The sequence below is a fragment of the Microbacterium sp. BWT-B31 genome, from assembly GCF_041379855.1.
Lineage (GTDB): Bacteria > Actinomycetota > Actinomycetes > Actinomycetales > Microbacteriaceae > Microbacterium.
In genome coordinates this window covers 1-209,224 of the sequence record NZ_JBFECU010000005.1, presented here as the reverse complement: position 1 = coordinate 209,224, position 209,224 = coordinate 1, and the positions used below count along the sequence as shown (strand labels likewise).

The 209,224-nt window shown below is 70.4% G+C and carries 182 protein-coding genes and 5 tRNA genes; 84 read left to right on the top strand and 103 right to left on the bottom strand.

The window, feature by feature from the left end; translation table 11 throughout:
• Positions 1-245: 245 nt before the first annotated feature.
• From AB1K54_RS07900 to AB1K54_RS07885, 4 genes are all read left to right on the top strand, one after another.
• A complete protein-coding gene (locus AB1K54_RS07900) occupies positions 246-1,046 on the top strand; it encodes a hypothetical protein (RefSeq protein WP_371202194.1) in 801 nt (266 codons plus the stop codon).
• A gap of 601 nt (positions 1,047-1,647) precedes the next feature.
• The gene (locus AB1K54_RS07895; protein ID WP_371202193.1) at positions 1,648-2,928 is read left to right on the top strand and encodes a replication initiator; all 1,281 of its coding nucleotides are present in this window, start codon (positions 1,648-1,650) and stop codon (positions 2,926-2,928) included.
• A 178-nt stretch (positions 2,929-3,106) separates the two neighbouring features.
• Positions 3,107-3,805 carry a hypothetical protein gene (locus AB1K54_RS07890; RefSeq protein WP_371202192.1) on the top strand — a complete coding sequence of 233 codons (699 nt, stop codon included), beginning with the start codon at positions 3,107-3,109 and terminating at the stop codon, positions 3,803-3,805.
• A complete protein-coding gene (locus AB1K54_RS07885) occupies positions 3,798-5,315 on the top strand; it encodes a hypothetical protein (RefSeq protein ID WP_371202191.1) in 1,518 nt (505 codons plus the stop codon). Before AB1K54_RS07890 ends, AB1K54_RS07885 begins: the two co-directional genes overlap by 8 nt.
• 347 nt (positions 5,316-5,662) lie before the next feature.
• Here AB1K54_RS07885 and AB1K54_RS07880 read toward each other — a convergent pair whose 3' ends face one another.
• On the bottom strand, positions 5,663-6,073 hold the full coding sequence (locus AB1K54_RS07880) for a hypothetical protein (protein ID WP_371202190.1): 411 nt from the start codon (positions 6,071-6,073) through the stop codon (positions 5,663-5,665).
• Between the two features lie 102 nt (positions 6,074-6,175).
• Here AB1K54_RS07880 and AB1K54_RS07875 point away from each other — a divergent pair, with 102 nt between their 5' ends.
• The 8 genes from AB1K54_RS07875 to AB1K54_RS07840 all read left to right on the top strand — a co-directional run bounded on the left by AB1K54_RS07875 (position 6,176) and on the right by AB1K54_RS07840 (position 10,021).
• Positions 6,176-6,463 carry a hypothetical protein gene (locus AB1K54_RS07875; protein WP_371202189.1) on the top strand — a complete coding sequence of 96 codons (288 nt, stop codon included), beginning with the start codon at positions 6,176-6,178 and terminating at the stop codon, positions 6,461-6,463.
• A 1-nt stretch (position 6,464) separates the two neighbouring features.
• Positions 6,465-6,818 (top strand): hypothetical protein, encoded by a 354-nt coding sequence (locus tag AB1K54_RS07870; RefSeq protein WP_371202188.1) that lies wholly within the window; start codon positions 6,465-6,467, stop codon positions 6,816-6,818.
• Positions 6,819-6,961: 143 nt separating this feature from the next.
• The gene (locus AB1K54_RS07865; protein ID WP_371202187.1) at positions 6,962-7,351 is read left to right on the top strand and encodes a hypothetical protein; all 390 of its coding nucleotides are present in this window, start codon (positions 6,962-6,964) and stop codon (positions 7,349-7,351) included.
• Positions 7,344-7,673 carry a hypothetical protein gene (locus AB1K54_RS07860; protein WP_371202186.1) on the top strand — a complete coding sequence of 110 codons (330 nt, stop codon included), beginning with the start codon at positions 7,344-7,346 and terminating at the stop codon, positions 7,671-7,673. The genes AB1K54_RS07865 and AB1K54_RS07860 overlap by 8 nt, the downstream gene beginning before the upstream one ends.
• Entirely contained in the window at positions 7,663-8,712 is a 1,050-nt protein-coding gene (locus AB1K54_RS07855) for a hypothetical protein (RefSeq protein ID WP_371202185.1), read from the top strand. Before AB1K54_RS07860 ends, AB1K54_RS07855 begins: the two co-directional genes overlap by 11 nt.
• A complete protein-coding gene (locus tag AB1K54_RS07850; RefSeq protein ID WP_371202184.1) occupies positions 8,705-8,869 on the top strand; it encodes a hypothetical protein in 165 nt (54 codons plus the stop codon). Before AB1K54_RS07855 ends, AB1K54_RS07850 begins: the two co-directional genes overlap by 8 nt.
• Positions 8,862-9,062, top strand: coding sequence for a helix-turn-helix domain-containing protein (locus AB1K54_RS07845; protein WP_371202183.1), 201 nt, complete (start codon positions 8,862-8,864; stop codon positions 9,060-9,062). Before AB1K54_RS07850 ends, AB1K54_RS07845 begins: the two co-directional genes overlap by 8 nt.
• Entirely contained in the window at positions 9,059-10,021 is a 963-nt protein-coding gene (locus tag AB1K54_RS07840; RefSeq protein WP_371202182.1) for a tyrosine-type recombinase/integrase, read from the top strand. The genes AB1K54_RS07845 and AB1K54_RS07840 overlap by 4 nt, the downstream gene beginning before the upstream one ends.
• A gap of 191 nt (positions 10,022-10,212) precedes the next feature.
• Here the strand turns inward: AB1K54_RS07840 and AB1K54_RS07835 are convergent.
• From AB1K54_RS07835 to serS, 6 genes are all read right to left on the bottom strand, one after another.
• A tRNA-Ser gene (locus AB1K54_RS07835) sits at positions 10,213-10,304 on the bottom strand.
• Between the two features lie 101 nt (positions 10,305-10,405).
• On the bottom strand, positions 10,406-11,722 hold the full coding sequence (locus AB1K54_RS07830; protein WP_371202181.1) for an LCP family protein: 1,317 nt from the start codon (positions 11,720-11,722) through the stop codon (positions 10,406-10,408).
• 7 nt (positions 11,723-11,729) lie between these two features.
• Positions 11,730-12,992, bottom strand: a complete 1,263-nt coding sequence (locus AB1K54_RS07825) for an LCP family protein (protein WP_371202180.1) — start codon at positions 12,990-12,992, stop codon at positions 11,730-11,732.
• 125 nt (positions 12,993-13,117) lie between these two features.
• A tRNA-Ser gene (locus AB1K54_RS07820) sits at positions 13,118-13,202 on the bottom strand.
• 124 nt (positions 13,203-13,326) lie between these two features.
• Positions 13,327-14,235: an HAD family hydrolase gene (locus AB1K54_RS07815; protein ID WP_371202179.1), complete on the bottom strand. Its 909-nt coding sequence runs from the start codon at positions 14,233-14,235 to the stop codon at positions 13,327-13,329.
• Entirely contained in the window at positions 14,232-15,497 is a 1,266-nt protein-coding gene (serS, locus tag AB1K54_RS07810) for a serine--tRNA ligase (RefSeq protein WP_371202178.1), read from the bottom strand. Before serS ends, AB1K54_RS07815 begins: the two co-directional genes overlap by 4 nt.
• Before the next feature lie 96 nt (positions 15,498-15,593).
• On the opposite strand from serS, the gene AB1K54_RS07805 reads away from it, so the two are divergent.
• A complete protein-coding gene (locus tag AB1K54_RS07805) occupies positions 15,594-16,595 on the top strand; it encodes a diacylglycerol kinase family protein (protein WP_371202177.1) in 1,002 nt (333 codons plus the stop codon).
• Positions 16,596-16,844: 249 nt separating this feature from the next.
• Here the strand turns inward: AB1K54_RS07805 and AB1K54_RS07800 are convergent, their stop codons facing one another.
• From AB1K54_RS07800 to AB1K54_RS07775, 6 genes are all read right to left on the bottom strand, one after another.
• Positions 16,845-17,792, bottom strand: coding sequence for a carbohydrate ABC transporter permease (locus tag AB1K54_RS07800; RefSeq protein ID WP_371202201.1), 948 nt, complete (start codon positions 17,790-17,792; stop codon positions 16,845-16,847).
• A gap of 35 nt (positions 17,793-17,827) precedes the next feature.
• Entirely contained in the window at positions 17,828-18,796 is a 969-nt protein-coding gene (locus tag AB1K54_RS07795; RefSeq protein ID WP_371202200.1) for a carbohydrate ABC transporter permease, read from the bottom strand.
• A gap of 87 nt (positions 18,797-18,883) precedes the next feature.
• Positions 18,884-20,257 (bottom strand): ABC transporter substrate-binding protein, encoded by a 1,374-nt coding sequence (locus AB1K54_RS07790; RefSeq protein WP_371202176.1) that lies wholly within the window; start codon positions 20,255-20,257, stop codon positions 18,884-18,886.
• 62 nt (positions 20,258-20,319) lie between these two features.
• Positions 20,320-22,053 (bottom strand): glycoside hydrolase family 13 protein, encoded by a 1,734-nt coding sequence (locus AB1K54_RS07785; protein WP_371202175.1) that lies wholly within the window; start codon positions 22,051-22,053, stop codon positions 20,320-20,322.
• 243 nt (positions 22,054-22,296) lie between these two features.
• Positions 22,297-23,364, bottom strand: a complete 1,068-nt coding sequence (locus AB1K54_RS07780; RefSeq protein ID WP_371202174.1) for a LacI family DNA-binding transcriptional regulator — start codon at positions 23,362-23,364, stop codon at positions 22,297-22,299.
• Between the two features lie 64 nt (positions 23,365-23,428).
• A complete protein-coding gene (locus tag AB1K54_RS07775; protein ID WP_371202173.1) occupies positions 23,429-24,556 on the bottom strand; it encodes a LuxR C-terminal-related transcriptional regulator in 1,128 nt (375 codons plus the stop codon).
• A 229-nt stretch (positions 24,557-24,785) separates the two neighbouring features.
• Between AB1K54_RS07775 and AB1K54_RS07770 the strand changes: the two genes are divergently transcribed.
• The 3 genes from AB1K54_RS07770 (at position 24,786) to AB1K54_RS07760 (ending at position 28,258) form a co-directional block, all read left to right on the top strand.
• The gene (locus AB1K54_RS07770; protein ID WP_371202172.1) at positions 24,786-26,171 is read left to right on the top strand and encodes an FAD-binding protein; all 1,386 of its coding nucleotides are present in this window, start codon (positions 24,786-24,788) and stop codon (positions 26,169-26,171) included.
• A 102-nt stretch (positions 26,172-26,273) separates the two neighbouring features.
• Entirely contained in the window at positions 26,274-27,056 is a 783-nt protein-coding gene (locus tag AB1K54_RS07765; protein ID WP_371202171.1) for an NADPH-dependent F420 reductase, read from the top strand.
• Positions 27,057-27,199: 143 nt separating this feature from the next.
• Positions 27,200-28,258 carry an LLM class flavin-dependent oxidoreductase gene (locus tag AB1K54_RS07760; protein WP_371202170.1) on the top strand — a complete coding sequence of 353 codons (1,059 nt, stop codon included), beginning with the start codon at positions 27,200-27,202 and terminating at the stop codon, positions 28,256-28,258.
• A 90-nt stretch (positions 28,259-28,348) separates the two neighbouring features.
• Here the strand turns inward: AB1K54_RS07760 and menC are convergent, their stop codons facing one another.
• From menC to pheA, 3 genes are read right to left on the bottom strand one after another with little or no spacing between them, the layout of a single operon-like run.
• The gene (menC, locus tag AB1K54_RS07755; RefSeq protein ID WP_371202169.1) at positions 28,349-29,458 is read right to left on the bottom strand and encodes an o-succinylbenzoate synthase; all 1,110 of its coding nucleotides are present in this window, start codon (positions 29,456-29,458) and stop codon (positions 28,349-28,351) included.
• Positions 29,455-29,940 (bottom strand): pyridoxamine 5'-phosphate oxidase family protein, encoded by a 486-nt coding sequence (locus AB1K54_RS07750; RefSeq protein ID WP_371202168.1) that lies wholly within the window; start codon positions 29,938-29,940, stop codon positions 29,455-29,457. Before AB1K54_RS07750 ends, menC begins: the two co-directional genes overlap by 4 nt.
• Before the next feature lies 1 nt (position 29,941).
• Positions 29,942-30,901 (bottom strand): prephenate dehydratase, encoded by a 960-nt coding sequence (gene pheA / locus AB1K54_RS07745; protein WP_371202167.1) that lies wholly within the window; start codon positions 30,899-30,901, stop codon positions 29,942-29,944.
• Between the two features lie 70 nt (positions 30,902-30,971).
• On the opposite strand from pheA, the gene AB1K54_RS07740 reads away from it, so the two are divergent.
• The 6 genes from AB1K54_RS07740 to AB1K54_RS07715 all read left to right on the top strand — a co-directional run bounded on the left by AB1K54_RS07740 (position 30,972) and on the right by AB1K54_RS07715 (position 39,540).
• Complete coding sequence (locus tag AB1K54_RS07740) at positions 30,972-33,794, top strand: AAA family ATPase (protein WP_371202166.1); 2,823 nt, start codon at positions 30,972-30,974, stop codon at positions 33,792-33,794.
• Between the two features lie 99 nt (positions 33,795-33,893).
• Positions 33,894-34,715 (top strand): alpha/beta fold hydrolase, encoded by an 822-nt coding sequence (locus AB1K54_RS07735; RefSeq protein WP_371202165.1) that lies wholly within the window; start codon positions 33,894-33,896, stop codon positions 34,713-34,715.
• A gap of 25 nt (positions 34,716-34,740) precedes the next feature.
• Positions 34,741-35,622: an alpha/beta hydrolase gene (locus tag AB1K54_RS07730; RefSeq protein ID WP_371202164.1), complete on the top strand. Its 882-nt coding sequence runs from the start codon at positions 34,741-34,743 to the stop codon at positions 35,620-35,622.
• Positions 35,623-35,737: 115 nt separating this feature from the next.
• Entirely contained in the window at positions 35,738-37,381 is a 1,644-nt protein-coding gene (pgm, locus tag AB1K54_RS07725; RefSeq protein WP_371202163.1) for a phosphoglucomutase (alpha-D-glucose-1,6-bisphosphate-dependent), read from the top strand.
• A 207-nt stretch (positions 37,382-37,588) separates the two neighbouring features.
• Complete coding sequence (galE, locus tag AB1K54_RS07720) at positions 37,589-38,566, top strand: UDP-glucose 4-epimerase GalE (protein ID WP_371202162.1); 978 nt, start codon at positions 37,589-37,591, stop codon at positions 38,564-38,566.
• Between the two features lie 137 nt (positions 38,567-38,703).
• A complete protein-coding gene (locus AB1K54_RS07715) occupies positions 38,704-39,540 on the top strand; it encodes an alpha/beta fold hydrolase (protein ID WP_371202161.1) in 837 nt (278 codons plus the stop codon).
• An 11-nt stretch (positions 39,541-39,551) separates the two neighbouring features.
• Here the strand turns inward: AB1K54_RS07715 and AB1K54_RS07710 are convergent, their stop codons facing one another.
• Together AB1K54_RS07710 and AB1K54_RS07705 are read right to left on the bottom strand one after the other, a co-directional pair.
• Positions 39,552-40,760, bottom strand: coding sequence for a dihydrolipoamide acetyltransferase family protein (locus tag AB1K54_RS07710; protein WP_371202160.1), 1,209 nt, complete (start codon positions 40,758-40,760; stop codon positions 39,552-39,554).
• Complete coding sequence (locus AB1K54_RS07705; RefSeq protein WP_371202159.1) at positions 40,760-42,946, bottom strand: thiamine pyrophosphate-dependent enzyme; 2,187 nt, start codon at positions 42,944-42,946, stop codon at positions 40,760-40,762. The genes AB1K54_RS07710 and AB1K54_RS07705 overlap by 1 nt, the downstream gene beginning before the upstream one ends.
• A 156-nt stretch (positions 42,947-43,102) precedes the next feature.
• Here AB1K54_RS07705 and AB1K54_RS07700 point away from each other — a divergent pair, with 156 nt between their 5' ends.
• On the top strand, positions 43,103-43,630 hold the full coding sequence (locus AB1K54_RS07700) for a VOC family protein (protein ID WP_371202158.1): 528 nt from the start codon (positions 43,103-43,105) through the stop codon (positions 43,628-43,630).
• A 40-nt stretch (positions 43,631-43,670) separates the two neighbouring features.
• Positions 43,671-44,357 (top strand): GntR family transcriptional regulator, encoded by a 687-nt coding sequence (locus AB1K54_RS07695; RefSeq protein ID WP_371202157.1) that lies wholly within the window; start codon positions 43,671-43,673, stop codon positions 44,355-44,357.
• 26 nt (positions 44,358-44,383) lie between these two features.
• Here AB1K54_RS07695 and AB1K54_RS07690 read toward each other — a convergent pair whose 3' ends face one another.
• Positions 44,384-45,409 carry a ketopantoate reductase family protein gene (locus tag AB1K54_RS07690; RefSeq protein ID WP_371202156.1) on the bottom strand — a complete coding sequence of 342 codons (1,026 nt, stop codon included), beginning with the start codon at positions 45,407-45,409 and terminating at the stop codon, positions 44,384-44,386.
• A 164-nt stretch (positions 45,410-45,573) separates the two neighbouring features.
• On the opposite strand from AB1K54_RS07690, the gene AB1K54_RS07685 reads away from it, so the two are divergent.
• Both AB1K54_RS07685 and AB1K54_RS07680 read left to right on the top strand, forming a co-directional pair.
• Entirely contained in the window at positions 45,574-45,885 is a 312-nt protein-coding gene (locus tag AB1K54_RS07685) for a Dabb family protein (protein ID WP_371202155.1), read from the top strand.
• Positions 45,886-45,890: 5 nt separating this feature from the next.
• Positions 45,891-46,943, top strand: a complete 1,053-nt coding sequence (locus AB1K54_RS07680) for a zinc-binding dehydrogenase (protein WP_371202199.1) — start codon at positions 45,891-45,893, stop codon at positions 46,941-46,943.
• 102 nt (positions 46,944-47,045) lie between these two features.
• On the opposite strand, the gene AB1K54_RS07675 is transcribed toward AB1K54_RS07680, so the two are convergent.
• Positions 47,046-47,741: a helix-turn-helix domain-containing protein gene (locus tag AB1K54_RS07675; protein WP_371202154.1), complete on the bottom strand. Its 696-nt coding sequence runs from the start codon at positions 47,739-47,741 to the stop codon at positions 47,046-47,048.
• A gap of 230 nt (positions 47,742-47,971) precedes the next feature.
• Here AB1K54_RS07675 and AB1K54_RS07670 point away from each other — a divergent pair, with 230 nt between their 5' ends.
• Positions 47,972-49,354 (top strand): M24 family metallopeptidase, encoded by a 1,383-nt coding sequence (locus tag AB1K54_RS07670; protein ID WP_371202153.1) that lies wholly within the window; start codon positions 47,972-47,974, stop codon positions 49,352-49,354.
• Positions 49,351-50,238 carry an NAD(P)-dependent oxidoreductase gene (locus tag AB1K54_RS07665; protein ID WP_371202152.1) on the top strand — a complete coding sequence of 296 codons (888 nt, stop codon included), beginning with the start codon at positions 49,351-49,353 and terminating at the stop codon, positions 50,236-50,238. The genes AB1K54_RS07670 and AB1K54_RS07665 overlap by 4 nt, the downstream gene beginning before the upstream one ends.
• A 51-nt stretch (positions 50,239-50,289) precedes the next feature.
• On the opposite strand, the gene AB1K54_RS07660 is transcribed toward AB1K54_RS07665, so the two are convergent.
• Positions 50,290-50,997 carry an SDR family oxidoreductase gene (locus AB1K54_RS07660; protein ID WP_371202151.1) on the bottom strand — a complete coding sequence of 236 codons (708 nt, stop codon included), beginning with the start codon at positions 50,995-50,997 and terminating at the stop codon, positions 50,290-50,292.
• A 180-nt stretch (positions 50,998-51,177) separates the two neighbouring features.
• Here AB1K54_RS07660 and AB1K54_RS07655 point away from each other — a divergent pair, with 180 nt between their 5' ends.
• Together AB1K54_RS07655 and AB1K54_RS07650 are read left to right on the top strand one after the other, a co-directional pair.
• Positions 51,178-52,611 carry an amidohydrolase family protein gene (locus AB1K54_RS07655; protein ID WP_371202150.1) on the top strand — a complete coding sequence of 478 codons (1,434 nt, stop codon included), beginning with the start codon at positions 51,178-51,180 and terminating at the stop codon, positions 52,609-52,611.
• 23 nt (positions 52,612-52,634) lie between these two features.
• Positions 52,635-54,170 (top strand): carboxylesterase/lipase family protein, encoded by a 1,536-nt coding sequence (locus AB1K54_RS07650; protein WP_371202149.1) that lies wholly within the window; start codon positions 52,635-52,637, stop codon positions 54,168-54,170.
• A gap of 92 nt (positions 54,171-54,262) precedes the next feature.
• Here the strand turns inward: AB1K54_RS07650 and AB1K54_RS07645 are convergent, their stop codons facing one another.
• From AB1K54_RS07645 to AB1K54_RS07625, 5 genes are all read right to left on the bottom strand, one after another.
• Complete coding sequence (locus tag AB1K54_RS07645) at positions 54,263-59,422, bottom strand: lamin tail domain-containing protein (protein ID WP_371202148.1); 5,160 nt, start codon at positions 59,420-59,422, stop codon at positions 54,263-54,265.
• Between the two features lie 310 nt (positions 59,423-59,732).
• Complete coding sequence (locus AB1K54_RS07640; RefSeq protein ID WP_371202147.1) at positions 59,733-62,609, bottom strand: 5'-nucleotidase C-terminal domain-containing protein; 2,877 nt, start codon at positions 62,607-62,609, stop codon at positions 59,733-59,735.
• 410 nt (positions 62,610-63,019) lie between these two features.
• The gene (locus AB1K54_RS07635; protein ID WP_371202146.1) at positions 63,020-64,006 is read right to left on the bottom strand and encodes an LLM class F420-dependent oxidoreductase; all 987 of its coding nucleotides are present in this window, start codon (positions 64,004-64,006) and stop codon (positions 63,020-63,022) included.
• Between the two features lie 5 nt (positions 64,007-64,011).
• Positions 64,012-65,025: a site-specific DNA-methyltransferase gene (locus AB1K54_RS07630; protein ID WP_371202145.1), complete on the bottom strand. Its 1,014-nt coding sequence runs from the start codon at positions 65,023-65,025 to the stop codon at positions 64,012-64,014.
• Positions 65,004-66,053 (bottom strand): biotin/lipoate A/B protein ligase family protein, encoded by a 1,050-nt coding sequence (locus AB1K54_RS07625; RefSeq protein ID WP_371202144.1) that lies wholly within the window; start codon positions 66,051-66,053, stop codon positions 65,004-65,006. The genes AB1K54_RS07630 and AB1K54_RS07625 overlap by 22 nt, the downstream gene beginning before the upstream one ends.
• Before the next feature lie 233 nt (positions 66,054-66,286).
• On the opposite strand from AB1K54_RS07625, the gene AB1K54_RS07620 reads away from it, so the two are divergent.
• Positions 66,287-67,858, top strand: a complete 1,572-nt coding sequence (locus AB1K54_RS07620) for a DEAD/DEAH box helicase (RefSeq protein WP_371202143.1) — start codon at positions 66,287-66,289, stop codon at positions 67,856-67,858.
• Between the two features lie 208 nt (positions 67,859-68,066).
• On the opposite strand, the gene AB1K54_RS07615 is transcribed toward AB1K54_RS07620, so the two are convergent.
• On the bottom strand, positions 68,067-68,918 hold the full coding sequence (locus AB1K54_RS07615) for an alpha/beta fold hydrolase (RefSeq protein ID WP_371202142.1): 852 nt from the start codon (positions 68,916-68,918) through the stop codon (positions 68,067-68,069).
• A 97-nt stretch (positions 68,919-69,015) separates the two neighbouring features.
• Here AB1K54_RS07615 and AB1K54_RS07610 point away from each other — a divergent pair, with 97 nt between their 5' ends.
• Positions 69,016-69,468: a MarR family winged helix-turn-helix transcriptional regulator gene (locus tag AB1K54_RS07610; protein WP_371202141.1), complete on the top strand. Its 453-nt coding sequence runs from the start codon at positions 69,016-69,018 to the stop codon at positions 69,466-69,468.
• Complete coding sequence (locus AB1K54_RS07605) at positions 69,465-70,820, top strand: MFS transporter (protein ID WP_371202140.1); 1,356 nt, start codon at positions 69,465-69,467, stop codon at positions 70,818-70,820. The genes AB1K54_RS07610 and AB1K54_RS07605 overlap by 4 nt, the downstream gene beginning before the upstream one ends.
• A 160-nt stretch (positions 70,821-70,980) precedes the next feature.
• On the opposite strand, the gene AB1K54_RS07600 is transcribed toward AB1K54_RS07605, so the two are convergent.
• Positions 70,981-72,231, bottom strand: coding sequence for a D-arabinono-1,4-lactone oxidase (locus tag AB1K54_RS07600; RefSeq protein WP_371202139.1), 1,251 nt, complete (start codon positions 72,229-72,231; stop codon positions 70,981-70,983).
• Positions 72,232-72,263: 32 nt separating this feature from the next.
• Positions 72,264-72,929, bottom strand: coding sequence for a hypothetical protein (locus AB1K54_RS07595; protein ID WP_371202138.1), 666 nt, complete (start codon positions 72,927-72,929; stop codon positions 72,264-72,266).
• Positions 72,930-73,042: 113 nt separating this feature from the next.
• Between AB1K54_RS07595 and AB1K54_RS07590 the strand changes: the two genes are divergently transcribed.
• The 3 genes from AB1K54_RS07590 (at position 73,043) to AB1K54_RS07580 (ending at position 77,486) form a co-directional block, all read left to right on the top strand.
• Positions 73,043-74,254, top strand: a complete 1,212-nt coding sequence (locus tag AB1K54_RS07590) for a HupE/UreJ family protein (protein WP_371202137.1) — start codon at positions 73,043-73,045, stop codon at positions 74,252-74,254.
• A 130-nt stretch (positions 74,255-74,384) separates the two neighbouring features.
• A complete protein-coding gene (locus AB1K54_RS07585; protein ID WP_371202136.1) occupies positions 74,385-76,328 on the top strand; it encodes a fibronectin type III domain-containing protein in 1,944 nt (647 codons plus the stop codon).
• Between the two features lie 72 nt (positions 76,329-76,400).
• Positions 76,401-77,486, top strand: coding sequence for a WxL protein peptidoglycan domain-containing protein (locus AB1K54_RS07580; RefSeq protein WP_371202135.1), 1,086 nt, complete (start codon positions 76,401-76,403; stop codon positions 77,484-77,486).
• Positions 77,487-77,692: 206 nt separating this feature from the next.
• Here the strand turns inward: AB1K54_RS07580 and AB1K54_RS07575 are convergent, their stop codons facing one another.
• Positions 77,693-78,721, bottom strand: a complete 1,029-nt coding sequence (locus AB1K54_RS07575; RefSeq protein WP_371202134.1) for a LacI family DNA-binding transcriptional regulator — start codon at positions 78,719-78,721, stop codon at positions 77,693-77,695.
• 133 nt (positions 78,722-78,854) lie between these two features.
• Here AB1K54_RS07575 and AB1K54_RS07570 point away from each other — a divergent pair, with 133 nt between their 5' ends.
• The 9 genes from AB1K54_RS07570 (at position 78,855) to AB1K54_RS07530 (ending at position 89,773) form a co-directional block, all read left to right on the top strand.
• Complete coding sequence (locus AB1K54_RS07570; protein WP_371202133.1) at positions 78,855-80,384, top strand: sugar ABC transporter ATP-binding protein; 1,530 nt, start codon at positions 78,855-78,857, stop codon at positions 80,382-80,384.
• A gap of 50 nt (positions 80,385-80,434) precedes the next feature.
• Positions 80,435-81,415 (top strand): ABC transporter permease, encoded by a 981-nt coding sequence (locus tag AB1K54_RS07565; protein WP_371202198.1) that lies wholly within the window; start codon positions 80,435-80,437, stop codon positions 81,413-81,415.
• A complete protein-coding gene (locus tag AB1K54_RS07560; protein ID WP_371202132.1) occupies positions 81,412-82,461 on the top strand; it encodes an ABC transporter permease in 1,050 nt (349 codons plus the stop codon). The genes AB1K54_RS07565 and AB1K54_RS07560 overlap by 4 nt, the downstream gene beginning before the upstream one ends.
• A gap of 61 nt (positions 82,462-82,522) precedes the next feature.
• A complete protein-coding gene (rhaS, locus tag AB1K54_RS07555; RefSeq protein ID WP_371202131.1) occupies positions 82,523-83,560 on the top strand; it encodes a rhamnose ABC transporter substrate-binding protein in 1,038 nt (345 codons plus the stop codon).
• 57 nt (positions 83,561-83,617) lie between these two features.
• Positions 83,618-84,004, top strand: a complete 387-nt coding sequence (locus tag AB1K54_RS07550; protein WP_371202130.1) for an L-rhamnose mutarotase — start codon at positions 83,618-83,620, stop codon at positions 84,002-84,004.
• Positions 84,001-85,167, top strand: a complete 1,167-nt coding sequence (rhaI, locus tag AB1K54_RS07545) for an L-rhamnose isomerase (RefSeq protein WP_371202129.1) — start codon at positions 84,001-84,003, stop codon at positions 85,165-85,167. Before AB1K54_RS07550 ends, rhaI begins: the two co-directional genes overlap by 4 nt.
• 96 nt (positions 85,168-85,263) lie before the next feature.
• Positions 85,264-87,300, top strand: a complete 2,037-nt coding sequence (locus tag AB1K54_RS07540) for a bifunctional aldolase/short-chain dehydrogenase (RefSeq protein WP_371202128.1) — start codon at positions 85,264-85,266, stop codon at positions 87,298-87,300.
• The gene (locus AB1K54_RS07535) at positions 87,297-88,853 is read left to right on the top strand and encodes a rhamnulokinase family protein (protein ID WP_371202127.1); all 1,557 of its coding nucleotides are present in this window, start codon (positions 87,297-87,299) and stop codon (positions 88,851-88,853) included. Before AB1K54_RS07540 ends, AB1K54_RS07535 begins: the two co-directional genes overlap by 4 nt.
• Before the next feature lie 44 nt (positions 88,854-88,897).
• Positions 88,898-89,773 (top strand): glycoside hydrolase family 43 protein, encoded by an 876-nt coding sequence (locus AB1K54_RS07530; protein ID WP_371202126.1) that lies wholly within the window; start codon positions 88,898-88,900, stop codon positions 89,771-89,773.
• A 58-nt stretch (positions 89,774-89,831) separates the two neighbouring features.
• Here the strand turns inward: AB1K54_RS07530 and AB1K54_RS07525 are convergent, their stop codons facing one another.
• From AB1K54_RS07525 to AB1K54_RS07495, 7 genes are read right to left on the bottom strand one after another with little or no spacing between them, the layout of a single operon-like run.
• Positions 89,832-91,274, bottom strand: a complete 1,443-nt coding sequence (locus AB1K54_RS07525) for an aldehyde dehydrogenase (NADP(+)) (protein ID WP_371202125.1) — start codon at positions 91,272-91,274, stop codon at positions 89,832-89,834.
• Between the two features lie 28 nt (positions 91,275-91,302).
• A complete protein-coding gene (locus AB1K54_RS07520) occupies positions 91,303-92,379 on the bottom strand; it encodes a mandelate racemase/muconate lactonizing enzyme family protein (protein ID WP_371202124.1) in 1,077 nt (358 codons plus the stop codon).
• Positions 92,376-93,290 (bottom strand): 5-dehydro-4-deoxyglucarate dehydratase, encoded by a 915-nt coding sequence (locus AB1K54_RS07515; RefSeq protein ID WP_371202123.1) that lies wholly within the window; start codon positions 93,288-93,290, stop codon positions 92,376-92,378. Before AB1K54_RS07515 ends, AB1K54_RS07520 begins: the two co-directional genes overlap by 4 nt.
• Positions 93,283-94,206, bottom strand: a complete 924-nt coding sequence (locus AB1K54_RS07510; RefSeq protein WP_371202122.1) for an NAD-dependent epimerase/dehydratase family protein — start codon at positions 94,204-94,206, stop codon at positions 93,283-93,285. The genes AB1K54_RS07515 and AB1K54_RS07510 overlap by 8 nt, the downstream gene beginning before the upstream one ends.
• Positions 94,203-95,561 carry a Gfo/Idh/MocA family protein gene (locus AB1K54_RS07505; protein WP_371202121.1) on the bottom strand — a complete coding sequence of 453 codons (1,359 nt, stop codon included), beginning with the start codon at positions 95,559-95,561 and terminating at the stop codon, positions 94,203-94,205. Before AB1K54_RS07505 ends, AB1K54_RS07510 begins: the two co-directional genes overlap by 4 nt.
• A 50-nt stretch (positions 95,562-95,611) precedes the next feature.
• Positions 95,612-96,526 carry a carbohydrate ABC transporter permease gene (locus AB1K54_RS07500; protein ID WP_371202120.1) on the bottom strand — a complete coding sequence of 305 codons (915 nt, stop codon included), beginning with the start codon at positions 96,524-96,526 and terminating at the stop codon, positions 95,612-95,614.
• Positions 96,516-97,481 (bottom strand): carbohydrate ABC transporter permease, encoded by a 966-nt coding sequence (locus AB1K54_RS07495; RefSeq protein ID WP_371202119.1) that lies wholly within the window; start codon positions 97,479-97,481, stop codon positions 96,516-96,518. The genes AB1K54_RS07500 and AB1K54_RS07495 overlap by 11 nt, the downstream gene beginning before the upstream one ends.
• 150 nt (positions 97,482-97,631) lie before the next feature.
• Here AB1K54_RS07495 and AB1K54_RS07490 point away from each other — a divergent pair, with 150 nt between their 5' ends.
• The 3 genes from AB1K54_RS07490 (at position 97,632) to AB1K54_RS07480 (ending at position 101,747) form a co-directional block, all read left to right on the top strand.
• Positions 97,632-98,639 (top strand): LacI family DNA-binding transcriptional regulator, encoded by a 1,008-nt coding sequence (locus tag AB1K54_RS07490; protein ID WP_371202118.1) that lies wholly within the window; start codon positions 97,632-97,634, stop codon positions 98,637-98,639.
• Positions 98,640-98,825: 186 nt separating this feature from the next.
• Positions 98,826-100,175, top strand: coding sequence for an ABC transporter substrate-binding protein (locus AB1K54_RS07485; protein ID WP_371202117.1), 1,350 nt, complete (start codon positions 98,826-98,828; stop codon positions 100,173-100,175).
• 90 nt (positions 100,176-100,265) lie between these two features.
• Complete coding sequence (locus AB1K54_RS07480; protein ID WP_371202116.1) at positions 100,266-101,747, top strand: hypothetical protein; 1,482 nt, start codon at positions 100,266-100,268, stop codon at positions 101,745-101,747.
• A 121-nt stretch (positions 101,748-101,868) separates the two neighbouring features.
• Here the strand turns inward: AB1K54_RS07480 and AB1K54_RS07475 are convergent, their stop codons facing one another.
• The 3 genes from AB1K54_RS07475 to AB1K54_RS07465 are packed head-to-tail and all read right to left on the bottom strand — an operon-like array spanning position 101,869 to position 105,466.
• A complete protein-coding gene (locus tag AB1K54_RS07475) occupies positions 101,869-102,714 on the bottom strand; it encodes a transglutaminase N-terminal domain-containing protein (protein ID WP_371202115.1) in 846 nt (281 codons plus the stop codon).
• The gene (locus AB1K54_RS07470; protein WP_371202114.1) at positions 102,711-103,643 is read right to left on the bottom strand and encodes an alpha-E domain-containing protein; all 933 of its coding nucleotides are present in this window, start codon (positions 103,641-103,643) and stop codon (positions 102,711-102,713) included. The genes AB1K54_RS07475 and AB1K54_RS07470 overlap by 4 nt, the downstream gene beginning before the upstream one ends.
• Positions 103,637-105,466: a circularly permuted type 2 ATP-grasp protein gene (locus AB1K54_RS07465; RefSeq protein WP_371202113.1), complete on the bottom strand. Its 1,830-nt coding sequence runs from the start codon at positions 105,464-105,466 to the stop codon at positions 103,637-103,639. Before AB1K54_RS07465 ends, AB1K54_RS07470 begins: the two co-directional genes overlap by 7 nt.
• 47 nt (positions 105,467-105,513) lie before the next feature.
• Between AB1K54_RS07465 and AB1K54_RS07460 the strand changes: the two genes are divergently transcribed.
• The 6 genes from AB1K54_RS07460 to AB1K54_RS07435 all read left to right on the top strand — a co-directional run bounded on the left by AB1K54_RS07460 (position 105,514) and on the right by AB1K54_RS07435 (position 111,482).
• The gene (locus AB1K54_RS07460) at positions 105,514-105,921 is read left to right on the top strand and encodes a hypothetical protein (protein ID WP_371202112.1); all 408 of its coding nucleotides are present in this window, start codon (positions 105,514-105,516) and stop codon (positions 105,919-105,921) included.
• A gap of 9 nt (positions 105,922-105,930) precedes the next feature.
• A complete protein-coding gene (locus tag AB1K54_RS07455) occupies positions 105,931-107,499 on the top strand; it encodes a molybdopterin-dependent oxidoreductase (RefSeq protein ID WP_371202111.1) in 1,569 nt (522 codons plus the stop codon).
• A 300-nt stretch (positions 107,500-107,799) separates the two neighbouring features.
• Entirely contained in the window at positions 107,800-108,876 is a 1,077-nt protein-coding gene (locus AB1K54_RS07450; RefSeq protein ID WP_371202110.1) for an ABC transporter substrate-binding protein, read from the top strand.
• An 87-nt stretch (positions 108,877-108,963) separates the two neighbouring features.
• Positions 108,964-109,797, top strand: a complete 834-nt coding sequence (locus tag AB1K54_RS07445) for an ABC transporter ATP-binding protein (RefSeq protein ID WP_371202109.1) — start codon at positions 108,964-108,966, stop codon at positions 109,795-109,797.
• Position 109,798: 1 nt separating this feature from the next.
• Entirely contained in the window at positions 109,799-110,593 is a 795-nt protein-coding gene (locus AB1K54_RS07440; RefSeq protein WP_371202108.1) for an ABC transporter permease, read from the top strand.
• A 4-nt stretch (positions 110,594-110,597) separates the two neighbouring features.
• The gene (locus tag AB1K54_RS07435) at positions 110,598-111,482 is read left to right on the top strand and encodes an IclR family transcriptional regulator (RefSeq protein WP_371202107.1); all 885 of its coding nucleotides are present in this window, start codon (positions 110,598-110,600) and stop codon (positions 111,480-111,482) included.
• Between the two features lie 9 nt (positions 111,483-111,491).
• Here the strand turns inward: AB1K54_RS07435 and AB1K54_RS07430 are convergent, their stop codons facing one another.
• Genes AB1K54_RS07430 through AB1K54_RS07400 form a run of 7 tightly spaced genes read right to left on the bottom strand, consistent with a single transcriptional unit; the run spans position 111,492 to position 118,858 of the window.
• Positions 111,492-111,905, bottom strand: coding sequence for an aconitase X swivel domain-containing protein (locus AB1K54_RS07430; protein ID WP_371202106.1), 414 nt, complete (start codon positions 111,903-111,905; stop codon positions 111,492-111,494).
• Positions 111,902-113,191: an aconitase X gene (locus AB1K54_RS07425; RefSeq protein WP_371202105.1), complete on the bottom strand. Its 1,290-nt coding sequence runs from the start codon at positions 113,189-113,191 to the stop codon at positions 111,902-111,904. The genes AB1K54_RS07430 and AB1K54_RS07425 overlap by 4 nt, the downstream gene beginning before the upstream one ends.
• 16 nt (positions 113,192-113,207) lie before the next feature.
• On the bottom strand, positions 113,208-113,615 hold the full coding sequence (locus AB1K54_RS07420; protein ID WP_371202104.1) for an aconitase X swivel domain-containing protein: 408 nt from the start codon (positions 113,613-113,615) through the stop codon (positions 113,208-113,210).
• Complete coding sequence (locus tag AB1K54_RS07415; protein WP_371202197.1) at positions 113,612-114,868, bottom strand: aconitase X; 1,257 nt, start codon at positions 114,866-114,868, stop codon at positions 113,612-113,614. The genes AB1K54_RS07420 and AB1K54_RS07415 overlap by 4 nt, the downstream gene beginning before the upstream one ends.
• 23 nt (positions 114,869-114,891) lie before the next feature.
• Positions 114,892-116,274 (bottom strand): FAD-dependent oxidoreductase, encoded by a 1,383-nt coding sequence (locus tag AB1K54_RS07410; protein ID WP_371202103.1) that lies wholly within the window; start codon positions 116,272-116,274, stop codon positions 114,892-114,894.
• Positions 116,275-116,306: 32 nt separating this feature from the next.
• The gene (locus AB1K54_RS07405) at positions 116,307-118,064 is read right to left on the bottom strand and encodes a dihydroxy-acid dehydratase (RefSeq protein WP_371202102.1); all 1,758 of its coding nucleotides are present in this window, start codon (positions 118,062-118,064) and stop codon (positions 116,307-116,309) included.
• Entirely contained in the window at positions 118,061-118,858 is a 798-nt protein-coding gene (locus AB1K54_RS07400) for an alpha/beta fold hydrolase (protein WP_371202101.1), read from the bottom strand. The genes AB1K54_RS07405 and AB1K54_RS07400 overlap by 4 nt, the downstream gene beginning before the upstream one ends.
• A 428-nt stretch (positions 118,859-119,286) precedes the next feature.
• On the opposite strand from AB1K54_RS07400, the gene AB1K54_RS07395 reads away from it, so the two are divergent.
• On the top strand, positions 119,287-119,691 hold the full coding sequence (locus AB1K54_RS07395; RefSeq protein ID WP_371202100.1) for a hypothetical protein: 405 nt from the start codon (positions 119,287-119,289) through the stop codon (positions 119,689-119,691).
• Positions 119,692-119,750: 59 nt separating this feature from the next.
• Here the strand turns inward: AB1K54_RS07395 and rocD are convergent, their stop codons facing one another.
• The 7 genes from rocD to AB1K54_RS07360 all read right to left on the bottom strand — a co-directional run bounded on the left by rocD (position 119,751) and on the right by AB1K54_RS07360 (position 129,390).
• Positions 119,751-120,998: an ornithine--oxo-acid transaminase gene (rocD, locus tag AB1K54_RS07390; protein ID WP_371202099.1), complete on the bottom strand. Its 1,248-nt coding sequence runs from the start codon at positions 120,996-120,998 to the stop codon at positions 119,751-119,753.
• Between the two features lie 11 nt (positions 120,999-121,009).
• Positions 121,010-121,897: a dimethylargininase gene (gene ddaH, locus AB1K54_RS07385; protein ID WP_371202098.1), complete on the bottom strand. Its 888-nt coding sequence runs from the start codon at positions 121,895-121,897 to the stop codon at positions 121,010-121,012.
• Between the two features lie 229 nt (positions 121,898-122,126).
• Positions 122,127-123,455, bottom strand: coding sequence for a hypothetical protein (locus AB1K54_RS07380; protein WP_371202097.1), 1,329 nt, complete (start codon positions 123,453-123,455; stop codon positions 122,127-122,129).
• A gap of 23 nt (positions 123,456-123,478) precedes the next feature.
• A complete protein-coding gene (locus tag AB1K54_RS07375) occupies positions 123,479-124,033 on the bottom strand; it encodes an exonuclease domain-containing protein (protein WP_371202096.1) in 555 nt (184 codons plus the stop codon).
• Positions 124,030-124,848 (bottom strand): Cof-type HAD-IIB family hydrolase, encoded by an 819-nt coding sequence (locus AB1K54_RS07370; protein ID WP_371202095.1) that lies wholly within the window; start codon positions 124,846-124,848, stop codon positions 124,030-124,032. Before AB1K54_RS07370 ends, AB1K54_RS07375 begins: the two co-directional genes overlap by 4 nt.
• Positions 124,849-124,910: 62 nt before the next feature.
• The gene (locus AB1K54_RS07365) at positions 124,911-128,732 is read right to left on the bottom strand and encodes a proline dehydrogenase family protein (protein ID WP_371202094.1); all 3,822 of its coding nucleotides are present in this window, start codon (positions 128,730-128,732) and stop codon (positions 124,911-124,913) included.
• A 97-nt stretch (positions 128,733-128,829) separates the two neighbouring features.
• On the bottom strand, positions 128,830-129,390 hold the full coding sequence (locus AB1K54_RS07360) for an acyl-CoA thioesterase (protein ID WP_371202093.1): 561 nt from the start codon (positions 129,388-129,390) through the stop codon (positions 128,830-128,832).
• Between the two features lie 140 nt (positions 129,391-129,530).
• Here AB1K54_RS07360 and AB1K54_RS07355 point away from each other — a divergent pair, with 140 nt between their 5' ends.
• Both AB1K54_RS07355 and cofE read left to right on the top strand, forming a co-directional pair.
• A complete protein-coding gene (locus AB1K54_RS07355) occupies positions 129,531-130,037 on the top strand; it encodes an N-acetyltransferase family protein (RefSeq protein WP_371202092.1) in 507 nt (168 codons plus the stop codon).
• 65 nt (positions 130,038-130,102) lie between these two features.
• Positions 130,103-130,882 carry a coenzyme F420-0:L-glutamate ligase gene (gene cofE, locus AB1K54_RS07350; RefSeq protein ID WP_371202091.1) on the top strand — a complete coding sequence of 260 codons (780 nt, stop codon included), beginning with the start codon at positions 130,103-130,105 and terminating at the stop codon, positions 130,880-130,882.
• A gap of 114 nt (positions 130,883-130,996) precedes the next feature.
• Here the strand turns inward: cofE and AB1K54_RS07345 are convergent, their stop codons facing one another.
• The 10 genes from AB1K54_RS07345 to AB1K54_RS07300 form a co-directional block, all read right to left on the bottom strand.
• Complete coding sequence (locus tag AB1K54_RS07345; protein WP_371202090.1) at positions 130,997-131,863, bottom strand: hypothetical protein; 867 nt, start codon at positions 131,861-131,863, stop codon at positions 130,997-130,999.
• Positions 131,860-132,561, bottom strand: coding sequence for a LuxR C-terminal-related transcriptional regulator (locus AB1K54_RS07340; RefSeq protein WP_371202089.1), 702 nt, complete (start codon positions 132,559-132,561; stop codon positions 131,860-131,862). Before AB1K54_RS07340 ends, AB1K54_RS07345 begins: the two co-directional genes overlap by 4 nt.
• Positions 132,549-133,823, bottom strand: a complete 1,275-nt coding sequence (locus AB1K54_RS07335; RefSeq protein WP_371202088.1) for a histidine kinase — start codon at positions 133,821-133,823, stop codon at positions 132,549-132,551. Before AB1K54_RS07335 ends, AB1K54_RS07340 begins: the two co-directional genes overlap by 13 nt.
• Positions 133,824-133,919: 96 nt before the next feature.
• The gene (locus tag AB1K54_RS07330) at positions 133,920-134,729 is read right to left on the bottom strand and encodes an MBL fold metallo-hydrolase (RefSeq protein WP_371202087.1); all 810 of its coding nucleotides are present in this window, start codon (positions 134,727-134,729) and stop codon (positions 133,920-133,922) included.
• A 19-nt stretch (positions 134,730-134,748) separates the two neighbouring features.
• Complete coding sequence (locus AB1K54_RS07325; protein WP_371202086.1) at positions 134,749-136,422, bottom strand: cytochrome b/b6 domain-containing protein; 1,674 nt, start codon at positions 136,420-136,422, stop codon at positions 134,749-134,751.
• A 10-nt stretch (positions 136,423-136,432) separates the two neighbouring features.
• On the bottom strand, positions 136,433-137,422 hold the full coding sequence (locus tag AB1K54_RS07320) for an electron transfer flavoprotein subunit alpha/FixB family protein (RefSeq protein WP_371202085.1): 990 nt from the start codon (positions 137,420-137,422) through the stop codon (positions 136,433-136,435).
• 12 nt (positions 137,423-137,434) lie between these two features.
• A complete protein-coding gene (locus AB1K54_RS07315) occupies positions 137,435-138,211 on the bottom strand; it encodes an electron transfer flavoprotein subunit beta (protein ID WP_371202084.1) in 777 nt (258 codons plus the stop codon).
• Between the two features lie 94 nt (positions 138,212-138,305).
• Positions 138,306-139,082, bottom strand: coding sequence for an enoyl-CoA hydratase (locus AB1K54_RS07310; protein ID WP_371202083.1), 777 nt, complete (start codon positions 139,080-139,082; stop codon positions 138,306-138,308).
• 10 nt (positions 139,083-139,092) lie between these two features.
• Positions 139,093-140,271, bottom strand: coding sequence for an acetyl-CoA C-acyltransferase (locus tag AB1K54_RS07305; RefSeq protein WP_371202082.1), 1,179 nt, complete (start codon positions 140,269-140,271; stop codon positions 139,093-139,095).
• The gene (locus tag AB1K54_RS07300) at positions 140,268-141,449 is read right to left on the bottom strand and encodes an acyl-CoA dehydrogenase family protein (protein WP_371202081.1); all 1,182 of its coding nucleotides are present in this window, start codon (positions 141,447-141,449) and stop codon (positions 140,268-140,270) included. Before AB1K54_RS07300 ends, AB1K54_RS07305 begins: the two co-directional genes overlap by 4 nt.
• Before the next feature lie 75 nt (positions 141,450-141,524).
• Here AB1K54_RS07300 and AB1K54_RS07295 point away from each other — a divergent pair, with 75 nt between their 5' ends.
• Positions 141,525-142,142, top strand: coding sequence for a TetR/AcrR family transcriptional regulator (locus tag AB1K54_RS07295; protein ID WP_371202080.1), 618 nt, complete (start codon positions 141,525-141,527; stop codon positions 142,140-142,142).
• Positions 142,139-142,897: an SDR family NAD(P)-dependent oxidoreductase gene (locus AB1K54_RS07290; RefSeq protein WP_371202079.1), complete on the top strand. Its 759-nt coding sequence runs from the start codon at positions 142,139-142,141 to the stop codon at positions 142,895-142,897. The genes AB1K54_RS07295 and AB1K54_RS07290 overlap by 4 nt, the downstream gene beginning before the upstream one ends.
• Positions 142,898-142,933: 36 nt before the next feature.
• Here the strand turns inward: AB1K54_RS07290 and pntB are convergent, their stop codons facing one another.
• The 13 genes from pntB to AB1K54_RS07225 all read right to left on the bottom strand — a co-directional run bounded on the left by pntB (position 142,934) and on the right by AB1K54_RS07225 (position 156,760).
• A complete protein-coding gene (pntB, locus tag AB1K54_RS07285; RefSeq protein ID WP_371202078.1) occupies positions 142,934-144,331 on the bottom strand; it encodes a Re/Si-specific NAD(P)(+) transhydrogenase subunit beta in 1,398 nt (465 codons plus the stop codon).
• Positions 144,328-145,866, bottom strand: coding sequence for a Re/Si-specific NAD(P)(+) transhydrogenase subunit alpha (locus tag AB1K54_RS07280; RefSeq protein ID WP_371202077.1), 1,539 nt, complete (start codon positions 145,864-145,866; stop codon positions 144,328-144,330). The genes pntB and AB1K54_RS07280 overlap by 4 nt, the downstream gene beginning before the upstream one ends.
• A 139-nt stretch (positions 145,867-146,005) precedes the next feature.
• On the bottom strand, positions 146,006-146,917 hold the full coding sequence (locus AB1K54_RS07275) for a hydroxymethylglutaryl-CoA lyase (protein WP_371202076.1): 912 nt from the start codon (positions 146,915-146,917) through the stop codon (positions 146,006-146,008).
• Complete coding sequence (locus tag AB1K54_RS07270; protein ID WP_371202075.1) at positions 146,914-148,161, bottom strand: CaiB/BaiF CoA transferase family protein; 1,248 nt, start codon at positions 148,159-148,161, stop codon at positions 146,914-146,916. The genes AB1K54_RS07275 and AB1K54_RS07270 overlap by 4 nt, the downstream gene beginning before the upstream one ends.
• A 144-nt stretch (positions 148,162-148,305) precedes the next feature.
• Positions 148,306-149,496, bottom strand: coding sequence for a bifunctional 2-methylcitrate synthase/citrate synthase (locus tag AB1K54_RS07265; RefSeq protein WP_371202074.1), 1,191 nt, complete (start codon positions 149,494-149,496; stop codon positions 148,306-148,308).
• A gap of 17 nt (positions 149,497-149,513) precedes the next feature.
• Positions 149,514-150,413, bottom strand: coding sequence for a methylisocitrate lyase (gene prpB, locus AB1K54_RS07260; RefSeq protein ID WP_371202073.1), 900 nt, complete (start codon positions 150,411-150,413; stop codon positions 149,514-149,516).
• A gap of 151 nt (positions 150,414-150,564) precedes the next feature.
• On the bottom strand, positions 150,565-152,094 hold the full coding sequence (locus tag AB1K54_RS07255) for an MmgE/PrpD family protein (RefSeq protein WP_371202072.1): 1,530 nt from the start codon (positions 152,092-152,094) through the stop codon (positions 150,565-150,567).
• Positions 152,095-152,105: 11 nt separating this feature from the next.
• Positions 152,106-152,747, bottom strand: a complete 642-nt coding sequence (locus AB1K54_RS07250) for a GntR family transcriptional regulator (protein ID WP_371202071.1) — start codon at positions 152,745-152,747, stop codon at positions 152,106-152,108.
• Positions 152,748-152,964: 217 nt separating this feature from the next.
• Positions 152,965-153,327 carry a VOC family protein gene (locus tag AB1K54_RS07245; protein ID WP_371202070.1) on the bottom strand — a complete coding sequence of 121 codons (363 nt, stop codon included), beginning with the start codon at positions 153,325-153,327 and terminating at the stop codon, positions 152,965-152,967.
• An 87-nt stretch (positions 153,328-153,414) separates the two neighbouring features.
• Positions 153,415-153,894 (bottom strand): heme-degrading domain-containing protein, encoded by a 480-nt coding sequence (locus AB1K54_RS07240; protein ID WP_371202069.1) that lies wholly within the window; start codon positions 153,892-153,894, stop codon positions 153,415-153,417.
• A gap of 42 nt (positions 153,895-153,936) precedes the next feature.
• Positions 153,937-154,413 carry an NUDIX domain-containing protein gene (locus tag AB1K54_RS07235; RefSeq protein WP_371202068.1) on the bottom strand — a complete coding sequence of 159 codons (477 nt, stop codon included), beginning with the start codon at positions 154,411-154,413 and terminating at the stop codon, positions 153,937-153,939.
• Positions 154,414-154,444: 31 nt separating this feature from the next.
• A complete protein-coding gene (locus tag AB1K54_RS07230; protein ID WP_371202066.1) occupies positions 154,445-155,455 on the bottom strand; it encodes an aldo/keto reductase family protein in 1,011 nt (336 codons plus the stop codon).
• A 96-nt stretch (positions 155,456-155,551) separates the two neighbouring features.
• On the bottom strand, positions 155,552-156,760 hold the full coding sequence (locus AB1K54_RS07225; RefSeq protein WP_371202065.1) for a hypothetical protein: 1,209 nt from the start codon (positions 156,758-156,760) through the stop codon (positions 155,552-155,554).
• A 144-nt stretch (positions 156,761-156,904) separates the two neighbouring features.
• Between AB1K54_RS07225 and AB1K54_RS07220 the strand changes: the two genes are divergently transcribed.
• From AB1K54_RS07220 to AB1K54_RS07200, 5 genes are all read left to right on the top strand, one after another.
• Positions 156,905-157,837, top strand: coding sequence for an ATP-binding cassette domain-containing protein (locus tag AB1K54_RS07220; protein WP_371202064.1), 933 nt, complete (start codon positions 156,905-156,907; stop codon positions 157,835-157,837).
• Positions 157,834-159,498: an ABC transporter permease gene (locus AB1K54_RS07215; protein ID WP_371202063.1), complete on the top strand. Its 1,665-nt coding sequence runs from the start codon at positions 157,834-157,836 to the stop codon at positions 159,496-159,498. Before AB1K54_RS07220 ends, AB1K54_RS07215 begins: the two co-directional genes overlap by 4 nt.
• A gap of 17 nt (positions 159,499-159,515) precedes the next feature.
• The gene (locus AB1K54_RS07210) at positions 159,516-159,986 is read left to right on the top strand and encodes a GbsR/MarR family transcriptional regulator (protein ID WP_371202062.1); all 471 of its coding nucleotides are present in this window, start codon (positions 159,516-159,518) and stop codon (positions 159,984-159,986) included.
• A gap of 18 nt (positions 159,987-160,004) precedes the next feature.
• Positions 160,005-160,673 (top strand): hypothetical protein, encoded by a 669-nt coding sequence (locus AB1K54_RS07205; protein ID WP_371202061.1) that lies wholly within the window; start codon positions 160,005-160,007, stop codon positions 160,671-160,673.
• Positions 160,674-160,754: 81 nt separating this feature from the next.
• Complete coding sequence (locus AB1K54_RS07200; protein WP_371202060.1) at positions 160,755-161,291, top strand: ribonuclease H; 537 nt, start codon at positions 160,755-160,757, stop codon at positions 161,289-161,291.
• Between the two features lie 63 nt (positions 161,292-161,354).
• Here AB1K54_RS07200 and AB1K54_RS07195 read toward each other — a convergent pair whose 3' ends face one another.
• A complete protein-coding gene (locus tag AB1K54_RS07195) occupies positions 161,355-163,445 on the bottom strand; it encodes an ABC transporter ATP-binding protein (RefSeq protein ID WP_371202059.1) in 2,091 nt (696 codons plus the stop codon).
• Positions 163,442-165,175 carry an ABC transporter ATP-binding protein gene (locus AB1K54_RS07190; RefSeq protein WP_371202058.1) on the bottom strand — a complete coding sequence of 578 codons (1,734 nt, stop codon included), beginning with the start codon at positions 165,173-165,175 and terminating at the stop codon, positions 163,442-163,444. Before AB1K54_RS07190 ends, AB1K54_RS07195 begins: the two co-directional genes overlap by 4 nt.
• A gap of 344 nt (positions 165,176-165,519) precedes the next feature.
• On the opposite strand from AB1K54_RS07190, the gene AB1K54_RS07185 reads away from it, so the two are divergent.
• The gene (locus AB1K54_RS07185; RefSeq protein WP_371202057.1) at positions 165,520-167,790 is read left to right on the top strand and encodes an Ig-like domain-containing protein; all 2,271 of its coding nucleotides are present in this window, start codon (positions 165,520-165,522) and stop codon (positions 167,788-167,790) included.
• 179 nt (positions 167,791-167,969) lie between these two features.
• Positions 167,970-168,854 carry a sigma-70 family RNA polymerase sigma factor gene (locus AB1K54_RS07180; RefSeq protein WP_371202056.1) on the top strand — a complete coding sequence of 295 codons (885 nt, stop codon included), beginning with the start codon at positions 167,970-167,972 and terminating at the stop codon, positions 168,852-168,854.
• On the opposite strand, the gene AB1K54_RS07175 is transcribed toward AB1K54_RS07180, so the two are convergent.
• Complete coding sequence (locus tag AB1K54_RS07175) at positions 168,799-170,202, bottom strand: DUF4407 domain-containing protein (protein WP_371202055.1); 1,404 nt, start codon at positions 170,200-170,202, stop codon at positions 168,799-168,801. The genes AB1K54_RS07180 and AB1K54_RS07175 overlap by 56 nt on opposite strands.
• 205 nt (positions 170,203-170,407) lie before the next feature.
• Positions 170,408-171,661, bottom strand: coding sequence for a 23S rRNA (adenine(2503)-C(2))-methyltransferase RlmN (gene rlmN, locus AB1K54_RS07170; protein WP_371202054.1), 1,254 nt, complete (start codon positions 171,659-171,661; stop codon positions 170,408-170,410).
• A gap of 102 nt (positions 171,662-171,763) precedes the next feature.
• On the opposite strand from rlmN, the gene AB1K54_RS07165 reads away from it, so the two are divergent.
• Together AB1K54_RS07165 and AB1K54_RS07160 are read left to right on the top strand one after the other, a co-directional pair.
• Complete coding sequence (locus tag AB1K54_RS07165; RefSeq protein WP_371202053.1) at positions 171,764-172,555, top strand: hypothetical protein; 792 nt, start codon at positions 171,764-171,766, stop codon at positions 172,553-172,555.
• Between the two features lie 112 nt (positions 172,556-172,667).
• Complete coding sequence (locus AB1K54_RS07160) at positions 172,668-173,525, top strand: hypothetical protein (RefSeq protein WP_371202052.1); 858 nt, start codon at positions 172,668-172,670, stop codon at positions 173,523-173,525.
• A gap of 7 nt (positions 173,526-173,532) precedes the next feature.
• On the opposite strand, the gene AB1K54_RS07155 is transcribed toward AB1K54_RS07160, so the two are convergent.
• The 5 genes from AB1K54_RS07155 to AB1K54_RS07135 all read right to left on the bottom strand — a co-directional run bounded on the left by AB1K54_RS07155 (position 173,533) and on the right by AB1K54_RS07135 (position 178,159).
• A complete protein-coding gene (locus AB1K54_RS07155; protein ID WP_371202051.1) occupies positions 173,533-174,267 on the bottom strand; it encodes a hypothetical protein in 735 nt (244 codons plus the stop codon).
• 117 nt (positions 174,268-174,384) lie between these two features.
• Entirely contained in the window at positions 174,385-175,851 is a 1,467-nt protein-coding gene (gene cls, locus AB1K54_RS07150; protein ID WP_371202050.1) for a cardiolipin synthase, read from the bottom strand.
• 49 nt (positions 175,852-175,900) lie between these two features.
• The gene (locus tag AB1K54_RS07145) at positions 175,901-176,131 is read right to left on the bottom strand and encodes a hypothetical protein (protein ID WP_371202049.1); all 231 of its coding nucleotides are present in this window, start codon (positions 176,129-176,131) and stop codon (positions 175,901-175,903) included.
• Between the two features lie 85 nt (positions 176,132-176,216).
• Positions 176,217-177,809, bottom strand: coding sequence for a serine protease (locus tag AB1K54_RS07140; protein ID WP_371202048.1), 1,593 nt, complete (start codon positions 177,807-177,809; stop codon positions 176,217-176,219).
• 17 nt (positions 177,810-177,826) lie between these two features.
• Entirely contained in the window at positions 177,827-178,159 is a 333-nt protein-coding gene (locus AB1K54_RS07135; RefSeq protein ID WP_371202047.1) for a trypco2 family protein, read from the bottom strand.
• A gap of 202 nt (positions 178,160-178,361) precedes the next feature.
• On the opposite strand from AB1K54_RS07135, the gene AB1K54_RS07130 reads away from it, so the two are divergent.
• The gene (locus AB1K54_RS07130; protein ID WP_371202046.1) at positions 178,362-179,480 is read left to right on the top strand and encodes a DUF4192 family protein; all 1,119 of its coding nucleotides are present in this window, start codon (positions 178,362-178,364) and stop codon (positions 179,478-179,480) included.
• A gap of 17 nt (positions 179,481-179,497) precedes the next feature.
• Here the strand turns inward: AB1K54_RS07130 and lysS are convergent, their stop codons facing one another.
• The 12 genes from lysS to tilS all read right to left on the bottom strand — a co-directional run bounded on the left by lysS (position 179,498) and on the right by tilS (position 190,952).
• On the bottom strand, positions 179,498-181,021 hold the full coding sequence (lysS, locus tag AB1K54_RS07125; protein WP_371202045.1) for a lysine--tRNA ligase: 1,524 nt from the start codon (positions 181,019-181,021) through the stop codon (positions 179,498-179,500).
• 164 nt (positions 181,022-181,185) lie between these two features.
• Positions 181,186-181,896, bottom strand: a complete 711-nt coding sequence (locus AB1K54_RS07120) for a DUF2520 domain-containing protein (RefSeq protein WP_371202044.1) — start codon at positions 181,894-181,896, stop codon at positions 181,186-181,188.
• A complete protein-coding gene (locus AB1K54_RS07115; RefSeq protein ID WP_371202043.1) occupies positions 181,893-183,593 on the bottom strand; it encodes a PH domain-containing protein in 1,701 nt (566 codons plus the stop codon). The genes AB1K54_RS07120 and AB1K54_RS07115 overlap by 4 nt, the downstream gene beginning before the upstream one ends.
• Positions 183,590-184,168: a PH domain-containing protein gene (locus AB1K54_RS07110; RefSeq protein ID WP_371202042.1), complete on the bottom strand. Its 579-nt coding sequence runs from the start codon at positions 184,166-184,168 to the stop codon at positions 183,590-183,592. Before AB1K54_RS07110 ends, AB1K54_RS07115 begins: the two co-directional genes overlap by 4 nt.
• Positions 184,119-184,607, bottom strand: a complete 489-nt coding sequence (locus AB1K54_RS07105; RefSeq protein WP_371202041.1) for a DUF3180 domain-containing protein — start codon at positions 184,605-184,607, stop codon at positions 184,119-184,121. Before AB1K54_RS07105 ends, AB1K54_RS07110 begins: the two co-directional genes overlap by 50 nt.
• Positions 184,604-185,137: a 2-amino-4-hydroxy-6-hydroxymethyldihydropteridine diphosphokinase gene (folK, locus tag AB1K54_RS07100; protein WP_371202040.1), complete on the bottom strand. Its 534-nt coding sequence runs from the start codon at positions 185,135-185,137 to the stop codon at positions 184,604-184,606. The genes AB1K54_RS07105 and folK overlap by 4 nt, the downstream gene beginning before the upstream one ends.
• Positions 185,134-185,526 carry a dihydroneopterin aldolase gene (folB, locus tag AB1K54_RS07095; protein ID WP_371202039.1) on the bottom strand — a complete coding sequence of 131 codons (393 nt, stop codon included), beginning with the start codon at positions 185,524-185,526 and terminating at the stop codon, positions 185,134-185,136. Before folB ends, folK begins: the two co-directional genes overlap by 4 nt.
• Positions 185,499-186,344: a dihydropteroate synthase gene (gene folP, locus AB1K54_RS07090; RefSeq protein ID WP_371202038.1), complete on the bottom strand. Its 846-nt coding sequence runs from the start codon at positions 186,342-186,344 to the stop codon at positions 185,499-185,501. Before folP ends, folB begins: the two co-directional genes overlap by 28 nt.
• Positions 186,341-186,931, bottom strand: a complete 591-nt coding sequence (folE, locus tag AB1K54_RS07085; protein ID WP_371202037.1) for a GTP cyclohydrolase I FolE — start codon at positions 186,929-186,931, stop codon at positions 186,341-186,343. The genes folP and folE overlap by 4 nt, the downstream gene beginning before the upstream one ends.
• 10 nt (positions 186,932-186,941) lie before the next feature.
• Positions 186,942-188,942 carry an ATP-dependent zinc metalloprotease FtsH gene (ftsH, locus tag AB1K54_RS07080; RefSeq protein WP_371202036.1) on the bottom strand — a complete coding sequence of 667 codons (2,001 nt, stop codon included), beginning with the start codon at positions 188,940-188,942 and terminating at the stop codon, positions 186,942-186,944.
• Between the two features lie 287 nt (positions 188,943-189,229).
• On the bottom strand, positions 189,230-189,781 hold the full coding sequence (gene hpt / locus AB1K54_RS07075; RefSeq protein WP_371202035.1) for a hypoxanthine phosphoribosyltransferase: 552 nt from the start codon (positions 189,779-189,781) through the stop codon (positions 189,230-189,232).
• Between the two features lie 145 nt (positions 189,782-189,926).
• Positions 189,927-190,952 (bottom strand): tRNA lysidine(34) synthetase TilS, encoded by a 1,026-nt coding sequence (gene tilS / locus AB1K54_RS07070; protein WP_371202034.1) that lies wholly within the window; start codon positions 190,950-190,952, stop codon positions 189,927-189,929.
• Positions 190,953-191,125: 173 nt separating this feature from the next.
• Between tilS and AB1K54_RS07065 the strand changes: the two genes are divergently transcribed.
• Complete coding sequence (locus AB1K54_RS07065; RefSeq protein ID WP_371202033.1) at positions 191,126-191,659, top strand: inorganic diphosphatase; 534 nt, start codon at positions 191,126-191,128, stop codon at positions 191,657-191,659.
• Positions 191,660-191,723: 64 nt separating this feature from the next.
• Here AB1K54_RS07065 and AB1K54_RS07060 read toward each other — a convergent pair whose 3' ends face one another.
• A complete protein-coding gene (locus AB1K54_RS07060) occupies positions 191,724-193,088 on the bottom strand; it encodes a M23 family metallopeptidase (RefSeq protein WP_371202032.1) in 1,365 nt (454 codons plus the stop codon).
• Between the two features lie 244 nt (positions 193,089-193,332).
• On the opposite strand from AB1K54_RS07060, the gene AB1K54_RS07055 reads away from it, so the two are divergent.
• The 3 genes from AB1K54_RS07055 to AB1K54_RS07045 all read left to right on the top strand — a co-directional run bounded on the left by AB1K54_RS07055 (position 193,333) and on the right by AB1K54_RS07045 (position 193,648).
• Positions 193,333-193,405: transfer RNA gene (locus AB1K54_RS07055), tRNA-Glu, on the top strand.
• Between the two features lie 27 nt (positions 193,406-193,432).
• A tRNA-Asp gene (locus AB1K54_RS07050) sits at positions 193,433-193,506 on the top strand.
• Positions 193,507-193,575: 69 nt separating this feature from the next.
• A tRNA-Phe gene (locus tag AB1K54_RS07045) sits at positions 193,576-193,648 on the top strand.
• 115 nt (positions 193,649-193,763) lie between these two features.
• On the opposite strand, the gene AB1K54_RS07040 is transcribed toward AB1K54_RS07045, so the two are convergent.
• Positions 193,764-194,282, bottom strand: coding sequence for a MarR family winged helix-turn-helix transcriptional regulator (locus AB1K54_RS07040; RefSeq protein ID WP_371202195.1), 519 nt, complete (start codon positions 194,280-194,282; stop codon positions 193,764-193,766).
• A 47-nt stretch (positions 194,283-194,329) separates the two neighbouring features.
• On the opposite strand from AB1K54_RS07040, the gene AB1K54_RS07035 reads away from it, so the two are divergent.
• From AB1K54_RS07035 to AB1K54_RS07025, 3 genes are all read left to right on the top strand, one after another.
• Positions 194,330-194,776 (top strand): SRPBCC family protein, encoded by a 447-nt coding sequence (locus AB1K54_RS07035; protein WP_371202031.1) that lies wholly within the window; start codon positions 194,330-194,332, stop codon positions 194,774-194,776.
• Complete coding sequence (locus tag AB1K54_RS07030; protein ID WP_371202030.1) at positions 194,773-196,134, top strand: flavin monoamine oxidase family protein; 1,362 nt, start codon at positions 194,773-194,775, stop codon at positions 196,132-196,134. Before AB1K54_RS07035 ends, AB1K54_RS07030 begins: the two co-directional genes overlap by 4 nt.
• Positions 196,135-196,302: 168 nt before the next feature.
• Complete coding sequence (locus tag AB1K54_RS07025; RefSeq protein ID WP_371202029.1) at positions 196,303-197,703, top strand: aspartate aminotransferase family protein; 1,401 nt, start codon at positions 196,303-196,305, stop codon at positions 197,701-197,703.
• Between the two features lie 60 nt (positions 197,704-197,763).
• On the opposite strand, the gene AB1K54_RS07020 is transcribed toward AB1K54_RS07025, so the two are convergent.
• The 3 genes from AB1K54_RS07020 to AB1K54_RS07010 all read right to left on the bottom strand — a co-directional run bounded on the left by AB1K54_RS07020 (position 197,764) and on the right by AB1K54_RS07010 (position 199,995).
• Complete coding sequence (locus tag AB1K54_RS07020) at positions 197,764-198,357, bottom strand: class I SAM-dependent methyltransferase (RefSeq protein ID WP_371202028.1); 594 nt, start codon at positions 198,355-198,357, stop codon at positions 197,764-197,766.
• A gap of 73 nt (positions 198,358-198,430) precedes the next feature.
• A complete protein-coding gene (locus tag AB1K54_RS07015) occupies positions 198,431-198,853 on the bottom strand; it encodes a (deoxy)nucleoside triphosphate pyrophosphohydrolase (protein ID WP_371202027.1) in 423 nt (140 codons plus the stop codon).
• Positions 198,850-199,995, bottom strand: a complete 1,146-nt coding sequence (locus tag AB1K54_RS07010) for a glycosyltransferase (RefSeq protein WP_371202026.1) — start codon at positions 199,993-199,995, stop codon at positions 198,850-198,852. Before AB1K54_RS07010 ends, AB1K54_RS07015 begins: the two co-directional genes overlap by 4 nt.
• 140 nt (positions 199,996-200,135) lie before the next feature.
• Here AB1K54_RS07010 and AB1K54_RS07005 point away from each other — a divergent pair, with 140 nt between their 5' ends.
• The 8 genes from AB1K54_RS07005 to AB1K54_RS06970 all read left to right on the top strand — a co-directional run bounded on the left by AB1K54_RS07005 (position 200,136) and on the right by AB1K54_RS06970 (position 209,105).
• Entirely contained in the window at positions 200,136-200,393 is a 258-nt protein-coding gene (locus tag AB1K54_RS07005) for a glutaredoxin family protein (RefSeq protein WP_371202025.1), read from the top strand.
• Between the two features lie 68 nt (positions 200,394-200,461).
• Positions 200,462-201,355: a tryptophan 2,3-dioxygenase gene (gene kynA, locus AB1K54_RS07000; protein WP_371202024.1), complete on the top strand. Its 894-nt coding sequence runs from the start codon at positions 200,462-200,464 to the stop codon at positions 201,353-201,355.
• Between the two features lie 3 nt (positions 201,356-201,358).
• Positions 201,359-202,336 carry a hypothetical protein gene (locus AB1K54_RS06995; RefSeq protein ID WP_371202023.1) on the top strand — a complete coding sequence of 326 codons (978 nt, stop codon included), beginning with the start codon at positions 201,359-201,361 and terminating at the stop codon, positions 202,334-202,336.
• The gene (locus tag AB1K54_RS06990; protein ID WP_371202022.1) at positions 202,323-203,576 is read left to right on the top strand and encodes a kynureninase; all 1,254 of its coding nucleotides are present in this window, start codon (positions 202,323-202,325) and stop codon (positions 203,574-203,576) included. Before AB1K54_RS06995 ends, AB1K54_RS06990 begins: the two co-directional genes overlap by 14 nt.
• Positions 203,577-203,684: 108 nt before the next feature.
• A complete protein-coding gene (locus AB1K54_RS06985) occupies positions 203,685-205,244 on the top strand; it encodes an MFS transporter (RefSeq protein ID WP_371202021.1) in 1,560 nt (519 codons plus the stop codon).
• An 86-nt stretch (positions 205,245-205,330) separates the two neighbouring features.
• Positions 205,331-207,094, top strand: coding sequence for an aldehyde dehydrogenase family protein (locus AB1K54_RS06980; RefSeq protein WP_371202020.1), 1,764 nt, complete (start codon positions 205,331-205,333; stop codon positions 207,092-207,094).
• Positions 207,091-208,740: a GMC family oxidoreductase gene (locus AB1K54_RS06975; protein WP_371202019.1), complete on the top strand. Its 1,650-nt coding sequence runs from the start codon at positions 207,091-207,093 to the stop codon at positions 208,738-208,740. Before AB1K54_RS06980 ends, AB1K54_RS06975 begins: the two co-directional genes overlap by 4 nt.
• A gap of 152 nt (positions 208,741-208,892) precedes the next feature.
• Complete coding sequence (locus tag AB1K54_RS06970; protein ID WP_371202018.1) at positions 208,893-209,105, top strand: hypothetical protein; 213 nt, start codon at positions 208,893-208,895, stop codon at positions 209,103-209,105.
• Positions 209,106-209,224: the final 119 nt, after the last annotated feature.

The window sequence follows — 209,224 nt, the reverse complement described above, 5'->3', positions numbered from 1 at the left end:
ACCTTGAAGGTGCTCCTCGAACTCGGTGAACTGGTCTCTAAGCAATTCCAATTCTCCCAGATCAGGAGCACTTTCCATCTTTACAACACGACCCGCAAGCCACTCAACGGCGAAAGCCCGAGGTTAGTCGGCTCTTCGCGGACGCCCTCAACGCGGCGAGAAACGCCCTCGAGCACTGTCTCTTCGCCGAAGTGGGGCATCGCCTCGACCGCCCGCTCTCCGGGCAAGAGTCGAAGGCGCTCGAAGTGCCCGCGCTCACTAGGCTCGAAGACTTCGAGACGTGGGCGAAGCATAAGCACCGGGCGTCGACCGGCCTCTTCGCGCCGGGCGACGACCTATACGAGCGCCTGTTACGCCTCCAGCCGCTTCAGCGAAAGGACAGCGACGCCCACCCGCTTCGAGTCCTGACAGCACACACGAATTACGCCAAGCATCGCGAGCCCTCACTCTCAGTCACGCGCGTGGCGCAGGTGACGCGCGACTCTGACTTGACCCGAAAGCCGATGGACTCGCTCGAGATCATGAAGGTGGGGAAAGTACTGGCGTCGGTCCCGCTCGGGACTCGTGAGCTCTTCTCGATTTGGCCCGAGGTGGCCGTACAGCGTCCGCACACGGGGCAGTGGCTGACGCTGATGAAGGACGTCGGTGAGATCGTCGACTGGGTGCGCACCATCGCGCTGCCTATCCTCATCATGGGACGTACGGACCTGCCGCGCATCCCTCCTCAACTCAACATCGATGTCGCCTACGACAGCACCGACGCTGCGTGGAGGGCCGCCGGCGAGATACCCGCCGCCAAGGTCATGCAGAACGCCATCGGCGCGGCGGGGTTACGCGTGAGCATGCTCGACATGCTCGTCCTCACTTATGGAGAGGGGTCACGGGACGCATTCCGCAGGTGGTTCGTTGCGATGGACGACGCGACCGTGATGGCGCGTGTCTGGCCCGTGCTCGACGCAGCGACCCGGCAGAACCACGGCAGGTACGCGCTCGCCATCGCCGAGTGGGCAGAGGAAGCCGGGGTCGACACCTCAGACGTCGGCTGACCAGCCGCACGTATACCGGTCCTCCTGCGCGCCGCGACCGTTGTGGACGTCGATGATCGGGCCTCGGTGACGTCGCGTCACGGAATCGGTGCGGACCGCCCGGATGTCCCGCTCGATGAATGGCCCGGAGACGGCGTCAAACGAGCGCAGAACAGGATCGTCGACCGTTCGGATCCGAAGGGCAACCACCGCCAGCGCAGTGCGAAGTCTCGCTCGCAACCTTCGATGTGCCGACCTCGCGCCGAGGTGTCGCTGACGACGCGGACGACCCCATCATCGATGCCAGTGCGTGCGTCAACGGTCGAGACCGAGGGACAGCCTCCCTCGGTCTCCTTTACGCAAACTTTACGCAGCTGAGCAGTCTGACTGCCTCGGTCGTGAGCGCTGACGCATATCGCTCAAAAGCGCGGCATGGAATCCTCCCAGGTCGCGCCGGGAACCACATCGAATGTCCATGAACACCCATGAACGTCCACGAACCTCAGCGAAAGAGCGGAGACGGAGGGATTTGAACCCTCGGTCCCCTTACGGGGACTCCACCTTAGCAGTGCCAGGGTGCCCGCAATGACTGCATGATTCTGCGGTTGGCTGCACGTGAGGCATGCCGTTCTTCGGGGTGTTCAGCGGTGCCGCTCCCCTGTCGCTCCCCTGGCTCGACCGGCATGAGATGCCGGAACGATCAATCCCAGAGAATCTGGAAGAGGTACTGCGCGAGCGGTTCTGCTCGCGTCCGGTTGAGGTATCACCGGGGCTGTTCGTGCGCTGCGGGTCGCGTCGTCGGTCGCAGTGTCCGGCGTGCGCGTCGATCTGGGCTGGCGATTCGGCACGTCTCGGACGAAGCGGTATCGAGGATGCGGACGGGCATCCTGTCGTCGGCTTTCGTTACGTGTTCCTTACGTTGACGGCGCCGAGCTTCGGGCGTACTCATCATGTGCCGAAGTGGGAGCGCGACGAGGGCAAGCGCTGCGGCTGCGGGGCTGTGCATCGTCGCGATGACGTGGCGTGGCGCGGTCTGCCGCTCAACCTGGACAGCTACGACTACGCCGGGCAGGTGCGTTGGCATCAGTCGCTCGGGCGGTTGTGGAACGCGACGGTAGCGCGGCTGCGTCGTGTCGATCCCGACATGGAGTTCTTCCGGGTCTTCGAGTCTCAGGCGCGGGGCGCGCTCCATGCTCATGCGATTGTGCGCGTCCCGGCTTACTCGCCCGTGACCGCTGCGGAGTTGCTGGACGCTGCTCGGGCTGCGTCAACGGTTCGTGAGGGCGTGATCGACGGTGCTACCGGCGAGGTGCTGATGGAGTCGTACGCATGGGGGCAGAAGGGCTGCGATGCGCGCGAAGTGAAGGCGCGGCATCAGGATGCGGCGGGCGTGCTGCCGGATGAGTCGGGATCGCTGCTGCGTGTGCTCGGGTACACGCTCAAGACGGTGATCAGCTACTCGCTCAAAGACCTTGCGTTTGGCGGGAGCATGGACGACATCACGCCTGAGCGGATTGTGTTCATGCAGCGGCTTACGGCAGCAGGGCGGTGGGAGCGCTGTCCGCGATGCCCGGAGGAAGGCGCGGCGGACTGCAAATCACCGGGGCATCGGCAGCTCGGGTTCTCGGGTCACGTCTTGTCGATGTCGCGACGCCGAACGAAGCGTGTGGAGGTCGCGCCTGGCGTTGTGGAAACCGTCGTATTGCGCGCTGGGTGGTCATTCGCGAACCTGACCCGGCGTCGGCTTCGGGAAGAGCGCCGCGCGTGGATGGATGCGAATTTGCCCGCCGATGTCGGCGGCGGCCTGGATGCCTCGCAGGTGCAGCTCATGGAGTGGCTGAACGAGCGGCGGGCTGCACGGTGGGGTGAACACGCATCGAGTGACTTCGCACGAGCGCCATAATGGCGACGGCCGGAGTGGCGACGGCGGGGGATTTTCCCAGTCGGGCCAGCGTCCCCGTGGCTGTTGCGCGGCGTTCCCGGAGTCGGGCCTGCGCGCTCGGTATCCTTGCGGATAGTCAATGTTGGTCTTCTGCGCGGGCTGACACCGATCCATTCCCCAAGATTTCTGAGGTCCGCCTATGCCGTCCCTACCCCCGCTCACGCTTGAGCTGTTCCACGTTGCGGCATCAGAGTTCGCCGCCGAGTTGCGAACGACACCGTTTCCCACGCTCTACGGTGCGACCGACGGCAAGGCCGTAGGCACAGCAGTTGAAGCGGAGTTCAAAGCGTACCTTCAGGAGCGCTTCGACATAGCCGTGGGCAGTGCCGCCAACGGTCTCGACTTTCCGACGCTGAACACCGACCTCAAAGTCACCTCCCTGGCGAAGCCTCAGTCATCTTGCCCGTACCGGGACGCCACCCAGAAGATCTACGGGCTCGGCTACAACCTGCTCGTTATTGTTTACGTCAAGGAAGACGACGCAGAACAGCGGGCGGCGTTCCTCGACATCAAGCATGTGGTCTACATCGACCAGGCGCGGACCGGCGACTACACATTGACTAGTCAGATCAGGTCGATCGTCGGGCAAATGTCAGATGGCCCGTTCGGGGGTCGGGAATCCGTGATCGAGGACCTCGACGCCCTACTTGAAGACAAGAACATCCCGCTGGATGAGGTGAGTCGACGTGTGCTCGCCGAGCGTTTGGTCGATGACGTGCCAGAACAGGGCGTGCTGACGATCTCCAATGCGCTCCAGTGGAGACTTGCGTATGGTCGGGCGATCTCGACAGCGGTAGCGGGGATCATCGCGCCCGAGGTGGTGGATCTAGGTGCCTAACAACGAGTTCGGCGACTTCCAGACTCCGCTCGCGTTGGCGGAGCAGTGCCTCCGCGTAGTGGGACTCCCGGCTGACGCACGCGTCCTAGAGCCAACGTGCGGGGTCGGCGCTTTCCTCCATGCCTCGGCAGTCTTGCAACCTGGTACAGAGCGGGTCGGTATCGAGACCCAGCCGGAGTACGCCGAACAGGCATCGCAGTGGGCGCATGTATCGGTCGGCAACATCTTCCTGACTGACCTCGCGAAGGATGTTGAGTGGCAGACCAACGGCCCGCTACGAGTCGTGGGCAATCCACCGTGGGTCACTTCCGCGGAACTCAACCGTATGGACTCCAAGAACCTCCCGCCGAAGGAAAACTTCAAGGGCGCAAAGGGCTTCGACGCTCTGCTCGGAGGATCAAACTTCGACGTGTGCGAGTACATCATCTTGAAATGCCTCGGGGACCTACGCAAAGAGCCGCTCCAGCTTGCGATGCTCTGCAAGACACAGGTTGCGCGGAACGTCATCGAGCACGCGGCCGCGGCGAAGCTTCCCATCGCGGCGGCCAGTGTGTATCGCATTGACGCGAAGCGGTGGTTCAATGCCGCAGTCGATGCGTGCCTGTTCGTCGTCACGGCGGACCCGAGCAACACCCCCGATTACACGGTGAACATCTTCGAGGATGTGTTCGCTCCGGACGCCGAGCCCACAAGCCGGTTTGGCGTGGTCGATGGCCGTCTCGTGTCTAACGTCGACGGATACCTCGCCGTTCGAGAGGCCGATGGGGTTTCGTCCCTGGTCTGGCGCTCGGGGCTGAAGCATGACGCCTCCAAGGTATTCGAGCTAGATGCCGCGCCCGCGCCGACGACCGCGCAGGGGGTCACGCTCGACGTTGAGAGCGAGTACGTCTTTCCCCTGCTCAAGTGCACCGACATCTTTCGGGGCAAGCATCGCGCGCTCAGAAAGTGGGTGCTGGTACCCCAGAAGGCCTTTGGCGCAGACACCTCGCACCTCGCGATGGTCGCACCGAAGCTCTGGGACTACCTGAACTCGAATGCCGAAGCGTTGGACGGGCGTAAGTCGTCGATTTACCGCAACCGTCCCCGCTTCTCGGTGTTCGGCCACGGTGACTACACGTACGCGCCCTACAAGGTCGCCGTGTCGGGCCTGCACAAGGAGGCAATCTTCCGCCTGGTTGCACCGATCCAGGACCAACCAGTGGTACTTGATGACACCTGCTATTTTCTGCCATTTGAGGACGGCACTGAGGCCGCAGTCGTGGCCGCTCAGCTCAACAGTCCCCAGGCTCAGCTTCTTATCGAGTCGCTGGTGTTCTGGGATTCAAAGCGCCCGATCACCAAGAAGCTCCTCGCACGTATCGACTTGTCGAAGCTCACGACCGACTCTGACGCCATCCTTCAGCGCGCCCAGGCGGTAGCGGAGGAAACCGGGATTGAGTTCGACACCGAACACGCGCTTGGTCTGGTTCATGGTCGAGCTGCCGAACAAGAGGCACTCACACTTTTTTGATGCTCGGCTCGTCCGCGGAGGCGACGCGTGATGGGCGGCATGGCGCGCTGAACGCACCTCAGGGACCCCGGGCACCGCAACGGTGACGAGCGGGTTGCCCTTTTGCTGGCGACGGTAGGACTATTTGGCATGCGCGATAGTCGAGGGCTAAGGGCGTTCACTCCCTGCGGCAGCCCCTGTATGGTCGCTGCCGACGTGAGAGGTAGCTCACAGTCAGGAATAGGTTCCGGCGAGGGCTGGACGCGGCGCGGCGAGAACGGCCGAAGGCCGCACGCGCAGCCGCGCCGCGTCCAGCTCCGCGACCGCGAAGCGGTCGCCTTGATCTGGTGAAGAACATCTCATCGCGGTCACGCGGATGATGAGGGCGCGCCCTCGATGGGCGGGAGGGCAGCAAGCTCAGCGAGAGTGACGGGTCGGTGCCTTCGGTCGTAGACGGCCTTCTTCGATGTACCGAGTTCGTCGGCAGTCTCCTGCTGCGAGAGCAGTGCTCCTTCGAGAGCAACCTCGATTGCCAGCCGTCGGGCGATCTCCGCGTGTTCGGCGGCGACGTTGAGGCTACGGAGCACTGCTCTGATGCGCGCGCGTGCGTCGTCTGCATCCTCACCCGTTGCAGGTGAGCGATTCGCGGCATCCGCAGCCGCCTGGTGCGCGTCGGCTGCGTTCTGGAAGTAGCGAGCTAGCTGATCCAGCCGGGGCGTCGTTCGCAGCGCGTACTCGCCTTCTGGACGGTAAGGACTTGGGAGCTTCTTGGGTGACATGCACCCATGATACGGCGTTTGGTTCCTGCGGAACTAAACCTGTGCTACCGTGGCACCCGAGGTTCGGATAGTTCCTCAAAAACTAAGACCAGGGAGCACGCAATGACTACATCGTTCACCGAGCAGGCGCGCCAGATCGCGCCTCTCATCGAAGGCCTCCGCCGCGAGGTCGAGGACTGGGCACACGCTCGTTCGGACAAGCCGCGCCCCGCCAGCACCAAGAGCCTGCGGAAGCTTGAGACGCTGCTTACGCACCAGCGGTCGGCACAGCTCGCCAAGGAGGTCACGGCGAAAGCTCGTTTCCTGCAGGAGTCGGGAACGGCGATCTATCCGAAGACGCTGCGTTCACGCATCGTCTGGGTGGCCGTGAACTTCTGGGGGTTCCGCTGAAATGGCCAACAACCTCGCGATCCCGATGGACGCACTCAAGGGTACCTCGCTGCTGTCGCTGTCGGCAGAGCCGCCGCGCCAGGTCTTCCTGTACGAAGACAAGAAGCGCACTGACAAGCCGCGCCTTTCAGAGGTGACGGGTCGCCCGTTGTTCAGGTTCAAGGGCCTTCTCAAGCTATCGGCGACGACAGCCGAAGAGGTGTCTCTGCTGCTGGACTCGGATGCTCCGCTGCCGCTGCTCCAGGAGATTCCGCTCGACTTTGGACGGTCGGTGCTCGGCGTCCGCCCTGAGGATGAGTTCAGCCTGATCCTCACGGTGACCGGCACGCTTCGCGCGGACAAGGGCGGCGCGTGATGCGTCGTTCAACTATCGGCTTCCTGGCGGCGGCTCTTCTCGTTCTGGGAGGGGTCGCCGCCGGGTGCGCCGCTTCGCCAACCGCTGCGCCGATCGCTTCCGTGACTCCGGCTCACGCTGACCTCACTTCGGACGCGTATGACATGCGGCTTGGCGAAGTAGAGCCAGGCACCGAGGCGGGCACCGTCAAGACGTCGATCTACGTGCCCGCGTTCTCGTCGGGCGTCTGGGTGCGGATGTCGGAACTCACGCCTGACGCTGTGTTCACTCGTGACGTGTGCCAGGTGGTCGTTACCGACACGGTCAAGTCGTCCTCGGATGCCTGCTCCGTTGAGGTCTTCGAACGGGACGAGAACGGCAACCTGCAAGGTGTCGTCCTCCACGTGGACGGCCTGGACGAGCTCGGCTATTTCGAGACGGACGCCCGCAAGCTGCGACAGATGCACGACGGCGCATGGTCGGGCGAGACGGGAACGCGCTCGGTGAAGCTCTGGGGCTACCTCAGCGTCAAGGGGGAGAACAAGCATGAATAGGTTCATCGGCTGGTCGGTCGTGGCGCTGATGACGGTGCTGCTGCTCGCCTTCGGGCTGTTCGGGGCACCGTCCGGCCTCGAATCCGTGGCGGTGCTTGGGCGGGCGCTGTGGGCGGTGATCGTCCTCGGGCTGGCCCTCGTGCTGCTCGCTCCCGCGCTGCGTCACCGCGTTCTTGGGCGAAGCAGGTTCCTCGCGACTGTGTTTCGGCCTCGGCTTGGTCGCGCGGCTCGTGCGTCGTTGTCGAAGTTCGAGAAGTCGGCGCTTGCTCGGCTGCGGCAAGTCAATCCGGAATGGGCCGTGGCTGCGGGGGGTGACTCGTGACGGGACGACGCGCAACGGTGACAAGGTGCGAACCTTCCCGGCGCTTGTGCGGATCGAGCTGCGCGCGCATGGCCCTGCGGCGGTCTTTCAGGTGGTGCCGGGAACTGTGCCGAGCGATTACGACGATGAGAAGGTGAGCGCTGCGCTGGGTTTCGCGGTCGAGTGCTCGTCGGCGTCGGCTTCGACGGTACGGGTTCAGGTGCGCAGTCGGGATGCCCTTGCGGATCAGGGGACGATCCCCTTCCGCATGGTTCCTCTGGCCGATGCTGCCGCTCCGGTGCGTATCGGTGTCACCTCGGAAGGCCCGTTCTCGCTTCCGATCTTCGGGCGGCAAACGCTGCTGGTTGGCGCATCGGGCGCGGGCAAGGGCAGCGTGATCTGGTCGGCGCTGGGACAGCTCGCGCCGAGCATCCATGCGGGCACGGTGCGAGTGCACGGCGTAGACCTCAAGGGCGGCGTAGAACTCACTGCGGGTCGTCCGCTGTTCCACGATGTCGCGTACAGCTACGACGAGGCGGCGGCGATGATCGAGCGGCTTGCGCTGCGGCTGGACGATCGGCTGGCGTACATGCGTGAGAACGGGCTGCGCAAGCACGTTCCGACTTCGACCGAACCGCTGGAGCTGCTGCTGATCGACGAGGCGGCATCGCTGTCGTATCTCGCGCCCGATACGAAGTCCCGGAACGCGGTAGACGCGAATCTGAAGCGGGTTCTTTCGACCGGGCGTGCTGCGGGGATTGCGGTGCTGGCGGCGATGCAAGATCCTCGCAAGGAGTCGCTGGCATCGCGTGATCTGTTTACGGCGACGGTCGCGCTGCGCTTCCGTACGAAGGATGACGCTGTGCTGGCGCTCGGATCGGCTGCGTATGAGGCCGGCGCCCACTGCGACCGCATCCCGACCACGAAGGCCGGCATGGGCTATGTGATCGACGGGGAGACCGGGGGCATCGTGCAGTTCCGGGCGTCCTGGGTGTCCGATGAGGACATCACGGAGATTGCGCGACGGTTCCCGGCTCCCGTGGCTGTGAGCGATGAGTGAGCTTGCGGAGCTGAACGCGCGAATCGAGCGCACCGAGCGCATCGCCATGGGTAAGGCGATGTGCGGGCAGTGGACGCTCGAAGACGACCAGCGGTTGGCGGCGCTCTACGACGAACGACGGAGCCTCTATCGAGAGAAGGGAAACGATCATGGCTGAACGCAAGAACGCCATGACCGATGTGCCGCTTTGGTACACGGAACAAGAGCTGGCCTCATTGCTGCGGGTTCACCCGTCGACGGTGTCGAGGCGGGTACGCGCGGGGTCGTTCCCGCTCACGCCTCTGGTGGTCGGAGCAAAGCGGCTGTATGCCGCTTCCGACGTTCATCGGCTCGCAGGCCTGGCCGCATGAGCATCGAGCGGCGAGAGACGGCCTCCGGGGTGAGCTGGCGTGTTCGGCTCCATTCCGGGGGCCGTGTCGTTGCGGATAAGACGTTCTCGACGAAGCGTGCAGCCGAGGCGTGGGAGCGGCAGCAGAAGGAGGCTTTGCACGGCGGCGGGTTCGTCCCTCCGAGCCGATCCAAGAAGCCGGTGTCTGAGGTTGCTGCGGCGTTCCTCGAAGCGCGTTCAGGGCAGGTTGCGCCGCACACGTTGCGGACGGATCGAGACAACCTCGCGGCGCTCCCTGCGAAGTTTGCGGCGCGTCCTATCGGCTCGGTTTCTGAGGCGGACGTCCTGGAGCTGCTGACTGAGCTGCTGGACAAGGGGCGCGCGCACTCAACCGTTTCACGGCTGAGAACGACGCTCTCGGCGTTGTGGTCGTGGGCGGTGCGGCAGCGGCTCACGCCGGTGAATCCGGTTCGAGGCGTGCGGATGCCTTCGGGCGCTGTGCAGGCGCATGAGGGCGCACCGCTGACGGCTGCGCTTCTGGCGACGGTGCTGGAGGCTCAGCGGGAACGTTCGCCGCATGGCGCGTTGATTACCGAGTTCCTGAGCCTCGCGGGCTTGCGGTGGTCTGAGCTGCGTGCATTGCGCGTCGGGGACTTGCAGGAAGTGCCGTTCCCTGGCGTGCGGGTGCTGAGGGCTGCGAGCGACGGCTATGCGGAGAAGGCTCCGAAGACGGCGCGGGGGCGGAGAACCGTCCCGCTGGTTGCTCGCGCGCAAGAGATAGCGCGGGCATGGGCTGCGGGCAAGACGCCGACTGACTACCTGGCGACGAGCGCGACAGGGCTGCAACTGCGAGGCACGTACTTCCGGCGAGCTGTGGCGTGGACGACGACCGCACCGGATCACACGATCCACGATCTGCGGCACTACTGCGCTTCAAGCTGGCTGCGCGCCGGGGTGCCGATCAACCAGGTTGCGGCGTAGCTTGGCGACGATCCTCGCACCGTTTTGAAGGTCTACGCGCATGTTCTGGGTGAGGCGCAGGACATGGAAGCGCTGCGCCGTCTGAACGCTGCGCTCCCCTCTCACTCCCCTGCAACCGCGACGGAACACGAATCATCGGAGGGAGGAACGGTCGAGCAGACCCGCAAAACGGGTTCTGACCAGGGAAAAACTGGCGGAGACGGAGGGATTTGAACCCTCGGTCCCCTTACGGGGACTCCACCTTAGCAGGGTGGTGCACTAGGCCTGACTATGCGACGTCTCCAGGCATCCGTACAAAATCACGGATGCGCCTGTCAATACTAGCCGGTGCCGGCGCGCGCACCGAACCAACCTCCCCGGCTCCTGGGCGCGAGCCGGGTTCGCTCAGCTCTGCGGCTGGGTGCAGGTGACCTGCGCCGCGGTCGTGCCCGCGATGCTGGGCGGCAGTTCCACGCCCACCTCGGCGGGAGCCGCGGGAGGTGCCGCCTCTGCGGGGGGCGCGGCATCCGTCGCCTCTGGCGTGGCCGCAGGGTCCGCGGGAGTCGCAGGGGCGGGCTTGGTCGCCTCGCCTGCCACCTCGGGCGCGCCCGTTGCCTGGCTCGTGCTGCCGGTGAGCACGAGGGCCTGGTTCGCGCGCAGCGCCGCGAACAGTTCGTCGGCCACGTCGTACACGGGCACGACGTCGTTGCGATCGTCGCTGGGAATGTACCGGGTCGGATACTGCGCGAACACGATGTCGGCGTAGGAGACGTCCTTCACGGCCATCGCGATCTGCACCATGAGGGTGGGGTTGGTGAGCGACTGGCTGAGCACCAACTGCCCCTGCGTGACCTGCGACATCGCCGTGGTCGCGAGTGAGAGGAGCGTCTGCGGGTTGGACAGCACCGACTCGCCCTGGAGCTTGCGCACCATCGACGACATGAACTGCTGCTGATTCGAGATGCGACCGAGGTCGGATCCGTCCGCGATGCCGTGACGGATGCGCAGGAACTGCAGCGCCTGGACGCCCTGCAGCGTGTGCGTGCCGGCGGTGAGGTGCAGACCGGTGTTCTCGTCATCGATGTCGCCGGTGACGCACACGTCGACGCCGCCGATCGCGTCAGACATGTTGATCACGCCGGTCCAGCGGATCGCGGCCGCGAACTGGATGTGCTCACCGGTGAGCGCCTCGACGGTCTTCACCGTGCACGCGAGCCCGCCGTACATGTACGACACGTTTATCATCTGCGAGCTCATCGAGGAGTACTGCTCGCCGTCGGGGCCGGTGCACGACGGGATCGGCACGAGCATGTCTCGCGGGAACGACACCACCGTGACGCGGCGCGGGTTGTCCGAGATGTGCACGAGCATCGTGACGTCGTTGCGCTCGCCCTCCGTGTCGTGGCCCCGGCATGCTCCCGAAAGCGACGGATCCTGGCCCTCGCACGAGTCCGTGCCCACGAGCAGGATGTTCGCCCCGCCCTCGATCTCGCCGATCGTCGGCGGCAGCGGCTGGTCCTGCTCGAGCACGACAGCGCTCTCGCTGACTGCGCGCGCTGTGTCGAGCAGCGTGAACGCACCCACGCTCAGTCCGCTGGTCACAACGACCAGCACCATCACGCCCAGAACCGTGAGCAGCTGGGTCAGCGGGTGCGGCGAGCGCAGCTGTCCGTGTCGGGCGACCGGATGCCGCGCTCGGCGTGGCCGGGATGTGTTCGTCATTCTGGGGTCAGCCTTCTCCGACGTTCCCGGCGGAGCAGGTCTGCTCGTTGGCGGTCACGCCGGGGATCGACGACGGAAGCTCGACAGCGGTCTCGGCCGGGGCGGCGGGGTCGGTCGCGCCGGGCGCGGTCTCGACCGGCGCACCGGGATCGACGACGATGACGCCGCCTCCCTGGCTGGCCTCGCCCGTGATCTTGAGGGGCTGGTTGGTCGCGAGCGCCGCCCACAGCGCGTCTGCGGCCTCCCAGTTCGGCACGACGCGGTCTGGATCATCCGGGTCGGTGTCGACCGGGTACTGCAGGAACGCGATCTCGTTGAACGGCACATTCTTGACCGCGAGCGCGATCTGCACCAGGGTGACGGGGTTGGCGAGCGTCTGGCTCGGGGTGATGTTGTCGACGGCGGTCGTTGCGAGCTTCAGCAGCGTCGCCGGATTGCCGAGCACCTCGTCGCTCATCGTCTTGCGCACGAGCCGCGACATGTAGTGCTGCTGGTTCGAGATGCGTCCGAGGTCGCCCCCGTCGCCTACGCCGTGACGGGTGCGCAGGAACTGCAGCGCATCGACGCCTGCGATGGTGCGCTCGCCGGCGGGCCAGTCGATGCCGGTGTGTCGGTCCGAGATGCCGCCATTGCCGATGCAGACGTCGACTCCGCCGATGGCGTTGGTCAGCTCGATGACCCCGCCCCACGTGATCTTCGCCGCGAACGGGATGCTCTGCCCGCTCAACTCCGAGACGGTCTTGACCACGCAGGACAGTCCGCCGTACATGTAGGCCGAGTTGAGCATCTGCTTCGACATCGCCGAGGTCTCGGAGCCGTCCTCGCGCATGCAGGACGGGATCGGCACCATGAGGTCGCGGGGGAAGGTGATGACGGTGACGCGACGCGGTTCGTCCGAGATGTGGACGAGCAGGTTCACGTCGTTGAGCTCGCCGCCCGCGTCGGCACCGGTGCAGCGGTCGCCGAAGATCGCCTCGTACTCCGGTTCGCAGGCATCCGTTCCCGCGAGGAACAGGTTGACGCCGCCCTCGATCGCGCCGAGGTTGGGCGGCACCGGGTCCTGGCCTTCGAGATCGACAGCGTCGTGGGCGAAGCTCGTGACGAAGTCGGTCGCCGCATACGCCGCCACGCTCGCACCCGACACGAGGACCACGGCGAGCACGACTCCGAGGGCCTTCAGCGCCGTTGCGAACGGGTTCGCAGGCGACAGCTCACCGTGACGGGCCACCGTGCGGCGGCCGCGCCATGCGGTGCGTGTCGTCTGGGTCACTCGGATCTCATTTCGCGGAGGGTGTGGGGCTCCGTCGGTCCCGCCTGACGGCGGGTCCTCCTCCCGAATCCAGCCCTGCCGATCGTGTGAGGTGCCCCACCCTTCGGATGGGGTCCCTCACACCGCGGAGGGTGTGGGATTCGAACCCACGGGACATTGCTGCCCACTGGTTTTCAAGACCAGGTCCATCGGCCGCTCGGACAACCCTCCCGTCGGGAAGCCGAGATGTCGGCATCCGTCGATCAGTCGTTGAGTCTAGCCGACACGACTGAGGAGCATTCTTCCAGCGCAGCCTGGGCAACCTCTGAGTGCATCCCGGGCGTGGCATAGACCGCTACAGCCGGCGCAGCACCTCGGCGACGCCGCCCTCGTGCACCGACAGGGTGACCTCACCGGCGGCGTCGCGGACCTCCTGCGGACCTTGCTGCATCGCGACCGCGCGACCGCCGTTCTCGAGGGCCCAGCGGAACATGCCGACATCGTTACGTCCGTCGCCGATCACCATGACGTGTTCGGGATCGATGCCGAGCTGATCCCGCACGATCTCGAGCCCGGTGCTCTTGTCGACGCCCATCGGCGCGATGTCGAGCCACGCGGTCCACCCGATGGCGTACGAGACCTGGTTCAGCCCGATGCGCGCGACGAGGTCGACGAAGTCGTGCTCGTTCTTGTCGGGCGAGACCACGACGACGCGGCACACCGGCTCGGCGCCGAGCTCATCGAAGGGCACGCGGCGGGCGTTTCGCAGGTTCCAGTCGTCGAGGTACTCGGTGTACAGGCGCCGCCCGTCGGGCAGCTCGACCATGTAGCGGGCATCCGGCAGGTGCTCGTGCAGCAGCGTGAGCACCTGGCGCGGGTCGAACGTCTCGACGTGGAAGCGTTCGTAGACGAGCTCGTCCGCCTCGACGCGCCCCAGCACGACCGCACCGTTGGAGCACACGACGTACTCGGGCGCGATCTGCAGGACGCGGAGGATGCCGCGGGTGCCCTCCCAGCTGCGGCCCGTGGCGATCATCACCTCGTGCCCGGCGCGGTGGGCGTGCTCGACGGCCTCGACGACGCCGGGGCTGAGCGACTCGTCCTCGAGCAGGACGGTGCCGTCGATGTCGAGCACGATCAGCAGCCGCTCGGTGCGGACCCCGGGATCTTCGGTCTCGCGCGCCACCCGCTCGACGAGCTTGGCCGCCTTCTGGGGCTTGACGACCTTGATGCTGCCCGTCGGAGGCAGGTGCGGTTCAGTCACGCGATGGGCTCCATGACCTCGAGCCCGCCGAGGTAGGGCCTGAGCACCTCGGGAACGAGCACCGAGCCGTCGGCCCGCTGGTGGGTCTCGAGGAGCGCCACGATCCACCGCGTCGTGGCGAGCGTGCCGTTGAGAGTCGCGACGTGCTGTGTCTTGCCGCCGTCGGGGCGGTGGCGGATGTCGAGCCTGCGCGCCTGGTACGTCGTGCAGTTCGAGGTCGACGTCAGCTCGCGGTACGCCTGCTGCGTCGGAACCCACGCCTCGACGTCGTACTTTCTTGCGGCGCTGGACCCGAGGTCGCCGGCCGCGACATCGATCACCCGGTACGACAGGCCGAGGTCTTGCAGCATGCCCTCCTGGTGGGCTACCAGGCGCAGGTGCTCGGCCTCGGCGTCCTCCGGCGTCGTGTAGACGAACATCTCGAGCTTGTTGAACTGGTGCACGCGGATGATGCCCCGCGTGTCTTTGCCGTACGAGCCCGCCTCGCGCCGGTAGCACGTCGACCACCCCGCATAGCGCTTCGCGCCCTTCGACAAGTCGATGATCTCGTCCATGTGGTACCCGGCCAGCGGCACCTCGCTCGTGCCGACGAGGTACAGGTCGTCTTCTTCGAGGTGGTAGATCTCGTCGGCGTGCTGACCGAGGAAGCCCGTGCCGCGCATCACCTCGGGGCGCACCAGCGTCGGTGGCACCAGCGGAATGAACCCGGCCTGCAGCGCACGGTCGAGCGCGAGCGTCATGATCGCCAGCTCGAGCCGCGCGCCGATGCCCTTGAGGAAGTAGAAGCGGCTGCCCGACACCTTCGTGCCGCGCTCCATGTCGATCGCGCCGAGCAGCTCGCCCAGTTCGAGGTGGTCTCGCGGCTCGAAGCCGAACGCGGGCACCTCGCCGTGCGTGCGCAGCGTGGCGAAGGACTCCTCGCCACCCCACGGCACGCCCTCGATGACGACGTTCTCGATGCGCGACAGTGCGTCGGTGGCCGCCTGCTCGGCGGCCGTGACGGCCGCCTGCGCCTCTTTGACCTGGGAGCTCAGCTCTTTCGCTGCGGCGGCGAGCGCCGCCTTCTCCTCTTTCGGCGCCTGGGCGACGAGCTTGCCGTGCGCGTTCTGCCGCGCGCGCAGCTCTTCGAAGGCGGCGATGGCCTGTCGGCGCCCGCGGTCGGCGGCGAGTGCGTCGTCGACGGTGTCGGGCGACTCCCCGCGCGCCTCCTGCGAGCGCTTGACCACCTCGGGATTCTCGCGCAGAAGCACTGGATCGATCACCCCACGAGTCTAGTGCGGGCGCATTCGTGCCCGGTGGGAGTGCGCGCCCCTAAGGTGAATCGCATGGGAGCGGCATCCGGATCGCAGAACGGTCCTGTGAAGCGCGATGCGGGCGCCGTGCTGCGCCGTGCGGCGCTGGTGTACAACCCGACGAAGGTCGTCGTCGATGGTCTGCGCGCCGCGGTCGCGTTCCAGTCGGAGCGGTCGGGGTGGGCGCCGCCGCTGTTCTACGAGACGACCGTCGACGACCTGGGCCACGACGTCACACGGCAGGCGCTGGCCGAGGGTGCGGACGCCGTGCTCGTGGCCGGAGGCGACGGCACGGTGCGCGCGGTGAGCGAGGCGATGGCCGACTCCGGCGTGCCCTTGTCGATCGTGCCGAGCGGCACCGGCAACCTGCTGGCCCGCAACCTCCGTCTTCCGCTCGAGAACCGCGACGCGATGATCGAGGCGGCCTTCCACGGCGACACGCTCCCGATGGACATCGGCTGGGCGCACCTGAGCCACGAGGACGGCACCGGCACCGTGCACGCGTTCGTGGTCATGGGCGGCATCGGCCTCGACGCGGCGATGATCGCCAACACGCGGCCGCAGCTCAAGAAGAAGGTCGGCTGGTTCGCGTACATCGACGGGGCCGCGCGGGCCCTCCCCACCGCGAAGCCGTTCCGGGTGACCTATTCGCTCCTCGGCCACCGCCTGCACTCGGCGCGCGTGCAGAGCGTGCTGTTCGCCAACTGCGGGTCGCTGCCGGCCGGACTCGAGCTCGTGCCCGAGGCATCCGTCGTCGACGGCGCGCTCGACATCGTCGTGTTCCAGCCGAAGGGGCCGCTCGGGTGGATCTTCGTGTGGCGACGCGTCGCGTGGGACAACAGCGTGCTGCGGCGCTTCCGCGCCGGGCGCGACGTGCTGAGCCTTCGCACCCACGACAACAACGTCATCTACGCGCGCGGTGAGGGCATCGAGATCGGCGCGCACGAGCCCCAGCCGGTGCAGCTCGACGGCGACGAGTTCGGCACGGCCGTGCACGTGCTCACCCGGGTCGCGCCGCAGTCGCTGCTGCTCGCGCTGCCGAAGGGCCACGACGTCTCCGGTCTCTGACCCGGCTCCCCTCCCGCTCCCCCTCTCTCCCCCTCCCTCCCTCCTTCCCTCCCCACGCCCTCCCTCCCCACGCCCTCCGGCGCCCGTCGAGACCGCGGTTTCTCGCCGAGACAGCACGCTGTGCGCGTCGACAGCGGGGTGTTTCGGCGAGAAACCGCGTATTCGACGAGAAGGGGCGGGGCGAGGGGGGCGGTGGGGAGGGTGGGGGGACGGGGGGAGGGATGCCGCGGGTCGCGGCATCCGTCGGCGTCAGCCCTTCACCGCACCGCCGAGGCCGGCAGAGCGCAGGAACACCGACTGGAACACAAGGAACATCGCGATCGGAATGAGCGTCGCGATCGCGAGCGCCGCGAGGAACACGTCGAGCTCGGTCTGCGACTGCACCGCGGGAAGGCGCACCGACAGCGGCTGCACCGCGGGGTCGGGGAGCACCAGCATCGGCCAGAGGTAGTCCTTCCACGCGGCGATGATCGCGAACACCGACACGACCCCGAGGATGGGCTTGGACATCGGCAGCACGACCGACCAGAACAGGCGGAAAGGTCCCGCGCCGTCTGTGCGCGCCGCCTCGAACACCTCGCGCGGCAGGTTGTCGAAGAAGCGCTTCACCAAGAGGATGTTGAACGCGTTCGCACCCATCGGCAGCCACACCGCGAGGTAGTTGTTCAGCAGGTTCGCGCCGTCGGGCAGGAACGGCGGATTCACGATCGTGAGGTACAGCGGCACCAGCAGCACGATGCCCGGAATGAACAGCGTCGCCAGCACGAGCGCGTTCAGGATCGGCGCGTACCTCGGCCGCTGCACCGACAACGCGTAGCCTGCGGTGGTCGCGATGAACAGCTGCGTGACCCACGCGCCGAGCGCGATGACGACCGTGTTGAAGAAGTACTGGTCGATGTGGATGTCGTTCCACGCGGCCGAGAGGTTCGCCCAGTCCGTGCCGTTCGGCCACAGCGCGAACGGCTGCTGGATGGTGTCCTGCGTGGGCGTGATCGCCGACTTCGCCAGCCACAGGATCGGCCCGAGACCGGCGATCACGAGCGACACGAACAGGAACACGTGCGTGATCGACATGCCGAGGCGGTTGCCGGTGCGGCGGCGCTCGGACTCCGAGACGATCGTGCGATCGGCGAGGTCGTCGATCGACTCGCGCTTGCGACGCCCGAAGACGTTGCGGCGCGAGACGAAGCCGCGCATGCCCTCGCGCACCTGGGAGGTCGACATGGGGGCGCTCATTGGGTGCTCCAGCGGTTCGTGAGCCTGAAGTACAGCCAGGACAGGATGCCGAGCACGACCGCCAGCAGCACCGAGACGGCCGTCGCCTCGCCGTAGTCACCGCCCAGCGAATTGCGGAACGCCTTGTCGTAGATGTAGAGCAGGATCGTCCTGGTCGCACCCGCCGGGCCGCCGCCGGTGAACAGGAACGGCTCGAGGAACACCTGCGCGGTGGCGATCACCTGCAGGATCAGCATGATGAACAGGATGCCGCGCAGCTGCGGCAGCGTGACATGCCAGACCTTGCGCCAGATGCCCGCGCCGTCGACCTCGGCCGCGTCGTACAGCTCGGGCGGCACCGACAGCAGAGCTGCGAGGTAGATGATGATCGACCCGCCGGCTGCGGCCCATGTCGCCTCGAGCACGAGGGAGGGCATCGCCTGCACGGCCGACGAGATCCACGGCTGGGGCGGGATGCCGAACCAGCCCAGCGCGGTGTTGAACACGCCGTTGGGCGACGAGTCGTAGAAGAACTTCCACAGCAGCACCGCGACCACCGGCGGGATCACGACCGGAAGATACGCCAGCGCCGAATACAGCCCCTTGCCGCGGCGCACCTCGCTCATGAGCACCGCCATGAACAGCGGCAGCGGGAACCCGAACAGCAGCGCCAGCACCGCGAAGTACATCGTGTTGATCACCGCACGGCCCAGCTGCGGGTCGGTGAGGACCGTGACGTAGTTGTCGAACCCGACCCACTCCGACACGATCATGTTGGTCTTGTGCAGACTCATGATCACCGACTGCACGATCGGCGACCATGAGAAGAACACGAACACGAACAGCATCGGCAGCACGAACAGCAGGTTCGCGAGCCCTCCCCCGCGGTACCACGTGAGCGGTGTGCGGCGCGCCCTGCGTCGGGCGGAGATCGGCGGCGGCGGGGCGGATGCGGGCGCCGGTCGTTCGGGAAGGGTCGCGGTCATCGTCGGCCTCGATCGTGCGGTGTCGCGGGTCGGGTGAATGAAGAAGGCGGATGCCGCGACGCCGGGCCGCGGCATCCGCTCGTCTTGCTACTGGTCGAGGATCGCTTGCGCCTGGGTCTGCGCGTCGGCCAGGAGCGCGTCGATGTCGGCGTTCTGGTCGGTCAGCACGGTCTGCACGACCTCGTCGAGCAGGGCGTAGACCTCCTGCGTCGACTTCTTCGGCTCGCCGACCGGCGTCTGATCCCAGATGTTCTCGGTGAAGCCGGTCATCTGGTCGCGCGGCACGTTGATGTACGGCTCGATCCACACGAGCGACTGCTCGTACAGCTCCTGGCTGAGCACCGGCAGCACCGGGGTGCCGACCGCCTGGCCGGAGTCGGCCAGCGCCTTGGCGTCCTGCACCGCGGCGTCCTCGTCGAGGAGCTTCTGCATGTAGTACCAGTCGATCCACCTGACGCCGGCGGCCTTGGTCTGGTCGTCGATCGTCGGGCTCATCACGGCGATGTCGCCACCGCCGAGCGGGCCGCCGTCGGCGCCCTCGACGGGGATGACGGTCATGCCGTAGACGTCGGAGTCGAGCCCGAAGTCACGCACCAACGCCGTATAGATGTCGGAGCCGGTGGTGTACATGCCGATGTTGCCGGCGGCGAACTCCTGATTGATCGAACCCCAGTCCAGGTCGACCTTCGAGCCGAAGGAGCCATCGACCCACTTCAGGTCGTGCAGGAACTGCAGCACGTCGTGCGTGGCCGGGTTGTCGATGGTGGATTCGGCAGAGCCGTCCGCGTTGTCGGTCTGCGTGCGACCGCCGCGCGCGGCGGTGCCGACGGTCAGCTGCCAGCCGCCGGTGTTGTTGATCGCCATCTGCGAGTAGCCGGCCTTGCCCGTGGCATCCGTGATCTTCTTCGCGTATTCGCGCACCTCGTCCCACGTGGTCGGCGGGGCGTCGGGGTCGAGCCCGGCCGCCTCGAACAGCTCGCGGTTGTAGCTCAGCGCGTTCGCGTACGCCTGACGCGGGAACCCGTAGATGTGGCCGTCGTCGCCGGTGACGGCGTCGAGGATGATGGGGTTGAAGCTGTCGGTGTAGCCGAGCTCGTCCATCTCTTCGGTGACGTCCATGAGCTGGTCGTTCTCGAGGAGCGTCTTGGCGTCGGTGAACGGCACGGTGAACACGTCGGGAAGGCTGCCGCCCGCCAACTGCACCGCGAACGTCGGACCCTCCCACTCGTACTCGACACCGATGATGTCGATGTCGGGGTTGGCCTCTTCGAACTGCTTCTCCTGCGTGGCGAACGCCTCGTAGGCGGCCGCGTCGGCGCCGGGCGGGAACGTCGCGACCCGCAGCTCGACCTTGCCGCTCGCGCCTGCCTCGTCGGCGCTGCCGGCGGAGCAGCCGACGAGCGCGCCGACCGTGGCAACGGTGGCGACACCGGCCAGCAGGACCCTTGCTGGTGACTTCATCGTCTTTCCTTTCTCGGTGGCCGATGCCGCGTCACCGCTGTGCCGCGGCATCGGCCGGGGGTTCAGGTGGTGCCCGTCGCCGCGGCCTCTGCCCAGACCCGCAGCCACGCTGCGCTGTTCCCCGCCAGCCGGCCGCTCTCCAGCGGCGAGCTGACGAGCACGACCTCCGCGCCGTCGGGCAGCGGCACGGGGCTCTCGCCGGTGTTCACGACGCAGGCGAGGTCGCCGCGTCGGAATGCCAGCACCTCGTCGGCTCCGGGCGTGCCGACCGCGACGGCGTCGTCCCACCACTCGAGCGGTGCGTCGGCGGGGACCTGCCGGCGCAGACGCAGCGCGTCGCGGTAGAGGTTCATGGTCGATGCCGGGTCGGCCTGCTGCGCCTCGACCGTCAGGTCGCGCCAGGCCTCCGGCTGCGGAAGCCACGGCTCGACGCCGTCGGGGCTGAAGCCGAAGGGTGCCCGGTCTCCCGACCAGGGCAGCGGCACGCGGCATCCGTCCCGGCCCGGATCGATGCCGCCGGAGCGGTAGTGCATCGGATCCTGGAGGAGGTCGATCGGAAGATCCTCGACCTCGGGCAGGCCCAGCTCGTCGCCCTGATAGATGTAGAGGCTGCCGGGAAGGGCCGCGACCAGCAGCGCCGCCGCGCGCGCCCGGTGAAGACCCAGCTGCGGGTCGGTCGGCACGCCGAAGCGCTTCTTGAGGAACGCGAACGCCGTGTCTTCCCGGCCGTAGCGCGTGACGGGTCTGGTCACGTCGTGGTTCGACAGCACCCACGTCGACGGTGCCCCCACGGGGGCGTGCGCGTCGAGGGTCGCGGTGATCGACTGGCGGAAGGATGCCGCGCCCCACGGCCGCGCGAGAAAGTCGAAGTTGAACGCCGTGTGCATCTCATCGGGGCGCAGGTAATTCGTGAAGCGCACGATGTCGGGCACCCACACCTCGCCCACCAGCACCCGCGTGCCGGGGTACGAGTCGGCCACGGCCCGCCACGAGCGGTACACGTCGTGCAGTTCGTCGCGGTCTTCGGTGGGGTGCGTGCCGGGGCCTTGCTTCTGGCCGACCTCGGGCAGGTCGGGGTCCTTGATCAGCAGGGCCGCGGAGTCGATGCGCACGCCCGCGACACCGCGGTCGAACCAGAAGCGCAGGATGTCTTCGTGCTCGCGGCGAACGTCGGGGTGGTTCCAGTTGAGGTCGGGCTGCTCGGGCGTGAACAGGTGCAGGTACCACTCCCCCGGCGTGCCGTCGGGGTTGGTCGTGCGCGTCCACGTGTCGCCCTGGAAGTTCGACACCCAGCGCGTCGGCATCTCGTCGCCGTTGTCGCCCTTGCCCGGGTGGAACCAGAACCGCTCGCGCTCGGGGCTGCCGGGGCCGGCTGCCAGCGCCGCCTGGAACCACGGATGCTGATCCGAGATGTGGTTGGGCACCACGTCGATGATGGTGCGGATGCCGAGGGTCAGCGCCTCTTGGATGAGCGCCTCGGCCTCGGCCAGCGTTCCGAACTGCGGGTGGATGCCGCGGTAGTCCTCGACGTCGTAGCCGCCGTCTGCCAGTGGGCTCGGGTACCACGGGTTGAACCACAGCGCGTCGACGCCGAGGTCCTTCAGGTAGCCGAGGTGCGCGCGGACCCCGGCCAGGTCGCCGGTGCCGTCGCCGTTGCCGTCGGCGAAGCTGCGCACGTACACCTGGTAGATGACGGCCGAGCGCCACCACTGCGGGTCGTCGGACGAGGGCGCGGGTGCGCTGACGGCCGCGCGCGGCGCGCGGCGCTCTTCGGTCTGCAGGACGTCGCTGTCCACCGGGCTCCTCGTGATTGGTGCAACTTCGGTAGTGCTGAATGTAGTGCGGCGGGTTCCCACCACGCAAGTCTCAAACAGAATCACGCAAGACAACGATTATGCAACGCCACCCCGTCGAGAACGCGGTTGCTCGCCGAGACCGCACGCCGTCGACGTCGACACCGGGGTCGCTCGGCGAGAAACCACGTCGTCAACGCGCCCGACGGGGTCGCGCGCCGGCGAGCCCCGCCGTCGCGGGCGGAGTCAGGAGGCGGCGGGACCGGTCGAGCCGCGCAGCACGAGCTCGGGCTCGAACAGCAGCTCGTCGCCGGCCGGGGCGACACGGCCGGCGGCTCCGCTCGGCGCGCCGGCCGCGTGCGAAGAACCCGCGGGGGCGGTCGTGCCGGCGATCTGCGCCAGCAGCAGCTCGATCACGGTGCGGCCCATCGACTCGATCGGCTGGCGCACCGTGGTCAGCGGCGGCTCGGTGCAGCTCATCAGCGCCGAGTCGTCGTAGCCGACGACGCTCACGTCTTCGGGAACCCGAAGTCCGGCGCGACGCGCGGCGCGCACGGCGCCGAGGGCCAGCGGGTCGCTCGCGCACACGATCGCGGTCGCCCCGGCGGCGAAGAGGCGGGATGCCCCGGCCTGCCCCGACTCGAGCGAGTACAGCCCGTGCACCACGAGGTCGTCGGTGAGCTCCATACCGAGCCGCTCGAACACCCTGCGCGCGGCGCCGAGCTTGCGCTGTGACGGCACATGGTCGGCCGGCCCGAGCAGCAAGCCGATGCGGCGGTGGCCGAGTTGGTGAAGGTGCTGAATCGCCTGCTCGGCCGCGGCCGCGTCGTCGGTCGACACCGTCGCGAACTCGATCGCGTCGATGCGGGCGTTCACGAGCACCGTGGGCAGATTCACGAGCCGCAGCCGGTCGTAGTGGTCGTGCGGGGCATCCGCCTGACTGTAGTTGCCGCCGAGGAACACCACGCCCGACACCTGCTGCTGCAAGAGCAGGTCGACGTAGTCGGACTCGGAGATGCCGCCCGCGTTCTGCGTGCACAGCAGCGGCGTGTAGCCGTTCTGGGTGAGCCCGCCGCCGACGATCTCGGCCAGCGCAGGAAAGATCGGGTTCTGCAGCTCGGGCAGCACGAGACCGACCAGGCGCGCGCGCCCGCCGCGAAGCTTCGTCGGACGCTCGTACCCGAGCACGTCGAGCGCGGTCAGCACCGCCTGGCGCGTCGCATCCGACACACCCGGCTTGTCGTTGAGCACGCGACTGACGGTCGCCTCGCTCACCCCGACCTTGCGGGCGACTTCGGCAAGACGCTTCGACATGGCCCACAGTCTACGCAAGAACTTGCGTGATTTTGCAAGCCACGGGAAGACGGCCCCGCCTGACCTACACCTCGGTGTGCACCTGCGCGAAGGGGATCGCGTGCAGCGCCGGGCCGTAGTGGTCGGCGAAGATCTTCGCCACGAGTTCGCCGCGGCTGCCGACCCCGACCTTCGAGAAGATCGCTTTGAGGTGATCGCGCACGGTGTGCGCCGAGAGGTGCAGCTGCCCCGCGATCTCGTTGTTCGTGAGTCCGCGCGCGAGCGCCTGCGTGATCTCGCGCTCTCGAGGGGTCAGGCTGTAGGCCTCGACGATGATGGGGGCGATCTGCGCCGATTTCGCGGGCTCGATGACGACGACCGTGAGCCCCGGCAGATCGTCGGTGGAGCGCAGGCTCGACGCGTGCACCGTCAGCCATCGCCCGCCCTCTGCGCGCAGGCGTGCCATCGACGCACCGCGCTCGCGACCGACCGCGACCGCGTCGGCACGCGCGACGACCGCCGACACCGTCGCCATGAGAGGCGACTCGCGGTGGCGCCAGTGCGCCCCCGCGAGTTCGGCGAACCACCGCTCGGCCTGGTCGTCGAGTGAGACGAGCGTGCCATCGGCGTGGTACAGCGCCGTGCCGGGACCGTCGGCATCGGCACCGCCCGCGCTCGAGCGCGTGTACGTGGCGAACGATCGCAGGGCGGTGGCGATCGCAGGCGTGAGCGAGCGGATGACGGCGACGTCGTCTTCGCTGAACGGCCGCGCCGAAGCATCCCGGAACAGATCGACCACTCCCCACGTGCTTGCGCCCACCCGGAACGCCGCACGCACTTCGTCGCTGTAGCCCTGCGGCTGAAGGAACTCGCGATAGCGGACGCTGCGCGCCGGACGATCGTCGGTCGCGTGGAAGAGGCTGTCGGCAGGGGACTCGGCGCGCGCGAGATCGCGGAAGAGCAGCACGTCCTCTTCGCTGTACTCCCGCGACCAGTAGGACTCGCAGTGCCCGGGCTCGACGTTCTCGATACGCACCGGATGGGTCGCCAGCACCGTCGCCGGGTCCGTTCCGAACCACGCCGATCCATCGAAGGGCACGATCTTGCGCAGTTGTGCCGACAGCTCGTCGAACAGCTCTCGCCCGTCGTCGGACGAGACCCACGAGTGGGCGAGGTCGGCCACCGCGTTCGGAGAGACAGTCCGTGTCGGCATAGCGTGCTCCTACGGTGCTCCTCTGTGCGCGCACCGCTGGCCGCACGCACGGCGAGGTTCTGATTCGCACACCATGTTCCTCTCGCCCACGCGCGGCGACAACCCTTCATTTGAGGGGGATCCGCCGCGAGAAGTCACGATCATCGTGGGATACCGCGCCGCGGGCCCGCTGGTCAGGATGGCCATGGCGGCCAGATCCGGGTGCCGCCCGCAGCGAAAGGAACCCGTCATGACCACCCTCACCCCCCTGACCGACTCGTTCGCCGACCTGGCCGACCTGGCCGACGCGCTGAGCGGCGAGCTGACTCTGCCCGCAGCAGCCGATTGGGATGCCGCTCGCACGGCGTGGAATCTCGCCGTCGACCAGCGCCCCGCCGCCGTCGTGCGCGCCGCGAGCGTGCGGGACATCGTCGCCACCGTCGATGCGGCGCGCCGGCTCGGACTGCGCGTCGCCCCGCAGGGCACCGGCCACAACGCGGCCCCTCTCGGCGATCTCGCCGACACGATCCTGCTGCGCACGTCGCAGATGCGAACCGTGCACATCGACCCGGTGCACCGCATCGCGCGCGTCGAGGCCGGAGCGCTGTGGGCCGATGTCTGCCCGGCGGCCGCCGAGTACGGGCTCGCGGCGCTCGCCGGCTCGTCCGCCGATGTGGGGGTCGTCGGCTACACGCTCGGCGGCGGGCTCAGCTGGCTTGCACGCTCCCACGGACTGGCCGCGAATCACGTCACGGCGATCGAGGTCGTGACCGCGGACGGCAGACACCGACGAGCGAGCGACGTGCATGACACGGAGCTGTTCTGGGCGCTGCGCGGAGGCGGCGGAGGCTTCGGCGTCGTCACCGCGCTCGAGTTCGAACTGTTCCCCCTGCGCGAGGTCATCGCCGGCGCGCTGTTCTGGCCGATCGACGACGCACAGCCGGTGTTGCGCGCATGGCGCGAATGGGTCGAGGAGCTGCCCGACACCGTCACCTCGGTGAGCCGGGTTCTGCGGCTGCCACCCCTGCCCGAGATTCCCGAGCCGCTCCGCGGCCGCGCGTTCGTCGTGATCGAGGCGGCGATGCAGCTGGACGCCGCGCGGGCGGACGCCCTGCTCGCTGCGCTGCGCGCGCTCGCCCCCGAGATCGACACGTTCGCGGTGACGCCCGTCGAGCGGCTGCACGAACTGCACATGGACCCGACGGAGCCCGTGCCGTGCCTGGGCGACGGGGCGCTGCTGCGCTCGCTCCCGCCGGACGCGCTCGACGCGCTCCTGGAGAGCGTCGGCGCCGACTCGGGTTCTGCGCTGCTCTCGGCTGAAGTGCGGCATCTGGGCGGCGAGCTGACACCCGGTCGCACAGCGGGCGGAGCAACGTCGGGCCTCGCCGGCGAGTTCCTCCTCTTCGGCGTCGGCATCACGCCGTCCCCCGAGGCGGCCGCCGCCGTGCGCGCCTCGGTCGACCGAATGCTCACGTGCGTCGAGACCTGGCGGGCCGAGACCGCGTACCTCAACTTCGTCGAGTCGCCGGCAGAACCCGGCCGACTCTTCGGCGACTCCCTCGATCGCCTGCGCCGCATCAAGGCCGACGTCGACCCGACCGACCTGATGCGCTCGAATCATCCGGTCGGCCCATAGCCTCGCGCTGTCTCTCGGCGAGCACGGAGAGGACCGGGTTCTGCCGCTCGGGCCGCACGGGTCCGACGGGGTGCGCGGTCGCCGCGACGCTTCGTCGGACGCTTGTCTCCGGGCACGGGCGACCGCGGTGAGCACGGCCTTGTGCGACGCATCCGACGCGCCCGGCTTCTTCACCCGCCGCCGGCGGAGGACTTTCAGAGAAACACGGGAATGCGCTCCGCGTTCTGCGGGTTGCGGCCCGTCATGACGACAATCGGAATCATCGGAGCAGGACACATCGGCGGCCAGCTTGCGCGCGCCTTCACCTCGATCGGGTACGACGTGGCGATCGCCAACTCGCGCGGACCCGAGACCCTCGCAGACCTCGTCGCCGAGATCGGATCCGGCGTGCGCGCGGTCACCGCCGAGGAGGCGGCATCCCTCGCCGACATCGCAGTGGTGACCGTGCCCCTCAAGGCCCTCAAGGACATCCCGGTGGAGCCTCTGGCTGGAAAGATCGTGCTCGACACGAACAACTACTACTTCGAGCGCGACGGCCACATCGACGCCCTCGACCGCGGCGAGGCGACCACGTCGGGGCTGCTGCAGCAGCATCTGCCCACCTCGAAGGTGGCCAAGGCGTTCAACAACATCCTGTCGGCCCAGATCACCACGGACGGCACGCCCGAGGGCACGCCTGACCGTCGGGCACTGGGCACCGCGAGCGACTACCCCGAGGCGATCGAGGTCGTCACCGACATCTACAACCGTCTCGGCTACGACACGGTCGTCGTCGGCGGACTCGACCAGTCGTGGCGCCTCGAGCGCGACCGCCCCGGCTACGGCACCCGGCAGACGGCCGACGAGATGCGCGCCAACGTCGAGCGCGCCAACCGGCTGCCCTGACGCTGTTCTGTTCCCAGAGCGGATGACGGATGCCGCGACCGCCGGATCATCGGCAGCGCAGTCTTGTGAATACACCCGCCGCCGGCGACATCCTCCGGCTCCCGCAGGAATACGGCGCACGCCCCGGCGGGTTGGCTCTGGGGATGAGCAACACACCCGCCCCGGCCCTGTCCGTCCTCGACCTGGTGCCGGTGCGCACCGGGCAGACCAGCGCGCAGGCGGTGGCGGCATCCCTCGGCGTCGCGCAGGCGGCGGACCGGCTCGGCTACCGCCGGTACTGGTTCGCCGAGCACCACAACATGCCGGCGGTGGCCTCGACCGCCCCGCCCGTGCTGATCGCCGCGGCGGCGGCGCGCACCGAGCGCATCCGGGTGGGGTCGGGCGGGGTGATGCTGCCCAACCACTCGCCGCTCATCGTGGCCGAGCAGTTCGCGGCGCTCGAGGCGATCGCGCCGGGCCGCATCGACCTCGGCATCGGGCGCGCACCGGGCAGCGACCCGGTGATCACGCAGCTGCTGCGCCAGAGCGGCACGACGAGCGACGTCGACCGGTTCCCCGACAACATCAACGACATCGTGGCGCTCGTCTCGGGCGAGGGCGCGACGGTGCGGTTCACGTCGGGCAGCACGTACGGCGTGCACGCGACGCCGGCCGCGACGACCACGCCCGAGGTGTGGCTGCTCGGATCGAGCGACTACTCGGCGCGCCTGGCGGCGGCCTTCGGCCTGCCGTACGTGTTCGCGAACCACTTCTCGGGTGAGGGCCTCGAGCGCGCGCTGGCGCTGTACCGCACCGAGTTCCAGCCGAACGAGCAGCACCCCGAGCCGCGCACGTTCCTCACCGCGAACGTCATCGCCGCGCCCACCGCCGAAGAGGCCGAAGAGCGCGCCCTCCCCCAGCTGCACATGATGGCGCGGCTGCGCACGAACATGCCCCTCGTGCCGCTCGAGACGGTCGAGCAGGCCAAGGCCAACCGCGACTTCGACGGGCTGGCCGAGACCATCATGGCCCAGGCGCGGTCGCGCTGGTTCGTCGGCACGGGTGCGGATGCGGCATCCGCCCTCTCGTCCTTCGCCCAGCAGCACGGCGTCGACGAGGTCATGATCTCTCCGGTCGCTGCCGCTTATGACGGTGAGCCGGCCGATGCCGCACCCGGCCGCATCCAGACGCTGGAGCTGCTCGCCGCCGACCTGCTCGGCTGACGGCACTGCCGCCGAGATCTGCCGTTCTTCGGATGCTTCGCGCGCGAGCGGTCCGAACAACGGCGTCTCTCCGCAGAACGGTCGGCGCGCTCACCGAGCGGAGCGCAGCGGGATCCACTCCACCGACGTCGTGAGCTCGTCGAGGATCTCGGGGATCGGCTCGACCCCGATGCCGGGGCCGGTGGGCACGTCGAGATGCCCGTCACGCATCACGAACGGCGGGGTGATGTCGACCTCGTAGAACCGGCCGCTCGCCGACACGTCGCCCGGCAGCGTGAAGCCCGGAAGCGACGCGAGCGCGATGTTCGCGGCACGCCCGATGCCGGACTCGACCATGCCCCCGCACCACACCGGAACGCCCGCCCCGAGGCAGTAGTCGTGCATGCGGCGCGCCTCGAGGTAGCCGCCCACCCGGCCGGGCTTGATGTTGATGATGCGCGTCGCCCCCAGGCGCACGGCGGCCACGGCCGTCTCGGTCGAGGTGATCGACTCGTCGAGGCAGATCGGGGTCTTCACGACCCGGGCGAGATCGGCGTGGCCGAGCACGTCCTCCTCGTCGAGTGGCTGCTCGATCAGCAGCAGGTCGAACTCGTCGAGCTGCGCGAGGTGTCCGGCGTCGTCCCGCGTGTACGCGGTGTTCGCGTCGACCTGCAGCCACACGTCGCCGAACCGCTCGCGCACAGCGCGCACGGGTGCGACATCCCAACCCGGCTCGATCTTGAGCTTGATGCGCACGTACCCCTCGTCGAGGTAACCGCCGACGGCGTCGAGCAGCTGCGGGATGGAGTCCATGATCCCCACCGACACCCCGCACGGCACGCGGTCGGCGACCGACCCGAGCTCGTTCGCGAGCGAGCGAGCGAGCCCCCGCAGCTCCGCGTCGAGAAGGGCGGCCTCGAGTGCGGCCTTCGCCATGCGATGACCCTTGAACGGATGCAGCGCCCCGGCCACCTCGTCGGCATCCCCGACCCCCGCGAGGGCGGGGATCAGAAACCTGCGCATGACGTCCGCCGCGCCGTCGACGTACTCGGGCGAGTAGAGCGGATCTGCCCCGGCGACGCATTCGCCCCAGCCGTCGGCGGCATCCGTCACCGCCTTCACCAGCAGGATGTCGCGCGCGGTCTGCGTGCCGAACGACGTGCGGAACGGCGTCACCAGCGGCATCGCGACCCGCCGCAGCTCGAACCCCTCGACCTTCATCGAGCGCCCTCGCTCCGGCTCGCGGCGAGCGGCCGATCGGGCGCCCACGAGATGAGCTTGTGCGGGCGCAGCACGACCGCGAGCGTGTACTGGTCGATGACACGGTCGATCGTCCATTGCAGGCGGTCGAGCCCGGCCTGGTACTTCTCGAGGTACGCGGCACGGTGGCGCTCGAGCCACACCGCCGTCGGCTCCGGCGAGAACTCGGCCGTGCCCTGCAGCACCTGCACGTTCTCACCGTCCCACTCGGTCTGCAGGTGGAACACCGCCCGCGGATCGGCGGCGAGGTTGCGCGCCTTCACCGAGCGCGGCTGCACGAAGACGACCACGGTGCCGTCGATCCACAGGAACCACACCGGGACCGCGTGCGGGAAGCCGTCGCGACCGGCCGTGCCGAGCCATCCCACCTCCTCCGACTCGAGGCGTTCGAGCGCGAGGGCGTGCAGCGGCACGGCGGGGTCGAGCACGAGCGGCGCCGACACGTCAGACCTCGGGCTCGCCGCTGATCAGCCCGCGCAGCCAGTCGCGGGCCTCGACGAAGACGTCGTCGGAGTAGCGCTCGGGGTAGTGCACGACGGCGCGGTCGGCGCGCGGATACGACCCGAGGAACACGACCTTCGGGCTGAAGCGGCGCAGCCCCAAGAGCGCGTCGGCCATGCGCTCGTCGTGGATGTGCCCGTCGGCGTCGATCACGAACCGGTACCGCCCGAGCGCGTCGCCGATCGGGCGCGACGCCAGCAGCGACAGGTTGATGCCGCGCGTCGCGAACTGCTCCAGCATCTCGAGCAGGGCACCGGGGTGGTCCTCGGGCAGCTCGGCGATGAGCGAGGTCTTGTCGGCGCCGGTGGGGGGCGGCGCCGCGACCGTGCGGCTCACCAGCACGAAGCGCGTCACCGCGTTGGGGTTGTCGCCGATGTGCTCGGCGAGAAGCTCCAGCTCGTGGTGCTCGAGGATCCCGGGCGGGGCGATCGCGGCATCCGCCCCGTTCGTGCCCTCGAGCACGCCCAGAGCGCTGGCGACATTGCTCGCGGCGGGAATGTGCGAATGCGCGGGAAGGGTCTCGGCGAGCCACTGCAGGCACTGCGCGTACGCGACCGGATGCGCCGCCACGACCGACACGTCTTCGAGACGCGTGCCCGGCCGGGCGACCAGCACGAAGTCGACCGGCACGAGGTACTCGCCCACGATGCGGAGCCCCGGCACGGTCGCGAGGGCGTCCTGCGCGGTCGACACGCCCCCGTCGACGGAGTTCTCGATCGCGATCATCGCGCCGTCCGAGGTTTCGTCGACGACGTCCGACAGCGCCTCGCCGACGTTGCGGACGGGCCGCCAGATCTGGTCGCGGGCCTCGGGCACCTGGGCGAGCGCGGCTTCGGTGAAGGTGCCGGCCGGCCCGAGATAGCTGTAGGTACGGCGCACGGATGCCTCTGCCAGGTCGGTCACGGCGTTCAGCCTAGCCGCGGCCGGCCCCCGCCCGCCCCCTTCAGCCTCGTGAGACCGCAGACCCACGCCGGTGCCGTCTCACGGGCCCGAGAACCCCGCGCGCACGGGCCTTGTCGGCGACGGCGGCTCGGTCTACGTTGGCGGCATCGATGTCGAACCCTCGCCGATACTGGGGCGCGATGAGGAGTTGGGCCGCCTCCACGCGCTGATCGCGGGCGCCCGCAACGGCACCGCCGGCGCCCTGCTGGTGGTCGGCGACCCCGGAATCGGCAAGAGCATGCTGCTCGGCGAGGCCGCGAAGTTCGCCGCGCACTGCCGCGTGCTCGAGCTCACGGGATTCGAGGTGGAGTCGGACTTCGCCTACGGGGGTCTGCAGCGCCTGGGCCGCGTGCTCGACGCGCAGACCGACCAACTGCCCGCCCACCACCGCAGCGCGCTGCTGGTCGCAGCCGGTCTGCGCGAGGGCCCGCCGCCGAAGCGGGCGCTCGTGGCGCTGGCGGCCCTGTCGCTGCTGTCGTCGGCGAGCGAGGTCGCACCGCTCGTGGTGCTCGTCGACGATGCGCACCACCTCGACCCCGAGTCGCTCGGCGTGCTCGGCTTCGTCGCGCGGCGGCTGTCGGCCGAGGCGGTCGCCGTGATCTTCGCGGCACGCGAGGAGGAGCCGGTCACCGCGGCGCTCGCCGGTGTGCCCGTGCAGCGCCTCGCGGGGCTGGAGCTTCCGGCCGCCGAGGCGCTGCTGACGCGGCTGGCGGGCGCGCCCCTGGACCCGGCGGTGGTGTCGGCGCTGACGGCGAGCACCGGCGGCAACCCGCTCGCACTCACCGAGCTGGCACTCGAGAGCGACCCCCAGCGGCTCACCCTCGCCGCGATCGCCCAGTCGCCGGCGCCCATCGGCGGTCGGCTCGAAGAGCACTACACCGCCCGCGTCCGCCGCCTCTCGCCCGACGCGCGCACGTGGCTGCTCGTCGCGGCGGCGGAGTCCTCGGGCGACGCCTCGGTCGTGCGCGCCGCGGCGGCGAAGCTGGGCCTGGCCGCCGACGCGTCGGCCGAACTCGAACGCAATCGGCTCGTCGAGATCCGCGACACGGTGCGGTTCCGGCATCCGATGGTCCGTTCGGCCGTCTACAACTCCGCGCCCGACGTCGAGCGGCGCGAGGTGCACGCGATCCTGCGCGTCGAGACCGCCGCGCGCGGACTCCCCGAATTCAGCGCGTGGCACGCGGCCGCGGCATCCGCCGGCACCGACGCCGACCTCGCGAGCGAGCTCGTCGAACTCGCCGACCGCGCGGCGACCCGTGGCGGGCTGTCGTCGCGGGCGAGCCTGCTCGCGCGAGCGGCCGGTCTCAGCCCGGACCCCGCGGTGCGGGACGAGCTGATCGTCGCCGCGAGCGAGGCGGCGATCGCCAGCGGCGCCGCGCGGCTCGCGCTGGAGCTGCTCGCGACCGTCGACGTCGAGGGCCTGACGGCGGTCACCCGCGGCCGCTATCTCTTCACGCGCGCGATCAGCGGGCTGTTCCTCGGCGACACTCCGGCGCTGCTGACGGGCGCGGCCACGCTGGTCGAGGCCGCCGACAGCTTCGGCTCGATCGCCCCCGAGGCCCAGCAGCGCGCCCTGATGCACGCGCTCAACTTCGTGCAGAGCGCCGAGCACCGCTCGGCGTCGATCTCGATGACCGAGCTCGGGCTGCGGTTCCGCGCGGGCGCGGACGCCGCGGACGGGACGTACGCCGTCATGCTGCGCGCGCTCGCGGCCTTCATCCTCGACCCGTACGAGGTGGCGCTGCCCCATCTCGAGGCGGCCGCGACGATGCTCGAAGGGCTCGACGACGCGCTGCTGCTCGAGTTCAGCTTCTGCACCGTGTCTCCGACGGTGGGCCTGTGGGACCCGGATGCCGCGGCCCGCCTGCTCTCGCGGACCGCCCGCGTCGCGCGAGAGCTGGGCGCCGTCCGCGAGGCCGACGCCGTGCTGTGGGTGCTGAGCGCCGTCGAGCTCACGCGCGGCGACCCCGCGCAGGCGAGCAGCTACATGGAGCAGGCGGCGCAGCTGCGCCGGGCGGTCGGCTACGCCGACGAGCAGGTCGTGAACGCCGCGCTGCTGCCGTGGCAGGGCGCCCCCGATGAGGCGGTGCTGCCGATCGCCGACGCGCTGGCGGCGGCGGGGTGGCACGGGGTCTGGCGGATGGCTGCCGCCGCGGTCGGCATCGGCCAGCTCGCCGACGGGCGCTTCGAGGATGCGTACGCGACACTGCGCCCGCTCGTCGCACAGCCCTTCCTGCAGGCGAGCTTCCACCAGCTCGGCGAGTTCGTCGAAGCGGCGGTGAAGACCGGCAGACGCGACGAGGCAGAGGCGACGGCGGGCGAGATCCACCGGCTCGCGCAGGTCAACCGCCGGCCCTGGCTGCTCGGAATCGACGAACGGTGCAGGGCGCTGCTGAGCGACGATGAGACGGCACAGGCTCACTACGAGGCATCCCTCGCCGCTCTGGACACGACCGAGGTGATCGGCGATCGGGCGAGGGCGCGCCTGATGTACGGCGAGTGGCTGCGGCGGCAGCGACGCCGCCGCGACGCGCGCGATCAGCTTCACGCCGCGCTGACGCTCTTCGAGCAGACCGGTGCGATGCGGTTCGCGGCGCGCGCACGACGCGAGCTCGCCGCGCTCGGCGAGAGCCCCGCGATGATCGCGCAGCCGGCGATCGCCCTCACGTCCCAGGAGGCGGTCATCGCCCGCCTCGCCGCCGACGGCGCGACGAACGCTGAGATCGGCGCGAGCCTGTTCATCAGCCGCAACACCGTCGATTACCACCTGCGCAAGATCTTCCGCAAGCTCGGTGTGAACTCGCGCCGGCAGCTCGCCGACGCCGTCCGGACGCCCGCGGGAGAGACCGCGTAGCGATCGCCGCGGGCGTCGAGACTACGTGCCGTGCGTGGTGCGCGGGACGCCGACCCGCGAGCACGATGGCGACCACAGACACACCACGAGGGGGTTGCCATGCCGTACGTGAACACGGACGACGGGACGCAGCTGTTCTACAAGGACTGGGGCGGCGGCAGCCCGGTGCTGCTCAGTCACGGCTGGCCGCTCAACAGCGACGCGTGGGAGGCCGCCGCCCTCTTTCTCGCCGAGCACGGTCACCGCGCGATCGCACACGACCGACGCGGTCACGGCAAGTCCGCCCAGACGTGGTCCGGCAACGACATGGACACCTACGCCGACGACCTCGCCTGCCTCATCGAGCATCTCGACCTTCAGGACCTGACGCTCGTCGGGCACTCCACCGGCGGCGGAGAGGTGCTGCACTACCTCGCCCGCCACGGCTCGGCGCGGGTCGCGAAGCTCGTCCTCGTCTCGTCGGTGCCCCCGCTGATGGTGCACACCGACGACAACCCCGGGGGCCTTCCGATCGACGTGTTCGACGGGATCCGCGCCGGCGAGGCGCACAACCGCTCGCAGCTCTACCGCGACCTCGCCGACGGCCCGTTCTTCGGGAACAACCGGTCCGGCGACGTGCCGCAGGGCACCCGCGACGCGTTCTGGCTTCAGGGGCTGGCATCCGGCACCCGCAACGCCCACGAGTGCATCGCCGCCTTCTCGGCGACCGATTTCCGCCCCGACCTCGCGAAGGTCGACGTGCCGCTGCTGGTGATCCACGGCGACGACGACCAGATCGTGCCGTTCGAGATCAGCGGGAGGCTGTCGGCCGCTGCCGTGCCCGGCGCACAGCTGATCGTGTACGAGGGCGGCGCGCATGGCCTTCCCGACACCGACCGCGAGCGGCTGCACGCCGACCTGCTCACGTTCATCGAGGCCTGACGGCCCCCACACGAAAGGCGACACCATGTCTGACGCATCCGTTCCCGCCCCGCTGCCGCCCGTCGTGCTGGTGCACGGGCTGTGGATGACCCCGTCCAGCTGGGACACGTGGGCCGGCCGCTTCCGCCAGCGCGGCCACGAGGTCATCGCACCCGGCTGGCCGGGCATCGACGACCGCAGCCCCGCAGACGTGCGCCGCGACCCGAGCGCGCTCGAGAACGTGTCGATCGTCGAGATCGTCGACTCGTACGACCGCGTGATCCGGGCACTGCCGGCCCCGCCGATCATCATGGGGCACTCGTTCGGCGGGATCTTCGCGCAGATGCTCCTGGACCGCGGACTGGGCGTCGCGGGCGTCGGCGTGGAGCCAGGGCAGCCAGCGGGGGTGCTCACGCTGCCGTTGTCGACCCTGCGCACCGGCTTGCCGATCCTCGCCAACCCGTTCCGCAAGTCCAAGGCGAACGCGTTCACCAAGCGGCACTTCCACTACACGTTCGGCAACGACCTCAGCCGCGAGGCATCCGATGTCGAGTGGGAGAAGTCCGCGGTCAACTCGGTGAACCGGGTGTTCTTCGAGGGGGTGCTGTCGCTGCCGAAGGAGAAGACCGGACTGACCCACGTCGATTTCCGCAAGCCCGACCGGGCGCCGCTGCTGCTCATCTCGGGCGAGATCGACCACGTCGCGCCGCCTGCGATCCAGAGGGCCGCGCTGAAGCACTATGCGCAGGGCACGGCCCTGGTCGAGCAGATCGAGTTCCCGGGTCGCACGCACCGCATCGTGAGCCAGGACGGCTGGGAAGAGGTCGCCGACTACGCCCTCGACTGGTCGATGGCGCACGCGCGCAGCGTGCCGGCCGCGCGCGCCGCCGCCGAGGCCACCGCCGGAAGGACGAAGACGAACGCGTGAACGGATGCCGCGCCGCGGCGCGGCCCGCATCGGGACGCTTGTCGTCGTGACGCCCGGCTCCCGTCGATGACGCCTCGACGGGACAGAATCGCCCTGCTCGCGGCAGACTAGGCCCATGAGCCGCGCAGGACAGCCAGCCGAAGCATCCGACCTCATCGACATCGATGAGCTGATCGGCGCCTACTACGACAAGAAGCCCGACCCCGCCGTCCCGGCGCAGCGCGTCGCGTTCGGCACGAGCGGTCACCGCGGGTCGGCGCTCACGTCGAGCTTCAACGAAGACCACATCCTCGCGACCACGCAGGCGATCGTCGACTACCGCACGTCGCAGGGCATCTCGGGGCCGCTGTTCCTCGGGCGCGACACGCACGGCCTCTCGCGCCCCGCCGAGCGCAGCGCCGTCGAGGTGCTCGTCGCGAACGGGGTGGATGTGCGACTGGACGCGCGCGACTCGTGGGTGCCGACGCCCGCCGTGAGCCACGCGATCCTGACCTACAACCGCGGTCGCGCCGCCTCTGACCCGGGCCGTGCCGACGGCATCGTCGTGACGCCCAGCCACAACCCGCCGCGCGACGGCGGCTTCAAGTACAACCCGCCCAACGGCGGCCCCGCCGACGTCGACGCCACGAGCTGGATCGCCGACCGCGCCAACGCCCTCATCGCCGCGGGACTCGAGGGGGTCGCGCGCACGCGCTACGCCGACCTCGACGGCGACGCGATCAGCACGTACGACTTCCGCGACGTGTACGTGCGCGACCTCGCGAACATCATCGACCTCGACGCGATCCGCGCGTCGGGCATCCGCATCGGGGCGGACCCGCTGGGCGGGGCATCCGTCGACTACTGGGCCCTCATCGGCGAGGTGTACGGGCTGAACCTCACCGTCGTGAACCCCGACGTCGACCCGACGTGGCGCTTCATGACGCTCGACTGGGACGAGAAGATCCGCATGGACCCGTCCTCTCCCTACGCGATGGCGGCGCTCGTCGAGCGGCGCCACGACTACGACCTGCTCACGGGCAACGACGCCGACGCCGACCGGCACGGCATCGTGACGCCCGACGCGGGGCTGATGAACCCCAACCACTTCCTGGCGGTCGCGATCGACTACCTCTACACGCACCGCCCCGATTGGCCGGCGGATGCCGCGGTGGGCAAGACCCTCGTGTCGTCGATGATCATCGACCGCGTCGTCGCCGCGCTCGGGCGGCGGCTGTACGAGGTGCCGGTCGGGTTCAAGTGGTTCGTTCCGGGCCTGCTCGACGGGTCGATCGCGTTCGGCGGCGAGGAGTCGGCGGGCGCGTCGTTCCTGCGGCGCGCCGGCGGGGTGTGGACGACCGACAAAGACGGCATCATCCTGTGCCTGCTCGCCGCCGAGATCCTCGCGGTGACCGGCAAGACGCCGTCGCAGCGCTACGCCGAACTCGAGGCCGAGTTCGGTGCGTCGACGTACAAGCGCGTGGATGCGCCCGCGACGCCGGCGCAGAAGGCGGCGCTGGCGAAGCTGTCGCCGGATGCCGTCACCGCGACCGAGCTCGCCGGCGAGCCGATCACGGCGAAGCTGTCGCACGCACCCGGCAACGATGCGGCGATCGGCGGCCTCAAGGTCGTGACGGCCGACGCGTGGTTCGCGGCGCGCCCGTCGGGCACCGAAGACGTCTACAAGCTGTACGCCGAGTCGCTGCGCGGCCCCGAGCACCTCGCGCAGGTGCAGGACGAGGCGCGCGAGGTCGTGACCGAGGCGCTCGGCGGCGCCTGACTCCCCCGCACGCGCGACCGTGTTCGACGTCGCTGCCGCGCTCGCCGCGCGGGGCGCGGCGTGCCTGCTCGTCGTCTACGCCGGTCGCGCCCGACGAAGACCGCAGGATCAGGAAGAATGGCACGAGGGTCGGGGCGGCCGATGCCGCCGCTCAACCCTGCGCGCCGCCTCGGCGTCGCGATCCCACACCCCACCCCGAGGAGTCCCATGACCTGGCTCGTGACCGGCGGTGCCGGCTACATCGGCGCGCACATCGTGCGCGCGCTCGGCGACGCGGGGCTGTCCCCCGTCGTCATCGACGACCTGTCCAGCGGCCACGAGGAGTTCGTGCCCGCGGGCGTGCCGTTCGCGCGCGGAACGATCCTCGACCGCGACCTGGTGGAGCAGACCCTGCGTGCGCACGACGTCGAAGGCGTGATCCACGTCGCCGGCTTCAAGTACGCCGGAGTGTCGGTCGCCCGCCCGCTCCACACCTTCGCGCAGAACGTCGAAGGCACGCGCGTCGTGCTTGAGGCGATGGAGGCGGCGGGGGTGTCGAAGATCGTCTTCTCGTCGAGCGCGGCCGTGTACGGCACGCCCGACGTCGACCTCGTCACCGAGGATCTGCCCAAGCGCCCCGCGTCGCCGTACGGGGAGTCGAAGCTCATCGGCGAGTGGCTGCTGCGCGACCAGGCGGTCGCGACGGCGGGGTCGGAGCATCCGCTTCGCCACACGTCTCTGCGCTACTTCAACGTCGTCGGCTCGGCGGACCCCGCCGTCTACGACACGAGCCCGCACAACCTGTTCCCGCTCGTGTTCGAGGCGCTGCTCGAGGGGCGCACGCCCCGCATCTACGGCGACGACTACGCCACCCCGGACGGCACGAACGTGCGCGACTATGTGCACGTGGCCGACATCGCGGCGGCGCACGTCGTCGCCGCCCAGCGCCTCACGACCGGCGAGCCGATCGAGCCGGCCTACAACCTCGGTTCGCACAACGGCCTGTCGGTGAGGCAGATCATGGACGCGATGGCGCGGGTCACCGGCATCGGCTTCACGGCCGAGATCACGCCGCGCCGCCCCGGCGACCCCGACCGCATCGTCGCCACCGGCGACGTCGCCGCGCGCGACCTCGACTGGCGCAACCGCTACACGCTCGATGAGATGGTCCGCTCGGGCTGGGAGGCCAGGCGCGCGGCGCGCTGAGCTTCGGCCGGTCGCAGAAGGCCCCGGTCAAGCCGGGCCGATCCCCATTCCGATGACGTTCGCCACTGGCGGGAACGGTCCTGTCGGCCTAGCGTCGGACGTGACGCCGCGCACCCCGAGCGGTGAGAGGAGACGACATGTCGCACATCACCGTGTCCACCGAGAACTCGGTCGACGTCAGGCTGTTCTACACCGATCAGGGTGTCGGTCAGCCGGTCGTGCTGATCCACGGGTTCCCGCTGAACGGCGAGTCGTGGGGCAAGCAGCAGGCAGCGCTGCTCGACGCCGGCTACCGCGTGATCGCCTACGATCGGCGCGGTTTCGGCGCGTCGACGAAGACGGCCTCGGGCTATGACTACGACACGTTCGCGAGCGACCTGAACGTGCTGATCGAGACGCTGAACCTCACCAACGCGGTGCTCGTGGGCTTCTCGATGGGCACCGGCGAGATCGCCCGGTACCTGTCGCGCTACGGCAGCGCGCGCATCGCGAGGGTCGCGTTCCTCGGGTCGCTCGAGCCGTACCTGCTCAAGACCGAGGACAACCCCGGCGGCGCCGGCCCGCAGGAGTTCTTCGACGGCATCTCGGCGTCGGTGCGCGAGGACCGGTACGCCTTTGTCGCCGGCTTCTTCAAGGACTTCTACAACCTCGACGACACGCTCGGCTCGCGCATCTCGCAAGAGGCCCTCGACGCGAGCGTGCAGGTCGCCAACCATGCCGGCAACGCGGCGATCGCAGCGGCGCCCCTGACGTGGCCGACGGACTTTCGCGCCGACATCCCCGCGGTGGACGTCCCGGCGCTGATCCTGCACGGCACGGCCGACAACATCCTGCCGATCGACGTCACCGCCCGCCGCTTCAGGGACCTGCTGCCCGAGGCGACCTACGTCGAGATCGAAGGCGCTCCGCACGGGCTCCTGTGGACCCACGGCGCCGAGGTGAACGAGGCGCTGCTGGCCTTTCTGCGCTCATAGGCGAACCGCCCTCACACGAGCATCGAGAGCGGATGCTCCATCCGCCGCACGAACGCCGCCAGCCACCGGGCGCCCACGGCCCCGTCGATCACGCGGTGGTCCGCCGACAGCGTCACCGACATGAGGGTGCCGACCGCGAGCGCGCCGTCGACGACGACCGGCGCCGGGCGCGCCGCGCCGACCGCGAGGATGCCCGCGTGCGGCGGGTTGATGATCGCCGAGAACGACCAGACGCCGTACATGCCGAGGTTCGAGACGCCGAACGCCGCGCCCTCGAGCTCGCCGGGTGAGAGGCGCCCCGCGCGCGCCCGCGCGGCGAGTTCGCTCACGGTCGCCGACAGCTCGGTCAGCGTCAGCCGGTCGACATCGCGCACGATCGGCGTCACCAGGCCGTCGTCGACCGCGACCGCCACGGCGAGGTCGATCGTGCGGTGCCGGCGGATCACGCTCTCGCCCCACGTCGCGTTGGCCTCGGGCACGTCGGCCAGCGCGCCGGCGACCGCCTTCAGCACGAAGTCGTTGACCGACACGTGCACGCCGGCCGTCTCGGCCATCTCGGTTCGCAGTTCCAGCAGCCGGTCGACGCGGCAGTCGGCCTCGAGGTAGAAGTGCGGCACCGTGGTCTTGCTCTCGGTGAGACGGCGGGCGATCGCGCGCCGCATGCGGGTGAGCGGGATCTCTTCGACGTCCCGAGCAGCGGATGCCTCGGCCCCGGTCTCGGGAACCTCCGGCGCAGGCACGGCGGTGGGCGCGGCCGGCCCGGTCCCAGACCCCGGCGCCGCAGCCTGCGCCTCGTACGCTTCGAGATCGCGCCGCACGACGCGCCCCCCGGGGCCGGAGCCCGGGATGAGCTCGAGATCGATCCCGCGCTCGCGGGCGAGGCGGCGCACGAGCGGGCTGACCAACCGGCGCTCGGCCGGTGGATGGTGCGACGCAGCCGCGGCGACCGCGCCGTCGCCTGGCACCCCCTCGACCGTCTCGCCCGGCGCGCCGACGAGGGCGATGGGCGCGCCGATGGCGACGTCGTCGCCGGCGGCCGCGAGCAGCTTGAGAACGGTGCCCTCGACCTCGGACGCGTACTCGATGACAGCCTTCTCGGTCTCGACCTCGGCGAGCGGCGTGCCGACCGACACGGACTGGCCGGGTTCGACCAGCCACGTCTGGATCGCGGCCTCGGTCGCCCCCGCCATCACCGCGGGCATGCGCACGACGGTCGCCATCACGCGCCCCCGAACCCGGCGCGCAGCCGCTCGATGCCGGCGACGACCTCTTCGGTGCGGGCGATCGCCGCGCGTTCGAGCACCCGCGAGATGCTGGGGCTCGCCTCGCCTCCGGTCACGCGCTGCACCGGCTGGTCGAGCCAGTCGAACAGGCGCCGCTGCACCTCGTCGGCGAGCCACCCGCCGTACGACGTGCCCTGCGCGCCCTGCTCGACGATCAGCACGGCGTTGGTCTTCTTGACGGATGCCTCGATCGTGGCCCAGTCCACTGAGGCACGGTCGAGCCACCGCAGGTCGATGACGTCGGCGTCGAGCCCGGTCTGCTCGACCGCTTCGAGGCAGTGCCGCACCATCGACAGGTAGCTGATGACGGTCGCCTCGGAGCCCTCGCGGCGAAGCCCGGCCCGGCCGAGCGGCAGGCGGTAGTCGAGGTCGCCTTCGGGGATCTCGTCGACCTGCCCGTACAGGTCGATGTGCTCGATCACGAGCACGGGGTCATCGAGCGCGAGCGCGGTGTTCATGAGCCCGATGTAGTCGGCCGCGGTCGAGGGCGCGACGATGCGCCAGCCGGGGCTGGTCGCGAAGACCCCCGCGGGATCCATGAGGTGCTGAGAGCCGTAGCCCGAGCCCATCGCGACCTTCGTGCGCAGCACGAGCGGCACCGGGTTCACTCCCCCGAACATGTGCCGCGCCTTGCCGATCTGGTTGAAGACCTGGTCGGCGGCCACCCACAGGAAGTCGGGGTACATGAACTCGACGACGGGCCGGAAGCGTCCGTCGAGCGCCATGCCACCGCCGAGCCCCACGAACGCGTTCTCGCTGATCGGGGTGCCGAGCACCCGCCCGGGGAACCGTGCCGCAAGCCCCTTCGTCGCGCCGTTCGTGCCGCCGGCGAGGCGGTGAACGTCCTCGCCGAGCACGACGATGCGCTCGTCCTCCTGCATGCGCCGGGCCATCACCGCCGCGACGGCGTCGACGAACTTCGTCGGCGCGAACGGCACGTCGGCGCCGATCGGCTCGAGCGTGCGACCGCCGTCGAGCTCGCTCGCGTCGCCGCGGATGCCGACGTCGACGAATGCCGGGTCCGGCCACAGCTCGGGGCGGATCCGGCGCTTGCCGGCATCGGCGGGGTCCGTCTCGAAGAGCCGCCCCGTCACCTCGCGCATCTCGTCGAGAGCCTGTGCCCGCACCGCCGCGATATCTTCGGGCGAGACGAGCCCGAGCGTCTGCAGTTCGGCGCCGACGCGCTGGAGCGGGTCGCGCGCACGCCACTGCCCCTCCTCCTCCTTCGTGCGGTAGCCGAAGGCGCTGCCGGGGTAGGGGCCGTTCTGGTGGAAGAACCGGTATACCTCGGCCTCGACGATCGCGGGGCCCCCGCCCTCGCGCACGCGCTCCTCGACCTCGCGCATCGCGAGGTGGACGGCCAGCGGGTCCATGCCGTCGACGCGCCAGGACGGCACGGCGAAGCCCTGTCCGCGCACCGACAGGCGCACATCGGCGGTGACCTCCGACACGTGCGTCGAGACGCCGTAGAGGTTGTTCTCGATGAAGAACACGACCGGCAGCCGCCACGTCGCGGCGAGGTTCATGCTCTCCAGCACCGACCCGATCTGGCTCGCACCGTCGCCGAAGAAGTTGATGGTGAGGTCGGTCGTGCCGGCGTGCCGCTGCGCCCACGCGTTGCCGGTCGCCATCGGCGCGCCGCCGCCGACGATCGCGTTGGTGCCCAGCGCGCCGGCGGGGAGCCACTGCAGGTGCATCGAGCCGCCGCGGCCGCTCGAGTAGCCCTGCGCGAGGCCGAGGATCTCGGCGAGGGTGCGCTGCAGCACCCCGTCGACGGCGGGGGTGACGATCGCCGCGAGGTCGTGTCGCCCGCCCGCGACGTGGGTGAGCGCCTTGGCGAGAAACTGGTGGTGCCCGCGATGCGAGCCGTTGACGGCATCCGTCGACCGCAGCCCGATGATCGAGCCGACCGCCCCGCCCTCCTGCCCGATGCTCGAGTGGGCAGGCCCGTGCACGAGCCCCTCTCCGGCGAGCTCGAGCACCGTCTCTTCGAACGCGCGGATGAGGTGCAGTTGGGCGAGCATGCCGGTCAGCAGCGCCGGATCGGCCGCCTTCCAGTCGTCCGGCGTCGTCGTGAGCTGCACCCACGCAACGCCGGTCTCGAGCCGCTCGTATGCGGGCATGGTCCCACCTCCTCATCGACGCCGGGCCACCGCGCGGCAGGCCGCGCACGCACAGCATAGGCGCGCGTTGCATCCAATCACAAGACTCTTCAGCCGGATGCCTCGACTCTCGCGCTCACGTCGGCCATACTTGGATCCAATCAAGGAGGATTGCCCATGCCCATCCCCGGCCTGCGCGGCAGCGACCACCTCGGCGTGACGGTGCCCGACCTCGACGAGGCCGACGACTTCCTGGTGCGGGTGCTCGGCGCCGAGCGCTTCTACGAACTCGGACCGTTCGCCTTCGACGAGGGCGACTGGATGCGCGAGCACCTGGGCGTGCACCCGCGCACGGTCATGCGGCGCCTGCGGTTCTTCCGCCTCGGCAACGGCACGAACCTCGAGGTGTTCGAGTACGAGCCCGCCGACGGGCAGGCGCCCGAGCCCCGCAACAGCGACCTCGGCGGCCACCACCTCGCCCTCTACGTCGACGACATCGACGCCGCCGTCGACTACCTGAGATCCGAGGGCGTCCGCGTGCTCGGCGAGCCGACAGCGAGCCGCCACGCGAGCGACGGGCAGCGATGGGTGTACTTCCTGAGCCCGTGGGGCATGCAGTTCGAACTCGTGAGCTATCCCGGCGGCAAAGCCTACGAGCAGGGCACCGACCGGCGCCTGTGGCATCCGGCCCGCCCCGCGGAATGAGCCGCGCGCGAGGACTGGCCCGCGAGAGCGAGGCGAGCCGATGACGATCGACCCGGGCCCCCGCACGCGCGGCGGCGACGCCGGCGCGCGCGTGGCCAACGCCCTGCGCGCGGGCATCCTCACCGGCCAGTTCGCGCCGGGTGCCCGCATCCGTCAAGAAGACCTCGCCGAGCGCTTCGGCGCGAGCCGCGTGCCCGTGCGCGAGGCGCTGCGCATTCTCGAGCACGAAGGACTCGTGACCCTCGTCGCCAACACCGGGGCATGGGTCGCGACGCTCACGCTCGCCGAGTGCGAAGAGATCTACCGCATGCGCGAACGGCTCGAGCCGCTGCTGCTGGCCTACTCCGCGCCGAACCTCGACCCCGGCGACCTCGACCGGCTGCAGGGGCTGTCGGAGCGCATGGCGCACACTGACGACGTCGACGCGTTCCTCGAGCTGGACCGCGAGTTCCACCTCGGCACGTACCGGCGCGCCCGCACGACGCAGCTGGGCGAGCTCGTCGAGAAGCTGTGGAACACCACCCAGCCGTACCGGCGCGCCTACACCCGCTCGATCGGGCCGGACGCCCGCCGCATCGCGAACGACGAGCACCACCTGATCGTCGCGGCCCTGCGCGATGGCGACACCGAGGATGCCGAGCGCGTGGTCGCCGCGCACATCCGGCGCACGCGCAGGCAGCTGTCGCGGCATCCGCACCTGTTCGAGACGATCCGCGAGGTGCCGTAGCGGAAGCCGCCGTCGCGCGGCGCGAGTCACACCGCGGCGAGCAGCTCCCCCAGCAGCGCGGGATCGGGGTGCAGCGCGCGACGCTCGATGCGGTGGGCGAGCGCGACGACGGCGTCGTTGACGGGCGTCGGGATGCCGCGCTCGCGGCCGGTCGCCGAGACGTGCCCGTTGAGGTCGTCGACCTCGCTGTGGCGGCCCTTCGTCCAGTCCTGCAGCACCGTCGTGGTCGCACCGGGCACCACGAAGCCCGCGAAGAGCTTGTCGGTCATGGTGTCCACGACGGTCGCAGGGTTGTCGACCTCGTGCGGCTCGAGACCGAAGATCGGCAGGATGCCGTGACCCAGCGCCTGCCCGACGGCCAGCGCCTCGTTGCCCGCCGCGACCATGACGTCGCGGAAGCCGGGGGTGTGCAGCGCCTCGAGCATCGGCAGCCCGAGGATCGCCGAGGTCACCAGCAGCGTGCAGTTGCTGACGAGCTTCATCCACTTGGCCGACGCGATGTCGGAGGCCACGGCGACCGTGCCGGAGTGGCGCAGCAGCGCGGCGACCTCGTCCACGCGGTCGACGGGGCCGCCGGGCAGGGCGCCCACCGCGTACCACGACCGCGCGAGGCCGGTGTGGCGGTGCACGATGCCGGGCTCGTCCATCGTGGCCGAGCATTCGATGACCGCGCCGATGGTCCGGCCCGCTCCCACCACCTCTTCGACGACCCTCGCGGTCATGCCGTTCTGCACTCCGGCGAGAACCCCGTCCGGGGCGAGGTACGGCTCGATCAGCTGCGCCGCCCATCGCGAGTCGTAGGCCTTCATGAGCATCAGCACCACGTCGAAGCGCTCGGTGAGCTCGGCCACCTCGCACAAGTGGATGACCCGCGGGCGCACGTGCAGCTCGCCCTCGGGCGAGAGAATGCGCAGGCCCTCGGCGCGGATGCGCTCGACATGCGCCGGCCACTGCTCCACGAGCAGCGGGTCGAGCCCGGCAGCGGTCAGATCCGCGCCGATCGACGCGCCGTTCGCCCCCGCCCCGAGCACCGCGATGCGCGCGCCTGCCATGATGCCCCCTCCGTCGGGTGGACCCGATGATACAGCGCCGATGTACACCGGCGACCGGTACGCTGTGATTCTGCGGCACCCGTGGGCGTGCTGTACACCCCTGCTGGACGATCCCCTGCTGGACGATCCCCCGCTGAGACGACTCGACGAAGAGAGACAGGCCGATGATCCTGCACATCGCATCATTCCGCTGGAAGGACGAGGTCACCGAGGCCGACGTGGCCTCCGCCACCGAGGCGCTGCAGCGCATGGCAGCCGGCATCCCGGTGCTCGACTCGTATGTGGTGGGCCCGAACCTGCACCTGCGCCCCGGCGGCGCCGACTACGGCGTGGCCGCGATCGTCGCCGATGCCGCGGCGCTGGACGCCTACCTCGACGACCCCGCGCACAAGGCCGTGTACGAGTCGCACCTGGGCTGGATGATCGCCGAGCGCACCGCCGTGCAATTGCCCATCTCCGAGGGCTCGCTGAGGTGACGACCATGCGGGCGGCCGTGCTGCACGCATTCGGCGACCTGCGCATCGACGAGAGGCCCGTGCCCGAGCCCGGTCCGGGCGACGTGCTCATCCGGGTCACGGTGTGCGGGGTGTGCGGCAGCGACGCGACCGAATTCGGCCGCGGGCTCGTGCTCGCGCAGCCTCCGGTGACGCTCGGGCACGAGTTCGCCGGTGTCGTGGAGGCGATCGGCGCGGGCGTCGAGGCACTCGCGATCGGCGCATCCGTCGTGTGCGGCGCGGGCGTCTCGTGCGGCGCGTGCAAGCCGTGCCGTCTGGGCCGCACGAACCTCTGCCGCAGCTACACCACGATCGGCTTCCACCACGACGGGGGCCTCGCCGGCTACGTCGTGGCCCCGGCATCCATCGTCCTCGACGTGACCGCGGCCGCCCTGGCCCCCGACACCCTGGGGCTCGCGCAGCCGATGGCGATCGGCGTGCACGCGACGCGCCGCAGCGGACTGCGCGAGGGACAGGATGCCGTCATCGTCGGCGTCGGCGGCATCGGCGCGTTCATCACCGTGGCCGCCGCAGCCACCGGTGCGCGCATCCTCGCCGTCGACCCCAACCCGGCGCGGCTCGAGCTCGCCCAGCGCCTCGGCGCGACGGCCGGACTCGTGGCCGGGGCGACGCCGATCGCCGAACGCCTCGATGAGCTGGGCATGGACGCCGACGTGTTCTTCGAAGTGAGCGGATCGGCGCCCGGGCTCGCCTCGGTGCTCGAGGCCGCCCGGCCGGGGTCGACGATCGTGCCCGTCGGTGTGCAGCGCGGCGAGGCGCCGGTGCCGCTCGGGCGCTGGACGCTCAGCGAGCACACGATCGTCGGCACCGTCGCGCACGTCTTCGGCGACGACTTCCCCGAGGCGATCCGCCTGCTCGCAACGCGCCCGGACTGGTCCGACATCGCCGGCGAGGTGCTGCCGCTCGACGAGCTCGTCGACGACGCGCTCACTCCCCTGCTGCGCGGCGGCTCGACCCGCATCAAGACGCTCATCGACCCGTGGGCCAGAGCGCGCCGCCCCGCCGTCCACACCCGATAGGACGGCGGCAAAGCCGCGCCGCCCTCTCCTCATCTTCCCGAAAGCGCCTGCCCTCAGCGATCGCGCAGCGCGGCGATCACGGGACGCCGGTCCAACGGCCGGTCAGGCGCCGAGGTCGTCCATCGCGCGCAGCACGTCGACGGCAGAGGCCGGGGCCGCGCCGGGCTCAGCGGCGGCAGAGCCCGGAGCGTCGGGCAGCGCCTGGTTCTGCTGGCGGCGACCCACGACGAACCACACCCCCTTGGCGGGCACCGAGCCGCGGTTGGAGTAGAGGTGCGGGCGCACCGAGTCGAACTGCAGCGAGTCGCCCGGGCGCAGCACGTGCTCGTCGAACTCGAGGTGCAGTGTGAGCTCGCCCTCGACGAGGTAGGCGTATTCGACGCCGGCGTGGCGCATGAGCTTGCCCTCGACCGAGCTCGACGCCCCCGGCTCGTAGGTCACCAGCAGCGCGTCGGCGGGACCGCCCGCGCCGGCGGCGAGCCGCTCCCACCGCACGCCGTTCTCCATCTCGATCACGGGGTTGTCGGCCGCGCGCTGCACATCGGGCAGGGCAGGGCCGGTGTGGCCGAACAGCGGCGCCGGCTTCGAGCCCGGCGCCTGGATGCCCAAGAGCTCGTCGAGCGAGACGCCGAGGTGGTTCGCGAGCGCGTACAGCGTTGCCACCGACGGCTGGGTCTTGCCGATCTCGACCTGCGAGATGAGGGATGCCGACACCCCGAGCGCCTGCGCGACGCTGCGCAGGCTCATCCCGCGCTGCAGTCGCGCCTCGCGGATGCGTGCGCCGAGCATGTCCGGCATTGCGTGTCCCCCGTCCCGGCCGGACGACTTCGCCGCGCGCCGTCCCGTCATTGTAGAGCCAGGGTGCTCGCCACATGTCCAGTCAGAGCCGATGCCGATCGACGAACCGGCGGGACGAGGCATCCGCTGGCCTGCATTCGCGTGAATCTGCCTGCAACACGCCACGACAGACCGTTAAGCTATGCTTCACACGCGCGAGCGACACGCCGCTCCCGACGGAGGAGGACTCGATGAAGAGCACCGGCTCGACCGGAACCAACGCCGTCGACTGGGAGGAGCGCGTCGACATGGAGCGGCTGCGCGACGATCGCCTCGCGCGGCTGAAGGCGCAGCTGGCGGCATCCGATCTGGGCGCCGTGCTCGCGTTCGACTTCTCGAACATCCGGTACATGAGTGCGACGCACATCGGCACGTGGGCGATGGACAAGCTCATCCGGTTCGCGCTTCTGACCCGCCGCACCGACCCGATCGTGTGGGACTTCGGGTCGGCGGCGAAGCACCACGCGCTGTACAACCCGTGGCTGGACGTCACGACGTCGGAGCTCGACGCCGACCCCCACGCCCCGCACGAGGGGGCGAAGCGTCCGCGGCTGGAGTCGGGCGCGCGCGCGGGCATCTCGACGCTGCGGGGGGCCTTCCCGCCCGACGCAGAGATCGCCACCGACCTCGCCCGCAAGATCAAGCGCGAGCTCGAGAAGTTCGGCGTCGCGAACGAGCCGCTGGGCGTCGACGTGATCGAGCTGCCGGTGCTCATGGCGCTGCAGCGCGAGGGCATTCAGGTCGTCGACGGCCAGCAGGTGTTCATGGAGGCGCGCCGCATCAAGACGGGCGACGAGATCCGGCTGCTCACGCAGGCCGCGTCGATGGTGGATGCCGCGTACGAAGAGCTGTACCGGTTCCTGCGGCCGGGCGTGCGCGAGAACGAGGCGGTGGGCCTGGTCGCCAAGACCCTGTACGACCTCGGCTCGGAGTACGTCGAGGGCGTCAACGCGATCTCGGGCGAGCGGTGTTCGCCGCATCCGCACGTGTTCTCGGACCGGCTCATCCGCCCGGGTGACCCGGCGTTCTTCGACATCCTGCACAGCTGGAACGGCTACCGCACGTGCTACTACCGCTGCTTCGCGGTGGGCTCGGCGAGCTCGGCCCAGCGCGACGCCTACACCCGCGCCCGCGAGTACATGGACCGCGCGATCGCGCTCGTGAAGCCCGGCGCGACGACGGCCGACATCGTCGAGGTGTGGCCGACCGCGCAGGAGTTCGGCTTCCCCGACGAGATGGCCGCGTTCGCGCTGCAGTACGGGCACGGCGTGGGCCTGTCGATCTGGGAGAAGCCGATCTTCTCGCGCCTCACCTCGCTCGAGCACCCCGAAGAGATTCAGGAGGGCATGGTCTTCGCCCTCGAGACGTACTGGCCCTCCGCCGACGGCTGGGGCGCGGCGCGCATCGAAGAGGAGGTCGTCGTCACCGCCGACGGCTGCGAGGTCATCACGAAGTTCCCCGCCGAAGAGCTGCTGGTGGCCGGCTCCCGCTACATCGCGGTGGGCGGACCGCTCAGTCTCGAACGCGACTCTCAGTCGCACCGCAACACCGTGTGGGGCCGGGGCGAGGCGTGAGCTCGAACGAACACGGCGGCGCGACGCTCGGCTTTCTCGGGGTCGGCACGATGGGCGCTGGCATGGCCGGTCGCCTGATCGCGGCAGGGCACGACGTCGCCGTGTGGAACCGCTCGCCCGAGCCCGTCGAGCGCCTGGTGGCCGCGGGGGCGCGGGATGCGGCATCCGTCGCCGGCGCCCTCGAGGCCGACGTCTCGTTCTCGATGCTCGCGAACGACGAGGCGGCGCTGGCCGTGCTCACGCCCGACGCGATCGCGCACGCGGCCGGGCGCACGCACGTCATGATGGCCTCGATCAGTCCCGCGCTGTCGGATCGATTGACGGATGCCTTCGCCGCGGCGGGCGCGAGGTACGTGGCGACCCCCGTGCTGGGGCGTCCCGAGATCGCGGCGGCGGGTCAGCTCAACATCCTGGCCGCCGGCGACCCGGCCGCCCTCGACGACGTCGAGCCGTACCTCGAGGCGATGGGCAGGCGCGTGTGGCGGCTCGCGGATCGCCCGTCTGTCGCGAACGCGGTGAAGGCGGCCGTCAACTACGACATCATCCACGCGCTGCAGGCGATCGGCGAGTCGGTCGCGATGACCGAGCGGCTCGGCGTCGACCCGGCCCTGTTCACCGAACTGCTGTCGAGCACGCTGTTCGGCGGCGTCGTCTACACCGGGTACGGCGGCATGATCGCGCGGCAGGCGTACTTTCCGCCCGGGTTCCAGATCGCCCTCGGCCGCAAGGACCTCGACCTGGCCGCGCAGGTCGCCGAGGCCACCGGCGTGCGACCGGCCACGATGCCGGCGCTCATCGAGGTGTTCGAGAAGGCCCTCGCCGACCCTGAGCTGCGCGGCGCCGACTGGTCGGCGATCGCCGAGGTGTCGCGGCGCGACCTGTGACCCGGGGTCGCGGGGCGTCGCCGGAGGCCGCGGGCGGCGGCCTGGTCCCCGTTACAGCAGCGCCGAGCCGCGGTCGACGTAGAGGTTGACCGCCGAGACGCCGCGGTTGCGCAGCAGGAACTGCACCGCGTCGACCACGTCGGCCATCGTCGCCAGCTCGCCGCCGGGCGTGTGCCGCTTGTAGCCGTCGAGCACGCCCTCGGGCTTGCTCGCCCAGAACGGGCTGTCGCCGATGATGCCCGGGTGGATCGCGTTGACGCGGATGGGGGCGAGCTCGAGCGCGAGCGAGGTGAGCAGGCCCATGACTCCGCCGTTGATCGACGAGACGGTGGTGGATCCCGGGTACGGAAGGTCTTTCGCGCGCCCGCCGAACAGCACGATGCCGGTGTCGACGGTGGGCTCGAGGCGGTCCAGCAGCGCGTTCACGGTGGCGGCGTAGCCGACGAGCTTCAGGGTGACCAGGCGGATCGCCCGATCGATGCCGTAGTCGCGCACGGTGTTCGCGTCGCGCTCGATCGCGGCGAGGACGAGCCCGTCGACGCGGCCGACCGATGCCAGCTGCCCCGCGATCGTGGCGGGTTCAGAGATGTCCAGTGCCACTGGCGTGGCCTGCGGCCCGAGTCCTGCGGCGATCTGCGCCGTGCGGGCCTTGTCCCTGCCGGTGATGACGACGCGGTCGCCGCGGGCGATCGTGTCCTTCGCCAGTTCGAGACCGATGCCGGACGTGCCGCCGACGATGACGATGTTCCTGTCGCTCACGCGTGCTCCTCGGGTGTCCGCGTCGACGTTGACAAAGCGGGACTGGACACCAGTGTTCAGTATTGCTAAACCTGAGTCAAGCTGACCGGCTCGGCCGGATGCGACCCGCGCACCCCCCGACGAACGGCCCGCGCTGCGATGGCGCAGCACCTGACGGCAATCAAGGAGGATGAGCGTCACATGTCCGGCACCCCAGCCCCCGCCCCCAACCAGCCCATCGTTTTGCGCAACGGCATCGTGCTCACGATGGACGACTCCCACACCGTGCTGCCGCAGGGCGACGTGCTCGTCAGAGACGGCAGGATCGCCGAAGTGGGCGTCGGCATCCAGGCGCCGGACGGCGCGTTCGAGATCGACGCCAAGGGCGGCATCCTGATGCCCGGCATGGTCGACACCCACCGCCACATGTGGCAGTCGGCCATGCGCGCGTACGGCGCCGACTGGACGCTCACGCAGTACTTCGTCTGGTACTACCTCGAGCACGGCATGAAGTTCCGCCCCGAGGACATCGCCGCGGGCAACCTCATCTCGGCGCTCGACGCGGTCGAATCCGGCGTCACGACCAGCGTCGACTGGTCGCACGGCCTGCGCACGCCCGACCACGGCGAGGCCGCGCTCGAGTCTCTCGCGACCTCGCCCGGCCGCTACGTGCTCGCCTACGGCAACCTGGCGGGTGCGCCGTGGGAATGGTCGCAGGATCCGGCCGTCCGCTCGGTCATCGAGCGCGCGCGCGACGACTCGCGGCTGTTCGGCGCGCAGCTCGCGTTCGACGTGCCCGGCGACGAGAGCTTCCCCGAAGCCCCCGCGTTCGCCCTCGCGCGCGAGCTCGGGATCGACGTGACGACGCACGCGGGCGTGTGGGGTGCCACGGGCGACAACGGCATCCGGCTCATGTACGACAACGGCGTCATGCAGCCGGGGTACATCTACGTGCACGCGGCCACGCTGAGCGACGACTCGTACATGAAGATCGCCGCGACCGGCGGCACGATCTCGCTCGCGACCGAGAGCGAGCAGACCTGCGGTCAGGGCTACCCGCCCTCATTCGCGCTGCGCAAGCACGGCATCCCGGCGTCGATGTCGATCGACACGAGCGTGTGGTTCTCGGCCGACATGTTCTCGGCGATGCGCACGACCATCGGCGCCGACCGCGCCCTCGAGCACTACATCGCGCACCAGTCCGATCAGACGATCACCCACGCCACCATCCGCGTCGAGGAGGTCGTCGACTGGGCGACCCGCGGCGGAGCCAAGGCCCTCGGCAAGTGGGACCAGATCGGCAGCCTCGAAGCCGGCAAGCTCGCCGACGTCGTGCTCATCAAGAACGACGCCTCCCCCACGATGGTGCCCATCGTCAACCCCTACGGCCACGTCGTGTACCAGGCCGGCCGCGGCGACGTGCACACCGTGCTCGTCGGCGGCGCGCCCGTCAAGTGGGAGGGCAAGCTGTGTTCGGGCGACCTGCCGGGCGTGCGCACGAAGCTCGAGAACACGATCGAGTACCTCAAGGCCGAGCTCGGCGAAGAGACCTGGAAGGCCGGGATGAACCCCGAGATCCCCGAGGTCGAGATCCTCAGCAACCCGTACCAGTACCGCCGCGCCGACGCGCGCTGAGCAGCGGCAGATACCCTCGGGGAGTGACCTCGCCCGAACCCCGCGACGCACCGCTCGTGCGCATCGCCGCAGGAGCCGTCCGCGGATCGTGGCGACGCGCGGGCGCCGCCGACCGGTCGGCGGCGTTCCTCGGCATCCCGTTCGCGAAGCCTCCCGTCGGAGACCTGCGCTTGGCCGCGCCCGTGCCGCCGGATCCGTGGGAGGGCGAGCTCGACGCGACGGCCTACGGCGCGACGCCGCAGCGCGGCGACCAGGGCATCACCCTGATCCCCGAGCCCTCGATCCCCGGCCCGTCCACTCTCAACGTCAACGTCTACACCCCCGCCCCGGGCGATGCGGCCGCGCTGCTGCCGGTGCTGGTGTGGATCCACGGCGGGGCGTTCGTCTCGGGGTCGCCGGCGAGCCCGTGGTACGACGGTCGCGCCTTCGCCCGCGACGGCGTGGTCACGGTGACCATCTCGTACCGGCTCGGCTTCGACGGGTTCGGCGCCGTCGCCGGCGCCCCGTCGAACCGCGGCGTGCGCGACTGGCTCGCCGCCCTGGAATGGGTGCGCGACAACATCGCGGCGTTCGGCGGCGACCCGGGCCGGGTCACGATCGCCGGGCAGTCGGCGGGCGGCGGGGCGGTGCTGACACTGCTCGGGATGCCGGCTGCCCAGAGCCTCTTCCACCAGGCGTGGGCGCTCTCGTCCGCGCTCGGCGATGTGCCGCCCGAGCGCGCGAAGACCCACGCGGCGAAGCTCGCCCATCTCGCGGGCGTCGAGCCGTCGCGGGAGGGCTTCATGCGCGCGTCGGAGCGCACGCTGCGCAACCTGCAGCGCGAGGCGGCCGCCACGCCCCGGTCGGGACGGCTCGCCAGCCTGCACGCGATTCTCGAGGACGGCCTCGAGTGGGGCCCGATGATCGACGGCGACCTGCTGACCGGCCCCACCGTCGCGGCGCTTCGCGCGGGGATCGGCGCCGATAAGCCGCTCGTGCTCGGCGCGACCGACGACGAGTTCACCATGCTCGCCGACGACGCGCGGCGAGCGCTGCGAGCCGTGCCGGCCCGTGCCGGCCTGGCCCTTCTGCATGTGCCGCCCGCCGTCGCCCGCGCGTACCTCGCCGCGAACGGCCCGCAGCGCCGCAAGGGCACGGCGGCGGTGCTCGGCCGCTACGCCACCGACGTGATCTTCCGCAGCCTCGTCGTGCGGGTCGCCGAAGCCAGGACGGATGCCGCGCGCGACGCGGCCACGGCGGGCGGGGCATCGGCTGCCGCGACGTGGGCGTATCGGTTCTCGTGGGTTTCGCCCGCGAAGGGCTGGTCGTGCCACTGCCTGGACGTGCCGTTCTTCTTCGACTCACTCGACGCGCCCGGGGTCACGGCGATCGCCGGCCAGAGCGCGCCGCGTGCGCTCGCGGACGCGCTGCACGGGTCCGCCGTCGCCTTCGTGCGCGGCGGCGACCCCGGCTGGACCCCGTGGTCGACGCGCCGCGGCGCGACGAGGGTGTTCGGGGGCGAGGCATCCCGCCCCGACGTCGATCCCGACGGCTACGCGAGCGTGCGCGCCCTCGTCTGACTTCGGGCCGAGAACCGCCGCGACGCGATGCGATGGCATACGGATGCCCCGGCACCGCGTGGTGCCGGGGCATCCGTATGCTTTGCCCGGTGTCAGCTCCGCGCGCGCGTGCGGCGACGTGCGATGGCGATCGCCCCGCCGGCCAGGAGCATCGCGAGCGAGAGGGCGAGGGCCGCAGAGGCCGTGCCGGAGTCGCCGCCGGTGACCGCGAGCCCTCCCGTGATCGTGATGTCGGCCCAGCCGATGAGGTTGCCCTCGGCGTCGAGCACCGCGATGCGGTGCGAGCCCGCGGGGGTGCCCGTCGGGATCGTCGCCCGCACCGTGCCGTCGGCGGCGACCGTGGTCGTGCCGATCAGCTGCGGCGTCGAGTACAGCCACACCGTGACCGTCTCACCCGCGTGCTGGACGCCGACGTCGATCACGATCTGCTGGCCGGGGGCGGCGCTGGCCGGAGCCGTGATCGTGCCGCGGTTGCCCTCGACGAGCTGGTCCCCGGGCACCGGTGTCGGCGTGGCGCCGGGGTCGGTCGGGTCGCCGGGGTCGCCGGGGTCGGTCGGATCGGTCGGGTCGGTCGGATCGGTCGGATCGGTCGGGCCGGTGGCCTCCTCGACCGTCACGGGCAGGGTCACCGTCGTGCCGCTCTCGACCGCGACCAGCGTGAGGGTGTGCGCACCGGCCGCGGTGGCGGCGGGGACGACCGTCGCGACCGTCGCGGCGCCCGCGGTGACCGTCACGGTGCCGATCGACTCGCCATCCAGCCGCACGTCGAGCGACGTGTTCTGCGGCGAGCCGAGGCTCGTGAGGTCGAGCCCGGCGACATCGACGTCGAGCGCAGCGCCCGCCTGGGCCGTGGTCGGCACATCCGCCACCTGCACGGCCTGCCGGGCGAAGTCGGGCGGAAGACCCGGGTTGGCCTGCAGGTAGGCGACCCACGCGTCACGGTCTACGAGGCCCGAGTCGACGTCGTCGGTGCCCTCAGTGAGGATCCGGAAGTTGTCGCCGCCCTCCAAAAGGAACGAGAACGTGCCGATGCGGTACGGCGCGGCGGGGTCGATCGGCTCGCCGTCGACCGTGATCGACGTGATGTGCGAGCCCTGGGCGGCAGCCGGGTCGAACGTGTAGGTCACGTTGTCCGACAGCCCGAGCTGCAGATACGGACGGCTCGGGATCGTCCCGTCGGGCAGCACCTGCCACTGCTGCTCGAGCAGCGTCTTGACCTGCGCGCCGGTGAGCGTCGTGGTCCACAGGTTGTTCGCGAACGGGAGCACGCTGTTGGCCTCGGCGTAGGTGACGACCCCGTCGGGCGCCTCGAACAGCTCGGCCCGCAGGCCGCCGGGGTTCACGACGCCGATCTGCGCGCTTCCGTACGCCGGGGCGGCCAGGGTGTCCACCAGGGCGTCGGCGACGAGGTCGCCCAGCGTCGACTCGCTCGCCCGGTCGTCACGACCGGTGGTCGGCAGCGGCCCGGGGCCCGTGTAGCTCCCGCCGACGAACGACCCGCCCGCGAAGGCGGTGGTGATGTCGGCCGTGATCGAGCCGACGCGCTCGGTGCCCACCACGTCGGCCACATCCAGCGCGGCATCGACGATGCCTGCCACCTCCGCGACCCGCGGGTAGGTCGTAAGGAGCGTCGCCTCGGGGGTCGCCGTGCGGGGGACGTTCGCCTGCGTGTGCGCGGTCACCTCGTCGGCCACCGGGTCGTACGTCAGCACGACCTTTCCGATGAAGTCGCCGTACGAGCCGGTCTGCACGATCGGCCGCGTGCCGCTCTCACCGGGCACCGGCGCCTCCCACGCGTACTGCTTGTGCGTGTGGCCCGTGAAGATCACGTCGACCGCGGCCGAGGTGTCCTCGACGATCGCCGCGAACGGACCGCCCGCCGCGACCTCCTGCTCGAGCGTGGCGCCCTCGGGTGTGCCGGCGCCCGCGCCGTCGTGGTACTCGGCGACGATGACATCCGCCTCGCCGTTGCCCTCGTCGCCATCGGTCAGCAGCGCAGCGACGCGGTTGACGGCCTCGACGGGATCGCCGAAGTCGAGGGTCGCGATGCCGCCGGGGCTCACCAGCGTGGGCGTCTCCTGGGTCACCACGCCGATCACGCCGACCGTGACCCCGCCCATGTCGAGCAGTTCGTACTCGTCGAGCGCGGGCGTGGTCGTGCCCTTCAGGTACACGTTCGCACCGAGGTAGCTGAAGTCCGCGGCGGGGATCACCCGGTCGGTGAGGTCGGCGAACCCGCGGTCGAACTCGTGGTTGCCCACCGCCGACGTCTGCAGGCCCAGCGCGTTGAGCACATCGATCGTCGGCTGGTCCTCGGCCACGGCCGACGCGAACAGCGACGCGCCGATGTTGTCGCCCGCCGACAGGAACGCGACGGGGCCGGATGCCGCGGCACGCTGCTCCTCGATCGTGCCCGCGAACTTCACCGTTGTGTTCGTGTCCATCGTCCGCGGCGGGCTTCCGACGATGCGCCCGTGGAAGTCGTTGATGTTGAGGAACGTCAGGTCGATCGGCTCCGTCGGCTCCGCGCTCGTGCACGACAGCGTGCCGGCGCGCAGCGAATGGCCGTCGGTGTCGCCGTCATCGGTCCACACCACCTCCTGCGCTCCGTCGACGCACGTCGAGAACGGGGCGATGGCCATGCCCTCGTTGTTGAGGTTCGGCATTCCCGCGGGACGCGCATACGAGTGCGCGACCTCGAAGTCGCCGTCTGCGACCGTCAGGAGGTTGTAGACGCCTCCGCAGCTGTCGTCGCACAGCGCCCACAGGGCGCCGCGGTCGGCGTCGTAGGCGACGTCCATCGACCAGGGGAAGCCGGAGCGCTCGACCTTCACCTCGACCGGTGCGGAGCCGGGAACGAGCGAGAAGAAGTGCAGCGCACCCGTGCCCTCGACCGCGGTGACGAACAGCCCGGACGTCGGCTGGTCGCCCGCCGTGTACGCGGCGCCGTCGACCTCCCATCCCGAATCGACCAGGAACCCGTCGGGCACGTAGGCGATGCCCTCGAGGCCGAGGTTCGTGCCGGTCGTGACGAACCCGTTCACGTCCCACTCGGCGGTGGCGACGAGCTCGGTCGTGGCATCGGTCACCCCGCTCACGTCGAACCGCGCGATCTTGTTGTACGAGGTGTCCTTCGCGCGTGCGTTGTCGCGCTCGGAGGTCACGTAGACCGCGCCGTCCGGGCCGACCGCGACGCCCTCGGAGTCCAGCTCGCCGCCACCGTCGGCGAAGCGCAGCGGCAGGCCGCCGTCCCACTCGGGGAAGGTCTCGTAGACCCCGCCCACCTTGTGCATCTTGAACAGGCGGCCCTTGTTCATCGCCACCCACAGGATGCTCGGGTCGCTCGGGTCGAACGTCGCGCCCGACACGTCGCCCTCGTCGTTGGCGTCGAGGTCGGTGAAGGCGTCGACGCCGTCGACGACCGAGATCTCGGCCGCACCCGGCCACGCCTCGGTGGTGAGCGCGGGGCACGCGTTGGCGGCATTCCACGTCGCCGTGGGGGTCTCGACGTACGAGACGGCACCGAACAGCTCGCAGCGGCTGTATGAGGCGATGCCGTCCTCGAACCACGTGTGACCGACGACGCTCGCGCCGTCGCTCGGCCGGCGGATCGTCAGCGAGTCGGCGCTGTCGAGGCCGACGATGCCTTCTGCGACGTAGAACGCCCCACCCGCCAGAGTGGTGCCGGCCGGAACGGTGTGGACCACCGCGGCGCCCGCGTCGACCAGCTCCCAGCCCGAGATGTCGACCGGCTCGGTGCCGGTGTTCAGCAGCTCGGCCTTGCCTGCGACGTTCGAGACCTCGTTGAGGACGACCGTGGTCGACAGCGCGCGGAACTTCGTCTCGCACGAGTCGGTGTTGTCCTGCCCGAAGCTGTTCTCGGTCACGCTCCAGAACTCGTCCGAGCCGTCGGGGCACGCGGCGAAGGCGACCGCGGCGGACGCGAACGTGTCGGACACGCCTGCGGTGCCGTCGCCGTACGCCTGCTCATCGACGAGCTGGCGGGTCGCGGCATCCGCTCCCGGGCCGTAGATCTTCACCGAGTCGCCCTCGCCCGACAGGCCCTTCTTCGACGAGAAGGCGACGTAGCCGCCCGCCGGGATCACCCAGGACGACGCCGGCTGGAACGCCGCGCCGTCCCACACCTTGAGGTCGGCGAGGGTCAGGGGCGAAGCGCCGGATGCCGCGCCGCTGTCGGTCTGGTACCAGCCTTCGATCGTGACGTCGTTCTCGCCCGTGTTGACCAGCTCGATCGCGTCGCCGAAGCCGGGGTTGCCCTCGTCGTCGTCGTTGAGCGAGGCGATCTCGTTGATCTCGATGTCGTCCCAGTTGGGGTCGAGCGTCGCCGGCGGCGCCACCGTGCAGACGTTCGCCGCACCGGGGGTCGGCGTCGTCGCCTGGAAGGCTCCGCTGCCGTCGGGGCAGCGCCCCCACGTCGTGGCGTGGGTGCCGGCCGGCCACGTGGCGCCGTCGACCAGGGTCACCCCGTCGGGAAGGTAGAGGTTCGCCTCGTCGCCCTTGCCGAGCCCGGCTGCGGTGTAGTCGATCTTCAGGAAGCCGCCCGCCGCGATCGCCGTCCCCGCCGCGATCGTCTGGAGGTGGGTGGGGTCCGAGACGCGCGCGTTGTCGGAGAGCAGCCAGCCCGAGACATCCACCGCCGACGCGCCGGTGTTGGTGAGCTCGATCCAGTCCTCAGGGTCGGAGCTGACCTCGTTGATGCGGATCTGGTCGGCACCGGGCGTCGCGGGGCAGCTGTTCGCCGCGCCGGGCGTGGCCGCGGTGTTCACGACGAACGGGCCCGTGCCCTCGGGGCACCGGCCCCACGACGGCGTCGCGTGCGTGTCGGCGGGCCACGTCGTCGTGTCGACCTGCGTGCCGTCCGGCAGCGCGATCGAAATCGAGTCGCCCTTGCCGAGGCCGAAGCCGCCGGTCGGAAACTGCGTCGTGTCGTCGGGGTGGAAGACGTAGTGCTCGCCCGGCTCGATCACCGTCGAGGCGGTCGTCAGAACGAGCGGCGTGTGGGCCGCGTCGCCGTCGACGGCCGTCCAGCCGGCGATGTCGACCGGGTCCGAGCCGGTGTTCACGAGCTCGACGAAGTCGTTCCCGTCTGAGAAGACCTCGTTGATCACCAGGTCGGTGACCGCGGCCGTCGCGGGCGTCGCGGCCACGAGGGGGGCGGCGACGATCCCGATCACGGCGGCGAGGGCGATGAGCGCGCGCGAGCGCGGGCGGTCGGGCAGGCTGGAACGCATCGATGTGCACCAATCGACGAGCGGGCTACGGGTTGCTGCCATCGAACCGATGCGAAGCGAATTCCGAGTGAACGGCCAGTGTCCGCGCGGCGGCGCGCAGGAGGATGTCAGATGACGCGCCCCGCGGCGCGTCGCCGGCGGGTGCCCGCACGCCGACCGAGTGCGCCCCGCGTTCGCCGCGTGCGGATGCGCGGGCAGCGCACACACGGATCGCGACGGCCGAAAGCTGCGCAGCAGTCAGGAACACACGAGAGCGGATGTCCCGGCACACGTGGTGCCGGGGCATCCGCTCTTCGTCTTCGGCCCCGGCTCAGCTCGCGATCGCGCGGCGGCGACGCAGGAGCGTCAGCAAGACCCCCGCGCCGACCAGGGCCGCGCCCGCTCCGAGCGTGCCCAGCGCGGCCGCGCCGTCGCCACCGGTCGCCGGCAGCGAACCGGTGATCGTGATCTCGGTCCAGCCGATCACGTTGCCCTCGGCATCGAGCACCGCGATACGGTGGCTGCCCGCGGGCGTGCCCGCCGGGATCGTCACCCGCACCGTGCCATCGGCGGCGACCGTGACCGTGCCGATCAGCTGCGGCGTCGAGTACAGCCACACCGTCACCGTCTCACCCGCATGCTCGACGCCGACATCGATCACGATCTGCTGGCCAGGCGCCGCGTTCGCCGGAGCCGTGACCGTCCCGTGGTTGCCCTCGACGAGCTGGTCACCCGGCACGGGCGTCGGCGTCGTGCCCGGGTGAGTCGGGTCCGTCGGGTCCGTCGGATCGGTCGGGGTGGCTCCGCCGGTCACCGTGATCGGGAAGGTCACGATCGTGCCGCTCGGCGCAGCCACGAGCGTGAGCACGTGCGCGCCGTTCGTCGTGCCCTCAGGGACCGTGGCATCGACCGTGGCGGCGCCGTTCGCGACGGCGACCGTGCCGATCGACGCGCCATCGAGACGCACCTGCAGCGAGGTGTTCTGGGGCGAACCCAGGCTCGTGAGGTCGAGACCGGCGACGTCGATGTCGAGCGCCGTCCCCGCCTGCACCGACGTCGGCACAACCGGAACCTGCACGGCCTGACGCGCGAAGTCAGGCTCGAGGCCGGGGTGCGCCTGCAGGTACGCGATCCACGCGTCGCGGTCGACGAGTCCGGAGTCGGCCGCTGCGGTGCCCTGGGTGAAGACGCGGAAGTTGTCGCCGCCGGTCAAGAGGAACGAGAACGTGCCGATGCGGTACGGGGCGGCCGGGTCGATCGGCGCGCCGTCGACCGTGATCGATGTGACGTGCGAGCCCTCGGGCGCTGCCGGGTCGAATGTGTAGGTCACGTTGTCGGACAGCCCGAGCTGCAGGTAGGGACGGCTCGGGATGCTGCCGGCGGCGTCGCGCTGCCACTGCTGCTCGAGCAGCGTCTTGAACTGGGCGCCGGTCAGCGTCGTCGTCCACAGGTTGTTCGCGAACGGGAGGACGCTGTTCGCCTCGCCGTAGGTGATGACCCCGTCCGGCGCGTAGAACAGCTCCCCGCGCAGTCCACCGGGGTTGACCACGCCGATCTGGGCGCCGCCGAGCCGGGGCTCTGCGAGCGTGTCGACCAGGGCGTCTGCGACGAGGTCGCCGAGGGTCGACTCGCTCTCGCGGGCGTCACGGCCTGTGCTCGGGGTCGGGCCCGAGCCCGTGTACACGCCATCCACGAAGGAGCCGCCCGCGTAGGCGGTGGTGATGTCGGCGGTGACCGATCCGACGGGGTCTTCGCCGACCGTCGCCGCGTAGGCGAGCGCCGTCGTGACGATCGACGACACCTGCGCGACGCGCGGGTAGGTCGCAACGAGCTTCGCGTCCGGGATGGATGGGATGCTCGGCGGGGCCGGGGTCGCGATGCGCGCGACGTTCGCCTCGGCGTGCGACACCACCTCGTCGGTCGCGGGGTCGTAGTTCAGCACGACCTTGCCCACGAACTCGCCGTACGAACCGGTCTGCAGGACCGGACGCGTGCGGGTCTGGTCGCCGGGGATCGGCGCCTCCCACGCGTACTGCTTGTGGGTGTGTCCGGTGAAGATCACATCGACGTCGGGCGAGGTGTCCTCGATGATCGCGGCGAACGCCCCGCCGACGGCGACCTCCTCCTCGAGGGAGGATCCGTCGGGCGCTCCGGCCCCGGCGCCCTCGTGGTACTCGGCCAGGATGATGTCGGCTTCACCATTGCCCGAGTCGCCGTCGGTGAGCTGCGCGGTCACGCGGTTCACGGCTGCGACGGGGTCGCCGAACTCGAGCGCCGCGATGCCGCCCGGGCTCACCAGTGACGGGGTCTCCTCGGTGACGGCGCCGATCACGGCGACGGTCACGCCGCCCATGTCGAACGTCATGTACTCCTCGAGGGCCGGGGTCGTCGTGCCGGCGAGATACACGTTCGCACCGAGGTACGGAAAGCCCGAAGCGGGGATGACTCGGTCGGTGAGGTCTGCGAAGCCCCGGTCGAACTCGTGGTTGCCGACCGCCGAAGCTGCGAGCCCGAGTGCGTTGAGAATGTCGATCGTAGGCTGGTCCTTGGCCACGGCGGAGGCGAACAGCGATGCGCCGATGTTGTCGCCGGCCGAGACGAAGGCGACCGGCCCGGTGGCCTTCGCGCGCTCCTGCTCGACGGTGCCCGCGAACCTCACCGTGTTGGCGTCGATGCGGCCATGGAAGTCGTTGATGTTGAGGAACGTCAGGTCGATCGTCCCGTCGTCGCGTGCGCACACGTTCGCGAGCGCCTTGCTCGTGGCGACGGTGGAGCGGAATTCGCCGGTGCCGTCGGCGCAGCGGCCGAAGCTCGTGGTCGTGTCGGTGGTCCAGGCGTACGAGTCGAGCGGCGTCTCGTCGGGCGTGAGCACTCGCACGGAGTCGATCGTGTCGAGGTTGTCGCCCTCGACGGCTTTCGTGTCGATCGCGTAGAACGCGCCCGGTTCGAGCGACGTGCCCTCCGGGACGACAGCACGCGTCGCCGTGTCGTCCTTGATGAGGAAGCCGGAGATGTCGACTTCCACGGTGCCGGTGTTCGTCAGCTCGACCCAGTCGTTCGCCGCGTCGACCTCGTTGATGACGATGGGCGGTTCGTCGGCGGCGACGGCGGGCACCGCGGCCAGGGTCGGGGCGAGCGCCACACCGAGGACGGCAGCCAGAGAGACGAAGACGCGCGAGCGCGCGCGTCGGGGGGAGGGTGAGCGCATGAGAGGCACCATTCGACAGCGAGTTCGGGTCTGTGCCTAGAACCTACGCGAAACGACGAGAAAGTAAACGGAGTGAGAACGAATTTTCACACGGCCGTAACCGCAGGTCGCGGCCGGTGCTCTCCCCCGGCCCGCCGACAGCCTCAGGGCGGTGACCGCCCACGCGGCCCGAGGGGATCGCGCTGATCGCCGAGCCGTCGATTCCGAGCGCGTCGACCCTCAACGTCAACGTCTTCGCCCCTTCTCCCGCGGATCCCGCGGCGCGTCCGCCGGTCATCGTGCGGATCCACGGCGGATCGTTCGTCTCGGACTCGGATGTGTGGGGGCGAGGCATCCCGCCCCGGCGTCGACGGCGACGCGAGCGTGCGCGCTTGTCTGAACAGCGTTCGAGCTCGGCCGAGCGCCCGCCGCTACACCAGTTCGGGGATGACCTTCTTCTCGAACAGCTCGACGCCCGAGCGGTCGTAGGCCGTCTCGGGGAAGTAGTGGATCGCATACCCGAGACCGCGGTCGCGCATGGCGCTCAGGCGCTCGACGATCTGCTCGGGCGTGCCGACGAGTCCGCCGCCGCTGCGGTACTCGGCGATGAACCGCTCCGTCACGTCGCCGAGGTAGGGCCGCACGCGGGCCTCGAGGGCATCGACGCGCTCGGCCACTTCGGCCTCGGTTTCGCCGATGATCGTGTTGTAGTTCGCCGAGCGCACGATCTCGTCGAAGTCCCGCCCGATCGCGTCGGTGTGGCCGCGCAGGATCGCGCTCTTGGCCTCGAAGCCGGCGGGGTCGCCGGCGAAGTTCGTGTACTGCGCGTACTTCGCCGCGATCCGCAGCGTGACCTTCTCGCCGCCGCCCGCGATCCACAGCGGAATGCCGCCGTCCTGCAGGGGCAGCGGCCGCACGATCGCGCCGTCGACCTGGTAGTGCTTGCCGTCGAGGGTCGCGGTGCCGGTGGTCCACGCCTGACGCATGATGTCGACGCCCTCGTCGAGGCGCGCGAGGCGCTCGCCGATCGACGGGAAGCCGTACCCGTACGCGCGCCACTCGTGCTCGTACCAGCCGCCGCCGATGCCCATCTCGGTGCGCCCGCCCGACACGATGTCGACGGTGGCGGCGACCTTCGCGAGGTAGGCGGGGTTGCGATAGCTCATGCACGTGCACATCTGGCCGAGGCGGATGCGGTCGGTGATCGCCGCGAACGCCGCCATCAGCGTCCACGCCTCGTGGGTCGCCTCGGCGCTGGGCACCGGCACGGTGTGGAAGTGGTCGTAGACCCACAGCGACTCCCACGGTCCTTCGTCGGCGCGCTGCGCGAGTTCGCTCATCACCCGCCACTGGTCCGCCGGCTCGATGCCGAGAAGGTCATGACGCCAGCCCTGGGGAATGAAGGTTCCGAAACGCATGACGCTCAGCCTAGGGCCGCCGGACCTTCGTGCACACGGGCGTGCGGCATCCGTCGTCTCATCACCTCGATCGCGTCGGGGTTGACGTCGACGAGCACCGCGTCGCGCCCGAGCGCCGACGCGACCGCGCCCGTGGTGCCGCTGCCGGCGAAGAAGTCCAGCACGCGGTCGCCGGGGCGGGTGGATGCCTGCACGATGCGCCGCAGGATTCCCTCGGGCTTCTGCGTCGGGTACCCCGTCTTCTCGCGGCCGGTCGTCGGGACGATCGTGTGCCACCACACGTCGGTCGGCAGCTTGCCGCGCGCGGCCTTGTCGGGGGTGACGAGCCCCGGCGCCATGTACGGCTCGCGGTCGACGGACTCGGAGTCGAACCAGTACCGCGCCGGGTCCTTCACGTACACCAGGATCGTGTCGTGCTTGGTCGGCCAGCGCCTGCGGGTCTTCGCGCCGTAGTCGTATGCCCAGATCAGCTCGTTGAGAAACCGCTCGCGCCCGAAGAGGGCGTCCATCAGCACTTTCGCGTAGTGCGCCTCGCGGTAGTCCAGGTGCACGTAGAGGGTGCCGTCGTCGGCGAGCAGTCGCCACGCCTCGACCAGCCGCGGTTCGAGGAACCCCCAGTAGTCGTCGAACCGGTCGTCGTACGCGCGCAGGTCGCCGCGCAGCCGCTCGTACTCCCGCCCGTGGAACCCGCGCCGCACGACCGTCTCACCCCCAGCCCGCGCAGAACGCAGGACTTCTGCATCCGGCCCGGCTGCAGAACCAGGGGATTCCGGATGCCGGGGCCCGGCCCCGTCTCGGATCTCCTGCGTTGTGCGCAGGGCCCGCGCGGTCTCCACCATGCGGGCCTGGGCGCGGCCGGTGTTGAACGGCGGGTCGAGATAGATCAGCGTGAAGGATGCCTCGGCGAAGCCGCGGATCACGTCGAGGTTGTCGCCGTGGTGGATGTCGACGGCGCCGGGCCCGGCCGACGGCGCGCCCGGTGCGGCATCGGCCCCGCTCACGGCACGCGGTTCAGCCACGCGTCCGTCGCGAACTTCGAGGCGACGAGGGCCTCGGCCTCGGCGTATTCCTCTTCGGTGATATGTCCGGGCGCGGCGCCGTACAGCTTCGTGAAGGTGTCTTTGAACGCCTCGATGATCGCCTCGCGCGCAAGCCCCGTCTGGCGCCTGAGCGGGTCGACGCGCTTCGCGGCCGAGACCGTGCCCTTGTCGCTCAGCTTCTCGCGGCCGATGCGCAGCACCTCGGTCATGACCTCGCCGTCCATGTCGTACGAGAGGGTCGCGTGGTGCAGCACTCCGCCGTTGGCGAGCCGCTTCTGCGCGGCGCCGCCGATCTTGCCCTGCGGCGAGGCGATGTCGTTGAGCGGCTGGTAGGTCGCGTCGATGCCGAGCGCGCGCAGCGCCTGCAGCACCCAGTCGTCGAGGAACGCGTACGAGTCGGCGAACGTCATCCCGGCGACGAGGGAAGCCGGCACGTACAGCGAGTAGGTGACGATCGAGTTGGCCGCCATGAGCATCGCGCCGCCGCCCGAGATGCGCCGCACGACGTCGAAGCCGTGCTTGGCGGCGCCCGCAGGGTCGACCTCGTTGCGCACCGACTGGAATGAGCCGATCACGACGGCCGACTCGTCCCACTCCCACAGGCGCAGGGTCGGATTGCGGCGGCCGTCGCCCACGCGCGCGGTGAGCACCTCGTCGAGCGCCAGGTTCATCCGCGGCGACACGGGCCGCTCGTGCACGACCTCCCACGCGAAGTCGCGCCAGCCCGGCGCGGTCACCAGCGCTCGGCGTACGGCGGTGCCCACCGACTCGGGCGTGAACCCCAGCAGCTGCGCGCCCTCGGGAAGGGCGCCGCGCACGGCGGCGGCGATGGCGGCGGCATCCGTCTCAATCGGCAGTCCGTTCACGGCGCCGTCGATGTCGTCGAGGGCGTCGTCGGGCTCCAGGAAGAAGTCACCCGCGAGGTGGAAGCCGGCGATGCGGCCGCCCTGCTCTTCGAAGTCGACCACGACGAGCTTGCCGCCGGGCACCTTGTATTCGCCGTGCATGCCACCAAGACTATGACCCGTTGTCAGGCTGCGCCCGGGCGCGTCTGATAGGTTGGGGCCGCGGCTTCCCGAGCCGCTGCGTCGTCGACACGCAACCCCGGCCCCTCTTCGCGGCCGTGGCCGGCCCCTGAGCCTGCCGAAGAGTCGAGCGGCGAAACGATGCGCGAACCCGCGCCGTCGCCACCTCCGCACCGCCGCCATCCGAGCGCGCGGGCGCCTGCCCGAAAGCATCCATGTCTTCCTTCACCTCTCTCGGCGTGCCCGAGAACCTCGCCGCCGTGCTCATCGCCGACGGAAAGACCGAGCCGTTCGCTATCCAGCGCGACACGCTCCCCGACTCCCTCGCCGGCCGTGACGTGCTCGGCCGCGGCCGCACCGGCAGCGGCAAGACCATCGCGTTCGCGCTGCCGCTCGTCGCGCGCCTGGCCGGCGGCCGCCGTCAGCCGAACCGTCCGCGCGGCCTGGTCCTCGCTCCCACGCGCGAGCTCGCGTCGCAGATCACCGCGACCATCAAGCCGTTGGCCGACGCGGCGGGCCTGCGTGTCACCACGATCTTCGGCGGCGTCAGCCAGAAGCCGCAGGAGCAGGCGCTGCGCGCGGGCGTCGACATCGTCGTGGCCTGCCCCGGACGCCTCGAGGACCTCATCAAGCAGGGCTTCGTGAACCTCGGCGGCGTCGAGATCACGGTGCTCGACGAGGCCGACCACATGGCCGACCTCGGGTTCCTGCCCGGAGTCACCCGCATCATGAACGCGACGCCGCAGGTCGGTCAGCGGCTGCTGTTCAGCGCGACGCTCGACCGCGGCGTGGACGTCCTGGTCAAGAAGTTCCTCCGCGACGCGGTGCGTCACGAGGTCGACGAGGCGAGCGTCCCGCAGGGTGTCATGACCCACCGCGTGTTCGTCGTGAACGCCGACGAGAAGCCGGCGCTCGTGCAGCACCTCGCGTCCGGCCACGGCCGGCGCATCCTGTTCACGCGCACCAAGCACCAGGCCAAGAAGCTCGCCAAGCAGCTGACCGCGCAGGGCATCCCGGCCGTCGATCTGCACGGCAACCTGGGCCAGAACGCGCGCGAGCGCAACCTCGCCGCGTTCGGCGCCGCCATCGAGGACGGCGGCGTGCGCGTGCTGGTGGCCACGGACGTCGCAGCCCGCGGCGTGCACGTCGACGAGGTCGAACTCGTGGTGCATGTCGACCCGCCCGTCGAGCACAAGGCGTACCTGCACCGCTCCGGCCGCACCGCCCGCGCGGGCGCCGAGGGCGTCGTCGTGACGGTCGCGGTCGACGCGCAGCGCGGCGAGGTCAAGGATCTGCTCCGCAAGGCACACGTGTCGGCCGCGCTCGAGCCGGTGCACGCCGAGCACGAGTCGGTCGCCGCCCTCGTCGGCGCGCGCGCACCGCACGTGAAGCCGGCTCCGCCCGCGCCCGCGCAGCAGCAGCGCCCCGCCAAGAACAAGCCCGCTGGCGCGCCGGGCGAACGCTCCGCGCCGACCGGCGGCTCGCGTCGCCGTCGCGGCGGTCGCGGCGGCGCCGGTCAGACGCAGCCGGCGGATGCCTCGACCCCGCGCCAGTCCGGCGCTCAGCGCTCCGGCGCCTCGAGCGCCAACGCCCGCGGGAACGGTTCGACCGGCGCGCAGGCCGCGCGCGGCGACCAGCCGAAGAACGCGGCGCGCTCCGACGCCCGCCGCGGGACGGCATCCGGCTCTTCGGCCCCGCGGGCCGCGGCGCAGCGCTTCACGACCGGCAGCACCGTCGCCGACATCCAGCGCGGCTCGCGCTCGCCCAACCGGCGCGCGCGCGGCTGACCCGCCGCATCCGTCGACTGCTGCCCTTCAGTGCGACCGCGGCGCATCGAAACGGCGCACTCGCACACGCCAACCGCACTCGCGCCGCAGCGCGCCGCGCGCGGCTGACCCGCGGCATCCGTCGACTGCTGCCCTTCGGTGCGACCGCGGCGCATCGAAACGGCGCACTCGCACACGTCAACCGCACTCGCGCCGCAGCGCGCGCGGCTCAGTCGCGCGCGGGCATCCGCGCGTCGAGCCAGGCGAGCAGGTCGGCCCGCACGTCGGCCTGCATGATCTCGTTGAAGATCTCGTGGCGGGCGCCGGGGTACACGAGCGTGGTCACGTCGGTGAAGCCCGAGCGGGTGCGGTAGGCGTCGGCGAGCTTGTGCACCGAGCGCGGGCCGCCGACGGTGTCGTCGCGGCCCACCATGATCAGCGTCGGGATGTCGCGGCCGAGCTCGCGCCGCGGGCGCCCGAACAGGCGCGCGGCGTCGACCACGCCGAACAGCTTCAGCAGCGGGGTCGCCGTCGTCAGCGGATCGTCGAGGAACGCCCGGCCGACGGCCGGATCCGACGAGAGCCACTCGGTGCCGAGGGCGTCTTTCGAGTTCCACGGCGCGTTGAGGTCGCCGCCGTTGAGCGAGCCGGGCCAGCGCAGCGCTGAGCCGCTGAGCACGAGCGCGTCGTACGCCTCGGGATGCCGGTTCACGAGCATCTGCGAGAGGAACGAACCCCAGGAGTGCCCGAGCAGCACGAGCGGCAGGCCGGGGTTTTCGGCGCGGATGAGCTGGGTGAACTGCCACACCGCGGCCAGCGCGGCGGGCATGCCGCCCGGTCCGAGCCGGCCGAGCTTCGAGGCGTCGCCGCCGTGCTGGGCCATGCCCGTGCGCCCGTGGCCGCGATGGTCGTCGGCGTAGACGGTGAAGCCGTCCGCGGTGAGCGCTTCGATCAGGGCAGAGTAGCGCCCGGCGTGCTCGCCGACGCCGTGCAGCAGTTGGACGACCGCGCGCGTGCGGGTCTGGGCGGGGTGGACGTCGTAGACGACCGAGATGCCGTGTGCATCTTCGAACTCGGGCATGCGCAGAGTCTAGAGTGCGCGTCGCGCGAAACGGATGCCGCGCCCCGAGGCATCCGGACTTTACTTAACATGGGTAATGAACTAAGTTAAGTAATCTATGGCGAACCCTGCTCAGCGCGACGAATCCTCCCCCGACCTTTCGAGAGAGGCCTCTGCGCTCAGGATCGCGACGTTCCGCCTCGCGCGCCGCATGCGCACGCAGCGCTCGGTCGACTCGATGAGCGACGGGCAGTTCGCCGTTCTCGCCGGGCTCAGCCTCCACGGCCCGCACACCCTGGGCGAACTCGCCGAGCGGGAGCGCGTGTCGGCGCCCGCGATGAACCGCACCGTGAACTGCCTGCAGGACTCGGGGTTCATCACCCGCGGCTCGGACGAGAACGATGGGCGAAAGGTCGTGATCGACCTCACCGAGGCCGGACGCACGGTCGTCGCCGAGACGGTGAGTCAGCGCGACGCATGGGTCGAATCGGCGCTCGAGGAGTTCGAGCCCGCCGAACGGGCGATCCTCGCGCAGGCGGCCGAGCTCATGCAGCGGATGGTGGCGCGATGAGCGGGATGTTCCGCTCGTTCTCGAGCTTCAACTACCGCCTCTGGTTCATCGGCGCGCTCGTCTCGAACATCGGCCAGTGGATGCAGTCCACCGCCATCAGCTGGGTCGTGCTCACGGGCCTCACCGACAACGACGCCGGGGCGATGGGCGTCACGCTGGGGCTCCAGTTCGCACCGCCGCTGCTGCTGGTGAGCGTCACAGGCTGGGTCGCCGACCGGTTCGACCGCCGCCGCCTGCTGCTGGTCACGCAGTCGCTGCTGGGCCTGCTCGGCCTCACGATCGGCCTCCTCATCTTCAGCGGTCACATGACCCTGTGGACGATGTACGCCTTCGCGTTCGCCCTCGGCGTGGTCGCGGCGTTCGACAACCCGGCCCGGCAGGCGTTCGTGTCGGACCTCGTCGCGCACGAGAACGCGTCCAACGCCGTCGCGCTGAACGCGGCATCGTTCAACGGCGCCCGCATGATCGGCCCCGCCGCCGCCGGTGTGGCGATCGTCGCGATCGGCACCGGCTGGGTCTTCGTCGCCAACGCGGTCACCTTCGTCGCGATGGTCGCGGCGCTGCTGCTGATCCGCACGAACGAGCTCATCCCCCGGGCCCGGGCCACCGGCGCCGCGCGCCTGGCCGACGGCTTCCGCTACGTCGGCAAGCGCCCCGACCTCATGGTCGCCTTCGCGATGGTGTTCCTCATCGGGGCGTTCGGCATGAACTTCCCGATCCTGGCCTCGACGATGGCGCTCGAGTTCGGGCAGGACGCCGACGGATTCGGCCTGCTCAGCTCGATCCTCGCGATCGGCTCGGTCGTCGGCGCGCTACTGGCCGCGCGGCGCGACCGCGCCCGCATCCGCGTGCTCATCAGCGGCACGCTGCTGTTCGCCGTCGCGGCCGGTGTCTCTGCGTTCATGCCCACCTACTGGCTGTACGCCGTCACGCTCATGTTCACCGGCTTCTCGGTCGTGACCATGATGACGACCGCGAACGGCTACGTGCAGACGACGACCGACCCGGCGCTGCGCGGGCGCGTGCTCGCGCTGTACATGGCGATCCTCATGGGCGGAACCCCCATCGGAGCGCCGATCGTCGGCTGGGTCGCGGCACAGTACGGCCCTCGGGCGGCGATCCTCGTCGGCGCCGTCGCGGCGTTCCTGGCCTTCGGGATCGGCGTCACGTGGCTGTTCGCGTCGGGGCGCGTGCAGCGCCATCAGACCCGGCGCTTCCGGCTGACCCTCGACGAGACGCAGCCCGTCACGGTGCTGCGCGCCGCGCCCGAGCAGTTCAGCGACGAGGTCGCCGCGACCACGCCGATCCGCGTGCCCACCGCCTCGACCGCGCCGGCGCGCTCGCGCGCCTGACCCGGGCGGCAGAACTCCTCCAGTTCGGCGCTCGCGCGCCCGAACCGGCCGTCTCGCGCGGCGACGCCGCCGATTCGGAGGAGTTCTGCAGGCGCGTCAGCGCGGCTCGCGCCCAGCGGGCAGGCGCGTCAGCGCGGCTCGCGCCCAGCGGGCAGGCGCGTCAGCGCGGCTCGCGCACGCCGACCCGCACGAGGTGCGCGTTGACGAAGCGCCCCTCGGGGTCGAGCCGCTCGAACACCGCGCGAGCGTCGGCCAGGCGAGGGTGCACGCGCTCGATCGCCGCGCGGTCGAATCCGTGCCGCTTGCCCCAGTGCGGCCGCGCCCCGAACGGCGCGAGGGCCTCCTCGATGCGCGGCAGCACGTCGCCTACGCCCTCGGGGTGGTTGAACCACGTGAAGTGGATGATCGCGACGTCGCGCTCGTAGGCGGGGCTGAGCCACAGCCCGTCGGCGGCGGCGGTGCGCAGTTCGGTCCAGATGAGGTGCGGGCGGATGCTGCCGCCCAGCGCCCTGACCGCCCGCAGCGCCTCCGGCGCATCGGCCCGGGCGACGAAGTACTCGCTCTGGATCTCGTCGCCGAACGACGGCTGCGCGTCGAGCCGGAAGTGCGGCAGCCGCAGCATCCACGGCCCCGGCACCCCGGCGAGTTCGGTCACGTTGTCCTCGACGCCGAGCGGCGAGTCCCCGCCGGTCACGCGGATGCCTCCCGCCAGCGTGTCGGGCACGGGATCGTCGTCGGCGTCGAGGCGCGTTTTGACCCACACGAACTCGAGCTGTGTGTCGTCCCACTTCGAGAACACCGAGACGCTGTACCCGGCGGCGGTGACCGCCGGCCAGTCGGCGAGCGCGGCATCCCACGTCACGCCCGTGTAGAGATCCTGCCGCAGCCGGAACGAGGGCTGGATGTCGAGGGTCACCGCCACGACGACGCCGAACGCGCCGAGCCCCACCACGACCGCGTCGAAGTCGGGCTCGCCCCTGCGGATCACGCGGACCTCGGCATCGGCCCCCACGTACGTCAGCGCCCGCACGCTCGTCGAGAGCACGCTGTTCGCGTCGCCCGACCCGTGCGTGCCCGTCGCCGTCGCCCCGGCGACGCTGATGTGCGGCAGCGACCCGAGGTTGCCAAGCGCCCAGCCGCGCTCGTCGAGCCAGACCGCCAGCACGCCGTAGCGCGTGCCCGCGGCGACGGTCACGGTGCGCTCCGCCTCGTCGAGCACGAAGGCCGCGGGCAGCCCCGTCACGTCGATCAGGGTGCCCGCGGTGTCGGGCAGGTCGGTGAACGAATGGCGCGTGCCGAGCGCATGCACGGGGCCGCCGGATGCCACGGCCCGGCGCACGTCGTCGATCGTTTGCGCCGCGACGATGCGGGCAGCGCTGTACTCGTAGGTTCCGGCCCAGTTTCGCGGCATGCCTCGAACCTATTGCGTCCGCAGCGCGGGGGTCAGTCGATCCAGACCACGATGCCGGTGAGGTCGTGCAGGACCGCGGCGACCCCTGCCCGCACGGCCCGCGCGCAGCGCTCGGCGGTGAACGACGCGGCGTCGAACTCAGAGGACGCCTCGAGCCCCTCGCCGCGGAACGACGCGCCCGCCCAGTCGACGGCCGTGACGTTGTAGGTCGGCTCGGCAAGCTCAGCGCCCACGACGAGGAACTGCTGTTCGAGGTGGTTCGGGGTGACCGCCGCGAGCGCGTCGATGAGGTCGTTGCCCGCAGTGACGATGAGGTCGGGGTGCATGTCCATCGCGGCGACGATCGACGGGATCGGATCCGCCGCAGCGACGATCGCGCGCAGGTCCACGTGCTCTTCGCCCGCCCACTCGCGAACCGCCGAGACCAGCTCCGCGGTCGCCTCGTCGTCGCCGCCGGACACCAGCGCGACGCGGAAGTCCGCGGACGGGTGCACCTGGTCCCACGATCCCGGGGCGGGCTCGATCGTCGCCTCGGGACTCGGCGCGGTGGCCGGCTCGAACCCCGGCCTGAGCGCCCCGATCGCGGTCGGGGCAGGGTGCGGAGCGCTCCACGAATCGGCGGCGCAGCCGCTGAGGACGAGGACGGCCAGAACAACGAGGGCGGGACGAACGAGCAGACGCACCGACACAGCTTGCACGCCGCGAAATGCTTCGCCAAACCGTCTCTCACCGCGTTTGCCAACCGTTCCGCTGCGCATCCCGGCCCGTTCACCACACCCGTGCAACCTCGGCCGGTTCGTTAGGAGATCCCATGCATTCCGGCATCCGCCGCCGAATCACCGCCGTGCTCGTCGCGATCGGCGCCCTCGTCCTGTTCACCCCGGCGCTGGCCGCTTCCGCCCACGGATTCAGCTCTGTCGTGTACGGCGACGTCGCCGCCGGCGAGAACGGACACGTGATTGTCGAGCTCGAACTGGAGTACGACCTGCTCGTCGTGTCGGCGGCCGACTACGAGGACGAGGATCCGCTCTACCGGGACGGCACCGCGGCCTTCGAAGACGGCGATCCCGACGAGCAGGAGGACGCCCTCACCGCCCACTCCGACGCGGTGCTCGCCTATGTCGGCGAACGCTTCGAGGTGGCCGCGGGGGCGCAGTCGTGTCCGGTGGAGCCGGCCGCCCCGTTCGCCGTCACCGAGCGCGACGGCGTCCCGTACGCCGTCGTGACCCTCGACTACGCGTGCGAGCCGACCGGCGACGGGCACGTGGTGACCTCGACCCTCTTCACCGACGACGAGGGCTACGTCACCGGCACCAAGACCATCCTCACGTACGAGATCGACCACCAGACCGGCAGCGCCGCGCTCGAGGCGGCGGCCCCCTCCTTCTCCACCGTGCAGAGCACGGGCGAGCGCTTCGTCGCGTTCTTCGGGCTCGGCGCGGAGCACCTTCTCACCGGCATCGACCACATCCTGTTCGTCCTCGCGCTCATCGCCGGCTCCCGCCGGTTCCGCGAGATCGTGCTGGCGGCGACCTCGTTCACCGTCGCGCACTCGGTCACGTTCATTCTCGCGGCGACCGGCGTCGTGAGCGTCTCGGCGCGCTTCGTCGAGCCGACCATCGCCATCTCGATCGCCATCGTCGGCTCGTGGCACCTGTGGCAGCTGTGGCGCGAGGGCAGGGTCGCCAAGGACCTCACCGCCTCGAGCGGTCCGCTGGGCCTCGACCGGCCCGGATGGCTGCGGATCGGCATCGTGTTCCTGTTCGGCCTCGTGCACGGCCTGGGCTTCGCCGGTGCGCTCGGCATCGACGAGCCCTGGTCGTGGACGCTGCTGTGGTCGCTGCTGGTCTTCAACCTGGGAATCGAGGCCGTGCAGTTGGGCATCATCGCCGTGGCGTTCCCGCTCCTGATCCTGCTGCGTCGCCGCCTGCCGAAGATCGGCATGTGGGCCACCGGAGCCCTTGCCGTCGCGGTGTCCGGGTTCGGCCTGGTCTGGTTCGTCGAGCGTCTCATCGGCGCGTGACGGGCCGCTGCCTGCCGCACCCAGATCTTCGCGGCGCGTCCAGGTTCAGTTCCCCCGCCCGTTCGCCCCCGGTTCATCCCGGATCACCAATCTTGCACTGCCACATCCCCCTACAGAAAGAACGGACTCCATGTCTCCCACTCCCCACGCACTCGCACGGCCCGCGACGCGCGGCCGCCGAGTCGCCTGGATCTCGGCTCTCGCCATCGGCGCGGCGATCGCCGGCTGCGGCCTCGTCGCCGCCCCGGCGAACGCCGAGACGACGACGTCGCTGACCGGCATCATCCTCGGTGTCGGCGCCGACGAGACGCAGCGCACCGTCACGTGGTACACCTCGACGGACTCGAACGAGTCGGTCGTGGTCGCGCCCTCCGCGTCGGTCGTGAACGGCGTGTTCCCCGCCGACTCGGTGACCTTCGCCGCCACCGGCGCAGCCAACACCTCCACGACCGGGTTCAACCGCCACGCCACGATCACCGGCCTGAAGGAGAACACCTCCTACAGCTACCGTGTCGTCGTGAACGACCCCGCGGCGGCCGAGCCGACGGTCTCGCCGGTGTACTCGTTCAAGACGCAGTCGTTCGAGGGCGACTACGACTTCCTGTTCTTCGGCGACCCGCAGATCGGCTCGTCGGGCAACATCGCCGGCGACGGCGCGGGCTGGAAGAGCACGCTCGACATCGCTCTCGCGGCGAACCCGAACGCCGAGATCCTCGTCTCGGGCGGCGACCAGGTCGAGACGGCGAACACCGAGACGCAGTGGGACGCATTCCTCGCGCCCGACAAGCTGCGCCAGTACCCGTGGGCGGCCACCATCGGCAACCACGACGTCGGCGGCAAGGCGTACGAGCAGCACCTGTACACGCCCAACACCGACCGCACGGCCCCTTACTACGCGGATGCCTCGAAGCAGGCGACCACCTCGGGCGGCGACTACTGGTACATCTACAAGGATGTGCTGTTCATCGACCTGAACAGCAACAGCTACAACAGCAGCGGCTCGAAGAAGGGCGACGACGCGCACGTCGCGTACGTCGAGAGCGTGATCAACGAGCACGGCGCGGAGGCCAAGCACACGGTGCTCGTCTACCACCACGCCATCTACTCGCCGGCGAGCCACGCGCAGGACAGCGACAACAAGACCCGTCGCCTCACCTTCCCGCAGACCTTCTCGCGCCTCGGCGTCGACCTGGTGCTGCAGGGCCACGACCACGCGTACTCGCGCAGCTACGAGCTGAAGGACGGGCAGCGGGCCAACCAGAACGAGACGCCTGGCCAGGCCGACATCTACCCGGGCCCCGGCGGCGTCATCTACGTGACGGCGAACTCGGCCTCGGGCTCGAAGTACTACCAGATCACCAAGCCCACCGGCACGGACACCGGCATCCAGGGCCAGGGCGCCGACCCGGCCAACCCGAGCAACTACTGGTACAACTCGGTGCAGAACCAGGAGAACAAGCGCACCTACGTCAAGGTGCAGGTGCAGGGCGACCAGCTCGTGGTCGAGAACGTGCGCAGCGAGGTCTCGCCCCAGGGTGAGATCGGCTCGACCGTCGACTCGGTGACGATCCACAAGAACCACGGCGCCGGCGAAGACATCGCCGTCGCGGTTCCGGATGCCGCCCCCGGCGAGTTCGGCTGGACGATCGACGGCACCAACCGCCTGGTCGACCTCGGCACGGCCGAGCAGAAGAGCCCCGACTACTTCGAGGCCAAGGGCTCGCTCAACCCGATCACCGTCACCGACACGCGCCGCGCTCGCCCCTCGTGGTCGATCAGCGCCTCGGCCTCGGACTTCGCCGACGGCGACAAGTCGTTCTCGAGCAAGTACCTCGGCTGGAACCCGTCGCTCATCTCGTGGGTGAACGGCGCCACCGCCGGCAGCGGGGTCTGGTCGGGCTACGACGACGACGGCGCCGGCCTCTCGCAGTCGCGCGTCCTCGCGACGGCGACGCAGGGCCACGACCGCGGCGCCACCCAGGTCGGAGCGGACCTCGACCTGAAGGTCCCGACGGACACGATCGAGAAGGGCTCGTACCGTGCGACCCTGACGATCACCGCGCTCAGCGAATGATCCACCGCGGGGGTCGCCGGCAGCACGCGCCGGCGGCCCCCGCACCGCACACGCAGACAGACTCGAGACCCCATGAACACTCGCCCCCTTTCCGCCCTCGCCGCCGCGGCCGCCGTGGTCGCGGCATCCGTCGCGCTCTCGGTGGCGCCCGCCGGCGCGGCGCTCGCCCTCGACGACGATGTGTCGTGGACGGTCCGCACGGCGTCGAACGACTTCGGCGCCGACCGCACGAGCTACCACTACACCGCCGACCCGGGACGCACCGTCGAGGACGCCATCGTCATCGCCAACCACGGCGACGAGTCCGTCGACCTCGCCCTGTATGCGGCCGACGGCTACACGACCGACAGCGGCGGGTTCGACATCCTCACCCCCGGCGAGACCTCGACCGCGGTGGGCGCGTGGATCCAGCCCGCCGAGGACCTCGTCACCGTCGAGCCGGGCGCGAGCGTCGAGGTGCCGTTCACCCTCACCGTGCCCGAGAACGCCACTCCGGGCGACTACGCCGGCGGGATCGTCACGTCGCTGGCGCAGCCCGGCGACACGCAGGGCCTCAGCGTCGATCGCCGCCTCGGCATCCGCGTCGCGCTGCGCGTGGGCGGGGCGCTCGCGCCCGCGCTGGCGGTCACCGATCTGCACGTCGCGTGGGACGGCGGCGCCAACCCGCTCGCCGTCGGCGACGCGCGCGTGACCTACGAGATCGAAAACACCGGCAACACGATCATCTCGGCGCAGCAGGCCGTGTCGGTCGCGGGACCGTTCGGCTGGTTCCGGACGGATGCCGCCGCCCTCGACGCCCCGCCGCAGCTGCTGCCCGGCGAGCACTGGACCGTGACCACGACGGTGCCCGGCGTCGGCGGCTGGCTCGTGCTGCTCGCCCAGGCGAGCGTGACCCCCGTCGTCGTCGACGCGTCCGGATCGACCAACGCGATGGCCGTGGTGATCGCCGACGCCGCCGGCTGGGCGGTGCCGTGGGTGCTGCTCGTCATCGTGCTGCTGATCGCCGCGGCCGCGTTCTTCGCGGTGCGTGGCATCCGTCGCGCCCGCATCCGCGCGAAGGCGCGAGAGGACGAGCGCATCGAGGCCGCGGTGGCGCAGGCGCTCGCCGAGTCCGAGGCGGTCCCCACCACCGAGGCAGCATCCCCTTCCACGGTGTAGTCCGCGCGTGCGGGCGCCTCGCGCCCGCCTCGCGCCCAGCTCGCGCCCAGCCCAGCCCCGTCGAGAACGCGGTTTCTCGCCGAGACCGCACGTCATCCCCGGGGACAGCGTGCGGTCTCGGCGAGATCGCGCGGTCTCGACGCCGGGTGGCACGGGCGCGCAGGGAGGGATGCCGCAACTCGGGGGTGCGGATGCCGCGCCGCGGGTCAGCCGCCGGTCGACCCGCGCACGACGAGCTCGGGCTGGAACACGACGTGCTCGCGCGGGCGCTCGCCGCGCTCGATCTCGAGCAGCAGGTCGACGGCGGTCGAGCCGATGAGCTCGGCGGGCTGGCGCACCGAACTCAGTGGGATCACCGCCGACGATGCGAAGTCGATGTCGTCGTAGCCGATGAGGGCGATATCGCCCGGCACCCGCACGCGCCCGCGACCGTCCGCGGCGGTCGATGACCCGGGGAGCATCACGATGCTCTGCAGCAGCCCGAGGGCGAGCAGGTCGTTGGCTGCGAAGACGGCGTCGGGTCGGTCGCGCGGATCACGCGCCAGGATGCCGCGTCCCGCGCGGCGGCCCTCTTCGACGGTGAGCGCATCGGTGCCGATGAACTCGAGGCGCCCGTCGGCCGCACCGATCGCGGCCTGGGCTCCGGCGAGGCGGTCGGCGACCTGACGAATCGTGACGGGTCCGCCCACGAACGCGATGCGGCGGCGGCCGATCGACAGCAGGTGCTCGGCGGCGATGCGGCCGCCCTCGACGTCGTCGACGGCGACCGAGGCGAAGCTGGCGTCGTGCGACTCGCGGTCGACGAGCACCGTCGGAATGCCGTGATCGCGCATGCGCATGAGCCGTGGCAGGTTCTCCGAGACGGGAGTCACGAGCACGCCGAACACCCTTTGCTCCTCGAACAGATCGAGGTAGGTCGACTCACGGTCGTGCTTGTCGTCGCTGTTCGCGACGAGCACCGAGAGCCCGTGTTCGGCGGCGCGACTCTCGGCGCCCCGGGCGACCTCGGTGAAGAACGGGTTGCGCACATCGAGCACGACCAGCCCGATCGTGCGGCTGCGCCCGGCGCGCAGCTGCCGCGCGGCGTCGTTGCGCACGAACCCGAGGCGCTCGATCGATGCCAGCACGCGGGCGACGGTGTCGGGCGACACCTTCTCGGGGCGGTTGAGCACATTCGACACGGTGCCCACCGACACTCCGGCGTCGTCCGCCACATCGCGCACGCTGATCGCCATCGGTCTCCTCCTCCCTGCCTCGAGCGACGATGTGAAACGAATCAGTCACGGTCGCGGCATCCGGCTTGACAGCTATTCCAACGTTAACCTAGCCTCTCTCTTGGTCAGGGAATGAAACGATTCACTTCCCTCAATGAAGAGAGTGGGTGATATCCCCGTGAACGCGACGCCTGTGCTCGAACTCGCCGACGTTCAGAAGGCCTTCGGCTCGGTGATCGCCTTGCGCTCGGGCACGATCTCGGTGCATGCCGGGTCGATCCATGCGCTGGTGGGTGAGAACGGCGCGGGCAAGTCCACGCTCGTGAAGATCGTCGCGGGGCTGTACCAGCGCGACGGCGGCACGTTCCGGCTCAAAGGCGAAGACGTCGACTTCACGTCGACCGCCCAGTCCAAGAGCGCCGGCGTGGCGATCATCTACCAGGAGCCGACGCTCTTCCCCGACCTGTCAGTGACCGAGAACATCTTCATGGGGCGCCAGCCCACGGGCCGCCTCGGCCGCATCGATCGCAAGACGATGCGCCACGAGGTCGAGCGCCTGTTCACGCGCCTGGGCGTCGCGATCGACCCCGACCGCCTCGCCGAGGGCCTGTCGATCGCCGACCAGCAGGTCATCGAGATCGCCAAGGCCGTCTCGCTCGACGCGACGCTGCTCATCATGGACGAACCGACCGCCGCCCTCTCGGGCGTCGAGGTCGAGCGGCTCTTCGCGATCGCGCGGAGCCTGCGCGACGAGGGCCGTGCGCTGATCTTCATCTCGCACCGCTTCGACGAGGTCTTCGACCTGTGCGACACGATCACCGTGATGCGCGACGGCGCCTACATCGCCACCGGCGCGATCGCCGACACGACCGTCGACGAGATCGTGCGACAGATGGTCGGCCGCGAGGTCACCGAGCTCTTCCCCAAGCAGGAGACCGACGTCGGAGGGCCGCTGCTCGAGGTCGAGGGGCTCACCAGCCCCGGCGTGTTCCACGACATCTCGTTCACCGTCCGCGCGGGCGAGATCGTCGGACTGGCGGGACTCGTCGGCGCCGGTCGCAGCGAGGTCGCCCGCGCCGTGTTCGGCGTCGACGCATACCGCGAGGGGACAGTGCGGATGCTGGGCAAGGCCATCCGCGGCGGGCGGCCGACCGAGGCCATGCGTGCGGGGCTCGCGCTCGTGCCCGAGGACCGCCGCAAACAGGGCCTCGTGATCGAGTCCGGCGTCGGCCGCAACATCGCCCTCGCGATCCGTCGCGAGCTGTCGCGCTTCGGCCTCATCACCACGAGCATCGAGAACCGCGCCGCAAAGGAATGGGCAAGCCGGCTCGAGGTCAAGTCCTCCGCGCTCGACACCATCGCTGCGACCCTCTCGGGCGGCAACCAGCAGAAGGTCGTGCTGGCGAAGTGGCTCGCCACGAAGCCCAAAGTGCTCATCATCGACGAGCCGACCCGCGGCATCGACGTCGGCACCAAGGCCGAGGTGCACCGCCTGCTCTCCCAACTCGCCGGCGAGGGCATGGGCATCCTCATGATCTCGTCCGAGCTCCCCGAGGTGCTCGGCATGGCCGACCGCGTGCTCGTCATGCGCGAAGGGCGCATCACGGCCGAGATCGACCGCGACACCGCCACCAGCGAGAACGTCATGTACGCCGCGACCCACGCATCGGAGCAGCTGAAGTGACCGCGTCCCCTCCCACCACTCGCATCCCGGTCTCGGGCCTGACCAAGCGCCTGAGCGCGCTCGGCCGCGCGCGCGAGTTCGGCATCCTGATCGCCCTCGCCATCGTCATCGCGGCCGCCACGATCAAGAACCCCGCGTTCCTGTTCTCGAACGACGGCTGGCGCGACCTGCTGCTGACCCCTTCGATCCTGGTGCTCGTGGCCGTCGGGCAGGCGATCGTGATCATCACGCGCAACGTCGACCTGTCGGTGGGCTCCATCATCGGCCTCACCGCCTACCTGACCGGGCGCCTCTTCATCGACTTCCCAGCTCTGCCGATCCCGCTGGTGGCCCTGCTGGCCGTGGTGCTCGGCGCCGTGCTCGGACTGATCAACGGCGCGCTCGTCGCGTTCGCCCGGGTTCCCGCCATGGTCATCACCCTCGGAACCCTGTACGCCTACCGGGGCATCAACGTCGCGTGGGCGGGGTCGAGCCGCGTCAATGCGTCGGACATGCCCAAGGAGTTCCTCGCTCTCGGCACGGGCCAGATCCTGTTCATCCCGATCCTCACGATCATCGCCTTCGCCGTCCTCGCGATCGCTGCGTGGTACATGCGCAACACCCGCGGCGGCCGCGAGTACTACGCGATCGGCTCCGACCCCGCCGCGGCCGAGCTCTACGGCCTGCGGGTGACCCGCCGCATCCTCACCGCGTTCATCCTGTCGGGGGCGCTCGCCGGACTCGCCGGTGTCTTCTACGCCGCCCGCTACGGCTCGGTCAGCTCGCAGGCGGGCGCCGGCTGGGAACTGGATGCCGTCGGCGCCGCCGTCATCGGCGGCATCGCCATCACAGGAGGCGTGGGCACGGTGTGGGGTGCGGCGATCGGCGCCGTGCTGCTCATGACCATCAACCGGGCGCTGCCGATCCTCGGCATCCCCGACTTCTGGCAGCGCGCCGTCGTCGGCGTGCTCATCATCGGCGCGATCGTGCTCGACCGCATCCTGGCGGTGCGCCAGAGGCGCCAGCTCATCGAGGCGAGGGACGAATCATGACCACCACCGCCACCACCTCGTCCACGCGGGTCATCCGCGACTACGCGAAGCCGCTCTGGCAGCGGGTGCTCCTCACGCGCGAGATGGCGATCATCGCGCTGCTGATCGTCGTCGTGCTCGTGGCATCCGTCGCCGTCCGTGGGTTCGGGCAGCCGATCACGCTGAACTACCTGCTGCTCGACATCGCGCCGATCCTGCTGATCGCGCTGCCGATGACCCTCATCATGATCACCGGCGAGATCGACCTGTCGGTGGGCAGCATGGTGGGACTGTCCAGCGTCGTCACCGGCGTCGCGGTGAACGCCGGCATCCCGTTCGAGGCGGCGGCGCTGCTCGCGCTGGTCGTCGGAGTCGTCGGCGGTGCGGTGAACGGGTTCTTCGTCACGGTGGTGGGGCTTCCCTCGCTCGCCGTCACGATCGGAACCCTCGCGCTCTTCCGCGGCCTCGCCGTGGGCCTGCTCGGCACGACGGCGGTCACCGACTTCCCCGAGCTGTGGACGGCGCTCGCGAAGGCGAAGATCTCCGGCACCACGATCCCGTACATCATGGTGCCGTTCCTGATCCTGCTCGTCGTGTTCGTCGTGCTGCTTCACTTCACGTCGTTCGGTCGCGGCATCTTCGCGATCGGTCTGTCCAAGGACGCCGCCCGGTTCTCGGGCGTGGACGTCGAGCGCACGAAGCTCATCCTGTTCGTGCTCGCCGGCCTCGTCTCGGCGTTCGCGGGCGTCTTCTACACCCTGCGCTTCGGCAGCGCCCGCGGCGACAACGCGACCGGGCTCGAGCTGCAGGTGATCGCCGCAGTCGTGCTCGGCGGCGTGTCGGTGTTCGGCGGCCGCGGGGCTCTGCACGGCGTCGTCGCCGCGGCCGTGCTCATCGGCGTGATCTCCAGCGCGCTGCGCCTGGCGAACATCACGTCGGATGTCATCAACATCGTGACCGGAGTGCTGCTCGTGCTCTCGGTCGTCGCCGCCAGCGTCCTCAACTGGCTGCAGAAGGCCCGTCGGCGACCCGGCCGACCCCCACGCGTCACGGCCTCCACAGCATGATCAGGCCGCTGCACGCCGCCGTCGACACCCGTCGCGGCGGAGCCCATGAAAGGAAAGAACAATGACGTTTGCACGCAAGCGTGTCGCCGCGGTCGCGGCGGTGGCCGTCGCGGCCGCTCTCACGCTCGCCGGCTGCGCCGACACCGGGTCGGGCGACTCGTCCGGCGACACCGGTGGCGACAGCGCGAACCTGGCGGTCACGTTCCTGCCGAAGAACCTCGGCAACCCGTACTTCGACACCTCGAGCAAGGGCGGCAAGGCGGCCGTCGACGAGTTCGGCGGCACTTTCAACGAGGTCGGCCCGGCCGAGGCCACGCCCGACGCGCAGGTGAGCTACATCAACACCGCGACCCAGCAGGGCGTGGGTGCGCTCGTCGTCTCGGCGAACGACCCCAAGGCCATCTGCGACGCCCTGAACGAGGCGCGCGACGCGGGCGTCAAGGTCGTCACCTTCGACTCTGACACCAACCCCGAGTGCCGCGACCTGTTCATCAACCAGGCCACGGCCGAGGGCATCGCCAAGATCCAGGTCGACCTGATCGCCGAGCAGATCGGCGACGCGGGCGAGATCGCGATCCTGTCGGCGTCGGCGAACGCGACCAACCAGAACGCGTGGATCGCCACGATGGAGGAGCTCCTGGCCGCCGAGCACCCGAACATCACGCTCGTCGAGACGGTGTACGGCGACGACGACGACCAGACCTCGTTCGACAAGACCGCGGCGCTGCTGCAGTCGCACCCGAACCTGAAGGGCATCGTCTCGCCCACCACGGTCGGCATCTCGGCCGCGGCGCGCTACCTGTCGACCTCGGACTTCAAGGGCAAGGTCGCGCTCACGGGCCTGGGCACCCCGAACCAGATGCGCGAGTTCGTCGAGGACGGCACCGTCACCGCGTTCGCCCTGTGGAACCCCGAGGAGCTCGGTTACCTCGCCGCGTGGGCCGCGCAGGCCCTCATCACCGGTGAGATCACCGGCGAGGAAGGCGACACGTTCGAGGCCGGCAAGCTCGGCTCGTACACGGTCGGCCCGGACGCGACCGTCCTCCTCGGTGACCCGTACGTGTTCGACGCGGACAACATCGGCGACTTCGACTTCTGAGTCGCCCGCCCGGCCGGCGGCCATCACGCCGGCCGGGCCCCTTCCGAAAGGCTTCCCATGACGCGCGTGTCCTTCCAGCTGCGGGTGCGCCCCGAGCTCATCGACGACTACGTCGCCCGTCACTGCCCCGTGTGGCCCGAGATGCTCGCCGAGATCGCGGCGGCCGGGCGGCGCAACTACTCCCTCTTCCTCGGCGACGGCGGTCGGCTCTTCGGCTACTACGAGACCGACGACGACGCGGCCGCGCAGGCCTATCTCGCGGCATCCCCCGTCGCCACCCGCTGGGAGGCCGAGATGTCCCGGTTCTTCGTCGGCCTAGAGGGCCGGCCCGACCAGGCCGCCACACCGCTCGTCGAGGTGTTCCACCTCGAAGACCAGCTCGCCGCGGCGGAAGCGGCCTCGGCGGCGGCATCCCTCATCGACAACGAAAGCGACGCATCGTGAGCACCCTGTCCCCCGAGATCCTGTCGACCCTGGAGGCGCAGGGCATCGAACTGCCGAGCTGGGCGTTCGGCAACTCCGGCACGCGGTTCCGCGTGTTCACCACGGCCGGGACGCCCCGCGACCCGTTCGAGAAGATCGCGGATGCCGCGCAGGTCAACTCCTTCACGAGGCTCGCGCCGTCGGTCGCGCTGCACATCCCGTGGGACAAGGTCTCTTCGTACGGCGACCTGCGCAAGCACGCCGAAGACCTCGGCGTCGCGCTCGGCACGATCAACTCGAACACGTTCCAGGACGAGGACTACAAGTTCGGCGCGCTCACCCACCACGACGAGCGCATCCGCCGCAAGGCGATCGACCACCACTACGAGTGCATCGAGATCATGCATGCCACGGGCTCGCGCGACCTGAAGATCTGGCTGGCCGAGGGTTCGAACTATCCGGGACAGGGCGACCTGCGCGCCCGCCAGGATCGCCTCGCCGACTCGCTGCAGCAGATCTGCGCGCGCCTGTCGGGCGAGCAGCGCCTGGTGCTGGAGTACAAGTTCTTCGAGCCGGCTTTCTACCACACGGATGTCCCGGACTGGGGCACCTCGTACGCCCAGGTCGCCGCCCTCGGCGATCGCGCGATGGTGTGCCTCGACACCGGCCACCACGCGCCGGGCACGAACATCGAGTTCATCGTGATGCAGCTGCTGCGCCTCGGAAAGCTCGGCTCGTTCGACTTCAACTCGCGCTTCTACGCCGACGACGACCTGATCGTGGGGGCGGCGGATCCGTTCCAGCTGTTCCGCATCATCTTCGAGGTCGTGCGCGGCGGCGGGCTCAACAACCCCGATGTGGCGTTCATGCTCGACCAGTGCCACAACATCGAGGACAAGATCCCGGGCCAGATCCGCTCGGTGCTGAACGTGCAGGAGATGACCGCCCGGGCGCTGCTGGTCGACCGCGCCGCCCTCGCCGCCGCGCAGGACGCGAACGACGTGCTCGCCGCCAATGCGATCTTCATGGACGCGTTCTACACCGACGTGCGTCCCGCTCTCGCCGAATGGCGCGAGTCGCGGGGCCTTGCCGCCGACCCGATGGCCGCGTACGCGGCATCCGGCTATCAGGCGCGCATCGCCGCCGAGCGCGTGGGCGGCACCCAGGCCGGCTGGGGCGCCTGACCCCTCCCCTTCCCCGCAGTCACGATCTGCGGATGCCACGACCAGACGACCCGCAGCACGCGACCGCCGAGCGGGGTTGACGAAGGATGACACGACATGACGAACGAGACCGTTGAGCAGCTGATCGCACGGTCGAACCGGCTGGGCGCCGACCCGCGCAACACGAACTACGCGGGCGGCAACACGTCCGCGAAGGGCACCGAGATCGACCCGGTGACGGGTGAGCCGGTGGAGCTGCTGTGGGTGAAGGGCTCGGGCGGCGATCTCGGCACGCTCAAGCCCGAGGGCCTCGCCGTGCTGCGCCTCGACCGGCTGCGCGCGCTCGCCGGCGTCTACCCCGGCGTCGAGCGCGAGGACGAGATGGTCGCCGCGTTCGACTACTGCCTGCACGGCCGCGGCGGCGCCGCGCCCTCGATCGACACCGCGATGCACGGGCTCGTGGATGCCGCCCACGTCGACCACCTGCATCCGGACTCCGGCATCGCCATCGCGACCGCCGCCGACGGCCCGGCGCTCACGCAGGCGGTCTTCGGCGAGAAGGTCGTGTGGGTGCCGTGGCGGCGCCCGGGCTTTCAGCTCGGCCTCGACATCGCGGCGATCGCGCAGCAGAACCCGGCCGCGATCGGCTGCATCCTCGGCGGGCACGGCATCACCGCGTGGGGCGACACGTCCGACGAGGCCGAGCAGAACTCCTCCTGGATCATCGCCACCGCGGCCGAATACCTCGAGCAGCACGGTTCCGCACAGCCGTTTGGAGGAGTTCGGCAGGGCTTCGAGGCGCTGCCCGAGGCCGAGCGGCGCGCCAAGGCGGCGGCGCTGGCCCCGACGATCCGCGGCCTCGCGTCGACCGACAAGCCGATGGTGGGGCATTTCACCGACGCAGGCGTCGTGCTCGAATTCCTCGCATCCGAGAAGGCGCCCGCGCTCGCGGCGCTCGGCACGAGCTGCCCCGACCACTTCCTGCGGACCAAGGTCAAGCCGATGATCCTCGACCTGCCCGCGGATGCGCCGGTCGAGGCATCCGTCGCCCGTCTTCGCGAGCTGCACGAGCAGTACCGCGCCGACTACCGGGCCTACTACGACGCGCACGCGACGGCGGAGTCCCCCGCGATCCGCGGCGCCGACCCGCTCATCGTGCTCGTGCCGGGCGTGGGCATGTTCTCGTACGGCGCGAACAAGCAGACCGCGCGCGTCGCGGGCGAGTTCTACGTCAACGCGATCAACGTCATGCGCGGCGCCGAGTCGGTCTCGACGTACGCCCCGATCTCGGACGCCGAGAAGTTCCGCATCGAGTACTGGGCGCTCGAAGAGGCGAAGCTGCAGCGGATGCCTCGCCCGAAGTCCCACCAGGGGCGCATCGCGTTCGTGACCGGCGCGGCATCCGGCATCGGCAAGGCCATCGCGACCCGCCTCGCGGCCGAGGGCGCGTGCGTCGTGGTCGCCGACCTCGACCTCGAGAAGGCGCAGGCCGCCGCCGCCGAGCTCGGAAACGCGGATGTCGCGATCGGCGTCGCCGCGAACGTTGCCGACGCCGCGGGCGTGCAGGCCGCGATCGACGCCGCTGTGCTCGCCTTCGGCGGCGTCGACCTCGTCGTCAACAACGCCGGCCTGTCGCTGTCCAAGCCGCTGCTGGAGACCACCGAGGCGGACTGGGACCTGCAGCACGACGTCATGGCGAAGGGCTCGTTCCTCGTCTCGAAGGCGGCGGCGCGGGCCCTGATCGACCAGGGCATGGGCGGCGACGTCATCTACATCTCGTCGAAGAACTCCGTCTTCGCCGGCCCCAACAACATCGCGTACTCGGCGACGAAGGCCGACCAGGCCCATCAGGTGCGCCTGCTCGCGGTCGAGCTCGGCGAGCACGGCGTGCGCGTCAACGGCATCAACCCCGACGGGGTCGTGCGCGGCTCGGGAATCTTCGCGAGCGGGTGGGGCGCGAACCGCGCCGCGACCTACGGCGTGCCCGAAGAGAAGCTCGGCGAGTTCTACGCGCAGCGCACGATCCTCAAGCGCGAGGTCGTGCCCGAGAACGTCGCCGACGCGGTGTACGTGCTCACCGGGCCCGAGCTCTCGCGCACGACGGGCCTGCACATCCCGGTCGACTCCGGGGTCGCGGCGGCGTTCCTGCGATGAGCGACCGCGCCGCGGCATCCTCCGGGCCCCGTCGAGAACGCGGTCTCTCGCCGAGTGAGCATGTCATCCCCGCGGATGACGTGGCGTCTCGGCGAGAACGCGGAGTCTCGACGGGCGGGGGCGCGGTCGCGGCGGTCGACCTCGGAGCGACGAGCGGGCGCGTCATGATCGGTCGCGTGCGCGACGGGGCGGTTGAACTCGAACTCGTCGCGCGGTTCCCGAACGGCCCGGTCGCGCGCGAAGACGGCCTGCACTGGGACTTCGCCGCGCTCTACGGCCACATCGTCGACGGCCTCGCCGAGGCGGTGCGGCGCGAGCCCGCGATCGCAAGCGTCGGCATCGACTCGTGGGCGGTCGACTACGGTCTCGTCCGCGACGGTGCGCTCGTCGCGGAGCCCTTCCACTACCGCGACGAGCGCACGGCGGCCGGTGTGGCCGCGGTGCACGCGCGCGTGCCCTTCGCCGAGCTGTACCGCCGCAACGGCCTGCAGTTCCTGCCGTTCAACACGCTCTACCAGTACGCCGTCGAGCGAGGGCTGACGCAGGCCGATGCCGCCCTCCTCGTGCCCGATCTCGTGGCGTTCCTGCTCACTGGCGCCCTGGCGGCCGAGCGCACCAACGCGTCGACGACGGGGCTCGTCGACGTGCGCACCGGGGAGTGGGACCTCGAACTGGCAGAGCTGCTCGGGGTCGCGGCATCCGCTCTGCCTCCGCTCGTCGATCCCGGAACGCGCGTCGGCCGCCTGGCCGGCGCCGCGCGCGAACGCATCGGCGCACCGCTCGACGTGATCGCGGTCGGCTCACACGACACCGCGTCGGCAGTCGTCGCGGTGCCGCTCGCCTCGCCGAGCTCGGCCTACATCTCGTGCGGAACGTGGGGCCTGGTCGGTCTCGAGCTCGACGAGCCGGTGGTGACGGATGCCGCGCGCGAGGCGAACTTCACGAACGAGGGCGGGGTCGACGGGCGCGTGCGGTTCCTGCACAACGTCACCGGACTCTGGCTGCTGAGCGAGACCGTGCGCGCGTGGGAGGCCGAGGACGGCGCGCCGATCGAGCTGACGGAACTGCTGGATGCCGCAACCGCCGTGACCGGCGACCTTGCGCTGTTCGACGCGAACGACGAGCGCCTCTCGGCCCCTGGCGACATGCCCGCGCGCATCGCCGCGGTGCTGGGCGAGCGCGGTGCGCGCGTGCCCGCGACCCGCGCGGCGTTCGCCCGAACGATCGTCGAGTCGATCGCGCAGGCGTTCGCCGAGGCGGTTCGCACCGCCGGCCGGCTCACCTCCCGCGAGATCGACGTCATCCACCTGGTCGGCGGCGGCGCGCTCAACCGCCTGCTGTGCCAGGCCACGGCGGATCGCTCGGGGCTTGCCGTGCTGGCCGGACCGGTCGAGGCGACGGCCCTCGGCAACGTGCTCGTGCAGGCGCGCACGCACGGCTGGTTCGGGCCGGATGCCACGCTCGAGACCCTGCGCGCGGCCGTTGCCGCCGCGGTGACACCCGAGCGATACGAGCCTCGTCAAAGCCTGTCGCCGCGCCCGGCGTCTGCCTAGCGTGCCCGCCCCATCCGACACCCCACCCGACCCGACGGAGCGCCATGCGACTCGACGACATCCAGATCCGCGACCCGTTCGTGCTGTACGACCCCGACGAGGGCCGCTACCACCTGTTCGGCAGCACCGACGAGGACATCTGGAAGGGTCCGGCGACGGGATTCGACACCTACTGGAGCACCGACCTCGAGAAGTGGCACGGTCCGTCGCCGGCGTTCCGGCCATCGCCCGACTTCTGGTCGCACACGCAGTACTGGGCTCCCGAGGCGCACCGCTACCGGGGCGCCTTCTACCTGTTCGCGACCTTCACCGCCGAGGGCGAGCGCCGCGGCACCCAGGTGCTGCGCGCCGAACGGGCCGCAGGCCCCTACGAGCCGTGGTCGCCGGGCCCGCTCACGCCGCGCGAGTGGGAGTGCCTCGACGGCACGCTGCACGTCGAGGACGGCATCCCGTACCTCGTGTTCTGTCACGAGTGGAAGGATGTCGGCGACGGCGAGGTGCAGGCGATCCGGCTGACCGACGACCTGCGGGGCACCGTCGGCGAGCCGTTCCTGCTGTTCCGCGCGTCGGAGGCGCCGTGGGCGAGATCGATCGAGCGGCCCGAGTTTCCGCGTGTGTACGTCACCGACGGCCCGTCCATGCATCGCACGCGCGACGGGCGTCTCCTGATGCTGTGGTCGAGCTTCGGCGACTCGGGCTACGCGATGGGGGTCGCGACGTCGCGTTCGGGCGGCATCGCCGGTCCCTGGACCCAGGCCGACGAGCCGATCTGGCCCGCCGACGGCGGTCACGGCATGGTCTTCGCCGACGCGGAAGGGCGGCTGCTGCTCACACTGCACACGCCGAACCGCACTCCCGACGAGCGCGCGCGCTTCTTCCCGGTAGAAGAGACGCCGGACGGGCTGCGGCTGGCTCGCTGAGCCTTCCGGCCGCGGCCGCCGGCCAGCCGGCACAGCCCCGCCGGCCGGCCCCGGCCTGCTACGGCAGCCGCAGCGCCCCGTCGACGCGCCGCGGAATGCTCAGCGGGTTGCCCTCGCGCAGCGCCGCGGGAAGCACGCGCTCGGGGGCGTCCTGGTAGGCGATGGGCCGCTGGAAGCGCCGGGCCGCGGTGGCTCCGACCGACGTGTGCTGCGAGGTCGTGGAGGGCCACGGACCCCCGTGGTGCTGCGACCACGTGACGGCGACGCCCGTCGGCCACCCGGCGAACAGCACGCGGCCCGCGCGCGCGGCGAGCACGTCGAGCACGGGCGTGACGTCGTCGGCGTCCTCGGCGTGGATCGTCGCGGTGAGGCTGCCCTCGAGCCGCGCGAGCACCGCGGGCAGGTCGGCCGCCGACCCGTACCGCACCAGGAGCGTCACCGGCCCGAAGACCTCCGCCGACAAGGTCTCGAGGTGCGTCGCGAACGTGTCGAGATCGACCGCGTAGACGAGGGGCTGAGGGATGCCGTCATCCGCGGCGCGTCCCGCGACGACCTCGGCACCGGGCACCGCGGCGAGATGCGCGAGTCCGGCGCGGAAGCCGCGGTCGATCGCGTCGGTCAGCAGGCGATGCGGCGCGGAGCCGACATGGGCGGGCAGCGCGGACTCGAGCGCGGAGCCGTCGGGTACGAACACGATCCCCGGCTTGGTGCAGAACTGCCCCGCGCCGAGCTGGAACGACCCCGCAAGGCCCTGCGCGAGCGCGGCGCCGCGCGCGGCATCGGCCGCTTCGGTCACCACGACCGGGTTGATCGATCCGAGCTCGCCGAAGAACGGGATCGGCGAGGGGCGCGCGGCGGCACGGTCGGCGAGCGCGCGCCCGCCTGCGACCGACCCGGTGAACGAGCCCGCCGCGATCGCAGGGTGCTCGATGAGCGCGACGCCCGCCTCGCGACCTTCGACGAGCGCGAACACGCCGTCGGGCGCGCCCGCCCCCGCGAGTGCCTGTGACACGAGCGACGCCACGCGCCGCGACAGTTCGGGGTGCCCCGGGTGCGCCTTGACGATCACGGGGCAGCCGACCGCGAGCGCCGAGGCCGTGTCGCCGCCGGCGACCGAGAACGCGAACGGGAAGTTCGATGCCGCGAACACCGCCACAGGGCCGACGGGGCGCAGCATCCGGCGCAGGTCCGGACGCGGGGGCGCGGCATCCGGCACCGCGTGATCGATGACCGCCTCGAGGTACGAGCCCTCCTCGACGACATCGGCGAACAGGCGCAGCTGCCCCGTCGTGCGGGCCACCTCGCCGCGCAGGCGCGTCTCGCCGAGCGCGGTCTCGCCATCGGCGATCGCGACGAGCTCGTGGGCGTGCGCATCGAGCTCGGTGGCGACGGCGCGCAGCCACGCGGCGCGCTCGGCATCCGTCGATGCGGCGGTCGCGGCGAACGCCGCCGCGGCGGCGGTGGCGAGGCGGTCGAGCTCGGCGGGGGTCGAGTCGGTCATGCGGTCCTCCTTGGGGGCGGGTCGTGAATCAGCGGAAGCGGATGCCGACGCCCGGCGCGGTCCCGCCGGCGATGCGTCCGTCGCCCACGACGAGCCCGGTCGGCTCGGCGAGAGCGTCGAGGTCGGCGAACAGGGCGTCCTCGACGACCTCGATGCGGGTCGCGGTGTCGAGGCAGAGCGCGAGCGGAGCGGACAGTTCGGGAAGGAGGTGGAACGCGAGCTCGGCCCCGCCCTCCTGCACCGCCCGCGCGATCCGCAGTGCGGGCGTGATCCCGCCCACGCGCACGATGTTCGGCTGCAGCACCTGCGCGGCGTCTGCGTCGAGGAACTCGCGGAAGCGGTATTCCGTGTGCAGGTTCTCGCCGACGGCGATGCGCACGCCCGTCTCCCGCCGCAGCGCGATGTGCCCCGCGAGGTCGTCGGCGCGCAGCGGCTCCTCGAGCCACGCGATCCGCAGCGGAGCGAACGCGTCGGCGGCTGCGACCGCGCGGTCGAGTCTCCAGCGCTGGTTCGCGTCGACCATGAGGTCGCGGTCCGGTCCGATCACGTCGCGTACGGCGGCGATGCGGTCGACGTCCTCCGCGAGGTCGGGCTTGCCGACCTTCACCTTCACGCCGCCGAAGCCGGCGTCGACCCAGCGGCGCGCCTGGGCGACGAGGTCGTCGAGCGGGTAGTGCAGATTGACGCCGCTGCCGTAGGCGGCAAGCGACTCGTGGCGGCGGCCGAGCAGAGAAGGGATGCCGCCACCCGCGCGCCGCGCGACGAGGTCCCACAGCGCGAGGTCGAGGCCCGCGAGCGCGATCGTCGTGACGCCGCCGGCCCCTGCCTCATGCAGATGGCGCCACGCGTCGTCCCACCACGCCGGGGCGGCGGGGCGGCCGAGCGCGAACGGCGCGAGATCCGTGTCGATCAGGGCCTGCACCGCCGTGCCGCCGATCGACGGGGTCCACGAGAAGCCGTGACCGACGGCGCCGTCGGCATCGGTCACGGTGACCTCGATGACCCGCACGTCCGTGACGTCAGGCCCCCACGGTCGCGACAGCGGGATCGTGATGGGCCGCGTCTCGACACTCGCGATCGCCGGGGCATCCGTCGGCGCGATCATCGCGCGACGAGCTCCCGCCCGCGCTCGAGGAGTGCCTGCAGCCGCGCCTCCTGCTCGGGCGTCGGGTCGACCAGCGGCGGGCGCACCGACCCGACCGCCAGCCCCGACAGCCGCAGCCCGGCCTTGATGAGCGACACGGCGAAGCCGGGCGTCTCGTCGCGCAGCCGCACGAGCGGCACGTAGAACTCGTCGAGCAGCACGCGCTGACGGCCCTCGTCTTCGTCGCGGTACGCCGCGAAGAACGCCGTCGCGATCTCGGGCGCCATCGCGAACACGGCCGACGAATACAGCGGAACGCCGATCGCGCGGTACGCCGCCTGGCTGAGCTCGGCGGTCAGCAGGCCGTTGAAGAACTGCAGGTCGCGACCGGCACGGGATGCCGCGAGCACGAAGCGCTGCATGAGCGCGACGTCGCCCACGCCGTCCTTGATGCCCACGACCGACGGCAGGGTCACGACCCGGTCGACGGTCGCCTCGGACAGCTGCATGTTGCCGCGGTGGTAGACCACGAGCGGCAGCTCTGTCGCCGCCGCCACGGCCTCGATGTAGGCCACGAGTCCGTGCTGGGGCCCCTGCACGAGATACGGCGGCATGACGAGCAGACCGTCGGCCCCGGCATCCTGTGCCGCACGCGCCGTCTCGCGCGCGTGCCCGAGGGGCCCGCCCGCACCCGCGAAGACCGGCACGCGTCCGCCGACGCCGCCGACCGACGTCGCCACGACCTCGCCGAACTCCCCCACCGACAGGGAGTGGTATTCGCCCGTGCCGCACGCCGCGAACACGCCCGCCGCTCCCGCGGCGACCCCGCCCGAGACGTGGGTCGCGAGCACGTCCAGGTCGGGCCGGTCGCGCGCATCGAACGGCGTCACCGGAAAGAACAGCACTCCGTCGGCGAAGGTCGGTTCAGGCATGCGTCGGTCCTCCCATGGGGGCGGGCTTGGTGCCTGCCACGAGCTCGGTGCGCCACGAGCGGCGCGCGCGCCACCCGAGCAGCCGCTCGGCCTTCGCGCTCGAGAACACGGCCTCCCCAGGGCCGAGCGATGCCGCAAACCCCCCCGTCTCGGGCACCCAGCGCGCGAGCGCCTCGCCGACGGGCTCCCGTACGAGCGAGTCCTGCGCGGCCACGAAGAACACCGATCCGTTCGGGGCGGCGTCGGGCCGCGCGAGCCACGCGAGGACGAACTCGCCCGCGTCGCGCGCGTCGACGTAGTTGAACAGCGACACGGCCGCCAGCGCGGGGTCGTCGAGGCGATCGGCGATCGTGTGGCCCTGCTGGGTCGGCGCGCCGTGCCACTCCTCGGGTGACACGACGTAGCACGGGCGGAAGAGCCCCAGCCGCAGCGGCGCGCCCGCGCGCACCTCGGCCTGGACGAGTTCCTCGATCGCGACCTTCGCCGCCGCGTACGCGGTCCACGGGGCGAGGGGGTGGGTCTCGTCGATCGGCAGCGCCGACGGCCTCCAGCCCGCGGGCGCGCCGTAGCCGATGACCGTGGGGCTGCTCGAGATGAGCACGGCGCCGATCCCCGCCTCGCGCGCGCCGGCGATCACCGCGACCGCCAGCGACGTGTTCGTGCGGAAGGTCTCTTCATCGGGCGCGCTGAAGGGCGCCGGGATACCGGCCAGGTGCACGATCGCGTCGGGCCGATGCTCGGCGAAGAGGGAGGCCGCGGCCGCGGCATCGGTCAACTCGTGCACGACCTGCACGGCAGGAAGCCCCGGCGCCTCGACGCGATCGACCGACACGACCTCGTGCCCGGCCTCGGCGAGCACCGTCACGACGCTGCGGCCCAGGCGGCCCGCGCCGCCGGTGACCAGCACGCGGCTCATCGCGCGCCGCCCTCGAGTGCGACGGCCGCGGGGCCCAGGTCGAGGTCAGCCGTGCGCACGGCCTGGCCGGTCTCGAGTGAGCGGTTGCCCGCGAGCCCCACCGCCATCGACCGCACGCCGTCGAGCCACGACGCCGCGCGGCCCAGCGGATCGTGCGCACGCCCGACGAACACCTCGCGCAGCAGCACCGCGTCGCCGCCGCCGTGGCCGCCCGCGGCCTCGGGGATCGCGACCTGCTCGGCCGGCGCGAAGTGCCGCTGCACCACGAGCCGTTCCGAGACCGGACGCGCGTCCTCGTGCGCGACCGCATCAGGGCGGGCGCTCGGGTCGACGACGACTCTCCCGTCGGCGTCGAGCAGCACCGCCCCGCGCTCGACGACGGTCAGCTCCGCGCGGCCCGCGGTGCCGTTGACGGCGACCGTGTAGCCCTCCCACGGCGAGTGCGCGTTGAGCGAGTACGACATCGACGCGCCGCCCGCGTAGTCCACGACCAGCGACAGGTTGTCTTCGATCGTGATGCCCGGATCGAACACGTCGCGGTCGCGCAGGTAGCCGTCGTGCGCCTCCTGGTCGAAGTACAGCCCCTTGAGGGTGGGGTCCTCGCGCAGGTCGAGGCTGAACGCGTCCCGCAGCGGCGAATCGCTCGACCCGCGGTCCGGGCGGGCGCCCAGCCCCCGCGCGGCGGCGTTGTCGGCGCCGTAGAAGCGCAGACCGCCGCTCGCGAACACGCGGGCGGGGGCATCCGCGATCCACCAGTTGACGAGGTCGAAGTGGTGGCTCGCCTTGTGGATGAGCAGGCCCCCGGAGTTCGCCTTGTCGCGGTGCCAGCGCCGGAAGTAGTCCGCGCCGTGCGCGGTGTCGAGCACCCACTCGAAGTGCACCGAGGTCACCCGGCCGATCGCACCCGACGCGATGACCTCCTTCAGGGCGCTGTTGCGCGGCGAGTAGCGGTAGTTGAACGTCACGGTCACCGACCGGCCGGTGCGCTCGGCCGCCTCGGCGATGCGCCGCACCCCGGCCTCGCTCGTCGTGAGCGGCTTCTCGACGATCGCGTCGGCCCCGGCCTCGAGGGCGGCCACGACCAGATCGGCGTGCGTGACATCGGGCGAGGTCACGATGACGCGGTCGATGCCGTGCTCGATCACCGCCGTGCCCAGCGCCTCCGGCGCGAAGCGGGCGGGTGCCGGGGCGCCGGCCGCCGTCACGCGCTTCTCGTACCAGTCCAGGCGGCCGGGGTTCGTGTCGCCCCACGCGACGAGTTCGGCCACGTCGGAGTGCGCTGCGGTGATCGCGTCGATGTACATCTGCGCGCGCGAGCCCGTGCCGACGAGGGCGTAGCGGATGCGGGTGGTCATGGTCGTCTCTCGTCGTGAAGTCGTGCGGGTGCGGGGGGCGGCATCCGGCATCATTTGATCCCCGTCGTGGCGAAGCCGCGCAGCAAGAAGCGCTGGCCGATGAGGAACACGATGAACAGGGGCAGCAGCGACACGACCGACATCGCGAACATCGCCCCGAAGTTCGAGGCCTCCTGCGCGTCAATGAAGCCCTTGAGCGCCACCTGCGCGGGGAACATGCCGGGCTCCCGCAGGTAGATGAGCGGGCCGAAGAAGTCGCCCCACGTCCAGATGAACGTGAAGATCGCCGTCGTCACGAGGGCCGGGATCATGAGCGGCAGCGTGATCTGGGCGAACATGCGCAGGTGGCCCGCGCCGTCGATCTTGGCCGCCTCGAAGATCTCGTTCGGCAGCGCGCGGATGAACTGCACCATCAGGAAGATGAAGAACGCGTCCGTCGCGAGGAACTTCGGCACGATGAGCGGCAGGAACGTGTTGAGCCAGCCCAGCTGCTGGAAGATCACGAACTGCGGGATCAGCACGACCTGGAACGGCAGCATGATGCCGATGAGCATGATCGCGAAGTACAGGTTTCGCCCGCGGAAGCGCAGCCGCGCGAACGCGTACGCGGCCAGGGAGCACGAGATCAGGTTCCCGATGATCGCCCCGACCGAGATGATCATCGAGTTGCCGAGGTACAGGCCGAAGGGCGCCTGCAGATCGTTCCATCCGCTGACGTAGTTGTCGAGCGTCAGGTCGGTCGTGAAGATGCTGAGGTCGCGGAAGATCTCGTCGTTGGGCTTGAGGCTGGACACGACCAGCCAGATCAGCGGATACAGCATGACCAGCGACACCGCCACGAGCGCGATGTGCTTGACGATCGACGTCACCGTCGCGCGCGTGCCGCGCCGGCGGCGGCGGCGCCCCAGCGATTTGCCGGTCGTGATGAGCTCTGTGGCGGGAGCGGCCGCGGTTTCAGTCGTCATAGAACACCCAGAACTTCGAGAACCAGAAATTGAAAGCCGTGAACACGCCGATCACGATGAGCAGGAACCACGCCATCGCGCTCGCGGTGCCCATGTCGTAGTTGATCCAGCCCGTCCGGTACAGGAACAGCGTGTAGAACATCGTCGAGTCCGCGGGGCCGCCGGTGCCGCCCGAAACGACGTAGGCCTGCGTGAACGTCTGGAAGGAGAAGATGATCTGCAGCACGAGATTGAAGAAGATGATCGGGGTGAGCAGCGGGATCGTGATCGAGACGAACCGGCGCACCCTTCCCGCGCCGTCCATCTCGGCGGCCTCGTAGTACATGTCGGGGATCTGGCGCAGCCCCGCGAGGAAGATCACCATCGGAGACCCGAAGGTCCAGATGTGCAGCACGATGATCGTCCACAGCGCGTAGTCGGGATGCCCGATCCAGCCGGGCAGGTCGGTGAACCCGAACCAGCCGAGGAACGCGTTGAAGATGCCGTCCTTCGCGAACACCTGGCGCCACAGGATCGCGACGGCGACCGACCCGCCCAGCAGGCTCGGCAGGTAGAACGCCGAGCGGTAGAACGACAGGCCGCGCATGCCGCGGTCAAGCAGCAGCGCGAGCGCGAGGGCGAACGCGAGCTGCAGCGGAACCGAGACCAGCACGTACTGCGTCGTGACGCGGAACGCGTTCCAGAACTTGGCGTCCTGGAACATCTCGATGTAGTTCTCGAACCACACGAACTGGGGCGGGTCGAGAAACGGCGGGTGCAGCACGTTGTAGTCCGTGAGCGACAGATACAGGGATGCCGCCATCGGGCCGACTCCGAGAAGCAGCAGGCCCGCGAACCACGGCAGAAGGAACAGGTACCCCGCCTTGTTGTCCGGGTAGGCCTTCTTCGGGTCGGGCTTCGCGCCGCCTCGCCGGGCATTGAGCGCGATGTCGCGCAGTTCGCCCAGACTGCTCATCTCCGACCTCCTCGTCGATTCGTGAAACCGCTATCTCGGATTCTCCGGAACGAAGATACCCTGAGAAGCGTCGATTGGCGCACGAAGTTGCGAAACAGACATCCGGGTACCCGCCGATGCCGGGAATCCACACCGCAGAAAGGGCTGCACGTGGCACGACGAACCGGTCTGAGCACGATCTCCGACGTCGCCGCGCGCGCGGGCGTCTCACCGGCGACCGTGTCGCGCGTGATGAACGACCGGTTCGCCGGCGAACCCGAGGTCGCCGAGCGCGTCACGGCCGCCGCCCACGAACTCGGCTACTCGCCCAGCCACCTCGGCCGTTCGCTCGCGCTCGGCACGACCAACGCCATCGCCTTCGTCGTGCCCGACCTCGGCAACCCCATGTTCCAGGCGGTGCTGTCGGGGCTCAGCAAGACGGCGGCCCACGACGGCTACCGCGTGCTCGTGGCCGACTCGGCGGAGTCACCGAGCGACGAGCCGCTGCTGGCCGCCGAGATCCGCCGGCGCGCCGACGCGGTCGTGCTGTGCGCGCCGCGCATGCCTGCCGAGCGCCTGGTTCCGCTCGTGCAGAGCCTGCAGCCGCTCGTCGTCATCAACCGACCCGACCTGTCGCTGTCGGCGCCGGCCCTCGCGATCGACTACGAGTCCGGCATCCAGCGGATCGCCCAGCACCTCTACGACCTCGGCCATCGACACCTCGTGTACGTCGCCGGAACCGAGCGCAGCGTGTCCAACCGCTTCCGGGTGAAGGGACTGGACGCGTTCGCGGCCGCGCATCGCGACGTGCGGATCGACCGCGTCGACGGCGGCGTCTCGTCCGCCGACGGCATCGCCGCCGCCCCCCACGTGCTCCGCACCCGCGCCACCGCGGCCATCGCGATGAACGACCTCGTCGCGATCGGGCTCATGCACGCGCTGTCGCAGCGCGGGGTCTCGGTGCCGCGCGACATATCGGTCACCGGGATGGACGACATCCCGTTCGCCCAGTTCTCGTCGCCGCCCCTCACGACCGCCTCGGTGCCCCATGTCGAGCTGGGGGTCGAGGCCTGGCGGCGCATGGCGGCGCTGCTGCGCGACGAGCCGCCGGGGTATGACATGATCTTCCAGCCGCGCGTCGAGGTGCGCGGCTCGACGGCGCCGCCCCGGTCGAGCTGAAAATGTCGGCGTCGATAACAAATCGATCTCACTCCGATTGACATCCGCCGGACGCGGTGCATACTGTTCCGTGATAGCGGTTTCACGAAATCGAGCTCACGAGCCCGCAGATCCAGGAAACCTATCTGCAACCACCCCCGGGGTCGCCACTGCCGGCGACTCGCACTACTCACGAAAAGAGTCGCAATGACGCGTTCAGCACGTTCCATCGCGGGGAAGGCGACGCTCGGCGCCCTTCTCGTCGGGGCGCTCGCCCTCTCGGGATGCGCCGGTGGCACCCCCGAAGAAGACCATGTCGCCGAGGCCTGGGACCCGCACGCCGAAGAGGTCGAGCTCGAGATCGCCTGGTGGGGCAACGAGGAGCGCCAGGCGCTCTTCCAGCAGGTCATCGACGCATTCGAAGAGGAGTATCCCGAGATCACGGTCACGGGCAACTCCTACGGAGCCCCCGACGACCTGTTCAACCGTCTCGCAACCGACTTCGGCGGCGGCGCGACGACGGCCCCCGACGTGTTCGCGCTCGGCGGCGCCAAGCCGCAGGAGTACGGCTCGAACGGCCTGCTGCTGCAGCTGGACGCCGACGACCAGGTGTCCGAGATCGCACACTCCGACGCCTACCCCGACTTCTCGCTCACCAACGCGATCGTCGACGAGAAGCTGTACGGCCTGCCCACGGGCGGCAACGCGACCGCCGCGTTCGTCAACACCGAGATCTTCGAGAAGGCCGGTGTCGAGGTCCCCGACGACGGATGGACGTGGGACGACCTCGTCAAGGCGGCCAACGCGATCGGCTCGGCGGGTCTGACCACCGACACGGGCGCCCCGATCATGGGCATCGACCTGCGCGTGCAGGACATCATCGGCACCTACACCGGCCAGGAGACCGAGTTCGGCATGTATGACTGGGACGGCGACGTCGCAGTCGAGCCCGAGGTCATCTCGAGCTTCTACGGGATCGAGGAGGACCTGCTCGCGGGCGGCGGACTGCCCGACCCGTCGGTCGTCTCCACCAACTGGAACCTGCCCAGCGACCAGCAGCCGTACGCACTCGGTCAGGCCGGCATCACGTTCGGCTACTCGAACCTCGTGAACGGCCCCTACGGCCTCGACGGCGCGACGAAGATCCTGCTGCCGCCGACCGACACCGACAAGACCGGCGTGGCGCTGCTGCCCTCGGCGTTCTGGTCGATCAACGCCGCGACGGAGCACCCCGAGGCGGCCGCGCTGCTCATGGACTGGTTCCTGAGCCCCGCTGCGGCGGACCTCATCAAGGACACGCGCGGCGTGCCCTTCCGTCAGGACACCGCCGACGCGGTCGTCCCGCTCCTCGAAGGCGGCGCCGCGGTCGCCGCGGAGTACGTCGCCAAGACGCTCGAATCCGGAGAGGTCGCCCCGCCGCAGCCCAACGGCGGCGCCAACATGAACAGCTACTCGCAGACCTACGAGGCCGAGGTGCTCTTCGGCCGCCTGTCGGCCAAGGATGCCGGCCAGAAGTGGGTCGACTCGCTCACGGCCGACATCGAGGCCGCGCGCTGAGCGCGACCTGACGACGCACCGCGTGCGGGCGGTCCCGAGACTCGGGGCCGCCCGCACCGCCGTCGGGCGCATACACGAGAGGATGCCGTTGTGACCCCGTTCGACGACGTGCTGAGCCGCCTGCGGGCGGCACCGGATGCCTTCGGCGTGGCGTTCGTCGCGGCGGACGGGCCGCTCGAGGCGCGGTGGCGCCAGGCGACGGACGAGCTCGCGACCTGCATCCGTCCGGTCGGCGACCCGGCGTCCGATCCGATCCTCATCGAAGGCGGCGCGTACGACGGCGCGTGGATCGAGTCGACCGGAACGATCAACGCCGAGGTGCTCGGCCGCTTCGCCCCCGACGTGACGCGCGCGACCCACCTGCGTTTCGCCGCCGAACAGCGCACGGACGGGCTCATCCCCTACAAGGTCATCGACTCCGGTCCCGCGTTCAGCCAGATCCAGATCGTCACGCCCCTCGCTCGTGGAGTGTGGAACCACTACCTCCAGACCGGACGCACCGACCGCGCGTACCTCGAGACGATGTACGCGGCGATGAGCCGCATGGACGGGTGGCTCGCGAGGTACCGCGACACGCGCGGCACCGGCGGTGTCGAGGCGTTCTGCGCGTTCGACACGGGGCACGACGCGTCTGCGCGCTTCTGGTTCGCCCCCGACAGGTGCTTGCACGACGAGGCATCCCTCCCCCATCCCGATGCGCCGCTCCTGCCGTACGTCGCGCCCGACCTCACCGCGAACGTGGCGTGCCAGCGCGCGCACCTCGCGCTGATCGCGCAAGAGCTGGGGCACGATGGCGCGCCCTGGCGCGCCCGCGCCGAAGCATCGCTGGCCGCACTGTGGGAGCAGTGCTGGGATGCGGACGACGAGATGTTCTACGACCGGGACCGCAACGGCGCACTCGTGCGCGTGCCGTCGGACGTGCTGCTGCGCGTGCTGGCGTGCGAGGTCGGCGACGACGCGTTCTTCGCGCGGATGCTCGAGCGGCACCTCTTTCACACGCGCCGGTTCCTCTCGCCGCACGGGTTCACATCGCTCGCGATGGACGATCCGCGGTTCGATCGTGACTTCACCCGCAACTCGTGGGGCGGACCGGTCAATTTCCTCGCGCAGCTGCGCGCACCGGCCGCGTTCGAGCACCACGGCCGCGCGGGCGAGCTCGCGCTGGCGTCGCAGGGCGTGCTGACCGCGCTCGCGATCGCCGACAGGTTTCCGCAGACACTCGATCCGTGGTCGGGCGAAGCGGGGTTCACGCAGGCGTACTCCCCATCGCTGCTGTGGCTCCTCGATGCCGTCGAGCGCTGGTTCGGCGTCCTCCCCCTGCCCGACGGCACGGTGCACGTGACGGCGCTCGCGCCGACGCGGCTCGGGCACGGTGCGGCCGCGTCGGCGGTCGGCTACCGGCGGGTCGTCGGCGGCGCGGTGTGGGAGCTCGCCGCAGACGACCACGGCGCGGCCCTGTCGATCGACGGGGAGCGGACGCTCGAACTCACCCACGGCGAGCGCGCGACCCTGTCATCGGCCGGAGAAGTCCTCGCCCGCGCGACGCTCGCGAGCATCGCACCACGGTTCTGAGTCTCTCGCAGGGCGCGCTTTCGCCGCCGATCAGGCTCGAGCCTCACGCCTCGCGGGCGACCGTCCTTCGATCGCCGCTGCGCGGCTGCTCAGAAACCGATCCGCCGATCGCTCTCAACGCTCACGCTTCGCGCGTGATCGTGACCGTCACGTGCAGGTGCGACTTGTGCGGACCGGCGTACACGCCGCGCAGCGGCGGCACGTCGTTGTAGTCTCGGCCGCGGCCGATGAGCACGTGGCGATCGCCGACCTCGATGCTGTTGGTGGGGTCGAAGCCCTGCCAGTCCCCGGCGAACCACTCGACCCACGCGTGCGACTCGCCCGGCACGGGCACGCCCACCTCGGCGTCAGCCTTCGGATGCAGGTAGCCCGACACGTACCGCGCCGGGATGCCCACCTCGCGCAGGGCCCCGAGGGTGATGTGCGCGATGTCCTGGCAGACGCCCTTGCGCACCTCCCACGCCTCGTGAGCGGTGGAGTGCACCCCGGTGATGCCGTGCATGTACTCCACGGCGTCGCCGACGGCGACCGCGATCGCGTGGGCGGCGTGGCCGGGGTGGTCGTGCTCGGCCGCGATCGAGCGGGCGAGCTGCGCGACCTCGGGGTGCGGGCGGGTGCGGGCGGTCTGGGCGAGCTGCTCGACGGTCTCGATCGACCGGGACGCGGCATCCGTCAGCTCGTGCCAGGTCAGATCGATGTGGTCGATGGGCCGCGGACGCACCTCGACGAGCGAGCGCGCGGTGATCGTAAGCGATGTGTGCGCCGACAGCACATCGAAGGCGGCGACGCGCGTGCCGAAGTAGTCGACGTACTGGTTGACGGATGCCTGCGGCTCGATGTCGAGCGCCGAGCTCAGCACGAACTGGCTGTCGGTCGACCCGGGCAGCATGCGCGCCTCGTTGTACGACGCGCCCACGTCGCCGCGATACGTGAACCCGGTCTGGTGCTCGATGCGCAGGCGTTTCACGAGGTCTCTCCGATCCAGCTCGGCTCGGCGTGCGTCGGGAAGAAGCGGTGCCGGATCGCCTCGGACGCCTCGCGCGTCACGGTCTGCACGCGCTCCATGTGATGCGGGATCTCGCTGAGGATCTCGCCGATCGGCCGGTATTCGAGGTCGTTGCGGATCTGCCCGAGCGCACGCAGCACGTTGTTCGAGTGCCCGACGCGGTCCGCGCGCGGGTCGATCGCGCTCATGCACTCCTCGGCGCGGGCGATCGAGTAGATGATCGACCTCGGGAAGAGGCGGTCCAGCAGCAGGAACTCGGCCGCGTTGCGCGCGCTCGGCATGCCGCGGTAGGTGCGCAGGTACGCCTCGTACGCGCCGCACGATCGCAGGATCGTGGTCCACGAAGGGCCGGATGCCTCGGTCAGCGATCTCGTCGCAAGCAGCCGCGCGGTCATGTCGGCGCGTTCGATGCTGCGACCGAGGGTGAAGAACTGCCACGACTCGTCGCGGCTGGTCGAGGAGTCGACGATGCCCACCGCGAGGGCGGCGCGCTCGCGCACCCACTGGAAGAACTCGTGCACCTTCTCGGACTGCAGGCGCCGCGGCATCCGCGAGTTCGTGGTGTTCAGGGTCTCCCACAGCTCGGTCGACACGATCTCGCGGGCGCGGCGCGCGTTCTCTCGCGCCGCGTTGAGCGAGTAGGCGATGCTCGCCGGGTTCACGCGGTCGACGGCGAGGTGCTGCAGCACGTCGTTGCGGCGCACATGGGCGACGCCCTGTGGGGAGAGGGATCCCATGACGCTCAGCAGCGAGCGGCACGCGACATCCTCATCGATCCACGGGTCTTCGAGAAGCAGCTGCAGGTGCACGTCGAGGATGCGCGCAGTGCCGTCGGAGCGCTCGATGTACCGCCCGATCCAGAACAAGCTCTCTGCGATGCGGCTCAGCATCCCGACGCACCCCCCTCGCCCGTCACGCGCTGGTCGCCGTTCGCGCCGCGCCCGACCCGGGTTGCGTGTCCCACTTCGCCGCTTCGCGGGGCAGACCCCGCCGAAGAATCGGAACACGCCGCGGCTGAAAGACGACACGCGGCGGATCGTGGAACGGATGCCGCAACCTGCGCCTGCTGTTGCTGCTGCTCCTGCTGCTCGACGCGCGAGCGCGGGCGGTCTTGAGGCGAGTGCAGCGGCTCGTGCTGCCCCTCGTAGACGACCGCCGCAGAGACCGGCTCTTCGTCGGGCTCGGGCACGGGGACCGTTCCGGTGGCCGAGGGGTAGTCGCGGCGAGCGGGCGCGGTACCGCCGACGACCCAGGTGTCTTTCGATCCGCCGCCCTGGCTCGAGTTCACCACGAGCTGCCCCTCGGGCAGGGCGACGCGCGTGAGCCCGCCGGGGAGCACCCACACCTCGTCGCCGTCGTTCACCGCGAAGGGGCGCAGGTCGGCGTGGCGGGGGCGCATGCCGTCTTCGACGAGCGTCGGGATCGTCGACAGCATCACGACGGGCTGCGCGATCCAGCCGCGGGGGTCGGCGACCAGGCGCTCTTTGAGCTTCGCGAGCTCGGCGGGCGAGGCATCCGGCCCCACGACCAGTCCTTTGCCGCCCGAGCCGTCCACGGGCTTGACCACGAGCTCGTCCAGGCGGTCGAGCACCTCTTCGAGAGCCTCGGGCTCTTCGAGCCGCCACGTGTCGACGTTCTTGAGGATGGGCTCTTCGGCGAGGTAGTACCGGATCAGGTCGGGCACGTACGTGTAGAGAAGCTTGTCATCGGCCACGCCGTTGCCGACCGCGTTGGCGATCGTGACGTTGCCCAGGCGCGCGGCGAGCATCAGCCCGGGTGCGCCGAGCATCGAATCGGCGCGGAACTGCAGCGGATCGAGGAAGTCGTCGTCGACGCGGCGGTAGATCACGTCGACGCGCTTGGGACCGCGCGTGGTGCGCATGAACACCTTGCCGCCGACGCACAGCAGGTCGCGCCCCTCGACGAGTTCGACGCCCATGAGCCGGGCCAGCAGAGTGTGCTCGAAGTACGCCGAGTTGTAGACGCCGGGGGTGAGCACGACGACGTTGGGGTCTTCGACGCCGGGCGGCGCCGATGCGCGCAGCGCCGCGAGCAGCTTGTTCGGGTAGTCGCCGACCGGACGCACGTGCATCGAGACGAACAGCTCTGGCAGCGTCTGAGCCATCACTCGCCGGTTCGAGATGACGTAGCTCACGCCCGACGGAACGCGCACGTTGTCTTCGAGCACGCGCATCTCGCCGTGCTCGTCGCGGATGAGGTCGATGCCGGCGACCTGGATGCGCACGCCGTTCGCGCTGCGGATGCCCGCGGCCTGCCGGTAGTAGTACTGCGACGACGCGATCAGCTGCGCCGGCAGCACGCTGTCGCGCACGCAGTGCTGGTGCCCGTACGCGTCGTCGAGGAACGCCTCGAGAGCCTTCACCCTCTGCTGCACGCCGGACTCGATGCGCGACCACTCGTCGAACGCGATGACGCGCGGCACAGCGTCGAGCGGGAACGGGCGTTCCTCGCCGGCGAAGTCGAAGGTGACGCCCTGCGCCAGGTAAGAGCTCGCGAGCGAGTCGGCCCGCCCGCGCAGCTCTTCCTGCGTCATCTGGGCGAGCGCGCGGTACAGCTCGCGATATGCGTCGCGCGACTCGGCGGGCTGGCCCGCATGTGCCGGAGCGGCGAACATCTCGTCGAAGGGAGCCGCGCCGGAAGCCGTCTTGCGCGGCGTCAGCGTCGAGCCGTAACCATCGAAGAGATCTCCCACGGATAGAGCCTAGCCTTGCGCTGTTGCGCGCTTGTTAACGACGCCGGATGCCGCACCCGGCCGAGCCGGGCCGCGGCGAGGCATCCGCTCTGTCACTGTCTGGAATCGCCCCGGGTGAGCACCTCGTCACCTCACGAGATCAGCGGCACGATCGTCTCGTTCGGCGAGGCACCCCCGACACCTTCGGGCTGAGCCTCGGCGACGCCGTCGTGGGCGGGTTTCGTCATGCCGGGACACAACCGGGAGGGGGCTCCTTCGGCGCGCGCACGCGCGCCGCCGAGGGATCGTTCGATGCGGCCGGGGTCGTCACCGGCGAGTACCGGATCGACGTGGTGGATTCGGCGTACCAGGCGCTCGCACACGGCGAGATCACCGGCCGCGCCGTGATCGTCAGGGGGTGGGCAGACCCGGCATTTCGGTCTGTGAACCGCCCCACCCTCCTCCCGACGACATAGGCTCTCCTCGTGGGTGGAGCGCTGCGGGGCCGGTGGTTCGTCGCTGCGGCGGCGGGTGTGGCATCCGCCCTGCTCGCCGCAGGCCTCGGAGAACTGACCGCCGCCCTCGTCGCCCCCGAGTCGAGCCCTTTCGCTGTGATCGGCGGGGCGCTGATCGATGCCGCGCCCACGTGGGCGAAGGATGCCGCGATCAGCCTGTTCGGCACGGGCGACAAAGCTGCGCTGCTCACCGGCATCGCGATCGTGCTGCTCGTGGTCGCAGCCGGCGCGGGCGTGCTCGAGGCGAGGCGGCCTTCGTGGGGCGTGGTCGTGCTCGGCGCGTGCGGAGCCGCCGGCGCGGTGATCGCGATGTTCCGCGCCGGGGCGGGACCGCTTGCGTTCGTGCCGTCCGCCGTGGCAGGCATCGCCGGCGCGACGGCGGTGCGCCTGCTCATCCACGTGCTCCGGCGCGCCGAGGCCGGCGGGCCCGTCGCCGAATACGTGACCGCGGCCGAGGCATCCGCGCCCGTCGACCGGCGCGGATTCTTCGCGTGGACCGGCGGGGTCGCGGCGGCGGGGCTCCTCGCGCTCGTGGCGTCGAACCTGGCGCGCGCCGGCGGGCGGGCCGTGACGGCCGTGCGCGACACGCTGCGGCTGCCCGCGCCGGCGGCTGCAGCGCCGACGATTCCGGCGAGCGCGGAGCTCGGCATCCCGGGGCTTGCGCGGGTGATCACCCCGAACGCTTCGTTCTACCGGATCGACACCGCCTTGGTCGTGCCCCAAATCGACCCGGCGGACTGGAGCCTGCGCGTAATCGGCATGGTCGATCGCGAAGTCGTCATCACGTGGGATGAACTGCTCGCCCTGCCGCTCGAAGAGAGCGTGACGACCCTCGCGTGCGTGTCGAACGAGGTCGGCGGCACGCTCATCGGCAACGCGAGATGGCTCGGGTACCCGATCCGCGAGGTGCTCGCGCGGGCCGTGCCCGACCCGGATGCGGACATGGTGCTGTCACGGTCGATCGACGGGTTCACGGCATCCACTCCCCTGGACGTGCTCACCGACGACCGCGACGCGATTCTCGCCGTCGGCATGAACGGCGAGCCGCTGCCGGTCGAGCACGGGTTCCCGGTGCGGATGGTCGTGCCGGGGCTGTACGGGTACGTGTCGGCGACCAAGTGGGTGACTGAGCTCGAAGTGACCAGGTTCGACCGGGCGCGCGCGTACTGGACCGATCGCGGATGGTCCGAGAAGGGCCCGATCAAGCTGCAGTCTCGCATCGACGTGCCGCGCAGGGCCCAGGGGCTGAAGGCCGGCGACACCGTGATCGCGGGCGTCGCGTGGCAGCAGCACGTGGGCGTCTCGGGCGTCGAGGTGCAGATCGACGAAGGCGAGTGGCACGAGGCGACCCTCGCGACGGCGATCTCTGACGACACGTGGGTGCAGTGGAGCCTCCCGTGGCGGGCCGAGGTCGGTGCGCACCTCATCCGCTGCCGCGCGACGAGCGCGACCGGCGAGGTGCAGACCTCCGAGCATGCCAACCCGGCGCCCGACGGCGCGACGGGCTGGCACGAGCGCTACATCGAGGTGTTCGAGTAGAGGGCGCCACGAGTGTCCGTCACCGGCCGACCGCGGGGTGGCGGAGCGTCCTCCGCAACGGAGGACGAGCGACTCGCAGATCGCGCCCTGCCCGCCTGAATGCGATCGCAGAGAGAACACATTTCACTGGGTGATAATGTCCACGCGCCTTGCGGCTCTCGGCGATTTACTCATCTGCATGGTCGCGACGGTGCGGTCGGCTTACCGCTCGCCACAGCAACCACAGCACCCACCATGCACTAACACCTCGCGGGCACAGCCCGGCGAGATGACAAGGGAGTCTCTATGAAGGTGACAGACATGACCCGTCCGCGACGGCTCACCGCCCGAATCGGCGCCATTGCGGCGGCGATCACTGTGAGCGCGCTGGCGCTCGCCGGTTGTGCAGGCGGGGATGCCAGCGCAAGCGCCGGCGGCGGTGGCGAGGACGTCCTCAAGATGACGTACATCAGCTATCTCCCGATGACGACCCTCTCGACGTCCATCGAGATGCTCGCCGACACCGGCGGCTACTTCACTAAGCATGGCCTCGATGTGGAATTCCAAGTCGTCAAAGGTGCAGGGGCCGCTATTCCTGCGCTCATCGGCGGTCAGACGCCGGTGACGAAGGTCGGCATGATCGACGCCCTCACCGCCGCAGACGAAGGACAGCCTCTCGTCCAGGTCGGCACGATCGAGCGCGGCGGCGCGTTCCAGATCGTGTCCGACAAGAAGGATCCAATCACGACCCTGGACGACCTGGAGGGCAAGGTCATCGGCCTGAGCTCCATCGGCGGCACGAGCGAGAAGACGCTTCGTCTCGCGCTCAAGGACGTGGGCCTGGACCTTAAGCAGATCGACAGCCCCGGCAAGGGCGAGGTCGGCATGACCGTCGTCGGCTCCGGCCCCGCCGACTTCGCCAACGTCCAGAACGGTCGCATCGCCGCCTACATGGTGGGCATCGACATCGCTACGATCGTCGCCAAGCAGTTCGGCGACGAGGCGGTCATCGCGAGCGGTCTGACCTCGAAGGTGCAGGCAGACTCCCAGGTCTACGTCGCCACCAAGGACAGCCTGGAGAAGAACGCCGAAGTCATCAAGCGCTTCCTCGCGGCCACGACCGAAGCCAAGCAGGCGTTGCTGGACGACGAGACCCTGGACGACTCGGTCGCGTCCCTCCAGTCCGGCTACAGCTTTCCGTCGTTGGACGACGCCGAGGTGGCGAAGCAGTCCATCGACCAGCTGCGCGCCCGCTGGACGATCGACGGCGAGTACCCCTCGCTCGAGAACGAGACGGACCGCTTCGTGTCGGCGTACGGGGAGCTCAAGAGCAACAACCTGCTGAAGGCCGGCGACGGCGACCCCGCAGAGTGGGTCACGAACGACTACCTCCCGTAGAAACCACCCGCCCTCCGGGCGGGGTGCGCGTGAGCGCCCCCGCCCGGCATCCTCACTCCCCCTTCTATGAAAGTGAACAGATCCGCGATGCCAGAACCTGCGACCCGGTCCGCGCTGTTGGACTCCCCCGATGCGTCCACAACTCCGCGGTTGGCGATCGACGGCGTCGGCCGTGATTTCCACCGACGCGGCGATGTCGTCCACGCCGTGTCAGGGATCGATCTGCAGATCCAGCAGGGCGAGTTCGTCGCCCTGATCGGTCGATCCGGATGCGGCAAGACCACGCTCCTGCGAATGATCGGCGGACTGCTCGCCCCGACAGCTGGCCAGATCCGCGTGAACGGCGAGCAGTTGTGGCATGGCCCCCAGGTCGACAAGTCCGTCATCGAAGGGCTGGGGTTCGTGTTCCAGGAAGCCAACCTCTTCCCGTGGTTCTCGATCCTGGACAACATCGCCCTTCCGCTGAAGCTACGCGGTGTCGGCAAGGCGGCGCGCCGCAAGAAGGCGCAGGAGTACGCCGACCTCGTGGGCCTCGGCGGCTTCACGAGCGCGTACCCGCGCGAGCTCTCCGGTGGCATGCGTCAGCGTGCCTCGATCGCCCGCGCCCTCAGCGTCAACCCCAACCTCCTGCTTATGGACGAGCCCTTCGGCGCGCTCGATGCCCTCACGCGAGAGAAGATGAACCTCGAGCTGCAGCGCATCGTCATGGAGACGAACGCGACGACAGTGTTCGTCACCCATGACATCCCCGAAGCCGTCTTCCTCGCTGACCGCGTCGTCCACCTCACCCCGCGCCCCGGACGGATCCGACAGATCCTGCCGATCCCGTTTGACAAGGGCCGCGACATCGACATCCAGACGAGTACCGAGTTCAACGACATCGTCCGCAGACTCCGCCACGATCTCGACGAGGAGAACTGAGTTGAACGCCAAGACCACCAAGATCCTGCCTTGGGTCACCACCCCGATCCTGCTGATCGTCATCATCGCGGTGTGGCAGGTCATCGTCACCGCGTTCAACGTCAACGCGCTCGTCTTCCCGTCGCCCGGCGCGGTCGGGGAGTCGATGCTGCGGCTGCTGGGCACATCCGAACTCTGGGTGAACGCCGGCTACACGGCCCTCGAGACCGTCGTCGGCTTCCTGATCGCCGTCGTGGTGGGTGTCATCCTCGGCGTCGTGCTCGGCAAGATGTTCTGGCTGGAGGTGAGCCTGCGACCATTCATCATCGTGACGCAGGTTGTCCCGAAGGTCGCGTTCATCCCGCTGTTCGTGATGTGGTTCGGCTTCGGGATGAACTCGAAGATCGTCCTCGCCTTCATCCTCGCCTTCTTCCCCGTCATGATGAACGTGCTCCTCGGCGTCCGCTCGGTGGAGCAGGGGCATCGCGAGGTGCTCAAGAGCCTGGGCGCGAGCCGCTGGCAGACGTTCACCCAGATGGAGGTGCGCAGCCTCATGCCCTACCTGTTCGCGGGTATGGAGGTCGCGATCGTGCTTGCGACGATCGGCGCCATCGTTGCGGAGTACATGTCCGGCACGACGGGGCTCGGCTTCATGCTGATCTCGTCGTTGAACGGCGGCGACGCGGCGGGGATGTTCGCCATCATCGTGTTCCTGTCCATCCTCGGTCTCGTCCTCTACTTCCTCGTGAGCGGCTCCAAGCGATTCGTCATCCCGTGGCACGAGTCGGTCTACGGCCAGCAGGTCCAGGGCGTGTGATCGGATGCCGCTGAGCGCGCGTTCGACGAGTGAGATGAGAGTCCCGGAGCGGGGTGTGGAAATGGCGACGATACGAAGTCTGACGGCAGCGGTCACTTCACACCCCGAGGAAAACGGAGCCCGCTCACTCGTCGAACGCACGTTGCGTGTGATCGGCACCTTCCGGGAGCGTCGCGTCCGCCAGACGCTCTCCGAGATCGCGCGTCGGGCAGACCTGAACGTCGCCACCACCTTCCGCATCGTCGGGAAGCTCACCGCGTGGGGTGCGCTCGAGCGAGACGAAGAAGGCCTCTACTGCATCGGCCTCCGTCTGTGGGAGATCGCGTCTCTCGCCCCGCGGGCGACGCGCTTGGAGCACATCTCCCGTCCCTTCATCCACGACCTCTACTCGGTCACCAACTGCAGCATCCACCTCGCCGTCCGCGACGAGAATGAGTGCGTCTTCATCGACCGTCTCCACAACCCCGACCAAGGGCACATGCGCACGCGCGTAGGGGGGCGGTATCCGTTGCACGCCACCGCGGTGGGCCTCGTGCTTCTGGCCAATGCTCCGGAGGATGTCATCGAGGACATCTTCGCCGAGGGCTTGGCTGCCTACACTGACAACACGGTCACCGACCCGGGCGAGCTGCGTCGCAAGCTCGCGGAGGTCCGTCGGACGAATGTAGCCATCCAGGACCGCACCATGAATCCGAACGTCCGATCCATCGCCGCGCCGATCAGCGGCCCCGACGGGACCGTCATCGCGGCAATCAGCATCAACGCACGCCCGAGCGACTACAACGACCGCAGCGCCGCGCACATCGTCCGCCTGTCCGCGGCGTCGATCTCGCGAGCGATCGCGACGGCATCCGCTGCCGCACCGGCAGCCGCTGCGGCAGCCTCCTGACGCTGCGCTTCAGGACTTCTTGCGGATCACGGCGGTGCCATCGCCCGGGAGGGTGATGTCAAGCTCGGTATCCGCATCGAAAGCGTCGAGATCGTCGACGAGGATCGCCGGCACGTGAAGGGCAACCAGCCCCACGGCAAGCTTCGAGTTCACCTTGCTCGTCACGATGGCGGCCGGCGCCGTACCCATTGTGCGGCAGAGGTGGAACTGACCCGACCACCCCGAGGACCCCTTCGCGCCAGGAATGACGAGGATCCTGCCGGCGAAGGACTCCCCCCGCTGGGGGTGCGTCGACTCGACGATCGTTCCGGAGCCCGGGTCGACGCCGCCCCAGCCTGAGATCTCCGCGGTGCAGACCAGCGCGGGTCCCGATGCCGATCCGGCGACGAGCGTCCGGCCGGTGAGCGTGGTCTCAATGCTCACGCGAACTCCTCTGTCCGGCTAAGGGACGGCATCATGCCTGTGATAGCGGCCGTCACGCAGTCTGCAGTCGTGCCAAAGGCGCCTTCCACCCGCATGATCGCCGGAAGATAGTGGGCTTGCTTGGCGGAGTCGGTTGCGAATCGTCTCGTTCCCGGTGGGAGGAACTGCGCTATGGCCGGGCACGTATCGCTCATCACCTTCGCCCCCGATGCCTCGATAGTCTCGAGAAGACCGGATTCGCGCGCTTTCTCGCGCAACAGACTCGGCGTGAACAGCCAGAGGGCGACGTTCTCGGCGATCCGCTTGCCCGCGAGCAGTTCCGCGACCGTCTCGATCTGTTCGTACGCGGCGTGGGGACAGCCGAGCATGATGAAGTCGATGTCGTCACCTGTTCGCGTCACGTTGAGTTTCGTGATCGCCTGCCGCATCTCGGCATCGCCGAACACGATCACCTCGGCGTCCGGGACGAGCACCTGCTCGACGTTCTGGCACTCGGCGGTGACCCCGGGGATGTGGTAGAGCTCTACATCGCCGGACGATGCGGCCGCCGCGCCGAACTGTTTCAGCTGAACCAGGTCCGGCGTCGAGCGAATCCCCTCCAGGACGGGCACGCGATCGCCGACGACTCCACCGAGCCAGTACCCGAGGGCATTCCAGCTGAACGTATCGGGGATGTCCGTCTCGACACGGACATGGACCGTGGCCTTGCGGTTCTCGTCGAGGTGGAGGCCGGCGTTGGGCGTAAGTCCGGTCAGCATCGATGCTGCAGCCGACTCACGACCTTCGGTGTTCGTCCGAGCGCCGATGACCGAGTTGATGAAGATGACCGCCGACGACTCCATCCACGCGACGTGATCGCCGCTCTCGGGCAGAAAGCCGACCTGGTACGGCGTGCAGGTCGACAGAAGGCTGACGCCGAGGCCTTCCAGATACTCTTGACTATTCCTGGTGGTGCCGACCTGCGTCGCCGTCAGGCCTTGCACGGTTCCACCGTTGATCCGGTCCATCGGCCCTATCAGCTGGCAGGACGGCACCCTCACGGGCGGCGCATCCACCGCCTGGTCGCTGTTGAGCGAGAACTCGCTGAACAGCCGACCGGGGTCATCGGTGCCCAGGGGATCGAAGTGACGCTTGCCGAAGATGTTCGCCCCGGCCGCGCTCGTTATCGGGATCAGGCTGTCGGCACCCATGATCTGGCCATACTCGATGAGGACCGCCATGGCTGCCGCGATGGCGGCGCCCTCGTCGCCGGCCGCCATGGCGCGCTGGGCCTCGGTGAGTTTCATCTGTCCGCTCCTCGCTCTAATCTTCGTCGAGGAATGTCAGCGTGGATCCGCAGATCCGGGCCCGCCTGCCGGTCTGCATAAGTGCGTATGCCTCCTCGGGCAGGTCGATCAACGCGGGCGCCTCAGCGACCGCGATGCCGAGAGCCAGCTTCGTGTTGAGGGTGCGGGTCACCACAGCCGCGGGTCCGACGCCGTTCACGCGCGCAATGTGGAACTGGCCCGACCACCCGGAGGCGCCTTTCGCCCCCGGGATCACCAGAATCTTTCCGGCGATGGACTGGCCGAACTGAGGATGACCGACCTCGATGATCTCACCCGTGGCATAGCTGATACCGCCCCAGCCGGGAATCTTGTCGGTGCAATAGAGAATCTCCGCCTCTGCCTCGCCGTCGACGAGGCAACGCCCTTCGAACGAGCGGCTCATCGTGCACTCCGTTCCGGCATTCGACCGGTCAGCGCCGCCTCGATGCAGGCCGCGGTATCGCCGTACCGTCCCTCGACGTTCATGATCTGCGGCAGATAATGGACCTGCTTGGCCGAGTCGGTCGCGAATCGCTTCGCGCCCTTTGGCACGAATTGACCGATGGCGGGGCACGTGTCGGCCATGACCTTGCCACCCGCGCGCTCGATGATGTCGAGCCACCCGTTCCGACGCGCCACCTCACGCAACGCGGACGGGGTGAAGATCCAGAACACGACGCCATCCATGATCCTCCGACCCTCCAGCAACCGCGCGACCTCACGCACCTGGTCGAGGTTCGCGTGCGGGCATCCGATCATCACGAAGTCGATGTCGTCGCCGGTCGCGCCAGCGTTGAGATGCTCGTCGACCGCGTCCATGTCCTTCTGCGTGAAGGTGATGATCTGCTCCGGCGCCTTCCCGTTCAACGCTTGTTCCACGCTCGCAGCCTCGGCCGTCGTGCCGGGCATGTGGTAGAGCTCGACATCGCCCGAAGAATTCATCGATGCGCCGAACTGCTTCAGCGCGATGGGGTCCACTCCTCCCGGGATGCCCTCGATGACGGGGATCACATCGCGAAGGTGCCAGCCCATCCAGTAGCCGAAGGCAGACCATTCGTGCATCGTGCGGACATCGACGTCGGTGCGGACCAGGTAGGTGGCATGTCGGTTCTCGTCCAGGTGCAGCCCCCAGTACGGGATGCGGCCGGTGAGCATGGCTGCTGCGGTCGACTCCCGGCCCTCGGTGTTTGTGCGCGCACCGAGGAGGGAGTTGATGTACGGCACGGCCGACGACTCCATCCACGCGCAATGCTCCCCGCGACTGGGCACATTGCCCACCTGATACGGGGTGCAGGTGGAGAGGATCGAGACGCCAATGGAGGCGAGGTACTGCTCGGACTTGACGATCTCCTCGTTCGTCGCCGCGTCCAGCCCTTGCAACTCCCAGTTGAGCGGATCGCGGGGGCCGATGAGTTGGCACGCGTGCGAGACGACGGGTGAGATCTGCTGAACCTTCTTCTTCGAATCCAGCGACCACTCGCTGAACAGGGCGACGGGATCTCCCGTGCCGAGCACCTTCGAGTGGCGCGGGCCGTAGATGCTCGCTCCGCACACGTTGTTGGTCTCGACAAGACGCTCGGCGCCCAGGATGTTCCCATAGCGGATCAGAAGATCCATCGCGGCAGCGACCGCGTCACCGGATGCCCCGTCCGCCATCGCCTTCTCTGCATCGGTCAGGATCATGCTGCGGCCGCCTTCGTCTTCGCCTCGCGCACCACGTCCGGCGGGAGGTCCCGGCCGAGGTAGACGCCGCCAGATTCGAGTCGCCGCTGGAGTTCACTCACGTCGATGTCGCCGACCCTCACGCCCGTCTCGAGCGCGATCGCCGCCGCGGTGCCTGCGGCTTGCCCCATCACGAAGCACCCTCCCGTCACGCGCGCGGCCGACTGGCCCCACTGCGTCATCGACGCGCAGCGGCCGACGACGAAGAGGTTGCCGACCTTCTGCGGGACGATCATGCGATACGGCATGTGATTGAAGCCGCGGCCGCCCTCCCTTGGGAACCGATAGACGACGTCGCCTTCGACGTGGGCCTCCACGGGCCAGCCGTTGACGCCGATCGTGTCATCGAAGTCGACGCAGTCCAGCACGTCTTGCTCGCTGAGCTGGTAGTCGCCGATGATGCGCCGCGTCTCGCGGATCCCTACCTGTGGGGCGAGGTCGACGATGTATGAACGCTCGAATCCGGCTTGGTTCTCACGGATGAACCCGAAGGCGTCGAAAGACTGCCGACGGCCGATGATCTCACCCCGCGTGAGGTGCTGCACGTCTGTTCCGTCGAGAGGGTTGCCCTGCTCATCAGAGAGCTGTGTCACGTTCGATCGCCACTCGATGTCGTGTCGCTGCGGACGAACGATCGGCTTCTTTCGCGGGAACGTGTGGGTGCCAGCGGCCTCGGCCGCCTCCATCTTCTCGCCGATGGTCTTCCACGCCGACCCTGCAGCCTCTGCGTCGACGCCATTGATGCGAAACATGAGGGACGGGTAGAGCAGCTTCTCACTCACCTCATAGGGCACACCCGCCCACGCCGCGATGTCGGCATCCCCCGACCCGTCGATGAAGATCTGTGCCCTGTAGGCCTGGCGTCCCGACTTGCTCTCGACGATCACCGCACCGATCCGGTCCTCGCCGTCCATCGCGACGGCCGCAGCGGACGAGTGGAACAGGATCTCGACGCCGTGATGAAGGAGGAAATCGTCGGCGACCTTCTTGTATGCACTGATGTCGAACGCCTGCGCCTGGATGCGATCGGCGAGCGACAGGTGTGGCCGACTCAGGGCGTCGGCCTCGTCGAGGCGGTCGAGGAGCTCGTCGGTGAGTCCACGCACGACTCGCTTGTCGACACCGTTGACACGAGCGTGCAGGCCGCAGAAGGTGGACAGCCCACCCATCGTCCCCGCACCGCCGAGGAAGCCGTAACGCTCGATGATCAGCGTCGACAGCCCTTGCTGGCCCGCCGCCGCGGCCGCCATCAGGCCACCAGGGCCGCCCCCGACGACGATGACGTCGTACTCGCCTGCGACCGGGGTCTCGCGCGCGGGTTCGTTGATCGTGGTGGTCATGTTGTTCCCTTCGTCCACAGTCCGTTTGATGCTCACACTGAGATGTCCGCCACAGCGGCCGTCTGCGCCTGCGCGCTCCGCTCGCCACAGGATCCATCGCGGCGACCGCCGCACAGCACGGCCCCGCAGGCGAGCGACTGCACCGTCGAGCGGTACTGGTCCAGATACCCAGTGACCTTCCTGTCCGCAGCCTGGAACGGGGGCCGGGTGGCCAGCTCCGCCGGATCCACGAGCAGATCGATGGATCCGCTCTCCAGGTCGATGCGAATACGGTCTCCCTCGTTCACCAGCCCGAGCGCTCCGCCCTGGGCGGCCTCGGGCGATACCTCACCGACGACGATGCCGCTGTTGGCCAGGCCGGAGTACTGCCCATCGGTGACCATTGCGACCTTGCCCGCGAGGCCGGCCCCCGCGAGGGCGAAGATCAGCCCGGTCGTGAAGCCCATGCCCGGGGCGCCCGTGAGGCCGATCCCGCGCAGCACGACGACATCGCCCTCGACCACCTCGCCGCGACCGACGGCCTCGACGGCCTCATCGCGCGAGTGATAGACCTTCGCCGGACCCTCGAACACATAAGGGCCCGGGTCGGGCACAGGACGCTTGGTCACAGATGCCTCGGTCGCCAGCGAGCCCTTGAGCACGACGATCGCCGGGGTCGTAGCGAACGGATCCGTGATCGTGCGGATCACCTTCCCGTCCGCAGCCGTCGCCAGTTCGGCGCGCTCCGCGACAGTCTGACCGGTGACCGTCATCGCTTCGCCTTTGAGCAGCGGCAGCAGTTCGCGCAACGTGGTGGCGCCGCCGCCTGCGTCCTCGAACTCTTCGATCTGCGTCTGACCGTTCGGCTGCACGGCCGCGACCATCGGGACTTGGCGTCCGAGCGTGCGATACATCTCCCAGATGTCGATGTCGAGTTCGCAGGACACGGCGATGGCCTGCAAATGCTTGATCGTGTTGATCGATCCGCCGAGTGAGAGCATCGTTGCGGCGGCGTTGTGGAAAGCATCCGCCGTCATGATGTCGCGCGGGCGACGGTCCTTCGCGATCGCATCCATGATGGCGGCGGCCGACCGGCGCACGGTGTCCCACATCTTCTCGCTGTTCGCGCGAACGGGGGCGGCACCGGGCACCGTCATACCGAGCGCCTCGGCACTGACGTGCATCGAGTTGGCCGTCGCGAACCCGCTGCACACGCCGGGGCCAAGGATCGCGTCATCCGCAATGGCCTCCAGTTCCTCTTGGGGCAGACGGACGTTCTCGGGTGCCGAAGCACGCATGAAGATCTCCTCCACGTCTGACCCGCCGTGCTCAGCACGTCCCGAGTGCTGATAGCCGCAGGGGATGATGACGGTAGGAATGTTCAGACGGCCCGCGGCCATGAGGTGGCCAGGGGTAGTCTTGTCACACGAGACGAGTCCGATCATCGCGTCGAGTTGAGCCCCCTCCACAACCACCTCGATGTCGTTGGTGATGAGGTCACGCGTGGGCAGAATGTACCCACCCGCTGCTCCGATGTTCGTAACGAAATCGCTTGGGACGGCGGTGCGGATCTCGAAGGGCAGCGCCCCGAGCTTGCGCAACTCGTCCTTGAGCACCGGGACGATATCGTCGAGATGCGCAAAGCAGGCGGCGAGGTCGTTGGAGGAGTTGACGATCGCGATCTTGGGCTTCTTCATGTCGGCGACTGGGATTCCAAGCGCGCCCCACTCCGCACGGCGGTTGAGGTATGCCACGGAGGAATCCGGGAAATTGCTCCGCAGGCTCGCCGGATCGATGTTGGTCGCTGTCATGATTGGGCTCCTTCTCTGGAAATCTCCGCCGACATTGGCGTACCGCGCACGGTGGTGGACTCGAACCCGTCGCAGATCAGAGTCGCGATCATTGCGGGGAAGCGGACGGGTAGCAGGTGACCGCCGGAGGCGATCCGCTCGATCCACGCCTTCGGCAGCGCGACCGTGAGTTCGTCCGAGTTGGCGGGATCGACACTCTCGTCGTCGACGGCACACACAACCATCGCCGGAACCTCTACGCGCGGCAGCACGGAGGCGATGTCGAGGCCGGCGACTGCTTCACAGACAGCCGCGTATCCCGCGGCATCCAGCGATCGTATCTCGGCGATGAAGGCGTCGCCGCCGCCGTCCGGGAACCAATCAGCTGTAAGCCTTTCTGCGATGGAATCCATGCCCGACTCCCGCGCGGCAGCGGCCCGCTCCAGCCAGAATCGTGAATGCTGACGCACGGGAGTGTTGATGAGAATGACGCCTCGGACGATGTCTGCGCGCTTCGCGGCGAGCGCGACCGCAATCGCGCCGCCGGCTGCCAGCCCGGCGAACAGCGCGTCGGTCACGGACTCCTGTTCCAGCAGTTCGGCGGTCCAAGCGACCATGTCGTCGAAGGTGAAGGAATCCACCGCCCATGGTGATCCCGCCTTCGTATGTCCAGGAAGGTCGTAGCGCAGAACGCGGAACCGACCGCCGAGCTCGGCGACCAGCGGATCCCACATGCGCGCGGACCCACCCAGCGAGTGGGCGAGCACGAGGACGGGACCGCTTTCGAGTCCGTCCCACTGACGGGTCATCTTCATGAGTCGCTCACTTCGACGATCGCCGAGTGAGGGCAGGAATGCCATGGCGTATGGAATGCCAGTGAACCTCATGGTCGCCATCGCTTCTTGAAATCATCAGTTCGTTTTCGCCGGTTCCGGCCTCGGTGAGCACGCACCCGGGAGGGAGCATGCTCTGACGTTACGAACCTGGCTCGCCTCGTGGGTCGGTGATTTCGGCCAGTGAAACCCGACCCACCACGACGAAATCGCACGCCTGCCGCGCCCCGCGCTTCACGGGGGCTGCGTGCGAGGTGCCTGACTCCTCCGGGTCGAGATCGTGGGTGGAGTACGAAGACTCCGATGCCGGTGCGACGAAAGCCACGACCCATCGTCTCGTCGCGCTGACGCGGAAGCCGGTGTCGTTGATGGTCCCCGACGACATGTGAAGAACGCTCGCGAAGGACTCTGTGACACTCGTTCAACTGCGTGTGGTACGGGTTCGGGCCTACCGCCCTACCGCCGACATCGATCGCGGCCCCTCGGCGCCGCAGCGGCTTCGCGAGTTGGAGGCTCTGCACAGCGCGCGCTCGACGTCGTCCTCGAACGTCGTGGACGCGGCTCAGCCAACGCACGTCGGCGTCGGGGGCGAGTGCGTCACCGTCATGGAAACGGAGCTGCTGCCGGAGGAAGATGCCGACACGAACAACTGGTCCGGCTCGGGGTCGATCTACTCGGGATGCCGCGTGGGCGGCCTTCCCGCAACGGTCGAGCTGCCTGTGGACAGCAGCACCCCCGAAGAACTGCGGTCCCACTTCCCGACGGCAGCGCGCGGCAGTTCGTGCGCGATGGTGATCGCGTGGGCGTGTTCCTGAGCGAGCAGTCGGCGCGCCGGCCGTCATGGCCCAACACGCGCGCCCGCGCGAACCCGCCCTCAGCCCTCGAGCACGAGCCCCAGCTGCTCCACCGCCCAGTCCAGCTCGGTCGCGCGCACCACGAGCGGTGGCGCGATGCGGATCGTGTGCCCGTGGGTGTCCTTCACGAGCACGCCGCGCGCGAGCAGCCGCTCGGCGACGTCGCGGCCGGTGCCCGCCGACGGGTCGATGTCGATCCCGGCCCACAGGCCTGCGATGCGAACGGCTGTGACGCCGTGGCCGATGAGCTCGCCGAGGCGGCCCGCGAGGTGCTCGCCGAGGGCGGCGGCGCGCTGCTGGAACTCGCCGCTCGACAGCATCTCGACGACCCGTTCGCCGACGGCCGCCGCCAGCGGGTTGCCGCCGAAGGTCGATCCATGCTCGCCGGGGCGGATGACCCCGAGCACGTCGCGATCGGCGACGACGGCCGACAGGGGCAGGATGCCGCCGCCCAGCGCCTTGCCGAGCAGATAGACGTCCGGCACGACGCCCTCGCGGTCGCACGCGAAGGTCTCGCCGACGCGGCCGAGGCCGGACTGGATCTCGTCGGCGATCATGAGCACGTTGCTGCGGGTGCAGATCTCGCGCACCGCGCGCAGGTAGCCCTCCGGCGGGATGATCACGCCCGCCTCGCCCTGGATCGGCTCGATGAGCACGGCCGCGGTGTCGGGTGTGATGGCCGCTTCGATCGCGGATGCGTCACCGAACGGCACCGAGACGAACCCGGGCGCGTACGGCCCGAAGTCGTCGTGCGCGAGCGGGTCGTCGCTGAAGCCGACGATGGTGGTCGTGCGGCCGTGGAAGTTGCCGTTCGCGACGATCACCTCGGCCCGGTCACGGGCGATGCCCTTCACACGGTAGCCCCACGCGCGCGCGACCTTGATGCCGGTCTCGACGGCCTCGGCGCCGGTGTTCATCGGCAGCACGAGGTCCTTGCCGCACAGCCGCGCGAGTGCGCCGGCGAACGCGCCCAGCCGGTCGCTGTGGAATGCGCGGCTGGTGAGGGTGAGCCGGTCGAGCTGGTCGCGCGCGGCGGCTATGAGAGCCGGATGCCGGTGCCCGAAGTTCAGCGCCGAGTAGGCCGACAGAAGGTCGAGGTAGCGCTTGCCCTCGGCATCCGTCACCCAGGCGCCCTCGCCGTGCGAAACGACGACCGGAAGCGGGTGGTAGTTGTGGGCGAGGTGCTGTTCCTCGGCGTCGATGATGCGCGCCACTCCGGTGTCGAGCGTCACTCCTCGGCCGCCGAGCCTGTCGGTGCGGGTGCTCATGGCGGGCCTCCTCAGCGTCGCAGCTCAAGCGTGCAGCACTTGATGCCGCCGCCGCCGAGCAGCAGTTCGGACAGGTCGATGAGCACCGGGTTGTAGCCGCGCTCGCGCAGCTGCGCCTCGAAGCCCTTGGCGCGGGGCGAGATGAAGACGTTGAGCCCGTCGCTGGCCGAGTTGAGGCCGAACACGGCGCCGTCGGCGTCGTCGACGCGGATCGCGTCGGGGTATCGTTCGGCGAGCACGGCTTGGCTCTGCTCGTCGAATGCGTGCGGCAGGTAGGCGATGTTGGCCCGCTCGACGCCGCCCGGGCCTTCGACGGGGTCGAGCACCGAGATCGCGGTGTCGAGGTGGTAGAAGCGGGGGTCGACGAGTCTCAGCGACACGACCTCCCGGCCGAAGATCTCGCCCACCTCGCGGTGGCTGTCGCCGGTGGAGCGGAAGCCGGTCCCCGCGAGGATCGTGTTCCCGACGAGCAGGAAGTCACCCTCGCCCTCGTTGACCTCGCGCGGTGCGACGACCTCGAACCGGTTTCCCGAGAACCAGTCCATGAACGCCGCGGCCTCCGGCATCCGTTCGGCGTAGCGGAAGCTCGGGCCGTACGCGACCCCGTCGATCACGAAGCCGCCGTTGGCGGTGTAGACCATGTCAGGAAGGCCCTCGATCGGGTCGATCAGCTGCACCTCGTGGCCGAGCGCGCGGTAGGCGTCGTGCAGGGTCTGCCATTGGCTCAGTGCGACGGCCGTGTCGGTCGGGTTCGCGGGCACCATCCACGGGTTGATCGTGTAGCTCACCGTGAAGTGCTCGGGCCGGCACATCAGATAGCGGCGGTGCTGCTGGATGCGCGGCTGATCGGCGGTCACGCTGGTCACGGTACGCGGTGCTGCGGCTGTGGTCTGGGACATTTTCGCTCCTCATCGGAATGGGGATGGCGGACGCTGTCCAGTGGCTCGGCGGAGCTTGAGAAGCCGCGATCCGAGCACGCCGGGGACCATTGTCGCACGACTTGCCGCGCAGTCCGTCGGGCGCGCGGCATCCGCTCGTCACTCCGATCGCATCGAGAACGGGACGATCTGCGCCGTGGCGTCCTGTCGGGGGCGCGATCACCTGCTTGCGGGGCGGCGCCACCCCGGGTCAGTGCCGGTCGGCGCCTTCGCGCTGGATCTGCTCGATGTACTCCCTGATGGAGGGCATCAGGAGGAGCCGGTCACGATAGAACGTGTTGACGAGGTTCACCACCAGCGCCTGGGCGGCGGCGACCTCGGCCGACCGGGCCTCGCCGGTGTGCTGGCCCTCGAGCGTCCGCCGCAGGCGCAGCAGCGCCGCGACGAGCTCCGACTCTGCGTCGCCCTCGAGAGTGTCGACGATCTGCAGCACGAGCGCGTCGGCCTGGTCCTGCACGTCCTCGATCGGGATCGACGAGCCCTCTTTGGTCGCGTTCTCGAGCGTGCCGATGAGCGACCACACCTGATAGAGGGTGGTCGCCGGCTCGTCGAACAGCTCGCGCACGAACGCGGCGTCCAGGTACCGCCCCGACAGCCGGAAGACGTTGTACATGCGCTTGGCGGCCTTGCCGTAGTTGAGGTGCGACGTGAGGTACTTGCGCACCTCGCCCTCGAGCGCCGCGACGTACTCGTCGAGGGCGTCGGCGCTGACGAACTTCGCGACCTTCGCGAAGACCGGGGCCGAGTCGGCGTCGAGGTACACCTCCTGGAAGTACGCGTCGAGATACCCGTCGAGCGCGACGATCGTTCCGTCCGGCGCCTCCCACGTCACATCGATCACGTTGCTGGCGTTGGACAGCCCGCCGCGATCGGGGTCGGTGACCACCCAGTCGGCCTTCACCCAGCCGGGGTCGAGCGCGGCATCCGCCCACTGCAGTTCGAGGCGCTCACCGCCCGCGGTCTCGACCACCTGCACGCCCGAGGCGATCTCGTCGAGGGTCCAGGTCACGGGGCTTCCCGCCTTCACCGCCTTGCCCCGCACGAGTCCGTCGACCCGGTGCGTGCCGAGCTTTGCCTCGAGGAACTGGTAGGTCGGCCCCTGCGTCCTGGCCAGGACGTGGTCGCGCACGAGCCGCGCCATGACCGCGCACGCCTCGTCGCGGGTGGCGGCCTTGATGTTGAGCCGCTGAAAGAAGTCCGCGTCGCCGGGGTGCGTCTGAATCTTGGACTGCGCCGCCGATCCCGACAGCGCCAGCGCGGTCTCTGCGCCGTCGCCGGTGACCTCGACGATCTGACCGATGCGCCGAAAGCGCGCGATGTCCTTCGGGCTGAAGTCGAGCATCGTGGGCCGGTAGCCGTAGGTGCCGCTGCCGATGTCCATCGTCACATCGACGCCGCTGTTCTCGGCGGCGATGGCGGCCAGCCACCGGCGGCTCTCGGCCTCGTCCATCTCGACCCCCAGGCGCTGGGCGGACTCGATGATCGTGTGCAGCTGGTCGGGGTCATCGACAGCGGTCATGGCGTCCTCCTCGGCGTGCGCGCTCAGTCGGGTGCGCCGCGCTCGGCCCGAAGCCGCCCGAACAGCTCGGCCTGATCACGTGCGTCCCCGAGTGCATTGTGCGACAGATGACGGCCCTGCAGATAGAGGGGCGAGAGGAATCGCATGCTCGTGCCCGCCCACGTGCCGCCCATCATGCCCAGGTAGTACGCCTTGACGTCCAGGGCCGAATGGCCGAACGGGTTTCGCCCGACGAAGCGCTGGAAGTACATGTCGACGAACATCCAGTCGAACACCGCGTTGAAGGCGACCATCACGGGAACGCTCCCCGGCGGCGTCACCTCTGTGATCCACTCCTCGAAGCTCGCCATCGCCTCGACCGGCTCGACCCCCTCAGCGGCGAGGCGATCCAGCGACAGCCCGCTGACGGCGAGGGCCTCGGCGCGAGAGGCGGCCGTCACCGGCTTCAGCTCGACATAGAACCCGGTGTCGGGGTCGTCGACGAGGCACGCGCCGATCGACAGCAGCGAGTAGTCGGCCGGGTTGGGACCGGCCGTCTCGACGTCGACGCTGATGAAGGTCTCGGCTCGCTCGGTCATGCCGCGATCAGCCCGTGCTTGACGAACGCGTTGTGGATGCCGTCGTGCGCGACCGACGTCGTGACCTCGTCGGCGCGCTCCTGCAGCTCGGGGTCGGCGTTTCCCATCGCGATGCCGACGCCGCACACGTCGAACATCTCGGCGTCGTTCCAGCTGTCGCCGATGCCGATCGCGTCGTCGGCCGAGCGCCCGAGGTGCGCGAGCACCGCCAGCACGGCAGCGCCCTTCGTGACGCCGCGCAGGCTCACCTCGCCGTTGGAGCCGCCCGGCAGCGGCATGCTGCCCGGCACGACGTGGTAGTGCTTGCCGAGCTCGGCCTGCACCTGCGCGACGGTGCCGGTCGCGTCGCTCACGAACACCGACTTCGCGATCTGGGCGAGGTCGGCCTCGCCCAGATCTCGGAAGCGCGGCATGAACTGCGGGTCGACCTTGTTGCCCCACGCCCGGATCATCTGCGTCATGCGCGAGCGCACGCCGGCGTCGGCGAAGACCCCGTCGTCCGACTGCAGGAAGTACGAGATGCCGTGTTCGAGGAAGTAGTCGGTCATGCGCGTCACCGCCGCCAGGGGCATCGGGTGCGCCGCGACGAGCTCGGCGCCGACCCGCGCGTACGCACCGCCGTTCGTGATCGCCCCGTCGAGTCCGAGCGCCCGCACATCGGGGTGGATGTCGGCGGCCGACCGCCCGGTGCTGAGGAACACGAGGTGTCCGGCGGCGCGTGCGCCGCGGATGGCGGTGATCGTCGACGGCGCGATCGACCTCCCGTGGTCGAGGATCGTGCCGTCCACGTCGAGGAACACGGTGCGCGAGGTCATGCCTCAAGCATGCCGCGTTCGGTGCACCCGTGTGCCGGCATCCGCGCACTCCCGCCGCGGGCTCAGATCACCCCGTCGAAGGTGCGGTCGGGGTTGCCGAAGCGGTGCGCGGTGATCGTGACGGACTGCTCCCGCAGGAACGGCAGCAGCTCGAGCCGCCCCGCCGTGGTCACCTCGTGGTCGTATACGGCCAGGTCGGGATCGCCCCCGCTCGCCTGCGCGAGCGCGGCGCGCGCGAGGGCGATGGCGGCCGCGGGCCCCACGAGCCGCACGCGCGACGGTCGCGCTCCCGACGCCTCCGGCTCGGACGGCACGCGCGTCACCCGCTCGAGCCACTCGGCATCGGTCTCGACGAACACGTCGACCCCGAGGTCGCTGAGCGCGCGCCGCACCGCGGGCGGGAACCCGCCCGCGGCGCTGACCGTCATCGGCGCGGACGCCCGCACCCCCGCGAGTACGACCCGCAGCGCGTGGTGCCAGGGGGCGTCGGTGGTGGCGCGGACCGCCACCGGCGGCGCGGGCCGGTAGCGCAAGAGATTCCGCTCGACGCCCAGGCGCGAGGCATCCTTCACCTGACCGAACTCGCGGTCCCAGGCCAGAGCGTCCGACAGCGCCCCGCGACGCACCCAGTCGAACTCCTCGTACCCGAGAGAGGGCTGTGCGGCCTCGATGAGCGTCGTGATGCGCGTGTCGAGCCCGCGCAGGTGCAGCGTGCTCGAGGGCGTCACCCCGGCCGACGCACGCCACGAGCCCAGGCCGACGAGGTAGTTGGGGCCGCCCGCCTTGGCGCCGGCGCCCACCGACGAGCGCTTCCACCCGCCGAACGGCTGGCGCTGCACGATCGCGCCGGTGATGCCGCGGTTGACGTACAGGTTTCCCGCCTCGACGTGGTCGAGCCAGAACGCGAGGTCGTCGGGGCTCTGCGTGTACAGCCCCGCGGTGAGGCCGTAGGCGACGGCGTTCTGCAGCTGGACCGCGTGGGTGATGGAGTGGGCGTGCATGATGCCCAGCACGGGCCCGAAGAACTCCTCGAGGTGGAATCGCGAGCCCGGGCGCACGCCGGTGCGGATGCCGGGCGACCACAGGCGCCCCGCGTACTCCGGCAGTCCGTCGGGCCCGGACGCGCGCAGCAGCCGCGGCTCGACGAGCCACTTCTCGCCCTCGTCGAGGGTCGTGAGCGCCCACTCGAGCTTGCCGTGGGGCCGCTCGATGACCGGCCCGACCTCGGACCGCGGGTCGGAGGGGGGTCCGACGCGCAGCGAGTTCGCCGCATCCGTCACCTGTCGCGCGAAGCGTCGCGAGTGCCCCACCGGGCCTACGAGGATCGCGAGCGACGCGGCCGAGCACTTCTGACCCGCGTGCCCGAACGCGCTCTTGACGAGATCGGATGCCGCCAGGTCGAGGTCGGCCGAGGGCATGACGATCATCGCGTTCTTGCCGCTCGTCTCGGCGTGCAGGTCGAGGTCGGGGCGCCACGAGCGGAACAGGGCCGCAGTCTCCCACGAGCCGGTGAGGATCACGCGGTCGACGTCGGGATGCGACACCAATCGCTGCCCGAGATCGCCCTCGTCGATGTCGACCAGGGCGAGCACGTCGCGCGGCACGCCCGCCGACCACAGCGCGTCGGCGACGACGGCCGCGCAGCGGCGGGCCTGCGGGGCGGGCTTGAACACGACGCCCGATCCCGCGGCGAGCGCCGCCAGCACGCCGCCCGCGGCAATCGCGATCGGGAAGTTCCACGGCGGCGTCACGACGGTGATCCTCGACGGCACGAACACCGCGCCGCTGACGCGGTCGAGTTCGCGCGCGGTCGCGGCGTAGTAGTTCGCGAAGTCGACCGCCTCGCTCACCTCGACGTCGCCCTCGGCGAGCACCTTGCCCGTCTCAGACGCGGCCACCTCGATCAGCTCGCCGCGCCGCGCCTCGAGCGCACGCGCACACGCCTGCAGCACCGCCGCGCGGTCGGCCGCAGGAAGCGCGCCCCACCGTGCCCCGGCCTCGCGCACTCGTGCGATCACGGCGTCGAGCGCGTCGGCGTCGTCGATGCGGGCCGCGCGCACGGTCGCGTCGCCGGCGACCGACACCTCGACGCGCTCCAGGATGCCCCGCCCCCACGCGCGGTTTGCCGCGAGCGCAGGATCGGTGTCGGGCGCGTTGCGGAACCCCGGCGCGCCGACGGCGACCGCGTCGCGCTCGCGGGAGGAGTAGACAGCGGTTTCGAAGAACTCCTCCGCCCCGAACCGGAACGCCCCGCGCTCGGGCGGAAGCGGCGACGTGTCGCCGGGCTCGTCGTCGCGCGAGATGCCGAGCACCGCCTTCGTCATGCCGGTCTCTTCGGCGGCGCTGCGCGTGCGCGAGCGCAGGCCCGTCGTCGCCGGGGCTGCATGGAGGGGCTCTGAGCGGTTCTGGGTGCGGTTCGGGCCCACCGGGAGTGAGGCTGGGCCTACGCGCCCGGAGTCGCCGCGCGGCGGGGAGGGGGGCGTGGAGGCCGCCATCAGCTCCACCGAGGCGAGAAAACGGTCGCGCTCGCGGGCGAACAGGTCGGGGTCGCCGGCGATCTCGAACGCCGCCGAGAGGAAGTTGTCGCTGGACGCGTTCTCCTCCAGGCGCCGCACGAGGTAGCTGATCGCGACGTCGAACTCGTCGGGGCGCACGACCGGCACGTACAGCAGCACCGGCCCGACGTCGCGAGAGACGGCCTCGACCTGGCCCTGCGCCATGCCGAGCAGCATCTCGAACTCGATCGCGTCCCGCACGCCGCGCTCCCCCGCGAGCAGCCACGCGTAGGCGATGTCGAACAGGTTGTGGCCTGCGACGCCGATCCTGGCCGCGGCGGTGTGCTCGGGCCGCAGCGCGAACTCGAGGCATCGCAGGTAGTTGGCATCCGATGCGACCTTGCTGTCGTAGGTCGCGAGCGGCCAGCCGTGCAAGACGGCGTCGACGCGCTCCATCGCGAGGTTCGCGCCCTTGACCAGCCGGATCTTGATGCGCGCGCCGCCGCCGGCGACGCGCTGCTTCGCCCATGCGGTGAGGTGCTCGAGCGCCGGCAGCGCGTCGGGCAGGTACGCCTGCAGCACGATGCCCGCCTCGAGCAGGCGCAGCCGCGGGTCTTCCAGCAGCCGCGTGAACACCGCGATCGTCAGGTCGAGGTCGCGGTACTCCTCCATGTCGAGGTTGATGAAGGTGTCTCGATGCGCGGCTTCGCCGCTACTCGACAACCGGGATTCTGCGGCGGTGAGGTACAGCGGCAGAAGCCGCTCGACGACCTTGTCGACCGTCTCGTCGAACGCCCACATCGAGATGTGGCTCGCGATGGCCGACACTTTGACCGACACGTAGTCCACGTCGGGTCGGCGGATGAGTTCGTGGATGCCGTCGAGCCGGCGCAGCGCCTCCTGCTCGCCGAGCACCGCCTCGCCGAGCAGGTTCAGGTTCAGGCGCGCCCCCGTCGCCCGCAGCGCGGCGATCGCCGGACCGAGCTTGTCGGGACGCGCGTCGACCACGAGGTGCCCGACCATCTCGCGCAGCATGCGCCGCGCGATCGGCACGGTGGGCGTCGGAAGCACCGGGGCGATCGCTCCCCCGGCCTGCACCGCCCCTCGCAGGTACCAGGGCAGGAATCCGGGCGCGAGGGGGGCGATCCGGCGCAGTTGGGATGCCGCGGCCGAGAGGCTCTCGGGACGCATCACCCCGTCGACGAAGCCGATCGTGAACGGCAGCCCGTTCGGGTCTTTGAGCACGCCGGCCAGCCGCTCGGCTGCGGGGTCCACGTCGACCTCGGCGCTGTCTGCGATCCACCGCTGCGCCAGTCCCACGGCGCGCGGGGCAAGGTCGTCGCCGGGCGTCGGAAGGTCGGTGTCCCCCAGGTTCGGGTCGGTCACCATGCCGACAGCCTACGACCTGCCGGCCCGCGGCTGCGGACGCGCGCGAGCATCCCGGCGCGAGCCGATCCGCGGCTAGCCGGCAGGCGGGCCGGCCGGCTTACTCCCACACGCTCGGCGCGGGCGCCTTCGTCGAGGGCAGAGCGGATGCCTCGGCCCACTGGGCCATCCACGGCTCCAGCGGCGCCAGATCGTCGGGCCGCCCCATCGCCTCGAACAGCTCTTCGAGGGGCACGATGCCGCCGCCGCGGCGCAGGAACCGCGCGCGTACGAGCATCTCGGCGTAGATCTCGCCGTCGACGACCGCGCGGTGCATGAGGTACGTGGACTTGTCGTCGTGCCCGTGCAGGCGCGACTCGATCGTGAAGCGCTGCCACAGCTGCAGGGACTTGCGGAACGTGATGGACTCGCTGGCGACGACCGGGTACCACCCGCGCTCCTGGATGATGTCCCACATGCCGGTGCGCACCAGCAGGTCGAACCGGCCGAGGTCGAACAGCGACGCGTAGCGGCCGTTGTTCATGTGACGCAGCAGATCGATGTCGGTCGGCATCGTCCGCACCCGGATGCGCCCGACGCTCATCGCGTCGATCCGTCCGTGCCTGCGCAGTTGCACGCGCGCTCGCCAGATCGTCAGCATCGTCCGCCAGATCACGTTCACGGGGTGAGATCGTAGTGACCGGCGCCTTGATTCGTGAAACCATTGTGGCTTTCCGACATGTGCGTGGGCGGGATCTGCTGGTGTTGTGCCCCGTGCCCAACCGATTTCGTGTCTCGCGCGCCCGCGCGTAGAGTCACGCCATGAACGCCGAACTGCAGACCGACCTCGTCGTCCGTCCTGTGCGGGACGTCGACGCCGAGGCCCTCGGTCGTGTACACGCGACATGCTGGCACGAGACCTACGACCACCTCATCAGCAAGGCCGCCCTCGAGCGGATCTCGCCCAAGCGCCTCGCTGAGCTCTGGACCCACTGGGCCGTGCAGGGCGAAGACTTCAAGATGTTCGCCGCGCTCGTCGACGGCGAGATCGTCGGGTTCGCCGGGTCCGGCCCCGCCCGCGACAAGGACTCCCCCCGCAACAACGAGCTGTACTTCATCTACCTGCTCGACGCGTGGCACGGCACCGGCATCGGTCAGCGTCTGTTCGACGCCGTCGTCGAGCCCGACGAGCCGCTGTACCTGTGGGTCGCCGACGACAACCCGCGGGCGCACCGCTTCTACGCGCGCAACGGCTTCACCCTCGATGGAGCGAAGCACACCGAGCCCTTCCTCGGCGAGACGCTCACCGAGGTGCGGTTCGTCCGCTGAGCATCACGGCATCGAGAGCCCGTCGCGCAAGCGGCGGGCTCTCGTTCGTGCGAGAGACTGATTCCATGGCCCACTCCCCCCGCCCGCTGACCGTGTGGGCGCTGCCCGGAATCCCCGAGATCACGCCCGGTACGGACCTCGTGACGATAATCGCGGATGCCGCCGCCGGCGCCCTCGAAGACGGCGACGTCCTCGTGGTGACCTCGAAGATCGTCTCGAAGGCCGAGGGACGCATCCTCCAGGCCGAGGATCGCGAGGATGCGATCACCGCAGAGACGGTGCGCGTGGTCGCGACCCGCGCGTCGGAGTCCGGGCATGTCACGCGCATCGTGCAGAACCGCCTCGGGATCGTGTCGGCCGCGGCCGGGGTCGACGCCTCGAACACGCCGCACGGCACCGTGCTGCTGCTTCCGGTGGATCCGGATGCCTCGGCCCGCGCTCTGGCCACGGGGCTGCGTGCGCTGCTGGGCGTGCACGTCGGGGTCGTCGTGTCGGACACGCTCGGCCGCGCGTGGCGCGACGGCCAGACCGACCACGCGATCGGCGCGGGCGGGGTGCGCGTCTTCGAGGACCTGCGCGGCGGGACCGATGCCGAGGGCAGGCCCCTGGTCGTGACGATGCCGTGCGTCGCCGACGAACTGGCCGCCGCGGCCGATCTGGTCAAGGGGAAGGCCGCCCGGCTGCCGGTGGCGGTCGTGCGCGGACGCGGCGACCTGGTCGGCCCGCTCGATCTGCCCGGGGCGCGGTCCATCGTGCGGTCGCTGGAGCGTGACATGTTCCGGCTCGGAGCCGACGAGGCCTATGCCGAGGGGTTCGCCGCGGGCGCGGCATCCGTCACCGCCTGACGCGCGGTCGTCACGAGAGGGGATGTCTCGAGACGAGGACGTTTCTCGCAGATAGGTCCTCGTCTCGCGACATCCCCTCTCCTCGCGCGGTAAGGGGTCCCCCAACCCTGTGGGTCAGTGCGAGTCCAGCACGAGCTCGCCCGCCGACACCTGGACGGTGATCGTGCTCGAGGCACCGGGGGTCGACCCGATGCGGTTGCGGAAGTCGCCGGCCGAGACATCCGAGGTCACGTCGTACTCTCCGCGCGGCACCGTGAGCTGCAGTCCGCCCGCGCTGACGTCGGCCTCGATCGCGTCGGGCTGCGCGCCCGACAGGCGCACGGTGAGCGCACCGGCGCTGACCGACAGCTCGGCCCGGCGGACGCCCTCGAGGTCGATCGTCGCGGCGCCGGCGTTCATCTCGGCGGTCAGCTGGGTCGCCGAGCCGCTCATCTGGGCGCGGCCCGCGTTCATCTGAAGGTCGAGCTCGCCGAAGGCGCCGTCGAGGGCGAGGTCTCCGGCCGAGAAGTCGATGTCGGCGTCGGCGCCCTCGAGCGCCTGGGGCAGGCGCAGCACGGCATCGCCGGGCCCGCCGAACCAGCCGCCGAAGAACCAGCCGCCGAACATCCGCGGTGTCGCGATGACGAGGCTGTCGTCGTCGCGCTCGAGGGTCCAGCGGTCGGCGCCCGTGGGGCCGGTGACCTCGAGTTCGGCCTCGCGCACGTCGGCGAACTCGACGCGCAGCGACCCCGCCGAGGCGTCCACGTCGATCTCGTCGATTCCGGCGACTGCCGCCGTGCGGGTGCCGGTGTGCACGGCCGCCGAGACGATCGTGCCGACGACGGCCGAGCCGATCGCACCGACGATCACGAGCGCGCCGAACACGATCGCGAGGATCGAGATCACGCGGGCGGCGCCCGGGGTGGGCGAGGGGCCGGCAGCACCGGCCGGTTCGGGGGCGGGGCCCGGCGCCACCGGGGGCGGGGTGAGGGCAGTGGTCATCGGTTCGTTCCCGTCTGCGGCGCGGGGCCGCGTGTCTGCGGGGCCGCGGGGCGGCCGTGTTCGAGGTGGGCGAGGGCGGCGAGCACGCGCCGATTGCCGGAGTCGTCCTGTTCGAGTTCGAGCTTCTGGAAGACCGCGGTGATGTGCTTCTCGACGCTCCCCTCCGAGATGTGCAGGGTGTGCGCGATCGCCTGGTTCGAGCGGCCCTCGGCGATGAGCGCGAGAACGGATGCCTCGCGGTCGGTCAGTCGCAGCATCCGTTCGTCCTTGCGGCGCCTGCCGAGCAGCTGTGCGACGACCTCGGGGTCGAGCACGGTGCCCCCCGCGGCGATGCGCTCGATCGCCTCGAGGAAGTCCGCCACGTCGGCGACGCGGTCCTTCAGCAGGTAGCCGAGCGCGCCGTCGCTCGAGGCGATCAGGTCGCTCGCGTAGCGCTCCTCGACGTACTGCGACAGCACGAGCACCGCCAGCCGCGGAAGCCGTGCGCGCAGGGCGAGCGCGGCGCGGATGCCCTCGTCGGTCCAGGTCGGAGGCAGCCGCACGTCGAGGATGCACAGGTCGGGCGCGGTGGCGTCGACGGTCTCATCGAGCGCCGTCGCATCGGGCAGGGCGGCGGCGATCTCGTGGCCGGCGTCGACGAGCACGCGCACGAGCCCCTCGCGCAGCAGCGCCGAGTCCTCGCAGATCAGGACGCGCACGGGATGCTCACCTCCACGCTCGTCGGACCGCCGACCGGACTGTCGATGCGGGCCTGGCCGCCGGCGGCGACGACGCGGTTGACGATGCCGTCGAGTCCGCCCCCGGGGATCACCCGGGCGCCGCCCACGCCGTTGTCCTCGACGCGGGCCCACAGGGCGCCGGTGTCGGGGCGCAGCCGCACGACCACGCGCACCTCCGCCGCGCGCGAGTGCTTCGCGGCGTTCGTGAGCGCCTCGGCGATCGCGAAGTAGGCGGCGGCCTCGGTGTCGCGGCTGCAGCGTCCGTCCAATCGCACGTCGAGCAGCACCGGGATCACCGACATCGCGGCGACCGCCGAGAGGGCCGCATCCAGTCCCCGGTCGTCGAGAACGGCCGTATGGATGCCGCGGGCGAGCTGTCGCAGCTCGGTGATCGCGGCCTTCGTCGAGGTGTGCGCCTCGGCGATGAGCTCTTTGGCGGCGGCGGGGTCCGTGTCGATCTTCTGCTGGGCGAGGCCGAGGGTCATGCCGACCGACACCAGCCGCGGCTGGACCCCGTCGTGCAGGTCGCGCTCGATGCGCGTGCGCTCGAGGTCTGCGGCGCGGACAGCGCCGGCCCGCTGCGCGCGGGAGGTGTCCACAGCCGCGGCGAGCTGCGCTTCGCGCGAGGGCACGACGACCGCGCGGGCGATGATGCCGTGCAGAATGCCCAGGCCCACGATGGCTGCGGCCGAGAGGACCGCCGTGGCGAGCCCCGTGGGCACCGCCCACGCGATCGGCACCTCGATGCCGGTGCGGGCGATCAGCACCGTGTCGGACTCGCCGAACAGGGGCGCGAAGACGAAGACGAGTCCCGAGGCGAGCACGCCGAACAGAACGAGGGTGATCCAGCCGAGCAGGGTCGCGATCGCGATGCTCGCGACTCCGCGCCAGCTCGTCGCGTCGATGGTCTGCGCCGCGACCATGCGGACGAAGCCCGTGAATCCCGGCCGCTCGCGGCGCCTGGTGCCACCGAGCGGCAGCCCGAAGTCATAGAGCCCGTTGACGCGGGCGGTCTCGAGCCAGCCGACGGCGAAGATCGCGTAGACGAGTCCGACGAAGAACAGCAGGCCGATTCCGAGCACGGGAAGCAGCCCCAGGCTGAGGCCGAGCAGCGTGAAGAGGATCGTGAAGATGGTCGGCCCGATCACGCCGAGCGCGGCGAGGTGGGCGATCGCGGCCGCCACGCGGCGAGGCGCCATGACGGTCCGGAGAGGTGATGGGCGGGGCGGGGCCGTGGTCATGCCTCCACGGTAGGACTGCGCGCATTCCGGCGCGCCCGAGGCATCCGGAGAGCTTTCTTCGGGTTATCCCCCCGATGCCCTCCCGGCGGACGTCGGCTACGGGCGCGGCGCGGCGGCGAGGTACTCCAGCTGTGCGCGCGTCGACGCCTCGGCGGCGAAGCGGATCGCGGGGTCGACGTCGGCGTACACGGTGTCGACGATCGCCTGCACGAGGTCGTCGTCGTTCGCCGGCGCGCGGCCGAGCGACTGCAGGAGCGCGCTCAGTTCGCCCAGGCGCCCGCGCCGGTGCGCGGCGTACCGGCGGCATATCGCGGCGAGGTCGGCGAGCATGGGTCCGTGCGCGGGAATCACCGGGATCACGCCGTAGGCCGCGAGCCGGTCGAGCGAGTCGAGGTAGGCCGCGAGCGACCCGCCCGGGTGGGTGACGATCGTCGTGCCGCGCCCGAGGATCGTGTCGCCCGTGATCATCGTCCCGCCCGGGCGCGGGTCGGTCAGTGCCGCGTCGTGCGGCAGGTGTACGCACACCGAGTCGTGCGTGTGGCCGGGGGTCGCGATGACGTCGAGACGGATGCCGGCTGCCTCGACGTGCTCGCCGTCGGCGAGCGGGTCGGCACCGATGCACAGCGCGGGGTCGAGGGCGCGCACCGGCGCTGCGGTCGTCGCGGCGAACTCGGCGGCGGCCTCGGTGTGGTCGCGATGGTGGTGGGTGAGCAGGATCAGCTCGACGTCGCCGAAGGAGCGCAGCCGCTCGAGGTGCCCGGCATCCGCCGGTCCCGGGTCCACGACGACCACGCTGCCGTGCCCCGGCCGGCCGAGCACGAGCGAGTTCGTTCCGTCGAGCGTCATCGGTCCGGCGTTCGGGGCGAGCACGCCGGTGACCAGCCGCGTCCACTGTTGGCCGGTCACGTGTTCGCCCGTCACCGTCTCAGCGCCCCGAGACTTTGCCGAAGAGCTTCGCGATGGGGGCGAGGACGAGGGGGCGTGCGGCGACCCAGGCTGCGGCGATCACGACCAGGGAGGCGGTGAAGATCCAGAACCCGGTCCAGTTCACGGCGTCCTGCCCGCCGTACATGTGGTTCAGGTTGCGCAGCGCCCCGGTGGCGAACACGAGCACGACGTGCACGAAGATGAACAGCACGAAGTAGATCATCACGGGGAAGTGCACCGCGCGTGCCCATTCCACCGGGTACGCCTTGTTCAGTGCTTTGGCGTCCTTGGGCCAGATGCCTGACATGCGCACCCCCGTTGCCGCGGCGAGCGGGGCGGCCAGGAACACGGTGGTGAAGTACGCCAGCTGCTGCAGCGAGTTGTAGTTCACCCACCCGTTCTCGGTCGGCCAGTCCAGGCTCACGTACTGCAGCGCCGCGCTGATCGCGTTCGGGAACACCTCCCACGAGGTCGGCACGATCCGCAGCCACTGGCCGGTCACGAACAGCAGCACCACGAAGATGACCCCGTTGACCAGCCACAGGATGTCCAGCGACTGGTGCAACCACAGGTTCAGGCTGATCTTGCGTTTCGGGTTGCCCCGCGGCGACCAGAACGCGGTGGGCCGCTTCTCGGTGCGCACCTGCAGACCCGACCGGATGATCAGCACCATCAGGAACACGTTGAAGAAGTGCTGCCAGCCCAGCCACGCCGGAAACCCCACCGGCGCACCCTCGGGCAGGTGGTACTCGCCCGGGTAGGTCGCGAGGAACTCCCGCAGGCCGTCCAGGCTGAGCAGCCACCGCACCAGCAGCACGGCCATTCCCGCCGCGAACAGCAGCCCGAACCCGCCCACGATCACCGCACCGGCCCACTGACCCCGCGTGAACGGGCCGAGGCGCTTCGGCTCAGGCCGCGGCGCCGGGCGCGTGGAGGCGGCCCGGCCCGGCCACACACTCGGCGTGAACGGCAGCGGTGCGCGCGGCCCCACCGGCTCGGCGACCGCGACGGCAGCCGCGGCGGCCGTGGCGGATGCCGCCCCCGGCGCTTCGGCGGCGGGGACCGTCGCGGCGCCCGGGCGGGGCAGCCCGGCGCGCACCGGACGAGCGGGCGCTTCGGCGACGGATGCTGCGGCGGTCCGCCGCCCGGGCGCGATCCCGGCCGGAGGCCACGGGTCGCCGCCTGCCGTGCGGGGAAGCCCGCGGCGCAGCGCGCGCCCTGCGCCGGTCACCGCGTCGCCGTCCGTCACAGACCTCGTCGGCGACGCCTCGGCGGGCGCGGCGGCCGAGGAGACTTCCATCGCAGCCGCAGGTGCTGCGGGGGCGGTGGCAGAAGCGCCTGCGGGGGCGACGGATGCCCCCACCGGCGCGACTCCCGCGGGCGGCCACGGCTCGCCCCCGGGAACCCGGGGAAGACCCCGACGCAGCGCACGATCCCCCACGGGTGACGACGCCGCGACCGGCTCTGCGACCGCAGAGGCCGCGGCCGGCGCGGCCGGGACCGCCTCGACCGCAGCAGCGACCGGGACGGCCTGCGCAGCGGCTGCCGTGATGACGCTGTCGACCGCGGCCGCGTCGTCGATGCCGTCCGGTGCGGCACCGGCCGGGGGCCACGCGTCGCCGCCGACGACCCGGGGCAGGCCGCGGCGCAGAGTGCTGCCGTACGTCGCCATCCCGATGCCCCTACTTCGCCTTGTTCGCCTCGAGCGCGGCGATCAGCTGCGGCACGACCTGGAACAGGTCGCCGACCACACCGAAGTCCGCGATCTCGAAGATCGGGGCATCCGCGTCCTTGTTGATCGCGACGATCGTCTTGGCCGTCTGCATCCCCGCTCGATGCTGGATCGCACCCGAGATGCCCAACGCGATATACAGCTGCGGCGACACCGACACCCCGGTCTGCCCCACCTGGAACGACTGCGGCACATACCCGGCGTCCACCGCCGCCCGCGAGGCGCCCACCGCCGCGCCCAGCGCGTCGGCGAGCTGCTCGACCAGGGCGAACTTCTCGCCCGACCCCAGCCCGCGGCCCCCCGACACGACCTTGCCCGCACCGCGCAGCTCCGGACGCGACGAGGTCGACTCCGCCTGCGCAACCGCCCCCACCGTCGCCGCACGCCGCGCCGAGGCCTGCACCGGCAGCACTTCGGAGGCCAGCGGCTGCGCCTGCGCGCGCGCGTCGACCGCGCCGATGCGCACGGTGATCACCGGGGCACCCCACGTCACCGCGGAATCCACGTTGTACGCACCGCCGTACACCGAGTGGTGCGCGAGAACACCCTCGGCGTCGCGCGACACCCCCACCGCGTCCACCGCGAGACCCGACCGGGTGCGCGCCGCGAACCGGGCCGCGACCTCACGCCCCTCGATCGAATGCGACACCAGGATCGCGTCCGGACGCACCAGATCGGATGCCGCCACCAGCGCATCCACCACCGGCACCGTCAACTGCTCGCCCAGCCCCTCCGGCGACGCCACCAGAACGCGTGCCGCACCCGATTGCGCAGCTGCTGCGGCCAGCGCGTCAGCGGAACCCGCCGGGGCCACCACGAGAGCCACCGGGGTGCCCACACCGGCCGCAGCACCCAGAAGGCCCGCGGCGGACTTGGCCAGAGCGCCGTCAGGGGTCGTGTCCACCACGACCAGGATCGAGTCGTCAGCGAAATCAGTCATCAGGTCCTCTTCTCAGGCCAGACGGTTCTGGATCAGGAACTCCGCGAGCTTGTCGCCCGCGTCGCCCTCGTCGGCGATCTTCACACCCGCCGACCGCGGCGGCTTCTCCGAAAGCCCGATCACGATCGACCGGGACGCGTCCGCATCGTGCGGCTCGACCCCCAGATCCTGAAGCGACAGCACCTCGAACGGCTTCTTCTTGGCCGCCATGATCCCCTTGAAGTTCGGGAACCGGGCATCCGGGAACCGCTCCGTGATCGAGACCACCGCCGGAAGCACAGCCGACACCGTCGCGGTGCCGGCATCGGTGGCACGCTCCCCCGTCACCTGCTCCCCGGTGATCTCCACCGCGTTCAGGTTCGTCGCGGCCGGAACATCCAGGATCTCGGCCACCATCGCCGCGATCACCCCGCCCGAGCCGTCCGTGGACTGGTTTCCTGCGATCACCAGATCGAACCCGATGCGACGGATCGCCGCGGCGAGCACTTCGGCCGTCAATCCCAGATCCGCGCCCAGCAGAGCCTCATCGACCACCTGCACCGCCGAGCCGGCACCCATCGCCAGACCCTTGCGCACCGTCGCCGCCGCAGACTCCGGGCTCATCGACAGCACCACCACCTCGGTACCCGGGGTCTTGTCGGCATAGCTCAACGCGACCTCGAGCGCACGCTCGCCGATCTCATCGAGCACCGACTCGCTCGCAGCACGGTCGGCCAGACCGGTCTCGAGACTCAGCTTGCGGTCCCCATAGGTGTCGGGGACCTCCTTGACCAGGACAACGATCTTCACAGGGACTCCTTCTGCTTGGTGACAGTCTACGTGGGCGCGCGGTGAGATTCAGTCTCAGATTTCGCGAAACCGAGTCCGGGCGCGTGCCGGCGGCTCAGCGGTGCTCGAAGCGCGGCGCGCGCTTCTCGCGGAACGCTGCCATGCCCTCTTTCTGGTCGGCGGTGTCAAACAGCGCCGCGAACACATGCCGCTCGAACCGCAGCCCCTCGGCGAGCGTCGTCTCCAGCGCCGCGTCCAGCGCCGCCTTCGCCGCATACACCGACGGCAGCGACTTCGACGCGATCGTCTCGGCGACGGTGGCCGCCTCAGAGAGCAGGTCGGCGGCCGGGACGACGCGCGACACGAGTCCGGACCGCTCCGCCTCGGCGGCATCCATCATGCGACCCGTCAGCAGCAGGTCGGCGGCCTTGTAGTAGCCGATCGCGCGCAGCAGCCGCTGTGAGCCGCCCATGCCCGGGATGACGCCGAGATTGATCTCGGGCTGCCCGAACTTCGCCGAGTCGGCCGCGATGATGAGGTCGCACATCATCGCCAGCTCGCACCCCCCGCCCAGGGCGTACCCGGCGACAGCCGCGATGACCGGCGTGCGCACGTCGGCGAAGCGCCGCCACTGACCGAAGTGGTCGCCGACGATCATCTCGCCGCCGGTCCTGGCCTCCATCTCCTTGATGTCGGCGCCGGCCGCGAACGCGCGCTCGGAGCCCGTCACGACGATCGCGCCGACGCCCGGATCGGCGTCGAAGGCCTCGGCGGCTGCGACCACGTCGCCCATCAGCTGCGAATCGAGCGCGTTGAGGGCCTGGGGCCGGTTCAGGGTGATCCAGCCGACGCGGCCCTCCTGGCGCACCAGGATCGTCTCGTAATCCGTCATCGCTGCCTCCTCACAGTCTCTCGATGATCGTCGCGTTCGCGAGCCCGCCGCCCTCGCACATCGTCTGCAGGCCATAGCGTCCGCCGGTCGCCTCGAGGTGGGCCAGCAGCGTGCCGAGCAGCCGCGTGCCGGATGCCCCGACCGCGTGCCCGAGCGCGATGGCGCCGCCCCACGGGTTGAGCTTCGCGGGGTCCGCGTCGAACTCGCGGGCCCACGCGAGCGGGACCGACGAGAACGCCTCGTTCACCTCATACGCGTCGAGGTCGGCGAACCGCAGGCCGCTGCGCTGGAGGATCCGGTGCGTCGCCGGGATCGGCCCGGTCAGCATCATGAGCGGGTCGTCGCCGACGACCGCGAACGAGTGGAACCGGGCGCGCGGGGTCAGGCCGAGCTCGGCGGCCGTTGCCTCGCTCATGATGAGCGCGGCGGATGCGGCATCTGTCAGCGGCGACGAGTTGCCCGGCGTGATCATCCACTCCAGCTCGGGGAAGCGCTCCGCGGCCGCGTCCGTGCGGAAGGCCGGCGCGAGCCCGCCGAGGCCCTCGACGCTCGTCGCCGGGCGCACGGTCTCGTCGGCGCGCACCTCGGTGCCGTCGATGTCGATCGGCAGCACCTGGCTGTCGAAGAGGCCACGGGTCGCGGCGTCGGCTGCGCGACGGTGCGATTCCGCGGCGAACGCGTCGAGCTGCTCGCGCGAGAAGCCCCATTTGTGCGCGACGAGCTCGGCCGAGACGCCCTGGTTCACGAGGCCGTCGGGGTAGCGGCGGCGGATGCCGTCCGCGTCGGCGGCATCCAGCCGGTTCGACCCGAGCGGCACGCGGCTCATCGACTCGACGCCGGCCGCGATCACGATGTCATAGGCGCCGGCCATGACGCCCTGCGCCGCGAAGTGCGCGGCCTGCTGGCTCGAGCCGCACTGCCGGTCGATCGTCGTGGCGGGCACCGACTCGTCGAACCCGGCCGCGAGCACGGCCTGGCGCCCGATGTTCAGCGACTGCTCGCCGACCTGGCTCACGCACCCCATGATGACGTCGTCGATCTGGCGCGACTCGAGTCCGTTGCGCTCCAGCACCTTCGTCAGCACGTGTGCCGCGAGATCGACCGGATGCAGCGACGAGAGCGCTCCGCCTGGCTTGCCCCGTCCGGACGGGGTACGAACGACGTCGACGATGACGGCTGTGCGGGTCATCCTGCTCTCCTCTGCTCTGTGCGCTCCCGACCGCCGCGCACCGCAAGGTCGCGCGCGATGATGAGCCGCTGGATCTGGTTGGTTCCCTCGAAGATCTGCATGACCTTCGCCTCGCGCATGTAGCGCTCGAGCGGGAAGTCTCTCGTATAGCCTGCACCGCCCAGCACCTGGATGGCGTCGGTGGTGACCTTCATCGCCCCGTCGGTGGCCAGCAGCTTCGCGATCGACGCCTCGCGGGTGAACGGCAGTCGCTGGTCGGCGAGCCGCGCCGCGGCGAGGTACATCGCGCGTGCCGACTCGACCGCGGCGTCCATGTCGGCCAGGAGAAACCCCACGCCTTCGTGGCGGATGATGGCCTGCCCGAAGGCCTCCCGTTCGCGGGCGTAAGCGACGGCGATGTCGAGCGCCGACTGGGCGAGCCCGGTGGCGATCGCGGCGATGCCGAGGCGTCCGTAGTCCAGTCCCGCGAGCGCGATCGCCAGTCCGTCCCCCTCGGCGCCGATGCGCTGACCCTCGGGGACGAACACGTCGTCGAGGTTCATCGTCGCGGTGACCGACGCGGTGAGCCCGAGCTTGCGCTCCGGCGGCGAGGCCACGAGGCCGGGCGCGCTCGCCGGCACGAGGAAGCAGCTGATGCCGCGCTTGGCGTGAGCGGAGGTGCGCGCCATGACGGTGTAGAAGTCGGCCCGGCCGCCGTGGGTCGTCCATGCCTTGGCGCCGCTGAGCACGTACCCGCCCTCGACGCGGCGCGCACGCGTGCGCATCGCGGCGGGGTCGGACCCGGCATGCGCCTCGGACAGGCAGTACGCCCCGAGCGTCTGGCCCGACAGCATCCAGGGCAGCCACTGGTCGCGCTGCTCGGCCGTGCCGAAGCGCGCCAGCGGGAAGACCGAGAGCGAGTGCACGCTGACGCCCACGGCGACCGATGCCCACGCCCGCCCGATCTGCTCGAAGACGGGCAGGTACGACGCGGCGCCGAGGGCGGCGCCCCCGTACTGCTCGGGGTACGGCAGGGCGAGCAGGCCCGCCGCGCCGAGAGTGCGGAACGCGTCGCGCGGGAAGACCTCGTCCCGCTCGGCAGCGGCGGCGTGCGGCGCGAGGGATCGAGCGCAGATCTCACGGGCCAGACCGACCGCTGCGGCGGCAGCGGCCTGCGTGTCGTCCATGACCTCGGGCATCGTCCACACCTCGGAATCCTCGTGAACCAGTACTGTATTGAGTACTAGATTCGCGTTTCTGGTACTGTGACGAGTATGCCACGTCCCCTCCGTGAGCGCAGGTCGCCGCTGAAGGCCGACGTGCGACGAGACGAGCTGCTCGACCGGCTCGTCGAGGTGATCGTCGAGCACGGCTTCGCCGAGGCGAGCATCGAAGAGCTCGCGCGCGCGCTGCGCTGCTCGAAGTCCACGCTCTACGTGATCGCCGACTCGAAGGAGCAGATCATCGCCGCCGCGGTGCGGCGCTTCTTCCGCCGCGCCGCCGCGCACGTCGACGACGAGCTCCAGCGCTCCGCGGGCGAGCCTGTCGCCCAGCGCATCCGCACCTACCTGACGGCCATCGCCGCCGACCTCGCTCCCGCCACGCCGGCCTTCTTCGCCGACATCGACTCGCTCGCCTCCACACGCGAGATCTACCGGCAGAACACCCGCGTCGCCGCTGAGCGCGTGCAGGCGCTCGTGCGCGAGGCCTCACCCGAAGGCCCCTCTACACAGGCGACGTTCGTGGGCGCCGTCGCCGCGCAGGTGATGGAGGGCATCCACCGCGGCGAGATCGAGACCGCCACCGGCCTCGACGACTCCGCCGCCTTCCGCGCGCTCGCAGACCTCATCGTCCGAGGACTCGGACCAACCCCCGTCGAAGGAGACACATGAAGATCGCAGCAACCACCGCACTGGTCACCGGCGCGGCATCCGGGCTCGGCGCGGCCACCGCCGCCGCGCTCGCCGCCGCCGGCGCCGAGGTGCTCGCACTCGACCTGCCGCACGCGGTCGAGAAGGCCCCGGCCGTCGAGGGCGTGCGCTACGCGGCCGCCGATGTGACCAGCCCCGACGAAGTGCAGGCCGCGCTGGACTCGATCGCACCGGATGCCCCGCCCCTGCGCATCGTCGTCAGCTGCGCCGGCATCGCCCCGGCCCGCAAGGTGCTGGGCTCCAAGGGCGTCCATGATCTCGAGACCTTCCGCAAGACGATCGAGGTCAACCTCATCGGCACCTTCAACGTGCTGCGCCTGGCGGCCGCCGTCATCGCCGAGCAGACGCCCGACGAGAACGGCCAGCGCGGCGTCATCGTCAACACCGCCTCGGTCGCCGCGTTCGAGGGCCAGATCGGCCAGGTCGCCTACTCGGCCTCCAAGGGCGGGGTCGTCGGCCTCATGCTCCCCGCCGCGCGGGACCTGGCCTCGGTCGGTATCCGCGTGAACACGATCGCCCCGGGCATCGTGAACACACCCCTCCTCGCCGCCCTCGGACCCGAGGTCGGCGCGTCGCTGGCGGCATCCATCCCGTTCCCGAAGCGCCTCGCCCGACCCGACGAGTTCGCGCAGCTGGTCGGCATGATCGTCGAGCACGACTACCTCAACGGCGAGACCATCCGCATGGACGGCGCGCTGCGCATGGCACCGCGGTGACCCGGTGAGCGGATGCCCCGCGGCATCCGCTCACCCTCACAGCACCCGCAGAATGTCCTCGACCCTCTGCTTCGCATCGCCGAAGAGCATTCCGGTGTTCTCGCGGAAGAAGAGCGGATTGGGAACGCCCGCGTAGCCGGAGGCCATCGACCGCTTGAACACGACGACCTCGGCGGCCTCCCACACCTTGAGCACGGGCATGCCGGCGATGGGCGAGCCCGGGTCTTCGGCCGCGGCGGGGTTGACGGTGTCGTTCGCGCCGATGACGAGCACGACCGACGTCCCCGCGAAGTCGTCGTTGATCTCGTCCATGCCGAGCACGATGTCGTAGGGCACGCGGGCCTCGGCCAGCAGCACGTTCATGTGACCGGGCAGGCGTCCGGCGACCGGGTGGATGCCGAACCGCACGTCGACGCCGCGCTCGCGCAGCCGCGCGGTGAGCTCGGCGACCGGGTACTGCGCCTGCGCGACGGCCATGCCGTAGCCGGGGGCGATGACGACGCTGTCGGCGTCGAGCAGGATGCGGGCGACGTCGTCGGCCGAGACCTCGCGGTGCTCGCCCTGCTCGTCGTCGCCCGACGAGGACGCCTGGATGCCGAAGCCGCCCGCGATCACCGACAGGAACGAGCGGTTCATCGCCTTGCACATGATGTACGACAGGTATGCACCGCTGGACCCGACGAGGGCTCCCGTGACGATCAGAAGGTCGTTGTTCAGCAGGAACCCGGCCGCAGCGGCCGCCCAGCCCGAGTAGCTGTTGAGCATCGAGACGACCACGGGCATGTCGCCGCCGCCGATCGAGGCGACCAGGTGCCAGCCGAGCGCGAGGGCGAGGGCTGTCACGACGATCAGCAGCCACAGCCGCGGATCGATCACGAACCACACCGTGAACGCGATGAAGGCGACGACCGCGCCCAGGTTCATCGCGTTCTTGCCGGGAAGCATGAGCGGCGCCGACGACATGCGCCCCGACAGCTTCAAGAACGCCACGATCGACCCGGTGAAGGTCACGGCGCCGATGAACACGCCGACGAACACCTCGGCATGGTGGATGCCCTCCAGCGCCGTCGACATGTCGGGGGCGTCGAGGTAGCCGTTCCAGCCCACCAGCACCGCGGCCAGGCCCACGAAGCTGTGCAGCAGCGCGATGAGCTGCGGCATCCCGGTCATCTCGACCACCCGCGCCCTCCACAGCCCGATCGACGCGCCGATGACGAGGGCGACCAGCATGAGCACGAGCCCCAGAGCGGATGCCGCGCCCCACGCGTCCAGCACGACCAGGAGCACCGTCGCGGCGAGCGCGAGGGTCATTCCGGCGATGCCGAACACCACGCCGTTGCGGGCGGACTCGTGACGGCTGAGCCCTGCGAGACTCAGGATGAACAGCAGCGCGGCGACGAGGTAGGCCGCTGTGGCGAGGGATTCGGCGGTCACTGCTGGCCCGCCTTCACGAACATCTTGAGCATGCGGCGCGTGACGGCGAAGCCGCCGAAGATGTTGATGCTCGCCACCAGCACTGCCACGAACGCGAGCGCCGCCACGAGCGGGTTCTCGCTCGTGATCTGCAGCATCGCGCCGACCACGATGATGCCCGAGATCGCGTTCGTCACCGACATCAGCGGGGTGTGCAGGGCGTGGTGCACCTTGCCGATGACGTAGAAGCCGATCACGACCGAGAGCACCAGCACGGTGAAGTGCTGCGGCAGCGGGTCGGGTGCGACCGCGGTGACGACGAGGAGGGCCGCGATGCCGGCAGCCACGAGGAGGCCCTTCACCCACACCGGGGTCGGTCGCGGATCGGGCGGCGGGTCGGCGGCGACGGGGCTCGCCTTCGGCGGCGCCGACACGGTCACCGGCGGAGGGGGCCAGGTCGTCTCGCCGTCGCGCACGACGGTGACCGAGCGCTGCACGATGTCGTCGACGTCGATCACCAGTTCGCCGTTCTTGGCGGGCGTCAGCAGCTTCAGCAGGTTCACGAGGTTCGTGCCGTACAGCTGCGACGCCTGCGCGGGCAGGCGCGAGGCCAGGTCGGAGTATCCGAGGATCACCACGCCGTTGTCGGTCACCACGCGTGCGCCGTCGACCGAGCCCTCGACGTTGCCGCCCTGCGCCGCCGCCATGTCGACGATGACGCTGCCGGGCTTCATGCTCGCGACATCCGCCGCCGTGATCAGGCGCGGTGCCGCACGCCCCGGGATGAGGGCCGTCGTGATGATGATGTCGACCTCGCGCGCCTGCGCCGAGTAGAGGTCGGCGGCGGCGCGGTCGTAGTCCGCCGAGGTCGCCTTGGCGTAGCCGTCGGCGGACTGCATCTGCTCGCCCACCTCGACGGCGAGGTACTCGCCGCCGATCGAGCGCACCTGGTCGGCCACTTCGGGCCGCGGGTCGGTCGCCCGCACGATCGCGCCGAGGCTCGAAGCCGCACCGATCGCCGCGAGGCCCGCGACGCCGGCACCTGCCACGAGCACCTTCGCCGGGGGCACCTTGCCCGCCGCGGTCACCTGGCCGGTGAAGAAGCGCCCGAACTCGTGCGCCGCCTCGACCACCGCGCGATAGCCCGAGATGTTCGCCATCGAACTCAGCACGTCCATCGACTGCGCGCGCGAGATGCGCGGCACCGCGTCGAGCGCGATCGCGGTGATGCCGCGCGTCGACAGCGCTTCGAGCAGGTCGGGGCGAAGCGCCGGGGCGAGCAGCGCGAACAGGGTCGCTCCGTCGGCGAGCCGGTCGATCTCGTCGGACGTCGGCGGGTTGACCTTCAGCACCAGATCGCTGCGCCACGCCTCGGCGGGGTCGGCGATGCCGGCTCCGGATGCCTCGTACGCGGCATCCGGAAATGACGAGGTCTCACCCGCGCCGCGCTCGACGACCACGTCGTAGCCGAGGGCGACGAGCGCCTTGACGGTGTCGGGGGTCGCCGCGACGCGGGACTCCCCGGGCGCTTCGGCGACGATTCCGATGCGAGTCATGCTGCCCCTTCCGTTGCGACTGGATCACGACGGATCGGGTCGCCGCCGTGGAGAGCACTCCGGACAGGCTAAGGCACAGCGCATGCACCGCCGCACACGGGCGGCACACCCCAGGCGTCCTGGGCGTCCTGTGCGTCCGTCAGCGGACCACCCACTCGAACGCCTCGGCGCGACTGCGCGCCCCCACGCGAGCACGAGAGCGGTTCGGCTCGTCGAGGGCGGCGGTGATCTCTTCGCCGAGACGGACCAGCACGCCGAACCGCTCGGGGTCGAGCCAGCCCGGTCGCAGCGCGAAGGCGAGGTCCTCGGTCGCCGTGTTGCCGGACGCGCCCGGCGCGAAAGGGCATCCGCCCAGGCCCCCCAGCGCGCCGTCCACCACCGTCGCGCCGGCCTCGGCCGCGGCGAGCGCGTTGACGACCCCGAGCCCCCACGTGTCGTGTCCATGGAAGACGACCCCGAGGCCGGGGCGCCGCGCGGCGGCGAGCGCGACGCGGCGGGCGACCTCTGCCGGATGCGCCTGCCCGAGCGTGTCGGCGACGACCACGTCGACGGCGCCCTCGGTGCGCGGGTCTTCGACGATGCCGGCGAACCGCTCAAGCGGCACGACGCCCTCGAACGGGCACGTGAACGACGTGGCGATGCACAGCTGCACCCGGCCGCCGACCTCGGCCGCGGCGGCGACCGCGTCGGGCATCGCCGCGAGCGAGGCCTCGGTGTCGCGGCCGATGTTGGCGCGGTTGTGGCTGTCCGAGGCCGAGAAGCAGTACTGAAAACTGCGGGCACCGGCGGCCGCCGCCCGCTCGACGTGCCTCGGGGTGGCCACCCACAGCCACACGCGCTCCCGCTCCTCGGCGGTGAGCGCCGCGACCACGTCGAGCGAGTCGGCCATCGTCGGCACGAGGTCGGGTCGGGCCATCGAGCCCACCTCGATGTGCTCCACCCCGAGCGCGAACAGCTCGCGCACGAGGTCGACCTTGCGCTGGGTGGGGAGGTTCTTGCCCGCCAGCTGCAGCCCGTCGCGCAGCGTGACATCCCGCAACTGCACGCTCATGCCACCGACTCCTCGTAGGCTGCGATGCGCTCGTCGCTCCAGCCCAGCTCCTGCAGAATCTCGCGCGTGTGCGCGCCGAGGTCGGGACCGAGCGCGCGGATCGGCAGCGATCGCCCGCCGACGACCGGCACGATCCCGGGAAAGCCGACGTGCGTGCGCAGCCGCTCTCCGTCGTGCACGTCGAACCGCTGGATCATGCCGCGCGCGGCGTACTGCTCGTCGGCGACGATGTCCTCAGCGGTGTAGATCGGGCCCGACGGCACCCCGGCCGCCTCGAGTTCGGCAAGCGCCTGCGCGCTCGGGCGCAGCACGGTCCACTCCCCGATCGCGTCGTCGATGAGCTCGCGCGCCGCCCAGCGGCCATCGTTCGTGAGCAGCGCCGGGTCTCGGGCGAGGTCTTCTCGCCCGATGAGCGCCATGTACCGCTGGAAGATCGCGTCGGCGTTCCCCGCGATGACGATGCTCTTGCCGTCGGCGCACAGATACGCGTTCGACGGTGCGATGCCCTCCATGCGGCCGCCGGTGCGCTCGCGGCGCACGCCGTACGCCTCCCACTCGGGCACCAGCGACTCGGTGACCGACAGCATCGCCTCGTTGAGGGCGACATCGATCGAGCGACGCTCGAGCGGATGCCTCTGGCCCGCGTGCCTCTCTCGGTCAAGCAGCGACATCACCACGCCGAAGGCGGCGTAGATCCCGGCGATCGTGTCGCCGATCGAGACGCCGGTGCGGCTCGGCGGGCGCCCCGGCTCTCCGACCAGCTCGCGAAACCCCCCGTACGCCTCGGCGACGGCGGCGAACCCGGGCCGCTCAGCCAGCGGACCGGTCTGGCCGAAGGCCGAGATGCGGGCGACGACCAGGTCGGGGTTCAGCGAATCGAGGGTCGAGGCATCCATCCCCCATCGCTCCAGCGTGCCGGGCCGGAAGTTCTCCAGCAGCACGTCGGACCGGCCGATCAGGTCCGACACGATCTCGCGCCCCTCGTCGCTGCGCAGATCGACCACGAGCGAGCGCTTGCCGCGGTTGAGGGTGCGGTACAGCATCGAGGTGTCGCCGGCGTGCAGTCGCCAGTTGCGCACCTCGTCGCCCGTGCGCGGCCGCTCGACCTTGATCACGTCGGCGCCGAAGTCGGCGAGCAGTCGCCCCGCGGTCGGGGCGGCGATGTAATTGCCGAGCTCGAGAACGCGGATGCCGCGAAGCGGAAGGCTGTCGGTCACCGCTCGGTCGTCGTCGCTGTCGGTCACGCGATCAGTATGCCCCGTCAACCCCGGGCCGAGCGCGCTGCGGGCCGCTCACGCGGCACCCGCTGCGAGACCCCGGGCACGCGCAGCGCGCCGGGTCGCGGCATCCGTCGACCCGGCGCGCTCACGCACGTGATCAGCCGCGGATCAGTCGGCGGCCTCTTCGGCGCGCTCTGCGACCGCGAGGACCGCCTCGTCGGGGACGTACCCCTCGATGTGCCGCTCGTCGGGACCGTTGTACTCCGACAGCGGGCGGATCAGCGCGTTGGCGGCAGCCTGCTCCATGATGTGCGCGGTCCAGCCGGTCACGCGCGCCGCGACGAACAGCGGCGTGAAGGTGAGCGTGTCGAAGCCGATGAGGTTGTACGCCGGGCCCGACGGGTAGTCGAGGTTCGGGTAGATGCCCTTGCGCCCGACGAACTCGCGCTCGAGGGTCTCGTACAGCGCCGCGACATCCTCACGGTCGTAGTGCTCCACGAGCGTGTCGAGCGCGGCCTTCATCGTCGGCACGCGCGAGTCGCCCCGCTTGTACACACGATGGCCGAAGCCCATGATCTTGCGCTTCTCGGCAAGGGCGGTGTCAAGCCACGCGGTCACGTTCTCGGCCGAGCCGATCTCGTCGAAGATGTGCAGCACGGCCTCGTTCGCGCCGCCGTGCAGGGGCCCCTTGAGGGCGCCGATCGCGGCGACGACGGCCGAGTACAGGTCGCTCAGGGTGGAGGTCACGACCCGCGCCGTGAAGGTCGACGCGTTGAACGAGTGCTCGGCGTAGAGAACCATCGAGCGGTTGAAGGCGTCGACGACCACATCGTCGGGTTCCTCGCCGAAGGTCATCCACAAGAAGTTGGCCGCGTAGTCGAGATCGTCGCGCGGCTCGACCGGCTCCTGGCCGCGGCGGCGGCGCTGGCCGTACGCGACGATCGCCGGCAGCACCGCGAACAGCCGGATGCCGCGCGCAAGGTTCTCCTCGGGCGTGCCGGTCGCCTCCAGCACCGAGCCCGATCCGGCGAGGTCGCGCGCGCCGATGAGGCTCACCGCCGTGCGCACCTCGTCCATCGGGTGCGCGTTCAGCGGCACGCGGTCGATCACCGCACGCACGTCGGCGGGCAGGTGCCGGTGCTGACGCTCGAGAGCGCGCAGCTGCGCGAGCTGCACATCGGTCGGCAGTTCGCCGTTCCACAGCAGGTAGGCGACCGCCTCGAACGGCTGGGTCGCCGCGAGCTCCTGCACCGGGTAGCCGCGGTACAGCAGCGAGTTGGTCTCGGGGTTCACCTTCGAGACCGCGGTGTAGTCGACGACGACTCCGGCGAGGCCCTTCTTGATGTCGGGTTGGGTCATTTCTGCTCCTTCGCGAGTCAGCGCTGGATCTGGAAGTTGAAGACGTTCGTGTCGAAGTGGTTGTAGTGCTCGTAGTCGATGAGGTCGTACAGGTCGGCGCGGTGCTGCATCTCACCGAGCTTGCTGGTGAGGTGCCCCTCGTCGATGAGCGTGTCGAGGGCTCGGGATGCCGCCCCCATCGCGATCCGCAGCAGCGAGACCGGCCAGATCACGATGTTCACGCCGACGTCGCGCAACTGGTCGACCGAGAAGAGGTCGGACTTGCCGAACTCGGTCATGTTGGCCAGGATCGGCACGTCGATGGCCGCGCGCACGGCGGCGAACTCCTCGAGCGAGCGCATCGCCTCGGGGAAGATCGCGTCGGCGCCGGCATCCACCAGCGCCTTCGCCCGGTCGACCGCGGCCGAAAGGCCATCCACCGCGGCGATGTCGGTGCGCGCCATGATGAGGAAGTTCGCATCGCGGCGGGCGTCGACGGCGGCCCGGATGCGCTTGATCGCGGTGTCCTCGTCGACGACGGCCTTGCCGTCGAGGTGGCCGCAGCGCTTCGGGTTGATCTGATCCTCGATGTGCGTGCCGGCAAGGCCCGCGTCCTCGAGCGTCTGGATCGTGCGGGCGACGTTCATCGGCTCGCCGAACCCGGTGTCGGCGTCGATGATCGCCGGCAGATCGGTCATGCGGGCGATCTGCTGCCCCCGGCCGGCGACCTCGGTGAGGGTCGTGAGCCCGATGTCGGGCAGACCCAGGTCGGCGCTGAGGACGGCGCCCGAGATGTAGACGCCCTCGAAGCCCTTGCGCTCGATGAGCCGTGCCGAGAGCGGGTTGAACGCCCCCGGGAACCGCAGCAGCTCGCCGCTGGCGAGCCGCTCGCGCAGCACCCGCCGTTTCTCGGCGGCCGGAACCCGGCTGTACAGCATCAGTCCCCTCCCCCCTGCCCCGCCCCCTGTGCACAACGCAGGAAGTCCTGCGCGGCTTCCGCGAGGTCGCGGCGTCGGCGCGCGGGCCGGACCCTACGGCGAGCGCGGAAGTCCTGCGTTGTGCACGCGGCGCGCGGCGCGCGCGGGCTCATCAGAACAGGCCCTTCGGCGCGGGCGCGCCAGCCAGCACTCCGGGCTTGGCCACGATCGACAGCTGACGCACCTCGTCGGCGGTGAGTTCGGGCAGGCGCTGGGCGAGGTCGAGGAAGCGCTCGATCTCTTCGGCCTCGAGCACGGGCTCCGCGAGCAGGCGGAACTTGCGCACGTAGTCCTCGCGCGCGAACGGACGCGCCCCGAGCGGGTGGGCGTCTGCAACGGCGATCTCTTCGACGATCTCGCCGCCGTCCGCGAAGCGGATGACCACGCGTCCGCCGAAGGCCTTCTCGTTCGGGTCCTCCGAGTGGTAGCGACGCGTCCACTCGGGGTCCTCGGCGGTGGTCACCTTGTTCCACAGCGCGACGGTGTCCTCGCGCGCGGCGCGCTCGGGCAGGTACGAGTCCACGTGGTGCCAGGCGCCGTCCTGCAGGGCGACAGTGAAGATGTACGGGATCGAGTGGTCCAGCGTCTCGCGCGAGGCCGTCGGGTCGTACTTCTGCGGGTCGTTCGCGCCCGAGCCGATCACGTAGTGCGTGTGGTGGCTGGTGTGCAGCACGATCGACTCGATGTTGCCCGGCGCGAACGCCTCGGCGGGGTGCTCGCCCTGGAGCTTGCGGGCCAGGTCGATCCACGCCTGGGCCTGATACTCGGCCGAGTGCTCCTTGGTGTACGAATCCAGGATGCCGCGCTTGGCCTCACCCGGAGCCGGCAGCGGCACCTCGTACGAGGCATCCGGTCCGTCCAGCAGCCACGCGATGACGCCGTCCTCGCCCTCGTAGATGGGGTTGGGGCTGGTCTCGCCGCGCATCGCGCGGTCGACCGCCTCGACGGCCATCTTGCCCGCGAACGCCGGAGCGTGCGCCTTCCACGTCGAGATGTCGCCCTTGCGCGACTGACGGGTGGCCGTCGTGGTGTGAAGAGCCTGTCCGATCGCCTGATAGATCGTCTCGACGGGAAGGCCCAGGAGGGTTCCGATCCCGGCGGCGGCCGACGGGCCGAGGTGGGCGACGTGGTCGATCTTGTGCTTGTGCAGCGAGATCGCCCGCACGAGGTCGATCTGGATCTCGTACCCGGTCGCGAGCCCGCGCACCAGCGCCGCGCCGTCGGCGCCGACGTGCTGGGCGACCGCGACGATCGGCGGGATGTTGTCGCCGGGGTGCGAGTACTCCGCGGCGAGGAACGTGTCGTGGTAGTCGAGTTCGCGCACCGCGACTCCGTTGGCCCACGCGGCCCACTCCGGCGACGTGCGCCGCTCGAGCAGGCAGCCGAACACGGTGGCGCCCTCGCCCGAGATCGACACCGGGTGGTCGAGCGCCTGCTGGCGGGCAGCGCTCACAGGGGCGCGGGTGAGGGATGCCGCGGCCACCGACGCGTTGTCGATGACGCGGCCTATGATCATGTCCACGACGTCCGCGTCGACCGCGACGGCGTCTGCGGCGACCTCGGCGATCTTCCAGGCGAGCTGGTCCTCGCGCGCGAGCGGCTCTTCGCTCTTGTACACGCGGACGTGATGGGTGACGGTCATGGCGTCGTCCTTTACTTCAGGGATTCGAGGATGCTCGTCAGAGCGTTGTGCAGGTGGACGTGGGTGGCATGGGCGGCGAGCTCGGCGTCGCCGGCGGCGATCGCGCTCGCGACGAGACGGTGCTCCGAGACGGATGCCGCGACCCGCGCGGGATTGTCGCGGGCGAGCCTGCGCACCCGAACGAGGTGGGTGCGAATCGTGCGCAGGGCGGCGGTGAGGTAGTCGTTCGCGACCGCGCCGTCGAGGGCGGTGTCAAACCGTGCGATCAGCGCGTAGTAGGCGTCGAGTGCGTCGTCGCCGTCGATCGCGGCGCGCGCGAATCCGTCCGCGATGGCGGCGAAGGATGCCGCGAGCGCCGCGTCGCCGGTGGCGCGGCGGCTGGCGAGCCGGGCCGCGGTCTCTTCCAGCGCGCGCCGAACGGCGAACAAGTCGCGGATGTCGTCGGCGTCGACGTCGGTGACGACCGTGACGCGCGGCGACTGCTGGGCGACGAGTCCGTCGGCGGCCAGGCGCCCGAGCGCTTCGCGCAGCGGCGTGCGGCTGACGCCGAGGCGCGTGGACTGCTCGACCTCGGCGAGCACGGTGCCGGGCCGGAGGGTGCCGCTCTGGATCTCGTCGAGGAGCGTCGCGTACGCGATGTCGCTTGCGCGCATTCGCAACCACCTCCTCGTTCGACGACCCTGCCAGTGTATACACAAATGGCAACGGAGGGCGAACAGAAGGCGCGGGCCGCTTTCTGGGTATACACAGCGGTGCCGCCCGGCAGCTCCGCCGCGATCTCGGTGTGATCGTCGCCGCCGGCCCGAGTCTGCGGAGGCATGGATGTCAGCGACGCCGTGCCCACTCAAACGCGCCGGCGGACCCGCCCTCTCAGGCCTCCGTCGTCCCCTCGTAGAGGCCGATCGTATTGCCGTCCGGATCGTCGAACGCCGCCCACCAGCTCGTCTCGCTGATCGGCGACTTCGGCATCGTGACGGTCGCGCCGGCTTCGACGGCCGCGGCGAGCGTGTCGTCGATCGAGTCGACCTCGACGTATGACCGCGGCTGCGTGAAGCCGTCGCTGCGCGGAGCCAGTCCGCCGCCCGAGATCTTGTTGGGAGCCTGCCACATCGGGTAGCCCTCGTAGCCGGGGACCTCGGCGATCTGCCAGCCGAACAGCTTCGAGTAGAACTCGCTGGCCTTGCCGAGGTCGGTGACGGGGATGTCGATGTGGGTGATGTCGCCGTGAGGCATGATGCGTCCTCTCCTCGATGGGTTTCGGTGGGAACGCCGACAGTCTCGTCCCGCCCCGCGGACACGACAACCCCTGAGCGCGAGCGGTCAGGCGGTCGCGGCGAGGTAGGCGCGAAGCTGCTCGACGACGAACGCGTGATCCTCGGCCTGCGGGAGCCCCGAGACGCCGACAGTGCCGACCACGCCGGCCCCGCGCACGGCGATCGGGAACACTCCCCCGTGCGCGGCGTACTCTCTCGGATCGAGTCGCGCCGATGTGTCGAAGTCCTTGCCCTGCACCCGGAACGACATGCCCACGCCGTACGACGATCGCCCGTACCGCCTCGCGACGCGGGTCTTGCGCTCGAGCCACGCGTCGTTGTCGGCGCTCGACCCGGCCAGCGCCGTGTGGAACACCCGCGCCTCGCCCAGGGTGATCCCGATGACGATGGGCAGCCCCTGCGTCACCGCCGCGTCGCGCAGACGCGAGCCGAGCCGCCACGCGTCGTCGAGGTCGAAGCGCGCAAGCACGAGCTCGCGCTCCTCGGCCGTGATGCGCTCCAGGGTCGTGCGGGCCTCGTCATCCATGCAGCAAGCGTAGAGCGAAGCCGTCGCGCGGCGAGGGCCTGCTCAGGATGCCTCGGCCAGCAGTTCTTCGAGGCGGTCGATCGCGGCCCGCTGGCCTTTCACGAGACGCTCCCGCGCGGCATCCGTCGTCGTCCACTCGACCCGGTCGACCTCGGGGAACGACTGCGTGCGGCCCGACCGCGGCGGCCACTCGAGGTCGAACTCGCCGAAGGCGATCCCGTCGAGCGAGAAGCCCGCGCCGTCGGCGACGAACACGGTGACGCGCTTGCCCGACGAGTACGCGAAGGTGCCGAGCTCGGCCAAGGGCCCCTCGGGCGGGTCGACACCCAGCTCTTCGCGGAACTCGCGGCGCGCGGCACCGAGGGCTGACTCGTCGCCCTCGGTGAACTCGCCCTTCGGGATCGACCACGCACCGGCATCGTGCGCGGCCCAGTACGGACCGCCCATGTGCGCGATCAGCACCTCGACGCCGCCCGAGGGCGGCAGCCGATAGAGCAGGATGCCGGCGCTGCGGATCATCCGCCTCCCCTCGCCTCTGACAGGGCGCCGGTCACGGCCGGGTCTTCGGCGAGACCTCGTACGTGTTGGCCGGGTCGGTGACGGCGACCGGGGCGAGCGCCTCGTCGATCGCGGCGAGCGTCGAGGCGTCGAGCACCACGCCCGAGGCCATCACCGAGTCTTCGAGCTGCTCGGGGCGCGAGGCGCCGACCAGCGCCGCCGACACGTTCGGGTTCTGCAGCACCCACGCGATCGCGAGCTGCGGCATGGTGAGACCGGCCTCGGCCGCGACGGGCTTGAGCCGCCGCACCGCCTCGAGCACGTCGTCGCGGAGGAACCGCTGGATGAACTGCGCGCCGCTCTTCTCGTCGGTCGCGCGCGAGCCGGCGGGCACGGCCTGGCCGGGAAGGTACTTGCCGCTCAGCACGCCCTGCGCCATCGGCGACCACACGATCTGCGAGATGCCGAGCTCCTCGGAGGCCGGCACGACCTTGCCTTCGATGACCCTCCACAGCGCGGAGTACTGGGGCTGGTTCGAGATCAGCTGGATGCCCAGCTGCTTGGCCAGCGCGTGCCCCTCGCGCAACTGCTCGGCCGTCCACTCGGAGACTCCGATGTAGAGCGCCTTGCCCTGCCGCACGACGTCGGCGAACGCCTGGAAGGTCTCTTCGATCGGCGTCTCGTAGTCGTAGCGGTGCGCCTGGTAGAGGTCGACGTAGTCGGTGCCGAGGCGCGTCAGCGACCCGTTGATCGACTCGAAGATGTGCTTGCGGCTGAGGCCGGAGTCGTTCGGGCCCATCGGACCGGTCGGCCAGTACACCTTCGTGAAGATCTCGAGCGACTCGCGCCGCTGACCCTTGAGCGCCTCGCCGAGCACCGACTCGGCGCCCGTGTTGGCGTACGTGTCGGCCGTGTCGAAGCTCGTGACGCCGAGGTCGAGCGCCTTGTGCACCGTCGCGATCGCGGCGTCGTTCCCGACCTGCGAGGCGTGCGTGACCCAGTTGCCGTAGGTGATCTCTGACACCTTGAAGCCGCTGTTGCCGAGGTAGCGATAGTTGACCATTGCCCTACGCTATCGGCGCCCGCCGACACCGGGATCGTCGTGACGACCTGCGACGCGGGTGGCGGCATCCTGTGCTCGGATCAGGCCGCGCCGACGTCAGCGCTCGCGTGACCGAGCCCGGCGATCCCGCACGCGGGCCGCGACGAGCGCGAGCAGCCCCGCAGCCAGCAGCGACGCGCCCCACACCGCGGCGAGCGCCTCATCGGGACCGGTGGGCGCCAGCCCGCCGTCTGCCGGCGGTGCAGCACCCGGCGGCGGAGGCGCCGCAGGGTCGGTGGGCGCCGGATCGTCGCCGTTCGGCGGCGGAGACTCGGCGAAGGTCACATCGCCCTCGGCGAGCACGACCCCGTAGAGCGAGACCCTGATGCGCGTCGTGCCGAACGGGACCGGCATGTCGATCGTGCCCGTCGCCCCTCGCGCGCGGTCCTGCACCGCCGTCAGAAGGGTGCCGTCGGGCAGCGTCGACTCGATCGTGAACGCGAGCGTCTCTGCGCCTGCGACCGCCGATCCGGCCAGCGAGACCGTGGCCGATCCGCCGGTCGCGCTCGCGGCGCCGGGGGCCACCGCTGCGGTCGAGAGGGCGGATGCGGGCACCTCGAAGTCGTACGAGTAGTCGGCGGTCGTGCCGTCGTGCACGACGACGGCGTCGGCGAACCCGGATGCGCCCACCGGCGCGCCGGTGCCGATCCCGACCTGGATCTGACCCCAGGCCCCGGCCGGATACTGCGCGATGAACTCGGCGAGCGTGCAGGAGGCGCTGATCGTGCAGAACGAGTCCGCGGTGTTGGACTGGAAGACGATCGAGTCGGGGCCGAGGGTCCACGACTGCCAGACGCCGGATTCGACGGTGCCGTTGCGATCCGGCGCAAACGACAGCGTCGTGAAGCCGGTGGGAGCGGGAATGAGCGACTGGAAGCCGACCAGGCGCAGGATCGGCACGTTCGACTCGGGCTGGACCGTCGCGAACGTGAACGTCGAGTACGACGCGCTGAGGCTCGACCACGGAACCGGTGTCGGCAGGTCCTGTCCGGGTGCCCCCGTGGGCACCGCGAACCCCAGCGCGAGGTCGCTCGAGGCGGGCGTCACGAACGACATGCTGCCGCGCCCCAGCGGCGGTGCGAGCGGCCCCTCGACCAGCGCCACGGTCGCGTCAGGCGTGGAGTCGGGATGCCGCCCCCACCCGGTGCCCTCGCCGGCGACGACGTCGGGGCTCAGGGTGTCGATGACGACGGGGGGCGAGCCCGGCGCCGCGAAGACCACGATCGCGGTGAGCACCGGTCCGACTGCTGTCAGAGTCCACCTCATGTCAGACCCCCTCGACGGTGGGCGGAACGTTGGCCACGGTACTCCCGCGGCGTCGCGGCGACAATGGGCCCCCGCATCCGCCTGCGCGTTCGGGTTTCGTGAGGATTCTTCACGAATTCGTGAAATCAGCGTAGCTTCAGCGCCATGTCCACCGTCATCCGCACCCGCGGACTCACCAAGCACTACGGCCGCGTACACGCTCTGGACGGCCTCGATCTCGAGGTCGGGCAGGGTCAGGTCCACGGCTTCCTCGGCCCCAACGGCGCCGGAAAGTCGACCACTCTGCGCATACTGCTCGGCCTCGCGCGAGCGACCGGCGGCGAGGTCGCGGTGTTCAACCTCGACCCGTGGCGCGATGCCGTGGCGCTGCACCGCCGCATCGCGTACGTGCCCGGCGACGTGAGCGTGTGGCCGAACCTGTCCGGTGGTGAGGCGATCGACTTTCTCGCGCGACTGCGCGGCGCGGACCGCCGCGGCAGCGCCTACACAGCCGACAAGGCGCGGCTGCTCGAGGCGTTCCAGTTCGACCCGCGCAAGAAGGGCCGCGCGTACTCGAAGGGCAACCGCCAGAAGATCGCGCTCATCGCCGCGTTCGCGGTGCCCGCCGACCTGTACATCCTCGACGAGCCGACCAGCGGCCTCGACCCTCTGATGGAGGTCGTGTTCCGGCGCGAGATCGAGAGGGTGAAGGATGCCGGCGCCACGGTGCTGCTGTCCAGTCACATCCTCTCTGAGGTCGAGCAGCTGTGCGACCGCGTCTCGATCATCCGCGCGGGCAAGGTCATCGAGTCCGGCACCCTGGCGCAGCTGCGGCACCTCACGCGCACGGAGGTCTCGTTCGAAGGGACGGATGCCTCGGCCGCCGCGGGTATCGCCGCCGCCCACGATGCGGCCGCCGAGGGCGGCCGCGTGCGGTTCACGGTCGACAGCGACGCGGTGCCTTCGATCCTCCCCGAGCTGGCCTCCCGGCGCGTCGCGGGACTGCGCATCCAGCCGCCGACGCTCGAAGAGCTGTTCCTGCGTCACTACGGCGATGAGCTGACCGGCGCCGCCTCGACCGCCGAAGCCGTCCGATGAACCGGGTCCGGGTCATCCTCGGCCAGCGCCTGCGGCGCGACTGGCTGCAGCTGACGCTGTGGATCGGCTCGACCGTGCTGCTCGCGTTCGCCGGTTTCGCGGGTGTCGCCGAGGCGTACGGCACCGAGCAGGACCGCTCCGGCATCCTCGCGGCCGTCATGGCGAACCCTGTCATCCTGCTCTTTCGCGGGCTGCCCTCGGGCACCGACTCTTCGGCGTTCGTCGTGTTCCTGCTGTTTCCGTGGCTGGCGATCATGGCGGCCTTCATGAGCGCGTTCCTCGCCGTGCGCCACACGCGCGGCGACGAGGAGGCGGGTCGTGTCGAGCTCGTCGATGCGACCCCGGCCGGCCGGTGGACGCCGACGGCCGCCACGCTCGTGCACGGCACGCTCGCGAACGTCGTGCTCGGCGTCCTGGTCGCGGCGGCCTTCCTCGCCGGCGGGGCCGCGGCGCAGGGGTCGTGGCTGGTCGGCACCGCGACCGCCGTGGTGGGGCTCGTCTTCCTCGGGCTCGGGATGCTGTCGGCCCAGCTCATGCGGACCTCTCGAGGTGCGAACTCGCTCACGGTGTGGGTCCTCGTGGCGACGTTCGTGGTGAGCGGCATCGGGAACGCGCTCGGCACCCCGAGCGACGACCTCACCCGCATGGAGAGCTCGTGGCTGACGTGGACGTCTGCGTTCGGATGGGCCGAGAACACGCGCGCGTTCGACGAGAACCTGTGGTGGCCGGTCCTTTTGTGCGTCGCCGCCTTCGTCGTGCTGACCGCCGCCGCGCTCGCCCTGCAGTCGGTGCGCGACCTGGGCGAGAGCATCGTCGCCGAGCGCCTCGGGCGCGCGTCGGCGCGCGCGGGCCTGGCGTCGACGACAGCGCTCGTCTTGCGCCTGTCGGCGCCGTCGACGATCGGATGGATGGTGGGCGGACTCCTCACCGGCGCCCTGTCGACGTCGCTGGGCGGGGTGGTCGACCAGATCGGCGGCGAGAACCCTGCGATCGCGGAGGTGCTGACCTCGCTGGCAGCGGAGGGCGACCTCGAGCAGGCGGTCGTCGTGGTGTTCTTCACAATGGCGGGCCTGCTCGCCGCGTGCGCCGCCGTGCAGACCGTCGCTCGCGCGCGTCAGGAGGAGGCCCACGGCACGGCCGAGCAGGTGCTCGCGACGCCGGTGCACCGGGTGCGCTGGCTGCTGGGCTTCGTCGGCGTCGGCTTCGTCGCGATCGTGCTGACGTGCTCCGCCGCCCTCGGCGGAGCCGCGCTCGGCGGAGCCGCGCTCGGCGGAGCCGCGCTCGGCGGAGCCGCGCTCGGCGCGGCGGCGGGCGACAACGCCGCGAAGCTCGTCGAGGCCGCCGCCGTCGCCACGGCGGGGCAGGTCGTCGCCGCCACCGTGTTCCTCGTGCTGACGGCCCTCGTGTTCACGGTCGCACCGCGTCTGACGATCCCGCTCGGGTGGGCACTCGTGGTGGCCGCGATCATGCTCGGTCTGTTCGGGCCGCTCCTCGGGGTCTCCGAGAGCCTGACGGACCTCTCGCCGTTCGCCGTCGCCCCCGAGCTCGACGGCGACACCGTCGACGTGCGCGGGCTGTGGTGGCTGGTGCTGACGATCTGTGTCGGGGGCGCGGCATCGGTCGTCTTCATGCGGCGGCGGGAACTGGCGGCCGCCGGGTAGGTTCGATCGGGAGAATCATGACAGACGCGCATCCCGGAGTCGAGGCGGCCGAGCAGGCCGCGGCGATGATGACGACGGCGGGGATGCCGCGTATGCCCGCCCGCGTCATGATGGCGCTGGTGGCCGCCCGCGACGGCGGCTATACGGCGGCCGAGCTCGGCGAACGGCTCGGAGTGAGCGCGGGCGCGGTGTCGGGCGCGGTGCGCTACCTGCAGACGCTGCAGATGGTGCATCGCCTCTCGCGCGCCGGCGACCGCCGCGACCGCTACGAGCTCGTTCCCGACGTCTGGTACCGCGTCACGACGGGCAACGCACCGCTGTACGAGCGGCTGGCCGATCTGATCGATCGCATCGGCGACGACCAGCACGACGATGCCACGGCCCGCGCACGTGCGGACGAGATGGCCGAGTTCTTCCGCTTCATGGCGAGAAGGATGCCGCGCCTCATCGAGGAGTGGGAAGCGGAGCGCCTCACACCCGGCGCCTGATCGTCGAGCCGCTTGCGAGTGCGGTCGGACGTGATGCTACATTCTGCTCAACGGGAACAATGGCAGGTCGAGACCTCCGTCGCGTCGGATTCTGGTCTCTGGGGAGCTCACTTGCATACTGTTCGCGCGCGCCATCTCGTCCTCGCTCTGGCTGCACTCGGCCTGACCGCCCTCACGCTCGCCGGTTGTGCGTCCCAGGGCCAACCCCTCCCGGACGTCTCCACCCTCGACGCAGGCAGCGTCGAGGAGGGTGGGCAGATCGCGACCGAGCCGGCGGCAGAACCCGCGGCTGCGGCTGCGGAGGTCACGTGGAAAGAAGGATGCGCCGTCCCCGCCGAGGGCGACGAGGGATCCGGGCAGAAGCGCACGCCGACCGCGTACAGCAACGTGACGACCCGCGCCCCGTCGATGGAGCCCTACGTCGTGTGCGCGTGGGAGCAGACCGATCTGGCTACGGGGGACCACCTCGCGTTCATCGCGCAGATCGACACCTCGACCATGGGACAGGCCATCGGCCCGCTCTACAGTGACGGTTGGGTCGTCTGCGAGTACGAGGGGTCCAGCGCGTTTCTCTATCATCCCGACGACCCCTCCACTCTTGTTCAGCTCGCGGAATCGGGTACGACGGCGAACCTGTCTGACAGTGACCTCCGCCTCGACGTGAGCACCTGCACGGCCGGCGACTGAACCGAGCGGAGCGTGGGGGGGCTCCTTCCGTCCCGGGGCGGTGGCCGGACAGTCCTGCCCGGGCGGGTAGCGTGGATGCCCGTGACTGACGCGAACGCCCCCTACATCGTGGCCACCGACGGCGCCTGCAAAGGCAACCCCGGACCGGCGGGCTGGGCGTGGGTCGGCGAGGACGGCCACTGGGCCGCGGGATCGCTGCCCGTCGGCACGAACAACATCGGCGAACTGCTCGGGCTGCTGCGGGCGATCGAGGATCACGCGGACGTGCGCAATCTCGTCGTGCAGGCCGACTCGCGGTACGCGATCGACACCTACTCGTCGTGGATGGACGGGCACCGCCGCCGCGGCTGGAAGACCTCGGCCGGCGCGCCCACGAAGAACCGCGAGCTGCTCGAGCAGCTCATCGCCGCGCGCGACGCTCGCCGGGCGGCAGGCCTTCCCGACGTGAAGCTCGAGCACGTGCGCGGGCACTCCGGTCACGTGCTCAACGCGTGGGCCGACGAGCGCGCGGTGCGCGCGTCCGAGCACGCCGCGAAGGGGGTCGAGAGCGCCTGGTCGTCGCTCGGCGGAGCCCGCGAGCGCCTCGACGTCACGGTCGCCCCGAAGAACGGGCGCTGAGCCCGCCGACACGAGAACGGGGGGACGGATGCCGCGGCATCCGTCCCCCCGTCGTGCACCCGATCAGCTGACCGGCGCGGCCTCGTCCTCGACCGCGTCGGAGATTCCCGCCTCGGTCTCGCGGAGCTCGTCGTCGAGGTCGGTCGCCGCCTGCTCGAACTGCGAGTTGTACAGCCGGAAGTAGGCGCCCTTCGCCGCGATGAGCTCGTCGTGCGTGCCCTGCTCGACGATGCCGCCGTTCTCCATCACGAGGATGAGATCCGCGTCGCGGATCGTCGAGAGGCGGTGGGCGATCACGAACGAGGTGCGCCCCTGGCGGAGCGCGGCCATCGCGTGCTGCAGCAGCAGCTCGGTGCGGGTGTCGACCGAGCTGGTCGCCTCGTCGAGGATCAGCACCGAGGGCTGCGCCACGAACGCGCGGGCGATCGTGATGAGCTGCTTCTCACCGGCCGAGATGTTCGACGCGTCCTCGTCGAGCAGCGTGTCGTACCCGTCCGGCAGCGAATGCACGAACCGGTCGACGTAGGTCGCGCGGGCGGCCTCGAGGATCTCGTCGTCGGTGGCGTCGGCGCGGCCGTAGCGGATGTTCTCGCGGATCGTGCCGGCGAACAGCCACGGGTCCTGCAGCACCATGCCGGTCTTGGCACGGATGTCGCGGCGCGTGAGCTCGGCGATGTTCTGGCCGTTGAGGAGGATGCGTCCGCCGTCGAGCTCGTAGAAGCGCATGATGAGGTTCACGAGCGTTGTCTTGCCGGCCCCCGTCGGGCCGACGATCGCGACCGTCTGCCCGGGTTCGACCCGAAACGACAGGTCGTGGATGAGCGGGTGGTCGGGCGCGTACGCGAATGCGACGTCCTGGAACTCGATCGTGCCGTCGCCGTCGATCGGAGCCGGAGCGTCGGAGGCATCGGGCTCCTGCTCTGGCACGTCGAGGATCTCGAACACGCGCTCGGCCGACGCCGTGCCCGACTGCACGACCGCCGCCATGCCACCCAGCTGGGCGAGCGGCTGGGTGAACTGCTGGGAGTACTGGATGAACGCCTGCACGTCGCCCAGGCGCAGCTGGCCCCCGGCGACCATGAGCGCGCCGAACACCGCGATGCCGACATATGTCAGGTTGCCGATGAACATCATCGCCGGCTGCATGATGTTCGCCAGGAACTGGGCCTTGAACGAGGCCTCGTACAGCTCTTCGTTCTCGACGCGGAACGCCTCGCGCGAGGCGTGCTCGCGACCGAAGACCTTGACCAGCGCGTGGCCCGAGAACGACTCCTCGACCCGGGCGTTCAGGCGACCGACCTTGCGCCACTGGATGCCGAACGCGGCCTGCGAGCGCGGGCCGATGACGCCGAACAGGACCGCCATCAGCGGGAAGCTCACGAGCACGACGAGCGTGAGCGGCCACGAGATCGTGATCATCATGATGAGCACGCCGACCACGGTGAGCACGCTCGTGAGCGCCTGCGACAGCGACTGCTGCATCATCTGGGTGATGTTGTCGATGTCGTTGGTGACGCGTGAGATGAGATCGCCGCGCTGCACCTTGTCGAAGTAGCTGAGCGGCAGACGGTTGATCTTCGCCTCGACCTGCTCGCGCATGCGCCACATCACCCGCACCATGACCACGTTCATGACGTAGCCCTGGATCCACATCAGCAGCGACGATGCGAAGTACAGCGCGAGCACGATCAGCAGCACGCGGCTCAGCGCGATGAAGTCCACGCCCGCGCCCGGCACGAAGTTCTGCATCGCCTGCACGATGTTGGCGAGGTCCTGCTGGCCGGAGTCGACCAGGCCCTGGACCACTTGGTCTTTCGTGACGCCCGCCGGGATCGACGACGACACGACGCCCTCGAAGAGGATGTTCGTCGCCTCACCGAGCACCTTGGGCGAGAGCACGGCGAGCACCACGCCGAGCGAGCCGAGGAGGGTCACGAGGATGAGCGCCCACGAGTACGGCTTGAGCATGCCGAGCAGCCGTTTGAACGACGGCCCGAAGTGCGCCGCCTTTCCGGGCGCGACCCCGCCGCTCCAGTCGTCGGCCGACAGGCGCGCCGCCTCGCCGAGCTCGATCTCGAGCTTCTCCTCGGCGGTGAGCTCGCGCTCGGCTCGGCCGGGCCGGCGTCGGCTGGTCTTCGTCTTCTCGGCGCTCATCGCGCGACCTCCGCTCCGAGCTGGGATTCGACGATCTCGCGATAGGTCTGATTCGTCTCGAGCAGCTCTTCGTGCGTGCCCAGGCCCACCATGCCGCCGTCGTCGAGCACGACGATGCGGTCGGCCTCGGTGATGGTCGAGATGCGCTGCGCGACCACGATCTTGGTGACCTGTGGCAGCTCTCTCCACAAGGCCTGTCTCAAGCGGGCATCCGTGGTGAGGTCGAGGGCCGAGAACGAGTCGTCGAACACGAGCACCTTGGGATCGTGCACGATCGCACGGGCGATCGCGAGCCGCTGACGCTGACCGCCCGAGACGTTCGTGCCGCCCTGCGAGATGCGCGCGTCGAGGCCGCCGTCCATCTGGCTCACGAAGTCGCTGGCCTGGGCGATCTCGAGCGCACGCCAGAGTTCGGCGTCCGTCGCGTCTTCGCGGCCGAACCGCAGGTTCGAGCCGATCGTGCCGGTGAACAGGAAGGGACGCTGCGGCACGAGGCCGATCGTGCTCCACATCGCGTCGAGGTCGGCCCTGCGCACGTCGACGCCGCCCACGACGACGGCCCCGTCGGTGACGTCGAACAGGCGAGGGATCATCGAGATGAGCGTCGTCTTGCCGGCGCCGGTCGAGCCGACGACCGCCACGGTCTCGCCCGGGTCGGCGCGGAAGGTGATGCCCGACAGGATGGGATGCTCGGCGCCCGGATAGGTGAACGTCACGTCGCGGAACTCGACCGTGCCGGGCGTCGGGAACTCGCCCAGCGCGTCGGCCGGCCGCTCGAGGGTCGAGTGGGTGTCGAGCACCTCGCCGATGCGGTCTGCCGAGACCGCCGCGCGCGGGATCATCAGCGTCACGAAGCTCGCCATCATGACCCCCGACAGGATGATCATCGCGTACTGCATGAAGGCGAAGAGCGTTCCGATCTGCACGTCACCCTGGTCGACCTGGATGCCGCCGAACCAGATCACGCCGATCACGGTGACGTTGAGGATCAGCATGATCGCGGGGAACAGCACCACGAAGAGGGATCCGACCTTGCGGCCGACGATCATGATGTCGGTGTTCGCCTCGCCGAAGCGCTTCTCTTCGAGCGGCTCGCGCACGAAGGCGCGGATGACGCGGATGCCGGTGAGCTGCTCGCGCATCACTCGGTTCACGGCGTCGAGCTTGAGCTGCATCTGACGAAACAGCGGCACCATGCGGACGATGATGAGCGCCGCCACGATCAGCAGCACGGGGACGGCGACCGCGATGATCCACGACAGACTGGGGGCCTGCTGGATCGCGAGGATGACGCCGCCGATCGCCAGCAGCGGCGCCGACACCAGGAACGTGGCCGACATCATCGCGAGCATCTGCACCTGCTGCACGTCGTTGGTGTTGCGGGTGATGAGGGAGCCTGCGCCGAAGCCGGTGACCTCGCGCTCGGAGAAGGCCGAGACGCGCTCGAAGATGTCGTCGCGCATGTCGCGGCCCGCGCGCATCGCGGCTTTGGCGGCGAAGTAGGTCGCGATGATCGAGGCGACGATCTGCCCCAGGGACACCGTGAGCATGAACACGCCGGTGCGCCAGATGTAGTCGGTGTCTCCCTTGGAGAGGCCGTTGTCGATGATGTCGGCGTTGAGCGTCGGCAGGAACAGCGACGCGAGAGCCGCCGCGAACTGGAACAGAAGCACGCCCAGCAGCAGCCGACCTGAGGATCTCAGGTACCGGACGAGGAGTTTGAGCAGCACGGATTCCCCCGAGAACGCGAAAAAGGCTCGATGAAGAGCCGGAAAAGGGATGTGTGATCACCCTGGCACGGACCACCGACATCGCGCAGACCCGTTCACCGAGGGCGAAACGTGGAGTCGGGATGCCGGCGCATCCGCGAAACACCATAACACGATATATCGCGACCTGCGAAGTCTTTTGCGGATCTGGATGCGGGTCGCACCCGGCGCGTCTCTGAGGAACGCCTGATCGGTCCCTGGGAGTTCCCTGACGGGCCGTAAGGAACTCGCAGATAGCCGCCCTTTCCTCGTGCAGGCCCGGTATGCGGACCCGCAGACCGACCACCGCAGGAAGGGCGTGGACCATGCGAACGACAACGCAATCACGGGGCACAGGACGACGGCTGCTGCGCGGGTTTCTCGCCGCGCTCATGGCGATCGGCCTCGGCACCGGTGCGGCAGTGCTGGCGCCCTCGGCTGCCGAGGCCGCCGAACTCGATGCGATCACGAGCGTGTCCACCCAGAACGAGCCGCCTTACACCGTCGGACAGATGTTCACGGTCGATGCCACCTGGAAGGTGGAGGACGATGCCATGGCGGGTGACACCTTCACCCTCTCCTTCCCCGACGCCCTGGTGGGGTACAGCGCCGCCTTCGACCTGCTGGACGAGGATCAGGCGGTCGTCGGCAGCTGCAGCGTGACGAGCACCCGCTTCGTCTGCACGCTCTCGGACTACGTGAACACGCACACCAACGTGCACGGCACGCTGTTCTTCCATGCGCAGCTCACGGAGGCCACCACCGATGAGGAGATCGTGTTCACCACCGGCACCTCCGTCTCGCTCGCCCTCCCGCTCCCCGGCGGAATCGGCTCACCGGGCGAGAGCGAGCCACCGGGCGAGGCGTACAAGAGCGGCGTTCAAACCGAAGACGGAAGGATCATCTGGGACGTCGTGATCCCCGCCGAGCTTCTGACCGATGGCATGGAACTGGTCGACAGGTACGACGAGAGGCTGACCTTCGACTCGACGGAGCCGGGGAATCTGACAGTCGCGTGGATCCTCGATTCCGAGTGGAGCAGCGGCAACTGGGTCGACGTCCCCAGCGACCAGTACGTCTTCATCCACGATCCAGCCGACCACTCGTTCACCATCGCGTTCGAAAACGTCCAGAAGAGTCCTCCCAGGACGTACGTGATCCGCACGACGATGGACCTGCCTGCCGACGCGCAGACAGGCGACACGTTCTCTAACGAGGTGTCCGCCGCGGGAGTGGGCCGCGTCGAGGCGGATGTGGTGCTGATCAACAGCGGCGGAACGGGAACCGGCGACGGTCTCGGCGATCTCCGCGTGACCAAGACGGTGGCCGGGACGGGTGCGGCGGCGGTCCAGGGCGCGTCCTATGAGATCACCTACACCTACACGAAGGACGCCGAGCAGAAGACGGGAACTCTGACAGTCACTCCCGGGTCGACCGCCGACCTGAAAGAGCTGCCGGTGGGCACGCTCGTGAGGCTGTCCGAAGTCGCTCCGACCGGAGCCGGCGTCACGTACGGGCTCCCGGTCTTCAGCGGAATCGGCGTGACCGACAACCGTGACGGCTCGGCGACCGTCCTGGTGACGGAGGGCACCGTGCAGGTCGCGCTCGAGAACCCGGTCACACTGCTTCCCGGCGGGTTCACCATCACCAAGAGCGTGACCGGAAGCGGCAAGGCAGCCGTCTCGAACGCGGAGTACACCGTGCGATACGCGTACACCGATGCGAGCGGCAGCACCGTCGAGAACACCCTCCTGCTTGGAGACGGCACGACCGCCGGGCTGACGGACCTCCCCCCGGGCACGACGGTCACTCTGACCGAGGTCACGCCGGTCACACCCGGTGTCACCTACGGCACCCCGGTGTTCACCGGCGACGGCGTCACCGACAACGGCGACGGAACGGCCACCATCACCGTCAACCCGGGCACCTCGGTCGAGATCGATCTCGAGAACCCGGCCACCCTGAACGTCGGCGGCCTCGACGTCACCAAGACCGTCACCGGTTCGGGCGCAGCATCCGTCGCGGACACGACGTACACCGTGCGCTACTCCTACCTCGACGCGCACGGCAGGACGGTCGCGGGCAGCCTCTCGGTCGGCGACGGCGAGACCGACGGGATCGCCGGCCTGCGCGAGGGCACCGTCGTGACGCTCTCGGAGACCGCTCCGGTCGCGGTCGGCGTCACCTACGGCACCCCGGTGTTCACCGGCGACGGCGTCACCGACAACGGCGACGGCACGGCCACCGTGACCGTGGTCACCGACTCGACGATCGAGATCGCACTCGAGAACCCGGTGACGACCGACCTGGGGCCTTTCCCCACGGATCCCGCCCCCGTCGACCCGGCGAACCCCGTCGACCCGGCGAACCCCGTCGACCCGGCGAACCCCGTCGACCCGGCGAACCCCGTCGACCCGGCGAACCCCGTCGACCCGGCGAACCCGGCTGACGCCGTTCCCGCCAAGCCCGCGGCGCACGCCCCGCAGCCGCTCGCCATCACGGGCGGAGTGCTCGCCCCGGCGCTGGTTGCCACGGGCGTCCTGCTCGCCGCCACGGGAGTCGCGCTGGCGACCTGGCGTCGGCGCGCAAAGGAGTGATCCTCTGTCGAGGGACGGCCCGGCACCCAGTTCGGGGTGCCGGGCCGTCCTCGTGCTCGGCATCCTCACAGTTGACTCCGAGTCAATACGAACCGAGAGTCGAGGGGATGCCGAGCCTCTGCGTCGAGAATTGACAGCGGGGCCAGACGGCTTCGCACGACGAGACCAGGTTGCGGGTGATGAGGGTGCAGGGGTGGCGAACGAGCGCTGCCGATGGGCAGACGCTCCCGCACGAAGCCGCCCCGACCGACCGGGAGCTGCTCGATGCCACCCGCGCCGGCGACTGCGGCGCGTTCGGGGTGCTGTGGGATCGCCACGTGAACGCGGCGTACCGGATCGCGCGTTCGTTCCACGGCCCGGGGTGGGTGATCGATGTCGAGGACATCGTCTCGGAGTCGTTCGCGGCGATCCTCCAAACGGTGAGATCCGGCGGCGGCCCCGAGTTCGCATTCCGCTCGTACCTGGCTGCCGTCGTCAGGAATGAGGCGCTGCGTCGGACGTCGTGCATCGCCGAGGTCGGCGGCGTCGACCTCGATCAGCATGCCGACCCGGTCACGAGCCGTGATCCTGTCGAGCACGCGTTCGACAGCGAGACCGTCGTCCTCGCCCTCCGGTCGCTTCCGCCGCACTGGCAGGAAGTGCTCTGGATGACCCAGGTCGATCGCAAGCCGCTCGCGCAGGCGGCCCGTTCGCTCGGCATTTCGGAGAACGCCGCGGCCCAACTGTCGTTCCGTGCTCGGGAGGGGCTGCGCACGGCGTGGGTCCAGGCGCACCTCGACGAGGAGTGCTGCTCGGGCGGGCGCGAGTGCCTGTGGATGAGTTCGCGCTTCGGCGCCTACGCGCGCGGAGCGTTGTCGTCTGCGAGCCGGGAGCGAGTCGCACAGCACCTGGCCGAGTGCGCGATGTGCGACAACATGATGGCGGAGGCGCGTCGCGTCGCCTCGGCATTGTCGGACACGACCAGACCGTTCGCGTCGCCTGAGAACCGTCAGACGCGCGCGCACGCCGTCAGGCCGGCGTGCCCTGCGCGATCTCGGCCTGTTCGCGTCGGGTCACCGCGGTGACCCGGTCCAGCGCCACCTCGCGGCGCAGATCGTCGGCCTTCTCGTACAGCGACGGATCGCCGTAGCTCGTCAGCACCTTCACGAGCACCGGGAGCAGCTCGATCATGAAGAAGAGCCCCGCGATCAGCCAGTGCGCCCACGCCAGCACGGGATACCGCTGCGACAGCCGCTCGAGCCCCGAGATCTGGCTGAGCAGGCCCGTCGCCTCGGCGTTGCCGCTCGCGACCGCCTCGGCGTGCGCGTTGTACGCGTCGAGCGCGGCCTGGTGCTGCGCGCGCGCCGCGGGCAGCTCGTCCTGCGCCTGCTGCTTGTTCAGCGCCTCAGCCGCTCCCGCCGCATCCACGCCCGCGGCCTTCGCCGCGGCGAGGGACCCCTCGGCTTCGCGCAGCTTCGCGGCGAGGTCGTCGTATGAGGCCTGCGCCGCGGCGAGCTGGTCGCGCGCCGCGGTCGAGCTCGCGCCCTCGCCCGGCACACCCGTGCAGCCCTCGACGCCCGCGGCGCCCTGCCCGGTGATCTCGCACTGGTATATCGCACGCGCCTGGTCGATGACCGCCTGCTGCTCGGCGAGCTTGGCGGTCAGGTCGTCTACCGTCGCCTGCGCGGCAGCGGACGACGCCGAGGCGCCGGCATCCGTTCCCGCCACGACACCGCTGGCCGCCTGCTGTTCGAGCGCCGCGACGCGCTCGCGCGCGGCATCCAGCGCCAGCTTCTCGGGGCCGGCGGTCACCGTATCCTGATCCGTCTGCGCCTGCACAAGGTTCGTCGAGGTGACCTCGCGCGCGATGTCGTTGTGGAACGCCTGCAGCACGAGCGGCTCGGCGACCACGATCCCGATGATCGCCGCCATGATCACTCGCGGGAACGCCAGTCCGAGGAGCCTCCCGATGCTGTGGGTCGAGCGCATGGTCGAGGTGAGGAAGCGGTCGAGGTTGAACACGACGAGCGACCACACCAGCGCGAGCACCACCGCGACCCCGGCGACGACGCCGACCCCGGTGGTGAGCGCGAAGAACATCGACAGCGCCGAGACGAGCGCGGTCCCCAGCAGCACGAAGAACATCTGAACGAAGCGCGGCGTCTCGCCCGGCACCTGGTCGAGCACGTCGCTGTCGGCGCCTCCGAGCACCGCGATCGGGTGCCACCCCGACCGGCGGGGGCGATCCGGCAGCGACTGCGGGTGCGGCAGGCCGACGGATGCCGCCTCCCGCGGCGTCTGCGCCGGCTCAGCGTGCATCACGGTCGGCGCCGTGTCGCCGAACAGGTCGTCGACCCTCTCGAACGGGTCGTCCTCCAGATCGCTGCGTGCCTCGGATCCCGGCCCGCCGGGGCGCTGTGCGGAGTGCGACATCGCGCCAGGCTAGGGGCGGTTCCTGTGTGCGCGGTGCGAATCCTCGGCACCCGGCGCCCCCACGCCCGGTTCCCGCCCCGTTCCGGATCAGGTGGTCTCACGAGCGCGGACGACGCCACGACGAACCGCCCTGACCGGTGACATCGCCTGATCCGGTGGCACGTGCGCCGTTCGCCCTGCCGGCGCAGCGAGACGAAACCCGCCGTCAGACCTCGGCGGGCGTCGCCTCGGCGACACGCTGGTCGTCCTCGGTCGCGACGAGCTGCCCGCAGGCGCCGTCGATCTCTTTGCCGCGCGTGTCGCGCAGGGTCGTCGGGATGCCGGCGTCGTTGAGGCGCCGCACGAACTCGTCCTGCACGTCCTTGTCGGACGAGGTCCAGATCGACCCGGGGGTCGGGTTCAGCGGGATGGGGTTCACGTGCACCCAGCCGCGCCCGCGCGCGTTGAGCTTCTCGGCGAGCAGGTCGGCGCGCCAGGCGTGGTCGTTCATGTCCTTGATCAGGGCGTATTCGATCGAGACGCGTCGCCCGGTCTGCTCGAAGTACTCGCGTGCGGCGTCGAGCGCCTCGTCGACCTTCCAGCGCGAGTTCACCGGGATCAGCTCGTCGCGCAGCTTGTCGTCGGGGGCGTGCAGCGACAGGGCGAAGGTCACCGGGATGTCTTCGCCGGCGAGCTTGCGGATCGCCGGCACGAGCCCGACGGTCGAGACCGTGATGCCGCGGGCGCTCATGCCGATGCCGTGCTTCTTGTCGGTCATGACGCGCACGGCCTGCATGACGCGCGCGTAGTTGGCCAGCGGCTCGCCCATGCCCATGAACACGATGTTGGTGACGCGCTCGCCCTCGTGGCCGACCTTGCGCGGGTCGCCGAGGCCGCCGTCGGCGATGAGGCGGTTGGCGCGCACGATCTGCTCGATGATCTCGGCCGCCGACATGTTGCGCGTGAGCCCCGCCTGACCGGTGGCGCAGAACGGGCAGTTCATGCCGCACCCGGCCTGCGACGAGACGCACAGCGTGATGCGGCCGGGGTAGCGCATGAGCACCGACTCGACGAGCGCGCCGTCATGCAGCTTCCACAGGAACTTGATCGTGTCGCCGCGGTCGGTCTCGAGGCGCCGCACCTCGGTCAGCAGCGGCGGGAGCATCCCGTGCACGAACGCCTCGCGATCGGCCGCGGGCAGGTCGGTCATGTCGGCGGGGTCGTGCGTGTAGTGCTGGAAGTAGTGCTTCTCGAGCTGCTTCGCGCGAAAGCCCGGCATGCCGAGCTCGATGACCCTCTCGACGCGCTGCTCGGGCGTGAGGTCGGCCAGGTGCACCGGCGGCTTGCCGCGCTTGGGCGATGCGAACTGCAGGAGCGGCCGCCCCTCGGCATCCTTCTTCTGCGTCCAGCCTTCTGTCGCAGGCCGCACCTGCGGGGTCGCCGAATGCGGCGGGCGGGCAGTCGGGCGCGTCGAGGTCATGCCTCCAGGGTAAGGCCAGCCACCTGCGCGAAGGCTGGCCGGGCTAGCGTGTGAGGGTGGGCGATCACGTCACGGTGCGCGAGTCGGCCGAGGAGCGGTGAGATGGATGCCTCGGACCGCGCGGAGCTCGACGCGCTTCGTCGCCGCGCCTACGGCCCCGCGCGCGAGTCGCTGCCCGACGACGCCCTCGCGCGGCTGATCGCGCTGGAGGACCGCGTGCGCGCCGAGGCGGCCGCGTCGGCCGCGCCCGTGCGCGCCTCCCCCGCGCCGGACGGGGCCCTCGCGCCGAACGAGGCCCCCGCGCCGGACGACGCGACGGTCGAACCGGCGCCGCCGCGATCGCCGGGCCGGCGCACGGCGATCGCCGTCGCGGTCGCCGCGGTCGCCGGCGCGCTCGCCCTCTCGAGTGTGCTGACCTCGCGACCGGACGACACGGCGGCCTCGACGGCACCCGCCGACGATCCCGCCGCCCCCGCCGCACGCGCGTTCGTCGAGGGTCCCGATACGCGGGTGGTCGCCCGCGTGCCCCTCGACGGCTCGTTCGGCAACTACATCGATCTGCCCGCACCGAGCGTGCCGGCGTTCCCCGGCCACGCCGCGATGACGTGGGCGGCCCCGCTCGGCGACTACTACGGGTTCGCCCTGTGGATCGCCGGGGCGACCGCCGGCGACAGCCCCGAGCACTGCATCCTCGTCGACCGTGACGGCCCGGCGGCCGGCCGCTGCATCCCGACCGCCCAGCAGGACCAGGGCGGCCTGCTGGTGTCGATCCCCTACGAGGAGGTTCCCCGTGACCGCCGGCCGGCCGGCATGACCGCCCAAGACCACCTGGCCTACTGGTGGGGGTCGGGCAACGCGGTCACGATCCTCGTCGGGCCGAGGGACGAGCCGTGACCGGCGCGCGCGCCCTCCCCGCACGCGGGCGAGGGGTCTACGGTGTGAAGCGTGGCCGGGGAAGTCACCGGGGGTCGCGTCGGCAGAGCCGTCGGGTGCGAAGGATCGTGAGATGGATGCCGCGGAGCGGATCGAGCTCGACGGGCTGCGCCGCCGCGCCTACGGGCCGGCGGTCGACGTGCGCGACGAGCTCGACGAGGCGGCACTCGCCCGCCTGATCGAGCTCGAGGACCTCGCCCGGGCCGAGCACGGGAGCACGGCCACGGCGGGCGCCGCCGCGCCCCTCGACGCCGCCAGCCACCCCTCCCGCGCCGAAGCACGCGCCGCGGCCCGCGCCGAGCGCAACGCGGAACGCCGCGCGGGCAGAGGCCGCCCGGGCCGCACGGTCGCTGTCGCGGTCGTGTCCGTTGCCGTCGTGGGTGCGGCGGTGGCGGCATCGGCCCTGCTTCAGCGCACGCTCTCGCCCGTCGCCGAGGAGGCGGCTGAGCCGCCCACCGTCACCGTCGAGCCGATGCCGGTCCGCGAGGCGTACTCGCTCGTGCGCGATCGCGCCGCCGTCGTCCTCGCGGAGCTGTCGATCGACGAGGCGTCCGCACGCTCCGCCCCCGAAGACGAGCCTCTCGTGTTCCCCGACTTCCCCTCGAGCGGGCCGATGCGGTGGGCGCAGCCGCTCGGCGAGCACGCGGGCTGGGCGGTGTGGGTCGGCGGCGCCGACGGTGCGCTGCAGCCCGAGCACTGCATCCTCGTCGAACGCGGCGGTCGCGCCATCGGCCGGTGCGTGCCCGCCGTGCTGCGCGAGCAGTCCGCCCTCGCTGTGGCGATCGACGGGGTCGACATCCCCGCGGCGTCGCGTCCTGAGGGCCTGACCCCGGGTCGCCGGGTGGGCTTGTGGTGGAAGACGGATGACACGGTCGTGATGCTGCTGGCCGATGAGACGCCGATGCCCGATCCGTCGCCGGCGCTGCCCTGAGCGGTCCTTACGGCGTGCCGAGGATCGGCACCCGCACGTCGGCGAACTCGGCGCCCGTGAGGATCGCGAAGGCGCCCGCTGCGACCTCGAGACCCTGCACCTCCACGACATCGGCGCGCGGGGCCATGTCCATCGTGCAGACCTGGTCCTCGGGCGGGGTGACGAAGGTCACCCGCACCTCGGCGGGGCCGATCGGCTCGACCGCGTCGATCTCGGGCCTGCACGACGACGATCCCCACGACAGCAGGACGAACTCTCCGTCGTCGGCCCAGCCGGCGCTGGGCTGGTAGTCGGTCTGGTCGCCGGGCGTGAGGCCGTCGGCGCCGTTCAGGTCGGTGTCTCCGGTGGCGGCGCCCGTCAGCTCGATCTCGAGCTCCTGCGCCGGGTCGACGCCCTCGGGCACCCCGACGATGCCGACCTGCGAAACGTAGTCGGCCGTGCACGCGATGTCGGGCTTGGGCGCTTCGACCGTGACCGTGAGCACGCCGTTCGCGTACGTCGTCTCGCCGTAGACCGGCTGGCAGTCCTTGCTCGAGCTGCCGTAGGTGACCAGGCCGATGAGCCGTCCGCCGTCGAGCCAGGCCGCCGAGAAGTCGACGTCCTCCACGGGGCCGGAGCCGCCCGAGTCGCCCGGGCCGATCGTCACGATGGGCTCGCCCTGCCCCGAGGCGCAGCCGACGAGCGCGGTCGCGATGAGGCCCGAGAGGGCGAGCGCCCCGAGCAGAGCAGAGGAACGAGACATCGCGCACACCCTTCTCGACGCGGATGGCGCACCCCCGCGGCATCCGTCATCTCCATCGTGGCGTACGAGGCGACCGTGCGCGGTAACGCGGCCGTCACGATCCGCCGGGAATCCGCTCTATTGCAGGGCGGAAGTGAGCCGTGCGAGGTTGTCGAGCACTGTCGAGCCCAGGCTCTGCTTCTCCCACTCCTCGAGCGTGAGCTCGCGGCTGAGGTCGCGGTAGGTCGCCTCGACGATGCGCATCTCGTCGATGAACTCCTCGCCGCGCACCAGCATCGAGATCTCCATGTTCAGACCGAACGAGCGCATGTCCATGTTGCTGGAGCCGATGATGGCGACCTGGTCGTCGATCGTCATCGACTTGGAGTGCAGGATGAAGGGCTTGCGGTACATCCAGATCTTGACGCCCGCCTTCAGAAGCACCTCGTAGTAGCTGCGCTGCGCGTGGTACACGAGGGCCTGGTCGCCCTCCTCCGACACGAACAGTTCGACGTGCAGGCCGCGGTGGCACGCGGTGGTGATCGCGAGCAGCATCGCCTCGTCGGGCACGAAATACGGGCTCACGATGATGATCTTGTGCTGCGCGGCGTACATGAGCCCCGCGAACAGCCGCAGGTTGTTCTCGAACTCGAACCCCGGCCCCGACGGCACGATCTGGCAGTCGAGGTCGCCCGTGCTCGACTCGACGCCCTCGAGCGAGACCTCGTCGGTGAGCGACTCGTCGGTCTCGCTGTACCAGTCCGACAGGAAGACGGCATTGATGGATGCCACGACCGGCCCCTCCAGCCGCGCCATGAGATCGACCCAGTGCAGGCCGCGCTTGATGTTCTTCTTGAGGTTGTACGACGAGTCGGTCACGTTCTGCGACCCCATGAACGCGACGCTTCCGTCGATCACCAGCAGCTTGCGGTGATTTCGCAGGTCGGGGCGCTGATACCTGCCCCTGAACGGCTGCACCGGCAGCATCAGCTGCCACTTCGCGCCCATCGCGTCCAGTCGCTTCAGGGTCTTGCGGTAGAACGGCTTGCCGCGGTTGGCCCAATGGTCCAGCAGCACCCGCACCGTGACGCCCCGCGCGCAGACCTCTTCGAGCGCGCGGAAGAAGCCGTCGGTCGAGGCATCCGTCTGCAGGATGTAGAACTCGACGTGCACGTATTGCTCGGCCTTGCGGATCGCGTCGGCCATGGCGTCCAGGCTGTCCTGGTAGCCGGGGATGAGATGCGCCGAGTTGTCTCCCGTGAGCGGCATGGCGCCCAGCCGGGTGTTCAGCGTCACCAGCGAGGTGAACCACTCGGGCGGGTCGGGGCGCAGCGACCCGGTTCCGAGCGCGGTCGTGATGTCTCGGATGCGCTCGTTGATGCGCGCCTGCTTGCGCCGACGTGCCCGCGGCAGCCGCGGGTTTCCGATGAGGAGGAACAGCAGCACGCCCAGAAGCGGTATGAAGTAGATCGCCAACAGCCACGCCATCGCCGACGTCGGACGCCGGTTGCGCGGGACGATGATGATCGCGGCGATGCGCACGACGAGATCGAAGATGAAGACGAGGATCAGCCACCAGCTCGCATCGAACGTGATGCTGATCAACGGATGCCCCTCCCCCGAGTGCTGAACCCCACCCTAGTGGGGCCGGGGGTCAGTGCCCGGTCCCCACTCCCTCTGCGCGGCGCGTGGGCCCGGCGGAGGGCGCGGATGCCACCACGGGCGCCAGCCCGCGCTTGGCGCGCTCCTCGGCCTCGATGCGCGCATACTCGCGACGTTCGGTGCGGTCGGCGCGGACGATGCTGCGCAGCACGAAGAAGAAGATCGCGCTCACCACGACGGTCGGCAGGAGCGACCACATCACGGCGAGCCAGAAGTCATCCACCCGTCAAGGATACCCGTGGTGGTGGATGCGGCGGTCGGACGGGTCGTTCGCAGTCTGCCGGCTGGTGTCCACCTGGGCGATCGGGTCACCGCGGGTGCGGGCCGTCGAACGCCTCCCGAAGGCCCTGCTCCTCGAGGTCATTCGCGAGTTCGGTCTCACGCACCTGAGCCAGGCGGGTCCACACATCGCGGACGAGCTGCCCGATCCCCTCGGGGGTGAGGCGGAGACTGTCGTCGGTGAACCCGCCGGAGCGGAAGTCCCGCTCCATGGCGTAGCGGCGGAGCATGAGCGTCATCGTGTCATCTCTGTCGCCGGGCCGGCTGAACGGAGCAGAGTGCCACTCATACTCGCTTGCGACCTTCCGTTCCTCCTCGGCCGAACTCTCGCGATCGAGCTCGACCCGGTCGCGGAGCAGTGACGCAACCCGTCCGATGCGTCGAGGCCCAGGCCCTGCTTCGAGGCCCGCGATCTCGCCGAGGAGCGCAGCCGAGACGCGGAGCGGGTGCGGAACGTCCAGTCCCCTGCCCGCGGAGTCTCGGGAACGGAAGCGATCGTTCAGCTTTCGGAGCACGGCCGAGCGGTCCGCTCCATCGGGCAGTCTGATGATCCACATTCTCGGAACACCCGCGTCTGGGGCACCGTGCAGCCCCGGAAGAGCAAGGTGAGGGTGGGGATCAGTCCTGAGCTCGGGGAGTGCTGGCGCCGCGCCTTCGATCGTTCGGGTGTCGATGACGGTGAGGTCACCAGGGCTGCAGAACGATCCGTCCAGGGCGGTGATGCCCGAGCCCAGCTCGGACACCGTGACGAAGACGGCGCCCATCCGTTGACGGAGCGCCTCCAGGTGGTTGTCCCCCGCCCCGGCAGATAGCGCGTCCCCGACGAACGACGGGGCTCGACCGGGGTGCTCGTCGATCTCCTTGAGGTCGCGGTCGTGGGTGCCGCTGTCATCATGGCCGTGCTCGTCGTCCGCCGTGAGGATGATCTGCTTGGCCACGCGGACGTCGACGCCCGTCGACAGCGGTGGGGGTGCTACGGGAAGGTCCGAGTAGTCCTCGACCGACAGCGCCGAGGCGAATCGCTTCGCGATCTCGTGCGGCAGAGTCCGGATCGCCTCGATCGGCACGAGTGTCAGTGACCCCTTGCCCTCAGCACCGAAGTGATTCGTCACGACCGCGATCGGACGCCGGCGATCCGTGATCACGACGGCGCCCGACATCCCGTTCCAGTTCCCGGCGACGGTCGGACCGCTGACCTTCATCGACAGCGGCTCGGCCCCAGTCCGCTTCCGCTTCGGATTCATGCCCTCCTGCGTGGGGATGTATCCGGAGATCTGCGCACTGAAGGACTCGGGGCCTCGGGCTTTCCAATCGGGGTAGCCCACCGCGAACACGGGGAGGTCCATCGGATCACTCCGGTCGGCTCTGACACAACCCACCGGGTCGACGGGCGAGATGGAATCCTCGATCTCGAGCACCGCGAGGTCGACCCCGTAGGCGCCGCCATCGGCGAAGACGGAGGCAGGGCGGACCCTTCCGGCGATGGACAGTTCGAGCCCGCTCCCGCGTACGCAGTGGGAGGCGGTCAGAACATACGGACCGCCCACCCGAAACCCCGCCCCGGCATTGCGCTTGCCGTTGAGCCAGAACTCGATGAGCGGTGTCCGCTCCTGAACGTCCACGTCTGTCTCCGCCGGCGCTAGCGCTCGGCGCTGATCAGCGACTCGTCCTCGTCGACACGCTCTCCGTCGGCGAAGAACACTGGTTCCAGAGTGAGCTTGATGGTCTGAATGGACGCCGATTCGACCGAACCCCCGGCCCCGACCTCGAGAACCCACCAGCGAGCCTTCGCGCTCGCATCAGCGCGACGCGTGAGCGCCGTCTGCAGTGTCAGCTCCACTGCGGTCGGCTTGAATCGGATGGGGCTTCGCCCGGGTTGCTGCCAGAGCGACGCCAACTGCTCTCTCAAGCTGTCTATCGCCTCTGCCAGTGGGAGTGCGCCGGCGGGTGGTTCGTCCTCGGGAGCGTCCATTCGGATTCCCTCTCTGCGAGCTTGCGGTTGAATCCTCCTCGTCGGGTCTGCGCCTGTCCAGACCGCCGTCGGACGTGACCGGCGCCGCGCACGACTCGAGGTCTCCTCCCCAACCCGCCGAATCAGCGGCGATTCGCTGAGTCGTTCACAGATTCCACCTGATGGCGCGGAGGCGGCATGCGCCTGCACCATCGTCGGTGGCATGACCACGACCACCGTGAAGGCCGCCAACGCGGCCGAATTCCTGTCCTTCGTTCCGCATCTGCTGGGATTCCACGCCTCGCACAGCCTCGTGCTGGTGCCGTTCGCGCGGTCGCGGACGATCGCCGCGATGCGGCTGGACCTTCCGCCCTACGACGTCGAGGTCGACGCGTTCGCCGCGACCTGCATCGGGATGGTCTGCCGCGTCGGCGCCGCGGACGCGGTCGCCGCGATCGTGTACACCGACGAACCGGTGTGCGACGGGTCGGCGCCGCGCGAAGCGCTCGTGACCGCACTGCTCGAGAAGGCGCATGTGTGCGGGCTGCACGTCGTCGACGCGCTGTGGGTCGGGCCCGAGGGCTGGGGCTCGTTCCTGAGCGCGGATGCCGCACCCCGGTCGCTCGACGAGCTGCGCGATGTCCGAAGCGCCGTGGGCGCACTGGCCGAGCCGCACGGCGATCAGGCCTCCGGCAGCGAGCTGCCCGAGACCGACCCGGCCCGCGTCGCCGATGTCGCCGAGGCGCTGCGGGCGCTCGAGATCGCCGTCGACGCGGTGTGCGATCCGCCTGGCGAGGAGGGACTCCGCGTGGATCCGAGCGCGTTGCAGACGGCGCTGCCGCTGGATGACTTCCCCTCCCTCTATGAGTCGATGCTGAGCTGGGACCCCGCCGCACTGACCCCGTACGAGTGCGCGGCGGCCCTCTGGTGCCTCGAACGACCGGCGCTGCGAGACGTCGCTCTCATCGGCTGGACGGTGGGGCCGGACGCCGCAGACCGCGCCTTCGCCGCACAGCTGCGGTGGGATCTCGGCGAGGCCTACCCCATGGATCTCGCGCGGGTGCTGTGGGGCGAGGCGCCGACTCCGGATGCTTCGCGCCTCGACTCGGCGCTGCGCGTCGCGCGCGCGGTGGCCGCCGCCGCGCCGCCCGAGCACTCGGCGGGGCCGCTCAGCGTGTGCGCATGGCTGTCGTGGGCGCTCGGCCGCTCGACGCACGCGGAGTCCTACGCGGCCCGCGCATACGACGCGGAGCCCGGGCACACACTCGCCGAGATCGTGCTGAGCATGGTGGCCGCCGGCCACCTGCCCGATTGGACCTTCCGCCGTCGTCCCCGGTCATGAGGAGCGCGGCGGATGGCCTACTTGACGAGCGGGAAGAGGATCGTCTCGCGGATGCCGAGGCCCGTGATCGCCATGAGCAGACGGTCGATGCCCATGCCCATGCCGCCGGTCGGCGGCATCCCGTGCTCGAGCGCCCGCAGGAACTCGTCGTCGATGCGCATCGCCTCGTCGTCGCCGCGGGCGGCGAGCTTGGCCTGCTCGACGAAGCGCTCGCGCTGGATGACCGGGTCGACCAGCTCGGAGTAGCCGGTGGCCAGCTCGAAGCCACGCGTGTACAGGTCCCACTTCTCGACCACGCCGCGAATCGTCCGGTGCTCGCGCACGAGCGGGCTGGTGTCGAGCGGGAAGTCCATGACGAAGGTCGGCCGCTCCAGCCCGGGCTTGACGAAGTGCTCCCACAGCTCCTCGACGAGCTTTCCGTGGATCGGGTGCTTCGGCAGCTCGACGCCGTTGGCCTCGGCCAGGGCGACGAGCTCGTCGAACGGCGTGTCGGGTGTGATGTCGCGGGACGCCGCATCCGACAGCGATCCGTACATCGACAGGCGCTCCCACTGGCCGCCGAGGTCGTACTCGGTGCCGTCGGCCCACGTCACCGTCGTCGAGCCGTTGACGGCGAGCGCGGCGTTCTGGATCAGCTCCTGCGTGAGGTCGGCGATGCCGTTGTAGTCGCTGTACGCCTGGTAGGCCTCGAGCATCGCGAACTCGGGGCTGTGGGTCGAGTCGGCGCCTTCGTTGCGGAAGTTGCGGTTGATCTCGAACACGCGATCGATGCCGCCGACGACGGCGCGCTTGAGGAACAGCTCCGGCGCGATGCGCAGATAGAGATCCGCGTCGAACGCGTTCGAGTTGGTGACGAACGGGCGAGCGGATGCCCCGCCGTGCTGCACCTGCAGCATCGGCGTCTCGACCTCGAGGTACCCGTGCGACGCGAACGTCTGACGCAGGCTCGCGTTCACCTTGGCGCGCGCGACGACGGTCTCGCGCGCGCGGTCGCGCACGATGAGGTCGAGGAAGCGGCTGCGCACACGGCTCTCTTCGCTGAGCTCGGCGTACATGTTCGGCAGCGGCAGGATCGCCTTGGAGGCGATCGCCCACTCGGTCACCATGATCGACAGCTCGCCGCGACGGCTCGAGATGACCTCGCCCGTGACGAACACGTGGTCGCCGAGGTCGACGAGGTCCTTCCACCGCTGCAGCGACTCCTCGCCGACGGCCGCGAGCGACACCATCGCCTGAATGCGGCTGCCGTCACCGGCCTGAAGCGACGCGAAGCACAGCTTTCCGGTGTTGCGGCTGAACACGACGCGGCCCGCGACCGCGGCGGTCTGGCCGGTCTCGGCGCCGGCCTCGAGGTCGGCGTAGCGCTCGCGCAGCTGCGGGATCGAGTCGGTGATCGGAAGGCTCACCGGGTAGGCGCCGCCCGAGGCATCCGCGCGCTCGGCGATCAGCCGCTCGCGCTTGGCGAGCCGCACGGCCTTCTGCTCGAAGACCTCAGCTTCAGTGGGCTCGTCGGGCGCGTCGGACGCAGGCGTGTCGGTCATGAAGGGGGCTCCTCGGAAAGCGGACCCCCAAGTCTATCGAGGGGCTCCTTCGCGCTCGCTGTGCTCGGGATCTCGATACGCCCGCTGCACGGGCTACTCGATCACCGGGCGGCGCAGCCGCTCCGCTCGCTGTGCTCGGGATCTCGATACGCCCGCTGCACGGGCTACTCGATCACCGGGGGTCGCACACCGCTCGTCGAAGCGCCGCCGTCGGTCAGCGCGTGGTCGATCGTCGAGTGCACGAGCAGCGACAGAAACGCGCCGGGGTTCGCGACGCCCGCGCCTGCCAGCAGCGACGTCGACTGGGCGACGATCGACCGCGAGAACTCGGTCGCCGTCGCGATCGCCTCGCCGTAGGCGACACGATCGGCCTCGGCGATCACGACCGGCTCGCAGCCGAGCTCGACCGCGAGCGCCTGCGCGATCGGCAGCACGGGAGCGGGCGCCGTCACCGCGGCGTACGCGCTCGTCAGTTGGCGCAGGTCCATCGAGGTGCCGGTGAACGCGATCGCCGGGTGCACCGCGAGCGGGATGGCCCCCTGCGCGACGGCGGGAGCCAGCACCCCCGTGCCGAACCCCGCATCGGTGTGCAGCACGAGCTGACCGGGCTGCCACCCGCCGACCTCGGCCAGGCCGCTCACGAGACCGGGCAACTGATCGTGGGGCACCGCGACCACGACCAGCTCGCTGCGGCGCGCGACCTCCACCGCGTCGAGCACGGCAAGCCCCGGCAGCAGCGCCTCCACCCGATCGGGGTCGGAACCTGCGGTGATGCCGACCAGCGCGTGGCCGGCGCCCGCGAGGGCGGCCGCCACCACGGGCCCGACGCGGCCCGCGCCGATCACTCCGACGCCGAGGCGTCCGTCGCGGGTCATGCGGGGTCCTCGTCCCGGCGGGGGCCGGTGGACGGAGTGGGCGGGGCATCCGTCACCGGCACCTGCCCGGTCTGTGCCCACCGGTGCGATCGATCGACGGCGGCGGCGCGCACCGACGCGTGGGCGACGTCTTCGAGCAGCGCGAGGACGCTCGTGCGGTCGAGGGCGGGCAGTCGCACATCGACCGGCCCCGCCACAACGTGCGCGCGCACCGACGCGACGCCGAGCATGCGGTCTATCGGCCCCTGGTGCGCGCCGAAGCTCTGCAGGCGCGCGAGCGGAAGCAGCGACAGCGTGCGCCAGATGAGACCGCGACGCATCAGCAGCAGATCCGGCGTGAGCAGGAACCCGGTGCGCCGCCACGAGAACGGGCGCAGAATGCGGGCGCGCCGCGGCATCGTGGTGAACGGGTCGGCCTCGCCCGGTCCGGTGAGGCCCTCGCCGATGATGAGGCCCCACTCGGCATCGGGCACCTCGGGCTTGAGCAGGCGCAGCACCCGCTCGACGTCGGTCCTCGTGCCGACCGGCAGCGCGGTCGTGAACTGGTCGGCGTTCGATTCGCTCGCGCTGCGGCCGGAGAGCCGGTTGATGCGGATTCTCCACCAGCCGAACCCGCGCCACAGCACCGGCTGGACGATCTCGACGGCGTGGATGCGGCCGGGCGGGACGATCTCGGTGGTCGTCGTGAACAGGCCGAACGTGATCCGCACACCGTCGGGTGTCGGGGCGATCGCGTACCTCAGCGACCGCGTGATGCTGCGCACCCAGAACACGCCCAGACCGATGATGGCAGGCACGTACGCGAAGAGCACCCAGCTCACGCCGAACGATGCCGCCACTGCGACGCCCGCGACCATCAGCACGAACACGACCGTCGACATGCTCACGACGTGCGATGCCACGAGCCGGCCGAGCGGGATGTGCACCACCGACTCGGGCTCGGCGACCGGGGCCTCGTCGCCCTCGATGAGTCCCGTGACGCCGCGGCTGACCGTCTGCGACAGGGCCGCGACCCGGCCCCGCGGTGCACCGGTGCCCGGCGAGCCGGCGGCTGCGGCATCCGCCAGTCTTCTGCCCGACGCGAGCCGCAGAATGTCGGCGCGCACCGCCTCGGCATTGGTCGTCGCGAGGTACTCGAGCTTGACGTTCGCGTCAGCCCCGGCGCCGACGACCTCGAGCTTGGCCAGGCCCAGCAGCCGCGCCACCATCGGCCGCACGAGGTTGACGCCCTGCACGCGGTCGAGCGGGGCGCGGCGCTGCGTGCGGAAGAGCACGCCGCTGCGCACCTCGACATCGTCGCCCGTGATGCGGAACGTGTGGAACCGCCACGACAGGGTGAACAGCACGATCAGCACCACCAGCACGACCAGCACGGCCAGCACCGCGAGCAGGTACAGGTTGTTCGCCACGATCCAGTCGATCGGGTCGCCGGAGCGCTCGAACTCCTCGTACTCGTCGAGCCCGTCGGCCGCATCGGGCGCGAAGTTCGGCAGGAACAGCACGATGAGCCGGTCGCGCAGGTTCGCCACGACCACGCCGATCACCACGAGCAGGAACAGCCCGCCGCGCAGCAGCGGTGTCAGCGGGTGCATGCGGTGCCACTCGCCATCGCTCAGCGGCGAGCGCACGAGACCGGGCGGCGGGGCGCCGTGCGCGTCCGCTGAAGGCAGGGGCGCGGCATCCAGGGGGTCGGTCATAGCCCGGTGCGCCTCGATTCGGCGACGGCGACGAGGTGGTCGCGCAGCATCTCGGCGGTCGTCTGCTCGAGGCCGGGGATCGTCACCCCGGTGCTGGCGGCGGCCGTCACGAACTTGAGCTGAGCGATGCCGAACCCGCGGTCCAGCGGCCCGTGCGTGATGTCGACGAGCTGCATGCGGCCGTACGGCACGGCCACCAGCCGCTGCCACAGGATCCCGCGGCGGAACACCAGGTCGTCCTCGCGCAGCCGGTAGCCGATCGAGCGCGCCTGGCGCGGAGTGATCGCGAGGGTCCAGCCGAGGACCAGGGCCACGATGCCGCCGGGAACCCACGCCCACGCCTGGTGCAGGGCGAGGGCGACCACGAGCGTCGCCGCGATCACGACCAGCAGGAACGCACCCGTCGAGATGAGCTGCACCCACACGTACTTCGGCGAGATCTGGTGCCACGCCCCCGGCTCCAGCTCGAGCCGGTTCTCGGACCGCGGCACGACCAGGCGCGGGAAGGTGCCGTGGTCGAGACCGTCAGTGGTGGGGGTGGAGTCCGGGGTCGTCGCCTCCGGGCTGTTCGTCATCGTCGTCCTTCCGAAGCAGGCACAGGTGCTCGGCGATCAGGCCCGCCGCGACGAGCACTGCGCCGCCCGCGACCGTCGCGAGGATCGTGCCCATCGAGCCTAGCGAGGGCGTCACCGGCCGGGTGAGCAGGAACAGCACGAACCCCAGCCCGAGCCCGCCGAGCGCCGCGCCGACGATGCTCGACGCCTTCGCGAGCATCGCGATGCGCACCGCGCGGAATGGGTTGACCGGTCTTGCGTTGCTGCCGCGTGTCGCGCGACGGATCGGCACCGCGAGCGTCACGACGACCGCGCCCAGCAGCATCAGCAGGATCGGCAGCGTGATCGTCGGGGTGAAGGTCGCGCGTCCGGTCGAGGTGAGCAGCTGGTCCACGAAGAAGCCGACGCCGATTCCGACGACAGCGGCGATGATCAGGATGCTGGCGCTCGTCCTCTTCACGGGCGCCCCTCGAGCTCGTGCAGAAGCGCGTCGACCCGCCCGGCGCCGGGGATCTCGGCATCAGGATCGAGCGCGAGCCAGGGCCCGAGCACGAACGTGCGCTCGGCGGCGCGCGGGTGCGGAAGCGTGAGCACAGGGTCGTGGGTGCGCACATCCCCGTAGGTGATGAGGTCGAGGTCGAGCGTGCGATCGCCCCAGCGCTCGTGACGCTCCCGGCCGTGGCGGTTCTCGATCGCGCGCAGATACGACAGCAGCACCGACGGTGCCAGGCGCGTGGTGACGATCGCCACCGTGTTGAGGTAGGCGGGGGCCGCGGCATCCGGACCCTCGCGCTTGACGGCGACCGACTCGATCGCGGGAGCCGCCCGCACCGCGTCGACCAGCGGCAGCTGCCCGAGCTCTTCGACGGCAGCGGCGATGGTCGCCCCGCGGTCGCCGAGGTTCGCGCCCAGGGCCACCACGGCGTCGACCGGAGGGTGCGCCGCAGGCGGCGGCGCGTCGTGCGGGAACGGCGGGAACCGGCGGGTCACAGCGCGCCCCTCGTGTCGGCGTCGCCGCGCGTGCGGCGGATCGTGACGGTCACGTCGGCGAAGGGCTGCTCGATCGGGGCGTCGGGCTTGTGCACCGTCACCTCTGCCGCCTGCACGAGCGTGGGCGCGAGCAGGGCATCGGCGATGCGGGCCGCGAGCGTCTCGATCAGGTCGACCGGCTCGCCCGAGACGATCGCTGCGACGCGCTCTGCGAGCTCGCCGTAGTGCACCGTGTCGGCGACGTCGTCGGTGCGGGCGGCGCGGCGCGTGTCGAGTCGCACCGCGAAATCGACCAGGAACCACTGGCCCTCGCGGCGCTCCTGGGGGTACACGCCGTGGTGGCCGAAGACCTTCAGTCCCGTCAGGCGGATCTCGTCGAGACCGTCCACCGGCCGTCTCCTCTCCACGCGTCGGCGATGCGCAGCGCGTCGCGCGTGGCCGCCACATCGTGCACCCGAACCCCCCACGCGCCCGCCTGCCCGGCGAGCACGCTCGTCACCGCGGTCGCGAGGTCGCGCCGCCGCTCGGACGTGGTGTCGACCTCGTCGGAGTCAGGACCCAGCGTCTCTACGAGCAGCCGCTTGCGGCTCGTGCCCACGAGCACGCGCGGCCCCAGCGCGGCGATGCGGTCCAGGCCGCGCAGCACCTGCCAGTTCTGCTCGCCCCGCTTGCCGAACCCGATGCCGGGATCGGTGATCACACGCTCGGAAGGGATGCCGGCGGCCGAGGCGGCCTCGATCCGACGGGCGAGTTCGTCGGCCACCTCGCGCACGATGTCGTCGTAGTCCGCGCGCGCGTACATGTCGGAGGACGCACCCCGCCAGTGCTGCAGCACGACGTCGGCCCCCGTCGGCGCGATCGCCGCGAGCATGGCGGGGTCGGCCAGCCCCCCCGACACATCGTTGACGATGCGTGCGCCGGCCTCGACGGCAGCGACGGCGGTCGAGGCGTTCATCGTGTCGACGCTCACCGCCGCGCCCGCCTGCGCGAGCGCGCGGATCACCGGGATGACGCGCCCCTGCTCGACCTCGGGCGCCACGCGCTGCGCCCCCGGCCGGGTCGACTCGCCGCCCACGTCAAGAAGGTCGGCGCCCTGCGCCACGAGTTCGAGCCCGCGCGCGATCGCCCGGTCGGTGTCGAGGAAGCGCCCGCCGTCGCTGAACGAGTCGGGCGTCACGTTCACGATGCCCATCACGAGCGGTGTCATCCGCGCCCCGCCGCGATCAGCGCGATCAGCTCGGCACGCGCCGCCGGATCGGTGTACTCGCCGCGCGCGGCGACGGTGACGGTGGATGCCTCGCGCTGGCGCTCGCCGCGCATGGTGAGGCATCCGTGCATCGCGTCGATCACGACCAGCACCCCGCGCGCCTCGAGGGCCTCGGCGATCGTGTCGGCGATCTGCTCGCCGAGGCGCTCCTGCACCTGCGGGCGCGCGGCGAGGATCTCGACGACGTTCGCGAGCGCACCGAGTCCCACGACCTTGTCGCCCGGCAGGTAGGCCACGTGCGCCTTGCCGCGGAACAGCAGCAGGTGGTGCTCGCACACCGACCGGAACTGGATGTCGCGGAGCATCACCGCACCGGACGGCTCGGTCTCGGGCGCCGGGCCCTGCGACACCGAGATCGTGCGCGCGAGGGGGGCGGCGGCATCCGCATCGATCCCGCCGAAGAATTCGGCGTACGCGTCGGCGACGCGCTGCGGGGTCTGGCGGAGCCCGGGACGCTCGGGATCTTCGCCGATCGCCTCAAGCACCTCGCGGATCGCCGCGGCGACGCGATCGCGGTCGACAGCCATGCCGACGACCTTACGCTGTCGCGGGGCGCGCCTTGCCGCTCGGAAGCCGCCGGGGCGACTTCTCTGCGGCGCCCTCGGCGACCGATGCCGCCACACCCGTGGGCTCGGACCGCCGCGGCACCTCGACGGGGGGCAGGGGCGAGACGGGGCGGTCGTGACTGGAGAGCCACTGCGGGCGCGGCGGCAGCTTGCTGATGTCTTCGAAGATCTCGGCGATCTCGATGTGGTCGAGCGTCTCTTTCTCGAGGAGCTCCAGCGCGAGACGGTCGAGGATCTCACGGTTCGCGTTGATGACCTCGTACGCCTCGTTGTGCGCCTGCTCGATGAGCGCGCGCACCTCGGCGTCGACGCGCTCGGCGACCTTCTCGCTGAACTCGCGGCCGTGGCCCATGTCGCGGCCGAGGAACATCTCGCCCGACGCCGAGCCGAGCTTGACCGGACCGACCTGGGTGGTCATTCCGTACTCGGTGACCATCTTGCGGGCGATGCCGGTGGCCTTCTCGATGTCGTTGGACGCACCCGTCGTCGGATCGTGGAACACGATCTCTTCGGCGACCCGGCCGCCCATTGCCCACGCGAGCTGGTCCTGCAGCTCGTTGCGGGTGATCGAGTACTTGTCGTCGAGGGGCATCACCATCGTGTAGCCGAGGGCCTTGCCGCGCGGAAGGATCGTGATCTTCGTGACGGGGTCGCTGTGGTTCATCGCCGCCGCCACGAGAGCGTGACCGCCCTCGTGGTAAGCCGTGATGAGCTTCTCTTTGTCCTTCATCACGCGGGTGCGGCGCTGCGGGCCGGCGATGACGCGGTCGATCGCCTCGTCGAGCGCGCGGTTGTCGATGAGCTGCGCGTTGGAGCGCGCGGTGAGCAGCGCCGCCTCGTTCAGCACGTTGGCGAGGTCGGCGCCGGTGAAGCCGGGCGTCTTGCGCGCGACGACCTCGAGGTCGACGCCGTCGGCGAGGGGCTTGCCGCGGCCGTGCACCTCGAGGATGCGCTGGCGGCCCTTGAGGTCGGGCGCGTCGACGCCGATCTGGCGGTCGAAGCGGCCGGGGCGCAGCAGCGCCGGGTCGAGGATGTCGGGGCGGTTGGTCGCCGCGATGACGATGACGTTCGCCTTGGGGTCGAAGCCGTCCATCTCGACGAGCATCTGGTTGAGGGTCTGCTCGCGCTCGTCGTGCCCGCCTCCGAGGCCCGCGCCGCGGTGACGGCCGACGGCGTCGATCTCGTCGATGAAGATGATCGCCGGCGAGTTCTCCTTCGCCTGGTTGAACAGGTCGCGCACGCGGCTCGCGCCGACGCCCACGAACATCTCGACGAAGTCCGAGCCCGAGATCGAGTAGAACGGGACGCCGGCCTCACCGGCGACGGCGCGGGCCAGAAGCGTCTTGCCGGTTCCGGGAGGGCCGTACAGCAGCACGCCCTTGGGGATGCGGGCGCCCACGGCCTGGAACCGCGCGGGGTCCTTCAGGAAGTCCTTGATCTCTTCGAGCTCTTCGATGGCCTCGTCCGCTCCGGCCACGTCGCCGAACGTGACCTGCGGCATCTCCTTCGTGACGAGCTTCGCGCGCGACTTGCCGAACTGCATGACCTTGCCGCCGCCGCCCTGCGCCGAGGACAGCAGGAACCAGAAGAGCACGCCCAGCAGCAGCAGCGGCAGCATCAGCGAGAGGAACCCGTCGAACCAGGTGGGACGCGGCACGGCGTCGTCGAAGCCGTCCTTCGGCGCCGCCGAGTTGACCGCGTCGACGACCTCGGACGCACGCGCCGAGACGTAGTAGAACTGCACGTCGCTCGCGCCCTCGTGCGGCTCGGACAGCTTCATGTCGACCCGCTGGTCGCCGTCGGTGATGAGCACCTCGGTGACCGTGTCGCCCTGCAGAAGCTCGAGCCCTTCCTGGGTCGAGATCTGCTTCGCGCCGCCCAGCGTCGAGATCAGCGAGAATCCGACGATGAGGAAGACCCCGATCAGCAGAACATAGAAGAGCGGGTTGCGAGTGATCTTCTTCACGTCCATCGTTCGGGCGATGCCCGCTACCTTTCGTCGACGATCCACCGCCGGGTACGGCGCAAGCCTCGGCGACGGTGGATTCAGGGTATCGCGGCCTTGCTACGCGTGGCCTGTGCATTCGCCCAGGGCGGAACCGGACGCCAGCCCCCTCCACCCCTACCCACGTGCACAACGCAGGACTTCTTCGGCTCCGCGCGTCCGCTGAGCCCGTATCGGCCGACTCCAACCCCTCGTTCCTGCGTTGTGCACGCGGCGGGGGACGGAGGTAGGACGAGGGGGTCGCGGCATCGGGCCTAGGAATAGACGTGCGGGGCGAGCACCGCGACGTCGCGCAGGTTGCGGTAGCCCTCGGCGTAGTCGAGGCCGTAGCCGACGACGAAATCGTTCGGGATGTCGAACCCGACGTAGCGGCAGTTCACCTCGACCTTCGCCGCATCCGGCTTTCGCAGCAGCGCGAACACCTCGATCGAGGCGGCGCCGCGCGATGCGAAGTTCTCGAGCAGCCAGCTGAGGGTGAGGCCGGAGTCGATGATGTCCTCGACGATGAGCACGTGCTTGTCGTGCAGGTCGGTGTCGAGGTCTTTGCGGATCTGCACCACGCCGCTGGACTTGGTGCCCGCGCCGTACGACGACACGGCCATCCAATCGACCGGCGCCCTCGATTTCAGAGCCCGCGAGAAGTCGGCCATGACCATGACCGCACCTTTGAGCACGCCGACCAGCAGGAGATCCTTGCCGGCGTAGTCGGCGTCGACCTGCGCCGCGATCTCGTCGAGCCTTCGCTGGATCTGCTCCTCGGTGACGAGGACCTTCGTGATCTCATTCTGGACGTCGTCGGCGCGCATGCGTCGAGTGTAGAGCGCGCGAGCGGCGGCGCGGCACTCCCGGCGCAGCATCCGCCCCCACCCGCACGGGATCAGGTGATCTCACGACCGCAGCAGACCCGGACCGAATCGTGCTGCCCTCGCCAGATCAGCCGATTCGAAGAGGTCACGTCTGTGCGGTGAAGACGATGCGCGCGCCGGCGCGCGCGGCGCGGCATCCGGGCAGATCGATCGGCCCCTGGCCCGCCCAGTCGGTGACCAGCCGCGCAACCTCGAGGGTCTGCGTGCGCGTGAGGCTCTGCCCGAACTCGGCGGCGACCACGTGCCGGATGATGCGAAGGCGCAGCGCCGCGGGGTTGGCCGCAAGCGCCGGCACCGACACCGAGATGCCCGCCTCGGCGTGCTCGACGATGTCTTCGATGGTCTCGTCGATCATCTCGGCGAACGCGTCGGCGTCCTCGCGCAACTGCTCGGCGGTGCGCGCGAGCGCTTCGGCGACGCCCGGCCCGAGCTCGGACTCGAGCACCGGCAGCACCCTCTCGCGCACGCGCACGCGCGTGAAGCGCGGGTCGCGGTTGTGCGGGTCGTCCCACGGCTCCAGGCCCTCGGCGGCGCACGCGGCGCGGGTCGTCGAACGGCGCACGCCGAGCAGCGGCCGCACCAGCACGACGCCGTCGAGGTCCGACTCGGAGGCCATCCCCTGCAGGCTCGCGGCGCCCGACCCGCGAGCGAGGCCCAGCAGCACCGTCTCGGCCTGGTCGTCGAGAGTGTGCGCGGTGAGCACGGCGGGGGCGGATGCCTCACCCTCCCGATCCACGCCGAGCGTGCGTGCCGCAGCCCGCAGCGCCGCGTAGCGCGCTTCGCGCGCCGCGGCCTCCGGCCCGCCCTGCGCGCCGACCTCGACCCGCACGACCTTGGCCTCGAGCCCGAGGGCGCGGGCCTTCGCCGCGGCGGCGGACGCGGCATCCGCCGACCCGGCCTGCAGCCCGTGGTCGACCGTCACCGTGACCGCGCGCAGGCCCAGCTTGGGCGCCTCGAAGGCGACGGCCGAGGCGAGCGCGAGCGAGTCCGCCCCGCCCGAGAGCGCCACGACGACGGGCGTGCCGTCGGCCGCGTGCGCGGCGAGGGCGCGCCGCACGGCGAGCCGTACTGCGGCGACGGCGGGGTCGAGTCCAGGGCGGCGATCTTCCACCCGCCCACGGTATCGCCGCCGGCGCGCGCAACTCCTGAGATTCCGACCGAGAACCGCGGCAGGACCCCTCATTCTGCCTCTCGGGCCGAAGACCACAGGAGTTCTGGCCCCGAGCCGCCGCGACTAGGCTTGGCGGCGGCATCCACCACAGACTTTTCAGAAGGAGCACCACCATGGGCGCGTACGACGCCGTCATCGAGATCCCGCGCGGCAGCCGCGTCAAGTACGAGGTCGACCACGGCACCGGCCGCGTGTTCCTCGACCGCGTGCTGTTCACGCCGATGGGCTACCCCGCCAACTACGGCTTCTTTGAGAACACCCTCGGCGAGGACGGCGACCCGCTCGACGTGCTGCTGCTGCTGGACCGCGACCTGTACCCCGGCATCCTCGCGAAGGTGCGCCCGGTCGGCGTGCTCAAGATGAGCGACGAGGCCGGCGGCGACGACAAGGTCGTGGCGGTGCTCGCGAAGGACCCCCGCTGGAGCCACATCCAGGATGTCGACGACATCGACGAGTGGACCAAGGGCGAGATCGGCCACTTCTTCGAGCACTACAAGGACCTCGAGCCCGGCAAGTGGGTCAAGGTCGACGAGTGGGCGGGAGCCGCCGAGGCCGAGCGACTGGTCGACGAGGCGTTCGAGCGCTTCGCCGAGCACGAGGGTCAGACCAAGACGCAGGGCGAGGGCATCAGCCCGAAGTCCCTCTGACGGTCGAGCGGATGAATGAAGAGCGGATGCCTCGCGGCATCCGCTCTTCGCGTTTCTTGAGCGACTAGAGCCAGACGCCTCGGTCGGCCATGAAGTCCGAGGGGTTCACCGCGTCGCCCCACACGTAGGTCTCGAAGTGGACGTGGCATCCGAAGGCGTTTCCGGTCTCGCCTTCGCCCGCGATCACCTGACCGGCCTCGACCCACTCTCCGTAGCCGACGTAGAGACCGCCGTCGGCGATGTGCCCGTAGCCGGTGCCGATCCCGTTGCCGTGGTCGATCTTGATGTAGTTGCCGTACCCGCCGTTGTAGGCCGAGTAGACGACCCGGCCGGCCGCGGCCGCGTAGATGTTGTTCCAGCAGCCGGAGGCGAGATCGACGCCGTAGTGCCAGCCGCTCGAGCAGTAGCTGTCTCCGCACTGCACCGTGCGAGGGCCGTAGCCCGAGCTGACCCAGCCGTTGGACGGACGCGCCCAGCCGGAGGTGACGACACCACCGCCACCGCCACCACCGCCACCGCCGCCTCCTCCTCCGCCTGCGGCGGCTGCCGCGGCGCGATCGGCGGCCTCCTTCGCGAGGCGCTCCTCTTCGGCCTTGCGGGCGGCTTCGACGCCTGCCTGGTAGTCGGCGAGCGTCTTGGCCGAGGTGTCCTTGAGCGCGGCGAGCTGCGCGTCGAGCTCGAGCTTGTGGGCCTCCTGCTGGGCGAGGGCGTCGGCTGCGGCATCCGCCGCCTTCTGCGCCTCGACCATCTTCTGCTCGGCAACCTGCTGCAGGCGGTCGCGCTCGTTGCGGGCCACCACGGCCTGATCGCTGAGGCTCTGCGCCGAGTTGCGGGCGGTGACCGCGTCGGCGTAGACGGTCTGGTTGCGCTCGAGAAGCTTGTCCATCGTGCCCAGGCGCGCGAGCAGATCGTCGGCGGTGGCCGCGGAGCCTGCGAAGAACAGCTCGAGCGACGTGTCGTCGCCACCGTTGCGGTAGAGCTGCGCGGCCACTCGGCCGGCCTTGGTCGCGGCATCCTGCGCCGTCGCCGCCTGCTGGTCCGCCTGCTGCTGGATCTGATCCGCGTACCGCGCGGCGTCGAAGAACGCCTGCTGGGCCGTATAGAAGGCGTCCGAGGCCTTCTGCGCCTCGGCCGCCGTGCGGGCGACCTCGGCCTGCATGCCCTGGATCAGGCCCTCGATGCGGGTGATCTCGGCGGCTTTCGCGCTCTCGTTCGCGAGGGCGGCCTGCACGTCGTCCCACGAGGGGTAGTCGGCGGCGTACGCCGCGGGCACGCTGGCGAGCGCTCCGCCCAGCGAGCCGAGAGCCAGGACGCCGAGCGCCCCGAGCCCGAGAAGGCCGCGCCGCGACACGGATCCGGGCCACAACTGGGCGCGCTCACGCGGCGATGGTGCGCAACCGCACTCGTCGTCTGCGTGCTGCGATTCCACGCGAACCTCCCTGTCGCTGTCCCGACCCGTTCACATTAGCAACGTCTTTCACACGCGCAAGGGGGTCCGGCGGCGGTTTCCGCACCTCCATAGTGCTCCCCTCCGGGCGTATCGTGGTCAAGGCCGGGTGACGGCGCGTCACGGCGGACACGCCCGAGCGGATGCCTCGCCCCGCCCCGATTTGGCGGATCGCGGCGGTTCTGCGTATGCTGGATCGTCGGCAAGGAGCCTTCGGGTTCCGCCCGGCCCCATCGTTTAGTGGCCTAGGACGCCGCCCTTTCACGGCGGTAGCACGGGTTCGAATCCCGTTGGGGTCACTCATCCGAACACAAGTGAATAAGCATGGCCCTGTAGCGCAGTTGGTTAGCGTGCCGCCCTGTCACGGCGGAGGTCGCGGGTTCAAGTCCCGTCAGGGTCGCTCCGAGCGACGGGCCCTTTTCTCGAAGAGGGCCTTTCGTCTAGGACACGGCATTCACGGATGCCGTGCGGCTCTGTAGCTCAGTTGGTAGAGCGTTCGACTGAAAATCGAAAGGTCACCGGATCGATGCCGGTCGGAGCCACTGAGACCCCCGTCGTGGCTTCTACACGCGGGGGTTTCTTCTTGCCCGCGTGATCACGCGGATGCCACAGCGCCACCGACCCGCAGCGCGATGTGCCGACGAGCGCCAGAGAGCCTCAGGCGCCAGGGTCAGACCCTGTGGCGGCGAGGAGCTTGCGGATGGCGTGATCGAAGGCCGCCAGCTCCTCGGGGTCGAGCACGGCGAGCAGGCGGGACTCGTTCGCGACGTGCAGCGCGATGAGTTCGTCGGTCAGGCGCACTCCCTCGGCGGTGAGCCCGACGAGCAGGCTGCGGCGATCGGCGCTGTGAGTGCGGCGCTCGACGAGGCCGCGCGCTTGCAACCGGTCGATCCGCTTGGTCATGCCACCGCGGGTGGTCAGCTCGGCGGCTGCGAGCTCGGAGGGCGTGAGCCGGAACGGCGGTCCGCCGCGACGGAGCGCCGCGAGCACGTTGAACTCGCCCCGGTCCAGGCCCTTGTCGGCGAACACCCGGTCGACGAGTCTCCCGCCGAACAGTCCCAGGCGCGCCAGGCGCGCCAGCGGTCCCATCGCGGTGAAGTCGAGATCGGGACGCTGCTTGCGCCATTGCTCCACTGCGGCGTCGGCGAAGTCGCGCCGATGCACCGTTGCCTTCATGTAGTTCACCGGAATATAGTATCGCCGGAAACTAGTTTGGAGATGAAATGCCGATCATCACCGAGGGCAGGGCGATCATCGAAGCGCCCCCGTCAGCCGCCTGGGCGGCGCTTGCCGACTACGCCAACGATGTGCTGTGGCGCAAGGCCGTGAACCGGATGGACCAGGATCCACCCGGCGAGGTCTTCGAAGGCGCCGCGGTCGTAGAAGAGCTGCGCATCCTGGGACGCGTCGTGCAGACCCGCATCGAGGTGCACGATGTGCGGCCGGGTTCATCTTTCGCCTGGAGAGCCATCGACGGCTCGGCGGCCTTCGGCACCCGCTCGGTCGTCCCGCTCGGCACGGACCGGTGCGAACTGCGCACCTGGCGCCAGATCGGCCTCACCGGCGCCGACCGCCTGCTGCAGCCCCTCGTGGCCTGGGTGCTGCGCCGCGCCGAACGCGCAGACGTTCGCCGCGCCGCACTCGTCGTCGAACAAGCGCGCCTCGCATGAACGAGGTCGATGTGATCGTGGTCGGGGCCGGTTTCGCCGGCCTCGCGGCCGCGCGCGCCCTCGCCGCCGCCGGGCGGAGCGTCACGGTGCTCGAAGCTCGCGACCGCGTGGGCGGCCGTGCCGAGAACGGTCGCTTCTCGGACGGGCAATGGATCGAAGTCGGCGGTCAGTGGATCGGGCCGGGTCAGGACCGGATGTACCAACTGGTCGACGAGCTCGGTTTGAGCACCTTTCCGACCTTCGACGACGGCCGGCTCCTGGTGCAGCTGGCCGGAAAGCAGCAGAGAATGGGCTCGCACAAGGGGGCGGTGCCTCGCCTGAACCCCTTCGCGCTGGTCGACCTCGCCCGTGGACTGGCCCGATACAACAAGCTGGCGGCATCCGTCGATCTGCAACAGCCCTGGCGGACCCCTGGTGCGGAGGAGCTCGACGGGCAGACGCTGCGAACCTGGGTCGAGCGCAATCTCCGCACGCCCGAGGGTCGCGGGTACTTCCAGGTCTACGCCGAAGCCGTCTACTCTGCCGACGCCGGCGATCTGTCCGCCCTGCACACGATGTTCTATGCCAAGTCAGGCCGGGATATGGAAACCCTGCTCGCGGTGGGCGACGGCGCCCAGCAGGACCGCGTGGACGGCGGATCCGTCCGGATCAGCGAGCGCATGGCCGACGAGCTCGGCGACCGCGTTGTGCTCTCCTGCCCTGTGCGCACCATCCGCCAGGCGGCCGATGGTGTCACCGTGATCACCCGCGACGGCACAGAGCATCGCGCGGCGAGGGTCATCGTCACGTTGCCGCCCACACTCGCCGGCCGCCTCGAGTACGACCCCGTGCTGCCGAGCTGGCGCGACCAGCTCACCCAACGTCTTCCCGCGGGCAGCGTCATCAAGATGCATCTCGTCTACGACACCCCGTTCTGGCGCGAACGGGGACTCAACGGTCAGGTCGGCTCCGACGAGGGTCCTGTCAAGATCACCTTCGACAACACTCCTCCCGGTTACTCCCGTGGCGTGATGCTCGGGTTCATGGAGGGCAACGACGGTCGCCGCTATGCCCGACGCACCCCGCAGGAGCGTCGGTCGGCGTTCGTGGACTGCCTTGTGCGCTACTTCGGCGAACAGGCCCGCCATCCCGTCGAGTATCTCGAGAAGGACTGGATGGCCGAGGAGTTCAGCCGCGGGTGCTACGGCGCGCATTTCACCCCGGGCGTATGGACCGCATACGGCGCTGCGCTCACCGAACCCGTCGGGCGCATCCATTGGGCCGGCACCGAATGCTCTGCGGTGTGGAACGGCTACATGGAAGGTGCGGTGCGATCGGGCGAGTCGGTCGCGGCCGCGGTCGTCGGGGCGCTTCGATAGCAAGGTGCTCGCACCCGCGCGGGCGGTCGATGCGCGCGTGGAGTGCCGTGATCGCGTCGGCGAACGCCCCCCACCCCCTGCGCCACCGCCGCCCGCGTCGCTAGGATCGGTACACCCGCGCCCACCGGAGCCGCCGGAGCCGGCGCGGCCGACGACGGGGGGGATGACATGGCTTCCACGGTACGTGGCGGACGCTCGGAGTCCGAGCTGCAGCAGATGGCGCGTGACCACCTCTGGATGCACTTCGCGCGCCAGTCGGTGATGACCGAGGGCCCGGGTGTGCCGATCATCGTGCGCGGCGAGGGCCACCACGTGTGGGACGCGCAGGGCAAGAGATACATCGACGGGCTGGCCGGGCTCTTCGTCGTCGCCGCCGGTCACGGCCGCAGGCGGCTGGCCGAGGCATCCGCCAAACAGGCCGAGCAGCTCGCGTTCTTTCCGATCTGGTCGTACGCGCACCCCGCGGCCATCGAGCTGGCCGATCGGCTCGCAGGTCTGGCACCCGGAGACCTCAACCGGGTCTTCTTCTCGACGGGCGGCGGCGAGGCGGTCGAGACGGCGTTCAAGCTCGCCAAGCAGTACTGGAAGATCCAGGGCAAGCCCGGCAAGCACAAGGTCGTCTCGCGCGCGGTCGCCTATCACGGCACCCCGCAGGGCGCGCTGGCCATCACGGGACTGCCGGCGCTGAAAGAGGCGTTCGAGCCTCTTACCCCAGGCGGGTTCCGCGTGCCGAACACCAACTTCTACCGCGCCGCCGAGATGGGCGCGCCCACCGGCGACGCCGAGGCCTTCGGCCGGTGGGCGGCCGACCGCATCGAGGAGGCGATCCTGTTCGAGGGGCCCGACACGGTCGCGGCGGTGTTCCTCGAGCCGGTGCAGAACGCGGGCGGATGCTTCCCCCCGCCGCCCGGGTACTTCCAGCGCGTGCGCGAGATCTGCGACCGCCACGACGTGCTGCTCGTGTCGGACGAGGTGATCTGCGCGTTCGGCCGAATCGGCGAGTACTTCGCATGCGACGCGTACGGGTATCAGCCCGACATGATCACGTTCGCGAAGGCTGCCACGAGCGGGTATGCGCCGCTCGGCGGCACCATCGTCAGCGACCGCGTCTACGAGCCCTTCGCCCACGGCTCGACCTCGTTCCTGCACGGCTACACGTTCGGCGGCCACCCGGTCGCAGCAGCCGTCGCCCTCGAGAACCTTGACATCTTCGAAGAGGAGGGGCTCGTCGAACGCGTGCGCGAGTACTCCCCGGTGTTCCGCTCGACGCTCGAGAGGCTGCTCGACCTGCCGATCGTGGGCGACGTGCGCGGCGACGGCTACTTCTTCGGCATCGAGCTCGTGAAGGACAAGGCCACGCGCGAGACGTTCGACGAGGACGAGTCCGAGCGGCTGCTGCGCGGGTTCCTCTCGAAGGCGCTGTACGACGCCGGGCTGTACTGCCGGGCCGACGACCGCGGCGACCCGGTCATCCAGCTCGCCCCGCCGCTCACGATCGGTCCGGCCGAGTTCGATGAGATCGAGCAGATCCTGCGGGGGGTGCTCACCGAGGCGTGGTCACGCCTCTGACGAGGCACCCGTCGTCGACAACGGCCGCCGACGGCGGGTGACGGATGCCGCCGCCGGCGCTCACCGCGCGCGGAAGAACTCGTACTGGTGCCTGTACGGGGTGTCGGTGATGAGCCTGTCGTCGCCGACCGCGGGCAGCGTCGCACGCTCGAACCGCACGTCGAGCAGGTCGTGGAGTCCGTCGACCCGGCGGCCGGGGACGTCGTTCCAGCCGATCACCAGCCATCCGCCGGGGCGGAGCACGGTTGCGCACGCCTCGATCGCCTCTGCGGCCTGGTCGCGTTCGTTCAGGCCCCAGCCGAAGACCCCGTTGCACAGCACGAAGTCGAACGTGTCGGGCTCGAACACGTCGGTCAGCCGCGTCATCGACAGCGTGTGGTGCTGCCCGTTGCGGTAGCGGGCGTTGTCGGGATTGAAGTCGACGCTCCAGTAGTCGACCCCGCGGAACAGGCGGGGGTAGCTGCGCGTGTACCAGGCGACCCCGACATCGAGCGCGCGCTCGACTCCGCCGGTCGCGATGACGCCCGGGACGATGACGTCTTCGAGCACGACGCGATCAGGCGTCGCGAGACGCCACCGGCCGTTCTTCCACCGCATCTTCGACCGCAGTCGAACACCGCGCGGGACGATGCGGTTCCAGGATGCAGGTGACATGTACTGCCTTAGACGTCGACGGCCGGGGGTGCTGAGAGCGTAACAAGCATCTTCCCTGATCAGAGCGCCCGTTTCAGACCGCGTCGCCCGCTCGCGCGGCCAGCAGGCGCACGGCCGGCCAGTCGGGCTCGGCCCAGTCGAGAAACGCGAGATCGGATGCCGCCACCCACCGCAGTTCGTCGTGGTCTGTGCTCGCGATCGGCGCCGGTCCATCGAGCCGCGCATGCAGGCAGATGAGCCGGATCACCTGGCCGGAGCCGCCGGAACCGGGCGCCTCGGCGACGACCAGTTCGCCGGTGACGGTGATCGCGGCATCCAGCTCCTCCGCGATCTCGCGCACGAGCGCCGCCTGGGGGGTTTCGCCCGCCTCGACCTTGCCGCCGGGAAACTCCCACCTGCCTGCTGCGGCCTTGCCCGGCGCGCGCCGGCATGCGAGGTAGCGGCCGCCGTGCTCGATGACCGCCGCGACGACGTCGACGACGCGGCCGGTCGTCACAGCTCGCCCGGCGACATCGCCTGTTCGTCGAGCTCCTCGACGAAATCGCGCGCGCGGCTCGGGCGGGCTCCGGGTTTGCGCGGGGCGTAGACGACGAGCGAATGGAACACGAACCGCACCACGAAGGCGACGATGAGCGTGAGCGCGGTCGCCACGACCGCCGAGAAGTGCCACGATTCCACCATCAGCGCGATGATCGGGATGCGGATGAGCGCCTCGGCGTTGTTGAACGCGAACGACTTCGCAAAGCGCACCCACGTGCCCGACGCGGCGTCGCGCATGTCGTGGAAGACGAAGCGCTCCTGCAGCAGGAAGTTGCCCACGATGGTCGTCTCGGCGGCGATGATCGCGGCGAAGATGTAGCCCATCCCGAGCTGGGTCAGCGCCCACACGATCGCCACGTTGACGACGGCGCCGAGCGCGCCGATCACCGCGTACAGCGACATCTTGCCGAATCGCAGCGCGGTGAGCTGGGTGACGAAGTGGATGCCCTGGCGCAGCGACGCCTTCGACTCGCCGGAGTGTCGCGCCGCGAAGTCGAACGGCACCTCGGCCACCCGCAGCGGGCGGCGGGCGAGGATCTCGAGCAGTATCTTGAAGCCGCGGGGCCGCAGCGCCGCGCTGTCGACGACGCGCCGGTCGACGAGGAAGAACCCCGTCATCGGGTCCGAGACGTCCCTCAGCCGGATCGGGAACATCGAGCGCGTCAGGCCCGTCGACGCCTTCGACACGAGCACGCGCGTTCGGTCGGCGAGCCCGGTCGCGGTGCCGCCGCCCGCATACCGCGACGCCACGACGACGTCGACGTCGCCGCGCTCGAACCGTGCGAGCAGTTCGGGGATCTTCTCGGGCGGGTGCTGCAGATCGGCGTCGATCACGAGGCACGTGTCGGCCGCGGCGGCCGCGAACCCCTCGATGACGGCTCCTCCGAGACCGCCCGTGCGCTCGTCGCGATGGATCAGCCGGATCGGCAGCGCGGCGGTTGCCGCGACCTCGCGCACCACGTCGGGGGTGGCATCGGTGCTGTCGTCGACGAACAGGATCTCGGCGTCGATCCCCCGCACCGCGTCCGCGATGCGGCGAACGAACTCCGCCACGTTGGGCGCCTCGTTGAAAGTGGGGACGACGATGGACAGTTGCACCGCCATCCATCGTCGCACGCCGCGACGGCCGGGAGAATCGCGGATTGCGCCGCGGCGCCTCCGGATGGGGCGCCGCAGCCCTCTCGCTGGGCGGGAGTGCGTCCGGCCCTCGTCCAGGATGCATCCGAGAGAATGGAGGCATGACTGCCTCCTCGACGATCACCGTGTTCGGCGCCGACTGGTGCCGCGACTGCATCCGCACCAAGTCTCAGCTCGATGGGCTCGGCATCCAGTACACGTACGTGGACCTCGTCGCCGACCCCGCCGCCGCCGACGTCGCGCGCGAGATCTCGGGTCGCACGAACATCCCTGTCGTGGTCTACCCCGACTCCACGCACCACGTCGAGCCGTCGAACGCCGACGTCGAGGCGAAGCTGCGCGAGCTCGCGCTGATCTGACCCGGGGGTTCGGCCGGCGCGACGAATGCGTCGCTGTGCCGGGGCATCCGTCGCCGTAGGCTGAGCCCGTGACGGATGCCATCGAGCGCAACACCCGCACGATCGAAGGGTCGGTCGTCACCGACTTCTCGGACCGCATGAGCTACGGGGGCTACCTCGAGCTCGACACGCTGCTGGCGGCGCAGCATCCGCTGAGCGTGCCCGAGCACCACGACGAGCTGCTGTTCATCATCCAGCACCAGACCACGGAGCTGTGGCTGAAGCTGGTGCTGCACGAGCTCGCCGCCGCGAGCCGCCTGCTGCGCGAGGACCACCTCGCGCCCGCGCTCAAGTGCATCGCGCGGGTCAAGCACATCCAGAAGACGCTCACCGAGCAGTGGTCGGTGCTGGCGACACTGACTCCCACCGAGTACGTGCAGTTCCGCGGCGTGCTGGGCAACGCGAGCGGGTTCCAGTCGGCGCAGTACCGCGCGGTCGAGTTCCGGCTCGGCAACAAGAACGCGGGCATGCTGCGGGTGTTCGACGCGGATGCCCCCGCCCACGAGCTCGTGCGCGAAGCGCTCGAGGCGCCGAGCCTGTACGACGAGTTCCTGCGGCTGCTGGCACGCACGGGGTATCCGATCCCCGCCGCGATCCTGGATCGCGATGTCACAGCCGCGTGGCAGTTCCAGGCGCAGCTGGTGCCGGTCCTCGCGGCGATCTACGACGATCCGCGGACGCACTGGGCGGCGTACGAGACGTGCGAGGAGCTCGTCGACCTCGAGGACAACTTCCAGCTGTGGCGATTCCGTCATCTCAAGACGGTCGAGCGCATCATCGGACTCAGATCCGGCACGGGCGGATCGAGCGGGGTTCCGTTCCTGGAGCGCGCGCTGGAGCTGACCTTCTTTCCCGAGCTGTACGCGGTGCGCACCGAACTGCGCGAGCCCGGCGCGACTCCCGAACCGCAGCAGGAAGGGTGACGGATGCTGCACCTCGACCCCTTCGCGCTGCGCGAACTGCTCGGCCCTGACGCCGCCGTGTGCCACCGCTCGATCACGCGGGAGCGGGGCGTGTCGCTCCCGCCGCTGGTGGATCACCACGTGCACGTCCACCTCATCGACGACCACGCCCTCGCGGGCGCCGGGATCGCGGGAATCGTGGACCTCGGCGGCGACCCGGTCGAACTCGCCCGCCGACCCGCACGAGGCATTCCGCGCGCGGCATACGCCGGGGCCTTCCTCACGGCGCCGGGCGGGTATCCCGTCGGCCGGCCGTGGGCGCCGCCGTCGATCTCGCGCGAGGTCACCTCGGCCTCCCTCGGCGTCGGCGTGCCGGGCGGGGCGCGCACCGCGGTCGACGAGCAGGCCGAGTTCGGGGCATCCGTCATCAAGATCTCTCTCCACCGCAGCGAGGGCAGGGTCTTGGACGACGAGACCCTCGCGGCGGTCGTGGCCGCCGCGCGCGGGCGGGGCCTGCCGGTCGTGGCGCACGTCGAAGGCGACGGGATGACGCGACGCGCGATCGACGCGGGCGTGGACGCTCTGGCCCATGTGCCGTTCAGCGAGCGGCTGGACGACGGCCTCGTCGAGCGTGCGGCGGCTCTCGGGCAGCGCTGGTTGTCGACTTTGCGCATCCACGACGACCGCGCCGCCGAGATCGCCCAGCACAACCTCGAACGCTTCATCGCGGCGGGCGGCCGCGTGCTCTACGGCACCGACCTCGGAAACGGCGACGAGCCGCCCGGCATCGGCGCGCGCGAGCTCACGCTGCTCGACCAGGCAGGTCTGCGCGGCCCGCGGCTCGTGCAGACGCTGACCGACCCGTGGCCGTTCGCCGATCGCATCGACGGCGTGCTCACGTTCGTGCCCGGTCCGCCTCCGACGTCAGTGGACGACGTGCCGGGATGGCTCGTGGGAGCGACGGTCGTGCCGACCGAGGAGCTCGTGCATGACGAGCGCTGAGTCTCTGGCGGGGCTCGAAGACGAGGCATCCGCCCTTGACGCCGCCGACGCGCTCGGCGCGTGCCGCGACCTGTTCATCGGCGCCGAGTCGCCGCTGGTCTACTTCGACGGCAACTCGCTCGGCCGGCCGCTGCGCGCGACCGCCGAGCGCCTGGAGCGCTTCGTGCGCGACGAGTGGGGCGGGCGGCTGATCCGCGCGTGGGACGAGTCGTGGATGCGCCTGCCGTACGCGATCGGCGACGAGATCGGGCGGGTCGCGATCGGCGCGGCGCCCGGTCAGACGATCGTCGGAGACTCCACGACGGTGCTGCTGTACAAGCTCGTGCGTGCCGCCTTCGACGCGCAGGTCGCGGCCGATCCCGCTCGGGTCGAACTGGTCGTCGACACCGACAACTTCCCCACCGACCGCTACGTCGTCGAGGGCATCGCCGCCGAGCGCGGGGGGCGCGTGCGGTGGATAAGCCCCGACCCGGCCGCCGGCGTCGAGGCGGGGCTGCTCGCCGAGGCGGTGGGGCCGCAGACGGCGGTCGTGGTGCTGAGCCACGTCGCCTACCGCTCGGGCTATCTGACGGATGCCCCGGCCCTCACCCGCATCGCCCGCGACGCCGGGGCGCTCATCGTGTGGGACCTGTGCCACTCGGCCGGTTCGGTGCCCGTCGAGGCGGACGCGGGGGGATTGGACCTCGCCGTCGGCTGCACGTACAAGTATCTGAACGGCGGACCGGGGTCTCCGGCCTTCGCGTATGTCGCGACGCGGCTGCAGTCGCGGTTGGCGCAGCCGATCCAGGGGTGGATGGGTGCGGCCGACGTCTTCGCGATGGGCCCTTCGTACCGGCCCGGGGCGGGGATGAGCCGGTTCGTCTCGGGCACTCCCCCGGTGCTGGCGATGATCGCGATGCAGGACACCCTCGCGCTGCTGGGCGAGGTGGGGATCGAGGCCGTCCGCGCGAAGTCGCTGGCGCTGACCTCCTTCGCGCTGCGCGTCGCCGACGAACTGCTGGGGCCGCACGGCGTCACGGTGGTGTCGCCTCGCGACGACGCATTCCGCGGCGGGCATGTGACGCTGTCGCATCCCGCGATGCGCGCGGTCACCGCCCGGCTGTGGGCGGGCGATGTGATCCCCGACCACCGCGACCCCGACGGTCTGCGCATCGGCCTCGCGCCGCTGTCGACCTCGTTCGCCGAGACCCTGCGCGGCCTCGTCGCCACGCGCGACGCGCTGCACGCCGAGACCGCGTGAGCTGCGGCATCCTCCGCGACTGTCTCGGCCCGTCGCCACCGGGCGGCGCCTTGGCCCGCACTGGCGACTCGGCGAGGAGTGCGACCGCGCCGCGCTTACACTGGCGCGATGAGCAACGACGCTCGGCGCGCGCCCGACGCGCCCCCCACGACCCCTGCCCGCGGCGAGCTGCACGCCCGCACGATCGCCCGGTACGCCGTCGGCTCGATCGGAACCGGCGGCTTCGCGACGCTGCCCGGGCTCGTGCTGACGTACTACCTCACCGACAATCTGGGGGTCACGGCCCTGCTCGCGGGCGTGATCGTCACGGCGGCGAAGGTGTGGGACGTGCTGATCGACCCCGTGATCGGCTCGCTCACCGATCGCGACCTCGCCCGGCACGGCACCCGCCGGCGTCTGATGCTCGTCGGGAGCCTGGCGCTCCCGGTGCTGTTCGCCCTGACGTTCGCCGTGCCGCCGGCGCTCGGCCCGGCGATCGGAGCGCTGTGGGTGCTCGTCGCGTTCGTCGCGACGGCGACCGCGTTCAGCCTGTTCCAGATTCCCTACATCGCCCTGCCCGCCGAACTCACCGACGGCTACGACGCGCGCACGCGCCTGCTCACGTGGCGCGTGGTGGTGCTGACCGTCGCGATCCTGCTGTTCGGCGCGGGAGGCCCGGCGCTGCGCTCGCTCACCGGCGACCCCACGACCGGGTATCTGCTGATGGGGGTCGTCGCGGGCGTCACGATCGGGCTCGGCATGCTCGTGGCGACCGGTTCCGCGCGGCACGCCGCCACCCGGCGGCCGAACGCGATGGCGGATGCCGGACTCGCCGAGACCGCCGACCTCATCGGTGAGGCCGTGACCGGCATCCCCCTCCCCGACCCCGCCGACGCATCCGCGGAGATCGGCCGTTCTGCGGACGAATCCGCATCGACGGACCCGCATAACGGCGGATCCCCTCAGAACGGCCGGGCGCAGGCCGGCGTCGCCGAGACCTTCCGGGCCGCGGCATCCGCCCTGCGACGCAGCCAGCCGTTCCGCGCGCTGCTGGGCACCTTCTTTCTGCAGGCGCTCGCGACCGGGCTCATGCTCGCCGGCGCGCAGTACTTCGCGACCTGGGTGATGGAGTCCGAGGACGCCGTCACGCTGCTGTTCGTCGCGCTCATCGCGCCCGCGCTGTTCGCCGCGCCCGGCTGGGGCTGGGTGTCGTCGCGCATCGGCAAGGAGCGCGCCTTCGCGATCGCGAGCGTCGTGTTCGCCTTCGCCGCCCTCGCGACGCTCGGCGCGCTGTGGTCGCCGGGGTCGTGGCTGTACGGCGCGGTCGGGATCGCAGGCATCGCCTATGCCGGCATGCAGTCGCTGCCGATGGCGATGCTCCCCGATGTGATCGCCCACGCCGCCGCCCACGGGCAGGGCCGCGCGGGTGCGTTCGGCGGCGTATGGACGGCGGGCGAGACCACCGGCTTCGCCTTCGGCGCCACGATCCTGTCGATCGTGCTCGCGGCGACCGGCTACGCGTCGAGCACCGCAGGTCAGGCGGTGGTGCAGCCGGATGCCGCCGTCACCGGCATCGTCGTGAGCTTCAGCGTGATCCCCGCGGCGCTCATCGCCGTGAGCCTGGTGACCCTCGCCCGCTACCGGCTGCGACGCGCCGACATCGACGCGGTCGCCGACCTCGGCCGTTGAGCGACATCTCACCGGCCGCGACCGCCCCGCGCTCCTGCGGGGGCGCAGACGTAAGCTGGTCGAATCTGGCCCGAAGGAGACCGCCCGTGCCAACTGCCAAGACGTCGACGAAGACGCCCCGCACTCAGACGCCGAAGATCGAGCCGACCCTCGCCGCCGCGATCGAGGCGGATCTCGATGCGCTCGAGCTCGGCTCCGCCGCGTGGGCGCACGTCACCGTGGCCCAGCGCGCACGCCTGCTGACGGCGCTGCACTCGACCGTGTCCGCGGTCGCCGAGGAGTGGGCCGACACGGCCTCGGCCTCCAAAGGCCTCGACGCCGAGCATCCCCTGCGCGGCGAGGAGTGGCTCGCGGGCCCGTACGCGACCCTCATCTCGCTGGACGCATACCGCGCGAGCCTCGAGGCGATCGCGGCAGGCAGGAGCCCCTTGCAGGGCGTGAAGACCGATGCCGCCCCCGGCGGCCGCCTGCGCGCCCACGTCTTCCCGCTGGGCGCCGTCGACGGCATGCTGCTGTCGGGCTACACCGGCGAGATCTGGTTCGAGCCGGGCGTGACCGCCGACCAGGCGCGGCGCGCGGCGGGCCTCGGGCAGCTCACCCCGACCGAGCCCGGAGGCATCGGACTCGTGCTCGGCGCCGGGAACGTGACCTCCATCCCGGTGCTCGACGTGCTGTACGAGCTGATCGTGCACAACCGGGTCACGATCCTCAAAGTCAACCCGACGCAGGACGCCCTCGTGTCGGTGTACGAGCGGGCGTTCGCGCCGCTCGTCGAACCCGGGTTCCTGCGCATCGTGAAGGGCGCCGGTGACGTCGGCGCGGCGCTCACCGTCAACCCGCGCATCGCGCATGTGCACATCACCGGCGCCGCGCCCACGTTCGACGCGATCGTGTGGGGCACGGGCGCCGAGGCGGCGCGACGCCGCAAGGCCGGCGACCCGAAGCTCACCAAGCCGATCACGGCCGAGCTCGGCGGGGTGTCGCCGATCATCGTCGTGCCCGGCGAGTGGTCCAAGGCCGACCTGCGCTTCCACGCCGAGCACATCGCGACGATGCGCCTGCACAACAGCGGGCACAACTGCATCGCCGGGCAGGTCGTCATCGTCAGCTCGGACTGGGATCAGCGCGGCGCGTTCCTCTCCGAGCTGCGCGCCGCGTACGAGCGCGCGCCCGAGCGGCCCGTCTGGTACCCCCGCAGCGACCAGAAGCTCGAGGCCGCGGCATCGGCCTACCCGTCCGCCGACTGGAACCAGGCGCACACGCGCGCGATCGTCGAGGTCTCAGACGCCGACGCCTCGGCGCTCGAGACGACCGAGTACTTCGCGCCGGTGCTGGGCGTCGTGTCGCTGCCGGGCAACGGGCAGGAGTTTCTCGACGCGGCCGTCGCGCACGCCAACGACCGGCTCGTCGGCACGCTCGGCGCGAATGTGCTGATCGATCCCGAGACCCAGAGCGCCCTCGGCGACGGGTTCGAGCGCGCGCTCGCCGACCTGCGGTACGGCGCGATCGCGGTCAACGCCTGGACGGCGTTCGTCTTCCTCACCCCCACGCTCACCTGGGGCGCGTTCCCGGGCGCGACGACCGCCGAGGTGCAGAGCGGCATCGGCATCGTGCACAACGCCCTGCTCGCGGACCGCGTCGAGCGCTCGATCGCGCGCGGCCCGTTCCGGCCGTTCCCGCGGTCGGTGTCGGCGGTCGTGGGAAAGGGCACGTTCTCGGTGCTGCCGAAGCCGCCGTGGTTCGTCACCTCGCGCACCGGCGCTGCCGTCAGCGAGGGCTTCACGCGGTTCCGCATCGACGGCAACTGGGCGCGCCTGACCGCCACCCTGATGCAGGCGTTCCGCGCATGAGCTTGCGTGCCCCGGCCGCGCTGGAAGCCGACCACATCGTCGTGGGCGCCGGTTCTGCCGGCGCCGCCCTGGCCGCCCGGCTCAGCGAGAACCCCGCCGTGTCGGTGCTGCTGCTCGAGGCGGGCGGGCCCGACAAGGCGCTCGAGCTGCACGTGCCGGCCGCGTTCTCGAAGCTGTTCCGCGGCGAGTACGACTGGAACTACGACACCGTCCCGCAGCCGGCGCTCGAGGGGCGCACGGTGTTCTGGCCGCGCGGCAAGACCCTCGGCGGGTCGTCGTCGCTCAACGCGATGATGTGGATCCGCGGTTTCGCCGCGGATTATGACGAGTGGGCCGATGCCGCGGGCCCGGCGTGGTCGTGGCAGTCGCTGGTCCCCTACTTCCGCCGCGTCGAGCGCACCGAAGGCGCCGCGCACGAGACGCAGGGCACCGACGGCCCGCAGTCGGTCGAGCACCAGCGCGACCCGCGCCCGCACACGGCGGCGTTCCTCGCGGCCGCGCGCGAGGCGGGGCATCCGGTCACAGCCGCCAACCTCCCCGAGGGCCAGGGCTTCTCGCAGACCATGGTGTCGCAGCGTCGCGGCGCGCGCGCGTCGACCGCCGACGCCTACCTGCGGCCCGCCGCGAAGCGCCCGAACCTGCGCGTCGTGACGAACGCGCTCGTCCGACGCGTCACGTTCGATGGGTCGGGGGAGCGTCCCCGTGCGACCGGGGTCTACGTCGAGGTCGACGGCGTGACTCGGCACGCGGTTGCGCACCGCGAGGTGATTCTCGCGGGCGGCGCCGTCAACACCCCGCAGCTGCTCATGCTGAGCGGCATCGGGCCGTCCGAGCATCTCGCCGAGCACGGCATCCCGACCCTCGTCGACGCGCCCGAGGTCGGCGCGAACCTGCAGGACCACCTCGTCGCCGGGCTCGCGCCGGCCGCCCGCGAGGGCACGCTGTACGGCGCCGAGAAGGTCGGCCAGCTCGCGCGGTATCTCACGAGCAGGCGGGGGATGCTGTCGTCCAACGTCGCCGAGGCGTACGGGTTCGTGCGCACCGAGGTCGCCGACCGCACGGGTGCCCCGGCGGGGCTGCCCGACATCGAGATCATCTTCGCCTCGGCGCCGTATGTCGGCGAGGGACTGGCGCCGTTGCCCGCCGAGGGTCTCACGGTCGGGGCGATCCTGCTCCGTCCGCGCAGCCGCGGAACGATCCGGCTCGCGTCGCCCGACCCCGCGGCGAAGGCCGTCATCGATCCCGGATACCTCACCGACCCCGACGGTGTCGACGCGCAGACGATTCTCGCGGGCCTCGCCGCGTGCGAGCGGCTCATCGACACCGAGGCCCTCCGCGCCGTCACGACCGGCGGCTGGGTGCAGCCCGAGGGCGGCGAGCGCATGACCCCCGCCGAACGCGCCGAGCTGTCGCTGCGCCGCTACTCGCACACGCTGTATCACCCCGTCGGCACGGCACGCATGGGAACGGATGCCGCAGCCCCCGTCGACCCCGAGCTGCGCGTCCGCGGGGTGGAGGGCCTGCGCGTGGCGGATGCCTCGGTGATGCCGACGATCATCCGCGGCCACACGAACGCCCCCGCGATCGTCATCGGCGAGGTCGCGGCCGACCTGATCGGCGGGAGGGTGGCGGTCGCGGGTCGGTGACGGGTTCAGGTGGCCCGCCCGGGTCTGACTCGGTTGGACGGGGCCGATGCTCGGCGCGCCGTCGAACCATTAGCGGAGCAGGGTGGTCGACCCCTCGGCCCGACAGGACGCCGCACGAGCACCACGAGCTCCGCGAGGACATGGAGCAGCTCTTGCCCGCATGGGAACACCCTGACGAGCAGCAGGCGCTGGCCGTCCAGCAGGCTCTATGGGACGCAGGGTTCGTGCGCGCGGCCGCGTTCAATTGCCTGATCGCGGCATACGCAGTCGTCAACGAGGCTGTCATCCTGAACTCCGACCACGACTTCGGGTGCATCGAGGTCGCCACGCGGGGCGCGGTCCGGCAGGAGTACGTGGCGGCCTAGATGAGTGAGTCCGTTTGCCCTGATCGTCGTTGATGCGGCGTGGACGCTGTTAATGGCTGGCGGAGGGTGTTAACCCCGGTGTGTGAAAACTGAACTCAACACCCTCCTGATCACACTGT

Bases quoted from the DNA above. Each gene is read 5' to 3' on its own strand.
- AB1K54_RS07895 (WP_371202193.1), top strand. From the start codon at position 1,648: ATGCCGTTCTTCGGGGTGTTCAGCGGTGCCGCTCCCCTGTCGCTCCCC.
- AB1K54_RS07890 (WP_371202192.1), top strand. From the start codon at position 3,107: ATGCCGTCCCTACCCCCGCTCACGCTTGAGCTGTTCCACGTTGCGGCA.
- AB1K54_RS07880 (WP_371202190.1), bottom strand. From the start codon at position 6,073: ATGTCACCCAAGAAGCTCCCAAGTCCTTACCGTCCAGAAGGCGAGTAC.
- AB1K54_RS07875 (WP_371202189.1), top strand. From the start codon at position 6,176: ATGACTACATCGTTCACCGAGCAGGCGCGCCAGATCGCGCCTCTCATC.
- AB1K54_RS07870 (WP_371202188.1), top strand. From the start codon at position 6,465: ATGGCCAACAACCTCGCGATCCCGATGGACGCACTCAAGGGTACCTCG.
- AB1K54_RS07865 (WP_371202187.1), top strand. From the start codon at position 6,962: ATGCGGCTTGGCGAAGTAGAGCCAGGCACCGAGGCGGGCACCGTCAAG.
- AB1K54_RS07860 (WP_371202186.1), top strand. From the start codon at position 7,344: ATGAATAGGTTCATCGGCTGGTCGGTCGTGGCGCTGATGACGGTGCTG.
- AB1K54_RS07850 (WP_371202184.1), top strand. From the start codon at position 8,705: ATGAGTGAGCTTGCGGAGCTGAACGCGCGAATCGAGCGCACCGAGCGC.
- AB1K54_RS07845 (WP_371202183.1), top strand. From the start codon at position 8,862: ATGGCTGAACGCAAGAACGCCATGACCGATGTGCCGCTTTGGTACACG.
- AB1K54_RS07840 (WP_371202182.1), top strand. From the start codon at position 9,059: ATGAGCATCGAGCGGCGAGAGACGGCCTCCGGGGTGAGCTGGCGTGTT.
- AB1K54_RS07830 (WP_371202181.1), bottom strand. From the start codon at position 11,722: ATGACGAACACATCCCGGCCACGCCGAGCGCGGCATCCGGTCGCCCGA.
- AB1K54_RS07800 (WP_371202201.1), bottom strand. From the start codon at position 17,792: ATGCGCGGCTTCGTCTCGCGCCGCAACGTCTTCGGGCGTCGCAAGCGC.
- AB1K54_RS07795 (WP_371202200.1), bottom strand. From the start codon at position 18,796: ATGACCGCGACCCTTCCCGAACGACCGGCGCCCGCATCCGCCCCGCCG.
- AB1K54_RS07790 (WP_371202176.1), bottom strand. From the start codon at position 20,257: ATGAAGTCACCAGCAAGGGTCCTGCTGGCCGGTGTCGCCACCGTTGCC.
- AB1K54_RS07780 (WP_371202174.1), bottom strand. From the start codon at position 23,364: ATGTCGAAGCGTCTTGCCGAAGTCGCCCGCAAGGTCGGGGTGAGCGAG.
- AB1K54_RS07775 (WP_371202173.1), bottom strand. From the start codon at position 24,556: ATGCCGACACGGACTGTCTCTCCGAACGCGGTGGCCGACCTCGCCCAC.
- AB1K54_RS07770 (WP_371202172.1), top strand. From the start codon at position 24,786: ATGACCACCCTCACCCCCCTGACCGACTCGTTCGCCGACCTGGCCGAC.
- AB1K54_RS07760 (WP_371202170.1), top strand. From the start codon at position 27,200: ATGAGCAACACACCCGCCCCGGCCCTGTCCGTCCTCGACCTGGTGCCG.
- menC (WP_371202169.1), bottom strand. From the start codon at position 29,458: ATGAAGGTCGAGGGGTTCGAGCTGCGGCGGGTCGCGATGCCGCTGGTG.
- AB1K54_RS07735 (WP_371202165.1), top strand. From the start codon at position 33,894: ATGCCGTACGTGAACACGGACGACGGGACGCAGCTGTTCTACAAGGAC.
- AB1K54_RS07730 (WP_371202164.1), top strand. From the start codon at position 34,741: ATGTCTGACGCATCCGTTCCCGCCCCGCTGCCGCCCGTCGTGCTGGTG.
- pgm (WP_371202163.1), top strand. From the start codon at position 35,738: ATGAGCCGCGCAGGACAGCCAGCCGAAGCATCCGACCTCATCGACATC.
- galE (WP_371202162.1), top strand. From the start codon at position 37,589: ATGACCTGGCTCGTGACCGGCGGTGCCGGCTACATCGGCGCGCACATC.
- AB1K54_RS07715 (WP_371202161.1), top strand. From the start codon at position 38,704: ATGTCGCACATCACCGTGTCCACCGAGAACTCGGTCGACGTCAGGCTG.
- AB1K54_RS07710 (WP_371202160.1), bottom strand. From the start codon at position 40,760: ATGGCGACCGTCGTGCGCATGCCCGCGGTGATGGCGGGGGCGACCGAG.
- AB1K54_RS07705 (WP_371202159.1), bottom strand. From the start codon at position 42,946: ATGCCCGCATACGAGCGGCTCGAGACCGGCGTTGCGTGGGTGCAGCTC.
- AB1K54_RS07700 (WP_371202158.1), top strand. From the start codon at position 43,103: ATGCCCATCCCCGGCCTGCGCGGCAGCGACCACCTCGGCGTGACGGTG.
- AB1K54_RS07695 (WP_371202157.1), top strand. From the start codon at position 43,671: ATGACGATCGACCCGGGCCCCCGCACGCGCGGCGGCGACGCCGGCGCG.
- AB1K54_RS07690 (WP_371202156.1), bottom strand. From the start codon at position 45,409: ATGGCAGGCGCGCGCATCGCGGTGCTCGGGGCGGGGGCGAACGGCGCG.
- AB1K54_RS07685 (WP_371202155.1), top strand. From the start codon at position 45,574: ATGATCCTGCACATCGCATCATTCCGCTGGAAGGACGAGGTCACCGAG.
- AB1K54_RS07680 (WP_371202199.1), top strand. From the start codon at position 45,891: ATGCGGGCGGCCGTGCTGCACGCATTCGGCGACCTGCGCATCGACGAG.
- AB1K54_RS07675 (WP_371202154.1), bottom strand. From the start codon at position 47,741: ATGCCGGACATGCTCGGCGCACGCATCCGCGAGGCGCGACTGCAGCGC.
- AB1K54_RS07670 (WP_371202153.1), top strand. From the start codon at position 47,972: ATGAAGAGCACCGGCTCGACCGGAACCAACGCCGTCGACTGGGAGGAG.
- AB1K54_RS07655 (WP_371202150.1), top strand. From the start codon at position 51,178: ATGTCCGGCACCCCAGCCCCCGCCCCCAACCAGCCCATCGTTTTGCGC.
- AB1K54_RS07645 (WP_371202148.1), bottom strand. From the start codon at position 59,422: ATGCGTTCCAGCCTGCCCGACCGCCCGCGCTCGCGCGCGCTCATCGCC.
- AB1K54_RS07640 (WP_371202147.1), bottom strand. From the start codon at position 62,609: ATGCGCTCACCCTCCCCCCGACGCGCGCGCTCGCGCGTCTTCGTCTCT.
- AB1K54_RS07635 (WP_371202146.1), bottom strand. From the start codon at position 64,006: ATGCGTTTCGGAACCTTCATTCCCCAGGGCTGGCGTCATGACCTTCTC.
- AB1K54_RS07625 (WP_371202144.1), bottom strand. From the start codon at position 66,053: ATGCACGGCGAATACAAGGTGCCCGGCGGCAAGCTCGTCGTGGTCGAC.
- AB1K54_RS07620 (WP_371202143.1), top strand. From the start codon at position 66,287: ATGTCTTCCTTCACCTCTCTCGGCGTGCCCGAGAACCTCGCCGCCGTG.
- AB1K54_RS07615 (WP_371202142.1), bottom strand. From the start codon at position 68,918: ATGCCCGAGTTCGAAGATGCACACGGCATCTCGGTCGTCTACGACGTC.
- AB1K54_RS07610 (WP_371202141.1), top strand. From the start codon at position 69,016: ATGGCGAACCCTGCTCAGCGCGACGAATCCTCCCCCGACCTTTCGAGA.
- AB1K54_RS07605 (WP_371202140.1), top strand. From the start codon at position 69,465: ATGAGCGGGATGTTCCGCTCGTTCTCGAGCTTCAACTACCGCCTCTGG.
- AB1K54_RS07600 (WP_371202139.1), bottom strand. From the start codon at position 72,231: ATGCCGCGAAACTGGGCCGGAACCTACGAGTACAGCGCTGCCCGCATC.
- AB1K54_RS07590 (WP_371202137.1), top strand. From the start codon at position 73,043: ATGCATTCCGGCATCCGCCGCCGAATCACCGCCGTGCTCGTCGCGATC.
- AB1K54_RS07585 (WP_371202136.1), top strand. From the start codon at position 74,385: ATGTCTCCCACTCCCCACGCACTCGCACGGCCCGCGACGCGCGGCCGC.
- AB1K54_RS07580 (WP_371202135.1), top strand. From the start codon at position 76,401: ATGAACACTCGCCCCCTTTCCGCCCTCGCCGCCGCGGCCGCCGTGGTC.
- AB1K54_RS07575 (WP_371202134.1), bottom strand. From the start codon at position 78,721: ATGGCGATCAGCGTGCGCGATGTGGCGGACGACGCCGGAGTGTCGGTG.
- AB1K54_RS07570 (WP_371202133.1), top strand. From the start codon at position 78,855: ATGAAGAGAGTGGGTGATATCCCCGTGAACGCGACGCCTGTGCTCGAA.
- AB1K54_RS07560 (WP_371202132.1), top strand. From the start codon at position 81,412: ATGACCACCACCGCCACCACCTCGTCCACGCGGGTCATCCGCGACTAC.
- rhaS (WP_371202131.1), top strand. From the start codon at position 82,523: ATGACGTTTGCACGCAAGCGTGTCGCCGCGGTCGCGGCGGTGGCCGTC.
- AB1K54_RS07550 (WP_371202130.1), top strand. From the start codon at position 83,618: ATGACGCGCGTGTCCTTCCAGCTGCGGGTGCGCCCCGAGCTCATCGAC.
- AB1K54_RS07540 (WP_371202128.1), top strand. From the start codon at position 85,264: ATGACGAACGAGACCGTTGAGCAGCTGATCGCACGGTCGAACCGGCTG.
- AB1K54_RS07535 (WP_371202127.1), top strand. From the start codon at position 87,297: ATGAGCGACCGCGCCGCGGCATCCTCCGGGCCCCGTCGAGAACGCGGT.
- AB1K54_RS07530 (WP_371202126.1), top strand. From the start codon at position 88,898: ATGCGACTCGACGACATCCAGATCCGCGACCCGTTCGTGCTGTACGAC.
- AB1K54_RS07525 (WP_371202125.1), bottom strand. From the start codon at position 91,274: ATGACCGACTCGACCCCCGCCGAGCTCGACCGCCTCGCCACCGCCGCC.
- AB1K54_RS07520 (WP_371202124.1), bottom strand. From the start codon at position 92,379: ATGATCGCGCCGACGGATGCCCCGGCGATCGCGAGTGTCGAGACGCGG.
- AB1K54_RS07515 (WP_371202123.1), bottom strand. From the start codon at position 93,290: ATGCCTGAACCGACCTTCGCCGACGGAGTGCTGTTCTTTCCGGTGACG.
- AB1K54_RS07510 (WP_371202122.1), bottom strand. From the start codon at position 94,206: ATGAGCCGCGTGCTGGTCACCGGCGGCGCGGGCCGCCTGGGCCGCAGC.
- AB1K54_RS07505 (WP_371202121.1), bottom strand. From the start codon at position 95,561: ATGACCACCCGCATCCGCTACGCCCTCGTCGGCACGGGCTCGCGCGCG.
- AB1K54_RS07500 (WP_371202120.1), bottom strand. From the start codon at position 96,526: ATGACGACTGAAACCGCGGCCGCTCCCGCCACAGAGCTCATCACGACC.
- AB1K54_RS07495 (WP_371202119.1), bottom strand. From the start codon at position 97,481: ATGAGCAGTCTGGGCGAACTGCGCGACATCGCGCTCAATGCCCGGCGA.
- AB1K54_RS07485 (WP_371202117.1), top strand. From the start codon at position 98,826: ATGACGCGTTCAGCACGTTCCATCGCGGGGAAGGCGACGCTCGGCGCC.
- AB1K54_RS07470 (WP_371202114.1), bottom strand. From the start codon at position 103,643: ATGCTGAGCCGCATCGCAGAGAGCTTGTTCTGGATCGGGCGGTACATC.
- AB1K54_RS07460 (WP_371202112.1), top strand. From the start codon at position 105,514: ATGCCGCACCCGGCCGAGCCGGGCCGCGGCGAGGCATCCGCTCTGTCA.
- AB1K54_RS07450 (WP_371202110.1), top strand. From the start codon at position 107,800: ATGACCCGTCCGCGACGGCTCACCGCCCGAATCGGCGCCATTGCGGCG.
- AB1K54_RS07445 (WP_371202109.1), top strand. From the start codon at position 108,964: ATGCCAGAACCTGCGACCCGGTCCGCGCTGTTGGACTCCCCCGATGCG.
- AB1K54_RS07435 (WP_371202107.1), top strand. From the start codon at position 110,598: ATGCCGCTGAGCGCGCGTTCGACGAGTGAGATGAGAGTCCCGGAGCGG.
- AB1K54_RS07425 (WP_371202105.1), bottom strand. From the start codon at position 113,191: ATGAAACTCACCGAGGCCCAGCGCGCCATGGCGGCCGGCGACGAGGGC.
- AB1K54_RS07420 (WP_371202104.1), bottom strand. From the start codon at position 113,615: ATGAGCCGCTCGTTCGAAGGGCGTTGCCTCGTCGACGGCGAGGCAGAG.
- AB1K54_RS07415 (WP_371202197.1), bottom strand. From the start codon at position 114,868: ATGGCGGACGGGGCATCCGGTGACGCGGTCGCTGCCGCGATGGATCTT.
- AB1K54_RS07410 (WP_371202103.1), bottom strand. From the start codon at position 116,274: ATGACCACCACGATCAACGAACCCGCGCGCGAGACCCCGGTCGCAGGC.
- AB1K54_RS07405 (WP_371202102.1), bottom strand. From the start codon at position 118,064: ATGACAGCGACCAACATCGATCCGGCGAGCCTGCGGAGCAATTTCCCG.
- AB1K54_RS07400 (WP_371202101.1), bottom strand. From the start codon at position 118,858: ATGAAGATGACCCGTCAGTGGGACGGACTCGAAAGCGGTCCCGTCCTC.
- rocD (WP_371202099.1), bottom strand. From the start codon at position 120,998: ATGAGCACCCGCACCGACAGGCTCGGCGGCCGAGGAGTGACGCTCGAC.
- ddaH (WP_371202098.1), bottom strand. From the start codon at position 121,897: ATGTCCCAGACCACAGCCGCAGCACCGCGTACCGTGACCAGCGTGACC.
- AB1K54_RS07380 (WP_371202097.1), bottom strand. From the start codon at position 123,455: ATGACCGCTGTCGATGACCCCGACCAGCTGCACACGATCATCGAGTCC.
- AB1K54_RS07375 (WP_371202096.1), bottom strand. From the start codon at position 124,033: ATGACCGAGCGAGCCGAGACCTTCATCAGCGTCGACGTCGAGACGGCC.
- AB1K54_RS07370 (WP_371202095.1), bottom strand. From the start codon at position 124,848: ATGACCTCGCGCACCGTGTTCCTCGACGTGGACGGCACGATCCTCGAC.
- AB1K54_RS07365 (WP_371202094.1), bottom strand. From the start codon at position 128,732: ATGGTGACCGACCCGAACCTGGGGGACACCGACCTTCCGACGCCCGGC.
- AB1K54_RS07355 (WP_371202092.1), top strand. From the start codon at position 129,531: ATGAACGCCGAACTGCAGACCGACCTCGTCGTCCGTCCTGTGCGGGAC.
- cofE (WP_371202091.1), top strand. From the start codon at position 130,103: ATGGCCCACTCCCCCCGCCCGCTGACCGTGTGGGCGCTGCCCGGAATC.
- AB1K54_RS07345 (WP_371202090.1), bottom strand. From the start codon at position 131,863: ATGACCACTGCCCTCACCCCGCCCCCGGTGGCGCCGGGCCCCGCCCCC.
- AB1K54_RS07335 (WP_371202088.1), bottom strand. From the start codon at position 133,823: ATGACCACGGCCCCGCCCCGCCCATCACCTCTCCGGACCGTCATGGCG.
- AB1K54_RS07325 (WP_371202086.1), bottom strand. From the start codon at position 136,422: ATGGCGACGTACGGCAGCACTCTGCGCCGCGGCCTGCCCCGGGTCGTC.
- AB1K54_RS07320 (WP_371202085.1), bottom strand. From the start codon at position 137,422: ATGACTGATTTCGCTGACGACTCGATCCTGGTCGTGGTGGACACGACC.
- AB1K54_RS07310 (WP_371202083.1), bottom strand. From the start codon at position 139,082: ATGACGGATTACGAGACGATCCTGGTGCGCCAGGAGGGCCGCGTCGGC.
- AB1K54_RS07305 (WP_371202082.1), bottom strand. From the start codon at position 140,271: ATGACCCGCACAGCCGTCATCGTCGACGTCGTTCGTACCCCGTCCGGA.
- AB1K54_RS07300 (WP_371202081.1), bottom strand. From the start codon at position 141,449: ATGCCCGAGGTCATGGACGACACGCAGGCCGCTGCCGCCGCAGCGGTC.
- AB1K54_RS07295 (WP_371202080.1), top strand. From the start codon at position 141,525: ATGCCACGTCCCCTCCGTGAGCGCAGGTCGCCGCTGAAGGCCGACGTG.
- AB1K54_RS07290 (WP_371202079.1), top strand. From the start codon at position 142,139: ATGAAGATCGCAGCAACCACCGCACTGGTCACCGGCGCGGCATCCGGG.
- AB1K54_RS07280 (WP_371202077.1), bottom strand. From the start codon at position 145,866: ATGACTCGCATCGGAATCGTCGCCGAAGCGCCCGGGGAGTCCCGCGTC.
- AB1K54_RS07275 (WP_371202076.1), bottom strand. From the start codon at position 146,917: ATGAGCGTGCAGTTGCGGGATGTCACGCTGCGCGACGGGCTGCAGCTG.
- AB1K54_RS07265 (WP_371202074.1), bottom strand. From the start codon at position 149,496: ATGACCCAACCCGACATCAAGAAGGGCCTCGCCGGAGTCGTCGTCGAC.
- prpB (WP_371202073.1), bottom strand. From the start codon at position 150,413: ATGCTGTACAGCCGGGTTCCGGCCGCCGAGAAACGGCGGGTGCTGCGC.
- AB1K54_RS07255 (WP_371202072.1), bottom strand. From the start codon at position 152,094: ATGACCGTCACCCATCACGTCCGCGTGTACAAGAGCGAAGAGCCGCTC.
- AB1K54_RS07250 (WP_371202071.1), bottom strand. From the start codon at position 152,747: ATGCGCGCAAGCGACATCGCGTACGCGACGCTCCTCGACGAGATCCAG.
- AB1K54_RS07245 (WP_371202070.1), bottom strand. From the start codon at position 153,327: ATGCCTCACGGCGACATCACCCACATCGACATCCCCGTCACCGACCTC.
- AB1K54_RS07240 (WP_371202069.1), bottom strand. From the start codon at position 153,894: ATGGATGACGAGGCCCGCACGACCCTGGAGCGCATCACGGCCGAGGAG.
- AB1K54_RS07235 (WP_371202068.1), bottom strand. From the start codon at position 154,413: ATGATCCGCAGCGCCGGCATCCTGCTCTATCGGCTGCCGCCCTCGGGC.
- AB1K54_RS07230 (WP_371202066.1), bottom strand. From the start codon at position 155,455: ATGGTCAACTATCGCTACCTCGGCAACAGCGGCTTCAAGGTGTCAGAG.
- AB1K54_RS07225 (WP_371202065.1), bottom strand. From the start codon at position 156,760: ATGAGGTGGACTCTGACAGCAGTCGGACCGGTGCTCACCGCGATCGTG.
- AB1K54_RS07220 (WP_371202064.1), top strand. From the start codon at position 156,905: ATGTCCACCGTCATCCGCACCCGCGGACTCACCAAGCACTACGGCCGC.
- AB1K54_RS07215 (WP_371202063.1), top strand. From the start codon at position 157,834: ATGAACCGGGTCCGGGTCATCCTCGGCCAGCGCCTGCGGCGCGACTGG.
- AB1K54_RS07210 (WP_371202062.1), top strand. From the start codon at position 159,516: ATGACAGACGCGCATCCCGGAGTCGAGGCGGCCGAGCAGGCCGCGGCG.
- AB1K54_RS07195 (WP_371202059.1), bottom strand. From the start codon at position 163,445: ATGAGCGCCGAGAAGACGAAGACCAGCCGACGCCGGCCCGGCCGAGCC.
- AB1K54_RS07185 (WP_371202057.1), top strand. From the start codon at position 165,520: ATGCGAACGACAACGCAATCACGGGGCACAGGACGACGGCTGCTGCGC.
- AB1K54_RS07180 (WP_371202056.1), top strand. From the start codon at position 167,970: ATGAGGGTGCAGGGGTGGCGAACGAGCGCTGCCGATGGGCAGACGCTC.
- AB1K54_RS07175 (WP_371202055.1), bottom strand. From the start codon at position 170,202: ATGTCGCACTCCGCACAGCGCCCCGGCGGGCCGGGATCCGAGGCACGC.
- rlmN (WP_371202054.1), bottom strand. From the start codon at position 171,661: ATGACCTCGACGCGCCCGACTGCCCGCCCGCCGCATTCGGCGACCCCG.
- AB1K54_RS07165 (WP_371202053.1), top strand. From the start codon at position 171,764: ATGGATGCCTCGGACCGCGCGGAGCTCGACGCGCTTCGTCGCCGCGCC.
- AB1K54_RS07160 (WP_371202052.1), top strand. From the start codon at position 172,668: ATGGATGCCGCGGAGCGGATCGAGCTCGACGGGCTGCGCCGCCGCGCC.
- AB1K54_RS07155 (WP_371202051.1), bottom strand. From the start codon at position 174,267: ATGTCTCGTTCCTCTGCTCTGCTCGGGGCGCTCGCCCTCTCGGGCCTC.
- AB1K54_RS07135 (WP_371202047.1), bottom strand. From the start codon at position 178,159: ATGGACGCTCCCGAGGACGAACCACCCGCCGGCGCACTCCCACTGGCA.
- AB1K54_RS07130 (WP_371202046.1), top strand. From the start codon at position 178,362: ATGACCACGACCACCGTGAAGGCCGCCAACGCGGCCGAATTCCTGTCC.
- lysS (WP_371202045.1), bottom strand. From the start codon at position 181,021: ATGACCGACACGCCTGCGTCCGACGCGCCCGACGAGCCCACTGAAGCT.
- AB1K54_RS07120 (WP_371202044.1), bottom strand. From the start codon at position 181,896: ATGACCCGCGACGGACGCCTCGGCGTCGGAGTGATCGGCGCGGGCCGC.
- AB1K54_RS07115 (WP_371202043.1), bottom strand. From the start codon at position 183,593: ATGACCGACCCCCTGGATGCCGCGCCCCTGCCTTCAGCGGACGCGCAC.
- AB1K54_RS07110 (WP_371202042.1), bottom strand. From the start codon at position 184,168: ATGACGAACAGCCCGGAGGCGACGACCCCGGACTCCACCCCCACCACT.
- folP (WP_371202038.1), bottom strand. From the start codon at position 186,344: ATGACACCGCTCGTGATGGGCATCGTGAACGTGACGCCCGACTCGTTC.
- folE (WP_371202037.1), bottom strand. From the start codon at position 186,931: ATGGCTGTCGACCGCGATCGCGTCGCCGCGGCGATCCGCGAGGTGCTT.
- ftsH (WP_371202036.1), bottom strand. From the start codon at position 188,942: ATGGACGTGAAGAAGATCACTCGCAACCCGCTCTTCTATGTTCTGCTG.
- hpt (WP_371202035.1), bottom strand. From the start codon at position 189,781: ATGCGCGCCGACGACGTCCAGAATGAGATCACGAAGGTCCTCGTCACC.
- AB1K54_RS07065 (WP_371202033.1), top strand. From the start codon at position 191,126: ATGGGCGCGTACGACGCCGTCATCGAGATCCCGCGCGGCAGCCGCGTC.
- AB1K54_RS07040 (WP_371202195.1), bottom strand. From the start codon at position 194,282: ATGAAGGCAACGGTGCATCGGCGCGACTTCGCCGACGCCGCAGTGGAG.
- AB1K54_RS07035 (WP_371202031.1), top strand. From the start codon at position 194,330: ATGCCGATCATCACCGAGGGCAGGGCGATCATCGAAGCGCCCCCGTCA.
- AB1K54_RS07030 (WP_371202030.1), top strand. From the start codon at position 194,773: ATGAACGAGGTCGATGTGATCGTGGTCGGGGCCGGTTTCGCCGGCCTC.
- AB1K54_RS07025 (WP_371202029.1), top strand. From the start codon at position 196,303: ATGGCTTCCACGGTACGTGGCGGACGCTCGGAGTCCGAGCTGCAGCAG.
- AB1K54_RS07020 (WP_371202028.1), bottom strand. From the start codon at position 198,357: ATGTCACCTGCATCCTGGAACCGCATCGTCCCGCGCGGTGTTCGACTG.
- AB1K54_RS07005 (WP_371202025.1), top strand. From the start codon at position 200,136: ATGACTGCCTCCTCGACGATCACCGTGTTCGGCGCCGACTGGTGCCGC.
- AB1K54_RS06995 (WP_371202023.1), top strand. From the start codon at position 201,359: ATGCTGCACCTCGACCCCTTCGCGCTGCGCGAACTGCTCGGCCCTGAC.
- AB1K54_RS06990 (WP_371202022.1), top strand. From the start codon at position 202,323: ATGACGAGCGCTGAGTCTCTGGCGGGGCTCGAAGACGAGGCATCCGCC.
- AB1K54_RS06985 (WP_371202021.1), top strand. From the start codon at position 203,685: ATGAGCAACGACGCTCGGCGCGCGCCCGACGCGCCCCCCACGACCCCT.
- AB1K54_RS06975 (WP_371202019.1), top strand. From the start codon at position 207,091: ATGAGCTTGCGTGCCCCGGCCGCGCTGGAAGCCGACCACATCGTCGTG.